The organism is Kineosporiaceae bacterium (assembly GCA_016713225.1).
Classification (GTDB): Bacteria; Actinomycetota; Actinomycetes; order Actinomycetales; family Kineosporiaceae; genus JADJPO01.
Window position 1 is genome coordinate 1 of sequence record JADJPO010000011.1, and the last position, 230,686, is coordinate 230,686.

Here is a 230,686-nt window from a genome sequence, read left to right on the forward strand (position 1 = left end):
CACCTCGGTCGCCGCGGGAGGTTGGCGCAGGTGTTGCCCGGCCGGCGTCCGGTGGATCAGTGGCCGTACTGCATGCAGTGTTCGTAGCCGGCCCGGCCCGGCAGCATCGATCCCCAGTTGGCGGCCTCGCAATGTAGGCCTTCTGGGCCAACGCGGGGCCGAACCATGCCGTGGTGGACGGGGGTGATGTCAGCGTCGGGTCGGGCGTCGTGGCGGCACGATGCCGGCGTGGCAGCACCTTTTTGCCCAAGCCGATGGCCAGGACGATGGCTGCGCGTCGTGGGGTGTTCATGAGAATCCTCCGCGGTGTCGTGGCCCGAGGCTCGAGGCCGGCACCGACAGGACGCTCCGGGGAGCGCGCGCTAACACCCCAGGCGCCGGTTGCCTCCGGCGTGGACTTGCACCACGACCCCGTCCCCGCAGCTGCTCAGGCGGCGTTCTCGACGCTGCTCAGCGCCGTCCGATCATCGACTCCACCACTACGAGGTGGCCTCGCAAGGTGGTCGACGTTGCCAGGCACCACCTGGCTGGACAATGCCGTTTCGGCACGCACCATTGGACAACGCGATGGCGTTGTCGCGCAGCAACTTAGCGTGGAACTCGTGAGCGCACCGGGTCCGATCTACGACAACGCGCTGCGGTACCTGGCCGCCAGCGAACTCGCCCCCCTCTGCGGCTGGCTCGGCATCGCCCCCCTTGGCGAGAACATCCGGGTCAGCGAAGCCCTCGCCGCCGTCACCCGCTACGCCGATCTCCTGATCAGCACCGGCCCCCGACCTGGTCCACGTCGAATTCGTCCGACGCGTCACCCCCGACCTGCCCCTTCGCATGCTCGACTCGCGAGCGCGGATCGCTGATGGCCTGGCCCGGAACCAGCCTCACCCAGATCCTCGTCGTCCTGGCCGACGGACACGTCGCCCCGAACACCCCCGACCAGCAGGCCTTCCGCCACCGCACCCACGTCACCTACCTGCGCGACGCTGACCCGAACACGCTCCTCTCCGGCCCCCGCCTGGCACCGCTGGCCCAGCCTGGCCCTGGCCACGACACCCGCAGAGAGCGCACCGACCTGCTCCGCCGAGCACTGATCGTGATCCGCGACCACGCGCCGCCCGAGCGGTGCGACGACCTGGCCAGCACCGCGCTGGTCCTGGCGGCAATCCGACTCGACCCCGATACCATCGACACAGCCCGCGAGGAGGCCGACATGCCCATCAGTCTCTCGAAGGAACCCTCGCCGGCGACATCATCGCCCAACGCGCCCCACACCCGAGGCCCCACCGAAGGCCGCACCGAAAGGCCTCGCCGTCGGCCGCACTGAAGGTGAAGATCACGACGTTGATCACCTTGTTGACGACCCGCTTCGGTGACGACCCCCCCTCCCCGACCTGGCTCGGATCTCACTCCACACCCGCGCAGGTCTGGGCACCATCCCACGCATCCTGGCCGCCGCCACTCGACGACCTCCTCGCCACGACAGAACCCAGCGAACCGATGGACGAGGCGACCGGCAGCTCCAGCACCTGGGTGAAGACCGCCGGCAGCGCCCCCACCTCGCTACACCCGGACGACAGGCGGCCCCGCGAAGGCAGCGGTGGCGGCGATCCACAGATCATTGGCGTTCGTCCGACGGCCGGCCTCGGCGAGCAGGACCCTCAACCGCGCCAACATCGCGGCCGCCTCGGCATCGATCGGCGGTACCTCTGACGTCCCCGGCGTCATGCCAGGGGCTCCAGATCGTCGGTGGTCTCCCGGCCATGGCCTCGCGGTCGAATGTGGCGCTCGTAGCACGCCGCGAGAGCGCGGCATCGGCACCCAGCGAGCAACTCCGGACCACCCTGCCGGACCGGCAACATGTCCATGGATCTGAACGCCTTGCCCTTGCGGAGCAGGACGACGATGTCCCGCGCGGCACGCTTGCCGATCCAGTGTCCGGTGGGCAGCCTCATGGCAGAGGCCAGATCCGAGGGCGCAGCGCTCGTTTCGGACAACCCTGGATGTGGGTGGGTGATGCAGGCGCCGCTTCGAGATTGCCACCTCACAGGACTCGCGCGCGGTGTTCGCAGCCTGGCAGCTGGCGGCGACCGCACCGGATGGCGATGCGCACGGCGCAGGACCTGCTGGCGCAGCTGGCCGCGCCAGGTCCCATCGCCCTTCGCTGCCGCTACCGGCACCTGGTCCAGCCCGCCAGTGCACCCGTCAAGGCCCGACGCGCTGTCCTGGGACGTCTGGGTCGAGATCATCAGGTCCGAGCGCCCCAGACCCTGCACTGGTCCGCGATCCATCAACAGCGCCCGCGATGTTCGATCGGCTGCGCGACCCCGAACGCTCCCCACGCTCAGAATGGTCACCGTCAACGCCCTGCAAGGCCTCAGCGACGCTGCTCGGCAGAGCGACCAGCACGAGGCGGCAACGCAACTCCTCACCGACGCTCTCGCGACCTAGCCGCTCACGATCGCTACCGGTTCGGGGAAGCGCGGGCACTGGTCTCCACTCCGGCTACACCACGATGACCGTGTCCTCAGCTCCACGAGGCGCTCGACTTCTTCAGGCGAACGTGCCCTCGGCTGGCTCGCGAGATCCCCGACACCCTCTTCACGGCCAACGCCGCGCTCGGCGGGCCTCGCCGAGCAACGCTGCCTCGGCCGGACGCCGCGGCTCGTGACCTGGCGGCGAGGCCTTGCGTGCCTTCGACACGCTCGGCTCCCACAAGGGCTCCGGCACGCCGCCGAGCGACTGCGAGCGCCCAACGCGCCCTCGGCAGTGCACGGAGTGCCCGGGCACTCCACCGTACTCTCGACCACTTTTCGCGCGGGTCCGGCTCTGTAGTCGGTCGAGTCAACGCCCTCGACGGTCTGGGAGAAGCGGCCCCTGGCGGCCGAAATGCCCCGACCGTGCCGCCCGGCACTTCACCGCCGCTCGGGGAGATCGCCGCGGCTACTACCTGCGCGGCCGACTCAACGCGCCGTCCAGGAGCCTGGCCCGCACGGCTCGCGCCGAAGGTCGATGGCGGGCGGCCTGGACTTTCCACCTCCGAGGCGCTCCAGGGCTTTCGGGCGATGGGGGATCTGGTGGGCAAGACGCATTCCCTCGACGGTCTGGCGTTCTGCGCCGGGCACCTGGAGGGCGACGCCGGAAGCTGCGTGTTCAGCTGGATTCGGTGCAGACCCTCGAAGGACTACACGCGGCACGCCCCGACCACGGGCGTTCAACTCGAGTACCGCAAGCGCTTCACGGGGATCTACCAGGCGGCCCGCGCTCCGGCGCTCGCCCTGGACGACGCCGCGGCGCCGCGTACCTGCTGGAGTGCCTCGCCGGACGCCCGCCTCGCCGGCCTGCTCAGAATCCCGATGCCCACGAACGGCGCGGATGCCGCCGGGCTCACCGCCTGCCCGGCCGCCATGGCCGACCGGCTGGCCAGGCGGCCGTCACCACCGACGCAGGACCGCAGGGAACGCATCGCCAGGCTCCTGGGCGCCACCGCCATCCCGGCACAGCGTGGCCAAGACGTCCCGCAACGAACTCGACGGTCTGGCCGCCTCACGTTGTTTCCTGCCCCTGGACCCCGGGAGGCGACAGCCCTGCTGGCGCAGCCGTCCAGAACAGATTGCACGTGCTCGTCCTGGCCGTCGGCGCCACCCGACCGGGCGAACTGTGTCACCAGTGGCGCGGCCACGGGCGGGCGACGTACACTCTCGGCTGCGTCGGCCTCCGCAGGACACCCTGGGGTCGATTGGGTCAGTACACCGCGGTACGTCCGGATGCCCGGGCATCGCCGATCTCGCGCCACTCACCCCTTTGCTCCCCGGAGCGGCTGAGGTCGCGCTCCCGACCGCCGACGCGGAGGCCGCCGTTCCCTGCTGTTGGTGCCCCCGGGCGGATTGTGGATACTGCCGTGGCCCGCGGTCAGCCTCGGACCCGACCGAGTGCTCGGTGAGGTCGCCCACCTGAGCCTGTGCCCCTCGCTCACCGTGCACCGGGCTCTGATCCGGCGAACCCCCCGCTGCCTCGGCTACGGACGTCTGCGGGGCAGGCCCCAGCCCCACCCAGATCTGGCACAACCCGACTCTCGCCGCCACAGATACCGGCTGGACTCGGCGCTCGGCCGCGAGCCGGGTACTGATCGCGGACGCCGCCACCGCCGACGCGCACTGCTCGCGGCGCCGTCCCGACCGGTGGGTGATCGCCGGGCATGGTCGCCCGATCGACCGGTCCGCCTATCTGGAGCTGGCACCCGGCGAGATCGTCACCACCGCGGAGTTGCTGGCCGCCAGGCCGCTGAGCGACTGGCCCTGATCTGCTGCTGGGGCGCAGCGGACCGGGCCTCGGTGACCGGGGATCCGTTGACTTTGGCCGTGATCGCCCTGGTGGCCGGAAGCCGCGAGGTTCTGGCCACGGTCGGTGAACTGGCCGATTCCCCCGAAGCGACGTTCTTCGTGCAACGGATTCTCGCCACGCGGGCACCGGAACTGCCGGGTGCGGTGACGCAGGCCACCAGGGCGTTGCTCGCCGGGCCTGGCATGCGCAAGGCGCCCGTAGCACACTGGGCGCCGATCATCACTCTCGGCGCAGGAGGAGCCTGATGACCGATCCCTTGCCTGGGGAAGGACGCTCCGCTGGCAGCGCGGTGGACCGATCTCGCCTATGACCTGCTCGTCGCAGGCGACATCACGGCCGTGATCCGGGTCGAGGGCGACGTCTCGCTGGAGCTGATCTCCGGCCCGTGTCCGCGCTGCCATGATCGCTTTGCGCACGCGGCGCCCCGCTCCGGGGTATCCGGCAACGCCGGAGTCCTCGCCCACGAGCAGGCCAGGTTGCCGTCGGATTGGGTATTCGTCGATCTGTGGTGTGAGTGCCCGAACTGCACCGGTCGCCCCGAGGGCCGTGCGGGGTGCGGGGTGGCTTCAGGGTTCCGGCGCGGATCGTGACGCCGTGAGCACCCACCGCCGATCGACCCACCCGCCCCTGGCTCGGCGACGACGCCTAGCGGCTCGTCGCCCGCGGTACCGCCGCGCCCTCCAGGACCGCCGCACGTCCTCGATGCAGGATGTGGAGGACTTCGCCGCGCTCGTGGCGAACTCGTTGACCGATGTGCGATCCACCGCCGAGAAATGGCGCACCGGGCTCGCCGCCCTGATCACCCTGGTCAGCACCGCCTGGGATCAAGGGACCAGAGAATGCACGTGACCCGTCGACGGGTTGGCGATTGACCGTCACCGGTGCGCTCGCCCTGGGTCTCGTACTCGCGGTGGCGGGCTGTGGTCCGCCTCACCGCCGCCGCCGGCGTTCCCGCCATGGTCACCCTCGATGCGGTGCTCGCGGACCACGCATCGGTGAGGGCTGGATCGCCAGGCGGGGCCCTCAGCACCTCGCCGGGGCTCGGCCCGGGGGGCATCGGCCTCAAGGATCTGCTGTTCGGCATGCTGGCATGGTGGTGGGCGCCGGTCACGCAGAACGCCCCGTGCTGAAGGTCACCACCGGCGGAGATGTCGTGTGCGGTGAGGTGCTCTCTGCCGATCATGGGAGGATCCAGCTGAAGGTCGCCGGTGAGGAGTCACCGCGCACCATCGCGCTGGACCGGGTGGAGAACCTGGCTGCGGCAATGTCCTGCTCGTGACCCAAGGCGAGGTACCGCGCACGATGCCCTCATCGCGGCCTCTGCCCGCGGCAACCAAAGTCGCGGTGTAGGGCGATCCCACCGTGGCAGGAGCGAGCGTCGTCGGCGCTCCAGATCACGGCACCGGGGGCTTCAACGTCCTCGGCGTGCACTGGTGGCTCAACTCCGATTCGCTGAGCGTGGGAAAGTGCCCGCGACACCCTGCGAAACGTCATCGCTCGGAGCTGGAAGGCGCCTACTGCGACGGTGATCCACAGCGGCTTGCCCTGCACCGTCTGCCGCTTGCCGTAGTCGCGGCCCCGAACTCGTGGCCACGACCCACAATTCGTACGCAGAACCGTTGCGCAAGTAGCGTGGCGCGCGGCCGCCCTTCCCCAAACGGCACCCGGCCGAGGTCTGCACGTCGCCTGGCCTGCGGAGCCGCGATCGTGCCCGCCGTCCTGGGAACGGGTCTCTCCCCCTCGACCTGGGTCGCTCCCGCCGGTTGTTCACCGAGGCGCAACGTCTGGCCTTGGCCACCCTCTACGACACCTGCACCGTCGACGGCTGCGACCGACCGTTCGCCTGGTCCGAGATCCATCATCTGCAGAATGCCCTTGCCCTTGGCCAAGTACCCATGCGCGTTCCACCCCGCCACCGGCTTCAACGCGGCGTCCAGCGCCCGCGAACCACGCCACGCACCCGGCAGAATCGCTGCCACCGGTGCTGCGACGTCCGCAGGTAAGGCAGCCGGATCGGTGGCGAGCGCCTGCCACGTCGCGATGTCGGCCGGGGCCAGGGTGACGAGGGCGTCGATCCAGTACGTCGACGGGCCAGGGTTGCGGGCTCGCCGAAGGTGCCGCTCGCCCATCCGATGTGCTGCGGCTTCGTCAGGCCCGGCAAGCGTTCACCACCGGCGCCGCATCGGCCTTCAGACCGCCGTCGATGCTCTTGGTCGCCGGCGCTACCGCGGTCGACGTCGACGAGGTGCCACATCCGGCGAGCAGTGAGGCCACTGCCACCCCGATCGCCGCCGTCACGACCGGACGCCGGCTCCGCGGCGCCCACGGGAACTCGGTCGTTGATCAGGTCGTGGCGCCTCATGCACGACAGTCTTCCAGCGCAGTATTCGCGATCAGGTGCAGCAGAGTCCACGCGAGAATGTCCCCTTGGGACCGCGGCCGGAGCAACGGCACCAACAGCAGGCGTCGCTTCTTTCGGCGAAGTCGACCGTAGCGTTCTTGCGAACTAGAACGGTGGCGTCGGCAGCGAGGGTGGCCGGCCAACACGCTGGCCGCCAATGTCTGTCCGACCAGGTCTTCAGCGCCCGGCGGGTCATTGCTCGACCTGCACGGGTGGGCCGCCGGAATCTGATCATCACCGCCGCTGCAGAGTGATCGATCGCCGGCGGCCACCCGCGCCCGGCCTACCTGCGCAGCTCCCGGGTCAGCTTGCTGCCTCGCGCGAAGTCGTCGGCCAACGCCTCACCGAATTCGCGCATCGCCGCCGGGATGGCCTCGGCGAACAGCTCCTCCGGTGCGGGAAGGGCCTTGACCCGGGTCCCGGCGTCGTCCGCGGCCGCCTGTAGCGTCAAGGCCGCTTCTCTGGTCGCCTTCACCAGATGCCCGAGGACGAGCTCCTCGATCGGTTCGGGAGCAGCCCGCAACCAGTCGGTCTGCGGCTCGAAGTCGCGCAGGGTCTCCCACGGCCAGAGCTTGCGCTGCCAGATGATCTCCCAGATCCGTTCGGTCACCCAGCAGGGGCCGTACTTCACGATCAGGTGCTGACGCAGGGCGGCGCCGAGTTCGGTCACCGCGGCCTGCTTCACGTACTCCTGCATGCCGACGTCCTGGAAGTGGCTCGCCGCCACGCTGAGCCACAAGCAGTTGGTCGAGATGCCCGGCGGGTTCAACCACACCGCGAGATTGATGTAGTAGCGGCTGATCTTCTGCCAGTCGATCGTGTTGGCGGCGCTGATCACATTGATGTTGACGTCCATCCAGTGGTGCCAGGTCGAGTCGGTGGCGACCCGCCCCACCCCGGCTTGGTGCCCGTCGTAGACCGAGATCATCGGGAATCGCGCCCGCGCCGCTGCGGCCCCTGGGCGAAGTTGTACGGCGGGTCCCCGAGCGTGCTGCCATAGGCGATGATCTTCGGCAGCGGCTGCGGGCCTCCCGTGGTCGACGGCGGGTAGACCGGGCGGGGGCCGGCGCCGTCGAAGTCGTAGGTGTCCGACGCGGGGATCGCTGCCGTCTCGACGCACAGACCCTCGTGGGCGTGGTCGGGCATGACATCGATCGGCCCCAGCTCCGGGTGGCACAGCACCAGGTGCGGCCGCTTGCGGAAGGCGAACGGCCAGAACGAGTACTGCGCCGGCACCCAGTGGATCGGCTGGACGACGAGATCGCCCTGATGAGAGGAGTTACCCAGGTCAGCCGGGCCGCCCGGGGCACCGGGCTCGAATGCCGCGGACGGCGGCCGCAGCGTATCGATGCGCGCCGGCGTACCGATGGGCGGGACGCCGTCGGCATTCGTCCAGCGCCGCATGGTGCCCAGGCGCGGGATCCGCCGGCACATCGACGCACCCAGGAAGTGGTGGTCGCCGGTGCCGAACAGCCCTCCCTGCCGGGTGTCCATCCAGTGAGCCAGTACCGCCAGTTCGGCGTCGCCGGCCGGAAAGGCGAAGGGCAGGTCGATCTCGGCGTCGTCGAGGTTGCCCGAGTTGCTCGGCTTGAACCCGAAGCACCACACCTGGTCGTAACGGTCGATCACCGCCGAGCCGCCCGTCTGCATGTCGAACCGGAACCCGCGATACCGCGGCTGGTACGGGCCGGGTGACGTCACCACGCTGGGCGCCTCCCCGTTGCGCAGCGCGATGTCGACGGTGAAGCGCAGGCAGCCCACGACGGCACCGCGGATCAGCTCGATCACCCGCGAGAGCCCGAAGTCGTCGACGGGGCTCGTGGAGATCTCGGTGTCGACGACGATCAGGATTCGGGTGCGCCGGAACAGCGGCCACCGCTCGATCCAGTCGGCGAACAGTCGTCGGTACTCGGGATTGAGGTGTAGCTCGGTGAGCAGGTCCTTGTCGATCGGCATGATGATTCCCCCCGGAGGTCGGCTGGATCCGGCCGGAGACCGTTGATCACCAGTCGGTTACTGGACATGAGGCGCCACGGCCAAGACCAGATACACCGGCGCTGAGGAAGGTCACGTCGTCCGAAAGCTCGGCCGCAGGCACCCTGCGGCACTCGTATGTGGTCGACTACCCCGCCAGGAGCCGAGCGCCCTCACCGGATGGCTGTGGCAACCGGCGACTCTGGCCAGGGAGTGGTCCGGCGACTCCGGGTGCACAGCCGTCATCCGCTCACCCTCGGCGAGCAACTCGGCCACGAGGATCGACGTGATGCTCAGCGGCCGGACCTGGCGTCCGGCTCCCACCAGGCTACGGGGTCGTGGATCACCCGAATCCTGAGGCGCTGGTTCATGGTGCTGTTGTATCCCAGTCATGCGTGGACGAGGCAGAGTCGACGCACATGGGCTGGCACATTTGCCGTTCAGGTGGTCCCATCATCCACTATCATGCGCAATCTCAGGTACTTGATATCTCCATGACAGCGGGACAGGGGACCGTCAATGCGTTTCGCCTCGTGACACTGCTTCGCAGAAGGAGTGGTAAACCCCGTAGGGCGAAACCGGCTGCCTGACAGAGGGCTCGCCGATCCCGACAATGAGTCTCGCGGCTGAACGGCCCTGGTTGCGAGGAGCCAGTGCTAGCATCCCGCAATGCGATGGGGGAAGCTCGCGCGTTCGGTTCCTGTTCTGGCATGCGCTCTTCTACTGGCCGGCTGCTCGAGGCAAGCAGCTGCCAACGGGGCTGACGATGTCGCGCGAGGAGGTGCGCGCGTCCTCGGAGATCTGTTCAGCGAAGCACCGGTCTCGGGCGTCTATCGACCGACGCGGTTGCCGGGCGTCCAGATACCACAGGCCCAGTTGCCTCAGGTCCAGGCGACGTCGATGACCACGGCGGAGCAGCTTCGAAATCGCCATCTTGCGCCGCTCGACCGATTGAACGCCAAGTCGGTGAGTGAGACTGCCTGTCAGGCCAACACCCTCTGGGAATTGCGTCAGGCGGAAACACTCGACGAAGCTATCGGCCAGGCTGTCCGAGAGCATGGCGGGGACGTCATGTTGAGAGCGCGCATCGAGGCCCTCACGAAAGATCTCGCCTCGCCGAGGGCGGACAATTCAGGCCAAGGCGGCGCTGCGCCGACGCTCGACATCTTCGGGTCGACCGAAGATCACGACATTTGTGTTCTGCGAGGGGATCTCCAGGGAGTATGGGGCCTGACGCAGGCCTCCTCCAACAACAGCTTTACCGGTGCTCAGCCGGTCACACCCGGACGACGACCAGCCCGGCCAGGCCCTCGACAGCCGAGAAGTCGTCGTCCTGGGTCACGACGGGCAGCCCCCGCGAGGCAGCGGTGGCGGCGATCCACAGATCATTGACGTTCGCCCGGCGGCCGGACTCGGCGAGCAGGACTCGCAGCCGCGCCCACATCACGGCTGCCTCGGCATCGATCGGCAGCACTTCGACGTCGGCGATCGCCTCGACCGTCGCCAGGCGCCGGGCGCGGGTATCGGTGTCGCGGGCGGCGAGAACCCCGGCGTGAAGTTCGGCCAGCGTGACCACACTGATGGCGCTCTCGTCGGGAACGCGCGCGGCGTCCAGCGGCCGCCCCGATTCGGCGGCGATGAACACACTCGTGTCCAAGACCCCCCGCGACGGCGCCGCCGGCGTCATGCCAGGGGCCCGAGATCGTCGGTGGTCTCCCCGGCCAGGGCCTCGAGGTCGTGCCGCAGGCCGGGGTCAGCCTGGACGATCTCGAGTCGGCGGACCAGCTCAGCGCGCGTGATCCAGCGTCGGCGGCGGGCTTGAACAGGTACCACGCGAGCCACCTGGCGACCGTTGACGGTCACCACCACGTCTTCGCCGGCAGCCACCCGCCGCAACACCTCCGCCGTGTGATTGCGCAGGTCACGCGAGGGAACCTCGGTCATGCTACGAATGTAGCACTCTCGTAGCCGGGCTTCACTCGGCTCGGGCATCCCTGGACTCAACATCTGAATCAGATAGTCTGATCGCATGAGGGAGATGTCGGCATCCGAGGTCGCTCGCAGCTTCTCGGCCGCGCTCGACGGCGCCGAGAGCGGCGAGACCATCGTCATCACGCGCGGTGGTCGCCGCGTCGCGATGCTGGTGCCGGCGCCTCGGGCCAACGGCAAGGCGGTGCTCGACGTCCTGGCCACCTGGCGCGGTCGGCTCGCCGTCGACGACGCGTTCGCGGCGGCCGTCGAGAATGCGGACCAGAGCGAGCCGGGTCTCGACGAGGACCCATGGCGCGCCTGATCCTCGATACGGGGGTGATCGTCGCCGCCGTCCGCGGCGATCGCCCGCTGAGCCTGGACGCGATCGCAGATCAGGACGACGTCGCCGTCCCCGCCGTCGCTGTGGCCGAATTCCTGACCGGCGTCGAGCTGGACGACGACCCCGCTCGCCGAGCCGCTCAGGCGGCGTTCCTCGACGAGCTGCTGGGCGCCGTCCCGATCACCGACTACACCACCGAGGTGGCGCGTCACCATGCCGCGCTGCTGGCCCACGTGCGCCGCACCGGACGACCCCGCGGCGCCCACGACCTCATCATCGCTGCCTCGGCCCGAGCCACCGGACGCATCCTGCTCACCACGGACGCGAAGGCCGACTTCGGCGAGCTTCCCGAGGTCGAGCATCGCCTGCTGACTCACTGACCCTGCGAAAGCCTCGCCGCCGTCACCCGCTACGCCGACCTCCTGATCAGCACCGGCCCCGACCTCGTGCGTCGAATTCGCCCGACGCGTCACCCCCGACCTGCCCTTACGCATGCTCGACTACCGAGCCCGGATCATGATGGCCTGGCCCGGAACCAGCCTCACCCAGATCCTCGTCGTCCTGGCCGACGGCCACGTCGCCGAACACCTCCACGACCAGCACGCGTTGCACCACCGCACCCACGTCACCTACCTGCGCGACGCTGACCCGACCACGCTCCTCTCCAGCCCCGCCCTGGCACCGCTGGCCACGTTGGCGCGGGCCACGACACCCGCAGAACGCACCGACCTGCTCCGGCGAGCACTCATCGTGATCCGCGACCACGCCCCACCAGAGCGGCGCGACGACCTGGCCAGCACCGCACTTGTCCTGGCCGCGATCCGACTCGACCCGGATACCATCGACACAGCCCGCAAGGAGGCCGACATGCCCATCAGTCTCGAAGGAACCGTCGCCGGCGACATCATCGCCCAACGCGCCCACACCGCAGGCCTCGCCGAAGGTGAGGTCACGACGTTGATCACCTTGTTGACGACCCGCTTCGGTGACGACCCCCGCGTCCCCGACCTGGCTCGGATCCTCCACACCCGCGCAGGTCTGGGCACCATCCCACGCATCCTGGCCGCCGCCACACTCGACGACCTCCTCGCCACGACAGAACCCAGTGAACCGATGGACGACGACCGGCATCCGGAGCACGGGGTAAGGCGCAGCGTCCTCGGCTCAGCCGAACGCTTTCACCGGATGGCCGTGGCAACCACCTGTTCGGACGCCGTCCCGGTCAGTCGAGCCCACGCGGAGACGGCCGCCGCGAGCGCGAGCACCGACCCGGCCAGCGCCTGCGGACCGCCCTGCCGCACGATCACGGCGTCCATCGACGAGAACGCCGTGCCCTTGCCGGCCAGCACCAGGATGTCCCGCGCAGCACGCTTGCCGGTCCAATGCCCACCGGGCAGCCTCGTGGCGGCGGCCAGACCCGCGGGCGCAGCGTCGTCCTGACCCGAGAGCCAGGCATCGAGCAGACCGAGCGCGATCCCCAGGCAACTGGCGACCGTGGCCACGGACTGGTCCGGCGACTCGGGGCGCACCTGGTCGAGCAGCTCTCCCGCGACGGCGGACTCGCCGTCCACGATCGCCTGGACGACGCGGCGCAACGTGACCACCGCGACGTCGCGGGCGGCCCCCACCGGGGTCGACAACTCCAGATTGCGTCGCTCGACGGCACGCTGCATCGCCGCCTGCAGGGCAGCCAGGTCGTCGACCTCGAGATTGTCGACGTCGAAACCTTCCTCGGCCAGCAGCGGCGCGAGCTCACGCAAGAGCTCCTGCGCCATGCCCGGGCGGTGCTCGATACGCAACGGTCCAACGGTCGGTTCGGGAGTACCTCGACGCAAATCGGCCATGCCCCATTCTCATCGACGTCGACCGCGCCGAACAGTTGCCGCGCTTCGCCGACCGCTGCAGCGATGGCGGTTCAGGGACCTCGAGATCAGCTCTGGCTGCCGTGCCCCGACCGCCACGGCTGGTGCTCGTGTGAGAGCCAGACCAGCTCGGGGTCGAGTGCACGCACCAGCCGCTGGCCCTCGGTGCGCGGCTCGTCGAGCTCGCCGAAGAAGACCGCCGTGTCACCGCCGATCACGATCGGACGCCCGTCCGTCTCGAGGACGACCACCTGCGAACCCGGCGTGTGGCCCGGCGCCGGCACGAGCCGCAGCCCCGGCAGCACCTCGAGCTCGCCGTCGACGGGCACGTACTGCACGCCCGGCGCATCGACCCACTCCCGGATCGTGTAGTCGTCCAGGCCGCGCGCGTCGTCCAGCTCTCGGCGCTGGACGTAGATGGGCCTGCCGGCGAACAGATGGTTGCCGCCGCAATGGTCGAAGTGCAGATGGGTGCTGATGACCAGGTCGATGCCCGCCAGGTCGACATCCGGCTGCTCACTCAGCGGCATCAGTCGCAGGTCCATGTCGGCCACCGCCGGGTGCAGCTGTGTCAGGCCGGTGTCGACCAGCACCCGCGCCTCGGGGTGGTCGATGAGGTGCACGTACACCGGCATCCGCTCGCCCTCGGCGAGCAGCTCGGCCACCAGGATCGGGGTGATGGTCACTCGGGGCCGTGCAGGTCGGTGCGGTCGGAACGTCGGGCGGCCATGACTGCATCCTGCCAGGACAAGACCGTCACCGCGGGACAGCGATCAACGGTAGGCCGCGAGCAGCTGGTCTGGACCGATCACCGTAAGGCCGTCGATGCTGGCCCCGCTGCGGGAGACTGCCACCCGGGTCGTGGTGTCGTGCGCACCAGGCAGTTGAGGCGATGGGCAACCGAGCCAGGTCGTGACCGTCGAAGGGACGCTCGGACTGCCACTTGATCGAGCCGACGAAGGTGAGTCGTTGAGCCACCGGCTCACGGTCGGCCCCCACCAGGTCGATCTCCGGGTCGTTGCTTCGCGTCCAATAGCCGCCGATCACCCGCGTTCCCTCCGGGAGTACCCCATCCGGTAGGCGCCGAAGAGCTTGGCGAACAACAGGTTCCACGGCACGCCCTCGCCACGCATTCCAACCGTCACGGATGCGCGCGAGCACCAGGTCGCCTCGCCCGCGGTCGATCTCGGCCAGATGCCCGAGGAACGTCAGCCAGAACCGCAGGTGAGGATCAGCCACGCTGTACCGGGTTTCCCGCGAGGGTCTGGTCGACAACGGCACGGCGGCCTCGACGATCCTCTTGTCGATCAGCAGCTGTAGCGCCCGCTGGAGAGAGGCCTGAGGCAAGCCGCCGGCGGCCCGCCCGATCAGTGAGAAGGTCCGCTCACCCGAGCCGATGGCCCCCAGGACGGCGCGAGCCTGGGCGGACGGCGGGAACTCGGCCGCCAACGCACGCTCCCCGCTGACCAACAACGCCGACGTCGGGTCGGCGACGACCTCGGCCAGGTGCTCGGCCACCCCTGCACCGGGCCGCCATTCGTCCAACACGAGCGGCAATCCACCGGAGACGAGGTATGCGTCGAACGCCTCCGATGCCGGCACCTGCAGCATCTCGGCCACATCCGCGGGGCTCAAGGGCGGGATGACCATCTCGGTGGCGCGCTGATGAAACGGGCGCCCGTAATCGTTGAGCGCCTCCATCATCGCCACGTCTGAACCGATGCCGATCACGAGCACGGGCAGCCGCGACAGCTCACGATCGAACACCTTTTGCAGCGTTCCCTCGAGCCCCTGGTCGTTGGCCACCAGGTAGGGCAGTTCGTCCAGGACGACGATGCTGGGCCGATCCGTCGGCACGGCCCGGGTCAGAAGGGTCAGGGCGGCATCCCACGACTGTGGGTTCTGTTCAACGAAGACCCCGGCGCCCGGCAGGTCCGACGCCGCAGCCGCAGCCACGAACAAGGCCAGGTCGGCCGCAGTCGTCGGCTGCGCCGAGGCCGTGAAGAAGAGGAAGGGCATGCCAGCGCGCTCGACGAACTCCTCCACCAGGCGGGACTTGCCAACCCGCCGCCGTCCCCGCATGAGGACGGCGCGACCCGGCCGCCCGGTGCGACCGCCTTCGGCAACCCGCCCCAACAGCCGATCCAACGCCGCCAACTCGGTCCGCCGACCGATGAACCCCGCCACGTTCACCTCGCAAGACACTCACCTGTGAAACACTCACCGCTGAGTGTATCGGCCCGACGTCTCGCCGGCCTGACATCACCAGCCGAAGAGGATCTCCTCCGCCGGGCACTGACTCATCGCTCAACCGGTGAGGAACTCCCCCAACAGTGCCCGAAGGCCACATTCCACAGCGTGCCGCCGTGGTCGAGTTCGCCGGGGCCGTTCGCCGGCGCGCGACGAAGGGGGGGGGGGGCCCCGGGGGGGGGGGCCCGGGGGGGGGGGGCGGGGGGGGGGGGGGGGGGGGGGGGCCCCCCCGGGGGGGGGGGGGGGGGCCCGCCCCCGCCGCCGGGGGCGCGGTCGAAGAGCGTGCCTCGCATCCGCGGGCGCAGCGGGAACGTCGTCTCGTTGATCGCGGCGAGCTCGTCGCGCGCAGCGTCGTCCAGCTCGCTCGCGGGCACCCCGGCCGCCAGGCGCACCAGCGCGGCAGGCCCGGGGGGGGGGGGGGTGGGGGGGGGGGGGCGGGCGCGCGGGCTGGGGGGGGGGGGGGGGGGGGGGGGGGGGGGGGGGGGGGGGGGGGGGGGGGGGGGGGGGGGGGGGGGGGGGGGGGGGGGGGGGGGGGGGGGGGGGGGGGGGGGGGGGGGGGGGGGGGGGGGGGGGGGGGGGGGGGGGGGGGGGGGGGGGTGGGGGGGGGGGGGGGGGGGGGGGGGGGGGGGGGGGGGGGGGGGGGGGGGGGGGGGGGGGGGGGGGTGGGGGGGGGGGTGGGGGGGGGGGTGTGCGCGCGGTGGTCGGGCCGGCGCCCAGTCGGCGCCGTGCCCAGTCGACGCCCTGGTCCCACCCGCCGCCGCTGCCGTGGAGCACCAGAACCCTTGGGCCGGAACCGAATCGCGCATACCGGACGACGCCGCGCGGCGTCCGGACGTCGGCCACAGGGCACCTCGGGCTGGGCGAGACGGCGCTCGGCGGCACGCATCTCGGTGCGGTAAGAGCGTGTGGTGGCCATGGCTGCATGGTGCCAGGGCGTGGCCCGTGGATGCGGGCGGGCGGCTCAAGCGGATCGGAAGGCGCCCGCCAGCACGCGATGCCAGTGGTCGATGCCCGCCTGGTCGAGCGCCCGTGCGCGGCGCAGGTGGTCGCGGATCTTCTTCGGCCACAGGACGTGGATGTCGTCGATCACCAGCGGGCCGCTGCCGGGCGGCCACTCCGCGTCCACGAAACAGAGCATGCCGGTGACCGGCACGCCCTCGCCGCCGTGGGCCGCCAGGACCTCCCGGACCTTCTGCACCTGCCACGGCATGCCATCGCCGTCGCGATCTCGCCGCCGACGACGAGTGGGCGCGCGGGGCCCCCCGCCCGGGGTCCGGGCGCGTCCGCCGTCCGGGGGCGGTAGTTTTTGGCACGCCGGGGGCCGGCGGGAGGCGAGATGGTCGATGTTGGCTCGCGTCCGCGGGATGCGTCGGTCGTGCAGCACCAGAACGCCGCGTGGGGTCAGCTGGTCGAGCCAGTGCGCGACCACCTGCTCACCACGCGCCCCCGCCGCCCAGGCCCTGGTGCTCTGCGGCTCGTCCGACAAGGCCAGGATCAGCCGGCCGAGGATCGGGTGTTCGGCTCGGATCCTGGCCTCGCGCTTGGCCGCGCGGCGGTCGTACTGCCGCTGGGCCGAGCCGCCCGCCGTGCCCGGCGCGATGCGCTGCCTCGGGAGGTCGGCCACCGGATCGGGCGGGTCTGGCGTCGCCGGCTCGGCGCAGGGTCGACACGTGACGGTCTTCGTCGACCGGTCGTAGTAGGCCGTGGTCGTGGCCGGAACCGTCGCTCCGCAGGCGACGCACTGCCCTGGGTATCGCAACGTCATCAGGCCCGTCGAGCCAGCCATGGCGACCTCCCCGCACGGGGCACCCACAGCCCCTCGGCTGCCCTGTCGGCAGGCGGGCGGAGTTGTTCAGATGTCTGGCGGTAGGTCTTGCGTTCGTACATCTGTACGAGTATGGTTGAGATGTGACCGCGGAGCTGACCTTCGACCCACCGACACTGTCGTCGGTGGGGCCGACAACCGCGCCCAGCTCACACGGTCCGGTTGACCTGGCGGGGTGGGTGCGCGGAGTCGGTGGGGCGATCACCGGGTTGCGGGCCTGCCTGGACGACCACGACGTCACCGTGCGGGCCGGCGATGTGCTGGCGATCGAACGTCTTTGCCGGCGTCTGGCCGCAGCACGATTGGCGGCCCTGGCGAAGCTGGACGCCGCGCGGCGCGCCGACGCGACGGACGACCCGTCCGGGACGACTGATCAGGCCGCAGCCGACACGGGCTCGTGGCTGGCGCGGTCCACCCGCACCGACGGCGCCGCAGCGGCCAGCGACACCACCCTGGCCCGACGGCTGAGCACGGACGCCGACCTGAACGGCACCCGCGATGCCCTCGATGAGGGCAGCCTGTCCACCGAGCACGCCAAGGTCATCGCGAAAGCCATGAAGGATTTGCCCGACGGTCTCAGCCCGGCCGAACGAGCCCGCATCGAACGCCACGTCGTGGAACAAGCGCGGATCCTGGACCCGGCCCGGCTGCGTCGCGCCGCGCGCCGAGCGTTGCAGGCACTGCAGCGCCCCGAGCACGAGGTCGACGACCAGCACGGCAAGGCGCTGCAGTCCGAGGAAGACAAGGCCCGCGCGAAGACCCGGTTGACCCTGCACGACAACGGCGACGGGACGACGAGCGGCCACTTCACCGTTCCGACCCTTGCCGCCTCGATCCTGCGCAAGATCATCGAGCAGATGACCGCACCGCGACGACAGCGCTCGGCCGGCTCACCAGCCCATGCCCGGGCCGACGCACCGGACGACGCAACCGGGCAGGCACCGACCTGCCGACCGGCCTCGGACTACACCGGCCGGGACGGCGTCCTCGACGGGGCAGCACTGGGCACGGACTGGGCCCACGCCCGAGGCCTGGCATTCATGGCCCTGCTGGAGCACCTGCCCACCGACCACCTGCACGGCAAGACCGCCGCGACCATCGTCACCACCCTCGACCACGACAAGCTGGTGGCCGGGCTGGGTGCAGCCGGGGTGGACACCGGCATCGAGCTCTCCGCGGGTGAAGCACGGCGGCTGGCCTGCACCGCCGGACTCGTGCCCGCCGTGCTCGGCACCGGCTCACTCCCCCTCGACCTGGGCCGCGCCAACCGGTTGTTCACCGAAACCCAGCGCCTGGCCCTGGCCACCCTCTACGACACGTGCGCCATGGACGGCTGTGACCGGCCCTTCGCGTGGAGCGAACTGCACCACCTCGACCCCTGGGCCACCGGCGGCCGCACCGACCTCGCGCATGCCGTGCCCGCCTGCTCCTTCCACCACCACAGACTCGACGACCCCCGTTACGAACACACCGTGGTCACCGATGCCCGTGGCAAGAAGACGATCTTCCTCACCCGACGGAGATGAGTCCGACGCCGGGCGGTACCTGTCATCTCACCGAACGGCGCCAGGCTGGCCGGCGGCACGGGCTCTGCCATGCGACCCCCGTGTATCCGTGCGACCCCATGTATGCGACCCCGTGTATCAGATCATCAGCTTCGGGATCTCGTCTCGCGAGTCCCGTCGTGCAACTCTGAGGTGTTCCGCGATGGAGTCCTTGGCCCGAGGAGGAACGCAGATGGTGAAACCCACGTCGCCCAGCGCCCCGGTGTCCCGGCGCGCGCTCCTGGGATCGGTCATGGGCGCAGCGGCGCTGACGACAGGCATCGCTGTCGAGCCGGCCGCTGCGTCCGCGACACAGCTCGACGGGACGTGGAAGGTCAATGCCAACGGATACATCGGCGACCTCGTGATCTCGCACGACAAGAAGCAGCCCAGCCGGTTCTCCGGCACCTTGTTCGGAGAGCCGATGGTGGGTGCCTACTCGGCGTTGCAGCGGACCGTCGTGATCACGCGCGGGGCCGTGCGCTACACCGGTTACCAGTACTTCATCGGCCAGGTGTCCAGCAACGGGCTCAGAATGACCGGCACCTTCTTCGCCACCACGGCGGCCTATGGCGCGTCGCAACATCGGATCGAGTACTCCTTCGCCGCCACCCGTGGCGCCAGCACCGCTCCGTCCATTCCACCGCCACCCACCTACCCGGCAGGTCCGCCCACTCTGGCCGGCAAGTACTTCGTGAGCGGCACCTTCAACTCCAGCCCCCAGCCGGCGTCGCTGTCCCTGTACGACGACGTCGACTTCTTGGTGGGAGGCCAACTCGAGCCTCCGAGCTTCGGCTTGCCCTACTTCGAGGCCCCCGTCAGTGGGGGCTACGCCAGAGACACCGGCGCCCTGTTCCTGTGCGAGTACGCGTTCAGCTGGCCGGGTGCGATATTCGTCGGCCACACCGGCGGCGAGAGCGGTGACCTGTTCCGCGGCACCTACTACAAGTTCGAGCACATCGAACTCGCCCAACCCGGCCTCCCGGGAATCCACGAAGACACCGACCGCCAGGTCGTCGGGCTGTGGCAGCAGATGGCCTACACCTTCACGATCAACCACAAGTAGCGAGGCACGAGCGGGGCCTTGATTCGGTGACGGCGAACCAGCCGGCCCGACCCGGGTGGTGACTCGCCCGGCGACCTCAGTCCGTGAACGATGAGGAGGCCGCGGGGTCGGTGGCCGCACCGTCCCCGCTCGGCGGCGCGGTCAAAGCCGACTTGATGCGCCGCGGGTCGCCGCTGGCCATGGCGATCGACGCCTCGGGATCCTCCGGGCGCAATGCCACCCGGGCGGCTGCATGCTGCAGCATCTCGGCCTTGTTGTGGTTGGTGAGCCACTTGGAGCCGACCAGGCCGACACCGAACGCCGCGCCGACGTCCTGCAGTGTCAGGCCGGTGTTCGTCGACAGGTCACCGAGCACGGTCAGGGCGGCATTCCCTGGTTGCATCACCCAGCTCGCAGCGGCGGCAATGGCACCGATCAACGCCGTCACGATGATGCTGGTCTCCGACGGCCCCTCGGGCATCGACACCCGCCGGCGCAACCCGGCCGAGGACAGGTACGCGCTCATGCCCCCGATGCCCCCGCCCGCTGCCACGAACCCGATGGCCTCGACAACTCTCACAACGGTCCACCCCTCGATGTCGGAACACTGCAGCCGGCCGATCACGTTGGCCGACAAGAACTTCGGCCGATCATAGGGGTACGAATCGCCGCCAGGTGCCGGCAGCGCACCACCGATCGAGTCGTCTGCGGGCGCCCCCTGCCGCCCGCCGTCGCCGCACGACCAAGGCCCCAGCAGCGCGTCTGCCGACCAACGGACACTGAGCTGTAGAGCCGCACCACCTCTGGAGGAGGTGCGGGCATTGCCTCCGTCCTTCTGCTGGTCGTGGGCGTTGCCATCGTCAGCGCGAGCCCAGCAACCCCACCTCGCCGGCCCGGCGCACCGCGGCGCGGCGGTTGGTGACGCCGAGCTTGGCGTAGATGTTCTTGGTGTGAGTCCGCACGGTGTTCAGCGAGACCACCAGGTGGCGGGCGATCTCGGGGCCGTCCAGGTCGGAGGCGAGCAGCCGCAACACATCGAGCTCGCGGGCACTCAACGGCACCAGGATCACGCCGTCACGGCTCGGGGCAGTCCGTCCGGCGGCGTCCAAGGTCACCGCGGCCGAGGTCCTGGTGGCCGAGGCTGCGGTGGCGGCCGTGACGCTCGATTCCCCGGACGCCGCCCGCTCGCCTCGGCAGGCCGCGCGGAGCTCGCGCACGAAGGTGCCCGGCCCCTGTCGCGCGATCAGTGCGTCGAGCAGGTGGGCCATCGGGACGCCGTGCCGCGCGAACACCCGCACCTGGCCCTCGAGCTGGGCCAGCTCCACCGCCTGGTGCAGCGCGGTGAGCGCGCCCGCCCCATCGCCGCGTGCCTGACACGCCAGTGCCTGCAACACCATCACCTCGAGGACGGCGCCCCCTCGACCGCCCGCGTGCGCGGCGGCCAGGAGCCGCTCGAGCAGTGCCTCGGCTCGCCGTAGCGCCGGCGCGTCGTCGTCCCGCCGAGCCTGAGCGATGAGCACCTCGGCGAGCGTCACGTGCCCGAATTCGCGCACGTACGAGAGGGTTTCGTCGTCCGACATCGCTTGTTCGGCGGCCCACGCGACGGCGGCGTCGACGTCCCCGAGGGCGAGCTGCACTCGCGCCCGCGCCGCCGGCAGCGGCCGCGCATCGGGCGAGAAGTCACCCAGGTAGACCTGCTGCGCCTCGACCAGCAGGTCACGGGCCGCCACCAGGTCGCCCTCCGCCTCGGCGAGGGCCGCAGCCACCGCCCGGCTGCGATACGGGAACTGGGGCAGGCCGCCGCGGTCGCCGAGCCCCCGCCCCGTGGCCAGATGACGGCGCGCCGCGGCGAGCTCGCCGCGCTCGACCGCGATCTGGGCCAGCCCGACGTGCATGTCCGCCACGCCTCGTGGCACCTCGTCGGCCTCCGCCGAACCGGCCGGCTGCCCGTGCTCGACGGTGCCCGGGTCGGTGGCCAACCGCAGGGCGGACCGGTAGGTGTCGGCTGCCTCGCGCCAGCGTCCCTGGGCGATCCGCAGGTCGGCCAGGGCGATGCTGCAGCCCAGCACGTCCGCCACATGGCCGGCGCGTCGCAAACCGTCGACGCACGCCGTATAGCTGGCGTGGGCGGCCTCCAGGTCACCGACCGTCCAGTGCGCCAACCCGGCCAGACCCCGTGCGGCCGAGGGGATCACGTCCTCGTCGGGTGGCGATGCCCCGACAGCGTTCCCGGCCCGCTCGATGGTGACGGCCAGGTCGCCGGTCACCAGCGCGAGCGCGGCTCGATACAGCTCTGTCGCGGCCGGTATGCGAGCCAGTTCGGCGGCGTCCAGTACCACCAGCTCGTCCGAGATGGGCTCGGCCGCAGCGGGATCCGCCAGCAGTCGTGCGCTGATGGCCGGCAGCGACCGCTCGACGTCGTCCAGCCGGGCGACCACGCCGTCGAACTCGTTCATGGACATCAACGCACCCACGAAGCCGATGGCCAACACCGGCCGACGCCGCACCACGTCGTCCGGCAGATCGCCCAGCCACGAGCGGATCGTCGCCTCGTGCCGGTCACGTTGCAGGCGCGGGATCGCCGCCTCGATCAGGTCGGCCGCGCGCTCGACGTCCCCCGCGGCCAGGGCATGCCGGACGGCGAGCACCGGCTCACCCGCTGCGTCGAACCACACGGCGGCGCGCCGGTGCAGGGCGGCCATCACCTCGTGCTCTTCGTCGAGCAGGTGGGCGCGCAGCACGTCGACGAACAGGTGGTGGTAGCGATACCACTGGCGCTGATCGTCCAGCGGGATCAGGAACAGGTTCGCCCGCTCGATGTACTGCAGCATCGCCCGGCTGCCGGTCGTCTCGAGGACGGCGTCGCACACCTCGCCGCCGAGCCGGTCCAGGATGCAGGTGCGGATCAGGAAGCTGCGCACCGCCTCGGGCAGGCCCGCCAGCACCTCGTCGACCAGGTAGTCGACGACGAACCGGTCGGTGCCGGCGAACCCGGCGATGAAGGTGTCGAGGTCGCGGCGGTCGTGCATCGAGAGTGCGGCGAGCTGCAGCGCTGCGGCCCAGCCCTCGGTGCGGGACTCGAGGACCGACACGTCCTCGGGCGTCACGCTGAGGCCGTTCACCTCGCTCAGGTAGGCGGCGGTCTCGGCGAGGGTGAAACGCAGGTCGCGGCCGCGGATCTCGACCAGCTCACCGCGCGCCCGCCACCGGGCGAGCGGCAGATCGGGGTCGGCGCGGGTGCTGAGTGCCACGTGCAGCGTCGGCGGCAGGTGGTCGAGCAGGAAGGCCAGATCGGCGGCGAGGGCGGCGCCGTCCACCAGGTGGTAGTCGTCGAGCACCAGGTCGACCTCGACCGGCTGCTCGGCGAGGTCGTTGAGGATCGTGGTGAGCAGCGTGCGGATCGGGGGCACCCGGCCCGAGCGCAGCAACGGCAGCACGCTCGCCCCCACCCCCGGGACGGCGCCGTGCAGCGCGGTGATGACGTAGGTCCAGAAGGTCGCCGGCTGCGCGTCGTCCGACTCGAGGGAGACCCAGGCCACGGCGCGCTGGGCCACGTCGTGATCACGGGCCAGCCAGGCGGCCAGGGCCGTGGTCTTGCCGAAGCCCGCCGGGGCCGAGACGAGCGTGAGCCGCGCCGCGGCGCCGTCCTCGAACCGAGCGGTCAGCCGGGGACGGGTCACCAGCGTGCTGCGCAGCCGCGGCACGAAGAGTTTGGTCGCGACCAACGGGCCGGTCATCGCCGTCCCTCCCGCCCGCACTCGCCACCGATGTCAGCCCGACGCTAGGTCACGGGGACACCGATGGCGAGGTCGGCGCGGTGGGCTGCGCCCCCAATCGTTTCTCCCGGCGGATTCACCTGACGGTTTCACCACGTGTGGTGATTCGGGCTCACCACATCGCTGCCTACGGTGCCATCACCCGAGAGCGAGGTGAGGCACCCGTGAGTGAGACATCGGCATCTGAGTCGCAGACGCCGCCGCGGTACGAGATCCGCGTGCGGGGCCACCTCGGCTCGCGCTGGGCCACCTGGTTCGACGGGATGCGCCTGACCACCACGAGCGACGGCCTCACGGTGCTCGACGGACCCATCGTCGATCAGGCCGCCCTGCACGGAGTGCTCACCAAGTTGCGCGACATCGGCTTGCCACTGGTCTCGCTGGCCCTGATCGACCCGCAGGCCCCACCTCGAGGAGAGTGACATGGCCACCACCACCACCGTGCACCGCATGCCGGTCGACTGGACCCGGAAGTAGGCCTTCGCGACGGGCCTGTTCTACCTGATCACCTTCGCTGCCTCGATCCCTCCGGTGATCTACTTCCTCGCAACGGGTCCGGCCGCCTGATCCCGTCTCCCTGCTGCTCGGAACGCGAAAGCGACCCACCGGAAGGGCGGTGGGTCGCTGCGGTGCGGTTGGTTCGGGGCTCGTGCGGTCGGTTCGGGGCTCGTGCGGTCGGTTCGGGGCTCGTGCGGTCACTTCAGGGCTCGTGCGGTCACTTCAGGGCTCGTGCGGTCACTTCAGGGCTCGTGCGGTCACTTCTGACCGAACTGCGGTCAGTTCCGGTGCCCGACAACGTCGTCATACGACCGGAAGTGACCGCACTCCCTCGCCGACCTGACCCGGAATCCCCGAGAGCTGCTCGTAGCGGTGCAACAACAGGCCGGCCCGCTCGAGTTCGGCCATGGCCACGCTGCCGTCCAGAGCGTGCACCGCGATGACGGCGAGGTTGGCCACGGCGCTCAACGCGGCGAACAGTGCCCCGAGCGTGCCGGCCCAGACGGCGACCGCGCTCTCGGTCGCCGAGAGCACCTCGAGGCTGACCCGCAGGTACATCAGCACTGTCAACGCCCCGACCAGCACGATCGAGACGGCAACCATGAACCAGGTGGACGCCCCGACACCTCGCCAGGCGATCTCGCCGAGCACGGTGCGGTAGGACTTCAACCGGATTCCGGTCATGGCGAGCCAGGTGTAGCCGACGCCGCTGCCGAGAAGCGCCAGCATGAAGGCGGCCAGCGCCCGCAGCGGGGTCTGCAGCGGCTGCAGCATCGCGACGTTGAAGATGTCGCCGCAGAAGGTGAACAGCACCACCCAGTCCAGCACGGCCACCACCCAGGGCAGTTGGCGGATCGCGGTGGGCAGGCGGCGGTGCACCGGCGCGCCGTCCAGGATGTGGCGCCGGACGCCGGCACCCAACTCGAGGTGCAGCTGCTGCAGTTCGGGCAATGTCGGGTGGCCGAAGTGCGGGTCCCGGATGCGTCCGGCCCAGTGACGGCGCGGAAGCTGGTTCAGGTGCGCGGTGAGCACGGACATCGAATCGGGGACGGCGGGGTCGGGCAGGTCGGTGGTCATGGCGAACTCCTCGGGTTCAACGGGTTTCGGTGGGGTTGGGGTCGGCGGTGTTGGCGGAGGTCTGGGCGCGGGTGTCGGCCGTGGGCAGGAAGGTGACGGTGACGCACCGGTGGGCGCTGATCAGACCCGGATCGTGCTGTTCGGCCTCGCGCGTGAAGCCGGCGGACCCGGCGCCGATGGTCTGCACGTGGTCCTCGGGGACGCCGAGGGCGACCAGACGTGCCGCGACGGCGCGGGCGCGGTCGAGGGAGAGGTGGTCGTTGCCGTCGACCGACCCGGTGCTCGCGTCAGTGTGACCGACCACGGACAGGTACTCGCGCCGTCCGCGCAGGGCCACGTCGGCCAGGATCGAGTCGGCGGACGGCGTGATGACGGCGCTGCCGAGGGCGAACAGCAGGGACGCCGGGATGCTCACCTGCTGCGGCGTGACCGTTGGGGCGGGCAGTGCGACCACGGGAACGCGGTTGGTGCTCAGGGGTGGTCCGGCCACGGTGCGGTGGGTCTGCATCAGGCAGGTCCGCGCGCGCGAGGCCTGGCAGATCGACGTCCAGAGGGCCGTGACACGTTCGCGCAGTGGCGGAGTCAGCCGAGGCTGGTGGCCGGCAGCGTCCCCCAGACCGATGCCGACGACGCGCCAGCCGGACAGGTCCGGCAACCACCGGTCGGCGGCCACGAACGCGGTGATGGTGCCCGGGTCGGCGTCCCACTGCCATTCGCGCAGGTCGATCGGGGCCTCGGTCTGGATGCCGCTGGTGACCAGGTAGACGGTGCTGGGGGCGTAGCGGGAGGCAACCTCGTGCAGCAGTCCGAGAGTGTCCAGGCCCGGGTGAACCGACTGCGCCTTCGCCAGGGCGTCAGCGATGGCTCGGATGTTGGCCTGCAGTGCGGCGCTGCGGTGCGAGCCACGTTCGAGCTGCCCGTTCGCGCGGTAGGGAGTGATGGGCATCGTGGTGATGGTGACGTTGTCGCGGCCGCCCACGATCAGGACGGCGCACGCGTCGTCGCGCGCACCCAGGGCGGTGAGCTCGGCGATGACCTCGGGCGGCAGCGTGGGGCGAGGCTCAGCGCTGGTCGCCGTCGCGGCCAGCACGACGATGCCGGAAGTCGTTGCGCTGTCAGGGTTCCCGGACGTCGCGCGCGGCGGCGTCACGGCTTGGTTGCCGCCGAAGCAGACCGGTCGGACGGCGCCGACGGTGGGCGGCGCGGTGGCGCAGCCGTTGAGAAACAGTGTCAATACAGCCAGTAGCGAAATCAGCAGGTTCGCGACCATTGGTGGCTGACGGTGTGCTCGAATGAGCGTAGGGTCAGGCATAGCAGCCTCCGCTTTGATGGTGTCTTCTGAGGGACCCGTTATGAGTTGTCGTTGAGGCGACTCGCGGAGGCTGTGGGCGGGGTCCCGGCGGCAACCGTGGACCCCGCCCTCCCCTCCGTTACGTGAAGGCAGAGCTACGTCACGACCTGACCTGACGGACGGTCGCCGATGTGGGACGAGCACTCGCCTGGATGCGACGAGTCCACCGGCTAGGCCCCCCTGGGTGGACGTCTGGGAGTGGCGTTGATCTGATGGTAAGGCTTGCATCACGCGGGTGTCACGAGCCGTTTGGGACTGACTTTGTCAATTGACATCCAGGCCCTTCGCCGTCACTGTCCTCTAGCGGGATAGCATGTCTTCGCGCCCAGAGACACCTTCCGTGCCTGTATAGTTACGGACGGTGTCCAACAGGGGTAACGATTCGGGCACATATGCACATCCCGACTGCGGGCAAGCCACTTGCGACTTCCGCGCAACCACTTCGACGAACGCTAGAGGAGCCGATGGCCATCGGCGGCGGCGCCCCCAATCCGGCCATAGTGCGGCTGGATCTTGCTGCGCGCCTGCGTGAGCTCAGGTTGGCCTCGGATCTATCGATCGAGTCGGTCGCCGCCGAATTGATGTGCAGCCAAGCAAAGATCTCTCGTATGGAGACTGGTGGACGAGGAATCCAAGCCCGCGACGTTCGCGACTTGTGTCGCTTCTATGGCGTCGACTCGGACTTGCGTGACCAGCTCATTCGCATGGCGACCGAAGCCAAGCGACGAGGATGGTGGCAAGACTATGGCTCATTGGATGAGCAGACACAAACGTATGTTGGATTAGAATCTGCCGCCTCTTCGCTTTCCATCGTCGAGACGCGTGCAATTCCAGGAATGCTTCAGACTCGAGCCTACGCACACCTCATCCTATCGGGGGTTCGCGGGCAGTCCACAAATGCAGAGATCGAAGAGATTGTTGCCACACGCGAGCGCCGAGCAGAACGAGTCGCACGCGGCGAAGTGCTGCTCCGAGCCATTCTTGACCAGGCGACGCTGGAACGGACCTTCGGACGATTCGACGTCCTCTTGGAACAGGTTGAACTGCTTATCGCACGATCCACTCTACCTAATGTGACCATTCAAATCCTACCGTTCGACGCACTTCCGTCGCCAGCCGTAGAATCGAGCTTCACGTACCTGACTTTCGCGAACCACAATGTGCCCGATGTGGTGTTCATCGAAGGTCGCAGCGAGAATGCGTTCATCGACAAGGAAAGAATCTCGCAAGACTACCGCGCAGACTTCGAGGCGGCTTCGCAAATTGCTGCCACGACGTCCGATTCCCGAGAATGGCTGATCCGAAGACGGGTAGCGCTGAGTAAAGCGGTCGAACGGAGTTAGTTCGATCCGGAGAAGAAGGCAAGAAATCCTGACCCATCCTCCCAGAAAGGCCACCAATGGCCATCCACGTTGACCCACCCACTAACGGTGATGTCTGGCTCACCTCATCGTTCTGCGGCACTTCCACCTGCGTCCAGGCAGCAACGATCAGGGGCATGGTGGCGATACGTGATTCCAAGATCCAAGACAGCCCCGTGCTGGAGTTCAGCAAGGACGAGTTCCGGGCATTCGTCAAGGGCATCAGGGCCGGGGAGTTCGACACACTCTACCGAGCCGAATGACCGTTCGGCGTATTACCACCGCATTTCCGCCACGTTGAACGCCATATATCTTGCCGTGCCGGAATAGTCCGACTTACCCTGCGGACTACAACACAGCACGAGTGGCGACCCCGTGTCATCGAGGCCATGGTGGTCCCACCTCTCTGACCAGGCGCGATCCGCTTTGGCCCGAAAGGCGAGACACCATGACCAACACCGAACTGCCGGACAACGATGCCCTCGCGTGGCTGCGCCCCAAGATGTGCGCTGCCGCCAACTGCGTCGAGGTCGCCCTGACCGACGACAGCGTCTACGTGCGCGACGGCAAGAACCCGGAAGGCCCTGCACTCCGATTCGATCATGAGGAGTGGAGGGCCTTCCGCGCGTCCATCGCGGCCGGCCAGTTCTCAGTGGACTGACGCCCCAGCGCTCCGCCCACGACACACAGCACCCCCGCCGACCCACCGGCCACGAACGCGCTCGGACTACATGATCACCAAGCTTGCCCGCGTGGCGTTGGTGACTCTGCGGGATCATTCGATAGCTTTCCGTAGTACTGCCAAGGGCTCCCCTCGCCCTGGCCCGACCTACGAAGAGGTGTCGTGACCTTGGCCCGGCTCATGCGCGGCGTTCGCCGTCGCTGGGCATTCGTCGCTGCCCTCGCGCTGCTGGGCACCGCCGGCGGAGTCGGGTACGCGATGATCGCCCCGGTCGAGTACGACGCGCTCACGCAGCTGTTCGTCACCACCTCGCGCACCGCCGACGGGCAGATCCCCCCCGACGCGATGGCCTCGGCCGAGACCCGCGTCCGCAGCTACGCACGCCTGGCCACCTCCGAGCAGGTGCTCGACGCCGTCGCCAAGGACCTGAAGCTGCCCATCGCCCGCGCCGACCTGGCCGCCCGCATCCACGCCAGCGCCGACCCCGGCACCGTGCTGATCGACGTCCACGCCCGCGACGCCGACCCCAACACGGCTCGCGACCTGGCCAACGCCGTCGCCGCCCAGCTACCGACGGTCGTCCACCGCCTGGCCAACCTCGACCCGACCGGGGTCTCCTCCGACGTGCCGGTCACCGTGAAGGTCACCACGAAGGCCACCACGCCGACCGAGGCCCTGCGACCCAGCCCACTACGCCTGGGCGGCCTCGGCCTGCTCGCGGGCCTCCTCGCCGGATTGCTGATCGCCGCCGCCCTGGCCTCCACCGACCGCCGCGTCCGCCGCCGCGCCGACATCACCGACGGCCTCGGCCTGCCGGTGCTGGCCGAGATCCCCTACCACCCGGGCCGCACCCTGGCCGGGTTCACCGGCGCGGAGGCCACCACCGGCTACGCCGAGTCGTTCCGCCGGCTGCGCTCACACCTGCCGATGGCGCCGTCCGGCATCGGTTTCGGCGCCCTGCTGGTCACCAGCGCCGGCCCCGGCGAGGGCCGCACCACCACCGCCGTCAACCTAGCCCTCGCCCTGGCCCACACCGGCGTCGACGTCGTCCTGGTGGACGCCGACCTGCACCGGCCGGGCATCGCCGCTGCCCTGTCACTGCGACCCGATCACCCCGGGCTCACCTCGCTGCTCACCGGCACCAGCGACCTCGACACCACCCTGCAGCCGTGGAGCTCCGGACTCGACCTGCGCGTGATCACCTCCGGCCCACCCGTGCCGAACCCGGGTGACCTGTTGGCCGGCACCCGCATGTCGCGCATCGTGCGCACCCTGTTGGACGACGGCCACACCGTCGTCCTGGACACCCCCGCCCTCGAGTCGGTGGCGGACGCCGCCGCCCTGAGCCGCCTCTGCGAGGGCACCATCCTGGTCGCCCGCTCGGGCAACACCGCCACCGATCGACTGCGCACCGTCGTCACCGAACTGATGACGTTGGGCGCCCCACTACTGGGGATCGCCCTGGTCGGGGTGCCTGCCGCGGGCAGCGCCACCCCGCGGACCACGAGCACGCGCCGTCCCGAGCCGAAGCGGACGACGCCACCCCACCACGGCGCCGTCCCGCGCGGGTCGTGGCTGAGCCGCCGCCGCGGTGCTGCTGCCCCCGAGGTCGAGACTCCCTACAGCGCCACCGCCCCGCTGCCGCCGGCGCCCCCCGTGATGCCCTCGGCCACCCCGTACGGCAGTGAGGCCGCACCACCCGACACGCTGGCCGGCGCAGTGTCGGCGATGACCGGACCGGGCATGAGGCCCGGTACGTCGATCACCCCGACCACCGCTCCCTCGCCCGAACCCATCTTCCAGACCATGTCCGGGCAGCTCCCGAACCCGATCGTGATGCCAGGCATGCCTCCGGCACCACCCGCGATGCCCGTCGCCCCGCCGGCCTTTGCGCCCCGACCGCCCGCCACCGCACCACCCCCGTCACCATTCGGATCGGCGTCACCGTTCGGATCGGCGGCCGACTTCGGCTCGGCGCCGCCCCCGCCGTCGTTCGACCAGATGCCCTCAGCGCCAACCCCGTTCACACCCACTGCCGAATCCACGTACCTGGACGTGCCGGAGCAGGTCGTGCACCCGGCGCCGATGCCCATGCCGGCCCCGATGCCCCTGCCGACGCACATGCCGGAGCCGGAGCCGGAGGCCGTCGTCCCACCGCTCGACGACGCGATCGACCGGTGGGCTGCGGCAACGCAGCTGTCCACGCCGACCTGGGTCGAGCCGGCGCCCGCCCCCGCCGCTCAGGCGGCGGCGCCCGCCCGGTCGGCCGAACCTGCCGACGACGAGTTCATCGACCTCGGCTCCGGATCCTCCGAGTGGGACGACTCGCCCTCCACGGGGCGCCGCGTCGCCGAGCCGCTTGCCGAGCCCGCGCAGCCCTCCGATCCCCTCCCCCTGTTCATCGACGAGGACGACGAGCCGGCCGCCTTCGCGATCGACGAACCCGTCGACGCGGATGAGCCGCCGACCTATCTCGCCCGGGCGACGGCCTCGCATGAGGCCCCACCCCCGTTCCCACCGCCCTCGGCCGGCGACCGCATCGCCATGCCACCGCCCCTGGCGATCGGTGCCCCGCTCGCCGAGCCGATCACGGTGCCCGACCCGCCCCCCGAGCCCGATCCCGTATTCGAGTCCGACCCTGCATTCGAGCCCGGTCCCGCGTTCGAGCCCGAGCGGGTCACGATGGACCTCACCCCGCCCATGGGCCTGCCCGCCGCCCACGTCAAGACCGACGAATGGGCCGCCGCCGACTACTCCCCCGACCACACCCCGGGGGATCCGTACGCCGAACCGTCGTTCGGCCCGGTGGTGTCCCCGATCCCCGAACCCCGCAGCGCCGAACCGCGCGAGCCAGAGCCGACCTTCCCGCAGTTCGCCGAACCCGTTGCGGCGCTTGTCGACCACCACGATTCCGGCAGTGATCCAGGCAGCGATCCAGGCCATGATCCAGGCCACGGGTCAGGCGACGAGCCCGGCCGGTCAGAGACACCCCACGACGTCGCGGACACCAGCCCATGGGGCCTGCCCGCGACACCCCCGGCCTCGGGCAACCCGCTGTTCACCCCCAGTGCGACGTTCCCCCCGTACGAGGACGACGCCCCCGAGCGTCACGCGACCGACCTGCACACGCGGCACCAAAACCCGCCGTCGACCCGACCGATGTCCGCGCCCGGACGGGAGACGCCTCCGGCCGAGCCGCCCGCGGCACCGATGTTCACCTATCGATACGAGCCCGAGGTGTTGCCGGGGGTTCCGCTGGCCATGGCCTCGCCGGCCCTACCGCTTCCGCCATCGCCGACCTCGGGTCGGGACGACGCGCACGAGCCGCCGGCCTGGCAGACCGCACCCCCGCCGCAGGGTCCGCCACAGGGCATCGACCAGACGCCCCCGCTGCCCCGACAGTCGTCGGAGCCCGGTGAACAGTCCGCGCCGTGGGCGTCGTCCTGGGGGCAGACCACCTACCCCGGGCCGGAGTTCGGGCCACCACCCGAGCCGGCTCAGCCCGAGCCCGGGTACAGCGTCGACCCGTCCGGGTACGGGCAGCAGTTCACCGAGGGACAGGTCGACCCGGCGCCGCGCGCCTGGAGCGAGCCGCCACGCCACGCGGCGCCGTCCATCGACGACGCCGAGCATGTGTACCCGCACCTGGACGCCGTCCGCGCCATGCAGATCACCCCGGGCAAGCGCCGGCGCTGATCTCGGTCAGATCGCCCAGGGGATGACACCCCGGGCCGAGGGCTGGGGCGGGGCACTCTGAGACTGCGCAGCCTGCACCGCGAGCAAGCCGACGGCCGCAGCCAACAGAGCGACCAGGATGGCGGAACGGCTGCGCTTCAGGACGTGGGGCACGACAACCTCCTGGTTCGAGAACTAGGTAGGCGAATGAAGATCAGATCGCCCAGGGCAGGTTGCCCTTGGCCACCGTCCGGGTCGGCGCCGGCTGGCTCTCGACCGCTTGGACAGCAACCGGCCGAGCAGCCAACAGGCACCACGACGGCCGAGCGACAGGCGTCTCAGGATCGGGGGCACGACTGCGGTTCACCGGACATGGACCAACACATCTCCGACTGCCCGACCCGTCGAGGACGATGGCCAGTTTCAACGAGCCGATTCCCGAGACCCTCAGGCCGAGCGTGCACGGATTGCATGATCACCGCGGGGTCAGATCGCGCCTCGGGCCGAGGGCTGTGTCGGGGCACCCTGCGACTGACCGGCCTGGACGGCGAGCAAACCGGCCGCCGCAGCCAAGAGGGCCACCACAACCGCCCAACGAGACCGATTCAGCACGTGCGTCATGGCAGACCTCCTGCAGAGTGGACGCCGGCTCGCGATCACCGGTTCGAGCCACCCTGACATTTGCTGTCACATCAGTCAACAGCCGTGCCCGGGCGAGGGTCTCGTCAGAGCTCGTGCGCCACGAACCACGCGTAGGTCGCGGCGATGCCCTCGCGCAGCGGCGTGCGCGCCGTCCAGCCGAGGTCGTTCAGCCGGCTCACGTCGAGCAGTTTGCGCGGCGTCCCATCGGGTTTGGAGGTGTCCTGACCGATCTCGCCGTGCCAGCCGACGACGTCGGCCACCAGCTCGGCGAGGTCGCGGATGGTCAGGTCGACCCCGGTGCCGACGTTGATCGTCTCGGGGCTGTCGTAGTTCTCGAGCAGGAACAGCAGCGCCTCGGCGAGGTCGTCGACGTGCAGGAACTCGCGGCGCGGCGTCCCGCTACCCCACAACGTGACCGAGGGCGCACCGGTCAGCTTCGCCTCGTGGAAGCGGCGGATCATCGCCGGCAGCACGTGCGAGGACGTCGGGTCGAAGTTGTCGTGCGGACCGTACAAGTTCGTCGGCATGGCCGAGATGTAGCGCACCCCGAACTGGCGGCGCAGCGTCTGTACCTGCAGGATGCCGGCGATCTTGGCGATGGCGTAGCCGTCGTTGGTCTCCTCCAGCGCGCCGGTGAGCAGAGCGTCCTCACGAATCGGCTGCGGGGCGAACTTGGGGTAGATGCAGCTGGACCCCAGGAACAGCAACCGCTCGACGCCGATGCGCTGGGAGGCCTGCATGACGTTCAGCTGGATGCGCAGGTTGTCGGCCAGGAAGTCCGCCGGCGCGGTCGAGTTCGCGAGGATGCCGCCGACCCGGGCCGCCGCCAAGACGACGACCTGCGGCTCGGCCTCCTTCAGGAAGGCGTCGACCGCCCCCTGGTCACGCAGATCGACCTCGGACGACGTCGCGCCCACCAGGTCGGTGAACCCCTGCGCCTCGAGGTGGCGCCAGACCGCCGAACCCACCATGCCGCGATGACCTGCCACGTAGACGCGAGCCGATCGATCCAGGCGCATCAGTGCGCTCCGCTGCCACGCAGGACGGCGAACATCGTCTTCCAGAGGATCTCGGCATCCATGGCCACCGACCAGTTCTCGACGTAGTACAGGTCCAGGCGCACCGACTCCTCCCACGACAGGTCCGATCGCCCACTGACCTGCCACAGCCCGGTCAGACCCGGCGTGACCAGCAACCGCCGATGCACGTGCTGCTCGTACTGGGCCACCTCACTGGGTAACGGCGGCCTCGGCCCCACCAGCGACATCTGACCGCGCAGCACGTTCACCAACTGCGGCAGCTCGTCGATCGAGAACCGGCGCATCCAGCGGCCGACCCGGGTCACCCGCGGGTCCTCGCGCATCTTGAACAGCACACCATCGGACTCGTTGTGCGCCAACAGTTCCTGGCGCCGCTGCTCGGCGTCCACACACATGCTGCGGAACTTGTAGAGCTTGAACGGCCGCCCGTCACGGCCGATGCGCTGCTGGCTGAACAGTGCAGGGCCGCGACTGGTGATGACGACCAGCAGCGCCACCACCAGCAGACCGGGTGCGAGCACCGTCAACAGCAGCAGCGTCGCCGCGATGTCGATCGCCCGCTTGACCACCTTGCCGGCCCCGGTGAACTGCGGCGAGGCGATCTGCAACAGCGGCAGCCCCGAGACCGGGCGCACGTGGATGCGGGGTCCGGCGACATCGGTGAAGGCCGGCGCCACCAGCAGGTCGACACCGGTGTCCTCGAGTGCCCAGGCCATGCGGCGCAACGATTCCGGGGTCACCCCTGGTGAATGAGCCACGGCCACGGTGTCGGCGCGGACCAGTTCGATCGCCTCGCGCACATGGGCCAGGCTGCCGCCCTGGTCACGCCCCACCGGCGAGCATCGCCCCACCACCCGCAGCCCGGCGTGCGGGCTGGCCAGCAGCCGCTGCTGCAACGCCTTGGCCGAGCCCTCCTCTCCGACCAGCAAGACCCGGTGGCAGGCGGCACCCGCGCCGCGCAGCCGGTGCAGAACCTGTCGCGCGACATAGCGCTGCACCAAGGTCAGCACCGCACACAGCGGCAGCGCGAGGGCGACCATGCCGCGCGCCACATCGATCTTGAGCAGATAAGCCACCACGGCGATCAACGTGGTGAAGCGCACCACCGCGTTGCCCACCCGGCGGAACTCCTCGCTGCCCAGCCCCAGGTAGCGCTGTTCGTAGGCCCGCGAGGCGGCCATGATGCCGACCCACGGCACCGTGGCCGCGAGCACGAACAACATGTAGGTGGTGCCCTTGAGCGGCTGGTCGACGGTGCCGAAGCGCACCAGCAGCGCCAGCAGGCCGGCCACCACCACCGCGACGGCATCCAGGCAGATGAGTGCCGCGACGTACCACCGCATCCAGGACGCCGGCCGATCGGTCGCGGCGTCCTGCACCACCTCGAACGCACGCTCTGTCTGGACCCGCGGCGTCGGGATCACCGACGGCCGCGCCGGGAGCGTGGGGTGCAGGTCAAGGTCGAGGTCGAGCGGCACGGTGTCGTGGACCTCGGCGCGGCGCAGGTCGACGTAGTCAAGCAACGGCACTCCCCCGGTGTCCAGCGATTGCTGCCAGGCCGCCTTCACGATCCCACCCCACAGGCACTCACGTCCGCCGAGGCCGTCGGCGTCTTGACCATGGTCTGCAACGGGAGCACCGGTGATCCGGTCACGCCGGCCGGCTCCTGCAGGTGCAGCACCAGGGTGCGACGGGCGCCCGGTCGTATCTCGACATCCATTCCGTACGAAGGCCTTCCCGCCGTGAGCGTCTCGGTGAGGAACCCACTGTCCTGCCCCTTACCCACGACGCCGCCGGTCGGCAGCGAGGCGGGCAGGTCGTCCAGCGGCGGCGCCAGCTCGACCGGCACCCCGTCGAGTTGCGCCGACTCGACGCGCGCCCCGCGCGTCACCAGCACCTGCAGACCGATCCGGTTCTGACCCGGCACGGTCTTGTACACCGGCCTGTCGCTGCGGACGGTCACATACTCCGGCAACCCCTTGCTCGGGGCCGAGTTGGTCAAGTTCACCGTGATGGCCACCTGGCGTCCCGCCGGGGCACAGTGCTCCACCTGATAGCTGAGCGACTGCTGGAGCCAACTGTCCAACTTGTTGCCCGCCGCATTGACCACGACGGCCTGCGCGAAGGCCCCCCGGGTGTCGTCGACCGCGCCGTCCAGCTGCGATCGGTTGAGCACGGCCTGCTCCGCCGGACGCGAGCTGTACAGCAGCACGTGACCGGTGCGAGCGGCTCGGGCCAGCGCCGGCATCAGCGTTCGCGGCTCGGCCTTGCCCGACAGCACGGCGTTCATCGCCGCGACGCCCACGCCCAGCATGAGCTTCTTGCGCTCGGCGGACAGGTCCGAGCGCTGGTACTGCTCCAGCAACACGAGCTTCTCGATCCGTTCCGGGCCAACGGTTCCCACGGTGGGGGCGGTGACCGGGCCGGTCGCCCGCAACACCTCCGCCAGTGCCGCCGGATCGAGCACGACCGCGCCGTCGACCTTCTGCCGGGTGGCGGACTGCCACATCGCCAGCCACGCCGCGCCCACCTCGGGGAAGTGCGGGCTGAGGTTGGCGTTCACCCACAAGCTGGTGGCGCCCTGAGACCCGTAACGGTCCAGGAAGCCGGCATCCAGCCCCGTGATGGTCTCGGGCAGCGCCGGCAGTTGGGTGTTGGCGCCGGTCTGTTCGACGACCACCCGGCCCCGCTCGGCCCGCACGATCGCGAATGCATCGAGCAGGCCCCCCGTGCCGCGCGTCTCGGCCGGATTCTGGAACGCCACGAAATAGCGTCTCGGGCCGTCCTTGCCCAACATGCCGGGTGCGATCTCGGAGGCCGTGCGCGCCGAGGCCGTCAGAGCCGAGAGTTTGGTCAGTTGGTCGAGCATCTCACTGCGAGCGGTGGACACCACCCCGAGCCAGCTCGACGGCAGGGCCTCGACGGCGTCCCGCTGCGAGCGCAGCGCGTCATCGGCCTTGGCCAGGGGCACCGCGGCCGAGGCGAGTCCGTTCACGTCGAGCGCACCGGCGTCCAGCAACCGGGCCGGGTGCACTTCGGTGGCCGCTGTGGCCAGTACCGGAAGGCTCTCGGCTGCAACGGAATCCACCGCCCGGGTCAACCCGCGCACGGTGACCGCCGGACGGCCCAGCCATGGCAGGTGAGCCGCCGCCGTCCAGATCGGATCGTCGGTGATGTCTCGGGCGGCAGCCGCGTGGAGTTGCAGGCGGGAGATCCGCGAGGCCACCCCGGCATCGCCGCTGAGGACGCCGGCCTGCAGGGGGCCGAGTTCACTGCGAGCTGCCATGAGCTCGGCCCGGGCCTCGCGGGCTGTCCAGGCAATCCATGCCCCGGACAGCCCGCCGGCCACGCCGATCACTGCCGCGCCCCACAGGAGCAGGCGCGCAGGCTTCTTCATTACCGGAAGGCCCCCTCGATCCGCCGGTCGGGTGTAACGGGACGGTCAGCGATGGCGCGAGGAGACGATCCCCGAGGCTGCGGGATCGTGACCCTGGTCCGGCGCCACCACGCTCTGGTAGTAGTGCGAGCCCTTGCTCGACACCTGGAACGAGAAGCTGCCGTCCTTGCCGACCTTGGCCTTGTTGATCAGCACCCAGCCGGTCGAACCATCGTGCGAGCTGTACAGGCCGACCTTGGCGTAGGAGACGCCACACCCGTTGTGCGTGACCTTGCCGGTCAGGGTCAGGGTGCGGCCGTGGCCCTTCGAGGGGGCGTTGAGCACCACCTGGTGCGAGCGGCTCGGCGGGTAGTGGCAGCCGTGTCCGCCACCGTGGTTACCACCGTGGTCCCCGCCGTTGTTGCCGTTGGTGCCACCACCGTGGTTGTCGTGCCGGTTGTCGGCCTTCTTGCCCTTCGGCTTGGCCTTCGAGTGGTGCCCGTCGCGTGACGACCCGCCGCTGTGCTCGCCACCGTGCCCATCGCCGGCGCGACCCTTCGGCTCGTGAACCGAGATCATGCGGTGGGCCAGTGTCGCCGAGGCAGCGGCGCCGGTGACCGGGGCGGCTTGTGCGCTCGACAAGCCCCACGCGGTCAGCGACAGCGTCGCCAGAACGCCGGCCCCGACAGCGGCGTTCATGCGCGTCCGTAGCTTCATGGTTGCGATCTCCCCCTCGGAGCGAAATCCCCAATTGGTTACTCAGATGACCTAGTTGGTCACTGACTGCGCACGATCCTGCCACACGCTCTGTATCCGATTAGTGATTCTCCGTAGAATCCCGCACCCCACCCCCGGAATGGCCCGAACGGATGAGGCGTCAGACGGGCTGACCTGCAAGGACACCGACGAGTGCCGCGACACACCGTTGAATCTGCTGCGTGGCACCCGGCAGATAATCAGCCGGGCAATCCACCGGATCGAGGACATCGAAGGATGAACCAGGCGGCACCGACAATCGACCCCGAACCCGCCCGAGCAGGGACGGCAGCACCGCCAATCGCTGCTGCGGCGCGAGCGCCTCGAGCTCACCGGACAATCCCGCCGGTCCCAGCCCGCCGATCAACCAGGCCAGCTCGAGCCAGGTGAAGGTCCGGCGCACCGCGAACGGCGCCTGGGCGATCACCTCATCGCGCAGCTCCCGCGTCGCCGCGAGGATGAGGTCGGCCTCACGCACCAGGGGCACGGTCAGCCCGCGCGAACGCACGGACGACGGGTCCCACCCCCAGCGCAGCGCCTCGTGGGCCGCCGGTGGCCACATCGCCTCGCCGCCCGGTGTCCAGGTGCCGGCACCCCCCACCGACACCACGCCGTCCAGCCCGTGACGTGCCAGCAGCTCACGCGTGGCCAATTCGGCCAACGCCGACCGTGCCCGGTTGGCCCGACAGACGTGCAGAATCCCCGCCACAGCCCCTGATCCTGCCATCGGCGAGGAAAGCGGTTGCACATCTCATGCCAGGTGGTGGCGAACGACCACGGGGGGCGACAGACTGACGGCATGTCGAGCGAGGCGCCCAAGACCAGCCGCACCACCACTCGGACCGTCAAGGCGGCGCCACCACCCAGCAGCACCGCCGCCGCACCGGCCCCCACCACGCCGATGCCGGTCGATGCCGCCACGCTGGCGCAGATCGCCGCCGGCGCGCACTGGAACCCCCACTCGGTGCTCGGGGCTCACCTGCACGACGGCGCCCTGACCATCCGGACCGTGCGGCCGCTGGCCACCTCGGTGGTCGTGGTGACCGCCGACGGCCGCGGCTACGCCATGACGCACGAGCAGGACGGCATCTGGGTCGTCGTCCTGCCGTCGGCCGAGGTGGTCGACTATCGGCTCGACGTCACCTATGACGACGTGCCGACCGTCCGGTTCGACGAGCCCTACCGGCACCTGCCCACCATCGGCGAGATCGACCTGCACCTGATCAACGAGGGACGTCACGAGCAGCTGTGGGACGCCCTCGGCGCCCACGTGCGCAGCTTCGACGGCCCCATGGGCACCTCGTCGGGGGTCTCGTTCGCGGTCTGGGCACCCAACGCCCAGGCGGTCCGGGCGATCGGCGACTTCAACCACTGGAACGGGCGCGGCCACACCATGCGCAGCCTCGGCGGCTCGGGCGTGTGGGAGCTGTTCGTGCCCGGCGTCGCCGCCGGGGCGCGGTACAAGTTCGAGATCCTGGGCAAGGACGGCGGCTGGCGCCAGAAGGCCGACCCGATGGCCTTCGGCACGGAGGTGCCGCCGTCCACCGCCAGCGTCGTGATCGACTCCTCGTACGCCTGGGGTGATGCGGCGTGGATGACCGAGCGGGCGAGCCGCGACGTCCACAACTCGCCGATGAGCACCTACGAGGTGCACCTCGGCTCGTGGCGCCAGGGTCTGAGCTACCGCGAACTGGCCGACCAGCTGGTCGGGTACGTCAAGGATCTCGGCTTCACCCATGTCGAGTTGATGCCGGTCGCCGAACACCCCTTCGGCGGCTCCTGGGGTTACCAGGTCACCTCCTACTACGCGCCCACCTCACGCTTCGGGTCGCCGGACGACTTCCGTCACCTGGTCGACGCGCTGCACCAGGCGGGCATCGGCGTCATCCTCGACTGGGTGCCGGCCCACTTCCCCAAGGACGAGTGGGCGCTGGCCCGCTTCGACGGCCAGCCGCTGTACGAGTACGCCGACCCGCGCAAGGGTGACCACCCCGAGTGGGGCACCCACGTGTTCGACTTCGGCCGCACCGAGGTGCGCAACTTCCTGGTGGCCAACGCCATCTACTGGCTGGAGGAGTTCCACATCGACGGCCTCCGGGTCGACGCCGTGGCCTCGATGCTCTACCTGGACTACTCGCGCAAGGACGGCGAGTGGGTGCCCAACATGTACGGCGGCCGGGAGCACCTCGAGGCGGTCTCGTTCCTGCAGGAGGCCAATGCCACCGCCTACAAGCGCTGCCCGGGCGTCGTCACCATCGCCGAGGAGTCGACCGCGTGGCCGGGTGTCACCCGGCCCACCCACGTCGGCGGTCTGGGCTTCGGGCTGAAGTGGAACATGGGCTGGATGCACGACTCGCTGAACTACATCGCCAAGGAGCCGATCCACCGGCAGTACCACCACCATCAGATGACGTTCTCGCTGATGTACGCCTTCAGTGAGAACTTCTGCCTGCCCGTCAGCCACGACGAGGTGGTGCACGGCAAGGGCTCGCTGCTGCGCAAGATGCCCGGCGACCGCTGGCAGCAGCTGGCCAACGTGCGGGCCTACCTGGCGTTCATGTGGGCGCACCCCGGCAAGCAACTGATCTTCATGGGCGTCGAGCTGGGTCAGGAGGCCGAGTGGGCCGAGTCGCGCAGTCTGGACTGGTGGCTGGAGGAGACCCCGTGGCACGCCGGCCTGCAGCAGCTGGTGCGTGACCTCAACCGGGTCTACCAGGCCACCCCGGCGCTGTGGGAGGTCGACTTCGCCCCCGAGGGCTTCGAGTGGATCGACGCCAACGACTCGGCGCACAACACCTTCTCGTTCATCCGCTGGAACAAGGCCCGCACCCAGCCGTTGGTGGCCATCACGAACTTCAGCGGGGTGCCCGACGAGAACTATCGGGTGGGCCTGCCGTACGCCGGGCGGTGGCGCGAGGTGCTCAACAGCGACGCCGGCTACTACAGCGGATCGGGCGTGGGCAACCTCGGGGTGGTGCAGGCCGAGCAGATCGAGTGGCACGGTCGGCCGGCGTCCGCGCAATTGCGGGTGCCGCCCCTGGGCGCCGTCTGGCTGGTGCGCGAGGACGAGCCGACCACCGGCGCAGTGGGCGACGCCGGCGCAGAGGGCACAGAGGGCACCGAGGGCACGGCCTAGGTCACGACCTTGCCGGTGGTGCGGTGGACCGTGCGCCGCACCACCCGCCAGGCCGGCTGCGCCAGGCGCTTGACCATCGGCAGCACGCTGCCTTCACCGACCTGGAGCAGATGCAGCACGTCCGCCCCCGAGTGCGCGGCCGTCACCTGCAGCCGGGGCAACCGGAGCGGGTCGTCGGAGCGTCGCGCCACGCGTCGTCCGACGATGCAGGCGTTGGTGTACCCGGCGGCTGCCACGGCACGCCGCACCCGCGGGGAGACGTAGCCGTTCGGGTAGCAGAACGAGACCACGGGGCGGACCAGGAGTTGCTCGAGGTCGTCCCGGCTGCCCTGCACCTGTTCCTCCAGGGATCGGGGATCCAGCAGGTCCAGCGGCATGTGACGGCGCGCGTGGCTGCCGATCTCGACCAGATCCGGCGGGAGTTCGTCCACCTGCGCGCGGGTCAGGAACCCGGGTCGGTCGAGCTCCTCCACCGGCAGGTACAGGCTGGCCGAGGCCCCCACCTCGGCCAGCACCGGCAGCGCGCCGAGAAAGTCCTCGTAACCATCGTCGAAGGTCAGGGCCACCAGCCGAGCCGTGGGGTCGCGGCGCAGGGTCTGCCACGCCGCGGTCTGCCCGAGAATGGTCCAGCCCGCATCCCGGACGGCGAGCAACTGGTCGCGTAACCGCGCGACCGGGACCGCCAGGTCGGAGCCCGGTCCGTGCGCCGGGATGGAGTGGTACATCAGGATCGGCAGTCGGGGCGCGGACGACGCCGTCACGGGTGTCTCCCGAGGCATCGGCGAATGCAATCAGACGGACGGTGCCGCTACAACCACTTTCAGTGAACGTCACCCATCTGCCCTGTCGATCCGATCGACGACAGCGGCCGATCGGCGGCGTGCCCTCCGGCGGCCCGGACCGCGCGGCGCGCGCGGTGATAGCCCAACGCCCCCCGGGCGGTGAGTTTCAGCTCGGTGGATCGCTGCCGGCTGTCCACCCCGGCACCGGCCGCCGTCGAACGCAAGGTGCCGAAGTGACGCAGGCCCGCGGGCAACCGCCGGGCCATCTCGACCAGGGCCGCCGGCTCGGTGGCGAGCTTGGCGAGGTAGGCGCCGAGCCCCACGCCCGAGTCGAGCCGCTGCTTGTCGAAGTCGCCCGGCTCACGCCGGTGGTGGTGCCAGACGAAGGCGTTGGGGCTGTAGCGGATCACGCCACCGCGGCGGACCGCGCGGATCATGAAGTCGCAGTCCTCGCCACCCCGCATCGGCGACCCCGCACCGAGCGTCTCGTCGAAGCCGCCGATCGCCCGGGCGACATCGACCCGGACGGCGAAGTTGAGCCCGCCGCCGAGCATGGCCGGGCTGAACGGAAAGATCGGCAGGTCGGCCGGAGGGTCGGCCAGGCTGAAGCTGCGCGGCTGCGAGCCCTTGCCCCAGGCCACCGTCATCTCCGAGAGCAGCTCGTCGCGCACGTCCAATCGAGCGGCGAAGGCCTGACCGGTCGAGACCGTCACCCTCGGATCGGCGAAGGCCGCAGCGTGCACCCGGATCCAGTTCTCGTCGACCTCGACGTCATCGTCGGTGTACAGCAGGACGTCGGCCCCCGTCTCGCGCAGCGCCCGGTTGCGGGCGACCGACAACCCCGGGCGGGGCTCGAGGATGTACCGGATCCTGCCGTCCCGAGCGGCCATGGCCTCGACGACGAGCCGGGTGGCGTCGTCCGACGGGGCGTTGTCGACCACCAGGATCGTCACCGGCGCCTCGACCCGGGCCAGGCTGTCGAGCATCCGGCGCAGTTGCTCCGGCCGGTTGCGGGTGCCGACGGTCACCGCCAGGCTCAGCCCGTCGGGAATCTGCGGCGCGCTGCGCAACGTGGCGTCCGGCTCCCAGGCGCCGCAGGCCGCCACGACCTCCGTGGCGAGAACCCGACCGTCACGAACCGGCACGATGACCGGCTGGCCGACCGCGAAACCCGTGCGCGGCAGGATCCGGGCCCAGGCGTAGCCGGGCTCGACGGCCAGCTCGGCCGGGCCGGCCTCGAGGTCGAGCTCACCGACCCAGATCGGCGGCTCGACCAGGCCCAATGCTGCCCGGGCGCCCTCGGCATCGGCCGCGGGCGGCCGCGCCGGGGCCGCTGACGAGGCGACCGGATTCGCCCCGCGACGCTCCCGCCGTGAGGCCACCCGGCCGGCCGCGGCCCCGATGCCGGCGGCTGCGACACCGACCGCGATGGCCCCGGCGCGCGCCAGCCCGGCCGCATCGCCCCGGACGGCGTCGACCACGCCGTCGCGGATCCCCGCCGGCAGCGTGCGGGTCAGGTAACTGCGCTCGTCGGCGAGCACGTCGTCCTCGCCGGACAGGTCGTCGAGCTCCACCTTGCCGCGGCCCTCGTGGTAGGACCGGTTGACGAAGTAGCCGATGCGGGTGCGCGCGGCGGGCACCTGATGACCCACCTCGGCCTCCGGCACGTACATCCAGTGCCCGCCCGGCACGACCGCCGACATCCGGATGCACAACTCGGTGTCCTCCGGCCGGGCGCGGTCCCCCACCTTGCCGAAGGTCGTCCGGAAGCCGCCGACCGCCTCGAAGGCATCGCGCCGGGCAATCATGTTGCCGCCCCACACGTTACGGATCGGCGAGGTGCTCACCGGCAGCCCCTTGAAGCTGGTGCCGATCACCCAGCCGAACTCCTCGGGGAACCAGCGCGGTGCACTGCCCTGCCACATCGGCACGACGCGACCACCGGCGCCCACCACGGTGGGGTCGACCATGACCTCGAGCAGGCGCTCGAGCCAGTGCGGCCAGGCGACGACATCGTCGTCCAGGAAAGCGATGAAGCGGGTGGTCACCAACTCGGCCGCGGAGTTCCGGGTGCCCGAGGCCCCCCGCTGGTGGCGGTTGGGCACGACCGGCACGTGGGGCCATTGCGCGCGGATCCGCCCCTCGAGCTCCGGGTTGTGATCGACGCCGATGATCAGCGAGCTCGCGCCCTGTGTGGTGACACCGGTGACCGCCGCCTCGAGGAACGGCCAGCGCTTCAGGTCGTGGCAGATGATCACGACCGTCACCTCGGACAGCTGCGGCCGACCGCTACCCGACGCACCCGACGCACCCGAGGGCGAGTTGCCCGGCACGGACGCCGTATCGGCTGTGAGAGAGGGGATCTGGGCCATCGTGGATTCTCCGCGGTCGGTGGTCACGAGTCGGTCTCCTGCCATACCGTCACGCTGTCGACGAGGAACTCGGCGGGCAGCGGTGTGGTGTCGTCGGGTCGGCCGGGTTGGGTGCCCCCGACCGCGAGGTTCATCATCAGGTGCAGGGGTTTGTCGACCGACCAGGTCTGACCGGCACTCAGCTCGGATCGGTCGATGTCGAGCAGGGTCGAGCCGTCGACCGCGACCCGCACCCGGCCCGGTTCCCAGGTGAGCGTGTAGGTGTGGAAACCGGTGGTGAGATCGAGAAGGTCCGAGGTGGCCGCGGTCCTCGACCAGCCCCGCGGCTCGTCCGAGAACCCGTGCACCGTGGCGTGCCGGCGCGGGTCGGGGCCGAAGACCTCGAGGACGTCGATCTCCCCCGCGGTCCGCCAGTCGGCCTGCTCGGCGAGGTCACCGAGCAGCCAGAAGGCCGGCCACAGCCCCTGGCCGTGTGGCGCGGCGATGCGCGCCTCGACGCGGCCGTACCGAAAGCTGAAGGTCTTCTCGGTGGTGAGCCGCGCCGAGGTGTACTCCCGCGGGATGCCGTCCGCGCCGGTGAAATCCTCACGCCGGGCGGTGATCCGCAGGTGGCCCTGCCCGTCGAGCGAGACGTTCTCGGCCCGGTCGGTGTAGGTCTGCAGCTCCTCGTTCCCCCAGCCGCCGCCGCCGAGTTGGGCGGTCCAGGGCGCCGGGGGTGGTGAACCGGCCGGGCCGTCGAACGTCGAATCGAGGACGACGCTCTCGTGCCGGGCCGGTCCGCACGCGGCGATGGCCATCAGGGTCGAGGCCAGCAGCCCCGTCCCGACCGCGGCCCGACGCAGCGGCAGACGTCGTCCGCCCGGCGCCGAAATCGCTGCGCGGGTGGTGTCCGTTCGGGTCACGTCGCCGGGCCCACGTACTTGGCGATCATTCCCTCGCCCCGGCGGTAGACCACGGTGAAGTTCGGGGACTTGGCCACCATGGTGCGGAACCGGTCGTACTCGCTACCGGGCAACAGCCCCCACATCTGGGCGTAGTTGCGCTCCGAGGGCGTGAACACCAGGTATCCGGGACGCCAGTTGAAGATGCCGAACAGCTCGTCGCTGGCCTCGAAGGCATACTCGGCCCGCCCGGTCTGCTTCATCCAGGAGGTCACGGCCGGGGCGAAGGCGCCGTCCTCGATGATGTGCCCCGGGTAGGCGCCGGTGGCCCGGGTCGGGTACGAGGGTGCCACGAGCATGGCGAAGGCATCGCCCTCGGTGTGGGTGTCGAACCAGGTGGCGACCGCCAGGTCGGCATCGGTCACGATGTTCGAGCGCTCGCTGAAGAAGTTGGCGGTCAACGTGATCGGCACGATGAGCAGCCCCGCGGCCACCTGGCGGACCAGGGTGGTGCGCAACCCTGTCGGCAGCGCCCTGATCGCGCCGGGCCACCCCGCGATGCTCGCCGACGGGTGGTGGCCGTGGCCGAGCAGGAACCGGGCCGCCAGGAAGGACAGCCAGGGCAGGGCGTACAGGTAGACCCGGAAGAGCGCCTCGGAGCCATAGGAATTGAGCCCCAGGATGAGCACCGGTCCACCTGCCAGGGCGATCACCGGCAGGTCGACCCACCCCTGAACCCACCGGGTGATCACCCCGGCGAGCGCGAGCAGGGCGACCGTGGCCATCATCGCCGGGCCGGACCACTTGGCCAGCTCCATACCCGGTAACGAGGCGACCAGGTTCGAGCCCGGGACGGCGATGTTCTCGGTGAGGTTGACGTTGAGCAGCTTGAGGTGCTCGCTCGCATAGGGCCAGGCGACCAGGCCGACCCAGGCAACCTCCATGACGACCGGGACGACGAGCATCCAGATCGGCCGGAACCGCACCGTCGCGGCGAGCACGGCCAGCTGCAACAGCGCGGCCGGCGGGCTGAGCTGGTGGGTCATCGTCAGCAGCGCGAACGCGGCGAGGGCGATGGCGCGGTCGATCGAGGGGCGAGAGCCGCTCGCGGGCAGGCAGGGGGACGCGCCGACGCGGTCGAGCACCCACTGGACGCCGCGGCGGGGCGTCACCCGGTGATTCCCGAGCAGGCGCAGGATCGCCCCGAAGAACACCATCATCATCACGGTGGCGAAGGCCTGGGGTGCGTAGTAGCCCTGCCCGATCCAGTTGACCAGCGTGTAGACGGCCACCGACGTCCATCGCACCCGCCGGTCGGTGGTCAAGCCGCCCAGGGCGTAGTGGAGCGCCAGGCCGATCACCAGGCCGAAGAACACCTCCGACCAGCGGGCCGCCGTCAGCGGCGAGATCCCGGTGGCCTCGGTGAACCCGGCAGCGAGCACGAAGAACCCGGGCCAGTTGTGATAGACGTCCACGCTGCGATCGAGGGAGTGATGGCGCAGCAGGTACTCGACCATGCCGATGTGCTTGTACATCCAGGTGTACCGCGGCTCGGGATAGAGCACCGACGTGGTGCCGTAGAGCACGAGGACGACCACGGTGTGCAGCGCGGCGAGCCCGTAGCGGGAGGCGCGGCCGCTCGCGGCGATCACGAGGTAGCCGACGAAGCCGAGGGTCGCCGCGACGAACCAGGTGAGCGGGGCGGCGTTCAGCAGCCCGAACCCGGACATCGCCGCCAGGTCGAAGTGGCCCAGCGAGAACAGCCAGAGCACCAGGCAGAGGCCGGAGACCGCCCACACCGCCCAGTCGGGAAAGGTGCGCCGCGCGCGCTGCCACCGGGTCGTCCCGGTGAGCTGCGGCACCCGGGGCAACGGAACGCTCTGCCGTGTCCGGGGCTCGTACACCGCCGTCACCGAAGCCTGCCCGTCCGGCGCAGACCGTCGAGGTGCTCACGGGCGAGCTCGATCGGGCCGCGCACCATGCCGCGCCGTTCGAGCCGGGTGAACTCCGGCGGCAACCCGTGGCCGTCGACGGCGGTCTTCATCGCCCGGCGCAGCATCCACGCCCCACGGGGCACGCGGCGCGCGAACGAGACCGCCCAGCGCGGGGTGAGCGCCAGCTTGGTGGCGAAGGCGCCGTAGCCGATGCCGTAGCCGAGCACCTGGTCGCGGTAGGCCGCCTCGTCCGGGCGGTGGATGTGCCAGACCATGGCCGACGGCTCGTACCGAATGCCGATCCCGGCCCAGATCAGGCGGAAGAAGTAGTCGAGGTCCTCGCCGCCCTTGGTTCGTCGACCCGCGCCGAGGCGCTCGTCGAACGGGCCGACCTGGCGGTAGGCGGACTGGGTGATCGCGAAGTTCGCGCCGGTGCCGAAGATGCCCGGGCTGAACGGGTAGAGCGGGCCACGGTGGGTGTCGTGACGCAGGAACAGCTGCGGTTCGAGCTGCCCGGACCAGTCGACCCGCCGCTCGAAGAAGTGCTGCACCGACGACTCCAGCTGGCCCGTGGGCACCGAACCGGTCAGGCAGCCGGCGTCCCCGTGACGAGCGGCGCGGGACAGCCCGACGAGCCAGTCGGGGTCGGCGACCACGTCGTCGTCGGTGAAGGCGACCAGTTCGTGTGAGGCGTGGGCCATGCCGACGTTGCGCGCGACCGACAGCCCGGGACGCGGTTCGAGCACATAGCGGATCCGGGCGTCGTCCAGCGAGTCGACGACGTCACGCGTCGCGGAGGTGCGCGGCGCGTTGTCGACCACGACGAGCTCGGTCTGCGCGCCGGCCTGGTCGAGGATGCTGGTCAGGCTGCGGCGCAGCAGCTCGGCGCGGTCACGGGTGCAGACCACGACGCTCATCGGGTCGGGTTCCGTCGGCACCGTCGGCACCGCCGGCACCGTCGGCACCGCCGGCCCCGTCGGCGCCGATCCGGTGGCCGACAGCGCGAGCAGGTCGACCTGCTCGGCAAGGGCGACCGGATCCCAGGCACCGGCCTCGGCCGCGACCTCGACGAACCCCAGCGGACGCCCGTCCCGGCGGACCATGACCCGCAGCCGTCGGTGACGGGCAGCGATCGGCGTCACCGGGAAGCGGACGAGGGTGGGGTCCTCGACGTCCAGCACCCCCACCGCGGTCGGGGGGGCGTCCGGAACGTGGCTCGGGCGCAGGGCGGAGCTGACCTCAGACATGCTTCTCCACAACGAGCTGGCGGCGCCACAACCGCACCACCAGCGGTGTCATCGTCAGGGCGGCCACGGCGTGCACGCCCACCCAGCACAGGGCGACCGCGGCCGCACCGCCGCGTTGACCCGCGAACCAGCCGAGCGCCATCATCGGCACCCCGACCAGGAGCTGGAAGAACAGGATCAGGTCGGTGCGGCCCCAGATCCGGCACAACGCCTCGTACATGGCGAGCACCGAGCGGAACAGCGAACCGATCACCAGCACCCGCAGGATGCCGATGCTGGCCGCGCCGCCGCCGACACCGAAGGGCATCAGCAGCAACGGGGCGGCGACGATACAGACCGCGGCGGCGCCACCGACGATCAGGGCGACCTGGCGGGCCGCGGTGCGGGTGAGCGAGACCAGGTGGGCCTCGTGCCGCGCGGCCCCGGCGGTCAGCGCGAACACCCCGGACAGGGCCAGGGTGTCGATCGCCATCGTCGCGCTGAACGGGACGACGAACGAGGCCGACCCGGCGACGCCGGCGGTGATCAGGACCACCATCGGCACGAACTGCGCGTAGGCCTGACCCACGACCGAGGCCAGGTAGTCCTGACCGAGCATCGAGGCCATGGCCCGGCGTCCCTTGCCGGCCAGGAACAGGCTCGGCGCATCGGCCGGGCTCGCCCGACGGACGACGCCGATGGCGATCGCGCCGAACGGGATGACGATGGCGGCCGTCCCGACGAGCCAGGAGGCGAAGATGCCCCAGCCGCCGACGGTCCCCACGAGCAGGTACGCCAACACGATCTTCACGACGCTGAAGCCGATGTTCTTGACCGGCACCCAGCGCGCACGCTGCAGCGCCACGAAGATCGAGTCCAGCGCGACCGAGATGCTCCACAGGGCGGCGCCGAGGGTGAACGCCAGCTCGACGAGCCCGTTGCGCCCGGCTGCCTCCAGCCCGGACACCTGGTCACGGAACAGGGCCAGGGCGAGCGCGGCCACGACCAGGCTGGCCACCACGGTGGCCGCCACGGCACCCGCGAGCACCCGTCCCCGCCGGCGGGTGATCGCGGGCAGCAGCCGCAGCAAGGCGAGCGGCAGGTTGAGCTGGCCCAGCGCCGACACCCCGAGCATGGCCGTGATGACGGCACCGTCCCGGCCGAACTGCTCCTGGGTGTACCGGTTACCGGCGACCACCCAGTACAGCATTCCGAGCACCGCACTGGCCCCGCTGCTGACCATGAGCCACAACGCATCTCGGCGCAGCCGATGACCGTGACCCATGCCGACCGGAGCAGGGTCGGCCACGGCGGGCTCGCCCGTGACGAGCGGTACCGGATCGGCGGTCAGCACCCATCCGGCCTCAGCCAAGGACTCGGTCCCCCGAGGCGACCTCGAGCGACGTCAGGGCAGCGGTCCGGGCGCGACGGCGGGCGATCATCCGCTCGTGGATGATCGTCTTGAGGACGCGGATACCGTCGCTGACCGCGTTGAGGTTGCTGACCCCGTGGATCCGCTCGAGCTCGACGCTGCCCACCTCGGCGATCTGGGCGCCGGCCGAGGCCACGCGCACGTTGATCAGCGTCTCGATCTCGAAGCCATCGCCCCAGATCATGTCGGTCCCACCGAGACCCTCCTGCTCGACCGGCGGCAGCTGCAGCGTCGGCAGCAGCGAAGCCCAGAAGGCGTTGTAGCCGTAGCAGAGGTCGGTGTAGCGGGTACCGAAGAGCACGTTCACCAAGCCGTTGAGGCCGAAGTTGCCCCACTTGCGCAGGTGCGTGATGTCGTGGCTCGAACCGCCCTTGGCGAAACGGGTGCCCTTGGCGAAGTCGGCCCCCGCCACCAGAGCCGCGACGTAGTCGGGGATCTCGGCCGGGTCGGCCGAGCCGTCGGCGTCGAGCATCACGACGACGTCGCCGGTGACGACCTCGAAGCCACAGGCGAGCGCATTGCCCTTGCCCTTGCGGGTCTGGTGGACGACCTTGATCCCCGGCAGGCACTGCTGTGCCACCGCGATGGTGTCGTCGTCCGAGTGGCCGTCGACGAGGATGACCTCGTGCACGTCGGCAGGAATGAGCGGCAGAACGTGAGGCAGATTCTTTGCCTCATTTCTCGCCGGGACCACGACAGAGATTCGTGGCGATTTCCCGGAGTGGTTGCGGGACGTCGAGGTTGGAGCTTCCCCGGACGATTCGACGCGGCCGAGAGCGGCACTCACCTGCAATGTTTCTCCTTGAACGGGCGCATGTTTGGCCCAACATTGGGCTGCGTGAATTGCGCCTTGAGTGACCCCGAGTCAGGCGAAATTCAAGCATGGTGCCCGCGACGCCAGACGGCATTCAGGGCAAGCGTTCCGCCGGTCGAGGACAAGGTTGTCACGGCAGGATGCAAGTGTGGTCACTTTCCGCAGATCAGACATAACGGATCGTGCACCGTTACCTAACGAGCCGTCAAAGATCGTTCCGGCAACGTTAAGTCTTCCTCAAGCCGTGCGGGCCTGTGACGCTTGCTACATCAACTACTCGACGCCGAGCTAATGGGACATCTACACAGCGTGAGCAAATCGGTCACAGACCGCCACTCCGGTCAAGCTGGTCACACTTCGGTGACCGCACCGAGGGGGCTTTCGTCCCCACCACGTTTGCGCTCGGTGATGTCGTCGTCGAGGCACGCGGCATGGCAGAGTAGACGGATGATCCGGGGTGACGCACATGAGCTCTGACCAGCACAGCGAGGGCTCCGCGCCGTGTGTCTGCGGGCACCGGGCCAGCGCCCACGAGCACTTCCGAGCGGGCACCGAGTGCTCCCTCTGCCCGGGCACCGAATGTGCCAGGTTCCGCCCGGTGAGCCGACGAGGCCTCCTGGCCCGCCTGGTCGACGGCGTGTTACGCCGCCGGCCCTGATCCAACCCCTCTGATCACACCCTCTGATCAGATCTGATCAGATCTGATCAGAACAGGGCGTTCGCCAAGGCCAACCGAGCGGCGCCCACGCGCGGGTCGTCGACCCCCACGACCTCGAACAACTCGATCAGGCGCACCCTGACCCGTTCGCGCTCCGAGCCAGCGGTGATCCGCACGGTGTCCACGAGCCGAACGAAGGCATCCTCGATGTGGCCACCGAGGACGTCCAGGTCGGCCACCAGCATCTGGGCATCGGCATCGGCCGGAGCCGATGCGGCCGCCGCGCGCGCGGTGGGCAGATCGGCGCCCTGGGTCCGCTGCAGCAACTTGACCTGAGCCAGCCCGAGCCGCGCCATCTCGTCGGCAGGGTTCTCGGCCAGGGCGGCCTCGTAGGCCGTCACCGCGCCGTCCAGATCGCCGGCGTCGATCGCGTCGTAAGCGGCCTGGTGGTGCGGCGGCAACGACTCCTCGACCTCCTCGACCTCCTCGGTCCCCTCCTCGACCGCCGGGCCGAGACGACCGCTCACCCCGTTGGCCGCAGCCACCCGCAACAGCTCGGTGATCACCTCGCGCACCTGGGACTCGGGCTGAGCCCCCTGGAACAGCGGGATCGGCTGACCCTTGATCACGGCATAGACCGAGGGAATCGACTGCACCCGAAACGCCTGCGAGAGTTGCGGATTGGCATCCACGTCGACGGTGGCCAGCAGGAAGGCGCCATCGAACTCGGCCGCCAGCTTCTCGAGTACGGGCGAGAGCTGCTTGCACGGGCCGCACCAGGTGGCCCAGAAGTCCAGGACCACCGGAACGGTCTGGGACTGCTCGACCACGTCGGCGGTGAAGCTGGTGTCGGTGACCGCGATCACCGAGGAGCCCGAGGCCGGCGAGGCGCCCGAGGCCGTGTCACCCGCCGCGGCGGTCGGGGCCGAACGAGCGGCCAGGGCGGACAGGTCGACAGCGCCACGAAGATCGAGTGCCGGGCGCGGTGCCCGGCCGGACTGAGTGCTCATCGGTCGTGCGTACCTTCCGTGGTGGATCGCGGACAGCAAGGGCCGGCTGAGTCAAGACTAACGAGTGCACGCCGCCACGGCTGACCAGGACCGGGACGAGAATCGGGGGATCGGGATCGGGATCGGGACCAGGATCAGGACCCGGTTGCACTCACGTCTCCCTTCACCGCAGCAATCAGTCGCACGGTGGCCCTGGCACCCGTGCCGCCGGCTCGGGGCACGGTGAACGCCAATACCTCCACGCCCTCACGTCGCAGCGTCCTGGTGAACTGCGATCGACCGGCGAGTGCCGCCAGCTCGGCGTCGGGGCGCACCACGCCACCACCGGCCTCGACCGTCACCGCATAGGTGTGGGCGATCTCGACGAACACCAGTGCACCACCGTCCGCGGTGCGCACGGCCCGGGTCGAGCCGGCGACCGGTCGGTGGGTCGAGGTGATCGTGGCCACCGCGCTGGAGACGATCTTCTTGCGGTCGGCGGCCAACCGCTCACCGAGCTGGGTGCGGAACACGTCGGGCGCGAAGGCCGCGACGAACTCGCTGGCCGCACCGCGATTGAGGACGTCGGCGTACCGCAACGCCACGTTCACCGGGCTCATCGCCAACCCCTGGGCATCGACCGGCAGCACCTCGGCACCCGGTTCACCGGGGGTGGTCTGCGGCAGGGTCGCACCCGGCAGCAGGGCGAGCTCGGCCCAGACCCCGTACGGCTCGCGGGCCGACGGGCTGACCATCAGGCGCACCACCGGGGTCGGGCGACCCGCGGCGGTACCGGCGGTGACGAACCACCGCGGCCAGGGTCCGGCCTCGGGCACCACCACCCGGGACGCCGCGAGCCGGGTCGGTGTGGGCGTCGCCGTCCTGCGCCCGGCGGCGACCTTCAGCTCAGCGGCCAGCAGGGAACGCGCCGGACCCACCAACCGGCCACCCACGCTGGTCGCATCGCCCTTCTGGACGGCGGCGGCCAGCGCGGCGTCCGCGATCTCGTCGATCCGCACCACCTGCGCCTCCAGCAGCGCCGGGTGGCCCCAGCCGACCGACGCGGCCCCGACCGACGCTGCCCCGACCGACGAAGCGCCGACCGACGAGGCGCCGGAGGCTGACGGCCCCGCTGACACTGCGGACGCCCGAGACCCTTGGGCAGAGGTGGACCGCTGCGCAGGTCCGGCGCCCGAGCACCCCGCCACGCCGGCGATCAGAACGCCGGTGACCAGCGCTCGCGTGATCGAGCGCGGTCGCCGTCCCGCGATCACGATGGGCTCCGGCGGAAGGGCAGCACCGGAGGCTCGTCGTCCGGCTCGTCGTCAGATTCGTCGTCGGCCTGTGCAGCGGGTTGGACGCTTGGTTGGACGCTGCGTTGGACGCCGGGTTGGACGCCGGTCTGTGCGGTGCCCGGCGCCGACGGGGTGACCGGTCTCGCGGCCGGCTCCGGTGAGACGTAGGGCGGCGCCTGGCTCACCCCGGCGGGCATACCTCGCATCGGGATCATCGTGGTCTGGTCCGGATCGCCCGGATCCTGGCGCACCGGGCGATCACCCGGGGTCGGCACCGCCTGACCGGGATGCGACGCCTGCGCGGGGGGCGCCGACCGTGCCCGTACCCGGGCCGAGGTCGACGACATGGCCGCCGGAATCGCAGAGCGTCCCAGGAGGCGCAGCACCACCAGAGCGATGAGACCGAGGCCGCCCAGCACCAGACCGCTGATCCACCACCCGCCGCCCCGGGCCGCCGCGTTGCCCGACCACGACAGGTCCACGGTCAGCGGAGCAGGCGCCGCCCCGGGGCTCGCCACCGCCGCGGCGACGATGCGCCACGTCCCGGCGGTCGAGGGCCAGGCGAGCGAGGCCTCACCGGGCGTGGCGGCGAAGCTCACCCAGACGTCCGACAGCCGGGGGTCACTCAGCGCAGCCGTGCCCGCGTGGCGCGTGGTCGCATCGTCGTCCGGCCCGGTCTGTTCGAGCCACCCCGACGAATCCAGGTAGGCGCGCGCGTCGTCGTCCCGGGCCACCCCGACGAACACCGTGGTCGCCCCCGCGTCGGCGTGCGCCTGCACCGAGACTGCCGAGCCCGGGCTGAGCCGGCCGGGCAGCACCGACACCGCCGTCCGCGCCTCGAGCCGCACCGTGCGCGTCGCCTCGTCCGAGGCCGACCAGCGCAGCCCCAGACCGACCATGGCCAAGACGACGCCCAGCAGGACGGCGGCGATCGCGAGCTGCGTCGGGCCGAGCAGCCGGAGCAGCGCGAGCGGCGCCGTCGCCACGCCGCGTACCCGCCCGGCCACCCCCGTGGGGGAGCTCGCGGCGGCAGCTCGCCGTCCACTCATCGTTGCTCGAACCCGCCCTCCAGCACGGCCTGGACCTTACCCGGCACGGCGGGGGGCATCCCTCAGCGCGCCGGGCGCCGTACCCTCGACAGTGACGGATGGCGCCGGTCACCGTGGACTGGTGGCCCGGCACGGCTGGAGTGAACAGGTGAGCGCAGCGGGGACGTTCGGCGGCGGGCAGTGGCTCGCCTGGCCGGCCGGCACCGACCCTGACCTGCTCGCGCGCGCCCACGCGCTCGCGCGCGAGGGATTCCTGTCCTCCGGTGACCTGTCCGGAACCCTGCGCTCGATGGTCGCCGAGTCCTGGGCGCGCTGCGTGCACCTGGATCCCGACGGCCCGCCACCCCCGGTCGAGCTGACCGACGACGAACTGGCCGGCTACCGCGCCACGCACCCGCTGGACGCCGTGATGCCGGCGATCCGCAAGCTGCTGGTCGAGGACGCCGCCCAGGCCGGCCTGCTGGTCGCGGTCAGCGACGTGCACGGCCGGTTGTTGTGGGTCGAGGGATCGGCCGACCTGCGCCGGCGCGCCGAGAGCATGCACTTCGTCGAGGGCGCGCTGTGGAGCGAGGCCGCAGCCGGCACCAATGCCCCCGGTACCTCGCTCGTGCTCGACCAGCCGGTGCAGATCTACGGTGCCGAGCACCTGATGTCACCGGTGACCGGATGGAGCTGCACCGCCGCTCCCCTGCACGGCCCGGACGGCGCCCTGATCGGCTCGCTCGACATCACCGGCACCCAGGAGGCGGCCGCGCCACACACCCTGCGGCTGGTCAAGGTCGCCGCCGCCGCGGTGGAGGCCGAGCTGCGGTTGCTGCAGCACGCCGTCCCCCGATTCGAGGTCGGGGCGACGCTTCGGGTGCTGGGCGTCAGCCATGCCGAGCTGCGGCTGCCCTACCGCTCACCCCAGTTGATTCGGCCACGCCACGGCGAGCTGCTCCTGGTGCTGTCCGAGAGCCCGGGCGGGCTGAGCGGTGGCCAGCTCGAGCTGGCCCTGCACGATGACGTCGCGGCACAGGTGACGGTGCGGGCCGAACTGTCACGATTGCGGGCCATGTTGGCCGGGTTGGGCGGACCGGACGTGCCGACGATCCACGCCAAGCCGTACCGGATCTCGCCCGGGTTGGTGACCGATGCCGCTCAGGTGCGAGACGCGCTGGCGCGCCGCGACGTCCGAAGCGCCCTGGCTCGCTACGCCGGGCCGATCCTGCCGCTCTCGCAAGCCCCGGCCGTGGTGCACCTGCGTGAGCAGCTGGACGCCGACGTCCGTCAGGCCGTGCTCACCTCGGGGGACGCGAACCTGGTGTGGGAGTACACGGTTCGCCCCGAGCAGGCCTACGACCTGGACGCCTGGCAGGCCTGCCGCACGCTGACCGAGCCCGGCACGCCCCGGCACGCTGCGGCGTCCGACAAGGTCCGCCGACTGGACGCCGAACTCGGCTCCTGACCCCGGACGGTCACCGTCGTGACCACCCGGGCAACGTTGCGGCAACGTGGCGATACCTAGTGTTCCGGATCACATCCACCAGAGCACGACAGCAGGCTCACGCAGCCCGATCGCGAAGCCTCCCCACGCATCCGGAACCTTTCACAACGAGGTGAGCACAATGACCGTGTACCCCACCCCGGGTCAGCCCGGCAGCCCGGCGACCTACCCCTCCCGCTACGACAACTGGATCGGCGGCAAGCGGGTCGCGCCCGTCAAGGGCCAGTACTTCGAGAACGTCTCGCCGGTCAACGGCAAGGTCTTCTGCGAGATCGCCCGTTCCACGTCCGAGGACATCGAACTCGCCCTGGATGCCGCCCACGCTGCCGCTCCGGCCTGGGGTCGCACCTCTGCCACCGAGCGTTCCAACACGCTGCTGCGGATCGCCGACCGCATGGAGCAGAACCTCGAGGCCATCGCCGTGGCCGAGACCTGGGACAACGGCAAGCCCGTCCGCGAGACCCTGGCCGCCGACATCCCGCTGGCCATCGACCACTTCCGGTACTTCGCCGGTGCCCTGCGCGCGCAGGAGGGCACCATCTCCCAGATCGACGACGACACCGTGGCGTATCACTTCCACGAGCCGCTCGGCGTGGTGGGTCAGATCATCCCGTGGAACTTCCCGATCCTGATGGCGGTGTGGAAGCTCGCCCCCGCGCTGGCCGGCGGCAACGCCGTGGTGCTCAAGCCCGCCGAGCAGACGCCCGCCTCCATCATGTTCCTGGTCGACCTGATCGGCGACCTGTTGCCGGACGGCGTTCTCAACGTGGTCAACGGCTTCGGTGTCGAGGCCGGCAAGCCGCTGGCGTCCTCGCCCAGGATCCGCAAGATCGCCTTCACCGGTGAGACCACCACCGGTCGGCTGATCATGCAGTACGCCTCCCAGAACCTCATCCCGGTCACGCTCGAGCTGGGCGGCAAGAGCCCCAACATCTTCTTCGACGACATCGCCCGTGAGCGGGACGACTTCTACGACAAGGCGCTCGAGGGCTTCACGATGTTCGCCCTCAACCAGGGTGAGGTGTGCACCTGCCCCTCGCGCGCACTGATCCAGAGCACGATCTACGACCAGTTCATCGGCGACGCGATCGAGCGGACCCGAGCGGTCACGCAGGGAAACCCGCTCGACACCACGACGATGATCGGCGCCCAGGCGAGCAACGACCAGCTCGAGAAGATCCTCGCCTACATCGAGATCGGCAAGGCCGAGGGCGCGAAGCTGCTCACCGGCGGGGAGCGCAACCACCTGGGCGGCGACCTCGAGGGCGGCTACTACGTCACCCCGACCGTGTTCCAGGGCGACAACTCGATGCGGATCTTCCAGGAGGAGATCTTCGGCCCGGTCGTCTCGGTCACCCGGTTCGACACCTTCGACGACGCGATGAAGATCGCCAACGACACCCTGTACGGCCTGGGTGCCGGTGTCTGGTCGCGGGACGCCAACACCCTGTTCCGCGCCGGTCGCACGATCGAGGCGGGCCGGGTCTGGACGAACTGCTACCACGCCTACCCGGCGCACGCTGCCTTCGGGGGGTACAAGGGCTCGGGCATCGGCCGCGAGACCCACCACATGATGCTCGAGCACTACCAGCAGACCAAGAACCTCCTGGTCAGCTACTCGCCCAACAAGCTCGGCTTCTTCTGATCGATCCGGGTCGGCAACGACCCGTACCGCGGGACTGTGCCTGCTCCCCCTCGGGAGCAGTGCACGGTCCCGCGGGGAGCAACCGAGTCAGCCCACCGACCGACAGGGTCGCCGCGCGAGCCGAGGGAACCTGATGCCAGACCAGACAAGCGAGTCCACCGAGCCTCGACGGGTCGATCTCACCGACGCTGCGGCGGCCCTGCTCCGCACGCTGTACGCCGATCACGGCCCGCTGATGTTCCACCAGTCGGGCGGGTGCTGCGACGGCAGCGCCCCGATGTGTTACCCGGTGGGCGAGTTCATCGTCGCCGAGGTCGACGTGCACCTGGGTGACCTGGTCGTCGGGGAGGGTGTGCCCGACGTGCCGGTCTACATGTCCCGCGGCCAGTTCGAGCTGTGGTCGCACACCGGCCTCACCATCGACGTGGTGCCCGGGCGGGGTGGCGGGTTCTCCCTGGAGGCCCCCACCGGCAACCGTTTCCTGATCCGTTCCCACCTCTTGGACGGCGCCCAGGGGCCGATCCGGGACGGCTCACCGACTGCTCATGACTGCGCGATCCCCACCGACAGGTAGAGGCGAGAAGCGGCTCCACCACGGAAGGTCGTGCCATGTCTCTGCTGGACGTCCTGCGCCCCACAGGGATCGGCGCGATCGGCGGCCTCGGGCTGCCCCGCCCACGTGACGGCCGCGGCCGCCACCCTCGGGACGAGGCCACCGGACTGCCCGGCCGGGCTGCCTTCAGCGCCGCCCTGGCGCACGCGGCCGAGTACCACCCCCCGGGCCAGCTCTGCCTGGGGCTGCTCGCCCTGGGCGATCTGGACGCCGCCACCGCCACCGCCGGACGCCGCTGGGTCGAGGGCCAGGTGCTGCGTGCCGCCCAGGTGCTGGGACGCCTGACCGAGTGCGACAACCATCTCGACGGCTACCGCATCGGCGCCCACACCTTCGCCCTGGTGCTCACCGGAACCACCCTCGACGAGGCGTTCACCATCGCCGACGCCGTCCAACAACGCATCGAGCGCGATGCCGACCCGCTGACGTGCGCGATCGGCCTGGCCCTGCTGGACGGCGAGCGCGCGGCCGACCCCGAGAGCCTCGAGATCGCCGCGGACGCCGCGCTCGACCAGGCGCAACTCCTCGGCCGAACCCGGCCAGGTCTCCCGCCGGGGTCGCCCTCGGGATCCAACGGCCAGGTGGTCGCCGCCGCCGATCAGACCAGCGGGTTGCGCTGGATCGCCTCGAGGCCCTCGAGCACCAGGTCGGAGGCGCTGTAGGGATCGCGGAGCCCCTCGGCCACCTCGGTGGCCAGGGCCTGCACCAGCACGCCGTCCCGCAGGTCGCCGATCTGGCGCCGTAGTTCGCTCAACGCGATCGCCTCGATCTCACCCGCCGCCCGCTGCCGCCGGCGTGAGGCCAGATGCCCGGTCGAACTGGCCCAGGCGTGATGGCGGTCGAGCGCCTCGACCAGCTCCTCGATGCCCTCACCGGCCGAGGCCACGGTCTTGACCACCGGCGGACGCCAGTCGCCGGCCTCGCGCCGCTCGCCCAAGGTGATCATGTGCCGCAGGTCGCGCACGGTGTTGTCGGCGCCGTCCCGGTCGGCCTTGTTGACCACGAACACGTCACCGATCTCGAGGATCCCGGCCTTGGCGGCCTGAATGCCGTCACCCATGCCCGGCGCCAGCAGCACCACGGTGGTGTCGGCCATGCCGGCCACCTCGACCTCGCTCTGCCCCACCCCGACGGTCTCGACCAGGACGATGTCGCAGCCGGCGGCGTCCAACACCCGAAGGGCTTGCGGCGTGGCCCAACTCAGCCCGCCCAGGTGCCCCCGGCTGGCCATCGAGCGGATGAACACCCCCGGGTCGGTGGCGTGCTCCTGCATCCGGATCCGGTCGCCCAGCAGCGCGCCGCCGGAGAACGGGGACGATGGGTCGACGGCCAACACCCCGACGCGCAAGTCCTTGCGCCGCAACGCCGACACGAGTGCCGAGGTCGAGGTCGACTTTCCCACTCCGGGCGATCCGGTGAGTCCGATGATGCGGGCGTGCCCGGTGTGCGGGGCCAATGCCGCCATCACCTCGCGCAGCAGCGGGTGAGCGTCCTCGACCAACGAGACCAGCCGTGCCACCGCCCGGGGGCTGCCCTCGCGGGCCGAGCGCACCAAGGCCTCGACGTCGACCGACCGCCTGGCCACACCGTTGCCGCTCATCGACCAATCCCCTTCGCCCGCAACACGATGGCATCGCCCTGCCCGCCACCACCGCACAACGCGGCCGCGCCGTAGATCTCACCGGAATCACCGGTCGAGTCACCACCCGAGTGAGCCCGCCGCGCCAACGCATGGGCCAGGTGCAGCGTGATCCGCGCGCCGGATGCCCCGATCGGGTGCCCGAGGGCGATCGCGCCGCCGTCCACGTTCACCCGGTCCGGGTCCAGGCCCAGCAGGTTCGCCGCGGCCACCGACACCGCGGCGAACGCCTCGTTGATCTCGACCAGCTCGAGGTCGGCCGGCGCCAGACCCACTCGGGCACATGCGGTGCGGATCGCCTTGGCCGGCTGCACCTGCAGGGTCGAGTCCGGACCCGCCACACTCGCGTAACTGACGATCTCGGCCAGCCACGGCCACCCCTCGCGCTCGGCCCGGCGCCGGCTGGTGATCACCAGGGCTGCGGCGCCGTCCGAGATCTGGGACGCCGTGCCCGCCGTGATCGTGCCGCCGTCGACGAAGGCCGGCCGCAGCCGGGCGAGCGCCTCGATCGTGGTGTCGGCCCGGATGCCCTCGTCCTGCGCGAGGAGCACCGGCTCCCCGCGACGCTGCGGCACCGGGACGGCGACCACCTCGGCCGCCATCACCCCATCGGTCCAGGCCCGGGCGGCGCGTTGGTGCGAGGCCGCCGCGGCGGCGTCCTGGGCGGCACGGCTGACGGCGGCCTCCCCGACGTTGCCGGATTCGGCCAGCGGTCCCATCCCCAGGTTGGTGAAGGAGTCCCACAGGCCGTCGCGCTCCATGTGGTCGGTCAGGGTCCAGTCACCGAAGGTCTGCCCACGCCGTGAGGCCGGCACCAGGTGTGGCGCGCGGGACATCGACTCCATGCCGCCGGCCACCACGATCTCGGCCTCACCCAGCCGGATCCACTGATCGGCCAGCGCGATGGCCGCGGTTCCCGACAGACAGACCTTGTTGACGGTGGTCGCGGGCACGGTCAGCGGGATGCCCCCCGCGGCGGCCGCCTGGCGCGCCGGGATCTGCCCGGCACCGGCGGTGAGCACCTGCCCCATGACCACGGCGTCCACCTGATCTGCGGCCACCCCGGCGCGCTCCAGGGCGGCACGGATCGCCACGCCCCCCAGCGCCGTGGCGTCCAGCGAGCTCAACCCGCCGAGGAAGCGTCCGATCGGGGTGCGCGCCCCAGCCAGGATCACCGACGGGTTGGTCGGATCCAGCGGGCGGACAACATCGCCTGGGCTCATGGGCCCATTCTCCCGCTCGAATCGGCCGGGTCACGCCCCGACTCGTGGTGGTCCTCACATCGTGAGCCCCCTCGAGCCGACGGCACCGGCCTAGCCTGGGCTGATGGCCGACCAGACCCCCCACACCTCCGCCCCGGCTGACCTGACCGGGTTGTTCACCGCGATCGACCATGTCGTGGTCGCGGTTCCCGACTTCGATGCTGCCGTCGCCTTCTACCGCGACGTGATGGGCATGCGGCTGGCCCACGAGGAGACCAACGAGGAGCAGGGTGTCCACGAGGCCATGATGGCCGTGGGCGACTCGGGCTCCCACGTGCAGATCCTGGCGCCGCTGACGCCGTCCTCGACGATCGCGAAGTACCTCGACCGCAAGGGGCCGGGGATCCAGCAGGTCGCCTACCGGGTCGACGATCTCGACGCCGTCTGCGCCACGCTGCGCGAGCGCGGCGTCCGGCTGCTCTACGACGCCCCCAAGCGCGGTACGGCCAACAGCCGGATCAACTTCCTGCACCCCAAGGACGCCGGGGGCGTGCTGGTCGAGCTCGTCGAACCGTCGTCCGCCGACGGCCACTGAGCCCGACGCACCGAACCCCGAACCCGCCTCAGAACCTGCCCGAGAGGACGAGAGATGGCCAAGGAAATCTACGAGCTCGGTGAGATGCCTCCGCTGGGCGAGGTTCCGCAGAAGATGCACGCCTGGCTGATCCGCCCCGAGCGGTTCGGCCCCCCGACCCAGGCGTTCCAGAAAGAGATCGTCGACGTGCCGCAGATCGCGGACGACGAGGTGCTGGTCTACGTGATGGCGGCCGGGGTCAACTACAACAACGTGTGGGCGGGCCTGGGCATCCCGGTGAACGTCATCGGCGCTCGCAACAAGGCCGGCGAGACCGAGGCCTTCCACATCGGCGGCAGCGACGCCTCGGGCATCGTCTACCAGGTCGGCAAGGACGTCACCAACGTCAAGGTGGGCGACGAGGTGGTCATGCACTGCGGGTCGTGGGACCGCACCTGCCCCACCGTCACCGCGGGCGGCGACCCCATGTACTCCCCCACGTTCCGGATCTGGGGGTATGAGACGAACTGGGGCAGCTTCGCCCAGTTCACCAAGGTGCAGGGGCAGCAGTGCATGCCCAAGCCCAAGCACATGACCTGGGAGGGGGCCGCGGCCTACACGCTGGTCGCGGCGACGGCCTGGCGGATGCTGCACGGCTGGGGTGCCAACGCCGTCAAGGCCGGCGACGTCGTGCTGATCTGGGGTGGGGCCGGCGGGTTGGGGTCGATGGCCATCCAGATCGCCAAGGCTGCCGGTGCCACCCCGGTCGCGATCGTCTCGGACCAGGACAAGTTCGACTACTGCATCCAGTTGGGCGCCAAGGGGTGCATCAACCGCAACGACTTCGATCACTGGGGCATGCTGCCGCACTGGAAGGACTCCGCCGGCTACGCCACCTGGCTCAAGGGCGTGCGCGGCTTCGGCAAGGCGATCTGGGACGTGCTGGGCGAGAAGCGGGCGCCGAACATCGTGTTCGAGCACCCCGGCGAGACGACCATCCCGAGTTCGATCTTCGTCTGCGACACCGGGGGCATGGTCGTGGTCTGCGCCGGCACCACCGGCTTCAACGCCACCGTCGACCTGCGCTACCTGTGGATGCGCCAGAAGCGGCTGCAGGGCTCGCACTTCGCCAACTCCGTGCAGTCCAACGAGATGAACCAGCTGGCGGTGCAGGGGTTGCTCGATCCCTGCATGTCCCGCGCCTTCTCCTACGACGAGATCCCCCTGGCGCACCAGCTGATGTACGAGAACAAGCACCCGCACGGCAACATGGCGGTGCTGGTTGGGGCGACCGAATTCGGCCTGGGCATCAGCGGCGAACCACCGGTTCAGCTCCCCCACGCGACCCTGCCCGCCGACGACGTGCACGTCACGCCGCACCCCTATCCGCTGTCCGTCCCGCTGCCGGGGATCGCCGCGGCGGAGGAGATCACGATCGTCGACGACGGCAGCACGGTGCAGGACCTGATGCACCAGGGCATCATCGGGTGCTCGCCCGACGACACCGTGGCCCACGCAGCCGAGATCATGATCGAGGCGGACATCCACGCCGTGGTGGTGATGGACGGCGGCCGGGCGGTCGGGGTGATGTCGCAGACCGACCTGGTGCTGGCCAGCCAGGATCGAACCCGGGACGACGCCAGGGCACTGCCGGTGCGTGAGGTGATGACCGAGGGGTGTCTGACCTGTGAGGCCGGCACCTTGCTCAGCGAGGCGGTCAGCCTGATGACCAGCCGGCGGATGCACCGCCTGGTGGTGACCGCCGACGGCGAGCCGGTCGGTGTGCTGTCGATGACCGATGTGGTTCGCAAGCTGCTGTCCTGAGCTACCGCTTTCGCTACGCAGAGATACCGACCGCTGACAATCTGATAGTGCCTGGTCCGATCCACTCCGCGCGGTCACGGGTCTGCATCACGCACCTTGCTCCAGGCGTGGCTTTTGACGTGCATCGCAGCGCCGAGCGGGCCACGCTCGGGGTACTCTGCCTAGCGCCGGGACCGGATCTGGGAGTTCGCGATATCGCTCTCCGTGACCGGCACATCGATGCAATCATGAGATTCCGTGACGTGTAGTAGGCCCCGCGCGGGGCCTGAGGAGGTCTCGACACAGTGGCCGGCGATCAGCACCACCAGCCGTTCCAGATCGTCATGCGGGGATACGACAAGGCCCAGGTGGACGAGCGCATCGGGGCCTTGGAGGCCCAGTTGCGCGACGCCCGCGCGCGGGTCGAAGAAGTCGATGCCCGCGCGATGAAGCTCTCCGGCGAGGTGGCCGAGGCCCATCGCCAGCTCCGGGAGGTCGAACGGCCGTCGTACAGCGGTCTCGGCGCCCGGATCGAGCAGCTCCTCCGTCTGGCGGAGGAGCAGGCCAGCGACGTCATCGCTGCGGCCACCAAGGACGCCGACGAGGCCCTCGCGCAGGCGCGGGTCGAGGCGGCTCAGGTCCGCGCAGCGGCTCAGAACGAGTCCGCCGAGATGACCGCCGGCGCACAGCGTGAGAGCGCCGAGCTGCGGCAGAGCGCGACCACGGAGGCCGAGGAGATCGTCGCCACGGCCACCCGCAAGGCCGAGGAGATGCTGGCCGTCGCCGAGCGCGAGGCTGCCAAGCTCAAGAGCGTCACCGAGCACGAGACCAGCGAGAAGCGCACCACGGTCGACCGCGAGCTGGCCCGGCTGCGCGCCACGGCCGAGCGTGAGGTCACCGAGCTTCGCGCCGCGGCCAAGCGGGACGTCGACGAGCACCGGGGCGCGGCGAAGAAGGAGGCCGACGACCTGCGGGCCGCGGCCGCCGCCATGCACGAGGAGACTCGCGCCAAGGTCGAGCAGATGACCACGGACCTCGAGGTCATGCTCGCCGCCCGGCGCGAGGAGGCCGAGCGCATCGACGCCGAGCGTCACGAGCAGGCCGTCGCCCAGGCGACCCAGCTGGTGGCCGAGGCCGAGCAGCGCGCCGCCGCCGCCGAGCAGCGGGCCGCCAAGGCGGTCGAGCAGGCCGAGCACGTGCGGCGCGACGCCGACGACCACGCCAAGCAGCTGATCGGCAACGCCCGCCGCAACGCCGACTCGGTGATCGCCGAGGCTCGGGCCCACGCCGACAAGGTGCTCTCCGAGGCCAAGGCCGAGGCCGAGCGTCACCGTCGGGCCGCCCAGCGTCAGGTCGACGAGCTCACCCGTCAGCGCGACCTCATCTCCGGTCACCTCGACCAGCTGCGGTCGCTGCTCGGCACCACGATGCCGGGTCCGGTGCCCAACCTCGACAAGCTCACCGCCGCGCGCGGCGGCGGCGAGAACCTGGCGGACGGCGTCCCCACCGCCGGCGAGATCGCGGGCGAGGCGGACAAGACCATCGTGCTGCCGGCCACCGAGGAGCCGGCCCGGCGCTGATCCTCGGATCGGGTCACTCGCCTCACGGAATCTCAGGCATCACCAGCGGGCCGGTCGTCTGACGACCGGCCCGCTGGGCTGTTCCGGGCGGGCCGACCGACGGGTCAGGTGTGGCAGGCTGAGAGCCGATCACCAACTTCACGATGAGGTGCCGTGAGTCCCTGGAAAGCACGCATCCCCCGCTCGACGAGTCTGCGCGCCGTCCGTGAGGCCGTCGTCGAACGCCGCGCGGCGGCCCAGGCCGAACGCGCCCGGCGCGCCGTCGACCCGTGGGAGGCGGATCGGCTCGCCGCCGAGCAACTCGGCCTGAACGCCCCCTCGCGCACCGCAACGGAGCCCGACCCGGACGACGCCCACGCCGCCCCGGGCGACGGTTCGCTCACCGATGCCCTGCCGCCCCTGGACGCCCTGTCCCCCGGCCCGGCGACGCGGGAGGGCGCGGCCGTCGACTCGACGCGTTTCGGCGTCCCGGGGCTTCCGGTGAGCCGAGCGCACCCGTTCTACATCGGCTTCATGGGTGCCACCGGAGTCCTGATGGCCTCGTTCCTGCTCGGGTTGCTCGGGCGGTTGACCTCGGTGATCACCCTGGTGGTGATCGCCCTGTTCCTGGCCCTGGCGCTCGACCCGCTGGTGCGCTGGCTGCAGGGGCGTGGGCTGGCCCGTGGCTCGGCGGTGGCGCTGGTCTTCCTCGGCGTGGTGCTGCTGTTCACCGGGTTCGGGTTCGCCGTCGTGCCACCGCTGGCCACCGAGGCCGCGGACCTCACCCAGGCGTTGCCCGGCTGGGTGGACGACTTCCAGAAGACCCAGTGGGTGATCGATCTCGACAAACAGTTCGGGATCATCAACACGGTCACCGAACAGCTCAAGACCCGCCTGGCCAACGGCGAGACGGTGGTGCAGTTGTTCGGCGGGGTGCTGGGCGCCGGGCAGGCCGTCATCTCGGGTGCGTTCAGCGCGTTCACCGTGCTGGTGCTCACGCTCTACTTCACCGCATCCCTGAACACCCTGACCGAGGCCACGTACGCGCTGGTGCCGGCCTCGCGCCGGGCGCGGGTCCGCCTGATCGGCGATGAGATCATCCGCCGGATCGGTGGCTACACGTCGGGGCAGGTGGCGGTGGCGGCCATCAACGCCACGTTCACCTACGTCGGGCTGCTGGTGCTGGGACTGCCGTATGCCCTGGTGCTGGCGATCACTGTGGGCATCCTGGGGTTGATCCCGATGGTCGGCGCCACCATCGGGGCCGTGGTGATCACCGTGGCCGCGCTGTTCCAGAGCTGGCAGGCGGCCGTGGTCGTGGCCGTCTACTACCTGATCTACCAGCAGGTGGAGAACTACGTGATCGCGCCCCGGATCATGTCCCGCACCGTGAACCTGCCCGGCTTCCTCGCCGTCATCGCCGCTCTGGCCGGTGGAGCACTGCTGGGCATTCTCGGCGCCCTGATCGCCATCCCGATTGCGGCCAGCATTCTGCTGATCGTGCAAGAAGTGATCATTCCGCGCCAGCAACGCTCCTGAGCCACAACCTGCTCAGGCCCACAACCTGTCAGGCCCACAACCTGCTCAGGCCACAACCTGTCAGGCCCACAACCTGCTCATGCTCCGCAGGTGTCGCTCGGTGCCGACCAAACGCCCCTTTTGTGCGTCACCGACGGAGCATGAGCAGCTCCCCACGGAGCATGAGCGGGTTGTCGGGTGGGTTGTCGGGTGGGTGGTCAGCTGGGGTTGGGGGTGGTGGTGAGGGTGGCGGGGGCGAGGGACAGGTCCTGGGCGCTGCGGGGGCCGAGGCCCGAGGTGACCAGGCGGTCGTAGGCCTGACCCAACACGGTGGCGCCCAGCGTGGTGGCCTGCGCGAGGGCCTCCGCCGGGGTCGCGAAGGCCCCGTTCGGGACCACCAACTGGAACCCGGACGTCGCGCGGCCCGACCGGACGGCGCCCAGCACCATGACCGAGCCCGGCACGGCCGTGGTCGAGGTGGCCAGCACCGAGCCCTCCCCCACACTGTCGCGCGCCACGACCTGCAGCCCCGACCAGGCGCCGGCGCAGCCGTCGAGATGGTCGCGCAGCCACGCGACCTGATCACTCGACCCCCGACCGGAGAAGACCCGGACGGCGTTCGAGAAGGTCCAGTCGGGGCCGGCGGTCTGTGACCACTGCAGGCTGCGCCCGCCCACGGCGTACTGCAGACCCAGCGGCTCGGCGCGACAGGCGCTCGTCGAGGTCGTGGGCACCTGCACGTACTGACCGCTGTCGAAGTCCGATGTCAGCGTCAGGCCCGGTAGCTCACCGGTGAGCAGCGCGGCGTCCGGCACGATCACCAGCCCGGCCTCGGTACGCGGCAGGCGGGTGGCCAGACCGGCGGCGTCCGGGCTCGCGGCCACCGACAGCGAGAGACCACCTCTCGGCTGGGTCGGCTCCTGCCCGGATGGCCCGGATGGCTCGGTCGGTGCAGGTGACCCGCTCGGCCCGCTGGGCTCACTCGGCCCGGACGAGCCCGAGGTCGGACGCGCGGACGCCGCGTTCCCGGAGGACCCAGTGGGTCCTCCGGCCACCAGCCCGGACGAGCTCGCGGCGTCCAGCATCACGACGCTGACCGGCTGCGGCGCGAGCAGGCGCACCACGGTGCCGGTGGCCAACCCGCCCACCACGGTGGCCGAGAGCACCCCCATCGCCACCCGGCGACGCCGACGGCGCGCACCGGCCCGTCGGCTGCTGCCCGCGATCAGGGACCCGACGTCGACCGGCGCATCCGTGGACTGCTGCAGCGCACGGGCGAGCCGACGGGAGACCTCGTCCAGGTCGTCAGGCTCAACCATGATCCTCAGCGCTCCCTCGCGGGCCCGACGGACCGGGGGCACCCACCGGTTCCGACAGCAGCTCTCGCAACCGGGCCAGACCCCGATGCGCATTGGTGCGCACGGTCACCTCGCGGCTGCCGAGCAGCTCGGCGATCTCCGCGTCCGGCAGACCCTCGTAGTGCCGCAACACCAGGACGGCGCGCTGCTTGGCCGGCAGCCGCCGCAGCGCGCTCATCAGGCGGTCGCGGTCGTCGATGGTGGTGAAGCCGTCCGGGGCGGCAGCCGCCTGATCGATCCGGCGGGTGAGCACCTCCGGATCATGAACGCGCTCCCGGCGCACCGCACGCCGAAAGTGCGACGTGCAGGCGTTGACCACCATGCGCCGGACGTATGCCGGCACATCGTCGGCTGTTCCCACCCGCGACCAGCGCATCAGCGCGGTGGCGAGCACGTCCTGCACGATGTCCTCGGCAGTGGCCGGGTCGCGCAACAGGCCCCGCGCCAGGCGCACCAGGCGCCCGCCCTCCGCCGCGACGAAGGCCACGAACTCCGCGTGAACCGCCTCGGTCGCCTCCGACGACGCGCCGGCCCGCCCGGCGGCCACAGCGGCGTCCGGCGGTCTCGTCATGGGCAGGCTCACCACACTCACAGGTCACAGACGCCGAGGGACACGCCCATGTTGCACGGTTCGGTCGGCGAACGGGCCGGCACCGTGCGAAACCGTGGTGCGATCAGCCGTAGATGCGGAAGCCCCGCCCGGTCTTGCGGCCCAGATACCCGGCCCGCACCATCTGCTCCAGCAGCGGGGTCGGCGCCCAGCTGCGCTCGCGGAACTCCAGGTACAGGGTGCGCTGGATCGCCAGCGAGACGTCCAACCCGACCACGTCGAGCAGTTCGAACGGTCCCATCGGGTAGCCACAGCCGTTCTTCATCGCGACATCGATCTCGTCGGCGGTGGCGTAGTGCTCCGAGAGCATGCGGATCGCGTCGTTCAGGTACGGGAAGAGCAGCGCGTTGACGATGAACCCGGCGCGGTCGCCGCAGGTCACCGGGTGCTTGCCGATCCGATCGCAGAGCCCGACCACGGTCTCGACCACATCGGGTGCGGTGGCCACGGTGTGCACCACCTCGACCAGCTTCATCACCGGCGCCGGGTTGAAGAAGTGCATCCCCACCACGTCGTGCGGGCGCGAGGTGGCGGCCGCACACTCGATGACCGGCAGCGAGGAGGTGGTCGTCGCCAGGATCGCACCCGCCTTGCAGATCCCGTCGAGCTCGGTGAACAACGCCCGCTTGACCTCGAGGTCCTCGACGATCGCCTCGACCACCAGGTCGACCTCACCCAGAGCGGTGACCGAGGTGGCGCCGGTGATCCGGCCGAGGGCGCCGTCCCGGGCGGCCTGGTCGAGCCGGCCCCGGCTCACGGCTCGATCGAGGCTCTTGGTGATCTTGGCGATCACGCCGTCCACCTTGGCCTGGCCGCGGGCCACGAAGATGACGTCGAGCCCGGCCTTGGCCAGCACCTCGACGATGCCCGAGGCCATGGTGCCCGAACCGATCACCCCGACGGAGGAGACCGGGCGCACGTTCTGGGCGCTGGCCCGCGCGGCGGGGGTGCCGGCGTCCGCCACCACGCTGGAGGACCCCGGCTTGGCGTAGGTGTAGAACCCGCGACCGCTCTTGCGGCCCAACAGGCCCGCAGTCATCATCTGCTTCAGGATCGGGGCCGGCGCGTGCAGCCGGTCGCGGTCCTGGTGGTACATCGTGTCGAGCACCTCGTAGACCGTGTCCAACCCGATCAGGTCGATCACGGCCAGCGGCCCCATCGGCAGGCCACAGCCGTAGACCATCGAGGCGTCGATGTCCTCGCGGGTGGCATAGCGCGACTCGAGCATGCTCACCGCGTGGTTCAGGTAGCCCATCAGCAGGGTGTTGGCGATGAAGCCCGCCCGGTCGCCCACCACCACCGGGGTCTTGCCCATCGCCTCGGTCAAGGCGACCGCGTCGTCCACCACGCCCTGGTCGGTGACCACGGTGCGGATGACCTCGACCAGCTTCTGCACCGGCGCGGGGTTGAAGAAGTGCAACCCGATCACGCGACGGGGGTGTTCGGTGGCCACCGAGATGTCGGTCACCGACAGGCTGGAGGTGTTCGTGGCGAGGATCGCGTCGCCCGCACAGATGGTGTCGAGCTCGGCGAAGATCTGCTTCTTCAACTCCAGCCGCTCGGGCACCGCCTCGACCACCAGACCGGCGGGGGCGACGTCCTCGAGCTTGGTGGTGTAGCTGATCCGGGCGAGGATCTGTTCGCCGTCCTCGGCGGTCATCTTGCCGCGGGTCACCGCCCGTTCGACCGAGGCCGCCACCCGGGCCCGGCCTCGCTCCACGGCCTTCTCGTCCACCTCGACGGCCACCACCTGGATCCCCTGGCGCGAGAGCACTTCGGCCAGGCCGGCCCCCATGGTTCCGAGACCGATCACGGCGGCGTTGGTGATCTCGCGCGACATGGTGTCCTCCTCGACGAGCACGGGCGTGAGCGCAGTCTCGCACCGGCATCACGCCAAAGGGCTTCCGGAAATGCGGCGCTGGACACACTCGGCGGTAGCGCACCGACCATTCACCGGTCACCACACCGACAGGTTGCCGGTAGGTTGCCGTTCGTGCGCTTGGTGATTGCCCGCTGTTCAGTCGACTATGCCGGACGGCTGACCGCCCACCTGCCGCTGGCCACGCGGTTGTTGATGGTCAAGGCCGACGGCAGCCTGTTGGTGCACTCCGACGGGGGCTCGTACAAGCCGTTGAACTGGATGAGCCCGCCCTGCCGCCTCACGGCCGGCGAACCGACGTCCGACCAACGGGACGCCGGCGTGAGCGAGATCTGGACCGTCCAGCACGACAAGACCGACGACCGGCTGATCGTGCAGCTCTACGAGGTCCTGCACGACAGCAGCCACGACCTGGGCGTCGACCCGGGCCTGGTCAAGGACGGCGTCGAGGCCCACCTGCAGGAGTTGCTCGCCGAACACGTCCACACCCTGGGTGCCGGATACACCCTGATCCGCCGCGAATATCCCACGGCGATCGGCCCGGTCGACCTGCTCACCCGTGATGCGGACGGCGCCCACGTGGCCGTCGAGATCAAGCGCCGGGGCGAGATCGACGGCGTCGAGCAGCTGACCCGCTACCTCGACCTGCTCAACCGCGACCCGCTGCTGGCCCCGGTCTCGGGTGTCTTCGCCGCCCAGGAGATCAAGCCCCAGGCGCGCGTGCTGGCCGCCGATCGCGGAATTCGCTGCCTGACCCTCGACTATGACGCGCTGCGCGGCCACGATTCGAGCGAGCACCGATTGTTCTGACAGGCCGGTGAGGCGCCGATACCTCCCTCGAGGATGATCCTCGTCGCACCGGCCGAGAGGGGAGGCGCTGATGTCGCAGCGCGTCATCGTCGTGGGAGCCGGCGTGGTCGGCCTGACCTGCGCCGTCCAGCTCGCCGAGACCACCGAGGTGATGGTCGACGTCCTCGCCCGCGATCTGCCGGGCGAGAACGCCTCGGCCCTGGGGCCGGTGCCGTGGCTGCCGCCGCCGGCCCGCCTCGGCGCCGAGTCGGCCGAGTGGGCGCGCCGCACCCGCGAGCGGCTGTGTGCCCTGGCCTCCGGGGACGACGACGCCGCCGCGTCGAGCACCGGAGCGCTCGCCGGGGTGACGATGCGCCCCGGTCGGTTGTTCTCCGGCTCGTCGACCCCGGCGGCCCAACTGGTGAACGCACCGGTGGTCGCCCCGGCGGTCTATCTGCGGTACCTGACCCAGCGGTTGTTCGCTGCCGGGGGGACCCTCACCCGGATGTCCCTGCCGGCGCTGCCCCAGCGTGGCCTGGTGGTCAACTGCTCCGGCCTGGCGGCCCGCGGTCTGGCCGGGGACGACCAGGTCGCGCCCTGGCGCTGGCAGTACCTGCGGGTGAGCGACCCGGGCCTGAACGAGTGGCTCGCCGACGAGTACCTGTACGTGGTGCCGGACGGCGGCACGGTGGCGCTGGCGGCCGACGACGAACCCGGGGACGACGACGCGCGCCCCGACGGTTCCGGCCTGCTGCGCCGAGCGGCCCGGCTCGAACCCCGGCTGTCCGGGGCGCGGGTGTTGACCCATCGCACGGCGTTGCGGGCGCACCGTTCCGGGGTGCAGTTGTCGGTGCGGCACGAGCCCGAGCGCACGGTGCTGCACTGCTACGGCCACGGCAGCGCCGGAGTGAGCCTGTCGTGGGGCTGCGCCGAGGAGGTGGCCCGACGCGTCGCCTCGCTGCTGGTCCAGACGGCGGCCCCGGAGCAACACGGACTGTGGTGAGTCGGTTCACGGCAGCGCACCCGTGGCGCCCAACCGACCCTGACCAGCAGCAACGGCGTGGGAAACACACCTTTGGGATCTGCTTTGCGGGCGCTTGACGCTTGATCGTACGGGTTCTTGATTAGGTGATGATGTGCTCGAAGACGTCACCCGAGATGGCCGAGATCACCCGGTCGCCGAGACACCCCCGCCGCTCCCCGGCTCGGTGTTCCCCGCGCCGCCCGTGCCATCGGACGCCGGCCCGCACTCGGTGAGCGATGCGCGACGCCGCAGCGAGCGGGTCGCCCGCAAGCGCGCCCTGGGCCGTACCCGCGGGCACGCGGCGGGCCTGCGAGTGGCCGCCGGCGCCCGCGAGGCCGCCAAGGTGTTCCGGCCACTGACCCTGTCCCGGCGACAGGCCCTCGCCGCAGCCGGTGCCGCAGCGGCCGTCGGCAGCCTGTCGGCCCTGGCCCTGGGCGGTCGCTCCGAGCTGGCCGGCGCCTCGAACGCGCTGGGAGCCAAGGCGTCCGGGCCCACCGCGGCCGGCGTCGGGTCCCCCACGGTACGTCTGGGCACGTCCGCCACCCCGGCCCGGCTGGTACCGGTTCCCGTGGCGCGCAACCTGTCTGCCGAACACTTGATGCGCCGGGTCACCTATGGCCCCACCCCGGCCATGCGGGCCCAGGTCTCCGCCCTGGGGCTGTCCAACTGGCTGGCCCTGCAGCTCGCCCCGGCGCGGATCGCCGATCCGCTCGGCAACAAGGTGAATGCGCTCTACCCGCGGCTCAGCTACTCGATGGCACGGGCCCACGCGATGCAGAAGCAGGGCGACGACTACTACAAGTTCCTCTACGAGGTCGGCCTGCTGCACCTCGGCCGTGCCGTCTGGAGCGAACGTCAGCTGAACGAGGTGATGGTGGACTTCTGGTCCAACCACCTCAACGTCCCCGCCCCGGCCGACAAGGGCTCCTTCGCCCGCCACCGCTACGACGCGGACGTGATCCGCAAGCACGCCTTCGGTCGTTTCGAGGACATGCTGCTCGCCAGCTCGACCCACCCCGCGATGCTGGCCTACCTCGACAACGCCCTCTCGACCAAGCAGCAGCCCAACGAGAACTACGCCCGCGAGATCATGGAGCTGCACACCCTCGGGGTGGACGGCGGCTACACCGAGCGCGACATCAAGCAGGCCGCCCTGCTGCTGACCGGGTGGGAGATCACCGATCAGGCGACCACCCGATACGTCCCGGCCCGCCACCACAGCCGGCCGGTCACCATCCTGGGTACCAGGTATGCCAACGGCACCGGCCAGGCCGGACGCCTCGCGCAGCAACGGTTCGTGCGCAACCTGGCCTCGCATCCCGCCACCGCCCGCTACATCTGTCGCAAGCTGGCGATCCACTTCGTCTCCGACGCGCCGTCCGCCGAACTGGTCAACGCGCTCACCCGCACCTACCTGCGCAACAAGACCGCGATCAGCCCCGTCCTGCGCCAGCTGTTCGGTTCGGCGGAGTTCGCCGCCGCCGAGGGCGCGAAGATGCGTCGCCCGCTCGAGCGCACCATTGCCGTGATCCGAACCCTGGGTCCGAAGTTCACCGGCAACAAGGACGCGCTGCAGCAGGTGTACTGGATGACCGGCAACTCGGGGCAGACCCCGATGGCCTGGCCCACCCCGGACGGGTATCCCGATCTGGCCCGCAAGTGGCAGAGCCCGGCGGACGCCCTGGAGCTGATCAACCAGACCACCGGCCTGGTCTACGGCTGGTCGCCGGACAAGCTCGGTCTGCCGGGCTCGGCCAAGCTGCTCGCCAAGCCCCCGGCCAATCGCAGCGCCATGATCGACGTGGCCGCCAAGCGGGTGCTGGGGCGGTTGCCCACCGCTCAGGAGCGCACTGCCGTCGCCCAGCTGCTCGCCGGCACCAAACTGCCCACCCGGTTCGCGTCCGACGGCTGGGCACGCGAGTCGACCGCTGCGCTGACGGCGATCGCGATGATGAGCTCCCCCGCCTTCCTGACCCGCTGAGAGGCGACCCGATGACCTCCACGATCCGCGAGCCCGAGACCATCGAGCCGGTGGGCGAGCCATGTGGCTGCGCCGAGCACGAGTCGACCAAGATCACCCGGCGCCGCCTGTTCGAGTTGACGGCCGTCACCGGGCTGGTCACCGCCAGCACGCTGCACGGCGCCCAGGTGGCCTTCGCGGCCACGCCCACGCCGTCCCCGACGGGCACCCCCTCACCCAGCGGGACGCCGTCCACGAGCCCGTCCCCGTCACGATCGGCGACCCCGTCGCTGACCCCGACCCGATCGGTCTCGCCGTCGAAGTCGGTCTCCCCCAGTGCCGTCGTGCCACCGGTCACCACCACCGGCACGGCCGACGTCCTGGTCGTGATCAGTCTGCGGGGCGGATTCGACAGCCTGTCCGCGGTGGTGCCGGCCGGTGACGCGAACTACCTGCGGGCCCGGCCGTCGATCGGCGTCCCGGCGGCCGCCTTGAAGAAGGTCGACACCATCTTCGGCCTGGCGCCGGGGCTGAAGGCGCTCTACCCCCTCTGGGACGCCGGCCAGGTGGCCGCGATTCACGCCTGCGGCCAGCCGGACCCGACCCGCTCGCACTTCGAGGCCACGGCGGCCATGGAGCACGGCGCCCCGAACAGCGGCACGTACTCGGGCTGGATGAACCGCTGCCTGGACGCCGCCCAGGGTGTCGGCACGCTGGCCGGCGCCCAGGTGGGCAGCACCACGATGCCGGCCTCGCTGTACGGCGAGCACAGCAAGTTCGCGGTCTCCTCGCTGAACAACATCCGGATCGGCGTCGACGAGAACACCCTGGCCTTCTCCGCCTGGCAGCGGGCCATGAGCACGCTGCACAAGGGCGCCCGGCCGGACATCGCCCGTCCCACGCTGGAGGCCATCGAGGCCGTCGGCAAGCTGCGTGCCCTGCCCAAGGACGTCGAGGCGGCCGCCGCGGGGTACCCGGGCGGCGGCCTGAGCAACGCCCTGCACGATGTCGCCCGGCTCATCAAGGCGAACGTCGGTCTGCGTTTCGCCACCGTCGACTTCGGCAACTGGGACATGCACCAGAACCTGGGCGGCCCGGACGGTGGCTGGATGTTCAACCAACTCACCGAGCTGTCGGGGGCGATGGCGGCCTTCGCCAAGGAGCTCGGGCCGTTGATGGGTGGGGTCACCGTGGTGACCCTGAGCGAGTTCGGCCGCCGGGTCGAGCAGAACGGCTCCAACGGACTCGACCACGGTCACGGTCAGGCCATGTTGGTGATGGGCGGTGGCATCAAGGGCGGCAAGGTGTACGGCGCCTGGCCCACCCTGGCCCCGGCCGCGCTCGACAACGGCGACCTGGCGGCCCGCACCGACTACCGGTCGGTGCTGTCGGAGGTGCTCACCCGCCGGTGTGCCGTGCCGACGGTCACCAACGTCTTCCCGGGCTTCAAGCCGGCGACGCTGGGTTTCGTCACGCCACGCTCCGCCTGAGGCACCCGCGGCACCACCTTGGTGATCATGTAATTCGTGCACATCTCATCACGCGGCCTCCGGGATCAATGCGCCCGGGCCGCGCGGTCCCGGTCGGCGTATCGACCTGCCAGACTCCGGGGCATGGCCTGGCACCTGGACGACATCGATCTGCCCGACTGGGAACTGGACGACGCCGAGCTGCGCGATGCCCGCTCCGTGAAGTGGACCCTGCCCGGCCCGGACGTGCTCCCCGCGTGGGTGGCCGAGATGGACGTCCGGCCGGCTCGCGTCGTCCGGGCGGCCCTGGACGACGCGCTCGAGCGGGGCATCCTCGGGTACCCGGCCGAGGACCGCCTCAACGGCCTGCCGGAAGCGACCGCGGGATTCGTCGAACGGCGGTTCGGGCTGCTGGTCGACCCGGCCCGGGTGATCAGCTGCGGTGACGTGATGGCGGGCGTGCGGCTGGCACTGGAGGTGCTGTGCGAGCGTGCCCCCGTGGTGGTCCCGACCCCGGCGTACCCACCCTTCCTGCAGATCCCGGCCGTGACCGGACGCGAGCTGATCACGGTGGCCTGCCAGGGCCGCGAGCTCGACGTCGAGGCGATCGGGGCAGCGTTGGCCGCCGGCGGGCGCACGGTGCTGTTGTCCTCACCGCACAACCCCCTGGGGCGAGCGTTCACCGAGCCCGAGCTCGCCGCGCTGCGCGACGTCGTCCTGGCCCACGGTGCCCGGGTGATCAGCGACGAGATCCACGCCCCGCTGGTGCTGGACGGCGCCCGGCACCTGCCGTACTCGGCGATCGAGGGGACGGCAGACCATGTCACGACGGTGCTCGCGGCGTCCAAGGCCTTCAACGTGCCGGGACTCAAGTGCGCCCAGATCATCGCCGGCAACGACACCGATCTGACGGCCTTGCGGGCGGCGCCGCTGGTGTCCAATCACGGCACCTCGCCCCTGGGGATCGTGGCCACTGTGGCCGCCTACACCGACGGCGACGGCTGGCTGGACGGGCTGCTCGCCGACCTGAGCGCACGCCGCGACCAGTTCGGAGCCCTTCTGGCACAGCATCTTCCGGAGGTCGACTGGACCCCGATGCAGGCCACCTACCTGGCCTGGCTGGACGCTCGCTCCACCGGCCTGGCCGACCCGAGCGCCACCGCCCTGGCCACGGCGAAGGTGATGGTGCACCCCGGACGGTTGTTCGGCACCGGCTTCGAGGGCTTCGCCCGGGTCAACCTGGCCACCTCACCGCAGCGTCTGGAGCGCATCGTGCTCGCGTTGGCGGAGGCCTGGAACCCGCCCTCCTGATAGCCCACTCCCCTCGAGTCTCGCCCATGATCACCGTTGGATCGCAGTCTGCACCGGTCCAGCGGGAGCAAACTGCGATCCAACGGTGATCATGTGGGAACGGCGGTCATCTCAACGGGGGAATCTGGCCGCCGGGGCTTTAGCCCGACCGGGGGGTGTTCCGAGATATGGCTCATGTCGACGACCCCCTCCGCGCACGGCCACACCCGCCCGACCAGAGCCGCTCGGGCCACCGCCGTCCGAACCGGCCATGGACACCTCCGGCGCGCCAGCGTCGGGCTGATCCAGAACGCCGCCCCCAGCATCACCACCACCCCGGCGACCACCGGCGGCGAGACCAGGCACAGCGTGCACGACTACGCCCGCCGGATGGCCTTTCTGACCGAGCTCGACAGCGCCACCTGGATGGCGCGGTACAACGCCGCCGATCGCCTCGGCGACCCTGAGGCCGTGGCCTCGGTCGCCGGGTACGCCGCCTGGCTACGCCGTACCACCGCCGCCTGGGCCGCGGTGCCGATGCCGACCTCCGAGCAGGCCGCCGGGGTCTGGCCGTTCGGCACCCTGGCCCTGACCGCTCTCGACAGCCTCGCTCAGTTGGAGGCCGACGTCCGCGAGATGGCGTTGTCCGGGGGCGGCCCGCGCAGCCACGCCCGCGCCACGAGTCGCCCGGCCCACGATCAGCCCGAGATCACCGAGGACATCGACGCCGCCTACGTCGCGGGGGCGGCCTATGTCGCGGTCGCCGTCGGCCAGGAGGTCGCGGTGCTCTCGGCCGACGTCGACCACCTCTCGGCCACCCAGAGCCGGACGCCGCTGCCGCGCCATTACGTGCAGCACAGCCTGCAGATCGCGACCGTGCGCAACCCGTTGCGACGCGAACTCGCCGACTGGGCCGATGCCGCCGGCCCGCGCGCCGCCGAGCGCGTCGTCCTGACGGCCCGCATGCTGCTCGAACACCTGGCCTCCGCGCTGGTCATCGGAGGCCGCCCCGGCTGGTGACCACCCGCCCGAACACCGGGCACAAACCCGCTCATGCTCCGCAGGGGTCGAACCATCTGGGTGAAATACCCCAAATGACCGTCACCAGCGGAGCATGAGCCGTTTGCTGCGGAGCATGAGCGGTTCGGTCGGTGTCGGGGGTCAGGGGGTCAGGGGGTCAGGGCGCGGGCGTCGCGGATCAGGTCGACGATCTTGCCCATGATCTCGGTGAGGCCGTAGTCCTTGGGCGTGAAGACCGCGGCGACACCCTGGGCGACCAGGGCCTTGCCGTCAGCCTCGGGAATGATGCCGCCGACGACCAGCGGGACGTCGTCCAGCCCGGCCGCGCGCATGCCGGCCAGCACCTCGGGCACCAGCTCCATGTGCGAGCCGGACAGCACCGACAGGCCGACGCAGTGCACGTCCTCGGCCACCGCCGCCGCCACGATCTGAGCCGGCGTCAACCGGATCCCCTGGTAGACGACCTCGAAACCGGCGTCCCGGGCTCTCACCGCCACCTGCTCGGCGCCGTTGGAGTGCCCGTCCAGACCCGGCTTGCCGACCAGCATGCGCAGCCGCCCGCCGAGCTCGCCCCCGGTGCGGGTCACCGATTCCCGGACGGCGACCAGGTCGGCGTCCGGGACCGCCACCCCGACGGTGCCACTGACCCCGGTCGGCGCCCGGTACTCGCCGAACACCTCGCGCAGCGCGCCGGCCCACTCCCCCGTGGTCACCCCGGCCCGGGCACACTCGAGGCTGGCCTGCATGAGATTGGCCCCAGAACTCGCCTCGGCCTTCAACCGCTCCAGCGAGGCAGCCCAGGCGGCACGACCCTCCGGTGTGGCGTCCCGCTCGGCCCGCCAACGCTGAATCGCTTGCACCGCAGCCGATTCCACGTCGGGGTCGACGGTCTGGATCGCGGTGTCCAGGTCAGCGGTGAGCGGATTGACCTCGGTGGTGGTGAACGAGTTGACCCCCACCACGGTGTCCAGCCCGGCCTCGATCCGGTGCCGCCGGGTGGCGTGCGAGGCCACCAGCGCCGACTTCATGTAGCCGTTCTCGACCGCGGCGATCGCCCCGCCCAGCTCCTCGATACGGGCCATCTCCGCCTTGGCACCGGCCATGATCTCGGCCACCTTGGCCTCGACCACGGCCGAGCCGTCGAACAGGTCCTCGTACTCGAGCAGGTCCGATTCGAGGGCCAGCACCTGCTGGATCCGCAACGACCACTGCTGGTCCCACGGCCGGGGCAGGCCCAGCGCCTCGTTCCAGGCCGGCAGCTGGACGGCGCGCGCCCGGGCCTTCTTGCTCAGCGTCACCGCGAGCATCTCGAGCACGATGCGTTGCACGTTGTTCTCGGGCTGAGCCTCGGTCAGGCCGAGCGAGTTGACCTGGACGCCGTAGCGGAACCGGCGCTGCTTGGCGTCGGTGATGCCGTAGCGATCCCGGGTGATCTCGTCCCACAGCTCGACGAAGGCGCGCATCTTGCACATCTCCTCGACGAACCGCACGCCCGCGTTGACGAAGAACGAGATCCGTTGCACCACCTCGCCGAAGCGTTCGGCCGGCACTTGCCCGCCGTCGCGCACGGCGTCCAGCACCGCGATCGCCGTGGACAGCGCGAAGGCGACCTCCTGCACCGGGGTGGCCCCGGCCTCCTGAAGGTGGTAGCTGCAGATGTTGGTCGGGTTCCAGCCCGGCATCGCCGTGACGGTGTAGGCGATGGTGTCGGTGGTCAACCGCAGGCTCGGCCCGGGCGGGAACACGTACGTCCCGCGGGAGAGGTACTCCTTGATGATGTCGTTCTGGGTGGTGCCGGCCAGCGCGGCCAGCACCTCGGCGGCCGGCCGGTCCGGGTTGGCGGCCTGCTCCTGGTCGAGGGCGACCACCTGGTAGAGCGCCAGCAGCCACATCGCGGTGGCGTTGATGGTCATCGAGGTGTTCATCTGGGCCAACGGGATGCCGTCGAACAGCGCCCGCAGGTCACCGACGTGCCCGATCGGCACGCCCACCTTGCCCACCTCACCCCGGGCGAGCTCGTGGTCGGAGTCGTAGCCGGTCTGGGTCGGCAGGTCGAAGGCCACCGACAGACCCGTCTGGCCCTTGGCCAGGTTGCGCCGGTACAGCGCATTGGACTCGGCAGGGCTGGAATGCCCGGCGTAGGTCCGCATCACCCAGGGACGTTCCCGCTTGCGTTCGGCCACCATGACCGGAGGCTAGCCCGGACGCCGTCCGACGCCCACCAGCTGCTTGGTGAGACGTCTCACCACCACACGCCTGACACCTCGACCCGACACCACCCCACCCACCCACCCACACCCGTGATCATGCAATCCGTGCACGCTCGTGAATCCGGTTCACGAGCGTGCACGGATTGCATGATCACGGGGTGGTGGGTCAGGGGGTGGCTTGCGGGGCAGCACACGGGCGACTGGCCTGCCCGTGACCCTTGGTCGACTCGATCAGCCACAGCCCGTTGTGCGGTGCCATCGTGTAGTCCAGCGACCAGTCGGTGCAGGTCTCCTTCGGCCGGGCCGCCGGACCGTGCCCGGCCTGCTGCCGGCTGGTGAAGGTCAGCCACACCACGACCTTGCCGTTGCTGCGCGTGACGTCCTCGACCACGAAGTTGTCGTCCTGGCTCGACTCGACCCCAGCCGAGAACGCCTCCAGCGGCAGCGGTTTCACGAACTGGGCCAGCGCCGTGGAGTAGTCGCCCTGGTTGATCGAGGCGAAGTAGAGCCGCAGGGTGCCGAAGGCCTGGGCCGCGTCGCTGCCGGGCGCCACACTCGGCGGCAGCGGCTTGCCGTCCGGGCCGAGCGCCTCGGGGCACTTCTTCGTCGGCACCGGGCTGGTGCGCTCGAGCCACGGCGCGATGGTCTTCTCGGCCGTGGCCGACGTCACCGCGAGCCGGCGTCCCTGTGCCGCCTGGGGCCCGGCGTCGACCAGGCCGACCACCGTGCCGTCCGGACGGACCACCGGTCCCCCGCTGCTGCCGGGGTGGGTGGCGGCGTCGAACTCGAGCAGCCCGAACCGGGCCACCCCGTCGATCACGGCCTTGCGACCGACCCCGTTGACGGTGCCGGGGGTGAACGTCAGCAGTGAGGCCTCCGGGAAGCCCAGCGCGGCGACCTGGTCGCCCACGCGGGCCGGCTCGGCGCTGAAGGTGAACTCGTGCCCCTCGATCGGGGTCACCATGCGCAGCAACGCGACGTCGGCGGCCAGGTCCAGGCCGAGCACGCTGGCCGAGCGGGACGTCGTCCCACTGATCGCCCGCACCAACCGGCCGCCGTCCACCACGTGTGCGGCGGTGACCACAAGCTGCGGACCGATGGCGAATCCGGTTCCCATGCCGTCGGTCTCGCACCCGGCGACCTCCAGGCGCACCACCCCCGAGCTGACCAGATCGAAGGCACCCTGCAGCGAGGTAGGCGCTGTCGGGCTCGATGAGGCCGAGGCCGACGCCGTGGCGCCCGACGCCGAAGGGCTACCGGACGAGGTCGGTGTGGGCAGCTCGACGGGCGTCGGATCCTGGCCCCCCAACAGGCTGCAGCCTGCCAGCGTGGTCAGGATCATGCCGCCAATGATCAGTTCCCCGACCGAGCGGGTCGTTCCCCGCCCCCCTGAGCGCGCCATGGCCGCACGATAGCCGACCTGACGTACCCGTCTGACCGGTCAGCTCGAGAAGCCGGCAGCCTGATCAGCCCAGCACCCGGTCGACATAGCACCACCGCCACGACTCGGAGAGCTCGAAGCTGCGGATCACCGGATGCCCGGTCTGGCCGTGATGGACGTCGGCATGTCGTAATGGGGAGGAGTCGCAGCAGCCGATGTGACCACAGGTCAGGCACAGTCGCAGCGCCACCCAGTCCGAGCGCTGCTCCTCGAGGCACTCCTGGCAGCCGTCCGGGGTGAGCGGCACCGGCACGTCCGTGGTCGCCAGGTGCTCGCAGGCCGCCTCGATCGGGCTCGGGGCCGTCGCCGTGGTCGACGGCTCGGCATCCTCGATGCTCAGTCCCTCGAGCATCGCCTCTTCCTGATCGAGGCGGGCGAGCACCTCGCCGAGAACCTCGGCTGCCACGGCACCCGAGCGGTGCACCCGGACGACGACCTCGCGCTCGGCGTCCAGCATCTCCAGGCGCAACCGGCGGAACGCCCGGGCGGGCGGTTCGGTCAGGGATTCGTTGGTGCGCAACCGTTCCCAGACCGACTGAGCGAACCGGTCGGTCCACTGGCGCAGGGTCTCGACCACCTCCGGCGGGGCGTCGCCGGCGCGCTGGACGAGGCGTTCCTGGCCGGCGTCCACGGCTCGCTGCAACACCATCGCCTGCTGCAGCGCGTCCTGGGCGGCGTCCGGCCCGGACACCCCGAGCCGGCGCACCACCGCGGGCAGGGTGGCACCCTGCACCAGCAGTGAGGCGGCCACGACCGCGAAGGCGGCCAGCTGCAGCACGCCGGCATGCTCACCGGTGAGGGTGAAGGCGGCGGCCAGCGTCACCACGCCCCGCATGCCGGCCCATCCGAGCACGGCCACGCCCCGCCACGAGGGGGCTGGTTCGCGACGCCGGACGGCGGGCACCAGCCGGGGTGCGTAGGCGGCCGGGAACATCCAGACGATCCGGACGACGATCACCGTGGCGACCACCACGAAGCAGATCCACGTGATCCGCGCGGCGGAGTTGCCCTCGGCCGTGGCGCCGTCCAGCAGATCACGCAACTGCAGTCCGATCAGCAGGAAGACCACCGACTCGAGCACGAACTGCACCGTGGCGAACAGCGTGCGTTCGGTGACCCGGGACGCGGCGGACTGGATCCGTGGGGAACGGTGGCCGAGTACCAGGCCGGCGACCACCACCGCGAGCACGCCGGAGCCGCCGACGGCCTCGGCAGCGATCATGGCGATGTAGGGCACGAGCATCGAACCCGTGGTGTCGAGTACCGGGTCGTGCACCCGGCGCCGGATCGGGGTGACCACCGCGGCAACCAGCCAGCCGACGGCCACCCCGAACACCACGGCCCGGCCGAAGGACAGACTCACGTCGCCGATCGTGAGCGTGGTGGCGAGCGCCGCCAGCGCCATGCGCAGGGTGACCAGCGCGGTGGCGTCGTTGAGCAGACTCTCGCCCTCGAGCAGGATCACCAGCCGGCGCGGCAGACCGACCCGGCGCGCCACGGCAGTTGCGGCGACGGCATCCGGCGGGGCCACGACCGCACCGAGCGCGAGCGCCGCCGCGAACGGCAGCCCCGGGATCACCGCCGTCGCGACGACGGCGACGGCGAAGGCGGTGACCAGTACCAGGGCCACCGAGAGCAGGATGATCGGCCGGCGGTTGCGGCGCAGGTCGACGAAGGGGGTGCGGATGGCGGTGGTGTAGAGCAGCGGGGGCAGCACACCCACGAGCACCAGGTCAGCGTCGAGTTCGTAGTGCGGCAGGGCAGGCACGAAGGAGGCCACGATGCCGACCGCGGTCAGCACCAGGGGGGCCGAGGCTCCCCACCGCGACGCGAGGCCCGCCACGGCCGCCGCCACCGCCACCAGGACGACGAGTTGCAGCGCCAACTGCGATGATCCGTGCACGCGGGGAACCTACCCCGCGGTGCGACGAGCGTCGCGGCGTCTCGGTGGTCAGGCCACGGCGAGTGGCTGGACGGCCAGCACCCGGCCCACCCGGCTTGCCTTCAGCAGGCGGATCTGGCGCGGCGAGACATCGACCAGCACCATGCGTCGGTCGGCCCGCCGGGCCTTGCCGTGCGCGCCCACCAGGACGCTCATCCCCACGGCGTCCCAGATCTCCAGATCGCCGATCCGCACCAACAGGTCGCCCTCACCCTGGTCCAGGGCGCTGTGCAACACGGCCCGGGCGATGGGCGCCGATCGGCTGTCGAGGCGTCCGCTCAGCGTCAGATGTGTGCCGTGCGCGAGCACATCGATCTGCAGGCTGTGCACGTCTGCCTCTTCCCCCACCTCGGAACCCTGCCGAGGAACCAGTCGTCGATCACGTTCCGAGCGCGCGCCCTTGCGCTTCGTCACGCGAAGTAGCTTTGCGTATCCCAGCGTAGAACAGGCCCGCGAACCTGGCCAGGAAGCGCGGCCGACAGACGCCCGGCAGACGGTCGATATCGGCCCCCCTCCGCTTGGTTTCCCCCGGCCGACCACTGACACTGGAGGTATGCCGTCGTGGGGCAGCGCTTCGTTCATGTTCGGACCTCTGGTGTCCCTGGTCTGCCTCGGCGTGCTGATTCTGCTGATGCGCTGGGCCTTCGGCGGACGGGGACGCTCGCTGGTGCAGCGTCGTCCCCGGATCGGATCCCCCGACGAGTACGGACTGCTGGTACGCATCGCCGCGCCCCGTACGTTCGTCGAGGCCGAGATGATCCGGTTGCGGCTGACGGACGGCGGCCTGCGGGCCACCTTGGCGCCCACCAACGAGGGACCGGCCGTCATGGTCTTCTCCGAGGACGCGACGGCGGCGCGGCGCCTCCTGGAGGCCGGCGCGTAACGCGCCGCACACGCTGCCGCACCATCCGCCCGACCGGCCCTCCCGCAACCACCCCGTCAGGCACGCCACCCCGTGATCATGTAATTCGTGCACAAATTCATGGTGATCATGCAATTCGTGCACACCGGCCCCGATGCCGCGCCCCTGTGACCACAGACAGGGCAGCCCATGCCGAGAGGTTGCTCGCACGGGTGAGCACGGCGCACCGGGACGTCGCGGCTTAGGGTGGCTGTCATGGTGAACCTCACCCGCATCTACACCCGGACCGGCGACGACGGCACCACCTCCCTGGGGGATATGTCGCGCACCAGCAAGAACGACCCGCGGCTGATCGCCTATGCCGACGTCGACGAGACGAACAGCGCGATCGGCGTGGCACTGGCTCACGGCGGGCTCTCGGAGGCCATCGCCGTCACGCTCACCCGGGTGCAGAACGACCTGTTCGATGTGGGGGCCGACCTGTGTACCCCGCTGTCACCGGCGCCGAAGCACCCGCCGCTGCGGATCACCGCCGAGTACGTGAACGACCTCGAGGCCGCCTGCGACCTGTTCAATGCCGACCTGAGCGCCCTGCGCTCGTTCATCTTGCCGGGTGGCTCGGTGGCGGCCGCGCACCTGCACGTGGCCCGCACCGTCTGCCGCCGAGCCGAGCGCGCCGTATGGGCAGCGTTGGACTCGTACGGCACCGACCCGGACGGCGGGGTGAACCCCCTGGCCGCCACCTACCTGAACCGACTCAGCGACCTGTTGTTCATTCTCTGTCGTCACGCCAACCTGACCGCCGGCGGCGACGTCCTCTGGACCCCCGGCGGCGGCCGCACTCCCACCCCCTGATACCGACCAACCCGCTCATGCTCCGCGAGTGACGCACCCATGCTCCCTGGAGGCCCGGAAAACCGTCATCTGCGGAGCATGAGCCGGCACCCGCGGAGCATGAGCGGGTTGGTCGGGGGTTGATCGGAGGGTGGGCGGGGGTGGTCAGGCGATGTTGGCGTGTTCGCCGGGAGGGGCGGACTCCAGCCAGGTGGCCAGGCCGTTGTAGGCCATCTCGCTCATGCCCAGTTCGAGCGTCGTGCTGTCGTAGGCACACCGCACCAGCACCCAGTCGCTGTCGAGCATGCCCTGATCAGGACCATCGGGACGACGCCGCTCGAGGATGATCAGGTTGGAACGGATCAGGGTGCGGCTGGGCCGAAAGGTGAGGGCGAACAGACGAAACCAGTCGAGGCGATCGTGTTCGTAGCGGGCAAGGCCGAACATCCACCCATCGGTCTGGGGTCGGTGACGCAACGAGCAATCGAAGGCTCCGACGCCACGACCGATGATGGTGCGACGCATCAGCAGCCCGCCGAGCACGACCACCACACCCAGGATGAGAGCGGCGATGACGGCGGCGGGAACGATCAGATCGCTCATGCCGCCACCAGCTCAGCTGCCGACCGTGTGAGCCGTGCCCAGGTCCGCTCGGTCCGAGACGATCATGACGCGGTCGTGCTCGACGGACAGAAATCCACCGTCGCAGTGCGCCACGACATCCCCGCCCTCCAGGGCCTTGATCGTGATGTCCGATGCGGCGAGCACGGCGAGCACCGGCGAGTGGCCGGGCAGCACACCGAGGTCGCCGTCCAGGGTCCTCGCGACCACCATGGACGCCTCGCCGCTCCAGACCCTGTGGTCTGCGGCAACCAGTTCCACCTCGAGTGGCACCGTTCCTCCTGCTGCTGGGCCTGAGGGAGCCGACGCCGTGGGCGCCGGCTCCCTGTGGTCAGGATAAGTCCTGTCGTGCGACGAGTCAGCCGGCGAGCGACTTGGCGATCTCCGCCGCCTTGCGCTCGACGTCGTCCAGACCGCCGCACATGAAGAAGGCCTGCTCGGGCACGTTGTCGTACTCACCGTCGGCGATCTTGGTGAACGCCTCGATGGTGTCGGCGAGCGGCACGAACGATCCCTCGAGACCGGTGAAGGTCTTGGCCACGAAGGTGTTCTGCGACAGGAAGCGCTCGATGCGGCGGGCCCGGTTGACGATCGTCCGGTCCTCCTCCGAGAGCTCCTCGACACCGAGGATGGCGATGATGTCCTGCAGCTCCTTGTTGCGCTGCAGGATCTGCTTCACCCGGATCGCGGTGCTGTAGTGCTCGGCCGTGATGTAGCGCGGGTCGAGGATGCGGCTGGTCGAGGTCAGCGGGTCCACCGCCGGGTAGATCCCCAGCGAGGCGACGGTGCGGCTGAGCTCGGTGGTCGCGTCCAGGTGGGCGAAGGTGGTCGCCGGCGCCGGGTCGGTGTAGTCGTCGGCCGGCACGTAGACCGCCTGCATCGAGGTGATCGAGTGACCGCGCGTCGAGGTGATCCGCTCTTGCAGCACACCCATCTCGTCGGCCAGGGTCGGCTGGTAGCCCACCGCGCTCGGCATCCGGCCGAGCAGGGTCGAGACCTCCGAGCCGGCCTGGGTGAACCGGAAGATGTTGTCGATGAACAGCAGCACGTCCTGCTTCTGGACGTCGCGGAAGTACTCGGCCATGGTCAGCGCCGACAGCGCCACCCGCAGACGGGTGCCCGGCGGCTCGTCCATCTGGCCGAAGACCAGGGCGGTCTTCTCTATGACGCCGGTCTCGGTCATCTCGGCGATGAGGTCGTTACCCTCACGGGTGCGCTCGCCGACCCCGGCGAACACCGACACACCACCGAAGTTCTCGGCGACGCGGTAGATCATCTCCTGGATGAGCACGGTCTTGCCCACGCCGGCGCCGCCGAACAGGCCGATCTTGCCGCCGAGCACGTACGGGGTCAGCAGGTCGATGACCTTGATGCCGGTCTCGAACATCTCGGTCTTGCTCTCGAGCTGGTCGAACGCCGGTGCCTTGGCGTGGATGCCACGGCGCTCGGTGACCTCGAGCCGCTCACCCGGCTTCAGGTTCAGGCATTCGCCGATCGTGTTGAACACGTGGCCCTTGGTGATGTCACCGACCGGAACCATGATCGGTTCCCCCGAGTCGGTGACCGAGGCGCCCCGCACCATGCCGTCGGTGGGCTGCATCGAGATGGCGCGCACCATGTTGTCACCGATGTGCTGGGCGACCTCGAGGGTCAGGGTGCGGGTCACGCCGCCGATCGCGACGTCGACCTTGAGGGCGTTGTAGATCTCCGGCATGGCGTCAGCCGGGAACTCGATGTCGACGACCGGCCCGATGACCCGGGACACCCGGCCGACACCGGCGGCGCCGCTGGCGGCGGACGACTCAACAGCAGTGGCAGTCATGTCTCTCTCACTCTCAACAACCGGGTGGTTTTCGGGTCGGGACTAGTGCGCAGCGCCGGCATCGGCCAAGGCCCCGGCACCACCGACGATCTCGCTGATCTCTTGGGTGATCTCTGCCTGCCGGGCGGTGTTCGCCAGGCGGGTGTACTTGCGGATGAGCTGTTCGGCGTTGTCGGTCGCCGACTTCATCGCCCGCTGCCGGGCAGCCAGCTCGCTGGCCGCCGAGGTGAGCAGGGCGTTGAAGACTCGCGCCTCGACGTACTTGGGCAGCAGAGCGTCGAGCACCGCCGCCGTCGAGGGCTCGAACTCGTACAGCGGCAGGACGTCGTCCTCGTCGGGAACGTCCTCACCCTCGACGACCTCGAGGGGCAGCATCCGGATGACCGTCGGCTGCTGCGTGACCATGTTGATGAAGCGGGTGTAGACGATGTGGATCTCGTCGACACCACCCTCGTCGGTCGGGTGCAGGAACTTGTCGATCAACGTCCGGGCGATCTCCTGGGCCATCTCGTAGGTCGGTGAGTCCGAGTGACCCGACCACTCCCCGGCGATGGGACGGTGCCGGAAGTTGTAGAACGCGATGCCCTTGCGGCCGGCGATGTAGGTGTCGACCTCCTTGCCCTCTGCGCGCAGGAGCTCGTGCAGGCGGTCGCCTTCCTTGATCACGTTGCCCGAGTAGGCCCCGGCCAGACCGCGGTCGGAGGTGACCAACAGCACCGCCGCCCGGTCGGCCCCCGGCTTCTCACTGGTCAGCGGGTGCTCCTCGTTGGAGTACGTCGCCACCGCCGAGACCGCTCGGGTGATCGCCTGGGTGTACGGCGCGGACGCCGCGGTGCGCTGCTGGGCCTTGACCATCCGCGACGTGGCGATCAGCTCGAACGCGCGAGTGATCTTCTTCATCGCGGTGACCGACTTGATCCGCTGTCGGTAGACGCGAAGCTGAGCGCCCATCGTCAGCCGCGCTTCTGCTTGACGATCTGCACCTGGTCGATGTCCTGCTCGTCCAGCGCCTTCTCGACCGTCTCGGCACCCGGGGCACCGAGGGCGTGACCCTCGCCGGTGGTGAAGGAGGCCTTGAACGCGGTGACCGCCGACTTCAGCGATGCCTCGGTGTCGTCGTCCACGTTCTTGGTCTCGCGGATGGTGTCGAGGATCTTGGTGTTGCGGCGCAGGTGGTCGAGCAGTTCGGACTCGAACCGGCCCACGTCCTCGGCCGGGATGTTGTCCAGCTGGCCCGAGGTGCCGGTCCAGATCGCGACCGCCTGCTCCTCCATCGCGTAGGGCGAGTACTGCGGCTGCTTGAGCAGCTCGACCAGACGCGAACCGCGGGCCAACTGCGCCCGGGAGGCGGCGTCCAGGTCGGAGGCGAACATCGCGAACGCCTCCAGCGCGCGGTACTGCGCCAGGTCGACCCGCAGCGAACCCGAGACCTTCTTCATGGCCTTGGTCTGTGCGGCACCACCCACGCGGCTGACCGAGATACCGACGTTCACCGCGGGGCGCACGTTGGCGTTGAACAGGTCGGACTCGAGGAAGATCTGACCGTCGGTGATCGAGATGACGTTCGTCGGGATGTAGGCCGAGACGTCGTTGGCCTTGGTCTCGATGATCGGCAGGCCGGTCATCGAGCCGGCGCCCATCTCGTCGTTCAGCTTGGCGCAGCGCTCGAGCAACCGGCTGTGCAGGTAGAACACGTCGCCGGGGTAGGCCTCGCGGCCCGGCGGCCGGCGCAGCAGCAGCGACACGGCGCGGTAGGCCTCGGCCTGCTTGGTCAGGTCGTCGAAGATGATCACGACGTGCTTGCCGGCGTACATCCAGTGCTGGCCGATGGCCGAGCCGGTGTACGGAGCGAGGTACTTGAAGCCCGCGGCGTCCGAGGCGGGGGCGGCGACGATGGTGGTGTACTCGAGCGCTCCGGCCTCCTCCAGCGCGCGGCGCACGCCGGCGATCGTGGAGCCCTTCTGGCCGATGGCCACGTACACGCAGCGCACCTGCTGGCTCGGGTCGCCCGAGGCCCAGTTGGCCTTCTGGTTGATGATCGTGTCGATCGCCACTGCGGTCTTGCCGGTCTGGCGGTCGCCGATGATGAGCTGGCGCTGACCGCGCCCGATCGGGGTCATCGAGTCGATGGCCTTGATGCCGGTCATCAGCGGCTCGTTGACGCTCTGGCGCTGGACGACGGTCGGCGCCTGCAGTTCGAGCGGACGACGCGTCTCGGCGGGAATGTCGCCCAGACCGTCGATCGGGGTGCCCAACGGGTCGACCACGCGGCCGAGGAAGGCATCACCGACGGGCACCGAGAGGATCTCGCCGGTGCGGCGGACCTCCTGGCCCTCTTCGATGCCGCTGAACTCACCGAGCACCACGACGCCGATCTCGCGGACGTCGAGGTTCAGCGCGATACCCAGCGTGCCGTCCTCGAACTTCAGCAGTTCGTTGGCCATGACGCTCGGCAGGCCCTCGACGTGGGCGATGCCGTCGCCGGCGTCGGCCACCCGGCCGACCTCTTCGCGCGAGGCGGCGCCGGGTTCGTAGGACTGGACGAAGGCGTCCAGGGCTCCCCGGATCTCCTCCGGACGGATGGTCAGCTCCGCCATGGTGTCGGTCCCTGCTCTCTTTGCTCTCGTCTGCCCGTGTCGGCAAGTGTTCTGATCGTCTGTCGTGATGCTGCTGGAAAGCGTTGCTGCCCAGGGAGTTGCGTCAGCCGGCCAAGCGGCGTTGGGCATCCGCCAAGCGTCCGGCGACGGTGCCGTCCAGCACCTCACCGGCGATCTGCACCCGAATGCCGCCGACGACACTCGGATCGATGTCGACATTCAGCCGGACGGCGCGGCCGTAGATCTGCTGCAGGGCTGCGCCGAGCCGGTCACGCTGGGTCTCGGTCAACGGAAGCGCCACCACCACTTCGGCGACCAACTGGCGCCGACGTGCGGCTGCGGCGTCCACGTACGCCTCGAGCGCCCGCTCGGTGCGCAGGCCCCGAGGGTGCGAGGCGGCCTGAACGGCCAACCGCACCGTCTCGGGAGCAGCCCTGCCGCCGAGCAACGCTCGCACCAGGTCACCCTTGCGGGCGCTGCCCTCGGTGCGGGCCGAGAACGCGTCACGCAGGCCTTGGTCGCCACCGACGGTGCGGCCGAAGCGGAACAGCTCGTCCTCGACCGACTCGAGCCGACCGGCGCGCTCGGCCCCGGCCAGCACGGCCGAGACCGCCAGGGCCTCGACGGTGTCGGTGAGGTCGCCACCGGCCGACCAGCGCCCACGAACCAGCCCGGAGACCAGATCGATCGCGCTGCCCGAGATCTTGCCGCCGAACAGCTGCGCGACCAGACCTGCCTTGGCCTCGCCGTCCCGGGAGGGGTCGGTCAGCGCCCGGCGCAGGCCGGCACTGGACGCCAGGGCGCCAGTGACGCCGAACAAGTCCTCCGCGAGCGCGGCAGGGTCCACGCTGCCGGCGCGGAGCAGGGCTTCGACCTGCTCCTGCCCGGCGATCTGCGACGCCTTGCTCACGCCACGCATGTCAGACCTGCCCGCGGGTGCCGGCGCCGTTGGCGGAGGCCTCCAGCTCGGCGAGGAAGCGGTCGATCACGCCGCTGGCGCGGGCGTGGTCCTCGAGCGACTCCCCGACGATCTTGGACGCCAAGGTCGTGGCCATGGCCCCGACCTCGCCCCGCAACTGGACCACCGCCTGCTGGCGCTCGGCCTGGATCTGCTGCTGGGCAGCCGCGGTGATGCGATTGGCCTCGACCTGAGCCCGCTCGCGCATCTCGGCCAGGATCGCCGCGCCCTCGGCGCGGGCATCCTCACGGATCTTCTGGCCCTCCCCGCGGGCGTCGGCGAGCTGAGCCCGGTACTCCGCCAGGGCGGCGGCGGCCTCGGCCTGGGCCTGTTCGGCCTTGGCGATGCCGCCCTCGATGGCCGCCGTGCGTTCGGCGTAGACCTTCTCCAGGCGGGGCACGACCTTCTTCGCGACGATGACGTACAGGATCGCGAAGACGACGAGCCCGAAGATCAGCTCACCGTAGTGCGGCAGGATCGGCGCCTTGGTCGCGTTCCCCTCTGCGAGGGCCGAGGCAAGGTGTTGCACGCTCACTCCTCAGGTCTGATGTGGATCGGCTGTGGAGCGCCGTACTAGTCGGCGAAGACGAACGCCAGGGCGATACCGAAGATGGCCAGCGCCTCGGCCAGGGCGAAGCCCAGGATCGCGATGGGCTGCAGGAGGTTACGGGCCTCCGGCTGACGTGCCACACCGCTGACGTACGCGGCGAAGATCAGGCCGACACCGATGCCGGGGCCGATGGCCGACAGACCGTACCCGACGATGGCGAGGGAACCTCTCATGATCTCTCTCTCTTCTCCGTTGTGGCACCAGGGGGTCCCGGTGTCTCGAGTGGGTCGGTGCGCGGCGCCATCCGGCACCGGCCCGGGGTGGGGCGGTGGATCAGTGGGACATCAGTGGTCTTGCGCCAGCGAGCCGGCGATGTACAGCGCCGACAGCAGGGTGAACACGTAGGCCTGCAGGAACTCGACGAAGCCCTCGAAGAGCGTCATCACGAAACCACCGGCATACACGGCCACGCCGGTCGCCTTCATGCCCAGGCCGGTGTCACCGAAGAGCAGGTGCTCACCGCCCAGGGCACAGAGCAACAACAGGATGTGGCCGGCGAACATGTTGCCGAACAGACGCAGGGCGAGCGTGACCGGCCGGGTGAAGAAGTAGGTGACCAGTTCCAGGAAGAAGATCAGCGGCACGATCGCCTTCGGCAACCCGGGCGGCACCATGTGGCCGAAGTAGCCACCGACGCCCATCGAGCGCATCCCGACGACGTGGTAGACGACGAAGACCACCAGGGCCAGGCCGGCCGGGAAGCCGATCCGGCTCATCGTCGGGAACTGGAGGAACGGCGTGATGCCGAACAGGTTGTTGACCAGGATCAGCAGGAACATCGTGAACAGCAGCGGCACGAACTTCAGGAAGTCGTGGCTACCGATCACGTCCTTGGCGACGCCGTTGCGCACCATGCTGTAGACGCCCTCGGTCATCCACTGACCCTTGGTGGGCACCACGCTCAGCTTGCGGGTGGCGATCAACAACCAGGCGGCGATGACGACCAGCGAGATGGCCAGCAGCACCATGGGCCGCGTGATCGCCCAGTCACTGTCACCACCGATGAGCGGCTGCCAGAAGTCGGCGGGCCCGGGGGCCTCGAAGCCACCTTCCTCACTGGCTGCGAGTAGCAGGCTCACTCGTCTCCTCACTCCAGGTCATCGACGGCATCCGAGGAAGCCGACGGCGGGGGCCGGAGCGCACCGTACCGGAACCACACCAGGTAGAGAGCGAGGGCCATGCCGCCGCCGGACCCGAGGGCGGTGAACACCGGGAAGGTGTCACGCCATCGATCCAACAACCAGCCCAGCCCCCCGTACAGGAGTGGTCCGGAGATCAGGTGCGCCAGGACGGTCCACGCGGCAGCCTCACCCGATGCTCCGGGAGACTGGGCGTCGTCGTCCATCGGGTGAAACCCTATCAGTCACGCTCCGCCGATTGGACGAGGTCCCGACGGGTCGTCGGCGCTCTGATCAGCACGTTCCGGCACCTCGCGACCGGTGGTCGCATCGACGGACGGCGCTACCGGCGAGCCGAACGCGAGAATGCGCATTCGTGACATCGCGCGGATCTGACCGGCGATGGACGCCGAGGCACCGGCGAGCAGCGTCCATCCGGTGGCGGCGTGCGCCATCCACTCGGCCGGCAAGAGCAGCAGGTAGATCACCGCCAGGACGCCGACCAAGGTCAGGTATCCCCCGAAGGCTGCGGCCATCACCGCAGGTGGCGCCCAGTTTCCAGCCATGGCCAAGATCAGCGGTCCAGCCGCGAAGGACACCGCGGCGAGTACCGCACCGACCAGCGCACCGGACGCGTGGGCCGGCGAGACGAACGCCCCGATCACGGTGGCGATCACCCCGACCCCGGCCACCGGCACCAATGCAGAGCGCAGCAGGACGGCCCACGGCCGGTCGTGCTCGACCGCTCGGCGCGCACCCTCCATCACCGTGAACCTCCACCCGAAGAGCTTGTGAAATCAATCACGAGCGGCTTGTCGCAGGCCGGGACAATCCCGTGGCACATCACCGTGCGTGACCGCTCTGTTGAGGCGCCCGCGACGGTGGCGACGGCTGAGACGGGTGGGACGGCTGCCCGATCGGCGAGTGTTCCGGCGACTGTTGTCCGGTCCACTCGGTGACCGTGGACCCGTGGTTCCCGGTGGCGACGGCAGCGCTGCCCGGCCGGCCGCGCAGCGGGCCGAGCGTGATGCCCAGCGCCACGATGATCGCTCCTGCCCCCGCGGCCAGCGCCGTCAGCACCGGCACGAAGGCCATCAGCGCCACCCCGAAGGCAGCGATCGCCGTCCAGAGGTAGATGAGCAGCACCGCGCGCGCGTGACTGTGCCCCAGGCGCAACAACCGGTGATGCAGGTGGGACTTGTCCGGATGCCACGGCTTGCGCCCGGCCCGGGTGCGCCGCACCACGGCCATGCCCAGGTCGATCAGCGGGACGGCCAGCACCGCCAGCGGGATGACCAAGGGGAAGAAGGCCGGCGCTGCCAGGCGCACCGCGCCCGGGTCCACCCCCGTGATGGTCACCGTCGAGGAGGCCAGCAACAGGCCCAGCAGCATCGAGCCGGAGTCGCCCATGAACACCCGGGCGGGGTTGAAGTTGTGCGGCAGGAAGCCGACACAACACCCCACCATCGCCGCCGTGATCAGTGAGGCCAGCGAGGCGAAGGCGTAGCTGCGACTCGCCTCGGGCACGTTGGGCAGTTGATCCTTGGCCAGCAGGTAGGTGTAGCTGAAGAACGCGGTGCCCGCGATGCCGAGGATGCCCGCAGCCAGGCCGTCCAGACCGTCGACGAAGTTCACCGCATTGATGGTCACCACGATGATCAGCACCGTCAGCACGAACAGGGTGCCGAACGAGGGGATGGTCACCCCGAAGATCGGCAGGAAGACCAGCTGGACGCCCTTCCACGCCATCAACCCGGCGGCCAGGGCCTGGCCGGCGAGCTTGGTGATGGCGTCCAGGTCCCACACGTCGTCCGCGACCCCGAGCAGCACCACCACCAGTGCGCCCAACAACACCCCCCACGGCTCGCCCCCGACGAACAGCCGACCGAGGAACTCGGTGCGTGAGGCCACCAACAGCGCCGCGGCGAACCCGAGGAACATCGCCAACCCGCCCAGCCGAGGGATCGGCACCACGTGGACGTCGCGGTCGCGCACCGGGGTGATCGCGCCGATGCGCCGGGCCATCCGTCGCACGAACGGCGTGGTCAGGTACGTCACCGCCGCGGCGATCAAGAAGACATAGATGTAGATGCGCATCGCGAACGGCCCTACCCGGCGATCAGGTCAGGGACGACGGCGCGCAGGGTCTCGACGTCCAGCGCCCCCGCGCGCAACAGCCGGGGCGTCGCCTCGGTGACATCGACGATGGTGGAGGCCTCCGGACGGCTCAGGTGGCCGGCATCCAGGTAGACCTCGACCTCGTCGGCGAACGCCTCACGCACCTCGCCACAGGTCTGCGGCGGGCCGAGGGTCGACCCGGGAGCAGCGGCCCCGGTGACCGCCATCGGGCCGGTTTCGGCGAGCAGGCACAGTGCCAGCGGGTGCAGCGGCATTCGGACGGCGACCGTGCCGCCGGTGTCGCCCAGATCCCAGTCGAGCGTGGGCTGGGCGATGCAGAGCAGGGTGAGCGGCCCGGGCCAGAACGCGGCCACCAGGTCGCGCGCGGCCGGTGAGATCGAGGTGGCCACGCCGTCCAGGGTGCGAGCGTGCCCGATCAGGACCGGCGGCGGCTGGTGGCGACCGTGACCCTTCAGCGCGCGCAGCCGGGCGACCGACTCGGCCGAGAACGCGTCGCAGCCCAGGCCGTAGGCGCTGTCGACCGGAAACACCACCAGGTTGCCCTCGTGCACCGCGACAACGGCACGTTCGACGCCCCGGCGCCGGCCGGCGCTCTCGGAACAGTCGAAACGGTAGGCCACGAGCAGGAGTCTGCCACCGGAAGGCCCCCACCCCCGCATCGAGGACGCCGGGCCGGGCCCGATTCCCGGGGGCTGCTGATCAGCGGGGACGGCGGGCGCGCAGCACGCGATCGCGACCGGTGAGATCGGGCAGGGTGACGACCTCGTGCCAGGCCCCCACCACCAGGGCACGGGTGACGGCACCCTGGACGTCGGCGTGTTCCATCAGCAGCAGGCCACCGGGGCGCAACAGCGCCCGGGCCGTCTCGACCACCGCGGCGGGCACGGCCATGCCGTCGACACCACCGCCGAACAGCGCCAGCGCCGGGTCGTGGACGGCGACCTCCGGGTCGAGCGGCACGGCGTCGTCCGGGATGTAGGGCGGGTTGGAGACCACCACATCGACCCGGCCGACCAGGTCGGCGAGGACTCCCCCGGGGCCGCCGGCGCCGGCGACATCGCCATCACGCAGCTCGACCCGTTGCCCCGCAACGGGTCCCACGCCTCCACCGCTGTACTCGGCCACGTTGCGGGCGGCCCAGACCAGCGCGGCGGGGTCGAGTTCGAGGGCCACCACGCGGGCCTGGGGGGCCTCGTCCGCCACGGCCAGGGCGATCGCCGCCGAGCCGGTGCACAGGTCGACCACCAGCGGTTCGCCGTCCTGCGCCGCGGGCTCGCGAACCTCGTCGAGCTCGGCGAGCTCGTCGAGCACGGCCTGCACCAACACCTCGGTCTCGGGGCGGGGCACGAACACCCCCGGCCCGACGGCGAGCTCCAGCCGCCGGAACGGGGCGCGACCGGTCAGGTGCTGCAACGGCACCCGAGCCACGCGCTGGTCGAGCAAGTGGGTGAGAAACGCCAGCTGGGGAGGGTTCAGCCAGTCGCCGCGCACCGTCGCCGCGACCAGCTCGCCCCGACTGCACCTCAGCACCAGGGCTGCCAGCAGCTCGGCGTCCGCCCGAGGACTGGGCACCCCGGCCGCCGCCAGCCGTTGCTCGCCGAGCCGGATCGTCGTGGCCAGATCGGCCCGCGGCACGCTCACGCCTGCGCGCCGGCCAGTTTGGCGGCCTGGTCGGCGTCCAGACAGGACTGGATCACCGGCTCGAGCTCGCCGTCCAGCACGGCATCGAGGTTGTAGGCCTTGTATCCGGTGCGGTGATCGGCGATGCGGTTCTCGGGGTAGTTGTAGGTGCGGATCCGCTCGCTGCGATCGACGGTGCGCACCTGCGAGCGCCGGGCCGCCGACGCCTCGGCCTCAGCGGCCTCGGCCGCGGCGGCGTGCAGTCGGGCGCGCAGGATGCGTAGCGCCGACTCCTTGTTCTGCAACTGGCTCTTCTCGTTCTGGCACGACACGACGATGCCGCTGGGCAGGTGGGTGATCCGCACCGCGGAGTCGGTGGTGTTGACGCTCTGCCCACCCGGCCCGGAGGAGCGGTAGACGTCGATGCGCAGATCGTCGTCCCGGAGGTCGACCTCGACCGTCTCGACCTCGGGCAACACCAGGACGCCGGCCGCGCTGGTGTGGATGCGACCCTGCGACTCGGTGACCGGCACCCGCTGCACCCGGTGGACGCCGCCCTCGAACTTCAGGCGCGCGAACACCCCCTCACCCGGGGCCGGGTTGCCGCGGTAGGACACGGCGAGCGAGACGTCCTTGTAGCCGCCCAGCTCGCTCTCGGTCGCATCGATCACCTCGGTGCGCCACCCCTGGCGCTCGGCGTAGCGCAGGTACATCCGCAGCAGGTCACCGGCGAACAGCGCCGACTCGGCACCACCCTCGCCGGCCTTGACCTCGAGGATCACGTCGCGGTCGTCGTCCGGGTCACGCGGCAACAGCAGCGTGTGCAGCCGTTCGCGGGTGGCCTCCTCGGCCGCCTCGAGCGAGGGAACCTCGGCAGCCAGGGACTCGTCGAGCTCACCCAGTTCGCGGGCGGTGGCGGCGTCGTCCGCAGCAGCCCGCCAGGCACGATGCGCCTGGGTCACCGCGGTGAGCTCGGCGTAGCGCCGTCCCAGGGTGCGGGCCAGGGCCGCGTCGGCGTGCACCGACGGGTCGGCCAGCCGGGTCTCGATCTCGGCGTGCTCGGCCAGCAACGGCCCGACGGCGAGGCTCAGCGCGTCGTCCATCTGGGTCATCGCGGCACCTCTCTCTCACGCCCGGCTGCGGCTCGACACACGAGGGCGCCGACCGCTGCCACCCCGACGATCTCGGGACGGCGCGGCCGGCGCCTCGGGGTGATCTACTTGCCGCCCTGCTTCTTGCCGTAGCGCTGCTGGAACCGGGCCACGCGGCCACCGGTGTCCAGGATCTTCTGCTTGCCGGTGTAGAAGGGGTGGCACTGGCTGCAGACATCGGCGTGGATCACGCCGTTCTTGGCCGTGCTGTGGGTGGTGAACGTCGCGCCACAGGTGCAGGTCACCGTGGTCTCGACGTACTCCGGGTGGATGCCGCTCTTCATGGTGCTGTCTCCTCGGGTGTCATCGCCGCCGGGTCGTCCGCTGCGCGCAGTGGTGTGCTGCAGGCAGCTGCCACGCGGATACGTGGCGGGTCGTGAACCGGAGCCGCCGTCCAGTGTGCCAGACGTGCAGCGTGGCCAACGACGCGGTGCGGACGCGCATTCCCCACCCCCCCAAACGCCATGATCACCGTTGGATCGCAGTCTGCACCGGTCCAGGCGGAGCAAACTGCGATCCAACGGTGATCATGGGCGGTACGGGGGTTCTCAGCTGTGGCGCCGGATCCACAACCTGCTCATGCTCCGTAGGTGCCTGCTCATGCTCCGCAGGTGACGCCAGAAGCGTCACGTGCGGAGTATGAGCGCGTCACCTGCGGAGCATGAGCGGGTTTGTGGGGGTGTACTCAGTCGTCGTCGCGGCCAGGCACCGGGGTGGTCTTCTGTACCTGCATCAGGAACTCGGCGTTGCTCTTGGTGTCCTTCACCCGACCGAGCAGCAGCTCGATCGCGGCCTGCGGCTCCAGCGCACCCATCACCCGACGCAGCTTCCAGACGATGTTGAGCTCGTCGCGCGACATCAGGATCTCTTCGCGCCGGGTACCCGAGGCGTTGACGTCGACCGCCGGGAAGATGCGCTTGTCGGCCAGGTTGCGGCTCAGGCGCAGTTCCATGTTGCCGGTGCCCTTGAACTCCTCGAAGATCACCTCGTCCATCTTCGAGCCGGTCTCGACCAGTGCGGTGGCCAGGATGGTCAGCGATCCGCCGTTCTCGATGTTGCGCGCCGCACCGAAGAACCGCTTCGGCGGGTACAGCGCGCTGGAGTCGACACCGCCGGACAGGATGCGCCCGGATGCCGGGGCCGCCAGGTTGTAGGCGCGGCCCAGACGAGTGATCGAGTCGAGTAGGACGACGACGTCGTGGCCCAGCTCGACCAGGCGCTTGGCTCGTTCGATGGCCAGCTCGGCGACCGTGGTGTGGTCCTCGGCCGGGCGGTCGAAGGTCGAGGCGATGACCTCACCCTTGACCGTGCGCTGCATGTCGGTGACCTCTTCGGGCCGCTCGTCGACCAGCACGACCATGAGGTGGCACTCGGGGTTGTTGCGGGTGATCGCGTTGGCGATCGCCTGCAGGATCAGCGTCTTACCGGCCTTCGGCGGGGAGACGATCAGACCACGCTGCCCCTTGCCGATCGGGGCCACCAGATCGATGATCCGGTTGCTCATCTGGCTGGCGTCGGTCTCGAGCCGCAACCGCTCCTGCGGGTAGAGCGGGGTCAGCTTGCCGAATTCGGGGCGTGCCCGTCCCTCGTCAGGGCCGGCGCCGTTGACGGTGTCGAGGCGTACCAGGGCATTGAACTTCTGGCGGGTGGCCTCGCCCTCGCGCTGTGCCCGCACGGCACCGGTGATGGCGTCACCCTTGCGCAGGCCGTGCTTCTTGACCTGACCGAGCGAGACGTACACGTCGTTCGGCCCGGGCAGGTAACCAGAGGTGCGCAGGAAGGCGTAGTTGTCCAGGACATCGAGGATGCCGGCGACCGGAACCAGGACGTCGTCCTCGGTGATCTCGGTGTCGTCGACCATGCCCGGCCCACCGCCCGGGCCATCGGGACGCTGGCGGCGCTTGCGGTCGCGGTACCGGCCGCGACGACGCCGGCCACGACCCTCGCCGTCCTCGTCGTCCTCCTCGTGGCGGGTGCTCGGCGCGCCCTGGCTGCCATTCTGCTGAGCGGGCTGGCCCTGCTGCCGGTTCTGGCCCTCGCGCTGGGGGTCGCGCTGCCCCTCACGCTGGGTATCGCGCTGGCCGTCACGCTGCGGACGCCGCTCGCGCCGGCGAGCGCCGCCGTCGGCGGTCTCGGCAGTGGTCTCGCTCGTGCCGCTCTGGGCGGCACCGTTCTCGGTGTTGGCCGGCTGCCGGGACGTCGCGGTCCGGGACGGCGCCGCGTCCTCGCCGGGAGCGGCCGGCGGCGCGGTCTCGACCGCCGCCGCGGGGGCGACCTCGGCGGCGGGTGCACTCGCGGCACGGCTGGTTCGGGGTGCGCGCTGGGCGCGCTCGCCCTGCAACGGCAAGGATTGCTGTTGGGCACCGCCGCCGCCCTGGCGGGCGCGGATGGCCTCGAGCAGATCGGACTTGCGCATCCGCGCCGTCCCACTGATGCCGAGTTCTGCTGCTATCGCCTGGAGCTGGGGCAGCCGCAGAGCCGACAGGCTCCCGCTGCGACCCGACGCGGCAGAGCGCGCCTCGTCCGGGCTTGCGGCGATCTCGGTGATGTCGGTCACGTGTATCCCTTCCCCTCCCCACCGTCACAACGGATGAGGGAGCGGGTCGACGTCCGGGAGAGTCCCGGACCTACGAAAGGCCGCGCAAAGACGCATGGAGCGTTGGGAAGAGCGCGGTGATTTCAGCGGCTGGGGCTCTTGGTGAGAGCCACCGAGCGGCTGCGTACACACTGTAACACCGCCCTGCTGGCCCGGCGCCACCAGCCCACGCGGTGTCGCACCGTGCCCAGGACCGCTCGGATCGGCATCGGATCGGCATCGGATCGGCATCGGATCGGCGTCAGACCAGCACGGTGCCCGTGGTGTCGACCGGCAGCGACAGCACCAACCACTCGCCCACCCCACGGCCGACGCCGTCCGGGGTCTGAGCCAGGGCGTCCCGCACCGCAGACAGCGGCGCGTCGCCCTCGCCGAGGACCAGCAGGCTCGGCCCGGCCCCGGACACCACAGCGGCCACTCCCCGAGCTCGCACGGCCGCGAGCAGAGCGGCCGTCTGCGGCATCGCCGGCGCGCGCTGCTGCTGATGCAGCCGATCCTCCGTCGCAGCGAACAGCAGGTCGAGGCGATGACCGATGGCATGAGTCAACAACGCCGAGCGACCAGCGTTGAACGCAGCGTCAGAATGTGGAATCAGTTGCGGCAGCATGGCTCTCGCGCGCGAGGTGGCCAGTTCGACGTCCGGCACGCAGACCACTGCGCGTAGTTGAGACGCAACCGGAAGTGACACGGTGCGCGGGTGACCCGACTGATCGCCCCACGAGAGGGTGCACCCCCCGAACAAGGCCGCCGAGGCATTGTCGGGGTGGCCCTCGGCGGCGGTCGCCAACGCGAAGATCGCCTCGTCGTCCAGCAGGTGCGGTTCGGCGAGCAGGCCTCGGGCCAGCACCAGACCGACCGCGATGGCGGCGGCCGAGGATCCCAGCCCGCGCCCGTGCGGTATCGCGTTGTGACACGTCAGGTGCAGACCGGGCGCCGGGGCCGGCGCGCCGCCCGCCGCGACGGCGTGGGCCAGCCCGGCCCGCAGCGACCGGACCACCAGATGATCCTCGGTGAGCGGGACGGCGTCCTTGCCCTGGCCCGAGACCTCGACCCGCACCGTCGGCTCACCCGGCACCGGCCGGTAGGCCTCGACCGAGACCTCGTCGTGCAGGTCCAGGGCCAGCGCCATGCTGTCGAACCCGGGGCCGAGGTTGGCGCTGGAGGCCGGGGTCCGGGCGCGCACGGCGACCCCGTACCGGACGGCGGCGGCGTGGGGCAGGCCGCTGGTCACCGCTGCGCGCTCACTGCTCGACCCGCATCACACTCTGCACGCCCTCGACGATGTCCAGCGAGGCGAGCGCCTCGACGGTGGCGGCCAACGCGGCGTCCGGGGCGGTGTGGGTGACCACGACCAGAGCAGCGCGGCCGGCATGTGCGTCGAGCCCGTCGGCCACACCCTCGGCCGTACGGCCCAGCTGCTGCTGGCGCACGGTCTCGATCGAGACCTGGTGATCGGCGAAGACCTGCGCCACCGCCGCGAGCACCCCCGGGCGATCGGCCACGTCGAGGCTGATGTGATAGCGCGTGGGCACCTCGCCCATCGGGCGCACCGGCAGGTCGGCGTGGGCCGACTCCCCCGGCCCACGACCCCCGGCGACCCGGTTGCGCGCCACGCTGATCACATCACCCAGGACGGCGCTGGCGGTCGGTTGCCCCCCGGCCCCGCGGCCGTAGAACATCAGCTGCCCGGCGGCCTCGGACTCGACGAACACGGCGTTGTACGCCTCACGAACCCCACCCAGCGGGTGACTGCGCGGGATCATCGCCGGGTGAACGCGCACCGAAACCCCCTCGCGCACAACACCATCGGCATCGGCGGAGGAGGTCCGCTCGCAGATCGCGAGCAGCTTGACGACGGCCCCGAGCTGGTCGGCGCCCGCCACGTCGGCAGCGGTCACGCCCGTGATGCCCTCGCGATGCACGTCGGCCGCACTCACCCGGGTGTGGAAGGCCAAGCTGGCCAGGATCGCGGCCTTGGCAGCGGCGTCGAAGCCCTCGACATCGGCGGTCGGGTCGGCCTCGGCGTAGCCGAGCGCCTGTGCCTGGGCCACCGCCTCGGCGAAGGACATGCCCGAGGTGTCCATCTTGTCGAGCACGTAGTTGGTGGTGCCGTTGACGATGCCGAGCACCTTGTTGACCCGGTCACCGGCCAGCGACTCGCGCAGCGGGCGCAACAGCGGGATCGCCCCGGCCACCGCCGCCTCGAAGTACAGATCGACGCCGTGCTCGGCCGCGGCGGCGTACAGCGTCGGGCCGTCCTCGGCCAGCAGCACCTTGTTGGCCGTGACCACCCCTGCTCCGGCGGCCATGCCGGCCAGGATCAGGCTGCGGGCCGGCTCGATGCCGCCGATCACCTCGATCACGATGTCGGCGTCCTTGACCAGGGCGTCGGCGTCCGTCGTGAACAGCTCGGCCGGCACGTCCAGGCCGCGCCGGCGGCCGATGCGGCGCACGGCGATGCCGGACAGTTCCAGCCTCGCGCCCACGCGCCGGGAGAGCTCGTCAGCGTGCCGGGTGAGCAACCGAGCCACCTCGGTGCCGACCACGCCACAGCCGAGCAGCGCCACCTTGAGTGACTGCCCGCCGTCCTGACCGTTCACACTCACCAGTCCTCACCCTCGCCCGAGCGGCACCGGGCCGCGCACTGACACCTTACGGAAGCCGGACGCCGCACCCGACCGGGCACGTGACCGGGCACTCGACGTCGGGTTGCGGGTACCGGCTGCCACGCCGGGGCGTTCACATCCGGTCCGGTGCGCTGACCCCCAGCAGCCCCAGGCCGTTGGCCAGCACCGTACGCGTCGCCTCCGACAGCCACAGGCGGGTGCGGTGCACATCGGTGACCGCTTCCTCGGCACGCGGGGTGACCCGGCAGTTCTCGTACCAGCGATGCGACAAGCCGGCCAGTTCCTCCAGGTAGCGGGCCACCCGGTGGGGTTCGCGCAGTTCGGCGGCCTGGGTGATCACTCGCGAGAACTCCCCCAGGGCGGCCAGCAGCACCGCCTCGCTCTCGTGCTCGAGCAGCGCGGGGTCGAAGGCGTCCTCGCGGCGTACCCCGGCCTCGGCGGCGTTGCGCGCCACGGCGGCCAGGCGGGCATGGGCGTAGCGGACGTAGTGCACCGGGTTGTCGTTGGTGGCCCGGGTCAGCAGGTCGAGGTCGATGTCGATGCTGGAGTCGGCGGCCGAGCGCGCCAGGGCGTAGCGCGCGGCGTCCACCCCGACCGCGTCGACCAGGTCCTCCATCGTCACGACGGTGCCGGCCCGCTTGCTCATGCGCACCGGGACGCCGTCCTTGACCAGGTTCACCATCTGGCCGATCAGGATCTCGAGGTTCTCACCCGGGGTATCCCCGAACGCGGCGCACATCGCCATCATGCGGCCGATGTAGCCGTGGTGGTCGGCGCCCAGCATGATGATGACCCGGTCGAAGCCGCGCTCGCGCTTGTCCAGGTAGTAGGCGAGATCGCCTGCGATATAGGCGGTTTCGCCGTTTCCCTTGATGACCGGACGATCCTTGTCGTCGCCCAGGTCGGTGGTGCGCAGCCAGGTGGCGCCGTCCTGCTCGAAGATCCGGCCCAGGCCGCGCAGTCGGTCGATGGCCCGCTCCACCGCGCCCGAGGTGTAGAGGTCGTTCTCGTGGAAGTAGACGTCGAAGTCGACGCCGAAGTCGTGCAGGTCGGCCTTGATCTCCTCGAACATCTGCGCCACACCGTGCGCGCGGAACACCTCCTGAGCCGCGGCGTCGTCCAGCTCGCGCGGGTCGGGGTCCCCGGCGGCGGCCACCTCGGCCAGCACAGCCTGGGCGATCTCGGTGATGTAGTCGCCGCCGTAGCCGTCCTCGGGCACCGGCAGGCCGCGGGCAGCGGCGAGCAACGACCGGGCGAACCGGTCGATCTGGGCGCCGTGGTCGTTGAAGTAGTACTCCCGGGCCACTTCGGCGCCCACGGCCTGCAGGATGCGCGCCAGGCTGTCGCCGACCGCCGCCCATCGGGTACCGCCCAGGTGCAGCGGCCCGGTCGGGTTGGCCGAGACGAACTCCAGGTTCAGCTTCTGCCCCGCGAGCGTGGCGGTGCGCCCGTACGCGCCGCCGGCCTCGACGATGGTGCGGGCCAGTTCACCGGCGGCCGCGGCGTCCAGCACGATGTTCAGGAACCCCGGGCCGGCGACGTCCACGCTCTTGATGCCGGGCACCTCGCCCAGCCGGACGGCGAGCGCCGCAGCGACCTCACGCGGCGGGCGACCGGCCTGCTTGGCCAATTGCAGCGCGATGTTCGTGGCCCAGTCACCGTGCTCGCGCTGCCGGGGACGCTCCACGCGCACCTCGTCGGGGACGACGACGGTGAGCTCGCCCGCGGCGACCGCAGCGAGCAGGCAGGAACGGAGAGCGTCGGAGAGCTGGGCGGGATTCACCCGCTCAGGGTACGCGGTCGGCCCGACCGGACGACGCGATGAATGATGCATCAGGCACCTCGTCAGATGCCCGGCGTGCGGTAGTCCATCACCCGGATCGGCTCGACGATGCCCACCGTGTCGGCGAAGTTGTGCAACCGGATGGACAGTGTCTCGGTGACCAGTTCGCCCTTGCGCACCAACGGCATCCCGGTGCGGGTCATCACATCCTGTTCGAGCTCCATGCCGTCGCGCAGCTGCCCGACCGTGATCTCACGCAGGATGCCGACCCGCCGGGCCAGGACATGGGTCGCGCGGCCGAGCGCCTGCAACAACTGCTTGGGGTAGCGACCGGAACGCTCCACCCGACCGACGGCATGCTCGGGATCGTCGACGGCGTAGTGAGCGCTCACGGTGGCCACGGACACACAGAAGATCAGTTGGGCCGAACTCGCTTCTGCCGGTGGGGCATCCTCGGGTGTCAGCGGCTGGGCGCCGATCCACTTCGCCACCCGCTCGAGCCGCGGGATCCGCTCCAGCATCGCCCGGGCAGCGCCTGGGTGACCGGCATAGATGGCGCGGTGCTCAGGGGTCAGGTCGAGGCCGCGGTAGGCCCGTTCGAGCACCTCGGTGGGCACGGCCAGGCAGCCGAGCTGACTCAACCGGGCGGCCAGGGGCAATTCCCACTCCCGGTCCAGACCGAGCGAGGAGCTGACGGCGCTGACCAGGCCCTTGATCTGCGTGGCGCGCGCGAAGGCGAGCGGGGCGGTGCCGGCCATCAGCTCGGTCAGCATGTCGACCGAGCCACGCACCGTGCGCTCGAGCAGCTGGCGCTCCGAGATCACCAGGTGATGCTGCGCGATGGCGCGATCGAGAGCATTCGTGAGGATCTGGGGTGGGCAGGGTTTGGTCAGGAACCCGAACAGGCCGGCCTCGTTGACCGCGGTGATGGTCGACTCCAGATCGGCCTGCCCACTCAGCACCAGGGCCACCGCATCGGGGTCGAGGTGACGTGCCTCGGTGAGGAATTGAGCGCCGTTCATACCGGGCATCATCATGTCCGAGACGATCACGGCGAACGGCATACCCGCCTCGCTCGCCTCCCGCATCAGCGCCAGGGCGGCCGCTCCCGAGTCGGCCACGCTGAGGTCGTAGCGGCCCGACAAGGTGCGGCGGAGGGCATCGAGCACGCGCGGCTCGTCGTCCACCATCAAGATCCGCGGGCTCATGGGCACCCTCTGTCTCGCGAGCAACTCCTCCGGATTCGTCCGAAGTGCTGCGCCACCGGTCCTCGGGGGGCACACGGCGCCCACCCGCAACGGTCATCGTCAGCTGACCGGTACGCCTTGACCGGCCGTGCCGGTGGAGCCGAGACGAATCCGTCGGGTCAAGGCTCGCGACGATCGCGCCGATGATCAGCGTGTCGATGGATCAGGCTGGTGGAGCAGGAGAGACCTCGGTGACCTCGCGCGCACGTGTGCTGTTCGTGGACGACGAACCGCACCTGCTCGCGGGCCTGCGCCGCAGCCTGCACACCCGCGGCGTCGGGTGGCAGATCAGCTTCGCCGCCTCCGGCGCCGAAGCACTCGACATCATGAGCGCCGAACCTTGCGACGTGGTGATCTCGGACATGCGCATGCCGGGCATGGACGGCGCCCAACTGCTCGGCCGGACCCGCGCGGCCCACCCCGGCACGGTGCGGTTCGTGCTGTCCGGAGAGGCAGATCGGGACGCCGTGCTGGCCTCGGCCGCTGTGGCGCACCAGTTCTTCGCCAAGCCGTGCGACGTGGAGAACATCATCGCGGTGGTCGACCGGGTGCTCACCCTGCGCTCGGAGCTGGACGGCCCGCGGGTACGCGACCTGCTCGGCGGGATCGGTCCCCTGCCGATGCTGCCCGACACGCATGCAGCGCTCACGGACGCGGTGGCCTGCACCGATTGCGCCGATCAGACGGCGCCTCGGATCCTGACGACGGACATCGCCGGGTGCGCCGAGGTACTGCGACTGACCAACTCGGCGTTCTTCGGCGTGCCGCGTCGCTTCGAGACCGTGGCGCAGGCGATCTCGCTGCTGGGGCCCGAGACCTTGCAGGCGCTGGTGACCGGTGGAGCGATGTTCCGCGAGGTCGCACCAGGTGGCGAGACGAACCTCGAGTCGCTGAACCACCGTGCCCGGCAACGGGTCGAGCTGGTGCAGCGGATCGCGCACGGTCAGCAGTGGTCGGATGCCGAGATGGCACGGACCGCGCTGGCGGCTCTGGTGATGGACATCGGGACGCTCGCCCTGGCCAGTGGCGACGATTCGCCGGTGCAGACCACTTGCCCCCCTTCCCAACTGAGTTCATACCTGTTGGCGCTGTGGGGATTCGGTGAGGACGTCGTGACCCTGGTGGCCGGTGTCTCGAGCGACGGGGAAGCCCGCAGCGACCGGGCGGCGCAGGCGCTGCGCGCTGCCGACCGTGCCCTGCGGGCCGTGTCTGCCGAGAGCGTGGGGTGAGCATGCACGGCTCCCTGTCGGACGAGGACGTCGACCGCACCATCGCCCGGCTCACCCGACGCGTCAACCAGTTGCAGAGCACCGTGGCCGCCCTTCTCGCAGAACGCAATCGCGCCGAGGTTGCCGCGCGTGAGGCGGCGAGCTCTGCTCTGGCCGGGGTCGCCCCCGACGGCCCCAGTCATGCCGCGGCGACCCTGCTGCGGTGCGTGATCGACTCCCTCGAGGGGCGCATGTGCATCCTCGCCGAGGACGGCACCGTGCTCGGCTCCAACAAGCGCTGGGACGAGGCGATCGGCGCGCTCGGGCTACCGGGATCCGGGCTGGGGACTCACTTCTTCACCCTGACGCGCAGCCTGCCGGTCAGTCCCGACGATCGGCAGCGGTTGCACGACACCGTGTTGCACGTGCTGGTCGGCGAGGAGGAGCACGCCGAGGTCAAGCTGCGTTGGGTGTGGGGGGACGACGAGGAACACGTGGTGGTGCGTGCCCATGCCGTCAACGACCACGACCATGCCCGCGCCGTGCTCTCCATCGTCGACATCACCAGCGCCATGTCGATCCAGGAGGAGCTGCGCCAGATCACCAAGCGGGCACAGCTGCTGGCCCTGGTGGCCGAGCACACCGACAACGCCGTGGTGATCCAGGACGCCGCGGGTCGCATCGAGTGGGTCAACGATGCCTTCTTGCGGCACACCGGCTTTCACACGCCGCAGGAGGTGGTGGGTCGCAGCCGGATGGATCTGTGGCTGGGACCGTTCACCGATACCGAGGAGTTCACCCGCCTGGTGGCCTCGATCGAGGCCGGCCACTCGGTCGACCAGGAACTGCCGGCGCAGAGCCTCGGGGGGCGGGACTACTGGGTGCAGCTGCAGGTGAAGCCCGTCATGGTCGACGGGCAGATCGTGCGGTTCGTCGGGGTCGAGCGCGACATCACCGAACGGCGTCACGCCGAGGAACAGTTGCGGGCCACCAGTCAGCGGGTGCACGCTCTCGCCGAGGAGGTCACCGCCGAGAAGTCGCTGCTGGACGGCGTCCTGGCCTCGATCCCGCACCTGGTCTATTGGAAGGTCAACTCACGATTCGCCCAGCGCCACGACGCCTCGGCCCTGCACTACTCCGGGGTGAACCAGGCCTTTCTCGGCCTGCGACGGCTCGCCGATCGCGACCAGGTCATCGGCCACACCGAGGCCGAACTGCCGGTGCACGACGAACTGACCGACCTGCTGCCGCCCCTGGAGGCCGAGGTCTTCCAGAGCGGCATCGCCCGGCACGACCTGCGGGTGAACCTGCACACCGGGCCGGAACAGCGCCAGGAGTTGATGCTCAGCGTGCTGCCGTATCGGGGCCAGCCCGATCAGGAGATCGCCGGGGTGATCGGGGTGGCCGCCGACATCACCCACCTGAGCGAGCTCGAACGTCAACTCGCCCAGGCCAGTCGATTGGAGTCCATCGGTCAGCTCGCGGCGGGGATCGCACACGAGATCAACACCCCGGTGCAGTACGTCTCGGACAACACCCGGTTCGTCGCGGACGGCGTGGGCCGGGTGTTGACCTCGCTGCGCGAGGTGAACGACGTGGTGGCGCGGTGGGACGTCGGCGGCGACGCGGCGTCCGACCCTGACCTGCTGGGCGCCGTCCGGACGGCAGCGACGCTGCCCGACCTGGACTTCCTGGACACCGAGATCCCCAGCGCTCTGGCGCAGTCGCAGGAAGGGCTGCAGCGGGTCGCCGAGATCGTCAAGGCGATGAAGGACTACTCCCACCCCGGAGCCGGACGTGCCGCCGCCGACCTCAACCGCGCGGTGGAGAGCACGGTCAAGGTCTGCCGCAACGAGTGGAAGTACGTCGCCGAGGTCGAGCTCGACCTGGATCCGGCGGTCACCGCGGTGCCCTGTTACGAGGGCGAGCTCAAACAGGTGCTGCTCAACATCATCATCAACGCCGCGCAGGCCATCGGCGAGCACCGGGCGACGACGGGGAGCACCGCGCTGGGTCGGATCCGGGTGAGCACAGCGCTGGACGGCGAGCGGGTGCGCATCATGATCCAGGACGATGGGCCGGGCATGGACGCGCACGTCAGGCAACGGGTGTTCGACCCGTTCTTCACCACCAAGGCCGTGGGCAAGGGCACCGGACAGGGCCTGACCATGGCGTATGCGGTGATCGTGAACAAGCACGGCGGCCGGCTCGAGGTCGACTCGGCCCCCGGACGCGGCGCCACCTTCAGCGTCACCCTGCCGCTGAACGTGGCCGAGGACTGACGCCGAGGCGGCATCCACCGAACGCCGGACGGTCGGCCAGGGACCGTCCGGCTGATCTTTCCCCCGTTGCGCGCCGCACGGCCGCTACCATGCAGAGGTGACGCAGATGCAGGAACAGGACCTCCCGCAACTGCGCACTGCCCGGCGGGCCAGCCTGATCGACCAGGTCATCGATCAGTTGCGCAGCCAGATCACCTCGGGGACCTGGGCCATCGGCGGTCGGATCCCGACCGAGTCCGAGCTCGCCCAGCTCACCGGGACCAGCCGAAACACCGTGCGCGAGGCCGTGCAGTCACTCGTGCACGCCGGTCTGCTGGAGCGCCGCCAAGGGTCGGGAACCTACGTCCTGGCCGCCAGCGAGCTGGCCGGCGCCGTGAGCCGGCAGGTCGCCGGAGCGCACCACGTGCACGTGCTCGAGGTCCGTCGCGCGCTGGAGGCCGGGGCCGCCCGGCTGGCCGCCTCGCGTCGCACCGACGAGGACATCGCCGAACAACGACGCCTCATCGAGGCGCGCAACCAGGCTTCACGCGACGGCAGCCAGGACGGCGTGGTGGCCTATGACGTGCTGGTCCACCGGGCGATCGTGCGCTCCTCGCACAACCCGGTGCTGATCGAGCTCTACGAGAACTTCCTCGGCGCCCTGGGTGAGAGCGTGCGCTCGAACCTGGCCCTGACCGGCACGATCCGGGACGAGGAACACGTCGCCCTGGTCGATGCGATCGAGGCCGGGGACGGCGAGCGCGCGGCGTCCGAGGCCGCCTGCTACCTCGACGTGATGATCGAGGGAGCCCAGCCCGAGTAGGTCCGGCGTCCGCCCTGCGCCCGCCCTGCGCCCGGTTACCCGCGCGCGAGCAGCCCGCCCAAACTGGTATCGTCACCACGTCCCGAGCCCCCGTAGCTCAGGGGATAGAGCACCGCCCTCCGGAGGCGGTGGCGCAGGTTCGAATCCTGCCGGGGGCACCGAAAGCCCGTCGAGCGCGCCAGCGCGACGACGGGCTTTGGTGCGCCCGGCAGTGATGAAGGGAGCCGGAGCGTGCGTGGCGACGCAGGAGCCACGACCGCGACGGCGGCTCCTGCCGGGGGCAACCACACCAAACGCCCCTTGATCACATCGAGAGGTCGACAAAACACCGTTTCAGGCTGCCAAACGGTGCGAAATCGACCCCTCGATTCGATCATGGTGAGTCCGGCCGCCACACTTTGCCGTCGTCGTGGGGGCTTTCACCGAAGCGCAGCGTGCCTCCGGTCGGGCACGAGCGCTCCAGACTCTCGGCGTCCATTTGATCCGGGATATCGCAAAAGTCCTGCCACGATGGAGGCGCGCAGATGGCCGAGGTCCTCCGCCGGCGCCGCGCCGAGCTGGGCATGTCCCAATCCGAGTTGGGGGCCGCCGGCATCGATGCACGCCAGATCCGCCGCTCGAAGCCGGCGAACAACAGCCCGTACTGTCGGTCGCGGTCGCGATCGCCGAGGCGCTCGAGATCTCCGTCGGCGAACTCGCCGGCCTACCCACCCACGGGGTCAACCTCACCGGGGACTGGTGGGCGGCCTGGCAGTCCGTCAAGGACGGCCACGAACTGATCGCGGTGCAACCGGTCCGGATGAAGCAGCAGGGCGAACTGATCCAGATCGAAGCCCTGCAACGCGGCCGCGAGATCGCCGACGGCGGCTACCTGTGGCGCGGCGAGCTGCGCCTGTGGGACAACGAGATCCTCACAGGCTGGTACGCCAGCATCGAACCCACCGTCCGCTCCAAAGACACCCTCTACTTCGCGATCCACCCCAAGGCCTGACCATGCTCGGCCGCTGGGTCGGCCCGTCCTACGACGGCAACCACATCACCGGCCTGGCCGGCATCGCCCAAGACGCCGACGCCGCCCACCACATCATCAGCCAACGCACCAAGAGCATCACGGCATGAGCGAGGACCAGGCCGACGAGGGCGTCGAGATCTGCGAGATCGTCATCACCGCACCGGACGCCGAATGGCTCGCTGCCTTCTGCCGCGGGCTCATCGAAGACAGCCGCACCTGTACCGCTGGGCCTCGCCCGGCAAACGCAACCCCGTGACCGTACTCAGAGCAACGCCACGTACGGCAAGGTTCGATATTGGCGCGCCGAATTCCGTCAAGAGCTTTGTCATGAGCAGGCGTCGAGGCAATTCGGAAACAGGCTCCCGAGCGAAGAGCCACCACTTCACGTGCAGCCTCGGACAGACCTGCCACCCGCTCAATCGTCAAATCCGCCATCAAAATCCACCATTCGGGATTGGCTGCGGCGGAATTTTGCACATCCTGAATTCCATACAACAGTGGGTAGAAGCGAGACAGTAACGCCGACGATTCCGTAGGCAACTTGAACTCCATCACCAATCCGTATGTTGCCGAACAGAGCGGCGACATGGCGGTAATTGAAAGGATTGATGCTCTTGAAAGAGATACTCCACATTTCCATCTATATCGGCCTTTGATCTCGGGTCAATGCGGCGCACCCATTTACTACAGCAGCGGATCTTGACCAGGCGCCCCGGTCTGCTGCCTATCCGCGCAGGTGGGGCCGGTGGTCGTTCGCCTCGACGGTGGTATTGGCTGATTTGGGCTCGGGCGCGGTGGATCAGGTGCAATGGACGCCGACGGCCTCGGCGAAGGCTTCCTGGGACAGGCCACGTTCCAAGCGGTGGCACCGCAGGTTGGCGCCCACGGTCCGCTGGAGGTCGTGTTCCACTCCTTCCACGCTCGGGATGTGCTACTTGTTGGTCTACAGACCTATAAGTAGCATCCGGCCGGGAGTACCAACTCCTGCCGCCAACGAGGAGGAGCCAGTCATGGCCGTGACCGAAGACCGCCACTGCCCCAAGTGCGGTAAGCGAGTACGCATGACCAGATGCGAAGCCTGTAAGGGCACCGGGGGCGGACAGTTCTCGCAGTGCAACTCGGGGTGCAACCGCAAAGGCTGGCTCTGCCCCACCCACGGCAAGAACTACTGAGCCGGAGCGTAGGTCATGGGATTGTTCTCGAAGAAACCACCAGCAGCCCTCAATCCGATCATCGCCAACGCCATGATTGGCTACACACGCGAAGACATCAAACACGTCGCGAGGGTGCAAGAGACGATCTTGGCGCAACTCCACGGCGGCGAGGCGCTCAAAGTCGTCATCCCCTGTGCGCAGACCAGTGCCGTCGCTGCCGTCACAACGCAAAAGCTCATTTACTGCGGTCTACTGTCGAGCGGCATCGACTGGATATTGCCGGCTCAGCAACTCACTGAGCCCGAGGTACGAACAGCAAGATATAGTGGCGGCGGTTACAATATGCGCTTTTTTGTCATAGTTGGGTTTACAGGTGGGCCATTGCGAGTCCCTGACAGTAAGCACTACTGGGATGCGGGACTGGACATCGTCAGATTTGAGCTCGAGGAAGCGCAGGTATTGGAGCAAGCGCTGATCGCTTTAGCTGAGAGCGCCTAGGTCCGATTAGGTTGCGATTTTGAAAGACCACGAATACGTTAGATCATCGTAGCAATCGGGAAGCAGGACAGTCACAAGGAGCGAGCATGAGTTGGCTCGAACGGTTGCGTCGGAATGGCTTGCCGGCCACGGCTCTCAACGAGAGTACATCGTCAGCCGTAGCATTCCCTTCTGCCCAAGAACTGGCAGCTTGGGGTCGTGGTGCTCTACTCGGCATCACCGGCTGGGAAGCCATCCGTTCCCGCTATGAGGCGAGCCACTACGCGGTTGCCCGCGCCGATCCGGCTGCCTACTGTGAGCAGCTGCGTACGATCGCTGCAACCGGCCGCGATTGGGCACAGTACGGAGCCGGCTGCTGCGCAACCAACTTGCTTGACTACCCGGAGGAGCCCACCTTCACGGCCCTCATGCTGGACGGCCTAGATGTACTACGCCGCCGCCGCATTCCCATGAACTACTTGAGTCCGGGGGAGCGTGAGTGGTGGCTGCAGCACCGTCGAACGGAAGACCCATGGCTGCCTCCACAAGTGGTACCCACCGAACAGGAGTTCCTTGCCCGTGAGCCCGAGTCTGGTGAAGCGCTCCTCGTCGCCGACATGGGACCAGCAAACTATGACAACAAGATCTACATTCGTCGCATCGATGCTGGGTTCGAGTCGCTCATACGAAGCCCGGGCGAAGACCCAGGTAGCCAGTGGCACGCCGCTCCGACGCTCTACCGGCTGTACCGAAGCCTGGGCGAATCATTGAGCAACAATCCCGCCGTGTGGGTGGACGCTAGCGTGCGGCCGTTTCTGGCAGAGGGCGTGCCGGATTTGTCGGAGTAGTTCTCATCTTTCCAAAGTGCCGCGTTACAGGTTCCCGCATCTTCCGCTGGCTATGCGTTCGTCGGTAGTTGCTGCTCGAGATAGTTGGCCACTGCCGTGTCTGGGTCAGAATCTGGTCCGAGTCGTGACAGTGGCTTTAGCCTTGATCATTCGCGGGCGAGGTCAAGGTGCCCTCGACCCGCAGGATCATCCCGGTTCTGTCATGCCGACGGTGTTCCGCCAGGCCGACACCCTCACACCAGCCTGACGTTGCCCCTTGATCACATCGAGTGGGGACAGGCGCACCATTTCCGGCCGCCAAACGGTGCCTTCGTCCCCACTCGCTCCGATCAGGACTGCCGACCGCAGTCCCGAGCCCAGATGGCAGCTGTCGCGGCGTCGATGCACGCCGGATCCGTCGCGGGTCGATCCCGATCGAAGTCCTGGCGCGCTTGTTGCGGTGAGCAACTTGACGAGCCACCCGCGGACGTTGCATGGTTAGTTACATGAGTAACGAACCGGCTAACCACCTGTTGGGCGCCACCCGGTGATCGAGGACCGCCCACTCTTCGTGCAGATCGTCCAGCAGCTCGAGGCGTCGATCATCGACGGCTCCCTGCCCGAGGAGTCCCAGGTGCCCTCGACCAACGAGCTGGCCGCGTTCCACCGCATCAACCCCGCGACCGCACTCAAGGGCGTGTCCCGATTGGTCGCCGACGGGGTTCTCTACAAGAGACGAGGAATCGGGATGTTCGTCACCACCGGTGCCCGCGACCTGCTGCTGCAGCGCCGCCGGGCGGCCTTCGCGGACGAATACGTCCGCCCCCTCGTCGAGGAGGCGCGCCGCCTCGGCCTGCGCCCCGACGAACTGCACGACCTCGTGAACCAGGCGGTGGTCGCACCGTGACCGCCACCGGCGTGACCGTGAACCACGACCCGGACGACACCGCCCGGGATTCCACCGAGGCCGTCGTCGCCCTGACCGCGGTGACCAAGCGCTATCGCACCGCCCGCGTCCTGGACGACGTCACGATCCGCCTGGACGGCCTGCGCATCCACGGCCTGCTGGGACGCAACGGCGCGGGCAAGACCACCCTGATGCGCATCCTGGCCGGGCAGACGCTCGCCACCTCCGGCACGGTGCACGTCTTCGGCGAACCGCCCTACGAGAACCGCCACGTGCTGCGCCGCACCGCGACCATCACCGAGGGCCAGCGCTACCCGGACGCCTACACCATCGCGAACGTGCTCACCGCCGCCCGACTGCACTACCCCCGCTGGGACGAAGACCTCGCCCAGAGCCTCCTCGCGGACTTCGACCTGCCGCGGCGGCGCCTGGTCAAGAAGCTCTCCCGCGGGATGCGTTCGGCCCTCGGGGTGGTGATCGGGCTGGCCTCTCGGGCCGAGCTCACCCTGCTCGACGAGCCCTACCTCGGCCTGGACGCCGTGGCGCGCCAGATCTTCTACGACCGGCTGCTCGTCGACTACGCCGAGCACCCTCGCACCATCGTGGTCTCGACCCACCTCATCGACGAGGTGGCCGACCTGCTCGAGCACGTCGTCGTCCTCGACCACGGCCGGGTGCTGCTGGACGCCGAAGCCGACGACCTGCGCTCGTCCGGGTTCGTCGTCCAGGGGCCGGCCGACCTGGTCACCGGTCTGGTCGGCACCCGCCCGACTTTGCGCACCGAACGATTGGGGGCCACGACGCGCGTCACCCTGGCGGCGCATGATCTCGACCTGGACGACGCGCGCCGGCTCGGCCTGGCCGTCAGCCCCCTCTCGCTACAGGAGCTGATCGTGGCCACCACCCCCGTGGGCCACACCGCCGACCACGACGGGACGCCCGTGTCCACCCCTCGACCCGCCTCTCGCCGCGAAGGAACCCCGCGATGACCGACGTCCGCACCACGATGCGACTGCACCTGCTCACCTGGAAACCGGCCGTCGCCTGGCCCTGGGGCATCCTCGCGGCGTCGTTCACCATCAACCTGTTGGTGCAGCGTGCCCTCAGCCCCGAGTTCCGGGAACAGAGCTGGAGCGGCGGCCTGACCTCGATCTACGCCGTGGTCGCCGTCTGGGCCACCGCCCTGATCAGCCAGGTGTTCCCGTTCGCGCTGGGCCTGGGCATCACTCGACGCGACTACGCCCTGGGCACCGCCCTGACCCTCGTGGCCCAGGCGGTGCTGTTCGCCCTGGCCCTCACCGGTCTGCAGGCCATCGAGCAGGCCAGCCACGGATTCGGCGTCGGCCTGGCCTTCTTCGGCCCGGCAGGCATCCGACAGGACGGTGTGGTGCTCCAAACCCTCGTCTATGCAACAGGTTTCGTTCTCGTGGGCGCGGTCATGTCGGCGCTGGCCGTGGTGCACCACCGGTGGCGGACGACCGGCCTCTTCACCCTGATCATGGCGCTGATCCTCGCCGGGGGCGCGCTCATCGTCCTGGCGACCTGGCGCCACGCCTGGGGCACGGTGCTGGACACCGTCACCGGACTGCCGGCCCTCGTCAGCCTCGTCGCCGCGCCGTTGGCGGTCGCCGTCCTGGCCGCCGGGGCCGGATTCGCCGGACTGCGCCGCGCGACCGTGTGAGTGCCGTCGCCCGCTCAGGCCACGGAGCCCTGGACGACGTCCAGTCCGGCCCGGTGCGGGTCCTGCTCAGCCGTCACCGGGCGGGAGAAGAGATACCCCTGCCCGAGATCGCAGCCGAGCTCGGTCAGCACATCGAGTTGCTCGCGCTCCTCGATGCCCTCGGCGACGGTCTGCAGCCGCAACGTGCGGCACAGCTCGACGATGCTGCGCACCAGCGCGACCTCCTCCACAGCCCCGGGACGCAGACCACGGATGAAGCTCCGGTCGATCTTCACCTGGTCGACCGGGAACTGCCGCAGGTACGACAACGACGAGTACCCGGTGCCGAAATCGTCGATGGCCAACCGGATCCCGAGTTCCTTCAGGCAGCCGAGGCGTTGCCGGGCCAGCTCGGGGTCGTGCATCAGCACCGACTCGGTGATCTCGAGGGTGACCGCATCGCCCGGCAGCCCCAGGCGTCGAAGCTCCTCGCCGAGCACCTCCGGCAGCTTCGGATCCATCACCTGACGACCCGTGATATTGAGCGCGAGATGCAGCCCCGGAAGCTCCTGGCGCCACCGGCCCAGCATCGGCAGGCCCTGCTCGACGACGAACCGGCCCAGAGAGTCGATCGTGTCACTCTCCTCGGCCAACGGGATGAACTCATCCGGCGGGACCGCGCCCCGCACCGGGTGGTTCCAGCGCAACAGGGCCTCGACACCCTCCACCGCGCCGGTCGCCAGGCTCACCAGCGGCTGGTAGGCGAGCCAGAGCTGGCCGGCCTCCACCGCCGTCCGTAGATCGGTGCGCAGTCCGAGCTGGTTGGCGACGTCCTCGTGCATCCGGGGTTCGAACGCCACCCACTGCCCGCGGCCGCTCCGCTTGGCGCAGTACATCGCGACGTCTGCGTCACTGAGCAGGGTGGCCCCGCTCTGCGCCGCATCGGTCAACGAGGCCACGCCCACGCTGGCCCCGATGAGCACATCGCGGCCCTCGATGGTGAAGGTGCGGGTGAGCGAGGTGATGATCCGCTCGGCGACCACCCGACCCACCTGCTGGTCCCCGCCCCGCAGCATCACCGCGAACTCATCGCCCCCCAGCCGCGCAGCGAGGTCCCAGTCGCTGGTGCAGTGCAGGATCCGGTGGGCCACCTCGGCGAGCAGGTGGTCGCCGGCCCGGTGACCGAGCGTGTCGTTGACCGCCTTGAACCGGTCGAGGTCGATGAACAGCACCGTGAGCGGGTCGCCCGAGGCGATCGCGGCGTCCCGCTCGGTGTCGAGGTACTGCAGGAACAGTGCCCGATTGGGCAACGCCGTGATGGGGTCGCGGTGTGCCTCCCGGACGGCATCGAGCATCCGGGCGTCGGTGAGTGCCAGGTTCACCTGCTGGGCGAAGGCGGTGAGCAACTCCCCCGGGTCGTGACCCGGGTTCGACGTCTGCGGCGCTCGTGCCGCCAGGCAGCCGACCGTCTCGCCGGCGACAACGACCCGCTCGACCAGCACGGTACCCCCTGGGGCCGAGGGACTCTCGATGCCGCCCTCGCCCTCGACCAGCACCCGTCGAGCCACCTCGAGCAAGACCGGGTCGGTCTCGGGCAGCGTCTCGTGCGACACCTTCAGCAGTTCATCCCTCGACACCGGCTCGGTGAGCAGCAGGGCCACCGGACCACCGCCCAACAAGGCCGAGGCACCCGAGGTCACGGCGTCCAGCACCTCGTCGAGCGGTCGGCGTGCCGAGATCCCCCGCTGGATCTGCAACAGGTTCTCGACCAATCGGTGCCGCTGCCGCTCGCCGGCCAGCCGAGCCAGGCTGTGCAGTCGCAATCCGAGAACCAGCGCCATGCCCTGCAGCATCTGGCGTTCCTCGGCGCTGTAGGGCTCTTCCGCCCGTCCCACCACCAGGACGGCGTCGGCGGTACCCGTTCGACCGTCGGGGGTATCGAGCCGGCCGACGGTCAGATGCGTCTCGCCCACCCCCGGGACCTCGATCGAATCGTCATCACCCGGAACCACGAACGCCGCAGGGATGTCCATCGAGCCGAATCCGGCGTGACCGATGACGCGGCCGGCCACCACGACGGCGCCGAGCTCGGCCTCCAGCGCCTCCAGCGCTCGCTCGAGAGCCACCTGGACGGCGCCGTCGGGCTCGGCCGGACTGCTGACCGCGACGAGGTACTCGGTCAGCTGATGGATCGACCAGTGATAAGCCATCGGCAGCAGGCGATCGGCTACGACAGCGCGAGGGTGACGACGGTCAACTGATGCATGCCGCGGGCACCCTGCACCCGGCCGATCTCGCCATAGGTGTAGAAACCGCCGAACGGCTTGCCGCCGGCCGGCTTCCCGAAGGCCTCTTGCTCGGCCCGCGCGCCGTCCGGGCCGAGTCGCGCCTTGCGAGCACCACAGTCGAACACCAGGAACCCCAACGGATCGAGACCGTCGAGGGCATCGACAGCGGCGTCGCACGATGACGCCGCCGCCTCGATCAGGGCATCGGGGTCGGTGGTCATGGCCCAGGCCAGTGCCCCTTGAGGGACGTCCGCGAGGCATTCGATGCTGCCGTGTTCGAAGTCGATGTCGTGGACCACGCGCAGATCCTCCCCGCTGCGCCGGGACAGGCCCAGCGGGTTGTTGAACAGGAGCTCGACGAAGGCCATCGGGTCCTGCTCCCGCAACTGCTTCGCCTCCTGAAGCGTTCGGCCACTGGCGATGCGCCGCAGGTAGACCTCGGCGGCCGGCTCGTCGTCCAGGAGGTAGACCTGCCCACCCGCGCTGCTGGTGACCACCATGGCATCCCCGAGCTTGGTCCAGCCGTGGGCGATGCCGAACCCCATCGGCCCGGACGATCCCAGTCCGATGCCGACAACGGCGTCGCGCAACACCTCGACCCCTGCGCCGGTCCCGATGAACTGGTACGTCGCGTGGTAGAGCATGTTGTCGGCCGTACAGCCTCCGATGATCGGCACCGAGGCACCGACGTGACCGTAGGCACCGCGCACGATCTCGTGCTGCTCTCGGGTCAGACCGTCGGAGAACAGCAGCAGCGTGCGGTGCGGCAGGTCGACCGCGTCCAGGGCGGCGGCGGCCTCGTGCCCGGCCTCGCGTCGGCGCTCGCTGGCGGCGTGGGACACCGCGGCCGTCACCTGGAACCCCGCACCGCCCAGGGCCACCGCGACCACCGCAGCGTCGGCGCCGTCGATCCCGTCGACACCCGACATCGGTGGGGCCACCTGGCCCATCGTGGTTCCGCCGGCCACCATGGTGTCGTCGGCCGTGACCGAGCAGACGCCGTCCATGACCCGGCGCACGTCGAGCTCGGCCTCACAGAAGACGAGCACCAACGAGGCGACCCGGTCGGCCTGCGCCTGACGAGCGGCCTGGGCACCTGCCGCGAACGCGTCCGGGGCTGCCGAGGACCCGACCTGGAACCAGCGATCAGGGGTCGACGAACTCGAAGGGTTCATGCCACCGAAGATCGGCCACCCAGGAGTGACCTTGATCTCGGCTCACCCGTCCAGCCCAGGCGATGCCCCCCGGCGTCGAGGTCGAGCCTGCGCGGGCCGGCACAGGACCGGGCGCTGGGGTCGGCACGGGCGCGTCGACGGTCCGAGCAGGAGCTCACCGATCAACGACACCTTCGGCCACGCGATCGGCGACCGGGTGCTGCAGCGGGCCAGGGAGATTCTGACCCGATGTCCGGCCCGGGCGGCGCGCCGTCCACCTCGAACAGGCCCGGGGCGCTGTCGATGGCGCCTGGCACTGAACGGCGCGCTCCTGGCCGCCACGCCCGAGCATCACATACCCCATGGGGTATGCTGGAGTGACCGTCGAACACCGTTGAGGAGTAGCCCCATGTGCAGCCCCGCCGTCTGCCCCCGTTGCCGTAAGATCACCTGGTCAGGGTGCGGCATGCACGTCGACCAGGTCCTGGCGCAGGTGCCCAGCGACAAGCGCTGTACCTGCCGCTGACCATCGAACCCTCACCGCGGGAGCGGATCACATCGTGAAGATCGTCGTCGTCGGTGGTGTCGCGGGCGGCATGAGCTTCGCCGCCCGCGCCCGCCGCTTGGCCGAGACCGCCCAGATCGTCGTCCTGGAACGCGACCCGTACGTCTCCTACGCCAACTGCGGGTTGCCCTACCACCTCGCCGGGGAGATCACCGACCGGAACGCGTTGCTCCTGCACACGCCCCAGTCCCTGGCCGCAGCCCTGGCCCTGGACGTGCGCACCGGACACGAGGTGACCGGCATCGACACCGCCACCCAGGTGGTCACCGTTGTCGAGCGGGCCACCGGCCGCAGCTATCAGGAGCCGTACGACGCCCTGGTGCTCTCGACCGGAGCCGCCCCCGTGGTGCCGCCCCTGCCCGGCGTGGACCACCCCACCGTGAAGGTGCTGCGCACCGTGCCGGACGTCGACGCGCTGCGCGCCATGGTCGCGGACGGCGCTACGCGCGCGGTGGTGGTCGGCGCAGGGTTCATCGGGCTGGAGGCCGCCGAGGCACTGCGCCATCGAGGGCTCGACGTCACCCTGGTCGAGCTGGCCGATCAGGTGCTGCCCCCACTGGACCCCGAGATGGCCGTGGCGGTGCAGCGCGAACTCACCCGACACGGGGTCGACGTGCGGGTGTCCACCTCACTCACCGCCATCCACGACGGCGACTGCCAGGACGGCGCGGATAGCGCGGCCGGCGCGGCGTGCGCCGAACTGTCGGACGGCACCTCACTGCCGGCCGATCTGATCCTGCTGGCCGTGGGGGTCCGGCCCGAGTCCTCGCTGGCGCGCGCCGCCGGCCTGGCACTCAACGAACGCGGCGCCGTCCGGGTCGACGAGCACCTGCTCACCAGCGCCGAGCACGTCTACGCGGTCGGGGACGCCATCGAGGTGATCGATGCGATCACCGGTCAGCCCGCCGTGGTGCCCCTCGCCGGCCCGGCGAACCGACAGGGTCGGGCGGCGGCCAACCACCTGTTGGGACGTACCGGGGTGAGAATGCCCGTGCTCGGGACGGCGATCGTGCGCGCCTTCGACGTCGTCGCCGCCACCACCGGGCGCCCCGAGAAGGCGTTGCGGGCGGCCGGCATCGCCCACCACGCGATCCACCTGCACCCCGGTCATCACGCCGGGTACTACCCCGGCGCCCACGCGATCCACCTCAAGCTGATCTTCGCCCCCGACGGCACCATCCTGGGCGCGCAGGCCACCGGCGCCGAGGGCGTGGACAAGCGGATCGACGTCATCGCCACCGCGATCCGAGGCGGGCTCACCGTGCGGGACCTGGCCGAGTTGGAGCTCGCCTACGCGCCCCCGTTCGGGTCGGCGAAGGACCCGGTCAACATGGCCGGGTTCATGGCGAGCAACATCCTGGACGGCGACCTGGCCGTGTGGCATGCGGCCGACCTCGACTCCGCCGACGAGACGTCGCAGCAGGCGGTCCTGCTCGACGTCCGCTCCCCCGGTGAGTTCGCCCGAGGGCATCTGCCCGGGGCACTCAACATCGCCCACACCGCACTGCGTGACCGACTCGACGAGGTACCGCGAGGACGCCCGCTCAAGGTGTACTGCGCGTCCGGGTTCCGGTCCTACCTGGCGCTGCGTGTGTTGCGGCAGAACGGGTTCGACGATGTCCGCTCGTTGTCCGGGGGTATGGCCACCCTGCGGGCCGAACGCCCCGGCCTGGTCCTCCAACGAACCCCTCGGTAACAACCCCCCCCGTGATCATGTAATCCGTGCACGTTTCGTGCACGGATTACATGATCACGGGGGGTTTGGGCACGGATTGCATGATCACCGAGGGTGGTGACCGGTGGCTCAGTCGTCGTCCTGACCGGCAGCACTGCCCTCGCCGTCGGCGTACTCCCAGTGCCACGGCTCGTAGGCGCCGCTGCCCCCTGGTTCGGCCCAGTCGGGGTTGACCCAGCCGTACCGACCGGCATTGGCGCGCAGCCACGTGAAGGTCGACGTGTTGGCGACGCCGGACCCGCCGCACAGGTCGACGGCCAGACCCTTGCCGTGCTCGCTGGTGCCCGGGGTCGCGGCGTAGCCCGGCCGCAGCGACTTGATCGCATACTGCTCGGACAGCGTGCGGTACCCGTCGACGATGCAGATGTCGCGAGCGAACGCCTGCCGGTAGGCGACGTTCATCTTGGCGAAGGCCACGGCGGCGTCCGCGCGGAGCTTCTCGTTGCGGTTCCACAACGTGCACAACGAGGACGCCGGCAACTTGCCGTTGGCGGCCTCCAGGCCGGCCTTGGACACCAGGCCGTCGCACCCGGGGAGCACGGCACGATCCGAGCCACCGCGTGAGGCTCGACCGACCAAGACCCGACCGGGGGCGGCCAGAGCAGAGGGAATCGAGTCCAACCGGCTGTCATCGACCACGAGCCGGGACTCTTCGACCCCGTTGACCGGACCAGGGCCGACCTTGGGGAAGGGAGCCGCCACCGCAGCCGGCGGGGCGGCAGCAAGAGCGTTGACCGCCGCCGACCCGATCCGGTTGGCCCCGGCCTGCAGCGGCGCGCTCAGCGAGCCGGAGAGCGGGGCGGCGATGGTGGCCAGACCCAGCGCACTGGCGATGCCGATCTGCGGAACGCTCAACGAACCGGACCCGCGCGGGGATCGCCGCGACCGCGAGGCCTCGCGGCGGCGCAACTCCGAGCGACGAAGGTACGGCGAGGGCTTGGTCACCCTGCGCTCGACCGGCACCTCACCGATCGGCGCAGCGGCCGCGGCGGCCTCGTCCAGCAGGACGGCCAGTTCGCCGGTGAAGTCGATCGCCTCGGTCACGGCGGCGATCTCGGCGGTCGTCAACGCCGCGGGGTCGTCCCACCACCGCTCGGGAGCCTCGAACGGGCTCGGCGGGGTGTCGACCAACACCTGCAGACCGTGCGGACGTGAATCGAGGACGCCGTCACGCAGCTGAACACCATCGCGGATGTCGATCACCCGCAGGCCGGGGGGACGGGTGTCGACCACTCCGGGCGGGAGGCTGGTGAGCTGCTGGGGGATGAACAGAGAACCTTCGACCGGCGCTGCCATGCGCTGCCGACGCCGGGAGACCGGCGGAGCGCCGAGGGTCTGCGACGGCACGAGATGGGCCTCCACGTCGGTGCACTCAGAGGATCTGAGTACTCACGGGCAATCTGGATACTGCCGTTTCCCCCGAAGAAACCGGATGCTCAACCGGGTTCCGCCCGCCATATAACTGGCTGATCACGACGGATAGCAAGTTTCGTGGCGGGTCTTGGGCGCGTCATGTCATTCCCTTAACGCGACATACACCACACGTCGAAAGTTGACTACACAGAGTAACTGACACTCGAGCACTGTCCGTAGTCACAGCGCCACGGCAATTTGGCCGGAAATCCTGCGTGAGCTGCACCATCGAGCTGTGGCCCCGATCACACACCGTGGGCGGCCCGGGCCGATTGCCAGAGCGTCCCGGAACGCTGGGTGGCGTCTCGAACCTCTCCCACGAGCTCTTCCAACACGTCCTCGAGAAAGACGACACCCACCGTGGCGCCCTCCTGATCGACCCGTGCCAGATGCGCCGAGGAACGCTGCAGAGCGGACAACACGTCGTCCATGTCGTCGCCCGACGCCACCGAGGCCAGCGGGCGCACGCGCTCACCGGGCAACCGCTCGGCGTACTGCTCGTCGTCGATGTCGAGCAGGTCCTTCAGATGCAGGTAGCCCACGAGCTCCGCCGGGCCGGAGGGTCCGCCGGCGCCCAGGACCGGGAACCGGCTGAACCCGGTTTGCGCCACCAGCCGCTCGACGTCCTGCGGGGTGTCGGTGGCGTCCAGGGTGACCATCCGCTCCCGCGGGACCATCACGTCGACGGCCCGCCGCTGAGCCAGGGTGAGCGCCCCGCCGAGCAGGTCGTGCCCGGGCTCGAGCAGTCCCTCCTTGCGCGACTCCGTGACGATGGCGTGCACCTCCTCGGCGGTGAACGCGCTGGTGAGCTCCTCCTTGGGCTCGACGTGCAGTGCCCGTAGCAGCAGGTTGGTCACCGCGCGCAGCGCCCGGATCAGCCAGGACACCGCCCGCGCCGAGATCACCAGGGCCGGGGCGAGGGTCAGCGCCGCCCGTTCGGGCGCCGCCAACGCGAGGTTCTTGGGGATCATCTCCCCCACCACCACGTGCAGATAGACCACCACCGCCAGCGCCACCGTGAACGCCACCGGGTGGACCAGCCCGTCGGGCAGGCCCACCGCATGGAACGGACCCACCAGCAGGTGGGCCACGGCCGGCTCGGCCACCGCCCCCAGACCGAGCGAACAGATGGTGATGCCGAGCTGGGCCGCCGCCAACATCAGCGAGACGTTCTCCATGGCCCACAACGCCGTCCGGGCGCCCCGCCGGCCGGCCTCGGCCAGTGGCTCCACCTGGCTGCGACGAGCCGAGATCACCGCGAACTCGGCCCCGACGAAGAACGCATTGAGCAGCAACAGCACCACCGCGAGCAACAGCGAACCGGAGGCACTCACCCGCGCTCACCCCCGGCGTCCGGCACAGCGTCGATCGCCAGCGGTACCGCCACCACGCGAACCCGGTCGACCCGGCGCCGGTCCATGCGTTCCACGCTCAGTTCGGCCCCGGGCAGTCGCACCACGTCGCCCGCCTGGGGCAGCCGGCCCAACCGGGCCATCAGGAAGCCGGCGATGGTCTCGTACGCGGGGTCCTCGGGCACCTGCAGGCCGATCGACTCGGCCACCTCGTCGGGGCGCATCAGCCCGGGCAGCAGGTAGCTGCCGTCGATGCGCCGCACGACCTGGTTACGCGCCCGGTCGTGCTCGTCGGAGACCTCACCGACGATCTCCTCGATGACGTCCTCGAGGGTGACGATGCCCGCGGTGCCGCCGTACTCGTCCTCCACCACGGCCAGCTGCATGCCCTGCTGGCGCAACGTGAGCAGCAACGGATCGAGCCGCAGCGTCTCGGGCACCCGCAGCACCTCGCTCACCAGGGCGGCCACCGACACCTCGGTGCGACGCTCCCGCGGCACGGCCACCGCGGACTTCACGTGCACCACGCCGACCAGATCGTCGATCCCCTCGCCCTCCACCGGGAATCGGGACAACCCGGTCCGCCGCGCCAGGGCGATCACATCGGCAGCGGTCTCGTCACGCTCGATCGTCACCACCCGCACGCGCGGGGTCATCACGTCGTCGGCGGTGTGGGCGCTGAAGTCGAGCGAGCGCGTGAGCAGGATGGCGGTCTGTTCATCGAGGGTGCCCGCCTCGGCGCTGCGCCGCACCAGTGCGGCCAGTTCGTCCGGCGTCCGCCCGGCCGAGAGCTCTTCGGTCGGCTCGATCCCCAACCCTCGCAGGAACCGGTTGGCGCTGCCGTTGAGCAGCGTGATCAACGGCAGGACGGCGCGGGTGAACGCACGCTGCGGGCCGGCCACCACCTTGGCGGTCGCCAGCGGCACGGAGATGCCCAGGTTCTGCGGCAGCAGTTCGCCGACCACCATCGAGAACACCGTGGCCAGGAACAGGCCCAGGCCGACCGCGACGGGCGCGGCGGCGTCCTCGGACAACCCCAGCGAGACCAGCGGGGGCTCGAGCAGCTGCGCCAGCGACGGCTCGACCAGATAACCCACGATGAGGGTGGTGATCGTGATCCCCACCTGCGCCCCGGACAACTGGGTGGACAGCGACCGCATCGCGGTCAGCACCCCGTTCGCCCGGGTGTCCCCGCCCGCCACGGCCCGCTCCACGGCGGGGCGGTCCAGACTGACCAGGGAGAACTCGGCCGCGACGAACACCGCGGTGCCGAGGGTGAGGATCACGCCCACGCCGAGGAACAACCAGGCGCTCACGGGGTCAACTCTACCGGCGACGACCGGGGGTACTCGCTCACCATCCGGCCGGCAACGGCCGTCCCTCCTCGAATCCGGCCCGCGACTGGACGCCGACCACCGCGTGCTCGTGGAACTGCTCCAGGTCGGTCGCCCCGACGTAGGTGGCGGCGCTGCGCAGGCCGGTGGTGACCTGGTCGATCAGGTCCTCCACCCCGCCCCGGCGCGGGTCGAGGTGCATCCGCGAACTCGAGATGCCCTCCTCGAACAGCGCCTTGCGGGCTCGATCGAACGGATTGTCGGCCTGGGTGCGGGCCGCGACCGCCCGCGCCGAGGCCATGCCGTAGCTCTCCTTGTACGGCCGTCCCTGCTCGTCGAGCATCAGGTCGCCGGGGCTCTCGTAGGTGCCGGCGAACCACGAGCCGACCATCACCTGGCTGGCCCCGGCCGCCAACGCCAGCGCGACGTCCCGCGGGTAGCGCACACCGCCGTCCGCCCAGACGTGACGGCCCAGCGCGCGGGCCGCCTCGGCGCACTCGAGCACCGCCGAGAACTGCGGCCGGCCGACGGCGGTCATCATGCGCGTGGTGCACATGGCGCCCGGGCCCACGCCCACCTTGACGATGTCGGCGCCGGCCGAGATCAGGTCGCGGACGCCGTCCGCGCTCACCACGTTGCCGGCGACCAGCGGCACCGACCTCCCGGCGGCGGTCATCACGGCGCGCACCTGGCTCAGGACGTCGAGCATCTTGGCCTGGTGACCGTGGGCGGTGTCGACGACCAGGACGTCGGCACCCGTGGCGAGCACGGCCTGCGCCTTGGCCGCGACGTCCCCGTTGATGCCGATGGCCACGCCCACCCGCAACCGGCCCCGGTCGTCCAGAGCGGGGCGGTACAGCGCCGACCGCAGCGCCCCCACCCGGGTGAGTACCCCGGCGAGACGACCCTGGGCATCCAGGACGGGCGCGAACTTGCGACGCGCGGCGTCCAGGGCGTCGTAGGCCACGCGCAACCCGTCGGGCCGCTCCAGATCGGCCTGGGCCAGGGTCAGCGGATCGGGCGTCATCACCTGGTGCAGCTGGGTGAAGCGGTCGACGCCCCGGCAGTCGCCCTCGGTCACCACACCGAGCGGGCGCTCATCGGCGTCCAGCACCACCAGCGCACCGTGCGCTCGCTTGGGGATCAGGTGCAACGCATCGATGACGGTGCTGTCCGGACCGAGCGTCACCGCGGTCTCGAGCACCGGGTGACGCGACTTGACCGTCGAGACCACGTCGGCCACGACGTCGAGCGGGATGTCCTGCGGCAGGATCGCCAGGGCACCGCGCCGCGCGACGGTCTCGGCCATCCGCCGGCCCGCGACCGCGGTCATGTTGGCCACCACCAGGGGGATGGTCGCGCCGGTGCCGTCCCGGGCGGACAGGTCGACGTCGAGCCGTGAGGTCACGGTGGACCGATTCGGCACGAGGAAGACGTCGGAGTACGTCAGATCGGTTACCGGACGATTGTCGTCGAGAAAGCGCACCGGCACAGTCTGGCCCACCAGCGCTGTCATCTCTCGGTGCGTTCTCGGCGCGTGAGCGCGCCGTCGAGCCCCCGCTCGTCGCGCGAGGCCCATCTTTTGTCGTCCGGCTCACAGCACCGTGCCGGAGAGCGCGACAGCAACAGCTAGTGTGAGTTCGAGCCGATGACGTCTTCTGCCGAGCACGGAAGTAGGCACCCCGTGACCCCGAACCCCTCCCCCGAGCATGCTGCTGCCTTCGGCCCGAACCAGTGGCTGGTCGATGAGCTGTATCAGCAATACCTGGCCGACCGGAACTCGGTCGACCCCACCTGGTGGGAGTTCTTCGCGGACTACACCCCGTCCGACATGCCGCAAGGTCACCGCGGTGCCGGCGAGCAGCACGGCGTCCCCGCGGCGTCGGTCGCCTCGGCGGCCGTCGCCGCTCCCGCTGCTCCTGCTGCGCCCACTCCTCCGGCCGCGGCGGCACCCGCAGCAGCGCCGGTGAGCCCACGCGCCCCGCAACAGATTCCCCGTGACCCGGCCGATACGCCGGCACCTCGACCGACCTCGGTCGAGATCGACGAGGTGAAGATCAAGGGTCCGGCGGCTCGGGTGGCCCAGAACATGGAGGCCAGCCTCGGCGTCCCGACGGCGACCAGCGTGCGCGCCGTCCCGGCGAAGCTGTTGATCGACAACCGGATCGTGATCAACAACCACCTGTCGCGCTCTCGCGGCGGCAAGGTGTCGTTCACCCACCTCATCGGGTTCGCCCTGGTCGAGGCCCTGGCCGCGATGCCGGAGATGAACTACAACTTCGCCACCGACGAGGCGGGCAAGCCGACGCTGCTCAAGCCGTCGCACGTCAACCTCGGCATCGCCATCGACCTGGCCAAGCCGGACGGTTCGCGGTCGCTGTTGGTGCCGGCCATCAAGCACTGCGAGACCATGGACTTCGCCCAGTTCTGGGCGGCCTACGAGGACGTCGTCCGGCGGGCGCGCAACAACAAGCTCACCGCCGACGACTTCGCCGGCACCACGATCAGCCTGACCAACCCGGGCACCATCGGCACGGTGCACTCGGTGCCCCGGTTGATGAAGGGCCAGGGCGCGATCATCGGCGTCGGCGCGATGGAGTACCCGGCCGAGTACCAGGGTGCCTCCGAGGACACCCTGGCTCGACTGGCGGTCAGCAAGATCATGACCCTGACCTCGACCTACGACCACCGGATCATCCAGGGCGCACAGTCGGGTGACTTCCTGCGCCAGATCCACGGCAAGCTGCTCGGCGGGGACGGGTTCTACGACCGCATCTTCCACTCGCTGCGACTGCCCTACGAGCCGATCCGCTGGGTGCAGGACATCTCGATCGAGCACGAAGACCAGATCAACAAGACCTCGCGGGTACAAGAGCTGATCCACGCCTACCGGGTGCGCGGGCACCTGATGGCCGACACCGATCCGCTCGAGTACAAGCAGCGCCGCCACCACGACCTCGACATCACCAACCACGGCCTGACCCTGTGGGACCTCGACCGCGAGTTCCCCACCGGCGGGTTCGGGGGCAAGCCGGTGATGAAGCTGCGCCACATCCTGGGCGTGCTGCGTGACTCCTACTGCCGCACCGTCGGTGTCGAGTACATGCACATCCAGGACCCCGACCAGCGGGAGTGGATCCAGGACCGGATCGAGCACCCCTACGCCAAGCCGTCCAGCGACGAGCAGTTGCGCATCCTGCGCCGGCTCAATGCGGCCGAGGCGTTCGAGACCTTCCTGCAGACCAAGTTCGTCGGTCAGAAGCGGTTCAGCCTCGAGGGTGGCGAGAGCGTCATCCCGCTGCTGGACGCCGTCCTGAGCGAGTCCGCCCGGGCCAACCTCGACGAGGTCTGCATCGGCATGCCGCACCGCGGCCGGCTCAACGTGCTGGCCAACATCGCCGGCAAGAGCTACGGCCAGATCTTCCGCGAGTTCGAGGGCACCCAGGACCCCAAGTCGGTGCAGGGTTCCGGCGACGTGAAGTACCACCTGGGCACCGAGGGCACGTTCACCAGTGAGTCCGGCGACACCACGCAGGTCTACCTGGCGGCCAACCCCTCACACCTGGAGGCGGTCAACCCCGTCCTCGAGGGCATCGTGCGTGCCAAGCAGGACCGGCTCAACCGCGGTGCGGCCTTCTTCTCGGTGCTGCCCGTGTTGATGCACGGTGATGCCGCGTTCGCCGGCCAGGGCGTGGTGACCGAGACGCTGAACCTGTCGCAGCTGCGGGGCTACCGCACCGGCGGCACGATCCACGTCGTCATCAACAACCAGGTCGGCTTCACCACCGCGCCGACCTCGTCGCGCTCGACGGTGTACTGCACGGACGCCGCGCGCATGATCCAGGCGCCGATCTTCCACGTGAACGGCGACGACCCCGAGGCCTGCGTGCGGGTGGCGCGGCTGGCCTTCGAGTTCCGCATGGCGTTCGACAAGGACGTCGTGATCGACATGGTCTGCTACCGGCGCCGTGGTCACAACGAGGGTGACGACCCCTCGATGACCCAGCCGCTGATGTACGCCCTGATCGAGGCCAAGCGCAGCGTCCGCAAGCTGTACACCGAGGCCCTGATCGGTCGTGGCGACATCACGGTCGAGGACGCCGAGCGCGCACTGCGTGACTACCAGGAGCAGCTCGAGCGCGTCTTCGCCGAGACCCGCGAGAGCGTGGCCGCCTCGGCTGCGCTGCCGCCGTCCGGATCGCCGGTCACCGCAGGCCTGGACCTGCCGGCTGCCCAGCGCCAGGACGCCCCGGTCGGCGGACGCGGTGGACCCGACCCCGAGACCGCGGTCGACTCCTCGGTGCTCAAGCGGATCGGCGACGCGCACGTCAGCCCGCCGGACGGTTTCACCATTCACCCGAAGCTCAAGCCGTTGCAGGACCGCCGTGCGGCGATGGCCAGCGAGGGTGGCATCGACTGGGGCTTCGGCGAGGTGCTCTCGCTGGGGTCGCTGCTGCTCGAGGGAACCTCGATCCGGATGGCCGGCCAGGACAGCCGACGCGGCACCTTCGTCCAGCGCCACGCGGTGTTGACCGACCGGGTGACGGCGGCCGAGTGGACCCCGCTGGCCAACCTGTCCGCCGATCAGGGCAAGCTCTGGATCTACGACTCGCTGTTGAGCGAGTACGCAGCGATGGGCTTCGAGTACGGCTACTCGGTGGAGCGTCCGGACGCCCTCGTGGTGTGGGAGGCCCAGTTCGGTGACTTCGCCGACGGGGCGCAGACGATCATCGACGAGTTCATCTCCTCCTCGGAACAGAAGTGGGCGCAGCGCTCGTCGGTCGTGTTGCTGTTGCCGCACGGCTACGAGGGCCAGGGGCCGGACCACTCCTCGGCGCGCATCGAGCGGTATCTGCAGATGTGCGCCGAGCACAACATGACCGTGGCCCAGCCGACCACCCCGGCCTCGCACTTCCACCTGCTGCGTCGGCAGGCCTACGCTCGCCCGCGCCGTCCGCTGATCGTCTTCACGCCCAAGTCGATGCTGCGCCACAAGCTCGCGGTCTCGGGCGTCGACGACTTCACCCAGGGCAAGTTCCGCCCGGTGATCCCCGAGGCGACCCGCCTCGGCGACGTCGACCGGGTGATGCTGTGCTCGGGCAAGGTCTACTGGGACCTGGTGGCCGAGCGCACCAAGCGGCAGGACGACAAGACCGCGATCGTCCGGCTGGAACAGCTCTACCCGCTGGACGCCGAGGGCGTGCTGGCCGCGCTCGAGCCGTACCCGAACGCACAGCTGGTCTGGGTACAGGACGAGCCCGCCAACCAGGGTCCGTGGCCGTTCATCGCGCTGAACCTGCCCGAGTACCTGGACGGGCGTCCGCTGCTTCGGGTGTCGCGTCCGGCGGCGGCCTCGCCGGCAGCCGGCTCGACCAAGAAGCACGCGGCCGAACAGGCGACGCTGATCGCGCAGGCCTTCGATCGCTGACGGGGATGACCGCCTGTCTCGCCCGGCGGGCAGGCGGTCACCTCGGCAGCAGTCAGCTCGGCGGGCCCTCGGTTGGGCTGACTCCAGCTCGGGACGGTGGCCTCCGTGCTTGTGCGGTCACTTCCGTGCTTGTGCGGTCACTTCCGTGCTTGTGCGGTCACTTCCGTGCTTGTGCGGTCACTTCCGTGCTTGTGCGGTCACTTCCAGCCTGTCTGCGGTCAGTTTCATGGCATGACATCGTTGTCATCGGTCGGAAGTGACCGCACTCGCAGGGACACCGCGACCGCCCGGCGCGCTCCCGTGGCGCACCCGCGCGTCTGGGACGGCGTGGCAGCCCGGCCGCGTGAGAATGACCGGGTGTACTTCACCGATCGGGGCATCGAGGAACTCGACCACCGCCGGGGCGAGGAGCAGGTCACCCTCGCCTGGCTGGCCGGGCGGCTGCGGGAGTTCGTGGACGAGCATCCCGAGTTCGAGGTACCGGTGGAGCGGCTGGCCACCTGGCTGGCCCGCCTGGACGACGAGGACTGACCGACGATGGACGGGGGTGGCCGGTCATGACGCAGGCGTCGACGCCGGAGGCGACTCCGGGTGAGGGTCTGGAGCTCAGTGCCTGGGACGAGATGACGGAGCGGGTCCGGGTGCGCGAGCTGCGGGTGTGTGTCGTGGGTGACGCACTGGTGGCCGGGATCGGCGACCCGCGATCGCTCGGTTGGGTGGGCCGGGTCGGTGCCCGGACGCCGCGCGCCGAGGCCCTGGTCTCGTTGTTCCCGCTCGGGGTGCCCGGCGAGACGAGTGCCGACCTGGTGTCCCGGTGGCGTGAGGAGAGCGCCCGGCGTTTCAACGGCCTCGATCCCGAGGACTGCCGTTTGGTGATCGGCCTGGGTCGTGAGGACGTCTACCAGCTGGTGTCGTTGCCGCGCTCTCGGCTGAACCTGGCCAACATGCTCGACGAGTGCGCGGCCCGTCCGCTGCAGGCGGTCGTGGTGGGGCCGCCACCCGGCCCGGACGAGCGGCTGAACTCGCGGATCGGTGAGCTCTCAGGGGCTTTCGCCGACGTCTGCCTGCGTCGCCGGGTGCCCTACATCGACACCTTCACCCCCCTGGTCGCGCACGAGGACTGGCTGACCGACCTTGCCGCCGGCGACGGCCGCCACCCCGGACAGGCCGGCTACGGCCTGATCGCCTGGTTGGTGCTGCACGGCGGCTGGAACCGGTTCCTGGGGCTGCCCGAGGCCTGACGGGCGGTCGTCGATCCGACTCGGGCTTCAGCTCGGGCTTCGGGTTGGGCTTCGGGTTGGGCTCAGGTGCGGGTCAGGTCACGCACCGACGGTGCAGCCACCGGCGCGACGTCCACCACGAACATCACCGCTGCGACCACCAGCAGCCAGCTGCGCACCCCGACCAGCGCCGAGATCGGCCCGGTCACGGCGAGCCCGATCGGTCGCATCACGAACGAGCCGACGGCGTCCAGCGACATCACGCGGGCGAGCTTGTCCGGCGGCACGCGGGTCTGGATCGCGGTGTCCCACTGCACGCTGAACACCTCGAGCCCGAACCCGTGTCCGAACGCCCCCACGATGATCACCGCAACGCCGACGGCGCCGTCCGCCGGCAGTGCCAACGCGAGCGGGAACGCCGCCGTGCCCGCCAGGAACAGCGTGCCGGTCAGCAACAGCCGTCGCGGCCGGTAGCGAAGACACACCAGGCCGCCCAGGATGAACCCGGCCATGAGCGCCGCCATGGCCCAGCCCCAGGTGGCCTCGCCGTGATCACGACGGACGACGAGCGGGCCGAGCACGCCCTGCACCCCGCCGTAGAGCAGGTGGTAGATCATCGCCTGCAGCAGCATCAACCACAGCCAGGTGCGGGAGAACACCTCGGCGAAACCCTCGCGCAGCTCGGTCAGCATCGACGTCGTCGTGCCCGAGGCGGGCTCGCCTCCGGTCTGCTCCCCCGAGGTGTGCCATCGGCCCACCCGGACCTGGGCATAGCAGCCGGCGGCGATCACGAAGGTGAGGGCGTCGACGGCGATCGCCCAGCCCGGGCCGAGCACCGCCACCAGGATGCCGCCGACCGCGAACCCCGCGGTCAGGGCGGTGTTCGCTGCCAGCCGGCGCCAGGTGATCGCGGTGGGCAACGCCTCGCGCGGAACCGTCTGCGAGAGGATGGCCTCGGCCGACGGCGTCCGCAGCGCGGACAACACGGCCGTGCCCGCGGCCGCGACACCCAACAGCCCGATGCTCGCCCTGCCGAGCAGCCAGGTCACGGCGACCGCACCCTGGACGACGGCGAGCAATGCCGAGGTCCAGACCATCAGTGCCCGCCGCGACCAGCGGTCCCCGAGCACCCCGGCGGCCAGGCTGGTCACCACGTCCAGCCCGGCGTACACCGCCATGACCAGGCCGAGTTGGGTAGCCGAGCCGCCGAGCCGCAACACGGCGAAGGCCAACGCCACCGGGCCGATCGCGTTGCCGAACGCGTCGACGGTGCGCCCGACGACCAGCCAGCGGAACGGGTGGGATGCCCAGGGGCTCACCGAGGACGGGTGAACACGATCTTGCCCATCACGTCGCCCTGGGCCAGCTTGGCGAAGCCCGCGTGGGCCTCCTCCAACGGCAGCACGGTGTCGATCACCGGACGCACGCCGGTCGTCCGGCAGAACTGCATCAAGCGCTCGAGTTCCTCGCGGGTGCCCATGGTCGAACCGATCACCTTCAGCTGCAGGAAGAAGATGCGGTTCAGCTCCGTGGCGGTCGGGTTCGGTCCGGAGGTCGCGCCCGAGATCACCACGGCACCACCTTGTTTCAGCGAACGCAATGAATGCGACCAGGTGGCCGCGCCGACGGTCTCCATCACGGCGTCCACCCGTTCGGGCAACCGAGCTCCGTTCTCGAACACGGCATCCGCCCCGAGCTCGACCGCCCGCTCCCGCTTGGCGCCGTCCCGGCTGGTGACCCACACCCGGTACCCGGCAGCGCGGCCGAGCACGATCAGCGCGGTCGAGACGCCCCCACCCGCCCCCTGCACCAGCACCGTCGCCCCCGGAGTCAACCCGGCCTGGGTGAACAGCATCCGGTAGGCCGTCAGCCAGGCCGTGGGCAGGCACGCGGCGTCCTCGAACGACAGCTCGGCCGGCTTGGGCAGCAGGTTGCGCCGCGGCACCACCACCTGGTCGGCGAAGGTGCCTTGAAACCGTTCGGAGAGAATCGATCTGCGAGGGTCCATGGTCTCATCGCCCCGGTAGTCGGGGTCGCCGATGATCGAGTGGACGACGACCTCGTTGCCGTCCTCGTCCAGCCCCGCCGCATCGCAGCCCAGGATCATCGGCAGGGCCTTCTCACCCAGGCCGACCCCGCGCAGGCTCCAGAGGTCATGGTGGTTCAGGCTGGTGGCCTTGATCCGCACCCGCGCCCAGCCCTCGGGTACCTCGGGGTCGGGCCGGGAGCCGACCTCCAGGCCGGACAAGGGGTCGTCGGGCGAGATCCGGGCGGCGTACGCAGCGAGCATGGGCTCACCGTAACCGTGCCACGAACTCGGTTTCACGCTCTGCAGGGCGCAGAATCGGCGCTGTGTGGTTCCTGGTGCGGGTGAGCGGTCGTTCCATGCAGCCGACCCTGAGTCCGGGCGACATCCTGCTGGTGCGCCGCGGCCGGTCCGGCGCCGCCGTGACACGCCTGGCCCTGGTCGACCTGGGCGGTGGGCGCCCGATCGCCGTCAAGCGCCTCACGAACCGCCGGGACGACGGCTGGTGGGTCGAGCGGGACAACCCGGCCGAGGGCGTCGACTCCTGGCTGGTCGGCACCCTGCACGACGAGGCCGTGCACGGCGTCGTCCTGGCCCGGCTGTGGCCCCGGCCCCGGCGGCTGTGAGCCGTCTCGGCGCGCTGCTCAGTGGGTCCGCAGCAACAGATCGCTGCACAGCAGGTCGATCAGCTCGGCGTCACGGCCCACCACCAGCGGACCGAGGCCGCGGATCGAGGGCGCACCCACCGGGACGGGCACCCGGAAGGGTCCGCGCAGCAGCTGCCAGGCCCGGCACTCGTCGCTCGACGAGATACTCAGGAGCGACGTCCCGGGCGGCACCGTGAGGTGACCGGCGGCGCTCACGTCATCACCCGGGGCACCGGCCAGCTGCGCGAGGCCGCCGACGCCCGATGTGTCCATGGTCTGGGACGAGGTGGACGAGCCTCGGGCCGACTCCGGGACCGAGGCCTTCCTGCGGGTGGGCGTCCGCCGCGGCGGGTTGCCCTTGATCTGCGAGGAGCCCGACGCAGACGGCGCCTTGGTCCTCGGATGCCCCGTGCTCCGGCGACCCGAGGTGGCCTTGGTGCTGTTCGAGGACGGAGACTGGGTTGTGTGCTCCGTCGAGGGGTCCCGAGCCGGCTCCGAGGGTGACGACGGGTCCGCAGACGTCGGGGGGCTGGTGACCGGAGCCAGCCGCTCCTGGGCGGCCTCCGGGCCCTGCGGGACGTCGGCACCCGCCGTCTCGACGACAGCGGGTGTGCCAGTCGGCGAGCCGGCACCAGATCCGGCACCAGATCTGGATCCGGATCCGGGCTGCGATCTCTCGGCTGCCGATCCGCGGCCCGGCTCCTGCGGCAGTGCGTCGGCCGCCGACGCCTTCGGTGCCGACCCGGACTGGCTGCGCGCGCTCACCCCTGCCGGGCGGAACGGGCCCTGCCCACCCGGGGACGCCGCCCCGGCGTTGACGGTGTAGACGAAGGCGGCCAGGGCGGCGCAGGCCGCGGTCGCGAGCACCGACCCGATCACCGGGCCGACCGAGACCTCCGGGGCTGCCCGACGAGCGGGCACCGGTGGCCGGGAGGTGCCCGTCATCACGGTGGCCAGATCGGCCAGGGACCACCGCGCGGCCGGGACGCGGCGACGCCGATGCCGCACCGGTGCGGCAGCGCGCACCCGACGCATCGCAGCGGCATGGAAGGCCTCCAACGCAGCGCTCTCGCCGCGCAGCTCCAGAGCGGACGCCGGGGCGCAGGCGTCGGCGAGCACGCTGACCAGTCCGTCGTAACCGGCACCGTAGGGAGCCAGCCCTTCGAGGATCCGCCGCCCGGAGGGGCCATCCACCACCCGGGTTGCCGTGGGGTGCATCAGCACCACTCCGCCTGCCGTGGCCGCACCACTCGACGGTCGGCGTTGACCGGGGAAACTGATGCTCACGAGGACACCTCGATTCCCTGACCGATCTCGAGTTCGACACGTGCCGGGCGGAGTTGGGCCTCGGCCGACGGCACACCGGGCATGACCCGCAGATTGCGCACCACGGGGGCGACGGTGTCGCTCGCCGCGGATCGTTCCATCACGGGATCGAGGCGCCGGGCGAGCGCGCGCAGCCCGCGCATGGCTGCCCGGCGGACGGCGCCGCGACGCATGCCGAGTACCGAGGCGGCCCCGGTCTCGTCCAGCCCCATCACGGATTGCAGGGCCACCGCCTCGGCCTCGTCGCGGGGCAGCTCGGCGATGATCTGCAGCGCCCGGGTGGTTCGGGGCGGGGTAGGGCCTGCGCCCTCGATCGACGGCGACTGCTCCGGTACGGCGGCGAGGTGCTGGTGCGCGATGGCGCGGCCGATCCCGGCCACCCACTCGAGGAAACCGTCCAGGGTGCCGGTGAAGTCCGCCAGCCCGTCACCGACCTGATCCCAGGTCTGCTTCGCGATCAGCTCGGCCGCGCCCTCCCCCACCAGCACGGTGAGGTAACGCAGCAGGCCCGGCTGCGCTGCCCGATACAAGGCCAGGAACGCCCGCTCGTCCCCCGACCGCGCACGGCCGAGGACGTCCGAGTCGTTCATGTCGGCGTGCACGGTCCTCCGTCGGGTCAAGAGACTGCGAAGAGTCAATGTCCGTTACGGAGTGCAGTGTTACACGTTGCGTAGGGATTTGATTACTCATTGCAGATATTTGGTGGGTTCCGTGTCGCGCCCGGGGCGCTGGTGCGCATGCCCCGGTCCGCCGGTAGGTTTCGGAGCAGCACCAGGCACGCGCCGAGCCGGGCAACCGCCGGTCGGCGCCCCCCGCGACGAAGGGAAGTGACGAGATGCTCACGCGTCTCTTGCAGGCGCTGGTCCGTACCGAGGTCAGCGCGCACTGCGATCTGCCGTGCGGCGTGTACGACCCCGCCCAGGCCAGGATCGAAGCCGAGTCGATCAAGGCCACGATCGCCAAGTACCACGCCTCGGACGACGAGGCCTTCCGGTCCCGCGCTCTGGCGGTCAAGGAGGAGCGCAGCGAGCTGGTCAAGCACCACCTGTGGGTGCTCTGGACCGACTACTTCAAGGCGCCGCACTTCGAGAAGTACCCGCAGCTGCACGGCCTGTTCAACGAGGCCACCAAGCTGGCCGGGGCCGGCGGCACGAAGGGCTCCCTCGACGAGGGCGTCGCCGATGCGCTGCTGGCGAAGATCGACGAGATCGCCGAGATCTTCTGGGAGACCAAGAAGGCCTGATCCGCCAGCCGATCCAGGTTCACCAGCCGACGTGGACGCCGGCCCATCCCAGCAGGGTGGGCCGGCTTCCCCGCGTCGGGGAGCGGTAACCGGGAGTCAGGCCACCGTCGTCGGAACCGCCTCGATCACCGGCTTCTGCTCCGGGGCACCCTGGGCACACAGCACCACCCCGACCAGCATCAGCGCCAGCCCGCCAGTGACCGCCACCGCTCCGACCAGGCCACCCTGCAGCGGTTCGCCGAACACCAATCGGCCACAGGCGAAGGCCGTGATCGGCTCGGCGGCCGCCAACCCCGGAAGGACGTGCCGCAGCGGCGCACTCTGAAACGCCCTGGCCACCACCAGGTTGCCCAGCAGCGACGCCGCGGCGAAACCGAACCCGTTCAGCACCAGCACCGGTCGGTCCAGCGGCGACAGCGACGCGGCCGCGGCGCGCAAGAACACCGCATCCAGGGCGAAGCATGCCCCGGCCGCCGCACCCATCAGCAACGCGGTCCGCCGTCCCCGCTGCCGCCGGTGCGACAGCCACAGGGCGCCCAGCCCGATCATCAGGGCCACCGCCAGCACGGCCACCGCCTTCACGACGGAGCGAAACTCCTCGGAGACACCGGGTTTGCCGATACCGACCAGCAGTGCAATACCCATTACCACCACGATCGAGCCCACCAGCTCGACCGGACGCAGCCGGCGCCGTTCGACCACCGCCTCGATCCCGATCGCGAACACCAACGTCGAGGCGATCACGGACTGCACCAGGATCACCCCGCCCTGGGTCAGCGCCCGCGCATGAAAGAACAGGGCAACAACGGCCAACAGCCCGCCCAGCAGCCAGCGAGGGGTGATCAGCAGACGCAGGAAGAGCCGGACCGGCCCGGCGTCGGCATGGGCATCGGCCGCCGCCGCATGACGTTGCAGGTTGTTACCCGCGGCGAACAACAGGGCAGCCACCAAGGCTCCGAGCACAGGCGCGCTGCGATTCACGCTGCCGAGTCTGCCGTACCGGCCTTAGCCTTCACAGCCATGACGGACTCTTCGCGGGTGATCGAGGGACACGCCGGCGCCGTGGCGGTGGCCGTGGCCCAGGCACACGGCGTCCAGGCGATGTTCACGCTGTCCGGCGCCCACGTCTTTCCGCTGTACGACGGCGCCGTGAAGGCCGAGCCGCCGCTGCCGATCTACGACGTCCGGCACGAGCAGACCGCGGTCTTCGCCGCGGAGGCGATGGGCAAGCTGACGCGTCGTCCGGGGCTGGCAGTACTCACTGCAGGCCCGGGGGTGACCAACGGGATCAGCGCCATCGCTCAGGCCCACCACAACGGATCACCGCTGGTGGTCTTCGGCGGGCGGGCACCGGCCTTCCGTTGGGGCACCGGCAGCCTGCAGGAACTCGACCACCCGGCACTGCTGGGTCCGGTGACCAAGCGCGCCGCCACGGTCGCCGGCCCCGAGACCATTGCCACCGAGATGGACGACGCGCTGCGGCTGGCCGCGAGCGCCCACCGCGGCCCGGTCTTCCTCGACATGGCCATGGACCACCTGTTCGGCTCGGTCACCGCCACCATTGCCCGCCCTGCACCGAGTGTCCCCGAGCCGATCGACGGCGAGACCCTGGACGCCGCGGCAGCGGCGATCGCCGCGGCACACCGCCCGGTGATGGTGCTCGGTTCGGATGTCTGGGCCGACGGCGCCGAACTCGCTGCCGCAGGGCTGGTCCGCGACCTCGGGCTCCCCGCGATCACCAACGGCATGGGGCGCGGCGTGATCGGGCCGGACGACGCCCTGCTGGTCACGCGGGCGCGCTCGATCGCCTTCGGCGAGGCCGACCTGGTGATCGTGGTGGGCACGCCACTGGACTTCAGGTTGGGCTATGGCAGCTTCGGCAGTGGCACCACCCTGGTGGTGCACATCGTCGACAGCGCCGCCGGTCTGGCCACCCACGTGCACCCCGTGGCCGGGGTCGCGGGTGACCTGGCCACGGCGCTCGACGGTCTGCGTGAGCGGCTGTCGGTGACGGGTCTGCAGCGCGATGTCGCCGAGTGGGCGGCACGGCTGCGAGCCGGGCACCTGGCGGCCGTGGCGACGGACGAACCGCTGCTCACCGCGGCGTCCGACCCGATCCACCCGGCCCGCATCTATGGCGAGCTGCGTTCGGTGCTCGAGCCGGACGCCGTGGTGATCGGCGACGGCGGCGACTTCGTCTCGTTCGCGGGCCGTTTCGTCGAACTGCCCACCGCCGGCTGCTGGCTCGACCCCGGACCCTTCGGGTGCCTGGGCACGGCGATGGGTTACGCGCTCGGCGCACGACTGGCACGCCCCTCGGCCCAGATCGTGGTGCTGATGGGTGATGGAGCCACCGGGTTCTCGCTGATGGACGTCGACACCCTGGTACGCCACCGGATGCCGGTGCTCATGGTGGTCGGCAACAACGGGGTCTGGGGGCTCGAGAAGCAGCCGATGCAGATGCTCTACGGCTACGACGTGGCCGCCGATCTGGCCCCCGGCACCCGCTACGACGAGGTGGTCAGGGCGCTGGGCGGTGACGGCGAGTGCGTGACCGACCCGGCCCAGCTCGGCCAGGCCCTGCGTCGAGGGCTCGCCTCGCCGGTGCCGTACCTCGTCAACGTGATCACCGATCCGGCAGCCGCCTACCCCCGCAAGACCTTCGGCATCTGACCCCGCTCACCCCTCCGTGATCATGCAATCCGTGCACAAACCGCCCGTGATCATGCAATCGATGCACGAAACGTGCACGGATTGCATGATCACGGAGGGGTGAGTGGGGGGCATGAGGGGTTTCGGACGTGCCGAGCATCACGGCTCAATGCGTTGGTTCATGGGATCGTTGGGTTGTAGGATGAATTCATGGAACTCGTCGTGATCGCAACCCTGTTCGCCTTCTCCGCCCTGGCGCCCTTCCTGGGCACCGACACCCGCCGCCCCGAGACCGAGCGCGTCAAGGGCTCCCTGCTGCTGCGCTGACCGACCGCTCGCCGGCGCGTCGATGGCGCATCGACCGGACCGGCCGGTGCGCACGCCCGGTGCATGTGGCGTCAGCTCGCCCTGACCGGGCCGAATGCCCGGCGATAGGCCATCGGAGCCGTCGCCCGCGCCCGCCGGAAGTGGTGCCGCAGCATCGCCGCCGAGCCGAACCCGGCCCGCTCGGCGATCTGCTCGACCGTCAGGTCCCCCGCTTCGAGCAGTTGCTCGGCCAGAGCCACCCGCTGGGACAACACCCAGGTGTGGGGCGTGGTACCGGTCTCGTCGCGAAAGCGCCGAGCGAAGGTCCGTTGACTCATCGCGGCCCGCTCGGCCAGCACGGCCACGGACAGGTCTTGATCCAGGTGCCGGGCAGCCCAATCGAGAACCGGGGCCAGCCCGATGCCCGTCGCCGCTCGGACCGGCGTCTCCACGAACTGGGCCTGCCCGCCGTCCCGCTGCGGCGGCACCACCATGCGCCGCGCGATGGCATTGGCCACGCCCACGCCGTGGCAGGTCCGCAGCAGATGCAGGCACAGATCGATGCCCGCCGCCGTCCCGGCGCTGGTGAAGATCGGCCCGTCCTGAACGAACAACACGTCCGGCACCAGGTGCACCGAGGGGAACTGCGCAGCCAACTCGTCTGCGTGGCGCCAGTGTGTCGTGGCCCGGCGTCCGTCGAGCAGACCGGCCCACCCCAGCACGAAGGCACCCGAGCACAAGCTGGCGATCAACGCCCCACGATCCGCCGCCGCGCGTAGCCGATCCACCAGCTCCACGGGCGGTCGATAGTCGACCCCCATGGCGGGCACCACGATGAGATCTGCCGCGGCCAGGGCATCGAGCCGGTGGGGCACGGCGAGATCGAACCCGACGGGTGAGGCCACCGGGCCGGGCCGCGGCGAGCAGATCCGGAAGTCGAAGACCGGCAGCCCGTCCTCCGACCGATCGATGCCGAACACCTCACAGGCGACCGCGAACTCGAAGGGCGAGACGCCGTCGTCCACGACCACGGCCACCCGCTCGAGGCGGGGAAGAGTCGAGCGCTGGGGCATGCCCACAGTCTGCGCCGCAATTGGCAGAAAGTCTACGCATGATGGCTTTCATGCCACTCGTGGCAGAAGAACGATCAGCGCAGACTTTCTGCCATGACACTCCTCCTGCTGTTCCTCATCCTGTTCGTCGCACTCCCGCTGCTCGCACTGCGGTACGGCGCCGAGTCACGCGATCTGCGCGACCACCCCTGGGAGCGGGAGAACCCCCGCCCCTGCCTGTGACCCCACCCACCCCACCCCACCCCGACAACCTCTCACCCCCACAACCTCACCGTGATCATGCAATCCGTGCACGAAACGTGCACGGATTGCATGATCACGGTGAGGTTGTGGGGGGTGGTTGGGGGTCAGCTGGGGAATCTCTCCCGGACGACGACGGCCCGGCGGACCTCGCCGGTCGCCAGCAAGCGGCCGGCATCGTCGGTGGCCGAGACGATGAGATCGATCCGGCGCCCGTCGCTGTCGGCCACCACGGCGTGCACGTGCACCCGCTCACCCACCGGCGTCGCCACCAGATGGTCCAGCGCGACCCGCGTGCCGACGCTGGTCCGCAGCTCTGGGTCCTCGATCAGCGATGCGACGGCCACACAGGTGGCCGCCTCACACCACGCGAGCAACCGCGGGGTCGCCAGCACCGCGACATCCCCGCTGCCCAACGCGGCGGCGGTGTCCTGGTCGGTGACCAGGAAGGTCAGGTTCGCCTCGGGCATCGCCCCAGACTAGGCCCGAGATCGGGCCGGGGTGTGCCGCCGGCTCAGGCCACCAACCCCTGACGGCGCAACTCGACCTGTAGATCGTGCGGGCTGCTCGAGGCCGAGATGGCGTCGTTCAGCGTGATCACGCCATCGCGCAGCAGCGCGATCAGATGCTGATCGAAGGTCTGCATGCCATAGAACGCCCCGTCGGCGACGAGGGCCTCGATGCTCTGGGTCTTGTCCGGGTCGATGATCGCCTCGGTGATCCGGCCGGTGTTCACACAGATCTCGGCCGCCACGCACCGCCCCTTGCCGTCCGCCCGCGGCACCAGCCGCTGGCAGATCACCCCGCGCAGGACGCCGGCCAGGGTCAGGCGCAGTTGGCGCTGGTCGTGCGGTGGGAAGAAGTCGATGATCCGCGTCACGGTCTCGCGGGCGTCGGTCGTGTGCAGGGTGGACATCACGAAGTGACCGGTCTCGGCGGCGGCCAGGGCGGCCTTGACCGTCTCCTGGTCACGCATCTCGCCGACCAGGATCACGTCAGGGTCCTGACGCATCGCGGCCCGCATCGCCCGGCTGAAATCGAAGGTGTCGACCGAGATCTCGCGCTGATTGATCATCGCGAGCTTGTCCTCGTGCAGCACCTCGATCGGGTCCTCGATGGTGACGACGTGCACCTCACGGTTCCGGTTGATCAGGTCGACCATGCTCGACAACGTCGTGGTCTTGCCCGAGCCGGTAGGGCCGGTGACCAGCACCAGACCCCGCGGCTCAAGGGCGAGCGCGCTGACCGCCTCGGGCATACCCAGCTGCTCGAGCGGGACGGCGCCGACCGCCACCCGCCGGAAGACCAGCCCGACCGACCCCCGCGACCGGAAGGCATTCACCCGGAAGCGACCGATCTTCGCGATGGCGTAGGCGAAGTCGGCCTCGTTGGTCTGCTCGAACTGTTCCCGCTGGTCTGGCCGGATGATCTCATCCAGCATCGCCTGAGTGTCCTCGGGCGCGAGTACCGGGGCATCGAGGCGCCGCAGTCGCCCGTCGATGCGAACCCGCGGCGGTGACCCGACCTTGCAGTGCAGGTCGGATCCCAGGAGTTCGGACAAGGCCCTCAGGTACGGTCCTACCCGGTGCGGCTCGGGCTGGGGGACGATCTCGCTCACGTCCCAGACCATCGGTCGGGGCGAGGTGCTGCTTGAGCCGAGGCCCAGACCTGCTGTGCGAGGATGACGCGAGCAGATCACGGGCACCCCGCCCGCGATCACCCCCACCGAGGAGAGCTGCGATGAGCCGTCGTGCCCGCCGCCGTCGCGCCCGTAAGGGCAGCGCTGCCAACCACGGACGTCGTCCCAACAGCTGACGTCCGCGCCTCACAGCTGGAGGGCCGGCCCACGACCTGCGGGGATCAGCCCTCCAGCTGGAGTCGCACCTCGGTGATCTGCACCATGATCCGTGACCGCAACGAATCCGGGGCGGTCTCACAGACACAGCTGCGGCGCACCAGCGCCTTGAGCATCAGATCGAGGTCGTACTGGGTCAGGCAGGGACTGCACTCGTCCAGGTGCTGGCGGATCTTGGCCACGTCGTGGTCGGTCATCTCGCCGTCGAGGAACTCATAGACCCGCTCCAGCACCTCGCGGCAGTCGGTCTCGTGCGGGTTGCCACAGCTCACGACGCACCGCCGGCGGTCGTCCCGGTGGTGCCGTTGCCAGCGGCCACCAGGCCGCGTTCGCGCGCGTAGTCGGTCAACAGCTCTCGCAGTTGACGCCGCCCCCGGTGCAACCGGGACATGACCGTACCGATCGGCGTACCCATGATCTCCGCGATCTCCTTGTACGCGAACCCCTCGACATCAGCGAGATAGACAGCGATCCGGAACTCCTCCGGGATCCGCTGCAGCGCGTCCTTGACGTCACTGTCGGGCAACCGGTCGAGCGCCTCGGCCTCGGCCGATCGCAACCCGGACGACGTGTGCGACTCGGCGCGGGCGAGCTGCCAGTCCTCGACCTCCTCGGCGGCGGACTGCTTCGGCTCGCGCTGCTTCTTGCGGTAGGTGTTGATGTAGGCGTTGGTCAGGATGCGATACAGCCAGGCCTTCAGGTTGGTGCCGGGCTCGTACTGGTGGAAGGAGCCGAACGCCTTGGCGTAGCTCTCCTGCACCAGATCCTCGGCGTCCGCGGGGTTTCGGGTCATCCGCAGGGCAGCCGAGTAGAGCTGGTCGATGTACTGCAGCGCGTCACGCTCGAAGCGCGCCACACGCTCTTCGGCCGACTCGCCCCGTGGGGCGCGTCGGGTCTCGGCCTGACCGGGATCCTCACTCATCGCGGCCGAGCCTAGCCGCCCGATGCCCGGGGTGGTCATCGAGAGCCCCGAGCCGCCCTGGGCAATGTCGTGCGACGGGCCGGAACTGACTTCCGGACACCTCGCGCCGGCCACGCTCACCAGCACCCGGGACCCCCTCCACTCGCACGGCCGTACCTGCTGGTGCTCGCAACGACGACTCGTCCGCAGGCATTCCTCACCCCGACTCACCGTCGGAGATCCTCTCGGAGATGATCTCCGGTGGCGAGAAGGGCATATGGTCGCTTCTCGGCACTTGGTGCCGTTTGCACCCTGCCGATACCCGGCCCAACTCTCGAGGGGAATCCCGTCATGCCGTCCTCCCGTCGCCGCGGCCTGTCCGCCGCCGGTGGAGTCCTGCTGTCCGCCGCGCTGTCCGCCGCGTTGTCCGCCGGTCTGCTCGCCGCCCCGGCCACCGCTGCCACCCGCGTCGCCCCGGCCGCCCCGGCGACCCCGGCCGCCCCGGCGACCCCGGCCGCACTGGTGACCGCACCCGCCGCGGCCAGGCAACCCTTCCCGGGCAAGAGCGCGACCCAGATCAAGAAGATCTCCGCCGGGGTTGCCGCCAAGGCCCGCACGGTGCACGCCGCCGGCTACGACATCGACCCGGGCCTGGGCCGGATCTCCTTCGACATGGTGATCGCCCCCAACGGCGCCAAGGGGTGGATCCGCCTGGTCAAGAAGAAGGCCACGGCCCAGCTGATCCGGGTCGGTAACACGATCTACCTGCAGCCCGACGCCCGATTCGGTGGTCCGGACTTCGCGCCGGGCGGCGCCCTGTACGGCACGTGGATCAGGGTCCCCCGCACTCAGGCGCAGTACAAGCAGATCGTGCCGATCACGGTGATCTCGAGCTGGGCCAAGCTGATCGGCTCGCTCACGGTGAGCCGCCGCACCGATGGCGGCACGATGGGTGGCACCCCCACGGTGCGGCTCTACCAGCCCGGCGCCAAGGGCGGCAGCATCTACGTCGCCACCGCGGGACCGGCCTTCCCCCGCCTGGTCGCGACCTCCGACAAGACCGTGCGCTACGCCCTGTACGACTGGAACAAGGCCGTCGCCCCGATCACCGCCCCGCCGGCCGACCAGCTCGCCGGCTGAGCGCATCGAGCCAGCTCACGGCAGCGTTCGCCACGCCGTCCGGGTCGGCCTTGAGACCGTGGTCGCCGTCCACGGAGTGCACCTGCACCCCGGGGACGGCGACCGCGACCTCGTCGGGGGTGCCGAAGGCGTCGCGGCGGCCCTGAATCACGAGCGTGGCCACCCCGGCCGACGCCAGTTCGCCGGCACGGCTGCGGTCGGGGCGGCCCGGCGGGTGCAGCGGGAAGGCCAGCGCCAGCACACCGTCCGCCCCCAGCTCGGCGGCCGTCCGGCACGCCACCCTCGCCCCGGCACTGCGCCCGCCGAGCACCAGCAGCTCACCCGGCGGCGCGGCGTCCAGCGCGGTCGAGGCCAGACCCAACGCCCGGACGACGACCAGCCAGGCCACGTCCAACCGGGGCGGCGGCGCCGCGACCTTGCGTCCGGCGACCCGCCAGGGCTGCTCCACCAGGACGACGCGCCACCCCGCCGCGCAGGTGGCCGCGGTCACGGCCACCAGGTCGGGCGCCCCGATGCCACCACCGGCGCCGTGCCCCAGGACCACCGTGCCGCGCACTGCCGCGGCCGTGGCGACCTGCGCGGGGTGCACCGTGATCCGGGCCGGGCCGAGCGGGGTCTCGATCTCGCGCACCAGCGGGTCAGAAGAGGGCATCGCCGCCGCCGATCAGTTCTCCGGTCACCGGGTCGATCACGCCGTGCAGGCTCTCCAGCGGGGCCGGCTCGATCAGCTCCGGCCCGTTGTTGGCCGCGGCATTGACCCGGGTGGTGACCGCTGTGGCGGTGAACCGACCGGCCGGCGGTGGCGCGAGCAGGGCGCGGACGGCGTCCGCGTCCTGCACCTGCGGGTCGAGCCAGGCATCCCACCGCTCGGTCGGTAGCACCAGGGGCATCCGGTCGTGGATCGACCGTAACGGCGGCTCAGCGTCCGTGGTGATCACCGCGAAGGTGGTCAGCCAGGCCCCCGGGTCGTCGGCGTGAACCCCGGGGTCTCGCCAGAACTCGTAGATGCCCGCGAAGGCGATCGGGCCGCCCCACACCGGGTGCAGGTAGAACGGTTGCTTGCGGGGCTTGCCGCGACGGTCGCGCTCGGTGGGGCTGGCCTGCCACTCGTACCAACCGTCGGCCGGCACCAGACAGCGCCGGGTCAGTGCCGCCCTCTTGTGGGTCCGGTCCAGCAACGTCTCGGACCGAGCGTTGATCATGCGGCTGCCCACGGAGCGGTCCTTGGCCCACGACGGCACCAGACCCCAGGTCAGCAGGCGCAGCCAGCGCACCGGATCCGGCTCGACGGGCTCAGCCGGCTCGACGGGCTCAGGCAGCTCGATCGGTTCGGCCGGCTCAGCGGGCTCGACCGGCTCGACCGGCTCGGCAGTGGACTCGGCCGACAACAGCTCACCCCGCGGCCGGCGCTCCAGCACCACCACGGCCGCCTTGGTCGGCGCGACGTTGAAGTCGGGCTCGGCCGCGGTGGGGTCCTCCCCCGGGCCGGGACCGGTCAGGAACTCGATCTCGAAGTCCTCCACCAGGTCTTCGGGACGACGGGAGGAGGCGTAGCGTCCGCACACCCGAACCAGACTGCCAGATCGCGCAGATCGCGCAGGGCAGCCCACTCGCGATAGGCATGGGGGGTGTCCCGCCCGCGCCGACGTCCCCGCCGTGTCGCCCGTCTCGTCCTCGCCGCCGGCTTCGTCGGCTCCGGACTGGACATCTTCCTGCACCCGATGAATCCGGCGCACCGCCTGCGCGGGCTCACCACGCGTCTCGCCGTCCCCGGGGGTCGCCGGCCCGACCCCGAGCTGGTGGTGCGGGCCACGGGGGTGATCCAGGCCGGCGCCGGAGGGCTGCTGGCCCTCGGCCGGGCACCCCGGCTCACGGCCCTGGTACTCGGCGTGACGGCGACGACGAACGCCTACCTGCGTCGTCCGGCGCCCGCGCAGCCTCCGGTCGGCCATCGGGCCGACTAACCTCGTGCCCATGAGCATGCCGACCTGGGCCGCCCCCACCGCCACCGGGCCGGTTCATGCCACCGTGAGCCTGCCGGGGTCGAAATCGCTCACCAACCGCTACCTGGTGTTGACCGCGCTCGCCGAGGGTCCCTCACGGCTACGGGCACCACTGCGCTCGCGCGACACCCTGCTCATGGCCCAGGCGTTGACCGCTCTCGGCCCCAGCATCGGCGACCTGCCCGCCACCGGATTCGCCGGAGCCGTTGTCACGGTGGACGACTGGCAGGTGGAGCCCGCCCCCTTGCACGGCCCCGCTCGGATCGACTGCGGCCTGGCCGGCACCGTGATGCGGTTCTTGCCGCCGGTGGCCGCCCTCGCCAAGGGTGTCGTCGAACTGGACGGCGACCCGCGCGCCCGCGAGCGGCCGATGGCGGCCGTGATCCGCGCCCTGCGCGACCTGGGGGTCGAGGTCGAGGCCGCCGCCGGTGACCACCTCCCGCTGCGGGTGTTCGGCGATGGCGCGGTGCGCGGCGGCACGATCGAGATCGACGCCTCGGCGTCCAGTCAGTTCGTCTCGGCCCTGTTGCTCGCCGCGCCGCGGTTCGCCCAGGGGCTGACGCTGCGCCATGTCGGGCCACCGATCCCCAGCCAGCCCCACGTCAGCATGACCGTCGAGGTGCTGCGCGACGCCGGAGTGGTGGTCGACGACAGCGCCGCTGACCACCAGCACGCCACCTGGCGGGTGGAACCCGGGCCGATCGGCGCGCTCGACGTCCAGGTCGAACCCGACCTGTCCAACGCGGCACCCTTCATCGCCGCGGCGCTGGTCACCGGCGGCCAGGTGCACATCCCCCACTGGCCGCAGTCGACCACCCAGGCCGGCGACGCGATGCGCGACCTGCTGGACGCCATGGGCGCCGACGTCAGCCTCCACCCCGGTGGGCTGACCGTGCGTGGTACCGGTGAGCTCTATGGCATCGACGTCGACCTGCACGATGCCAGCGAGATCGCCACGATCGTGGCAGCCCTGGCCGCACTGGCCGAGACCCCCTCGCACCTGCGGGGTCTGGCCCATGTACGCGGTCACGAGACCGATCGGCTGGCGGCCCTGCGCACCGAGATCACCAAACTGGGCGGCAACGTCACCGAGACCACCGACGGACTGGTGATCGTGCCCGCCCCGCTGCACGGCGGGGTGTTCACCACCTATGCCGACCACCGCATGGCGACCGCGGGCGCGGTGCTCGGGCTGCGCGTGCCCGGGATCCTGGTCGAGGACGTCGAGACCACGGGCAAGACCCTGCCCGGCTTCACCACGCTGTGGTCCGGCATGCTCGCCGCCGACAGCGCCGACAGCGCCGACAGCGCCGGCTGACCGGATGGCTGTGGCGCGGCGCCGACGGGACCTGGACGAGAGCGACGTCCGGGTTCGCCCCAACCGCCGCGGAACCAGGCCACGCAGCAAGGAACGGCCCGGGCACTCCGACGCCACCCCGGCCTGGGTGGTGACCGTCGACCGCGGCAGGTACACCTGTCTGTTGCTGGACCCGGATGCAGGTCCGGATGCAGGTCCGGATACCGAGGCGCTGCTGGCGGCCACCCCCCGGCCGGTGACGGCCATGAAGGCCCGCGAACTCGGGCGCTCGGCCATCGTGGTCGGCGACCGGGTGGCCCTGGTCGGCGATGTCAGTGGCGAGACCGGCTCACTGGCGCGCATCGTGCGGGTGGAGCCTCGCGAATCGGCCCTGCGGCGCAGTGCGGACGACACCGACCCGGTGGAGCGGGTGGTCGTGGCCAACGCCGACCAACTGGCCGTGGTCACGGCGTTGGCCGATCCGGAGCCCCGGCCCCGCATGGTCGACCGGTGCCTGGTCGCCGCCTACGACGCCGGTCTGAGCCCGTTGCTGATCCTGACCAAGGCCGATCTGGCTCCCGCCGAGGACTTCCTGGCCGCCTACGCGCCACTCGACGTCCCGTACGTGATCACCTCCCGCACCCGCGGTTCGGCCGAGATCACCGGGCTGAACGACGTCCGGCAGGCCGTACGCCAGAAGGTCACCGTGTTCATCGGGCACTCCGGGGTGGGCAAGTCCACGTTGGTGAACGCCTTGGTACCCGGCGCCGACCGGGCGGTGGGCCGGGTCAACGACGTCACGGGGCGCGGCCGGCACACCTCGACGTCCGCCTTGGCCCTGGCGCTGCCCCAGGGGGGCTGGGTGATCGACACCCCCGGGGTGCGCTCGTTCGGACTGGCCCACGTCGACCACGACCGGATCGTGCGGGCCTTCCCCGACCTGGCGGTGGGGACCCGGGAGTGTCCGCGGGGATGCAGCCACGACGAGCCGGAGTGCGGCCTGGACGCCTTCGTCGCCCACGGCGGTGCCGGACCTGCGGGCGAGGGCCGGCTGGAATCGCTGCGCCGGTTGTTGCGCTCACGATCCGGCGGCGACGAGGTGCCCACCGGCTCGATCTGAGCCGCTTGTCGATTCGGGATGTATGCCGCGAAGGTACAGGGACGAACGACCCACGTTCACCCCGTGTGACCCGCATACGGTCCAATCAACTCGATGCTCGCGCTCCTTGGCGCTCGTTCCCTGCTCGACCTGCGCGGGGGGTCCTTGCTCCGGGCGGTTGGTGCGCGCGCATGGCACGCTGCACGTCATCCACCGTTCCCGGCTGGAAGGACTGCCGATTCATGTTCCAGGTGCGCATCCACGGCCGAGGCGGCCAAGGCGTGGTCACCGCTGCGGAGATGTTGAGTCTGGCCGCATTCGACGAAGGGCGCTTCGCCCAAGCGTTTCCGAGCTTCGGCTCCGAACGCACCGGCGCCCCTGTGGTCAGCTTCGCCCGCATCGATGACCGTGAGATCAGACTGCGCGAACCGGTGATGCAGCCGGATGCACTGATCATCCAGGACCCCACCCTGCTCCACCAGGTCGACGTCTTCAGCGGCTTGGCGCCGGACGGTTACGTCCTGATCAACTCCAAGCGGGAGTTCGCCGACCTGGGCCTGACCGACCTGTGGTCCCATCACGATCACACCCGGTTGCTGACCGTGCCGGCCGGCGAGTTCGCCCGGCAGACCGTGGGCCGGCCGATGCCGAATGCGGCTCTGCTCGGTGGGTTCGCGGCCCTGTCGGAGCTGATCTCGTTCCAATCCGTGGCCGACGCGATCCGGCACACCTTCCCCGGTGAGATGGGCGAACGCAATGTCGAGGCGGCGCACCTGGCCTACGACCACGTCACGAACGAAGTGAGGGAGCTGGCGCATGTTCCGGCAGGTTGAGGGGTCCCGGGCTGTCGCCGAGGCGGTGGCCGCGTGCCGTCCCGACGTCATCTGCGCCTATCCGATCTCACCGCAGACCCACATCGTCGAGGCCCTCTCGCAGTTGGTGAAGAGCGGGCAACTGACACCGTGCGAGTACGTCAACGTCGAGAGCGAGTTCGCCGCCATGTCGGTGGCGATCGGCTCGTCGGCCTCCGGCGCACGCACCTACACCGCCACCGCGAGCCAGGGCCTGCTGTTCATGGTCGAGGCGGTCTACAACGCCTCAGGGCTCGGGCTGCCGATCGTCATGACGGTGGCCAACCGGGCGATCGGTGCGCCCATCAACATCTGGAACGACCACAGTGACGCGATGTCGCAGCGTGACTCGGGCTGGATCCAGCTGTACGCCCGCACCAACCAGGAGGCCGCGGACCTGCACGTGCAGGGATTCCGGCTGGCCGAGGAGCTCTCGATCCCGGTCATGGTCTGCATGGACGGGTTCATCCTGACGCACGCGGTGGAGCGGGTCGACATCCCCGAACAGGCCGATGTCGACGCCTTCCTGCCGCCGTTCGAACCGCGCCAGGTGCTCGATCCGGCCGACCCGGTCTCGATCGGTGCCATGGTCGGCCCCGAGGCCTTCACCGAGGTGCGCTACCTGGCCCACGCCAAGCAGATGCAGGCCCTGGAACTCATCCCGCGGATCGCGGCAGAGTTCGCCGGGGTGTTCGGTCGCGACAGCGGTGGCCTGGTTCATCCCTACCGGTGCGAGGATGCCGAGACCATCGTGGTGGCCCTCGGCTCGGTGCTCGGCACCATCGAGGACGTCGTCGACGCCGAACGCGAGCGAGGTGTCTCGGTGGGCGCGCTCGGCATCGGCTCGTTCCGCCCCTTCCCGCTGGACGCCGTCCGTGAGGCACTGGCCGGTGCCCGCCGCGTCGTGGTGGTCGAAAAGGCTCTCTCGGTAGGGATCGGCGGGCCGGTCTCGTCGAACGTCCGCACCGCACTGGCCGGGCTGGACATCCCGACGACGACGGTCATCGCCGGCCTCGGCGGCCGCCCGATCACCCGATCGTCGCTGCACGAGATGCTGGCCCAGTCCCGCGCCGACGAGCTCGAACCCCTGACCTTCCTGGACATGAACTGGGATGTCGTCAACCGCGAGCTCGGCCGGCAGCAGGAACGCCGCCGCTCCGGACCCGAGGCGGAGAACATCCTGCGGGACATCGGAACCGTCGCGGCCGGACCGGTCTGAGATGCACGAAGGGCGAGGAGAGACGACATGACCGTGCCGCAGATCCAACAGCAGGTGAAGTTCTACCAGGTCGGCAGTTTTGCGATCGGCAACCGGCTGGTCGAGGCCGAACAGCGTTCGGTGCAGTCGACCTCGGAGCGGGCCAACGCGCTCACCTCCGGCCACCGCGCCTGCCAGGGATGTGGTGAGGCCCTGGGCGCCCGGTATGCCATGGACGCCGCGATGCACGCCACGGACGGGCAGATGGTGGCGGTCAACGCCACCGGATGTCTCGAGGTGTTCTCGACCCCGTACCCCGAGACCTCCTGGCAGATCCCCTGGCTGCACTCGCTGTTCGGCAATGCCCCCGCCGTGGCCACCGGGGTTTCCGCGGCGCTGAAGGTCCGCGCCGCCAAGGACCTGGCCCGGGGCATCGGCGACGGCAAACCCAGTGTGCGCGTGGTGGCCCAGGGCGGCGACGGCGGAACCGTCGACATCGGATTCGGGTGCCTGTCGGGCATGTTCGAGCGCAACGACGACGTGCTCTACATCTGCTACGACAACGAGGCCTACATGAACACCGGGGTGCAGCGCAGCGGCGCCACCCCACCGGCGGCCCGCACCATGACCACTCAGGCCGTCGGCAGCGACCCCGGCGCCCCGTTCGGGCAGGGCAAGAACGTGCCCCGGATCGCCATGGCCCACGAGATCCCGTACGTGGCCACGGCGACTGTCGCTGATCTGCGCGATCTGGAGTACAAGGTGCACAAGGCGATGGGCATGCACGGCGCCCGCTACATCCATGTCCTGGTGCCCTGCCCGCTGGGTTGGGGCAGCGCTGCGGGCCTCACCGTGCAGGTGGCGCGCGCCGCCACCCAGAGCGGGTTGTTCCCCGTGTTCGAGGCCGAGGGCGGCGAGGTCACCGGGTCGGCGAAGATCCGCCGGAGGATCCCGGTGGAGGACTACCTGCGCATGCAGAAGCGTTACGCGCACCTCTTCTCGCCCGCCGTCCGCGAGGACGTGATCGATCGGCTCCAGGCCCAGGCCGACAAGAACATCGCCCGCTACGGGCTGTTGGATTCCGACGAGGGTGAGGCCTGATCATGGAGAAGCCGTTCGCGATCACCCTGGACACCGGTTCCAGCCTGGCCAACCGCACCGGCTCGTGGCGCACCGAACGCCCGGTCTACGTCGACCGGATGCCACCCTGCAACGACGCCTGCCCGGCCGGGGAGAACATTCAGAAGTGGTTGTACGCCGCCGAGTCCGGTGACGTCGCCGACAACCCGGACGACGCCAAGGGCGGCAACGGCTACGAGGCCGCGTGGCGTCAGATCATGCAGGACAACCCGCTGCCCGGCGTGATGGGCCGGGTCTGCTATCACCCGTGTGAGACCTCCTGCAATCGGGCCGGGGTGGACGAGGCGGTCGGCATCAACGGCGTCGAGCGCTTCCTGGGCGACCTGGCGATCGAGCGCGGCTGGACCATCGAGCCGCCGACCACCACCACCGGCAAGCGGGTGCTCGTGGTCGGTGCCGGGCCGTCCGGTCTGAGCGCCGCGTACCACCTGCGCCGCATGGGCCACGAGGTCGAGATCCGCGAGGCCGGTCCGTTGGCCGGCGGCATGATGCGCTTCGGCATCCCGAAGTACCGCCTGCCCCGCGAGGTCCTCGAGGCCGAGGTCGCCCGCATCACGGGCATGGGCGTCGTCCTGACCCTGAATCACAAGGTCGAGGACCTGCAGGCCGAGTTGTCCGGCGGCGACGGGTCGCCCGGGTTCGATGCGGCCTTCCTCGCGGTGGGTGCCCACATCGGCAAGCGGGCCTACATCCCGGCCGGCGAGAGCACCCACATCCTGGACGCGGTCAGCCTGCTGCGCTCGATGGAGGGCGAGGACAAGCCCTACCTGGGACGCCGCGTGGTGATCTATGGCGGTGGCAACACCGCGATGGACGCCGCGCGGACGGCCAAGCGACTCGGCGCCACCGACGCGATCGTGGTCTACCGCCGCACCCGTGACCGGATGCCGGCCCACGACATCGAGGTCGAGGAGGCCCTCGAAGAGGGCGTCATGATGCGCTGGCTCTCGACCGTGAAGCGGGCCGAGGAGGGCAAGCTCGTCGTCGAGAAGATGGAACTCGACGAATCCGGCTTCCCCCAGCCCACCGGCGAGACCGAGGAGCTCGAGGCCGACACGCTGGTGCTGGCCCTGGGCCAGGACGTCGACCTGGGGCTGCTGCAGAACGTGCCCGGTCTGGACGTGACCGACGGGGTGGTGCAGGTGGGCACCAACCTGATGACCGGTGCCCCCGGCATCTTCGCCGGCGGCGACATGGTGCCCAGCGAGCGCACGGTGACCGTCGCGGTGGGCCACGGCAAGAAGGCCGCCCGGCACATGGACGCCTACCTGCGCGGCACGACGTACGACCCGGGGCCACGCAAGCCGCTGGCCACGCTGGACCGGCTCAACAACTGGTACTACGCCGACGCACCCAAGACCGTGCGGCCCACGCTGGACGCGGTTCGCCGGCGCGCGACGTTCGACGAGGTGGTCGGTGGCCTGGACGCCGGGAGTGCGCTGTTCGAGGCTCGACGCTGCATGTCGTGCGGTAACTGCTTCGGCTGCGACAACTGCTACGGGGTCTGCCCGGACAACGCCGTGATCAAGGTGGCCGCCAACGCCACCTACGAGATCGATCTGGACTACTGCAAGGGCTGCAGCCTGTGCATGCACGAGTGCCCCTGCGGGGCGATCGAGATGCAGGCCGAGCAGACCTGACCTCGGTGATCAGGCAATCGGTGCACATCCGATGTATCGGATGTGCACCGATTGCCTGATCACCACCAGTAGGGCGCACTGCGTGACACCTCGGTGGCGCATTGCGTGACCCATCAGGTTCTAGAACCATGGTGCGATGGCCGGTACTACCGCGGCAGCGGGACAACTGAGGTGTCGAAAGAACGCACATCTCGCCAGGAGCTCCCGATGAAGCGCACCGCCCTGTTGACCGTCGCCGCCGCCATCGCCGCCGTCCCCGCCATCCTGGGGGTCGCCGGCAACGACACCTTCAGCCAGCGGGTGCCGGCGATGATCCCGGCCGGGGCCTCCGTGGTGCCCACCGCCTCACCCAGCGACGACGCCGCGTCGCGTTCGACCTCCTCCCCCACCAGCCACTCGGCCACCGATGACCACAGCGGCGGATCCACGGGCGGCGGGCACGGCTCGGACGACGGCACCAGCAGCAGCCGGTCGACGACCACGTCGACCCGCAGTGCCACGACCGACGACCACGGCAGCGGTACCGAGACCGGCGACGACTCCGGCGGTCACGGCGGCAACTCCGGCTCCGGCAAGTCCGGCTCCGGCAAGTCCGGCTCCGGCAAGTCCGGGTCGGACAACTCCGGGTCGGACAAGTCCGGGTCGGGCAACTCGGGGTCGGACAACTCGGGGTCGGACAACTCCGGTAAGGGCAAGGGATGAGCACCCCCACCGACGAGGACTCCCCGGTCGAGGCCCTGCCCTGGCGGACCCTGACCACAGGGGACTCCGCCCGTGCCGAGAGCGAGCCGGTCGAGGTGCGGCGTGTCGTCCTGCAGGTGATCGGTGCCGCGCTGGCCGTGCTGGTCTTGGTCGGCGCCGTCGGTGTGGTCGTGGTGCGGAGCATGGCCGAGCGCGAGGCGCTCAACGACGCCTCTCACCTCACCGATCAGCTGGCCCGTGCGGTGGTGATGCCCGCCCTGGAGGACGCCCTGATCGACGGTGACGCCGCCGCCCGGCAGCGGCTCGATGTCGTGGTTCGCGAGCGGGTGTTGTCCAACGACTTCGTCCGGGTGAAGATCTGGTCCCCCGACGGCGTGGTGTTGTACTCCGACGAGACCGCCCTGATCGGTGAGACGTTCCCGCTCGGCGAGGAACAACGCGCCGTCCTCGCCGTACCGGCCACGGTGGCCGAGGTGAGCGACCTGGCCCCCCAGGAGAATCGCCTCGAACGCGACCAGGGCCGTCTGGTCGAGGTGTACCGGCCCGTGTGGACGCCCACCGGCAAGCCGTTGTTGTTCGAGACCTACACCGACTACGGCACCGTGACCGACCGCACCGTCAACCTGTGGCGCGGCTTCGGCGGCACGATGATCTCGACCCTGCTGCTCTTCGTCGTCCTGATGACTCCCCTGCTCTGGGCCCTGCTCGACCGGCTGCGCCGGGCACGCGTGTCCCGCGAGCTGCTGCTGCAGCACGCCATCGACGCCTCGCAGGACGAGCGGCGTCGCATCGCGGCCGACCTGCACGACGGGGTCGTGCAGGAACTGGTCGCCGCATCGCTGTTGGTCTCGGGTGCCACCGAACGTGCCTCGGCTCGCGGCGACGGCGAACAGGCCGCTCACCTGCGCTCCGCAGCGAGTGCCGTGCGGGCGAGCGTCGCCTCGCTGCGCACCTTGTTGGTGGACATCTACCCGCCCAACCTCACCAGCGCCGGTCTGGCGGTCGCGCTGGAGGACCTCGGCGCCGGCCTCCGCGGCCGGGGTATCGAGGTGATCGTCGACGTCGACCCCGACGCACCGACCCACCTGGACGAACAGCGGCAACGCCTGGTGTACCGCACCACCCAGGAGTGTCTGCGGAACATCCTCAAGCACTCCGGCGCGGGCCGAGCCGAGGTCTCGCTGCACGCCGAGGGCGCCCTGGTGGTGCTCGAGGTGGCCGATGACGGCGCCGGGGTCAGCCAGGCCGCCCTCGACGGGACGGCGACCCAGGGCCACTTCGGCCTGCGTCTGCTCGCCGATCTGGCGAGCGAACACGGCGCCACGCTGCGTGTGTCCACTGCCCCGGCCCGGGGCACCCGATGGCGGTTGGAGATCACCCCGTGAGCGAGAGCACCCAGCCCGCCGTCCGCGTCGTCCTGGTGGACGACCACGCCCTGGTGCGGGCCGGCCTGGCCGCGCTGCTGGACGGCAGCGGGCAGGTGAGCGTGGTCGGACAGGCCGCCGACGGTGCCCGAGCGGTCGAGCTGGTCACCGAGATGAGCCCCGATGTGGTGCTGATGGACCTGTCGATGCCGGTGATGGACGGCATCGCCGCCACCCGGGCCGTGCTCGAGGCCAGGCCCGGGACGGCAGTGGTCATCCTGACCTCATTCGCCGAGCAACCCCGGGTGCGCGGCGCCATCGACGCCGGAGCGGTCGGCTTCCTGCTCAAGGACTCCGAGCCGGGTGAGCTGGTCGCCGGTGTGCTGGCCGCGGCGCGCGGCGAGGCCCCGCTGGACCCCCGGGTGACCAAGGCGCTGCTGCCGGGAGCCGGGCAGCCGGCCGGTGAACGGCTCAGTCCCCGAGAGCGCGAGGTGCTCGCCCTGGTGGGTGAGGGCATGGCGAACAAGCAGATCGCCCGAGCACTGGGCATCGCCGAGCGCACGGTCAAGGTGCACCTGAACAGCGTGTTCCGCCAGTTGGGCGTCGGCGATCGGACGTCGGCGGCGCTGTGGGCTCGGGAGCACCTCGGGTCCTGGTGACCCGGGCCGGACGACGCGGCGAGCCGGCTACTTGGCGACCGCCTCGCCACCCTCGCCGATGGCCTTGGTGTTGGCGATGATGTCCTTCCACACCATCGTGGCGCCGCTGTGCCCGACATAGGCGGTCAGCGCGATGGTGCCGACGGCACCCACGAGGGCCAGGCCGGCCACGACCTTGGCCAGGGTCGGTCGAGTGCGGGTGTACCAGATCACCAGGGCACCCAGGAACAGCGCGATCGCCAGCGGCACCAGCTTCTCGCCCCACTCGGCGTGGTCGTGCAGCTCGGCGGGCCGGCTCAGCTGCTCCACCCGGCGCTCGAGGCTCTCACCCGACTGCACGGCCGTGATCGCAGCCACCACCACCGCGCCGTTCAGCACCGCGAGGTAGGGAGCCAAGCGTCGCCAGCCGGGAATCGCTGCCACGGCCACCGTGAGAACGGCCGCGAGGGGCAGCAGGATGACCACGGCGTGGACCACCAGAGGATGTAGGGGCAACCCCAACACGGTGTCGAACACGAGAACCCTCGTTCCTGTCGGCAAGCCGGCGTACCGGCCCTGGCGGATCGCCTGATCCGGGGATGACAATACGTCGCCTGATACGTCAGTCAACCGCAGGCCCGCCGCGTTCACCGGAGAAATGGCCGGACAGGGCGGTAGCGTCGAGCCGGCATCGACCCGGGGTTGACCCCGGATCTACCAGCACACTCGGACCGGCAGTGCCGCGGCCCGACACCGAGCACACCCGAGGAGCGACGTGGCCGGCTATGACGATGATCTGCGGCTCGCACTGGTGATCGCCGACATGGTCGACGCCCACACCACGTCCCGGTTCCAGTCCGTCGATCTGCACGTCGAGACCAAGCCCGACCTGACGCCGGTGAGCGATGCCGACCGCACCGCCGAAGAGATCATCCGCGGCCAGCTGAAGCGCAGCCGCCCCCGGGACGCGGTGGTCGGCGAGGAGTTCGCCCCGACGGGCCACGGCGTCCGGCGCTGGGTGGTCGACCCGATCGACGGCACCAAGAACTTCGTGCGCGGCGTCCCGGTCTGGGCCACCCCTGATCGCCCTCATGGTGGAGGACGAGGTGGTGCTGGGCGTGGTGTCCGCGCCCGCGCTGAACCGACGATGGTGGGCGGCCCAGGGCACCGGCGCCTGGACCGGACGCAGCCTGTCCTCGGCGCGGCGGCTGACGGTCTCGGGTGTCGGCAAGGTCGGGGACGCCTCGCTGTCGTACTCCTCGTACGAGTCCTGGGAGGACCTGGACCGAGGCGATCAGTTCCGCAGCCTGACCCGCGCCGTCTGGCGCAGCAGGGCCTACGGCGACTTCTGGTCCTACATGTTGGTCGCCGAGGGGGCGGTCGACATCGCCACCGAGCCGGAGCTCATGCTCTACGACATGGCGGCGTTGGTGCCCGTGGTCACCGAGGCAGGTGGACGATTCACGTCACTCGACGGCGCGGACGGCTGCTCGGGCGGGAACGCCTTGGCCACCAACGGGTTGCTGCACGACGAGGTGCTCGCGGTGCTCGCCCCGCGCGGGTCCGACCCGGCATAGCGAGCCCGGGCGCGCCACCAGACCAGCACCCGGGGAGCGAGCAGCAGCGCATAGAGATCGAACCAGCCGTACCCCCCAGCGGCGCCGGAGGGTGGATTGCCCTGACCGATCAGCCCCAGAACGGGGTCGACCTCGGCCCAGGTCCAGGTACCCAGCGCCGTCCCGGTCAGTTCCAGGAAGCCGACCACGACGAAGGCGCCGACATAGAGCAGCCGGCTGCGGCCCCACCGCAGGAACGCCAGCAGGCAGAGGAACCAGAACCAGCCCAGGACGTCGTGCCGGCCCCCCAGCCCACCCATCAGGCCGATCACCGCCCAGGCACCACCGACCAGAACGGTCAGGGCGACCGCGAGGCGCGCGTGGGCGCGGACCACGGGCGAGCGCCCGATCCACAGGGCCGCGAGATAGACCAGCCCGTGACCCGGCGGCACGAACGGGGGAACGGTGCCGATCCGGTAGACGTAGGCCTCCAGCAGGGGCGAGAAGGTGTACTCCACCGCGGTGGCGAACAGCACGACCAGCCCCGTCTGCACGCGAACCAGGGCGGACTCCCGACGCAGGACACCGACCAGCACCAACCAGGTCCCGACCCCCAGCACCGCCTGCCGGGCAGGCTCGAACCAGGACGGCGGCCCATCCCCGAGGCCGGGCACGATGGCCGGATCGACGGCGTCGACCAGCAACACCGCGGCGATCCACGCCATGACCGCGCCCGCGGCACCCGCCGTGGCCACAGGGCTCGACGTGGTGCCCGGGCGCGCTCGCCGGTTCAGGACGCCGCGGAGTGCTCGATGCGGTCGAGCCGGTTACGCGAGTCCTCCGGCAGCGTCATCTCGACACATGCCGGACAGGCAGCAGCCGGTCGCGCCGAGAAGCGCCGCTCCCAGAACACCGTCCAGCCGCCGATGAACTCCCCGCACAGGGTGCGCCGGGTCCCCGGCTGCCACGCATGTTCGGTTCCATAGGGCACCCACTGGCTCGGACCGGTCCCGGAGCGGTCACGCACCTTGTGGGTCGAGACAACGAAAAGCTCGCTGCGATCCGGTCCAGCCGGCCGCTTCGCAAGAGTCAGGGGCGTCATCGTTGCCGTCCTCCACTCCCGTGCCGTTTCGGAGCCTCCCCGTCGAGACTCACATCACGTGTGGCACTGAGTGCCATACTTACGGCACTCAATGCAGATACGCAAGGGTCTACAGCCCGCCCAGTATCCCGAGTCGGCGTGCCTGTCGGACGAGCGGCACCCTGCCCGTCGGTGAACGGTCACAGAGAGCGGGATATGCGTTGCATCACATCGCCGAGCGGATCGCCGGCCCGGAACACGGCGACCACCACGTTCTCCGGCTCGCCCGCTCCCGAAGCCTCCGACGAGGGCTGCAACCGGGCCACGACCCAGTCGAACGCCTGCTCCAGATCGGCGAACGGGTCGGCGCCCCCGCCACTGGTCAGCCAGCCGCGCAGCACGTGATTGTGGGCCGCCACGATCGCCGCGGCTGCGACCTCCGCGGCCAGCGCCGCCTGTGCCCCCTCCCCCAGCCGCACCTGCAGGTACGTGCTGAACAGGCGGGTGTAGCGCGAGACCCAGGCGATCTCACGATCGCGCAACGCGGGCACGGTCCGGGTCAGCTGGTACCGCTGGATCGAGACGGCGGCGTCCTCGACGTAACTGCGCAGGACCATCCGCGCCCCGCTGCACACCGCACGCAACGGCGGGACGTCACCCAGGGCGTCCAGGTGCGCCTGCACCATCTGGGCCACTCGCTCGTGATCGGGGAAGACGACGTCGTCCTTGGCCCGGAAGTGGCGGAAGAAGGTCCGCCGCGCCACGCCCGCCCGTTCGGCGATGGCCTCGACGGTGGTGTTCTCGTAGCCCTGGGCGGTGAACAGCTCCCGACCGGCAGCGGCGATCCGTTCGCGCACCTGGGACGACGCCGTCTCGGGCTCGCTCCGCGCGGGAGGGCTGGCCATGGCAGGACGGTAACGTGGTCATCCCCCCACCGGCACCTGCCAGCGGGTGAAACACACCACCTGCCGCAGCACCTGCCGCCCCCGCCACCGGGAGCCCCGGGGACTAGAAGCCCTCGGCCCGACGCTCCTCGGCCAGGAACAGATCGAAATCCTCGGCGTACCGCTCGGCCAACCGGTCGAGCGCCCGCACCCGGGCACGCCGGGATCGGACCTCGGGATCACCCTTGCCGCGCAGATCTCGGATCGGGGTTCCCAGAAGAACTCCCACACTTCCGGCTGCGGTCGACGCTGCGCGGGTCGTGGTCACCGCGGACGCCCGGGCGCTGGTGCGCGGCGTCCCCGTGGTGACCGGTGCGAGGCAGCCCTGACAGCTGGGCTCGGCACCTGCGAAGTCGTCGACCGGCTTGACCTTGCGGCACCTGTCACACCGCCGCCATTTCTCTGCCACTGCCAAAGAACTCCGTCCTCGTCGCACCTCGGTCGAACAGGGCCACCCTATGCCCACCCAACGTCATCACCGACACACAACGCGCGCCGTCCCGACGTATCGGTGACGTCGACATCGATTTCCGCAATTCACCCTCCCTGAGCGGGGTTCTGACATAGCGTTGAGGTGGTGTTGATGGTCCGTTTCATCACAACTACCTCACGTGATGGACCATCACCTCAACGCCACAAAACTGATGTGCGCCAGGGGTTTACGCCTCAGGGCGCACCGTCACCCCTTGGGGGGATCGTGAACCGCCGACTCGGGAAGCGCGGGCGTTTCGCTGCGCTCGGCACACTCGTCATCACGCTGGCCTCGACCCTGCTGCCGAGCACGGCCGCGCAGGCTGCCACAGTACGGAATCTGGCACCCAACCCCTCCGTCGAGACCCGCTCGGGAACCCGACCGTCGTCCTGGGTGCAGGTCACCTCGGGCTCGAACCGCCGCGTCTTCACCTACCGTTCGGGCGGCGCCCACGCCGGCCGGCGGTACGTCCGCACCACGGTGACGCAGCGGACATCCGGCGTCGCCGGATGGGCCTTCGCGCCGGTCGCCGTCCGGTCCGGCGCCAGTTACAGCTACCGCGACTACTACCGTGGCTCGGCCAGCGTGCTGCGCGCCCGGATGACCACCACGAAGGGATCGGTGCTCTACCGCACCTTCCCGGCCTCCGCCGCCTCCCGGGGCTGGCGGGCCGGCGGTGTCACCTTCACCCTGCCCCGCGGCGTCACCCGCCTGAGCATGGAGCGGGTGCTCACCACGACGGGCACCCTCGACCTGGACGACGTCCGGCTGACCTTGCGCAGTCTGCCCGCCACCCCGAAACCACCGGCACCGGCGCCTGCGCCGGCCCCCGAGCCGACGACCCCCGCACCGGCACCGACCACCCCGGCCCCGGTCCCGGCCACCAACGGGATGGTCTCGATCACCTTCGACGACGGGCTGACCTCGCAGTACGACAACGCTGCCCCGGTGCTGGCCTCCCACGGATTGCCGGCCACGTTCTACCTGATCTCGAGCAATGTGGGTGCCGGTGGCTACATGTCGGTCTCCCAGGCCGCCGCCCTGCAGGGTCGAGGTCACGAACTGGGTTCGCACAGCGCCACGCACGCCAACCTGCCCTCGCTGTCGCCCAGCGCCCTGACCGCCGAACTGGCGGGCAGCAAGACAGCGCTGGAGGCCAACTTCGGCACCATCCGCTCGCTCGCCTATCCCTTCGGCGCCTACAACACCGCCGTGGCGGCCGAGGCCGGCAAGTACTACACGACCGCGCGCACCACCGATGGCGGGTTCAACACCCGGGGCGCGATCAACCGCACCGCGCTGACCATGCACTACGTCCTGCAGGGAACGGACGCCGCCACGGTGGCGGGGTGGGTGGAGCAGGCCAAGAACTCCGGCAGCTGGGTGATCCTGGTCTACCACGGGGTGGCCGAGGGCGGGGACCAGTACTCGGTCACGCCGGCCGCCTTCGCTGCGCAGATGGCGGCAGTGAAGGCCTCGGGGATCCGGGCCGCAACCGTCAGCGCGGCCTACGACGCCATGTCCTGAACCAGATCTGAAGCAGATCTGAACCAGATCTGACGCAGTCCTGCGCCAGTCCTGAACACGTCGAGGTCTCGAGTTCTCGGCGGAATCCGCCGATACCTCGGCCATGACGACTGCCCTGGTGGTGGACGACGATCCCGACCTGCGCCAGCTCATGCTCACGGTGCTCGATCGAGCCGGCTATGACGTGTGGGCCGAGTCGGACGGCGGGGCAGCCCTGGCATCGGCCCTGAAGCTGCGCCCGGACGTCGTCCTGCTGGACTGGCTCATGCCGGTGCGATCGGGCATCGAGGTGTGCCAGGCGCTGCGCGCCGAGGCCACGTTGGCGCACACCGCCGTGATCATGGTGACGGCCCGGGACACCGAGAGCGACCTCGAGTGGGGTTACGCCTGCGGCGCCGACGACTACGTGGTCAAGCCGTTCCTGACCAGCGACCTGGTCCACCGGGTGGAACGGGCCATCGCCCACCGCGCGGCCATCATCGGGACGGGTCAGCCGACCGGCTGAGCGTCCAGGTAGCCCGAGATCTCGGAGCAGGCCCGGTCCAGTGCCGGGTCGAGCCGTTCGCGCTCGACCAGGGCCTGATCGTGCAGACCCTGCTCGGCCAGCTGCTCGATCTGCTGACACACCCGCGCGAGATCGTCCGCACCGAGGTTGGCCGCCGCGCCCTTGAGGCTGTGGGCCAGACGGTGCCCGAGCGCGTCGTCCCGCGCAGCCAAGGCCGCGTCCAGCCCGGTCACCAGATCCGGGACACGATCGAGGAACGACCGGGCGATCCGTTGCACCAGCTCGACCTCGGCCGGTGAGGCATCGCCCGTGAGCTCGTCCAAGCGCCTCGACACCGAGGATCGCCGCTGGGTCGGAATCGACACTCGGCTCGGCGTGCGCACAGCGTCGGGCTGGACATCGGGCTGGGCATCGGGCCGGACGTCGGGCTGGGCGTCGGGCTGGACGTCGTCCGGCTCGTGAACCCGGCCCACCCACCGTTCCAGGGTGACCTCGAGATCGTGCGTCCGGATCGGCTTGGACAGGTAGTCGTCCATACCGACCTGCAGGCACCGGTCGCGATCCTCCTTCATCGCCCCGGCGGTCATCGCGATGATCGGGATGTGGGCGACGTCCGGTCGGCGGCGCAGTTCGCCCGTGGTGGCGTATCCGTCCAGCCGCGGCATGTGACAGTCCATCAGGATCGCCTGGTAGGGCCGACCGGCGACCATCTCCAGCGCCTGGACACCGTCCGAGGCGACGTCCACGGTGTAACCCAGTCGTTGCAGGATCCCGACGGCCACCGTCTGGTTGATGTCGTTGTCCTCCACCAGCAGCAGCAGTCCCCCCGACTGCGGACGTTCGGTCTCGACCGCCGCCGGCGCCCCGGGGGTCGGCTGCGACCGATCGGCCGCCTGGAGCGCAGCCCGCAGAACCGGCGCCGGAACAGGTTTGATCAGCACTGCCTGGACGCCGGCGGTGCGGGCCTCGCTCTCGTCGATGCCCTCCCCCGAGGTCAGCAGAACCACCCGGACGGCAGGGATTCCCGGGTGAGCGGCGATCTCGTCGGCCACTCTCAGACCCGTCGTGCCCGTCAGGTTCATCTCGATCACCACGGTCTCGATCGGCGTGCCGAGCGAGGCCGACTGCCGCAACAGGTCGAGGGCATGCTCCGGGTCACCGGTGGCCTCGGCCGCGATCGACCAGCCGAGCACCTGGCCGACCAGCGCCGTCCGGCGGGCCTCGTCGTCGTCCACGATCAAGACCCGGGCCGCCTCGCCGTCACCTTCCGCCGAGGCCGCGACCTGGGTCAGCGGCACCGCGGCACGGAAGGTGGTACCCGCTCCCGGGGCGCTCTGGACCGAGATCCAGCCGCCCATGGCCTCCACCAGCTGGCGGCTGATCGCCAGGCCCAGGCCGGTGCCGCCGTAGGTGCGCGTGGTCGAGGCGTCGGCCTGGGTGAACGGTTGGAACAGCTTCGCCACGGTGGTGGCGTCCATCCCCAGCCCGGTGTCACTGACCTCGAGCTGAACCGCGATGCGGGATCGGGTCTCGGTCTCGACACCGGCACGGGTATCGGTGTCGGCGTCCTCGGTGAGCGCGTCCAGCCCCGCCTCGGCCGGGTCGAGCCGGTCCAGTCTGATCGTCACCGAGCCCTCGGCGGTGAACTTGATCGCATTGCCGACCAGGTTGAACAACACCTGGCGCAACCGGTTCGGGTCGCCGCACAACCGCGCGGGCAGGCCGGGATCGACGTCGATGATCAGCTGTAGCCCCTTGGCATGGGCTGCCTGGCCGGTGAGGCCGACGACCTCCTCGATCACCGTCGAGACCTCGAAGTCCATGGCGTCCAGCACGAACCGGCCCGCCTCGATCTTGGAGAAGTCGAGGATGTCGTTGATCACGCTGAGCAGCGCGGTTCCGGCCGAACGGATGCCCTCGACATAGCGCTGCTGCTCCGGGTCCATCACGGTGGCGCCGAGCAGCTCGGACAGCCCGATCACCCCGTTCATCGGGGTCCTGATCTCGTGGCTCATCGTCGCCAGGAACTGCGATTTCAACCGAGAGGCCTCGAGGGCCTGGTCCCGGGCATGAGCCAGGGCCTGTTCGGTGAGCTTGGTGGGGGTGATGTCGTGGGCGACCGCGTAGACCACGGAGCGGTCGTCGTCCACAGCACAGTTCCAGTGCAGCCACACATCGATCCCCGCCGAGGTCAGGCAGCGGTTCTGAAAGCTCCGGGGTTCGGTGCCGGTCAGCGTCCGCTTGATCTCCAGCAGGGTCCGATCTGCGTCCTCGGGGTGCACCAGGTCGAGGACACTGCGCCCGAGCAGTTCGGACGCCGGATAGCCCAGCCGCTCCGACCACGCCGGATTGAGCTGCACGAAACGGCCGTCGACCCCGATCAGGCAGAGCAGCTCCGGTGAGAGCCGGAACAACTGGTCGAGGTGATCGATCGCCGCCTGCCGCTCACTGACGTCCCGCACGAAGCAGTGCAGGGCCGCCGGCTGGGGTTCGTCAGGGGCGATCAGGGTGATCTCCTGCTTGAACGTCCTACCGTTGCGGCGCACCGCCCGCACCAGGGCGTGGGCCTTGCCCTCGCAGCGAGCCTGCAGGATGAGCTCGTCCAGCACGTGCCGGTCATCGGGGTGCACCGTGGCGTACCAGTCGGTGCCGATCAGGTCGTCGGCCTCGCAGCCGAGCAGGGCGCCGTAGGCGGCGTTCACGGTGGTGAAGGTGCCGTCCTGGCCGATGAAGGCGATGCCCTCGATCGCGTTCTCCAGCGCCCAGGACCGGTTGCGCACGCCGGCCTCGGCCCGCTCCCAGCTGGCGATGATCTCGGCGATGATCAGACACACCACGATGCTGAACAGGCAGAACACCTGCACCGACGAGCGTTGCAGGTACTCGGAGGGTTCGCGGGTGAACGGTCCGTGACCCGTCGCCGTCGCCCACACCAGGGCGGTGTTCAGGCACCACAGGTGGAGGGCCGTCCATCGCGGCCCCAGCCGGACCACGGCCCAGAACAACGGCGGCAACAGCAGTACCGGCTGCTCGATCAGGCGGTCGCCGTGCCCCAGCAATCCGAGGGAGACCGCGGCGAGCACGATCTGGGCCGCGACGACCGCCCCGCCCTCCCGCAGTTCTCGGACCGACGGCAGCGCACGGCGGCGATGCCACAGGTACACCACTTCGACGGCCGGCACCACGCTCACGGTGCCGAACGCCTCGGCGGCCACCCACGACCACCACACCTCGGCCGCGGCGACACCAATCGTCGAGGTCAGCACCACAGCGGCGGTCGCGATGCAGCCCCCCACCGCCGCCGAGACCACGGCGATCGGGATCAGCCCGCGCATCACCCACCGGGGCGAGCCGGAGGTCAGATCGCGGGCCACGAGTCGGCGCAACAGGACGGCGCCGAGCAGAGCCTGCAACCCGTCGGCGGCGGCCAATGCCAGCGCCGTACTGAGCGGCAGGCCGAAGGCTCGGTTGACCATGACGTCGGTGGCGCCCTGGAGCGCCAGATAGGCCGGCCAACGCCGCGCGTCGGTGCGCCGCAAGACCCCCATGGCCAAGCCGGACGCCGGGCCGTAGGCCACCGTCCCGCTGGGGAACGCCATCGCCCGGCCCAGCAGGGCCAACAGCGCATAAGCCACCGCGAAGGCGGTCAGCCGGGCAACAGTGCGCAGCCAGGGCGGAAGGGCAGCCGACAGCTTCACGCACAGGGCATCGGCCCTCGGCGCAGGCTGCTTGACATCAGGCGATGCCAGATGGGCCGGCAGTTCCCTGAGGGAGGGGACCACCGGCCTCACCCTTGATGGCCGGTCAGCGGTAGGCGCACCCGCGCGGTCGTACCCTCACCCGGTCGGGAGCAGAGCTCGAGCTCACCGTCGTGGCGGGCCGCAACCGATTGCACCACCGACAGCCCGATCCCAGCCCCCTGAACCTGTTGGGTCCGCGCCGAACTCGTGCGGTAGAACCGGTCGGCCAACCGCGGCAGATCCTCGGGATGGATTCCCATTCCATCGTCGATCACCTCCAGGAAGGCATCCGGCCCGCGAACGGCGAGGCGGAACCTCACCGTGCCCGAGGCAGTCGAGAACTTCACAGCGTTCGAGGCGAGGTTGAGCAGGGCGTGACGCAACTGGGCACGGTCGCCCTGAACCCAGACCGCCGACGCAGTGGTGTCGATGTCGAGCGTCACGTGCAGCCCGGCGGCCAACGCCTGCGCGGACGTCGCACCCGAGACCTGGGTGAGCAGCTCGACCAAGTCCACTTGTCCCCATCCCGTCTCCGGTGGGCAGGGCGAATCCAGTTGGGCCAGTAGGAGCAGGTCGGCCAGCAGCCGGGACAGCCGGCGACTGTTGCGCGCGATGACGTCGATCATCTGCCGCGCAGTCGGATCGAGGTCACCGAACTCGCCGTCGTTGAGCAGCTCGCAGTACCCCAGGATGCTGCTCAACGGGGTCCGCAGCTCGTGGCTGACCGTGGTGATCAGGTCGTTCTTCAGCTGATCCAGCTCGATCATGGCCGAGCTGATCGCCCTCAGGCGGCGCTGGCTGACGTCCAGCAGCACCTCGCCATGGCCGAGCAGGTCCCCACCCGGACTCGCCGTGATCGGGAATGCCAGGGCCAGGTAGGTCGCGCCGTCCAGGCTGACCTCGCGCTCGCGGCTGCCGGGCGCACCGGCGGCTGCGACGTGAATCCCCCGGTCGACCAGCTCGCGGTACCGCGGGTTGGCCACGAGCTCGTTCCCGTCGACGCCGAAGGCCCCGAGCGCGGCCGGAGCCTGGTCGACGAGCGCGGCCAGAGCCAGTGCTCGCAGGCGATCATGCGCGGCCTCGGCCTCGCCCGGAGGCACCTGTGCGGCGCCAGCGGCGAGGGCGGGCACACCCCCAAGTTCGGTCACACCCGACCAGTCGTCACCGACCAACCCGGTGTGATCATCCTGAGGCCGGTTGCCTCAGGATTCACCCGCGCGGGCGCCTCAGTGGGCGCGGGAGAAGCCCACTCGGGGCATCGACGCCCAGGCCGAACGCCGCCGGCGCATCGCATCGGTCAGGCCCTGCACTCGCCACCACGACATCATCACCCGCAACGCCGTGGTCTCCCACAACGCCGCCAGGATCAGCGCAACGAGGTCACGCCACCGGTCGTAGTGCCGCTCGGACACCTCGTCGATCAGCACCGCGGACAGCGAGACGAGCATGCCGAAACCGATGGCCATGGCAAAGACGGTCAGGGCGTACAGCGGGTTGAGCAGCCCCAGCCACCAGGCCGCCAGCACGGCCGGCAGGCCGAGCACCTCGACCACCGGGCCGAGCATCTCGAACAGCACGTGGTACGGCAGCACGAGCAGCCCGAAGCGGCCGAATCGTGGCCGCAGCATCGCCGAGCGCTGGTGCCAGAGCACCTGACCCAACCCGTGAGCCCATCGCCGGCGTTGCCGACGCAGGTCGCGACGATGTTGCGGCGCCTCGCTCCAGCAGACCGCCTGTGGCACGATCACGACCTTGTAGTCCTTGCGCTTCTGCCGACGCAACATGTGATGCAGCGAGGCGACCAGGTCGGCGTCCTGTCCGAGGCTCTCGGGGTGCAACCCGCCCAGTGCCACCACGTCCTCACGGCGGAAGGCCCCGAAGGCGCCGGAGATGATCAGCACGCTGTTGAGCCAGCTCCAGCCGATCCGGCCGAGCATGAACGCCCTCAGGTACTCCACGATCTGGGCACGCACGATCAGTCGCCGCGGCAGGGTGACCGACTCGATCGTGCCCCGGCGCAACACCATGCCGTTGGAGGGGCGCACCACCCCGCCGGCAGCCACCACGTCGTCGGGTTGTTCCACCAGGGGGCGCGCGATGTGCAGCAGGGCATCCGGCTCGAGGACCGAGTCGGCGTCCAGGGTGCAGATCAACGGGTACCGGGCGGCGTTGAGCGCTGTGTTGAGTGCGTCGGCGCAGCGTCCGGCGTTCTCCTTGCGGATCACGAGCAGATTGCCGCCCCCCTTCGGGGAAGTGCATCTCCCGGATCCGGCCGATGGTCGGCACGTCCTGCGGGATCACCCGCGTGGTGGGCACCAGGGTGAAGGCGTCACGCAGCAGATCGAAGGTGTCGTCGGTCGACCCGTCGTCCACCACGATCACCTCGAACTCGGGGTAACGCTGGTCGACGACGGAGCGCAGACACTCCGCGATCATGGGCGACTCGTTGAACGCCGGAACCAGCACCGACAGGCCGGGGGTGTCGGGGTGGGCGAACAGATCCTCCTTGCGGCTGCTCAGGTTGCGGCGCAGCTCGCGACGCAGGTTGACGGCGGCGCCGCCGACCAGCGTGAGCTGCGAGATCGCGACCACCAGCGCGTAGGTCATCACCAGCACGTTGAAGACGATGACCGTCGTGGTCAGCACGCCCTTCATCCGGACACCTCCATGGTCGAGGCGGCACCTGAGGCAGCTGCCGGTACGTCGCCGGCATCGACCTCGCCGCGGCCGATGAGGACCTCGGCAGCCTCCGGCACATGAGCCCAACCCCGTAGCGCGGTCACGCCCTTCGGCCCCAGCAGCGCCAGTGACCCGGCCGCGGCGCGGGCCAACACGTGGGTCTCGCCCACCAGGAGCCCGGTCAGGACGTCCGCACTGCGCGGGTCGCCCAGCCGGCCGAGGGCGGTCGCCGCAGCCTGTCGCACCGCAACCGGTTGGGCCGATGAGAGCAACTCGCGCATCGCACCTGCGGGAGTGGGCAGACCGATTCGCCCGAGGGCCTCGACCGCGGCGGCCCGCACTGCGGGGTCGCCGTCGTCCAGCGAGTGCTGCAGCGGAGCGACCGCCGAGGGCTCGCCGAGCCAGCCGAGCACCTTGGCCGCAGCGCATCGTCCGCGCGGTCCGTGGGTCCGCAGCGCGGAGGTCAATCGCCCCACGGCCGCCGGCCCCATGCGCAGCAGGGCGAGGGTGATGTAGTGCTCCGACTCGCGCCGGTTCGGGGCGTCCAGCAGCGCGAGCAGGGCGGGGACGGCGTCCGTCGAGGCGGTGCGGCCGAGAGCACGCACCGCGGCGCGGCGCACCTCGTCGTCCGAGTCGTCCAGCCGAGCGACCAACTCGGGGACGGCATCCGCCAACCCGAGGCTGCCCAGGAGTTCGACGGCCCGCAGCCGCCGGGAGGTCAGGATCGAACGGCAGTTCCGGCGGGCGGCGTCCACAGTGCCCCGTCGGCGCAGCAGGTCGACGAGCACGGCGCGATCGCCGCCGCGCAGCTTGCCGGCCATGGCGGAGGCCATGGAGTCCAGATAGCGACCGACCAGGTGGCTCACTGCAGGCGGCTCCTCGCCCTCCTCGCCGGCCGAGACCTCCGCATCCAGGGCGGCCAGGATCAGTGGGCGGGCGACGGCCTCGGCCTCGAGCCGGGATCGCTCCCGCCGGCGCCGCCATCCCCGCACCCCGGCGGTGGCGAGCACCATCAGGACGACGAGCACGGTCAAGATCTCGGTGAGGAGCAGGACCAGGCCGCCGTTGGCGTCGACCATGCGTCAGCGCACCGCCCGTGCCAGCGACGCGTCGATGCGGGCAGCCACCTCGCGCGGGCTGAACGGCTTGAGGATGTAGTCGTCCGCACCGGCCGCGAGGCCACGCTGGACGTCGGCCTCCTGGGCCTTGGCGGTGAGCATCAGCACCGGGATGTGGGAGTAGCGGTCATCGGCACGCATGGCCAGGCACACCTCGAGCCCGCCCATGCGCGGCATCATCCAGTCGAGCAACACCAGGTCGACCTGCTGCTGTTCGAGCGCTGCCAGCGCCGCCTCTCCATCGTGTTCGACCGATACTTCGTGGCCGCCGCTGGACAGTTTGAACTCGAGCAGAGCACAGATGTCGGGGTCGTCGTCCACGACGAGGATCGAGGCCATGGTGAGGGCTCCTTCACTGGGTGCGTTCCGTGACCGGTGCCCCACACGGCCGACCTCCCCCGGACGGCGCAGTGTGCGGCCAGATGGTTGATCGGTCGCCCAACGGCTCACATTGAGGCCCCAGTCGTGATCGGCCGGTCGGGTGAGGTGCTCGCCCGCCCGAGGGAGCCCGCCCGCGCGAGCGTGCCCGGCGCGTGCGGTCGCTTCCGAGCCCGTGCGGTCAGTTCGGAAGCTGTGTGGTCACTTCCGAGCCCGTGCGGTCAGTTCCGGTGCTGTGCGGTCGCTTCCGAGCCCGTGCGGTCAGTTCGGACCGAGCTGCGGTAACTTTCACCACTCGACAACGCTGTCATCGGACCAGAAGTGACCGCGCTCAGTGCTGGCCCGATGCGGCCCGATGCCGACATGCCGACTCCGGACCCCTCGGGCACGCGACAGTGGCACGGCACAGCGAAGGGCGGTGGCGCCCAGATCGCCACCGCCCTCGCGGTCAGGTTCTGATCGGCCGCGCTCAGCGCCCGAACAGCCGGGACAGCAGACCGCCGGTGCGGCGCTGGTCGGGCGGGCAGGAGCACCGATCCCGCTTCGCCACGCCGCGCAGCACCTGCTCGACGTGCTGACCGCATCCGGTGTAGGTGGCCTTGCCGCAGGTCCGGCAGGTGGCGGGGCTGCACATGCTGATGACTCCTCGAGTGAAGGGGTACCGGGGTGAAGGTGGATGGATGGGAAGGTCAGCCCCCGAAGGGATAACCCAGACCCTGCATGTCGTTCAGGCCACCGCCGTCGGCCACGGTGAGCCCGGCGTCACGCATCGTCGCGGCGGCCTGGGCCGAACGGTTACCGCTGCGGCAGTAGACCAGGTAGGTGCCGCTCGTGGGCAGCGCGGCGATCTCGGCGGCGAATCCAGCGGACTCGACGTCGATGTTGCGTGCTCCGACGACGTGCCCCTGAGCGAACTCGGCCGGCGTCCGCACGTCGATGATCGCGGCGTAGGCGACGCTGGACGCCGCCGGGGCCGGTTGCGCGGTCCCGCCCGAGGATCCGCAGCCGGCAAGGGAGGTCATTCCGGCCAGCGCCAGGGCAGCCGTCAGGACGGCAGCGGTTCGACGACTCATGGTCCGACTCTAACAGATACCCCTAGGGGTATCTGTCCGCCTCCCAGGGAGGACAAACCCGAGAGCGCGTCCTAAGCTGCCCGGCACGTTTGTCGCGCACCTGATCGATTCGGCCCGAATCCGCGATCGAACGCGCACCCGGACGCAAGGAGCTCATCACATGTCGACCCGCCTCAACCCCTACCTCAGCTTCGGCGACACCGCTCGGCAGGCCCTGGAGTTCTATCGCGACGTCCTCGGGGGTGAGTTGCACGTCACCACCTTCGAGGAGTTCGGCATGACCGACGGGGGCGTCGGAAATCTGATCATGCACGCCCAACTGGAGACCGAGGCCGGCTACACCATCATGGGTGCCGACACCCCACCCGGCATGGAGCGCAGCGCCGGGTCGTCGATCACGGTCGCTCTCACCGGCGACGACGCCGAACAGTTGCGAGGCTATTGGGCCGGACTGTCCGAGGGCGCCAACGTGATCACCCCGCTGGAGAAGCAGATGTGGGGCGACGAGTACGGCATGTTCATCGACAAGTTCGGCGTCCCGTGGATGTTCAACATCGCCGTTCCCGCCGATCCCGAGGCCACCCCCACCGACACCCCCACCCCCTGACACCCCTGATACCCCCCTGACAAACCCGCTCATGCTCCGCGGGTGAACGCTCATGCTCCGCAGCTGACGCACCATGGCCGTCAGAACGGGAGCATGACGCGTCACCCGCGGAGCATGAGCGGGTTTGGGCGGGGTGGTGGGTCAGCCCTTGACCGCGCCGGCGGTGATGCCACCGGCGATGAAGCGCTGCAGGTACTGGAACAGGATGACGACCGGTAGCGCGGTCAACAGTGCGCCGGCGGCGAACACGCCGAGGTTGTTCGATCGGTCCTGGTCGATCAGGCCGTAGAGCCCCACCGCGACGGTCTTGACCCGCTCTCCTCGCAGGAAGATCGAGGCCAACAGGAACTCGTTGATGGCTCCCACGAAGGCCAGCAGTCCGGTCACGGCGATCACCGGCCGCACCAGCGGCAGGATGATCCGGAAGAACACCGTGGCATGACCCGCGCCGTCCACGGTGGCCGCCTCGTCCAGGTCCTTGGGAATCGAGTCGAAGAAGCCCTTGATCAGCCAGACCTGACCGAGCGCACCGCCGAACAGCACCAGCGTGTAGCCGAGCAGCGTGTTCAGGCCCATCCGCGGGATCACCTCGCCGATGGTGGTGAACATCGAGAAGATCGCGATCGCGGCCAGGAACTGCGGGAACATCTGGATCAGCAGCAGCGTGAGCAGGCCGCCGCGCCGTCCGGTGAACCGGAAGCGCGAGAAGGCGTAGGCAGCCAGAGCGCTGCAGAACACCTGGACGACGGTGACCACGAAAGCCACCAGCAGACTGTTACCCAGCCAGCGCAGGTAGGGCCGGCCCGGGTCGGTCAGCAGCTTGTGGAAGTTCTCCAGGCTGAAGGACTTGGGGATCAACCCGGTCGCCACCACCGAGCCCAGTGGGTTGAATGCCGCGGAGATGATGTAGACCACGGGGAAGATCGCGAAGGCCACCGCGATCAGGCCCACGACGTGACGCCAGCCGACCTCGCGCCACCAGCGCAGGCCCTTCAGCTTCACCTCGGGCGCCAGCTCGGTACTGGGACGCGCCGCCCGGCTGACGGACCCGCGCGTCACGCTCTCGGTGCGATCGCTCATGTCAGTTCACATCCTCGAGGGTGCGGGTGGCCCGGAACTGGATCGCGGCGATCACGCCGGTCAACACGAACAACAACACCGAGATCGCCGAGGCGAACCCGAGCTGGGCACCGCCCGCGCCGAAGGCCAGCCGGATGGTGTAGCTGATCAGGATGTCGGTGCCGCCTGCAGTGGGGTTGTCCGGGGCGAAGGGTGCCCCCTCGGTGAGCAGCTGGACGGCGTTGAAGTTGTTGAAGTTGAAGGCGAACGAGCTCACCAGCAACGGTGCCACGGTCACCAGCAACAGGGGAAACGTGATCTTGCGGAACTGGGTGAACCCGCTGGCCCCGTCGATCGCCGCCGCCTCCTTCAGATCCGCCGGGATCGCCTGCAGTGCCCCTGTACACACCAGGAACATGTAGGGGAACCCCATCCAGAGGTTGGTCACGATCACCGCGGTGCGCGCCCACCCGACGGAGGTGAACCAGCCGATGTCGAGCCCGGTCAGGCTGTTGATCAGGCCGAAGTCCTTGTTGAAGAAGCCCGACCAGACGAGCAACGAGATGAAGCCGGGGATGGCGTAGGGCAGCAGGAGCACCGACCGGTAGATCCGTTGGCCCTTGAGTCGGTCGTCGTTGAGCACCGTGGCGAGTACCAGACCGAGCAGGAAGCAGGTGCCGACGGACAACGTCGCGAAGGCAACGGTCCAGATGAAGATCCGGATGAAGTCCGCTCGGATGCGCGAATCCGTCAGTGCCCGTTGGTAGTTGTCCGCCCCCACGGTGGCCAGCCAGGACTGATCGGAGACCCGCTTGCCGTCGGCGGAGGTGAAGTACTCGCGATCGCCGGACGTGACCGGCGTGTACGTCACCCCGGTCTGGGTGTCGGTGATCGTGTCGGTCGCTTCGTCGTACTTCAGCGTGGTGATGCCCTCGAACGCCTGGCGGATTCCCAGCGGTCGGATCGCGCCCTTCTCGGTCGGGACCGCGATCTCCTTGATCTTCGCGTTGGCGGCGTTGACCTGTTGCGGGGTGAGGATGGTGTAACCCGGCGCCGAGGTCACGGCATTGTCGGTCACCGTGACGTCGCCTGCGGCCACGGTGTCCAGCCCCTCGGACGTACCCCGCGAGATGCTGTTGTCCTTCTGGTTCACCAGGAACAGCGTGAACGGCCCGTCGGTGACCGACGCCTGAGTGGCCACGGTCATGGTGTACCGCGGCGCGTCGGGCGTCTGGGTGACCGAGGAGGCGATGATCTGGGTGATCGTCTCCGGCTTGGACTGCCGGGTCCCGTCACCGAAGTTCGTGGTCGAGGCCTTGGCCGTCATCACCACCGGATAGACCACGAACAGGAACAGCAGCAGGGTGCCGGGCAGGATGTACTTGGCCGGCAACCGGCCCTTCCCGAGGTAGGCGAACAGGGCCAGCGCAGCGATGATCCAGACGATGGCCAGGAAGGCCCAGCGTTCCTGGCCGAGCAGCGTGGGTGTGATGGTGCCGGCGAGGCCGAGCACGAGGCCCAGACCGATCACCTTGGCCAGCACGGCGGTCGTGGTACCGGCCGGACGGTTCGCGGGGCGGTGCTGGTCGGGTTCGGCCGGAGTCGGCCGGGTCGGAGTTGTCGTTGCCACCATGCGCTCCCGGTTCGTCGAGGCATCGAGGGGTGGAGCCACTGCGGGGCCGGCAATCCGTGTCTACCGGCCCCGCAGCGACGAACTGAGGCTCGCTAGCCGATCTTGGCCGCGATCGCCTTGCCGGTGGCGGTCATCGTGGTCGTCGGATCAGCGCCGCCGATGATGGCCGAATAGGCCTTGCCCAGCGGCTCCCAGACCTCCTGCATGGCCGGGATGGCCGGCATCGGGTCACCGCCCTTGGCGGCCTCGACGAACACCTTCACGTCGGGGCTGTCGGCACCGACCTTGGCCGCCACCGAGTTCATCGCCGGCGGGATCTTGGCGCCGTCGTACATCGACTGCATGGCGGCCTCGGTGTTCATGGCGTTGGCCACGAACTCCTGCGCGAAGGCCTGGTTCTTGCCCTTGGAGGCGACGTAGAAGCCCTGGACGCCGGAGAACGGCTTGGCCGGCTTCTGACCGGCGAACCCGGGAACCGGCGAGATGGCGTACTTCATGCCGGACTTCTTGATGTCCGGCAGCGCCCACGGACCGGAGACCAGGTAGGCGGCCTTTCCACTGGCGAACAGCGCGATCGAGTTGTCACCGCTGATCGAACGGCGCAACACCTTGCTGCCCTTCTCACCGAGCTCGTAGATCTTCTTGGCGGCCGCGATGGAGCCCGGCTTGCCGACGCCGAGGTCCTTCGGGTCGTAGTCGCCCGCCGAGGTGCTGCCGAACAGATAGCCGCCCATGGAGGTCATGACCGGCTCCATGTGGTAGGCGTCGCCGTTGTCGCCCTGCTGCAGGTTGAGTGCGGACTCGACCTTGCCGGCCTTGACCGCTGCCTGCCCGACCGTGATGGCCTCGTCGAGCGTCTTGGGCTCGTTCGGGGCAACGGCCGTGTTGCGGTAGAGGGCAATCGCCTCGAAGCCGTACGGCAACGCGTAGAGCTTGCTCTGATAGGTCGTCGCCTTGACCGCGATCGGCGCGTAGCCGGACAGCTTGTCGGCACCGATCTGCAGCGGCGCGATGGCCCCGTTCTGCACCAGGTTGCCGATCCAGTCGTGGGCACCGGTGAACACATCGGGACCGTTGCCGGCGGCATTGGCGGTGACGAAGTTGGCCTGCAGGTCGGCGGAGATGACCTGGACGTCGACCGTGATGCCGTTGTCGGCCGCGAACTTCGCGGCGATGGGCTTGACGCCGGGAGCCTTCAGCTCGTCGGTCCAGATCACCAGGTCCGCATTGCTGCGAACCGGGGCGGCACTACCCGAGGGACTGGCCGCCGGCGCGGACGCCGACGCGCTGGCATCCGGGGCCGAGCTCGACGCACTGGGGGTGGTCGAGCCACCGCCACACGCCGTGGTGAGCAGAGTGGCGCCGGCCAGAACGGCCAGCACCCGGGGGGACATACGCATGGTGCTCCCTAGTCTCGGAGGTACGAGCCACGAGGACTACACAGCGTGACGACGGGTTTCCCGTGGCCAATCTGGACGCTAGCAAGGGCTGCAAGTTGCGGGAAGTACTTGCGTGATACTTGCTTGCAACGATCGGGTAACGCGATGGACTCACGGGACCGGGACGGCGCATACCATGCCTGCATGCGGGTGCGTCTGAGTGACATCGCGGCGCGTGCCAAGGTCAGTGAGGCGACAGTCAGCCGGGTGCTCAACGACAAGCCCGGGGTCTCGGCGGACAATCGGCGGGCGATCCTGGCGACGATGGAGCGCCTCGGGTACGAACGCCCGACCCGGATGCGCGCCAAGCGCGCCGGCCTGATCGGGCTGATCGTGCCCGAGTTGGACAACCCGGTGTTCCCCAGCTTCGCGCAACGGATCGAGAGCGCCCTGGCTCACCACGGCTACACCCCGGTGCTGTGCTCACAGTCGCAGGGCGTGGTGCACGAGGACGAGTACGTGCGCATGCTGATCGACCGGCACGTCGCCGGCATCATCTTCGTCTCGGGCATCCACGCCAACAGCGATACCGACCCCCAGCGCTACGTCGCGCTGCGCGAGCAGGGCCTGCCGATCGTGTTGGTCAACGGCTACGTCCCCGGCGTCGACGCTCCCTTCCTGTCCAACGATGACGCGGCGACGATCGACCTCTCCGTGCAGCATCTGAGCGAATTGGGCCACCGCCGCATCGGCCTGGCGATGGGACCCGAGCGGTACGTCCCGGTGCTGCGCAAGGTCGCCGCATTCGACCTTGCACTGCGCCGCCACGTCGACCCCACGCTCGGCCCGGCCGAGGTCCGTGATCTGGTGGAGCACTCCGTGTTCTCCGTCGACGGCGGGGCCGAGGCCACCGGCGCGCTGATCGAGCGAGGCGTCACGGCCGTGATCTGCGGCAGCGATGTGATGGCCCTGGGCGCCTTCCGTGAAGCGCGGGCGCGAGGCCTCGACCTGCCGGGTGAGCTGTCGGTGGTCGGCAGCGACGGCATCCCGTACGCCGAGTACTTCGCCCCGGCCCTGACCACGGTTCGCTCCCCCATCGAGGACATGGCGGACGCCGCAGCGCAGGCCCTGCTGGCCGAGATCGCCGGACACCCCGCCCCGCGCGCGGAGTACATGTTCCGCCCACAACTCCTGGTGCGCTCCTCCACGGCCGCACCGGACGGCGTCCGACACCACAGCGCTGTCAGCCATCGGACCGCAAGGTGAGATCCCCTTACGAACGCAAGTTTCACGCAAGTTGCTGGAGGATTCACCATCCTTGCCGCTACGTTTCGTAACCAACCGCCGTGCGATCGGCACGGCCACGACGTCGGGGCAGGACTCCCATGGACGACCTCGATCGGTTTCAACCGCGCAGCCCGGTGACGCTGACCCACCCGGACTGGTGCCGGGATGCGGTCATCTATCAGCTGAACACCCGCCAGTTCACCCCCGAGGGCACCTTCCGGGCCGCCCAGGACCACCTCGAACGCCTCGCCGACCTCGGCGTGGGCATCATCTGGCTGATGCCGGTGCACGAGATCGGCCGACAGCACCGCAAGGGCACGCTCGGCAGCCCGTATGCGGTGCGCGACCACTACAGCGTCAATCCCGAGTTCGGTGACCTGGACGACCTGCGGTCGTTCGTCCGCGCCGCCCACGACCTCGGACTACGGGTGATCCTGGACTGGGTCGCCAACCACACCGCCTGGGACAACGTCCTGGTCACCGAGCACCCCGAGTGGTTCGATCGCGACCCGTTGGGTGAGCTGCGTTCGACACCCTGGTGGGACTGGGACGACGTCATCGACCTCGACTACTCCCGGCCCGAACTGCGCCGCTACATGACACAGGCCCTGGCGTACTGGGTGCGCGAGGTGGACGTCGACGGGTTCCGCTGCGATGTCGCCGGCTACGTACCCACCGACTTCTGGGAGCACGCCCGCACCGAACTGGAGCGCATCAAGCCGGTGTTCCTGTTGGCGGAGTGGGAGTCCCGCGAGCTGCACCATGCCGCCTTCGACGCCACCTACGCCTGGACCTGGAACGTGACCATGCACCACATCGCCTCCGGCCGAGCCGATGTCAAGGCGCTGCACATCTACTACTCGTGGAACGAGAAGGCCTTCCCGCGGCGGTCGATGCGCCTGATGTTCGTCAGCAACCACGACAAGAATGCCTGGGAGGGAACCGAGTACGAGCAATTCGGCGACGCGGTGGACGCCGCGATCGTGCTCTCGGTGATCGGCGAGGGGCTGCCGATGATCTACAGCGGCCAAGAGGCCGGAAACCCCCGCCGGCTGCCGTTCTTCGAACGCGACCCCATCGACTGGCAGCCTCATCGCATGGCCGAGGTGTATCGGCAACTCATCACATTGCGTCGGCGGTGCCCGGCGCTGTGGAACAGCGACTGGGGCGCGCGTATGCACTGGGTGCCCAGCACCGAGGGAACCCGGGTCCTGAGCTTCGTACGCGACAACGGCACCCAGAAGGTCTTCGCCTGCCTGAACCTGTCCCCGCATCCCGTCGAGGTGAGCTTCTCGGGACTGCTGCATCTCGGCCATTACGAGGACGCCCTGCCGGGACTGTCGGCACCCGGCCCCGAGGTCCTGGCGGCCGACACCTCGGTCAGCCTGCCCCCCTGGGGTTATCGGGTCCTGCGCTCCGGGCCTTTGGTCGACCTCGACAGGACGTTGAGAACCGGTTCGCCCGGTATGTCGGCATAGCGTGAGCAGCACAATCCAGGAAGGGAGCGCTCGTCATGAGCGCCATCACGCATCGTCGCCTCGACCGTCAGCTACCTCGTGACAGCTCCCCCGCAACCGGGCACCACCCGCCGTTCGCCGTCGGCCTGATCCTGGCGGTCGTCGTCGCCGTCGGCACTGCCGTGACGTTCTTCGATCAGAGCGTGCTGTTCGGCCCCGCCGTGATGAAGGGCTCGGTGAGAGGGACCGCGCTGGTGATGCTCGCGGTCGCCGTTCCCGTGCTGCTGGGCGCGATGTGGTTCACCCACCGCGGATCCGAACGAGCCGTGATCTGGTGGCTGGCCGCCACCGCCTACCTGCTCTACAACAGCGTCCTCATCGTCTTCGCGACGCCCTTCAATGCGCTGTACCTGGTCTACGAGGGAATGCTCGGCCTGTCGATCGCGGGCGTCGTCCTGCTGCTGCGCGGGCTCGATGTCGCCGCAGTGGCCCGGCACCTCAATACGGCTGCGGCCCGGCCGATCGCGGCCTTCCTCGGGTTCATCGCCCTGGCCAACCTGCTGGCCTGGATGCGGCTGATCGTGCCCGCGTTGGGCGAGTCCTCCCCGGAGTTCCTCGCCGGTACCGGGCTGATCACCAACCCGATCCACGATCAGGATCTGGCGTTCTGGATCCCTGCCGCCCTGATCATCGCCGTCTGGGCCTGGCAGCGCCGGCCGGTCGGTCTCGTGCTGGCCACCGCCTACCTGGGCTACTGGCTCCTCGAGAGCATCGGCGTGGCCAGCGATCAGTGGTTCGGCAGCACGGCCGATCCCTCCTCCACCGTTGCGGGGATGGGGGGCGCCTATCTGTTCGCCGGGCTCGCCGTGGTCACGATCGTGCCGCTCGTGGTGGCGTTCCGTCGTCCCCGCCGGTGATCGCACCCGCCCAGGCCGCGTCGTCGGCACCGCGACGGCGACCCACCCAGGCGAAGGTGTCGAACCTGCCGTCCAGTCGTAACGCCGGACGGGACTGCACCACGGTGCCGTGGTCGGTGACCGTGCTCACCAGGTACGGCGCGAGATCGTCGAGCGCCAGAGGCGCGATCCGGTCCTGCTCCGGCTCACCCGGCGACCGCGCGAGGAGCCAGGCAGCAGTACGGGCCAGGTGCGCCGACACCCGCCAGGTGCCGCCCGCCACGGCGCGCCGACGAATCGCCGTCAACACCCCGGCGGCGATCAGATAGCCGGTGGCGTGATCGAGCACCTGCGCGGGGAGCGCCCCCGGGCGCACGCCGTCCGGTGACTCGATCACCGCGATCCCGGTCGCCGCCTGCACGATGCTGTCGAATCCCCGTCGAGCGCCCCACGGCCCACTCGGCGTCCATGCCGACAGTGTCGCGACGATCAGCGGCGGGTACCGCCGGGCCAGGGTGGCCTCGTCCAGGCCGAAGGCGGCCAACGCCCCCGGCCGGTACCCGGTCACCAGGACGTCGGCCTCGCCCAGCAGGTCCTCGAATCGCCGCCGAGCGGCCGGGTCTCGCAGATCCAGCTCGGTGGTGCGCTTGCCGCTGTCTGTCTCGAGGTGGGTGCCGTCGTCCTCGGGCAGGTGCGGCGGGTCGACGCGCAGCACGTCGCAACCCACCAGGGCCAGGGTGCGGGTCGCCACCGGTCCGGCCAACACCCGGGTCAGGTCCAGCACCCGTGGCCGATCCCGGACCGGCACCGGGCGATGGCTGGTCACCGCCCTCACCGAGAGCAGGTCGTGCCCCCGGACGGCACGCGCCTGATCACCCGCAGCCCACTCGGCCGGGGCCCGCACCCGGACGGCGATCCCGCCCGCCGCGGTGATCTCGTCCTCGAGCTGTTGCGCCGGCCGGTCGGCGATCGCGGCCGCGAGTGCCCGCACGTCGGCCTCGGGCGACAGGCCGAGCCTCGCGAGCAACCGCGCCCGGTGATGGGCGTAGTTGGCGTGTGTGCGCACCCACCCATCGGCGGCCTCGAAGAAGCCCGAGTGCGGCGCAAAGGCCTGGCCCGGCATCCCGTCGATCGTCTGCCGTCGATCATTGCTCACGGCGATGGCGACCTGCCGGGGATCGACCTGCACCCGATCCCCTCCCCGCACGGCCCGGGCCGCCAGACCGGCGGCTGCCACCGCTCCCGCCGCGAGCGAGCCGACGTCGAGCCGCGATGGCAGGGCGGTGCCGGGAACGAGGTCGAGATGACGGACGACGTCCGCGGCCTCCAGCTGCAGGGCGGGCAGCACCTCGACCAGGAGCGGGTTCACCAACCCATTCCACCAGCCCATTCCACCAGGCGGCAGACCAAGCCCCACCGGCCCCACCGGCCCTTGCCGGCCCTGCCGGCCCTACCGATCGAGGAAGTCGCTCACCAGGGTCACGAACTGCGGCGCACGTTCGATCATGGTCCAGTGGCCGCAGCCGCCGAAGACGTGCAGTTCGACGTCCGGGATCAGGTTCATCATCGGGATCGAGGAGGTGGCCAGCGGGATCACCCGATCGTCGCGGCCGTGGATCAGCAGCGTCGGCTGCCGCAGGCTCTTCAGCTCGTCCTGGCTCAGGGCCAGGTCGTCCAGCCACCGTTGCCGCGGCGCGGGGAACATCGCCTCCCACGAGGCGCGGATGGTCGGGACGGCACTCGCCTCGTAGCGCATCGTGATCAGGTCACCGGTGATCAATCGCTCGTCGTCGGTGAACAGGTGGACGATGCGCTCCATGTTCTCGAACGACGGCGTGTACCCCCACACGTCGTCCAGCCCCTCGGACAGCGGCATCTGGATGCCCACACTGCCCATCGCCACGACGCGGCGCACCCGGTCGGGTACGGCCGCCGCCAGCGAGAGCGCGATCGCGCCGCCCATCGAGTTGCCGACGACGTCCACCCGGTCCAGGCCCACCGCGTCCATCACGGCGATGGCGTGCTCGGTCCAGGCAGCCCGCCCGAACTGACGGTCCTGGCCGGTGGCCGTGCCACCGAAGCCGAGCTGATCTGGGGCGACGACTCGTCGGGTCCGGGCGAACTCGGGTGCCACCACGCGCCAGTTGGCCGTGGCCGTGACCCCGGCCCCGAACCGTGCAGCAGCAGCAACGGCAGCGCAGCATCTGCGGCGTGCGCGGCGGCGTGCGCCGACGCCTCGGGCTCACCGGTGTCGATCACCGCGGTGGCGACGCCGGCGATGTCGAGGGTCCGCGGGACGAGACGGGCGGGATCGATCGTGGGCGGCATACCCGGCAGCCTAGGGGCGCTCCCGCGAGAGACGATGGTGCGTTCCGCAGGGCAGATCGCGATAGGCGTGATGCCTGAACGACGCATGAATCGCCGCTGAACCCGGACCTTTGGTCCTTCAGGGCCAGAGTGCGACGCACGACACAATGAGGCATGTCGCTGCTTGCCGAGTCACCGGGTGCGATGCAGCCCGAAGAGGTTCCGCCGACGCGCAGCCTGCCCCGTCCACAGGTCGTGGACTACCCCCACATCGCCCGTTGTGTCACGTGCCAGGAGTATCTGAACGACGCTCCCTCCCACCTCGCGCCGTGGACCGTCGTCGGTGCGGCGCTCACGTATCACGACAGTGGCCACCGCCGCGATCCGCTGACCCGCGACGATCACCAGTTCAGCTGGATCTGATCGCTGCTCGACAGTTCAGCACCGCCGCTCGACGCCTCGACACACCCGCGCTCGGCTCCGCAACGCCGTGACAACGCAGCGACAACGTTGTACGCGATCAGGACCACAGCCAGGACTCGGCACGCCCCCCTCCCGATGCAGGCCTCGGTGGTGAACACTTCCGCCTAGCGTCACCCTGCTCGAGGAGGAGCCATGCCGCTGATCGATGCCCGGGTTCGGCTGCCGCAGGATCGCCGACCGGATGCCACCTACACCATGACCGGCCGCGCAGCGGAGTCCTACGACCGGGTGCTGAACCTGACCGACAAGATCAACTCCGGCAGCCTGACGGCCCTGCTCGAAGCCCTGGACGCCGCGGGCGTGCGGCAAGCGGTGATGCACGCCGAGAGCGAGGGCGGCGAGAGCGCAGATGCCCTCAACGCCGCGCTCGTCGAGGTGATCGACGAGTACCCGGACCGGTTCGTCGGGGTCGGCACCGTCGACCTGCACGAGCTGCGTCCGCGTCGGGCCTGCGCCCAGGTGGACGCCGCGGCGAGAGTCGGGTTGCGCGGCATCTGCCTCGAGCCCGCGTTCTTCTCCCTCGACATCGACGATCGACTGCTCTACCCGGTCTACGCCCGCGCCGAGGAGCTCGGCCTCGTGGTGGCGGTACACACCGGCATCAACTACGCCCGCACCCACCCGATCCGGCACGAGCGGCCCGAGATGCTCGACCAGGTCGCGGTCGACTTCCCCGAGCTGCGCCTGATCGCCGCACATGCCGGGTGGCCCTGGGCAACCGAGTTCGCCGCCGTCGCCCGGCGCCACCCGACGGTCTTCCTGGAGTTCGGCGGTCTGGCCCCCAAGTACGTCGCGCGGGCCGGCACCGGGTGGGAGGTGGTGTTCGCGATGATGCCCAACCTGCTGCGCGCCCAGGTGCTGTTCGCCACCGACTGGCCGGTGATCGACCCCGTCCGGGCGTTGGCCGAGTGGCGCGCGGCAGGGCTGGACGCCGCGACCCTCGACTCCCTGCTCGGCGGCAACGCCGCCGCGCTGTTCGGTCTCGATCGCCCCACCCTCGGACTCGACCTCGACAGCTGGTTCGGCCACGCGTGATCGCTGCCGAACTGGCCCGGCGGGCCGCCGATCCGGCGTTCGCCGAGCGGGACTTCCTGCGCACCCGGCAGGAGGCCCTCACCTACCGCGACGCCGAGCGACGTGCGGCATCCTCGCCGCCGGGCTGCATCGGCTCGGGGTCCGCAACGGTGAGCCGGTGGTTGCCCTGATGGGCAACAGTGTCGAGCTGGTGCTGCTGTGGTTGGCGGTGGCTCGCCTCGGGGCGGTGCACGTCCCGGTGAACACCGCGCTGATCGGCGACGGGCTGGCGCACGCGTTCCGCCTCACGCGGGCGCGGATCGCGGTGGTGGACGACGACCTCGCGGCGCCGTTGGACGCCGTCCGGGATCGGTTGCCCGACCTGCAGCGCGTGGTGCGGGTGCCGTCGTCCGAGTTCGACGAACTCGCCTCCTCGACGCCCGGTTCGCCGGTTCCGGCCGTTGTCGAGGTCGACCCGCTAGAGCCGGCGATCATGTTGTTCACCTCGGGACCACCGGGGTGTCCAAGGCCTGCGTGCTCAGCCACACCTACGTCCTGCGCCAGGGCGCCTTGCACGCGCAGGCCCTCGGCCTGACCGCCGATGACGTGCTCTACACCCCCTTCCCGCTGTTCCACATCGATGCCGCCACGTTGACCGTGGTGGCGGCGCTGAGCGTCGGGGGCACCGCCGCGATCGCGCCGCGGTACAGCACGTCCGGGTTCTGGGACGACGTCCGCCGGTTCGACGCCTCGGTGATGAGCTTCATGGGGGCGACACTGGCCATGCTGTGGCAGGCCCCTGCCGATCCTCGTGATCGCGACCACCGGGTGCGGCTGGCCTGGGGCGTCCCGATGCCCGGGTGGAAGGCCGACTTCGAGGCCCGTTTCGGCATCCCGCTGTACGAGGTGTACGGGCTGACCGATGCGGGCGTACCGGTCTACGACCCGCTGGATGCCCCGCACCGCACCGGGTTTGCCGGACGCGTGCTGGATGCCTTCGAGGTGGCGATCGCCGACGTCGAGGGCCGGCTGCTACCACCCGGCGAGGTCGGCGAGATCCTGGTGCGCGGGCGCGAGCCCGGTCTGGTGATGAACGGCTACTTCGCGATGCCCGAGGCGACCGAGCGCGCGATCCGCCGAGGCTGGGTCCACACCGGCGATCTCGGCATGCTGTCGGACGACGGCTGGCTGGCCTTCCTGGGGCGATCCGGTGAGGTGATCCGGCGGCGTGGCGAGAACATCTCGGCGCTGGACGTCGAGGCTGCGGTGCAGACCCACCCCCGAGGTGGCGGAGGCCGCGGCCATCGGAGTGCCCAGTGAGTTGAGCGAGGAAGAGGTGATGGTGTTCGTCGTCCGGCGCCCGGGAACCGACCTCGACGGCGCGACGCTCACCGCCTGGCTGACCGAACGCCTTGCAGCACACATGATCCCGCGGTTCGTCGAGTTCCTCGATGCCCTCCCCCGCACCCCCACCGAGAAGATCGCGAAGGTGCGGCTGCGCGAACGAGGCCGGGGCGAGGGCACCTGGGAACGCATCGGTTGAGGACCGGTTACGACCGGTTGAGGACGGGTTGACGATCCGGCTCAGCCGGTGATGGTCGCCGGGTCGGCGTTCGAGCCACAGACCACGACCACCACCCGCTCGCCGGGCGCGGGCCGGTAGGCACCGGTGCGTATCGCCGCCAACGCGGCGGCACCACCGGGTTCGACGATCAGCCGTAGCGACTCCCACAGCTCGCGCTGCGCCGCGCGGATCGCGCCGTCCGGCACCGTCACCGCCTCGTCGACGAAGTGCCGGACGACGCCCCAGGGCACCTCACCGATCCGCCGGGCGCCCAGGAGTCCGCCGCCAGGCCGCTCACCTCGACCTCCACCCGCTCCCCGGCACGCAGGGCGGCGCCGAGGCAGTCGGTCGAGGCCGGCTCGACGGCGACGATACGCACCCGGTCGCGGAGCCAGGCCGCCTGTCCCGCGATGAATCCACCACCACCGACGGCCACCACCAGGGTGTCGTAACCGCCCACCTGGTCGTCGAGTTCGCGGGCCATCGTGCCCTGACCGGCCACGGTGTCGACATGGTCGAAGGCGTGCACCAGCAGGGCACCACTGTCGCGTTGTCGGGCATCGGCGGCGGCCTGGGCCTCGTTGTAGTAGCCCTCGACGGTGTGCACCGTGGCGCCGAAGTCCCTGATGCGCTGTCGTTTCAGCTCGGGCGAGGTCGAGGGCACGAACACCTCCACCGCGACGTCCAGCGCCCGCCCGACACAGGCGAGCGCCGCGCCGTGGTTGCCGCCGCTGGCGGTGACCCTCCGGCGTCGGGCAGGGCGCCGTTCGCGCGGGCCAGCAGCACCCGATTGGCGGCACCGCGCGGTTTGAACGATCCGGCGTGCTGCAGCAGCTCCAGCTTGAGGATCAGGCCGCCGTCCTCGATCACCGGCGTGCGGCGGACCAGCGAGGCGATGCGAGCGGCAGCCGCCTCGACGTCGTCCGGGTGACGGGGCAGTCGGCGATCGGCGCGTCGGTCATCGGGCCATGATGCCCGGCTGCGGAGCGCCGGGAGGTGAGGCGAACTGCGCCCGCCAGAAGCCGGCGATGTACTCGACCTCCTCGGCGGGCAGCTCGTGCACCTCACCGTGCGCGCAGCGCGAGGTACACCTCGCAGGCTCCTTCGACCACGGCTGCGGTGTGGAAGGCGTGGGGCAGGTCGGCGCCGTAGGCGAGCAGGCCGTGGTAGCGCAGGAAGGTCGCCCCTCGCTCGCGTAACGCGGGCCGGACCGCCTCGACCAGAGCCTGCGTCCCCGGCCGGGCATAGGGCGAGGTGAGCACGTCGCCACCGGTGGCCTCGCACAGTCCGGTCAGGATCGGCGGCAGCCGCCAGCCCAGGTTGGCCATGGTCATCACCGCCTTGCCGTGGGTGTGCACCACGGCACCGATCTCGGGACGCGCGTAGAGCCCGGCGTGCAGCGGCCACTCGGAGGTCGGGGCGCGGCGTCCATCCACCACCCCGCCCGGCTCACCTGACTCGCCTGACTCGCCTGTCTCGCCGGGGGCTGCGGCCAGCGCGACGATCGGGACGTCGTCCGGGGTGATCAGGTCGTACTCCATCGCGGTGGGCGTGACCGCGACCAGGTGCGGGCTGCCCGAGACCCGGCAACTGAGGTTGCCGGACGTGGAGTACACCAGCCGCTCGGCCTGCAGCTTTCGCGCAAAGGTGATCACCAGCTCGCGCGCCACCGACCACGTCTCGTTCACCGGTTCAGTAGATCATCCCCATCGCATGGTGAACCTGCCTCGACGTGGTCTCGGCGACCGTGCGAGCAGCGGCGTTGCCGGCCCGCAGCACCTGCAGCAGGTACGCCGGGTCGGCGGCCAGCGCCGTCCGACGCTGCCTCAGGTCGCGCAGTCCCTCGGTGACGGCCTCGGTGACCACCGCCTTCAACGCCGCTGCCCCCTGACCGGCCAGGTCGGCGGCGATCTGTTGCGGCGGGGTGCCGGTGAACGCGGCGGCGATGTCGATCAGGTTGGCGACGGCGGGACGGCGCTCCGGCTCGTAGGTGATCCGGCGCTCGGAATCCGTTCGGGCCGAACGAATCAGGGCCGCCGTGTCGTCGGCGCTCGCCCGCAACTCGATGGCGTTGCCCCGGCTCTTGGACATCTTCTGCCCGTCCACCCCGAGGATGAGCGGCTGCGCCGTCAGCAGGGCAACCGGCTCACGGAAGACGATGGCGCCGCCGGCGAAGCGCTGGTTGAACCGCCGGGCGATCACCCGCGCCTGTTCCACGTGAGGCAACTGGTCACGCCCCACCGGGACGACGTCCGCGTGGCAGAACAGGATGTCGGCGGCCTGGTGCACCGGATAGGTCAACAGCAGACCAGAGACCGGCCGACCGCTGACCGTGGCCTCCTCCTTGACGGTGGGATTGCGCTCGAGCTCGGCCTGCGTGACCAGGGCCAGGAACGGCAGCAGCAGCTGGTTCAACTCCGGCACGGCCGAGTGCGTGAAGATGGTCGACCGGGCCGGGTCGATGCCCGCGGCGAGGTAGTCCGTCAGCAGCGAGAGCACGTGCTCGCGGACGGCCCCGACGCCCTCGCGGTCGGTGATGACCTGGTAGTCGGCGATCACGACGAAGGACTCGACGCCCGCGTTCTGCAGGGCGACCCGGTTGCGCAGACTGGCCAGGTAGTGGCCGATGCAGGTGGCCGGTCGGACGGTCGCCGGTCAGCATTCGATGCCGGCCGGAGGCCTGGTCGAGGGATGCCTGCAGCGCCTGGCTGCGCTGCATCGAGGCGGTGAAGGTGTCGGTACTCAAGGTGGGCCTCTCGGGTTCGGCCCCCTGAGCCGGCCACGCGTCGTCCGGTGGGTCGGACCACTCGGACCACGACGAACGCCGCCCAGGGGGCGGCGTCGATGTCGTGGGTGCGTGAGGAATCGCGGCCGCCTACTCGGACGGCCACCGCCATTGGGCTCGGCGATCGATCACCTGACCAGGGTACGCTGCACCGCCCGGGATGCCCCGCGCGATGACGGGGTGGCGACGTTCGACACCCACAGCGCCTGACCAGGTATGGACTGAGCCGTGCCCGACCGACCTGAGATCGTCTGCATCTGCGGCTCGACCCGATTCGTGGACGAGATGAGCGCGGCGAACCGTGAGCTGACCTTCGCCGGTGTCATCGTCCTCGCGCCAGGCGTCTTCTCGCGCGCCGAGGATCACCGAGCAGAAGAGTTGATCACCACCGAGCAGAAGACCGCGCTGAACGCCCTTCACCTGCGCAAGATCGACCTGGCTGACCGGGTCCTGGTGGTCAACCCAGGCGGGTACATCGGCGAATCCACGAGCAGGGAGATCGCCTACGCCCACGCCACGGGCAAGCCGATCTCGTTCACCGATCCCGTGTCGCACGTCATCGCCAACGGTTGACGGTGGCTGCGTCGTCCCAGGTCAGATGGCGTGAGCGCAGCGGGCTGCCCAGCAGCCCGGTGTCGTCCACGATCCTGCGCACGGCCTCGGGCGCGGTGGTGTTCGCGTCGAGGACGATCTCGCCGAGCCCCGGAATCGTGTCGTGGGGGAGATACCAGCGCCGCACCTGGGCCACGCTGACCTCGGCGGCGATCGGCTTGTGTGTATGCCGCTCGAGCGTCTCCGCCAGGGGCACATCGAGATAGTAGGTGACGGCCTGTCCGCCCGCGGCGCGGTGATCGGTCACGAGGGTCGTGAGCATGGCGCCGTAGACCGACGCCTCGAGGATCCCCTCGACGAGGGTGTGAAAGCCGTGGTCCAGTGCGTGGCGGGCCACCAGGTCGATCAGGGCGATGTTGGCGCCACCAGCGACCGGCGGCTCGCGCAACACCTCTCGCCGCAACAGGTCCTGACCGACGATGGCCACGCCGCGACCGTAGACGTTCCGGAGCCCGGCGGCGATGGTCGACTTGCCCGAGGCGGAGTTGCCACGAATCGTGATCAGCACCGGTCGGATCATGACGACACTGACACGCCGGCGCGGTCATGTCCGCCCAGACGGCTGCTCAGTACTCGCCCTTGATCACGAAGAAGCTGCCGCGGATGGTGCCGGCCAGCTTCGACTTCTGCCTCGCGAACTTGAACTTCGATTCGAGTTCCTCGGGTATCGGCATCCCGTCCGACAGCTTGAACCCCACGGCGCGCTTGGACCCCGCCTCGAGGCCGTACATCACGTTGATCGCGAGCCCGGACTCGTAGAAGACATGGGCGAACCGGGTGCCGGCGGCCTCGAAGGAGGTCGCCTCGAGAGCAGGGGATCCGATCACGAGGTCGCGTTCGGTCCGCAGGATGGTGCTGACCCACTCGACGGTCTCTGCCGCCTCACCCGCCGGTTCGACGGTGAAGACGTGGTCGTACTTGTTCTTGAAGTACCTGGCCTCGTTGGCCCTCAGCCCGGCCAGAGCCTCCACGACCGGCGACGACTCCAGCCCGACCGTGGACACCGTCTGGAAGTCGACGACGTACGACACCCTGCACCTCCGATGGCTCAGCCCTGCCCTGACCTCATGAGTCCAGCGATCACCCGTGATGGTAGTCGGGGGTTGACCTCGCTCGGCCCTGGATCAGAGCTGAGCCAGTACGGCGGTCAGCGGCGCCGGAACCCCGTCGAGCGGGACGACGCCGGCCAGCCCCGCACCGTAGTCCCGCTTGCGCCCTGCCCGGGTGCCGATGAAGCGGTGGAGGTGCTGTTCGACCGACCGATGCCGTTGGGCGGGTTGACGTTGCAGGATCCGGAACGCCGCGAGTTCACCTCGATCGGCGACGAAGGCCATGACGGCCTCGATCCCGAGGGCTCGTATCAGTTCGTCCTCCAGGTCACGGCGGCAGACGTGGAAGCCACCGGCACGGGTCGAGTCGTCGGGCCGGGCCGGCAGCCCGGCGTGCTCGAAGGCGGCGGCGAAGTACCCGACCTCCCCCTCGTCGCACACGCCGAACACCCGCAGTCCCAACCCGCCCGGACCGAACCGCCGAACATGGTGACCGACGTTGGTCGCGCCGCCCATGGCCACCACCGCGACGGAGCGCGCCGCCAGGTCGAGACCCGAGCGCCGGGCCAGGATCGCCACCGCCTCGCGGTCGCTGTCGCCCTCGACCAGGACGACGGTTGTGATACCGGCCGGCAACGGCTGGACGAGCATGACCGGAGTACACCACGACTCGTTCTCACCAGCCTGCGCCACCGTGACCCGCTGCCGGCTGGACTCGCATCGCTCGCCCCGGCGAGAGTGGCGTCATGACCGCCGCCGACCGCGCTCAGCCCGACAGCCTCGCGTCCGATCCGACCTGGTTCGTTCGCGGCGAGCGACCCCGCCGGACCTGCCCGCCGCCCCCCGGCGAGGTGGTCGCGTTCCATCGGACGTTGCCCGGCTACTCCCCCACCCCACTGGTGGAGCTGCCCGCCCTGGCCACCGAGCTCGGCGTGGGGCGCGTGTTCGTCAAGGACGAGTCGCAACGGTTCGCCCTGTCGGCGTTCAAGATTCTCGGCGCCTCGTGGGCGATCACCCAGGCCCTCACCTCACGGACACCCCACACCCGACCCGGCGAGGGTGGGGCCTGGTCACTCGACGAGTTGCGCTCGATCGCGGCCGCGCAGCCCGCCGTCCTGGTGACCGCGACCGACGGCAACCACGGTCGCGCCGTGGCCCACATGGCCCGCTTGATCGGTGTGCCCGCGCACATCGTCGTCCCGGACGTCGTGCCGCAGGAAGCGCTGGACCGCATCGCCGCCGAGGGCGCCCAGGTGAGCGTCATCGCCGGCTCCTATGACGAGGCCGTCGACGAGGCGGCCCGGATCGCTGCGGCCGAACCCGGCGGCCTGCTGATCCAGGACACGGCCTGGCCCGGCTACGAGACGGTGCCGCAATGGATCGTCGACGGGTACGCCACGCTGGTCGGCGAGCTCGATGAGCAACTCCGCGACGTCGGCGTCGAGGCCCCCGACCTGGTCGCCGTCCCGGTCGGGGTCGGGTCGCTGGCTCAGGCGGTGATCGCGCACTACCGCCGACCAGGTCTCCCCCGTCATACGGCCGTGCTGTCGGTCGAGCCCGACTCCGCGGCGTGCACCGTCGCCAGTCTGCAGGCCGGTCGGCCGGTCACCGTGCCGACCGGCGCCACCGTGATGGCGGGGCTGAACTGCGGCACGCTGTCGAGCCTGGCCTGGCCGGTGATCGCCGCCGGTCTCGACGCCGCAGTCGCCGTCCCGGACGCCGACACGGTGCGTGCCGTCGACGACCTGGGCGCCCTCGGCATCTCGTCCGGGCCGAGCGGGGCATCCAGCCTGGCCGGGGTGCGCGCCGCTCTGGCCGGGGACCAACGGGACCGCCGTGCCGCGCTGGGCCTGCCGGAGCGCGCCGTCGTGGTGCTGCTGAGCACGGAGGGCACCCACCGATGAGCACCGCCGATGACCCGTTCACCATCGACGCCGACCGACTCTGGTCGAACCTGATGGAGCTGAAGGAGATCGGCGGCTACGACGACGAGGCCACCGGGCTGCGTGGCGTCCGGCGCTTGGCCCTGACCGAGCAGGACGCCGCGGCGCGCCACCGGGTGATCGGCTGGATGCGCGAGGCCGGGTTGAGCGTGCGGATCGACCGGATCGGCAACGTCTACGCCACCCGACCGGGCAGCGAACCCGGACTGGCGAGCGTGCTGCTCGGCTCGCATCTCGACAGCGTCGCCACCGCCGGAGCCTTCGACGGCGTCCTGGGTGTTCTCGGGGCACTCGAAGCGGTGCTCAGCCTCGCCGAGCACCACATCACGACCCGGCGTCCGATCGAGATCGGCATCTTCACCGAGGAGGAGGGCGTCCGGTTCGGTACCGACATGCTCGGCTCGGCGGTGGCGGCCGGTCGAATCCCGCTGGAGGTCGCCCTGAAGCTCACCGATGCCGACGGCATCGCCGTGCGAGATGCCTTGCACCGCATCGGGTTCGATGGATCCGAGCCTGAGCTGAGGCCCGTGCCGCACGCCTACCTCGAGTGCCACATCGAACAGGGTCCGGTGCTGGCCACGGCCGGTCTGCCGATCGGCATCGTCACCGGGGTCCAGGCGATCTCATGGCAGCGGCTGAGTCTGCGCGGGGCCGCCGCACACGCCGGGACCACGCCGATCGCGCTGCGCCGGGACGCCGGCCTGGCCGCCGCCGCGGTGATGCTCGAGCTGCGCCGGATCTGCGATTCCGGGGCCTTCGGCGCACTGCGGGCGACCGTCGGACGGCTCGAGCTCACCCCGGGTCAGACCAATGTGATCCCTTCTGGCGCCACGCTGACGGTCGACCTGCGCAACCCGGACGACGCGGCGCTGCTGGCCGCCGAACAGCACCTGGAGTTCTTCGTCGAGAGTCTCGCCTCGACGTACGGCGTGACCGGTGTCCTCGAGCGCATGGCCCGCACCGGCGCCGTCCCGTTCGATCCCGCGGTGCAGGACCTGCTCGCCGCCACCGCCGATGACCTGGGGCTGCCCCACCAGCGCCTGATCTCGGGCGCCGGACACGATGCGCAGGAGATGGCGGCGCTGTGCCCGGCGGCGATGGTGTTCGTGGCCGGTGAGTACGGCGGGATCAGTCACAACCCGCGCGAGTTCTCCACCCCCGAGAACTGCGCCCGCGGCGTCCGCCTGCTGGCCAACGCCGCTCGGCGGCTCGCCGATCAACCCTGAGGCGGGCCTGACGGCAGCGGGACGTCCCGGCCGGTGCCCCACCGGCGGCGAACCCAGCCCGCGATGCCCTGCTGCACCAAGAACACCACCCAGTACCCGCACAGAGCCGCCCCCAGCACCAGCAGGTAGAACCCGACACCATCGGGGTTGCTCAGGAACAGCATCAGCCCGACGACCGGCAGCACGGCCGGTGCGGCCCAGCGCACCGGGCGGGGCGCGGCGCGGGTGAGCCGATCGAGCGCCAGCCCGAGCACGAAGGTGGCCAACGCCAGACCCGCCGACACCGCGAGCGCCGACACCAGGCCGACCACCGCAGCACCGGGCTCCAACTCGTCGTCGACCAGGGCCACCAGAGAGAAGACCACGAGGCTGATCACCGTGATGGCCGCGGCCACGGCGAACACGAGGGCACTCGGCACCACGTGATCGCGAACCATCCGTTTCGACACGACCCGACCTCCCCGGACGACGACCCGCGACACGAGCGGGCGACGTCTGATTCTGGCCCAACCCCCATGCGCGGGGAACCAGTGACCGGAACGGCGTGGAACGACAGGGAACAGCAGGGGTCGGCGCGGAACCGCTCGGCACCGGGAGGAACCGCCCGGCACACGGCGTCACACGGCGTCACAGGGCGGCACGCCTCAGAGGACAAGCGATCGCGTGTGGCCACGGCAGGAGGTGGGCGGCATGACCCGAGGAACAGATCAGGACCTGTGGACGCCCGAGCAGGATTGGTCCGTCGAGGACGGCTGGGACGACGGCGACAGCTGGGGCGAGGCCGACAGCTGGACCGAGGCCGACGGTTGGGGCGAGGCCGACGACGTGGACGAGGCCGACGGCTGGACGGGGTTCGACCACCCGCTGCGCGAGGTCATGCACGAGGACTTCGCCGACGCCGACGACGAGGCCTTCGAGGACGCCGTCGAGGCGATCCTGGGTGACCTCAGCGCGGCCGAGGGATTCAGCTTCGCCAAGGCCCTGCGTCAGCTCGAGCGCGGAGCGGGCCAGGCACTCGCCAACCCGGTCGTCGGTGACCTCGCCCGCAAGACCCTGCCCACCGCGGGAGGCGCACTCGGCACCGTCATCGGCGGCCCCCTGGGCACGGCCATCGGCAGCCGGGTGGGCACCGTGGCCGCGGGAGCGCTCGCCCGGCCCGGCACCCCGACTCCCACCCGACCCGGCTCAGCCGGCTCAGCCGGCTCAGCAGCCTCACCTGCCGCAGACCCCTTCACCGGCAACCGGTTCCGCCGCCGCCGCGCAGGGCTTGGTGCTCACCCAGCAACCCGATGTCCTCAAGGCGCTGATGGCCCTGGCCATGGGCCGCTACGGCGCCCAGCAGGTGGGGGGCGTCCCCGTGGCCTCGATGATGAACATGCTGAGCCAGGTCTTCGGGCAAGCCGCCGCCGATGCCGACGAGCTGGCCTACCTGGACGCCGATCCCCAGAACGCACAGGACGCCGAGAGCGAGCAGGACGCCGAGGGCAGCTACCTGGAGGGGGCCTGGGACGTCGACCTCGGCGAGGGCCGCACCCTCTACACCACCTTCATGGACGTCGAGAACGAGGAGTTGTCGTCATGACCACCTCCGAACTGGCCACCGTCGAGACGCTGCTGATGCGGGTACTGCCCGATCCGATGGGCTTCGCCGAACGGGTTCTCGGCGAACTGCTCGAGCGCTTGGCCACCGCTCCCCCGGATTCCGGGCCAACGGTCGTCCCGGGATTCACCATGCCGGGGGCCACCCCGCCGGACGCCGCTGCGCCGGAGCGGAGCGAGCGCCCCCCTCAGGCGCTGCTGGACCGCAACCTGGTACTGGCTGCGGCGCTGGGGGCGTGTGACTGCTGGGGCGAGGACGATGCCTGCCCCACCTGTGGCGGTGACGGGTCGGCGGGCTGGGTACCGCCCGACCCCGAGCTGTTCGACGAGTACGTCGCCCCCGCGGTACGCCGATCAACCCTCACCGATGGACCAGTCGAAGGAGAAGAACTGCCATGAGCAACGGATTCCTGGACGACCTCGACGCCTACGACGATGCCTATGACGACGCCGAACTCTTCGACGACGCCGAGGCCTTCGACGACGGCGAGTCCCGCAAGTCCCAGGCCCGCCGGCGTGCGCAGCAGGCACGGTTGGCGGCACGGCGGGGGGCGCAACTGCGCGCCGCGGCCCGGCGGCCGTCGACACTGCCCGCCCCGACCAGCCCTCGAGCAGTGGTCAGTGCGGTCAAACAGATCGACCTGCAGACCAAGGTGCAGCAGGACGACCTGCGCGCCGTCGTGGCCGCCGGCAACCGCAAGCTCGACCGGGCCAACCTGGCCACGGTCGCGACCCTGCTCATCGGTGAGGCCTTCCGCACCTTCGGCACACCGGACAACACCTTCGTACGCGCCGGCATCCAGGCCTCGCCCCTGCTGCTGCTCAGCCCGGGTCAGCGCCGTCCCGGCGTCGAAGGTGTCGTGCGGCACCCGGCCTTCATCGGCGGCGTGGGCGCCCTCGGGTTGGCCTTCCTCGGCGATCAGCGGGGCCGTGGATCGGCCGTGCGCACCGTCAGCATCGTCGGCCCGGGGCAACTCGTGGTCGGCAGCAAGGTGCTCTTCGTGGCCGACGTGACCGATGCCTCCGGGCGCCCCTCGTCGGCGACGGTCACCTGGACGTCGAGCGATCCGTCCGTGGCCACCGTCGACACCACCGGCGTGGTCGAGGCCAAGGCCGCCGGCTTCGCCGTCATCACTGCCTCGGCCGACGGGGTCGTGCACCGCACCGGGCTGCAGGTCGCCGCCTCGACCGGCACCGGCACCAAGTAGAAGGGCGTGGCGGGCCATGGATCCGGCGCTGCGGCAGCTGCTGCGGGAGGAGCCACCGGACCGGGTGATCGAGGCGATCATCCGGTTCCGCCACCCTCGCGTGAGCATCCCCGGCGTCCGGATCGTGGCCCGCTTCGCCCGGATCGCCACCTGTCGGCTGCGGGCCCGGGCCGTGCCGCGGGTGTGGTCTCACCCGGACGTGGTCAGCCTCAAGGCGGCTCGCTCCATCGGTCCCGAGACGACGCCCCCCTCACCGCCGAGGCCACCCTCGGATCAGCCGGCGAACGAGCCGCCGGAGCCGCCGCGGCGACCCCCCGGGGTGGTACCCACGGGCGCGGGAGTCGTTGTCGGCGTGGTGGATTGGGGGCTCGATGTCGATCACCCGAACTTCCGTCACCCCGACGGGACGACCCGGCTGCTCGCGCTGTGGGATCAACGCCGCCACTCGGCGGGCCGCCGAGGTCGACGTCCCCCGGCACCCTACGGCTACGGCGTCGTCCACAGCCGGCGCGACATCGATGCGGCCCTGCGCACCGCGGAACCGTTCCGCGCCTTGGGCTATCACGCATCGGACGCCGACCGCGGCGGAGGAACCCACGGCTGCCATGTGCTGGACATCGCCGCGGGCAACGGCACCGTCGGGCCGAGCGGCGCGGCCCCGCTCGCCGATCTGGTCTTCGTGCACCTGGCTGATCGCGGTACCGGTGGTCTGGCCACCCTGGGCGACTCGGTCCGGCTGCTCGAGGCAGTCGACTTCATCTCCCGCACAGCGGGTTCGCGCCCGTGGGTGATCAACCTGAGCATGGGCCGCCACGGCGGACCGCACGACGGGTCCACGCTGACCGAGTTGGCGCTGGACGAACTGCTCTCGGCAGCGCCGGGCCGATTCATCGCCCAGAGCGCGGGCAACTATCACCGGGCGCGTGCACATGCCGGCGGACGGATCGGCCGCGGTGAGCACCGCACCCTGCACGTGCTCGTCGACCCGGCCGACCGCACGCCGAACGAGCTGGAGATCTGGTACCCCGGCCCGGACGAGCTGGCCGTGAGCGTCATCCCGCCGGGACAGCCGGCGGCAGAGCCGGTTCCGCTGGGCGCCGACCGGGCCATCACCGTCGCGGACACACCCGGCACCACGAAACGCCGCATCGTCGGTCACCTCTATCACCGCGCCCACGACCCCAACAACGGCGACCATCACATCGATGTCTTCCTGGCCTCCGGCGCCCCCGCGGGCACCTGGCGGGTGGTGCTCGACGGTCGACGGGTCACGGTGGGCCGCTTCGATGCCTGGCTGGAACGCGATGAGGCCTGCCCTCGGTGCCAGGCCCGCTTCGCGCCGGACGACGCGACCACCGACCACACGCTGGGCACCCTGGCCAACGGCCGGCTGCCGCTGGTCGTGGCGTCCTACGACGGTCGCGATCCGCGGCGACCGCCCGCGCCGTCCAGCAGCGCCGGACCCACCCGCGATGCCCGCTGCAAGCCGGACGTCGCCGCCCCCGGGGTCGCCGTCCTGGCCGCGCGGTCGGCGCCGCGCGGGTCCCTGCGCAGTCCCGGTCTGCTGGTGCACAAGTCGGGCACCAGCATGGCCGCCCCCCACGTGACCGGTGCCGTCGCGCTGTGCCTCGAGGCCTCCGGCGGCACGCTCGATGCCCGGCAGATCCGCCGGCTCGTGATGACCACCGCCGTGGCCGGGTCCCCCAGTCGATCGCCCACCCGACCCGAACCCCACCCACCCGATGAACAGCGCCTCGGTGCCGGCTACCTGAACATCCCGGCCCTGCTGGCGGCCGTCGCCGCCCTGCCGTCCCCCTCTCGCTCCGGTACACCCCCCGCGGAGGTCCTCGCCATGTATCCCGAACCCCTTGGCCCCGAACAGCCCGTCGCCGAGGAGCTGCTCGGCCTCGCGCTGCATCCCGCGCAGGTCTACCGCGAGCTGCTCTATCGGCCCGGGAGCGAGGTGGCCACCCGCATCCGCGGCCGGTTCGCCGTCCTGGCCCTGCCCGGGCAACGACTGCCCGGCGAGATCCTGCCCGGTGATCTGCTGGTTCGGACGGCGCTGGGCCGGCTGACCACGCCGGGCGAGTGCGCGGTCATCGCCGCTCCCGGTCTGCAACGCCGGGTCGGCAGTCGGCCGGGCGCGCCGTCGGGCTGGTATGCCGTGTCGGCCCCCGACCCGGATCGGGCGAGCCTGCGGGTGCTCGACCCCACCGGACTGGTTCCCCCGGGCCAGCTGCTGTTGCGGCGCCGCCCGGAGGGCATCGAGGACCCCGGCGAGGCTCTGGGTGAGGATCTCGGTGAGGAGCTCGGTGAGGACGACGGCCCCGAGGCGCCGGCCTGGACCGGCACCCCGGAGCAGGAGGAGTTCCGGGCCAGGGTGCTCGCCGCCCACATTGCCCGCACCCGGGCCGCCAAGGGCGCGGCGCAGCGGGATCTGCGCCCCGACGAGCTCGCCGACGTCCCGGGCACCTGCCGTACCCGGCGCGGCACCACGACCTGCGTGCGGACGGCGGCCGTCACCGCCGAGGCGGCCGGACGGTTGCTCGCCGCGGCCAACGCCGACCTGGCCACCGCCCAGCAGGCCGGGCATGCCGACGCCCTGCGCACCGTGCGGCTCACCGCCACCAGCGGCTACCGCGGCAGCGACCATCAACGCCGGCTCTGGCTGGGCTACTTCGCCACCAAGTACTACAACCGCACCCGGGCCGCCCGGGCTCGTCTGGCCGACGGGCCGCACTCGGACGCCGCCGTCCAGTACCTGTTGCGCCGCAAGGGTGATGGCGGGTACGGCATCGGTGGGCGCATCGCCGCCCCCGGGTACAGCAACCACCAGAGCGGCATCGCGATCGACCTCTGGCAGGAACGTGTCCGGGGCCAGGCGATCGGCAACGACTCCGACGACGCCGCGCGCCGCCGGTGGCGCGACAGCTGGTTCCACGGCTGGTTGCGCGAGCACGCTGCCACGTACGGGTTTCAGCCGCTGTCGACCGAGGAGTGGCACTGGGAGTTCCGGCCGCCGACTCCCCGCACCGCTGCCCGCACCGCTGCCCGTTCTGCTGCCCGCACCGCGAATCCCGTCACCGCGACAGCCGAGACCGGTGAGTACCTCGGCGGCCGACTGTCGACCTATCGGTCGACGGCACTCGGCCAACCGGTCGCGGTCTTCGTGCCGAAGGCCGCCCTCGGGCGCGCCGAGGTCGACGTCCTGGTGTTCGCGCACGGCCTGCTCGGCGGCTGCCCCCGATTGCGGGCGCTGCCGTCGGGGTTCGTCACCGAGGCGCCGTTCCGCCTGGGTCGGGTGGTCGATGCCTCCGCCCGTCCGCTGGTGCTCGTGGTCCCCTTGCTCGACTGGTCCGCTCCCGGCGGGGAGGCCGCGTTCGGACCCGGGCATGCCCGCTGGCATCGGCTCGGCCACCCGGCGGTGCTCGACGCCGTCGTGACCGAGGCCCTCGCCGAGGCCGGCCGGACGCAGCAACGCGGCGCGCCGACGCTGCGCGAACTGGCCCTCGCGGCGCATTCGCGGGCCTATGACGTGCTGGAGCCCTTGGCCGCCCACCGAGCCGACCCGGCCATGCGGCAGGGTGCCCTGGCCCGGCTGCGCCGCATCTGGGCGTTCGACACCACCTACGCCGGCAACGTGCCCGCCTGGACCGACTGGCTGGCCGCCGATCCCGAGCTGAGGCTGCACGTGTTCTACCGGGCCGACTACCGCCCGGGCCGCAACACCGGAACCATCGGCGACCGGTTCGCGGCGCGTCAGGGCGGACGGCTGACCGTCACCCGGGCCGCCGAGGGCCACTGTGCGGTGCCGGCCACCCGGCTGGCCGAGGTCCTCGGCGTCACCGGGGCGGCATCGGCAGCGGCATCGGCAACGGCCGGCTCGGGCGCGAGCGAGGCCGAGGACTCCGACGCCCTCGATCCGGATCTCAGCGCCGTGGCCGGACTGGACGATGCGTTCGACGACAGCGACGGCGACAGCGAGTCGGATCCAGTCGAGGGCGACCACCTGACCTGGGGAGGGCAGTGGTGATGGCCGAACTCGTCAGCCGTCCCCCGTCCGCGCCCGCGCGCCCGATGCCCCGGCGGGTCGCGCCGTCCGCCGCCTGTCTGAAACGTGCCCGCACCCTGAAGGTCGCGGTGGTCGGCGGCGGGATGGGCGGGCTGGCCGCCGCCCGCCAACTCGCCTCCTGGGGCGCCTCGGTCACGGTGTACGAGGCCCGAACCCAGGTGGGCGGCCGGGTGTTGAGCGATTCACGGTTCGCCAAGGGTCGCGTGATCGAGTTCGGTGCCGAGCTCGTCGGGTCGATCCACACCCGGTGGTGTGCGCTGGCCGTCGAGTACGGGATCTCGCTGATCAGCCGCATGGACGGCGACCTCTACGAGGCAGCGCAGCTCGATGAGCGCGTCATCCTCGATCGGCTGCTCACCCCGGACGAGGCGGACGCCGTGCAGAAACGGTTGGACGCCGTGCTGAAGCGGATCGCCGAGTTCGCGCGTGACACCATCCCCGCGGGGTTCGAGAGTCACCCCTGGGACCTGCCGCGGTTGCGTGCCCTGGATCTGAAGTCCGTGGCCGAGGTGCTCGAGAAGGACTTCGGGATCGCGCGCACCGACCGGTTGTGGCTCGCCCTCGAACTGTTCCTGGTCAACAACAACGTGGCCCGGCTGGAACAGATGAGCTATCTGGCCCTGCTCTGCCTGGTACGGGGCGGGCAGACCAGCACCCGACCCGACGGTCGGCGGGCGACGATCGCCGAGGACTCGCTGCTGGGGTACTGGGAGGAGCTCGAGATCTACCGGTGCGCCGACGGCTGCCAGCGGCTGGCGCTGGCCATGGCGGCAGAGGTCCACGCGCGCAAGGGGTGTCGCGTCGTCCGAAAGCTGGGCGTGCGGCGGATCGATCTGCCCCGCAGCGGCGGCGGGGTGATGGTGACCGCGTACCCCGTGCCGAGCAACGGGTTCGACAGGTGGTTGCGCGAGAAGATCCCGGGCAACCCGCTGATGGACACCCGGCGTTACGACTACGTGGTCCTCGCCGTGCCGCCGACCGTGTGGGGCGACATCGAGATCGTCCCGTTCCACCCCAAGGATGTGATCGGTCAGCTCGGGTGGGGACCGGCCGTGAAGTTCTTCAGTCGGCTCTCGCGCCGGTTCTGGGTCGAACAGGGCTGGGCGCCGCTGGGTGGGTCGCTCGACATCGGGCAGGTGTGGGAGGGCACCGACAACCAGGCCCAGACGGGCAAGCAGCCCATCGTGCTCAATGTGTTCACCGGCGCCCGCACGCCCACCAAGTCCCAGTACACCGACGGCCTGGCTCGGCTCTACCCGGCCGTCACCGGCCGGCCGCGCTCGGGGTACCGGGCGAACCTGCTGGCCGCCGAGGTGGTCGACTGGTCACGGCAGCCGTTCATCCGCACCGGGTACTCCTCGCCGCGGGTCGGCCAGGTGTTCACCATCGGCAAGGAGCTCAACGAGCCGTTCGGCGGCCGGCTGTTCTTCGCCGGCGAGCACACCCAGCTCGACCACTTCGGCTACATGGAGGGCGCGATCCGCTCCGGCGAGCGCGCCGCTCGGCAACTGCTGGAACAGGCTTGCCGTTCCCTGGAGCCGAACGCCCAACCCCGTGTGGCCTCACGGATCGCCTGAGACGCGGCATGGCCACCTTCGAGGCGCAGGTCCGGCGGGCGATCATCGCCGACCAGCCCGACCTGCTCGACCATGCCGAGCACTGCTCGGCGGACGCCGAGTCGCTGGCCGCGATCGGCCGCGGCCTGGGCCACCAGCTCCGGGTTCACCCGGTCGGCCGGCCCAGCCACGTCGCGCTCTACACCGTGAGCCAGCTGCGGGACGAGACCCCGGCGACGGTCGTGCGCATGGGCTCGGGCGGACGGCACCGGCTGGTGTCGCCGCCCCCCGAGGACACCACCATCGACGTGGTCGTCGACTCCGTCGTGCCTCGGCGTGGGCTCGACGATGCGGACGCCGCCCGGTTGGGTGAGTTCGTCGAACGGCTGGACGACGACGGCTGCCATCGGGGCCTGATCGCGATCGCCCCGCACGGTGGCGACATCGAGCCGCACACCGACACCCAGGCCGAGCGGTTGGCCGAAGCCCTGGCGCACTTCGGTGTGAGTGCATGGCGCTGCAAGGGATTCGGCCTTCTCGACCGAGGCGCGGGCGAGCGCTTCCACATCACCTCGACCGACCTGCACGAGGCGAGCTTCCCCGGACTGCAGGCGGTGATCGACCGCGGATTCCGGTATGCGGTGGCGTTCCACGGGTTTCGGGGCGCCGGCGTCCTGGTCGGTGGCGGGGCACCCTTCCGGCTCAAGGCCGAGATCGCCTCGGCCCTCGAGCAGGCGCTGGCCGGGGCGGGGCTACCGGTGCGGATCGCCGGGCCGGACGACGTCCTCGGCGGTGACAGCCCACGCAACATCGTCAACCGGCTCACGCTGTCCGGCCGCGGTGGGATTCACCTGGAGCAGAGCCTGATCGCCCGCAGCGAGCACGCCACGACCATCGCGGACGCCGTGGCCCAGGTGTTCGCCGGCCGGTTGGAACGGCTTCGGCGTCCGTCCTGGTTGCTGCGGACGACGCGAGGAGTCTGCCGGCTCACCCGTCGGCGGCCTCACCCGTTCTCGGGTCGATAGCAGCAGCGCGAACCGGTCTCGATGCAGGCACGCAGCTCGGCGGCCAGGTCGGCATCGGCGGCGGCGATGCGTTCCAGGGCGCGCCGGATGGCCTTGCCCACCGCGATGCGGGCGCGTTCGCCCTCGTCGGCGAAGTGCCGCGGCCGCCCACCCAGCCCGGTGACCGCGCCGACCTCACGGGCGATCCAACGGGCCTCGGCCTGCAGCCGCTCCGCCTCGTCGCCGTGGCCCGCGGTCTGTGCCCGCTCCACCTGTTCGGCAATCTGGCGCAGCCGAGCCCGATAGCGGCGCAACGTCTCGTCGTCCGCGAGTCGCTGGGTCGTGCCGGGCGGCACGCTGCCGCCGTGGTGGGTCTCGGCAAGATCGACGGCCGGGATGTCGACGCCGGGGTTGGCCACGAGTCGGGCCAAGTGGTGCAGCCCGACCATGTCCTCGACCACGGCGGCCCGTCCCCGCAGCTCGACCCGCCATCGCCGGCCGCTCTGGATGCACACGGCGCCCACGGGTGTGACCTGTCGGTGCCGCTCCACCACAGCCGGCAGGCGCATGCCCAGCTCGGCGGCCTCGGCGGCCGCCTCGGCCCGCAGCCGGGTGGCCTCCCGGGCATCACCGGGGCGCCCGCGGCGGGCGAGCGCCTGAGCCAGCCGATGCCGGGCGAGGGTGGCCGCGGGCCAGTGCCCCAGCGCCGCGTTGTGTGCCACTGCGGCCCCGAGGTGCTCGACGGCGCGCTCGATCTCACCCAGCGCCAGGCACGCGACGCCCAGCGGCTGTCGGGCCGAGCCGAGGCAGGACACCGCGAGGCTGGCCATCACGGGCAGGTGGCCGAACGGGGCCAACAGGTCGTGAGCGCGGCGCAGGGTCGCCGCGTCGTCCAGCAGTGCCGCCGCCTCGATCACCGCGGCCATCGCCGCCAGCCACGAACTCGAGTGCGGCAGCTCACCCAGATCTGCTCCCACGATGCGGGCCAGGGCGCCCCGCGCCTGCCGGGTCTGGCCCGCCGCGGCGCAGACGACGGCCTGGGCTGCGATGAAGGAGTGGTCGACCACGCTCAGGCTGGGTGAGTTGACCACGGACGAGACGGTGTCGACCAGTTCACCGACCCGTCCCTGGAACCACCGCACGGTGAGCAACTGGGCGGCGTACCAGCCCATCCAGTCGGTGTCACCGGCCGCCGCCCCGGCGCGGGCGCAGTTCTCGGCGAGGGCCTCGGCCTCGATCAGCCGGCCGGAGCGCACAGTGATCATGACCCACATCGAGTCGGCCACGAACGACGCGGCAGCGTGGCCGGCCACCGCGGGGTGCTCCCGTAGGTCGGCGAAGGCACGCTCCGCCTGCCGGTCACCGGCCAGGAAGAGGTCGACGGTGCGCCACACCAGGGCCATCACGGTGTCACCGGAGCGTCCGGTGGTGGTGGCCACGCGCAGCAGCTCGTCGGCCAACGCCTGACGGCGGACGCCGTCGGCCGGCCCGAGGAGGCAGTGATGCATCAGGCTCAGCGCCTCGGCCAGCGCGATCGGGTCGTGGTGGCCGCGGGCCTGATCGAGCAGGGCCGGCACCCGATCGCACCGGCCGGCCCGGTAGTCCGCCTCGGCGGCCAGCCGGACCCGCAGTCGCAGGGCGAGCGTGGCGTCCAGGTGGGGGTCGGCCAGGGCTGACCGCTGACAGGCCTCGACCGTGGCAGCCTCCGCCGGCGCACGGCGCTCGTGCACCCAGATGCCGCCCATGCCCAGCGCGGCGCGGGCCAGGGCAGCGCCGTCCCCGGATTGCTCGGCCGCGGTATGGGCTCGGGCGAACGCGCTGCGCGAGGCCACCAGATCGCCCGCGACGTGCAGCGCCTGCTCACCCGCTCGCAGTGCCTCCTCGGCCGATGGGTCGGCAGGCTGCTCGGGCGCCGTGGCCGTCCTGGTCGCAGTACGCGGCATACCGTTGCTGAGGGCGCTCACACCGCGCCTGATACACCCGCCCCCACATCGGCGGCCTCACCCACCACCACCCTTCGCCGTGATCATGCAATCCGTGCACGTTTCGTGCACGGATTGCATGATCACGGAGGGTCAGACCTTGATCGTGTCGCGGCCCTTCAGCTGCAACATCTCTCGGGCCTCGTCCGGGGTGGCGATCTCGTGACCGAGTTCGGTGAGCACCTGCGCCACCTTGACGACCTGTTCGGCGTTGGTCTTGGCGAGCTCGCCCCGGCCGAGGTAGAGGTTGTCCTCCAGGCCGACCCGCACGCTGCCGCCCATCAACGCCGAGGCCATCGCGAACGTCATCTGGTGCTTGCCGGCGCCGAAGGCCGAGAGGTAGTAGTCCTCGCCGAACAGCTTGTCGGCGATGGAGACCATGTGCGCGAGGTTGTCGACGTCCGGCCCGATCGCCCCGAGGATGCCGAAGATCGCCTGGATGAAGAACGGCGGCTCGGCCAGACCCTTGTCGACGACGTGGGCCAGGTTGTAGAGGTGCCCGACGTCATAGCACTCGAACTCGAACCGGATGCCGCGCTCCTGGCCGAGGGTGCGCAACGTGGTCTCGATCTGGCTGAACGAGTTGGCGAAGATGAAGCCGACACTGCCCTCGACGTACTCCCGCTCCCACTCGTGCTTCCAGGTGCCGACCCGGTCGGCTGCGGCCGAGAAGTTGAAGTTGATCGACCCCATGTTGAGCGAGGCCAACTCGGGCTCGAAGACCGTGGCCGCCCGCAGCCGGTCCTCGGTCGACATGGTCAGCGAACCGCCAGTGGTGATGTTGATGACGGCGTCGGTCTCGTGTGCCAGGACCGAGACGAAGGGCCGATACACCTCGGGGTCGGGGCTGGGCCGACCATCCTGGGGGTCGCGCGCGTGCAGGTGCAGGATCGCGGCGCCGGCCTCGACCGCCGCCTTGCCGTGCTCGATCATCTCCTCGGCGGTGACCGGCAACGCGGGCGACATGGACGGCGTGTGGATCCCGCCGGTGAGGGCGCAGGAGATGATCGCCTTCGAGGTCCGCTTCATGGTGTCTCCATTTCGCACAGGGCGCCCATCGGGTGGGCGGCAGTTCCGGCCTCAACCTCGCAGCCTGCCGTCCCTGGGGCGAGGGACCAACCGACGACAGGCCGGCCCGATGGGCAGGATCTTCGTCACGTCGTGGCCCGTCGGGGCGGTCCCTGCGCGACGTACGACCCCTGGTTGGAGGCGTGGGGCGTGTCTAGGCTGGTGGTGTGACGGCCACCGAGAGCCTCGAGATGCAGCTGGAGGACGTCTCCGGAACCTCCTGGTGGGCAAGCCTTCTCACCACCCTCACCGGGCAGTCGGGCGTCGCCCAGATGCGCTTCGTCGGACGGGTCGCCGATGAGCGCCGCTACCGCAGCGCCACGTTCCCCGTGCCTCGATCGTTCGGCACTGTGGCGCCGCAGGAGAAGTGGGCGCCGGGCCTGACCGCGGCGCTGGCGGAGGTGCGTCACGAGATCGAGGATGACGGGTGGGTCCCGACCGTCGTCGGGAATCACCCGTGGGAGTTGCGCTACCGGCGCTGACCCCTGCCTCGCATGACGGGAGCTCGATATGGACACGCGTACCTTGGGCCGTGACCTCGAGGTTTCAGCCCTCGGATTCGGTTGCATGGGCCTGAGCCAGAGCTATGGCACCCCACCCGATCGAGACACCGGGATCGCGGTGATCCGGGCCGCGGTCGACTGCGGCGTCACGTTCTTCGACACCGCGGAGGTGTACGGGCCGTTCGCCAACGAAGAACTCGTCGGCACGGCCCTGGCCCCGGTGCGCGACCAGGTGGTGATCGCCACCAAGTTCGGCTTCGCCTTCGATGCCGACGGCCGGCAGATCGGCGTGTCGAGCCAGCCCGAACACATCCGGCAGGCGGTCGACGGATCGCTGCGGCGGCTCGGCGTCCAGGTCATCGATCTGCTCTATCAGCACCGGGTCGACCCGACGGTGCCGATCGAGGACGTCGCCGGAACGGTCCGAGAACTGATCGATGCCGGCAAGGTCCGGCACTTCGGCCTGTCCGAGGCCTCGGTGGCGACGATCCGCCGGGCACACGCCGTCCAGCCGGTCACAGCCCTGCAGAGCGAGTACTCGCTGTGGTGGCGCGAACCCGAGGCACAGATCCTGCCCACGCTGGCCGAACTCGGGATCGGCATGGTGCCCTTCAGCCCGCTGGGCAAGGGATTCCTGACCGGAGCCATCGACGCCGGGACGACATTCCTCGGCACGGACATCCGGGCGGTCATCCCGCGGTTCGCTGCCGACGCGCGCCGGGCCAACCAGGTCCTCATCGACCTGCTCACCCGGATCGCAGCGCGCAAGAACGCCACCCCCGCGCAACTCGCGCTCGCCTGGCTGCTCGGTCGCGAGCCGTGGATCGTGCCGATCCCCGGCACCACGCGGATCGAGCGCCTGACCGAGAACACGGCCGCCACCGAGGTCCACCTCACCGAGGAGGACCTGCGCGAGATCGAGGACGCCGCCGCCCTCATCACCATCCAAGGAGCCCGCTACCCCGAGCATCTCGACCGCATGATCGACCGCTGATCACACCCGAGACCACATCACTACCCTCCGGCGTACAACGTCGGCTGATCGACCAACGTCACCTCGACACGCTCGCCCTGGGCGTACGACCGCACTGCCGCTTCCGCGACGGCCGTGGCGGCGTAGCCGTCCCATGCGCTCGGCCCGGTGACCTGACCGGCGGCGAGGCCGTCGACCCAGCTCTGCAGCTCGCAGGTGTACGCGGGAGCGAACCGGGTCTGCCAGTCCGCGGGAACGCCTTCGCTGCGGCGTCCGGCGGTCAGGACCACGGTCGTTCGCGGGTTGTCCAGACTGACGGTGCCGAGGGATCCCACGATCTCGCATCGCACGTCATAGCCGTACTGGCAGTTGACGAACGACTCGACGGTGACGATCTCACCACCGGCCATCTGGATCACCGCCACCTGAGGGTCGCGCATCCCCTCCGCGGCGAGCGGGCTCGTCTTCACCGCCAGCACCGTGACGGCGGCGATCTCGGCGCCGAACAGCCAGCGGAAGATGTCGAACTCGTGCACCAGGGAGTCGGTGAGGGACATCTCGCCGCGGAAGAAGTCCGGCACGGTGGCGTTGCGATGGATCGCGTGCGCGAGCAACGGCACCCCGATCGCGCCGTCCGTCATGGCCTGCTTCACGTCGAGGTAGCCGGGGTCGTAGCGGCGCATGAAGCCGAGCTGGACGAAGCGCCGTCCGGCGGCCTGCTCTGCCACCAGCACCCGCTGCGCGTCGGCGGTCGTCGTTGCCAGCGGCTTCTCGCAGAGCACCGGCTTGCCGGCGGCGATGCAGGCGATGGCCTGGTCCGGGTGCAGGTGTCCCGGGGAGGCGATCAGGACGGCGTCCACATCGTCGGCGGCCACCAGGGCCTGCCACGACGGGGACGACGCTGCCCCAGCCGACGCGGCGACCTGCTGTGCCCGTTCGGTCGCCACGTCGAACACGGCGGTCACGGTGGCGCCCACGACCTGGGTCGTCAGCCGGGCCACGTGGTCGGCACCGATCATCCCGGTGCCGATGACACCGACTCTGAGGGTCATCTGAGACTGCCTCTCCGTATCTCCCGGCATCCTCGGGGAACCTCCGCGTGCTGCCCGTTCGCGACGTGCTGAGGCATCGATCAGTTGATGATCTCGCCGCGCTCATCTGCGAGGATCGCCGCCAGCCGCTCGCGCCATGCCTTGAGCTCGGCAGCGGTGAGCCGCTTCCAGTCGGTCACCTCGTCGAGGATCCGGATCGGGTCTCGGCTGCGATAGGAGCGGGTGGGGTTACCGGGGAACTTCTTGTCGGTCACGTTGGGGTCGTCCTCGAACGCTCCGATGGGCTCGACTACGTAGACATGAGGAGCACCGTCACCTGCGGCGAGTTCCGCTGCCAGCCCGGCACCGTCGGGCAGCGCGGTGAAGTAGACGTGGTTCATCACCACCTCGGGCCGGTAGTTCGACCGGAAGCCGGCCGTGAGCAACTCGCCGACCCGCAGCGCGACGCGGGTGCCGTGGAAGAACGGGCCCGGGTCCAGCAGCTCACTCACGACGACAGCCTAGGACCCGGTTCCCTCGGCGCGTGGCGCAGGACCGCTCGAGCACGAGCTCGCTCCGGCCCGACGCTCCACCGGCGCCGTCGGCATAGGCGCTCAGGAACAAGGCGTCCAGGCTGGGCGGAGTGACCGTGAGCGCATGGATCCGGGCCTCGTGCAGCCGGCCGACGACGAAGTCCAGATGGTCGCCGTCCACCGTGAGGCGGGAGTCGACCATCCCGTCGATCGGCTCGCTGGCGAGGTCGCCCACGCCGACGTCGTCCGCCAGGCCCGTCGGTGTCTCGTGGGTGACCGCATGGACGGTGGTGCGAGTACGCCGGCGCAGATCCGTCAGGCTGCCGGTGGTCACGCGGCGCCCACGGCGAATCATGGTCACCCGGTCGGCCAACGCCTCGACCTCGGCGAGGATGTGGCTGGAGAGGAGGACCGCGCAGCCGTCACGGCGGCGCTCACGTACGCACTCCTGGAAGGTGCGCTCCATCAGGGGGTCCAGGCCCGACGTGGGTTCGTCGAGGATCAGAAGGTCGGCGTCGGCCGCCAGGGCGGCGATCAGGGCGATCTTCTGCCGGTTGCCCTTGGAGTAGTCGCGCACCCGCTTGGTCGGGTCGAGGTGGAACCTCTCGATCAGATCGTCCTGGATGCGCGGCCGGGAACCACCGTTCGCGGTCGCCAGGACATCCAGGCATTGTCCTCCCGTCAGCGCCGGCCACAACGCGACATCACGGCACGAGCCGGGGTCACCGCCGAACAGCCGCACCCGGCCTTGGCTCGCGCGGATCATCCCCAGCACGATGCGGATCGTGGTCGACTTGCCGGCGCCGTTGGGACCCAGGAAACCGTGGACCTCCCCGGGCTGGACCTCGAGGTCCAGCCCGTCCAGGGCACGGACCGAGGCGAATTCCTTGACCAGGTTCTCGGCCAGGATCACTGGCGCAGCGCCATTCATCGGGCTACTCCGTCTCTCGAGGTTCCGGGCGCACGCCAGCCTCCTGGTGTGCTGATGGTTCGGCGGACGGCGGACGGCGGACGGCGGAACGCGCCGTCCGTGTAGATGGTGGTCACCTCTGCCGCCCACCGCGTGATGCCTTCCGGCGCCAGTGGGTCGACGCCCAGTACGGTCGCCAGCTGGTTGCGCAACAGCACGAGAGCCAGGTCGTTGACCAAGAAGAAGGCTGCTCGCACCTCGGGGTCGCCGGTCGGCGTGATGGCGCCCGTCGCGGTCATCGCGTCCAGCAGCGAGCGGGTTGCGGAGTACCACCGGCCGAACAGGGCCGCCCCCCGCTGGATCGTTGCTCAGGAAGAGCCGCCGAAGATACGCCGGGAGCGGCGAACCTGCGGGGAATCCACGGGCGAAGGCCTCGGCCAGCGCGGCCGTCCCCCGCCCGGCCAGCACCTCCGCCAGGTCCTGCCCCTCCAGGCCCTCCAGGACGGCGTCGAAGGCAGCGACGGCATGCCGGTCGACCCAGGACCGCAGCCCGTCCTTGCTGCCGAAGTGATGCAGGACGAGCCCGGGCGAGACACCCGCTTCCGCGGCGATCTCGCGAACGGTCACCGTGTCGAAACCGCGCTCGGCGAACAACCTCAGCGCCGCATTCCGAATCAGCGCCCGGGCGGTGACATCCTCCGCATCACGACTTCCTGAACTCATGTTCAGGATCCTCAACACCCGTTCAGTAGCTGCATCTCGAGATGTGCGACGTCGTCACTCCAGCCCGTTGCTAGGCACCCGCGGAGCCGCTGCGCCACCAGGCAAGGGTTCCGAGGACGCCGCCGACGGCGGTGACCACAACGAGAACGACACTCGGTGTGCTCAGGGAGGTGTCGGGGACAAGTCCAGCGGCGACCGCCGGGACCGACCAGGGCACGGCCTGTGCCCAGCCCAGAGCGGCCGCGACCTGAGCGGTGACCAGGGCGGCCAGGGCGCTGGCCAGGGGCGCCAGATACCCCCGACCGGCGGAGGCGACGAGCGCGACGGGCGCGCTGGCCAGGAGCATCAGGATGGCTGCGGTGGCCACCGCGGTGAGCCCGTGCCCCAGAACGGCGGACGCGCTGCCGGGTAGCTGCAGCGCGATCCCCACGAGGAGGACCTCTACCGTCAGCCAGGTGTTGAGAAGCACCGCCCATCCGGCGGCGACGGTGAACTTGGCCAGCACGATCATGGTGCGGGAGACGGGCATCGCGAGCAGGTAGCGGATGGTGCCGTCAGCGGCCTCGCGTCCGAAGAGCCATGTGAGGACGAAGGCGAAGAGCATCAGGTCGGCGATGGCGACGATCTGAGCCAGGAACGACAGCAGGCCCGGCCAGTCTGCGGACAGGCCGGACAGGTTGGCCTTCTGGTTGAGCAGTCCCAGATCGTGCGCCTGATCGGGGTGGCCCAGGATGAACATGAACAGGGCTGCGACACCGCCTGCGGCGGTGGCCACCATGATGGTCATCCCCGGCACCTTCGAGCGCCGCAGCTTGAGAACCTCGACGGCCAGGGCGTCACGGTACCCGGTGCTCATGCCGCACCGGCCTGGTCGTCGTGGGATGTGGTCAGCCGCAGGAACAGCTGCTCCAGGTCCTCCCGTTCGATCGTGATGGACGTCGGAGGCGCGCCCGCCCTGACCAGGCAGGTGGCGACCTGGTCCGGGGCCTCGATCGCAGGCCGCGACGTGCTGATCATCGTCGCTGCCTCGACTCGCCCCTGCGCCCCCCAGGCGTTGAGTGCTGCCAGTGCTCGACATGCGACTTCGCGGGAGCGGAAGGTCGAGACGAGACTCGCTCGGCCGGCGGTGGCGAGCTGGTCTCCGCTGAGTTCGGTGATCAGCCGACCGTTGTGGATGATGCCGATTCGGTCGGCGAGCCTGGCGACCTCGGTGATGAGATGAGTGGACATGAAGACGGTCACCCCGTCGTCGGCCAGTGCCCGCAGCAACGACCGGATCTCGACGACGCCGGCGGGGTCGAGTGCGTTCACGGGCTCGTCGAGGATCAGCAGCTCCGGCCGGTGGAGCAAAGCCAGGGCCAAGCCCAGCCGCTGCCGGTTACCCAGGGACAGGGCTCGTGCCCGCACCTCGAGGTAGGCCGTCAGCTGCAGGCGTTCGGTGACCTCGTCCACGGAGGACGCCGACAGGCCGCGGTATCGCCGTGCGACCACGACATGGTCCCGAACGGTCAGATCCGGGTACAGGCCCGGACCTTCCACCAGGTATCCGACGCGCGCCCACACTCGGGCCGCCGTCCGACCACCTCGAATCGGCGTGCCCCAGAGCGTGACCTCGCCCGCCGCCGGCGTGATCAGACCCAGCAGGGCACGGATCAGCGTGGTCTTCCCCGCGCCGTTGCGGCCGAGGAAGCCGTAGATCTCGCCACGATCGACGGAGAGATCCACGCCGTCGACGGCAGTGGTCGCGCCGAAGCGATGCGTCAGCCGTCGGGCAACGATCACCGATGCGGTCGACGATTGCCGCTGCCGGACGCCTGGTGCAGACCCGCCTTCAGAGTCTGTTTGAGCCACGTGGCCACCTCCTCGACAGCGTCGGGGCCGATCTCTTCTCGGTGCAGCCCGACGAACACCAGGGACCGCAAGAGGCCCAACAGCACCCGTTCAGGTACCTCGATGTCATGGCCGGACTCGTGCAGCACCTCCGCCACGCGGTGGACCATCCGAACGTCGCGGTCCAGCAACCTCGCCTGTTGCTCCGCAGGACAGGCTTGCAAGATCCGCAGCCCTTCGGGCGTCATCAGGACGGCGAGCAGCGGGTGGCGATCCAGCGCATGAACCGCTGAGTCGATGAGGAAGTCCACTGCGCCCGCGGGGTTCGCGCGAACCGACGCCTCCAGCTCGGCGTGCATGGCCGTCTCGTGGTCCTCCAGCAGAGCCAGGAACAGCGACTCCTTGCTGTCGTAGAAGCGGTAGAACGCCCCTTTGGAGATCCCGGCACCACGCGCCAGCTCATCCACCGTCGCGCCCCGGAGCCCTCGCTGTGCGAAGGCCTGTTGGCCCACCTCCTCGAGGCGCGCCCGAATGCGATCACTCTCGTCAGAGCTGAAGGGTCGAGGCACCCCTCGATGCTATGACTGTATGACTGGAATCGCAATAACGGTCACAGATTGCGCGGGGGATGCCGTTGCCTCGCGTCACTCCTGCTCCTCCGTAAGGTCGCCGCCGGCGGCAAGGAGCGACTCCCCGAACGCGGTCAACCTGGCGGCCGTCGCGGGGTCGATCGGGGCACCGCGCCGAGACAACACCTGGCTCGGCACGAGGCGAACGCGAAGGAGACGACTGAGGTTCCACTCCGGGCCGCCTGGCGACGGCAGGGTTTGCGGACAAGCTGCGGACGAAGCCGAAGGACTGGATCCTCGAGATCTGGCTCCAGTCCTCTGACCAGCTACTTCGTGCTAGCGGGGACAGGAGCCGTCGGTCGCTGCGCTCCCTCCTCCCAAATCCTGGCTCACCAACCAGCAAAAGAGTTAGGCCCGGATCCCAAGTGCAGGATCCGGGCCTAACTTCTTTGTAGCGGGGACAGGATTTGAACCTGTGACCTCTGGGTTATGAGCCCATCAGAAGCAGCCAATCAGCCGTGTTCACAACGACGTCGCAGGCGACTAAACTGCAGCTCAGAGGCGCTTTTTCGGTCCGCTGACGTTCGCCCGGATCCGAGGCGTCACGGCAAGGTTTGCGGACAATCTGCGGACAAACGATCATCGTTGGGAACGGACCATGGCCTGGCTGAAGTCGCGGACCAAGCAGGACGGCACCGTCCAGTACACGGGCATGTACCGCGACCTGCAGGGCCACGAACGCTCAGCAGGCACCCACACGTCCAAGCGCGAGGCGCTCCGCAAGGCAGCCGCCGCAGAGAGTCAGGCACAGGCGGGAAAGGTCGGCGATCCCAAACGCGGCCGGCAGACCTTGCGCCACTACGTGGAACACGAGTGGCTCCCCAACCACGTCATGGAGGACTCCACCCGGGAGTCCTACACCTACGTGATCGAGCGACACATCCTCGGGCCGTTGGGTCGGATGCGCCTGGTCGACATCATGCCCTGGCACATCCGTGACTGGATCACCGAACTCGCCGGCCAGGGGGTCCGCGCCCCAACCATCCGCTCGGCGAAGGTCTGCCTGGACGCCGTCCTGTCAACGGCCTTCCACGACCAGATCACGGCCCTTCACGCCGGACGAGGCGTGAAGACCCCCAGCGTGGCACGCAAACCCGTAAGGATCATCACCTCCGAGCACTACCAGCGAATCCACGACGCCCTCGACAACCCGGCCATGCAACTGCTCGTCGAGACCGCCATCGAAACTGGCCTGCGCTGGGGTGAACTCACCGAGCTACGCCCCCACGACATCGACCTGACCAGTGGGGTGATCACCGTCGCGCGAGCCGTGGTCCAGCTCAAGGCGGCCACCAACACCGGACCCCGGTTCCGGGTGAAGGACTACCCCAAAGACGCCGAGTGGCGGCACGTCTCCATCGCACCCCACCTGGTCGACAAGTTGCGCACCCACATCGCAACCCATGACCTGGGACCCGACGCATTGCTCTTCTCCCTCCCCCACCGCGACGGCCCAGCGAGGCGGCGGCGTCCCGCCGTCCTGCCTGACCCGACCACCCTGGGAATGACACAACCCAACGAGCACAACCGCAGCTACCGGCACGGCACACTCACCGCCTACCAGGCAGGACGCTGCCGCTGCGAGCACTGCAGAGACGCCATGGCCGCATACCGAGCGACCCGTCGCGCCGCCGGCAGGGACACCCCCCGAGTGACCCGGACAACGTCCACGGACGCTGATCGCCATCTGTCCAACGACTGGTTCCGCCACCACGTCTGGAACCCCGCCCTCACCAAGGCCGACCTCGGTTACCGGGTCACCCCCCACGGCCTGCGCCACGCCCACGCCTCCTGGCTACTCGCCGGCGGCGCCGACCTCCAGGTCGTCAAGGACCGCCTCGGACACGGTTCCATCACCACCACCGAGCGCTACCTGCACACCCTGCCCAACGCCGGTGAGGTCGCCCTATCCGCCCTGAACAACATCCGCACCCCTACGCCCGGCCCGACGCGCCCTGAGGCAAGTGCCACCGAGACAGACGACCGGGTTTCGCTCGCTGGACTCGACCCCGACACCGTCCGGGCGGTCCTGGGCAAGCTACTCGCGCAAGTCGAGGACAGAGCGACAGCCGACAGGTGATCCAGTCTTCTCGACCACCCGAACTGCGCCCCGATAACCTCCGGATCATCCGTTCGGTGTGGTGAGGGAGGTTGATCCGGTGCCCGTGCAGGAGTCCTCGAACCACGCCGCCGTCGGTGTGCAGATGGTGAGGCTGCACGACCGAAGCGATCTTGTCGATCAGTGGGCGTCCGCTGCACTTCAGCGCAGAGTGCTGGATTGTCTCGACGAGGCGGGTCACCGGACTGTGGTGCCTGCAGAGCAGGTCCATGCTGCCTGTCTGCGTGCCGCGGAGTTCGCGCCGTTCGGGATTCGGCTGGCCAATGCTCTGATCAATGGCGACCTCGACCTGCGGGCCATGGCGGTTCCCGTTCCGTTGCACTTCTTGGGTTGTGGCTTCGATTCCGCACCGCAATTCGACGGCGAAGACGTGCACGAGTTGGCGTTTGTGGCGGGAGGCGCACGACGCGACGTTCCCGATGGGGTGCTGCGCACCTCGTTTCTGCCGGGCCTATTGGGCAACGGGGTCCGGATCCGTCGGGATCTGGTGTTGTCCGGTACCCGGATCAGCGGCGCCCACACCACCACGTCGTCGACCCGGCGGACCTCGGCTGTCTGGTTGACCGAGGCCGCGATCGGGGGCCGGCTCTTGGCGGTGGGAACCGTGATCGACACCCAGGCCGATCGCGCGATCCAGGCAGACCGGACCAGCGTGGCAGGGGACATTCGACTGATCCAAGGGTTCTCGGCCAACGCCGAGGTCCGGCTGATCGCCGTCCGTCTCGGTGGCAGCCTCGACCTGACGGGGGGCAGCATCAACGCTCGGAGCGGCCGGGCCTTGGACGTCGCCGAGGCCACGATCGGAGGCTCCTTCTTCCTACTGGACGATCCCGAGCACGGAATCCAACCGGTGCTACGCGGCCGAATCGAGATGGGACGCGCAGTCATCGGCGGCCGATTCATGATCCGCAACGCGCAGGTCCATGCACCGCCTACGGGTGCTGGATGGGAGTTGTACAACTCCGCGGAAAGCACCGAACGTGCAGCTCTGATCGCTGCCGGGTTGACCGTTCGCGGCGAGCTGCTGTTCGAGCAGGGCACGAGCATCGACGGTGGGCTTGTCCTGACGGGCGCTCAGCTCGAGGCGGGCGCCTCGCTGGACAACGTGTCCATCCGCAATCCGGGAAACCATGCAATCGACCTGTCTCAGGCGCGCCTCGGCGCATGGATGTCAATGCAGAACGCCACAGTCGAAGGCACGGTGAACCTGGCCAACACACGGGTCAGGGGACCCCTTGCTCTGAACGGAACCCGCCTCGACCACCCCCGGGACCACCGGTGTCTAATCGGCATCGGCGCCCAGATCGAGGGCGACCTGAGGTTGCCGCGCCTAAGCGCGCATGGTGGCAGCCTGAACCTCCGTGCTGCTCGCATCGGCGGCACCGTCGATGCCCAGGCCGCTGACCTGCGTAACCCGGACGATAAGACGTTGGGTCTGCAACACGCGATCGTGGCCGGCAATGTTCGCATGTGCCAGGGCTTTCGCTCCGATGGGCTGGTGCTACTGAACCGGGCCGACATCCAAGGTCGGCTCAGGTGCGATGCGGGTACGTTCACCTGGGACCCTCCGGCCGAACGGCGCGAGGAAGCAGAACTCAACCCACTCGGCTCCGCGTTCGAGGCGATCTCGGCCACGGTCCGCGCTGGGATTGGCTTGGGCTGGAAGATCGAGAGCGGCGGGGTCGACTTCACCGATGCCACCACCAGCTTCCTCGCAGACCGCGCTGAACAGGATTGGCCCACGCCGTCCCACCTCACCGGTTTCACTTACCAGCGTTGGGCTCCAGCGATCATGACCGACCACGGGCGTGGCGATTGGGACCCCGAGGTCCGTGCCCAGTGGCTGGCGCGGGTCGGCGGAACCGACTCCCGACCGTGGGAGCAGGCCGCAAAGGTATTGCGGGACAACGGCGACCCGGACGGCGCCGAACGGCTGCTGATCGCCTCGCACCGCCACCAACGCCGCCATCTTCGAGGCCACCCATGGCGACGGCTTCTCGATGTGGCCAACCAGTACGCCACCGGCTACGGCTACCGGCCTCAACGCACCCTCTACCTGATGGCCGCACTGATCGTCGCGGTCAGCCTCACCCTGCACCCCACTGGCTGGCAGCACCTGATGCGAGCCGCCGACCCCGCCGGGACTGTTTTCACTCCGACCGGTGCCGCCACCGCCACCGTCCATGGCCGCTGTGGACAGGGCAGCGTCCGGTGCTTCAACCCCGTCCTGTACGCCGTCGACACTGTCGTCCCGATCATCAACCTCGACCAACGCGCCACCTGGCACCCCAACGCGGAAACCCCCGAAGGGACCTACCTGGAATGGTGGCTCTCCCTATGCACCATCTTGGGCTGGGCGGCCTCGACCATCTTCGCCCTCTCACTCGCCCGCCTCGCCCGGACAACTCCATGAACCCCATCCCGGTGGCCAAGCCCTTAAGGACCGCATGAAGAGCGGCCTGGACCTGCGCACCGACAAGGCGGCCGACGACGATTCCGCTCCTACTGACCTCGTGAACGACTCTGCCTCGGCCCTGGGTTGGCGACCATTCACGAGCTCATGCTTGAGGCCACGCTCGTCGGGTCAAGGGGCGTGAAACCGCCAGCGAACTCGAGGGCAACCCAGCCTCGTCTGCCACGAGTCGCCTGTCACCGATTTCATCGGCAGGGTCAACGGACCTCTGCCTCGCCACCAACGGGGACTATCCCATGGCTACAGATTGCCCGTTCCGAAAGCGACCTCCCGCCCATCGTCCTTGGCACCTACGATCATGCCCATGAAGTCTGTGGGGACGGTTTCGGCCAGCCCTTGGCGCGGTAATTGGGTTGCCGTCGTCCTGGTGACCGTCTCGGCTACCTTCATCGCGACCCGCACCGGCAGTAGTGGGATACCGCCCGGGGCCGCAGGCAACGAGTCGGGGAGGACCGGACCCACAGCACCAGGTCCCCTTACGGCTCGGGCTGACGTGCGGCCGGGCGCTGAGATGCGGCTCGAACTCGCTGGTGGGGCTAGCTAGCCCGGCACGGGACGGGAACGGCAGGGCAGCGGCGGGCACGCAAGTCCAGACCATGAGTGGGGCTGCGGCGTCGCGGACGGCCGGGACGCGGAGGCGGGCGGGCAGGTTGCGGGAGTGGTGGGGGGTCCACGGGGCGGGTCGGTTCACGGGGCAGCTCCTTGCCGAAGGTGTGTGTAGTGGTCGCCGCTGCGGGCCCGCCCCGGGGGAAGTCGGGGCGGGCCCGCCGGTGGTTCAGGCGGCGACCGGGTCGCCGGGCGTGGGCTGGTGGGCGTCGGGACGCTCGGTGGCGCCGGTGTCGTAGCCGCCGGTGGTGGGGACCTCGTCGGCCCACGGGTCGCCGCCCTGCGCCGGGGGGTTGGAGCGGTGGCTGGTGGCGCCGTGCCAGCGCATCGAGACCGCGACGGAGCGGGCAGTGGCCTGCAGTGCGGGGTAGCGACCGGAGGTGTCGATGTACAGGTCGTCGGACAGTTCGGCGACGATCGTGTCGCCCTTGGACAGAGCGGCGACCCGCTCGGCCAGGTCGCGCCAGCAGACCAGGTCGACACTGACGGTGCGGCCCTCGACCCACTCGCCCTTGGCGTTGCGGTAGCGGGAGTTACGCAGGATCCGCACGACGCAGACGGGGTGACCGGACTTGGTGGTGGACAGGCGGGGCTGGGACGCGATGTTGCCCTCGATGGTGAAGTTGAACAGCACGGGGTGCCTCCAGGGGACGGTGGTGCTCGGGTGCGACCCGGTCCCGGAGCGGGCTGACGGCTGAAGGGCGGGCTGGTGGCCCTGCCCGGCTGCCCGGTCGGGGTGGTGTCGCGGTGACACGGCCGTCCGGGGCCGACCCGAGTGCCGCCCGGCAAGGGGCGAAGAACCGAAAGGATCATGGCGGAGCTTGCGGAGACATGATGTTTTCGGTGTCCCCTTGCGGGTGGTGCGTGGGGTCGGCCAGGACTGTTCGGCCGCCCACCGCCACGCCACCAACGGCGTTGCCGTCGCTCAGGGGCACCGCCCCTTCGGCTCGCCCCCCCCGTTACGGAACGGCTGATGTACCCATGCCGGCGGCGTTGAGGCGGCCGCGGTGTGCGACTGCGCCGACGTGCGGCCGGGGTCGGGACCGCCGATCATGACCGGCAGTCGAGGCATGGCGCGACCCCGTACTCAGGGCAAGGCCCCGGCGCGGCAGTGACTCGGGGCGACAGTGACCGCCCAGGTCCGGTGCTCCTGCGCGGTGACACCGTTGAGCCGCGGCAGGCGCGTGGACGGCTGCCCGGTCGGCGGTGGCTGACAGGCGGCCCCGCGCTGACAGTTGGCGGCGCCGTCGCGTGCCGGTGATCGTCCGCGGCGCTGCGAGTCCCGGGTCGCCTTGCCTGGTGCGACGGTCGAGGGGCCACTCACCCCGGCAGGCTGCTCGCCCGAGGCGCGCGGGATCGAGGTCGCCTGCGAGCCCCGAGCACCCGGCGCGAAGGGGAAGGATGCCCGGGGCGCGGCCCTGACGGCGCTGGGTACGGTCAGGCGGGTTGGTGGGCACGGCGGCGTGGCCCCGAGGACAGCGGCCAGGTGGGAACGCCCGGCGTGAGGGGAGTCGCTCGGCGGTGTGCCGGCCGGGGACGTGGCGGTGCCGGGACCGGGGAAGCGGACGTGGCGGTGCCGGGACCGGGGAAGCGGACGTGGGCGACGCCGGTGGCGCCGCCCCGGCGAAGGGCCGTGGGCAGCGCCACCGTCGGCGTGTCACCAGTCGTGGACGGTCAACGGGACCTGCGCATCCGGTAGCCCTCCGTCGGAATCGAGCAGGACCCACCCGGCCCCGGCGTCGGCAGCGTGCAGGAGCAGTGCCCTCAGGTGGGGCCACCGGGCCCATGCCAGAACCTGCGCCGGGTCGTCGGGCTCCCCGGCCCCGACGGTGTGGACCCACGCGCCGTGCTCGAAGGGGGCGACCATGGTGGGTGCCTCGCCGAGGGACTCGAACTCCGATCTCGGCAGGAGGGCGCTGCTGACGTCCGGGTAGGCCGCCTGCGGGAACCCGGCGAGGAACCGGCCCGCTGGGGACAGGCCGGGCTGGAGGTCCGGTTCGCCGGGGCGGAACAGAGCGGTCAGGACACGGGCGGCCTCGCCGGGGGTCAGGCTGTTCAGTTCGACGTCGACGCTGCCCGCGGAGACTACGCGCACGCGGCCTGAGTGGTGGCCGCCGCCGTGCCAGCGGGCGTCGTCGGCGTCAGCCGGCCACGGCTGACCCAGGACCCCTGCCGGGATGATCTCGCGCAGTTGGGTGCAGGTGGCGGCCTTGGCCTGCTCGTCGTCACGCTGCCGGGCCAGGAGCACGAGGGCCTTCGCGTGCCGGTCGAGGAGGTCGGGGACCAGGCGCCGGTTCAGGTTCGAGACGATCCACCTCGTGCCCCGGTCGGCGGCGACGCTGATCTCCGGGGCGTCCCACTGGTAGATGCTGAGGCCGTCCGGGCAGGTACCCCGCAGGCACAACCGGTTCCCGACCAGCTTGACCGTGATCACGGCACCATCGGTGTGGACCAGCCGCGGGGCCCGACCCGGCGGGGTGTCACTCGGTCACGAGCGCGCGCCGCGAGGACCGGGATCGCGCCGGGCTGGTTGGCTGGGCGGCATGCGCCTGACCTCGCTGACCGCCACGGACACCCTGTCCTTCGACACGGTGGCCCTCGACGTGAGCGACGGGTTGTCCGTGATCGTGGGGCCCAACGGCAGCGGAAAGACGAACCTGGGCCGCCTGGTCCGACTCGCCGTGACCGCGGTGAAGGCCGTCGCCACCGGCAGCTTCGCCGAACTCGACCGCGAGTGGTCCCTGGCCGGACGGTACGGCAGCACCACCTTCGAGGTACGGCTGGGGGCGGCGTTCGAAGACGAGAACGAGCAGTCGTTGATCGAGGACTGGGCTCGAGCCGCCGTGGTCACGGGTCTGCGGGGCAGCAGCCCCCAGCAGGGGCCACGCTATGAGGATCTCCTCGCGGAAGACCTGGGCGCGGGAACGTTCCTCGGCGCCGGCCAGCTCGTCGTCCGCCACGACCCAGGCCCCGGCCACCCGTGGGCCGTCTTCTGGCAGACCGCGGAGCCGTTGGCCCACCTGGATCTGTGGCAGTCGCACGCCGTCGTACCCGGCACGGTGACCGCCGAACGGGTGGGGACCGCGCGGTCGGACCTGCGGGCGGAGCTCTGCCGCTCCCCCGACGAGGGGCAACCCCTTCCCGATTTGAGCGAGCAGTCGCCGCAAACGGTCGTCACACAGTACGAGAAGGTGTTGGGCGCCTTCACGTTCACCGATCTGGTGGCCACGTCGGCGCCGGTGGAACTCATCGCCCGCCGAGCAGGCAGCAACCCCGAGGCCGCCTCCTTGCGGCGGCTGATCGAACGGTTCCCCGAACTGCGGGAATCACCCCGCGACCACGTCAGCTTCGCCCAGGTGCTGGACCATCTGCTGTCCGGGTCCCTGACCGTCACCGAGAACCGGCGGTCCCCGGTCCGGGCGATGGTGGACGTGCCGGAACTGGCGAGCACGGCCGGGATCGAGGACGGCTCCGGGACCGCGGTCGAGCTGCTACGGCTGAAGAACGGCGACGCGAGGGAGCGTGCCCGCTTCCACAGGGCGCAGGACGTCTTCACGCAGATCACCGGCCGGCGCCTCGACGTCCGCCAGCAGGCCGTCGACGTCGGCGCCGACACCCACCGGCTGCTCGTGGTGCCCGTCGTAGTCGATGTTCACCCCGAGCACGGGCACGACGTGGATATTCCCCTGCGTCTGTCGGGTGCGGGCGTCGAGGAGGCCGCCTTCCTGGCGGTGCTGCTGACCGATGACCGACACACCCTGCTGCTGGACGAGCCGGCGACGAACCTCGGCCCGGTCGCGCAACGACGGCTGCTGGACGTTCTGCGGCAGTCCCGCGCCGGTCGACAGACGATCCTGATCACCCACAGCGCCCACCTGGTGCCGATGCGGGACGCCGCCGACCTGGCTGCCGTCACCCGACTGGACCACCGCGACGGCCGGACCCTCGCGCACCGGCCGAGGCTGGACCAGCGCGAGTTCGAGGATCTGAAGGAACTGCTGCGCCAGCCGCGGATGCGTGACCTGCTGTTCGCCGCGGGAGTCGTCCTGGTCGAAGGCCCGACCGAGGTGGACGCGTTCGAGGTGTGGCTCGCCCAAGCCGACGCCCGGGGCTTGGCGACCCCGCAGTCCGCGCACGTGGTCTTCGTCAGCGTCGACGGGGACGAGAGGTTCGCCAAGTTCGCCCGTGTTCTGGAGGAGCTCGCCGTCCCGTACGCGATCGTGTCGGACGGGCCCGCCCTGCACGCCACGGGCGCTCTATCGAAGCTCCCCGCCCCCGCCCCCTCACCGCAGGACCCGGCGTCCGAACCGTTCCAAGACGCCGTGGCACGCTGGTCCGCCCACCGGGTACGGACCCTGGCCGTCGACTTCGGGATCGGCCCGGACAAGGGCAAGGGCGAGATCGAGGCGTTCTTCGCTCGGGTCGACGCCCCCGTCTGGGACGAACTCACCGCGGCCGCCGGACGTAAGGACAAGCCCATGCTGGGCTACCGGTTCGCTAGCCGCGTTGAAGTCCCGGCCTCCGTCATCGACCTGTGGCGGGACCTCCTGACTGACCTCGGCCTCACCTGAGCCACACGCCGCCGAACGGACAGACAGTGCCAAGGGTCCACCCGCGACCCGCGGAGACGGTGCCAGTGGCGGGCCGGAGGGTCTCACCCGGCCGTCATCGGCGGCGAACCACCGGGCGTTGATCGCGGATCGGCGGTGACGCGGGAGAAGACCAGTGCGTCGCTGCGCCGGGTGGGGAAGACGAGGAACGAGCGGAGCCGGCCTTCTGGAAGGTAACCGCACTTGGTCAGCAGTCGGAGAGAGGAGACGTTGCCGGGCTCGACCCAAGCCTCGACGCGGTGGAGACCGGCCGCACTCAGAGCCCAGTCGGTCAGCAGCGCGACCGCGTGGGAGGCGTACCCGGCTCCGCGGGCAGAAGGGGTGAGCCAGTAGCCGAGGCCCGCAACACCGGGCTGCGGACGCAGCAAGAGGGCGACACAGCCACGCGCCAGGTCGTCGGAGACACTGGTGATGGCCAGGGACCAGCCCTGCCCCTCGCGGGATCGGGTCCATTGCCGTTCGATGAAAGCCCGCCCCACCTGGGGGGTGTAGTCGGACGGGACCGTGGTCGCTTCCGTGATGGCCGTGTCCTCGCCGGCCTCGCGCACACAGGGGAGGTCGTCAAGGCGCCACGGGCGCAACCGGACAAAGTGATCGGCCAGCGGCGGAGCCGGCGCAGTCAGGTTCACGGATCAGCTCTTCCGAGGTGCGAGGACATTCCGGGCGGCGACACGACGAGGACGGGTGAGCACCACTCCCCCAGCCACCATAGTGCGCTTCCGGATCACCAACGCGGCCACGGCTCCGCAAGGCACAGCGGGATCACGACGCACTGTCCGCCATCAGGTCACCCGCCGACGGGCACCAGGACGGAATCGCCGAGAACGTCCAGGCACAGGCGCGAGAGCGCTACCGGCTCGGCCCGGGACCGATCAGTGGCGACGAACTGACCACCCGGCGCTACCTGCTCACCGATCTGCTCGACGACTTCCGCGGCTGCCAGGACCCCGCCGAGATGGCGTTCATCGCCGGAGGACTGCTGCTTGCGGCCGGCGAGCTGGCCCTGTTCAGCAGCGGTGGGTGGGTCTCGCGCGGGAAGTGGCTCCCGCGCAGGCTCGCCGACCTCGACGCGGGCACCCTCGCGTCGCTGTTGAGGGGGCACAAGGCCGTCATCCTCGAACCTCGGGATAAGGCCGAGCTCGAGCAGGCCGTGCTGGCTGTCCTCCATCGAGCAGGAGGGACGCTGACCGAGGGCTACCGGGTCGCAGGCGAGGACCCCGGCTGACGCCCCCCAACCACGCACGGTCTTCCGTGCAGCTGGCCCCGGGGAGACGTGGGGCTGTGATCGGGAGACGCCCTCGATCGCCGCGGCCTCAGGCAGTGACGTCACCCGCGGGCAGTCAGGGCGGCACCCTGGCGATCAGTCCGCCACCAGCGGCGCAACAACCCGGGGAGCTGTTGACCGCCGAGAGACGGCGCGGCACCGGGCACGGCAGACTGTCACCCGTGGACACCCTGCAAGATCCGACGCTGGGTCTGCTCATCGAGGTTGCCTCCAACTGGACGGCGAGCACGCTCAAGACCGTGATGATGCGCGCGGACGTGTTCCGCTTCGGGTCCACGGACGACAAGGCGAACAAGCAGGAGATCCTCCGCGCACGGCTGCTGGGCGCCCAGCGCGCCGCGCGGGGCGGCGACGCCAGCGCCCATCGCGCCCTGCTGGACTTCGTCCTTCAGTTCCTCACCGGCAGCAGGACCGACCCCGAAGATCCGCCACCATGGTTCGGTGAACTTCGTGAGGCCTTGCTGGGCGACGGCTATGAACTGGCCTGGAAGCACGCCGTTGATGACGTGGTCGATGCCCGGAACGTCTTCTCCCGGCCCCACGAGACGCGGGTCGAGTACGAACTGCGCCCGACAGACGCCGGCCCCGTTCCCCTCGGCCCCGAGATCACCGCTCTCGAGAAGGAGCTTGAGGACCGCGGCTATCGAGTAGCGCTCAATCACTACCACCAAGCGGTGGACAGCTTCAGCCAGCATCGGTACGAGGCGTCCAACAGCCAGCTGCGGGCCATGTTCGAGGACCTTCTCGTGCAACTGGCCGAGGCCCACACGGACTTCTCGAAGCCCTCCGACCAGGGCGGAGGTGGTCAGGCTCTCGGAAAGCTCATCGGCACGCCGAGCCTCGGCCCCAGAGCTGGAGGGAATCTCCTCCAAGGCCTATGGCAGATGTCCCACTCGGACGGCTCTCACCCCGGACAGTCGAATGCCGACGAAACGCGATTCCGGCTGCAGGTGGTCACCGCAGCCGCCCGCCTTCTCCTCCACCGCTTCCCTTCCGTTGCGTGAAGAACGGCCGGACGGCGGTCCAGGCGAGGCGCGCCCGCAGACATGGCCCTCGTGGTCCTGGGCGGCGGTCAGCCGGGGTTGACCGCGCACCAGGCGGCGCAGGCGAGTTGCCAGTCGAGGTGAAGGGCGGGGCGGCGGGGCGTGAACAGGAAGGGGGCGTGGGTGTCGATGGCGATGGCGTGGGCGGTGCGGACGTCGAGTCGGTCGTCGGTCAGGACGTCGTAGGCGGTGACCCGGATCAGGTGACCGGCGATCTGGACCTCGTGGGATTGGGCGCGTGGGTAGGGGCGGTGGTCCCACCTGTTCTCGCGGTAGACCAAGCCGTCGACTGGGACGTCGAAGAGGCGACCGAGCCAGCGACCGAGGTCGCGGGTAAAGGTGACAGCGCCGAACTCCCCGACGGAGGGCACTGCCGGGACCGACAGGACCTGGGCGTCGTCTTCCAGGACGGGGATCCCTCGGGCGAGGACGACGAGGCGGCCCCGGACGGTGACGTGGACCAGGTGAGCGAGCGGCTCGTCGCCGCAGTCGGCCACCCCGGCCGGGTCGGCAGCGACGGGCTCACCGCGCTGGTCCGTCTGGCCGACGAGGATCCCGCAGGCTTCCGGCTGCTGTCCCGCCAGGAGCCGGAGTTCCAGGCGTTCGCGGACCACGTCTCCGCGACGTCGTTCGCCGTCAGCGAGGAGCGGCTGCGCGAGCGGTTCGCCGACCCGGAGCACCGTGCCTGGGCTGCCCGGCTCCTGCCCGCCCTCACCGTCGAGGCGATCACGGCGTGGCTCGACGCCGGCCGGCCGGGATCGGTGGAGTCGGCGGCGGCCACCGTGCAGCAGATGGTCCGCGGCGTGATGGCGGCCATCGCCGGGCGGCGCGACGGCGGGGGAGGTCAGGCCCGGGCGAGGTGATGGCCGGATCCCGGCGGCCCGGCCCGGCCCGCATCCGGCCGCTCCGGATCTCCGCCGCTCCGGATCTCCCGCCACACCCGCGCCACCTCCACGAGCCAGACCCGCTCGGCGGCGAAGCCCTCCGGCCCCGCCGGCTCGTCGGACGGCGCGCCGTCCCCCGGCGCCTGCCCCCGCGAGCGCGCCACGAGGGCCCCGTGCAGCACGACCGCCTCCACGAGCGGGCCGGGCAGGAAGCGTCCCGGGCCGTCCTGCGGCAGGTTCCGGCGCACCGCCGCGACCAGACCCGGGTCGACGTAGGGGCGAAGGGCCAGCTGCGCGTCGCGGATCTCGATCATCCGCCGGTAAAGGCGGTGCTCGGCGTCGTCGGGCCGCCAGCTCCGGGCCGGGGCGAGGACCGGGCCGTGCGCCGGGCCGCGGCCCGGCGCACGCAGGTCCGACCAGAGCGGACCGAGCGCGCGGTACTCCCGCACGTACGACCACCAGGTCCACCCGGCGAACAGGCGCGGCCCCCAGGCAGGCAGCACGACACCGAGGATCAGCGCCGACTCCATGGCCGTGGCCACGGCCTCCGCCAGTCGCTGACCGTCGACCACGCGCGGCCAGGGCAGCCCGGCCTCCACCGCCATGGCGACCGCGCAGTACACCAGCCCGAGCGCGGCGGACACCTCGACGAGCCGCAACCCGCGACGCAGCCACGGCCCCGGCACACCGACGAGCCGGCGCGACAGCCGCAGCAGGTTCAGCTGCGCCGCTGCGAGCGCCACGAGGGTGCAGCCCAGGTCGGCCAGGAGGCGCCCGTCGGTCTCCCGGGACAGCCCGGTGTGGGTCGCCCGCTCCGGCGCCACGGGCCCTGCCAGGAAGAGCGCCGCCACCACGATCGCGACGAGGACGTAGCCGGCCACCACCCGGCGGATCCGGGCGTCCCGGTCGGTCCACGACAGCACGAGCACCTGGATGCAGGCCGCCAGCAGGACCTCCGACAGCCGCAGCGCGAGTCTGCACACGTTCGGGTAGCCGCACGTCCGGTCGATCCACTCGTGGACGTGGGGGCTCGTGACCACGCGCGCCACGAACAGGGCGAGGAACGCGACGAGGAACGCCGCCCGGCCGCAACCCCGGTGTCGCCACCAGCTCCGGCCGGCCCGGACGGCCCCGAGGGCCACCAGGAGGGTGAAGCCGATCCTGACCAGGTCTGCCGACCTCACGGCAGCAGCGTGTGCCGGATCCGGGCGGTCGCGCCCGCCCCCTCGTGGCACAGACCCGGACGCCGGCTGGCCTCCGCGCGCAGGTTCAGCAGCGATGCGACGAGCTCGGCCTCCTGCTCCTCACGATCGGCGTAGTCGTGACGGCGCAGCGAGGACCGCACCGTGGCGGGTCGAGATCGGGAAGCGAGGGATCCAGCACGGCGAGGTCGGCCGGCGGCACGCCGGACGGGCCCGACCGGTGCCCGCACAGCAGGTGCCCGACCTCGTGCAGGATGATGTGCTCCTGGTGCCAGCGCGACGTCCCGGACTCGTAGGCGATGTAGTCCGCCCGGTCGGTGACCAGCCAGACGCCGCTGGGCGCGCGCCCAAGGTCATTCGAGCGTCCGGGCCCGCCTGCGAGCTGTTCCCCGAGGCGGAGAACAGCCGTGAACTTGCCTGGGGTGCCCTGCAAGTGCGTTTCGAGGCATCCACGACCAGAGGGAAGGACTTCAAGCTCGTCGCCTGGTACCTGCGCAAGGGCGCGACGCCCGTCCGCATGGTCTTGCCTCATAACGTCTCGCTCGGCGCTACTCGCGGCGACCAGGTACTCGCTGCCGACCCCCGTGCCCAGTACGTTCCCGACACGACGCTCGCGAGTTCCGTCGTCGACGAGCACAACGTCAGCTCTTGGCTCATTGACGGGTCGTTCGACCTCCCGTACCCCGTGACGAACCCGATCACCTCTGCGGGAATCAACCCGGCGTATTGCGAGTGACCCCGACGAGAGATAGACGGAGCTAGACGCTACCTGACCGGCCGAATTGGACTCAGTAACACGAGTCAGGACAACGGCCTTCACCCTCAGGCTCGCTTACACGGACGATCTCGCCCATGACCACCCAGCCTTCAGCAAGCCGCGCTGTCCACCCCTGTCGGTTGCCAGCTTGATGGGATCGCGACCATGGCAGAACTCAACTCACGCTGGTCCAACCACCGCGGCAGGCGACAACCCCAACACACCACGCAAGGAGGCTATGTATCCCCGTCGGCGGGAACTACTACAGGAGTCGCTAGGAGCGCGAGTATGTCGCTGGTGGGTACCAGGACGCGACGGCCCAACCGAATCAGGCGGACTGGGAAGGCGCCGTCACGAGCAAGTTCGTAGGCCAGCGTCCGTCCGATACCGATGATCTCGGCCGCCGTCTCTAGATCGGTGGTCATGCCGAGTGCTCGGACCTGTTCCGGTGTCCAGACTCCACGACGTTGTCGACGGCGTAGTTCGCCGCTGTCGATCGGCTTAGGCCTGGGCATGGCGGCCGGTCCTGGTGCGCAGGATGAGGATGATCCGGTGGAGTAGGGCTGCGGTTGGGGCGGCGTCCGGTGTCTGATCGTCGGCGACCTGGAGGTCGTGGAGGCAGACGATGTCCTGCAGCAAATTCAGTTCGGCAGCCCTGGCGGCGGTGAGCAGGACGCCGGTCCAGGTGATGCCGAAGGCATGCGCCGGTGTGGGTTCCAGGATGACGGCCACGACGCCTCCAGGTGCGGTGAGCGCTGCCACAGCGGCGAAGACTTCGGGTGCCGAGCTCAGCCAGGACTGTTCCAGTCCCGGACGGGGCCAGCGCAGCGCGACCAGATCCCCAGGCTCGGTGGGCTGGTCGAGTGCGGTAAGGTCCACGGCTCGGTAGCCCAGGTCCGCTTGGGTGGTGGCGGCGCGCAGGGTGGGGTCGTCGTCCAGGTCGATCACGGTCTGCCCCTCGGTGGTGGCCATGCGGAGCAGATTCTGGGCGGCGCGCTCTCCCAGGTTCAGGGCATCGGCCGCGTCACGCCCGGCGCTGGGGTGGCCGGGCTGGTTGGTCGGGTCGAGGTGGGCGGGGTCGTTGTTCGGCATGGGGTTCGGGGTCTGCTGCCGGTCGTCCGTGTTCACACCACCCCACGGCCCGTCCGCCCTGTGATGGCCAGGTCGTCGACCGAGTTGTCGACCCAACCGGCACCAACCAGGTCCATCGACCCGGCTTGGCGCGTTCAGCGATCGGTCGAGGTTGGCCAACCGGTTGGGCTGGCGTGAGGCGATGTGGGACACCCCTGCATCTCGCCGATGCCCCTGCGTCAGGAGCCCAATGTGTCCCCGAGCCGATCACTTCGCGTCTCACCACCCATAGGCTGCGCTTCACCGTGGCCGGCCGGCCCGTTGGACGCTGCTCAAAGAGCCTTCGATCTGCTCACGTGCCCTCCAGCGCCGGTGGCGTTCGACTGCCGCGGTGTTGAGGCGCTGCCGCAGCAGATGGTGCCGCTGGACGAGCTACGCCGCCTGCTGATCCACGACGCCACACCCAGAGCCACGCGGGATGTGGTGTGGCGTGAGGTCGTGACCCGTGCCCGCC

Annotated in this window: 205 protein-coding genes, 1 tRNA gene and 7 pseudogenes (1 of these 213 cut by a window edge); 92 read left to right on the forward strand and 121 right to left on the reverse strand. The window is 70.3% G+C overall.

The features are described from left to right. Positions 1–602 precede the first annotated feature (602 nt). Positions 603–857 carry a hypothetical protein gene (locus IPK24_22725; GenBank protein MBK8078280.1) on the forward strand — a complete coding sequence of 85 codons (255 nt, stop codon included), beginning with the start codon at positions 603–605 and terminating at the stop codon, positions 855–857. Continuing rightward, complete coding sequence (locus tag IPK24_22730; GenBank protein MBK8078281.1) at positions 857–1,321, forward strand: hypothetical protein; 465 nt, start codon at positions 857–859, stop codon at positions 1,319–1,321. Before IPK24_22725 ends, IPK24_22730 begins: the two co-directional genes overlap by 1 nt. Positions 1,322–1,557: 236 nt before the next feature. On the opposite strand, the gene IPK24_22735 is transcribed toward IPK24_22730, so the two are convergent. Further along, positions 1,558–1,722: a hypothetical protein gene (locus IPK24_22735; protein MBK8078282.1), complete on the reverse strand. Its 165-nt coding sequence runs from the start codon at positions 1,720–1,722 to the stop codon at positions 1,558–1,560. Between the two features lie 1,519 nt (positions 1,723–3,241). Then, complete coding sequence (locus IPK24_22740) at positions 3,242–3,460, reverse strand: hypothetical protein (protein MBK8078283.1); 219 nt, start codon at positions 3,458–3,460, stop codon at positions 3,242–3,244. An 868-nt stretch (positions 3,461–4,328) separates the two neighbouring features. Between IPK24_22740 and IPK24_22745 the strand changes: the two genes are divergently transcribed. The 4 genes from IPK24_22745 to IPK24_22760 all read left to right on the forward strand — a co-directional run bounded on the left by IPK24_22745 (position 4,329) and on the right by IPK24_22760 (position 5,617). Further along, complete coding sequence (locus IPK24_22745) at positions 4,329–4,583, forward strand: hypothetical protein (protein ID MBK8078284.1); 255 nt, start codon at positions 4,329–4,331, stop codon at positions 4,581–4,583. 349 nt (positions 4,584–4,932) lie between these two features. Then, entirely contained in the window at positions 4,933–5,187 is a 255-nt protein-coding gene (locus IPK24_22750; GenBank protein MBK8078285.1) for a hypothetical protein, read from the forward strand. A 32-nt stretch (positions 5,188–5,219) separates the two neighbouring features. Beyond that, positions 5,220–5,468, forward strand: a complete 249-nt coding sequence (locus IPK24_22755; protein MBK8078286.1) for a hypothetical protein — start codon at positions 5,220–5,222, stop codon at positions 5,466–5,468. Further along, positions 5,462–5,617: a hypothetical protein gene (locus IPK24_22760; GenBank protein ID MBK8078287.1), complete on the forward strand. Its 156-nt coding sequence runs from the start codon at positions 5,462–5,464 to the stop codon at positions 5,615–5,617. Before IPK24_22755 ends, IPK24_22760 begins: the two co-directional genes overlap by 7 nt. Positions 5,618–6,486: 869 nt before the next feature. Here IPK24_22760 and IPK24_22765 read toward each other — a convergent pair. From IPK24_22765 to IPK24_22785, 5 genes are all read right to left on the reverse strand, one after another. After that, the gene (locus IPK24_22765) at positions 6,487–6,636 is read right to left on the reverse strand and encodes a hypothetical protein (GenBank protein MBK8078288.1); all 150 of its coding nucleotides are present in this window, start codon (positions 6,634–6,636) and stop codon (positions 6,487–6,489) included. Between the two features lie 386 nt (positions 6,637–7,022). Beyond that, positions 7,023–7,667: a hypothetical protein gene (locus IPK24_22770; protein ID MBK8078289.1), complete on the reverse strand. Its 645-nt coding sequence runs from the start codon at positions 7,665–7,667 to the stop codon at positions 7,023–7,025. Then, positions 7,664–8,695 carry a hypothetical protein gene (locus tag IPK24_22775; protein MBK8078290.1) on the reverse strand — a complete coding sequence of 344 codons (1,032 nt, stop codon included), beginning with the start codon at positions 8,693–8,695 and terminating at the stop codon, positions 7,664–7,666. The genes IPK24_22770 and IPK24_22775 overlap by 4 nt, the downstream gene beginning before the upstream one ends. Before the next feature lie 1,294 nt (positions 8,696–9,989). Then, positions 9,990–10,400, reverse strand: a complete 411-nt coding sequence (locus IPK24_22780) for a type II toxin-antitoxin system VapC family toxin (protein ID MBK8078291.1) — start codon at positions 10,398–10,400, stop codon at positions 9,990–9,992. Continuing rightward, a complete protein-coding gene (locus tag IPK24_22785) occupies positions 10,397–10,657 on the reverse strand; it encodes a type II toxin-antitoxin system Phd/YefM family antitoxin (protein MBK8078292.1) in 261 nt (86 codons plus the stop codon). The genes IPK24_22780 and IPK24_22785 overlap by 4 nt, the downstream gene beginning before the upstream one ends. An 85-nt stretch (positions 10,658–10,742) precedes the next feature. On the opposite strand from IPK24_22785, the gene IPK24_22790 reads away from it, so the two are divergent. Both IPK24_22790 and IPK24_22795 read left to right on the forward strand, forming a co-directional pair. Beyond that, positions 10,743–11,006, forward strand: coding sequence for a type II toxin-antitoxin system Phd/YefM family antitoxin (locus IPK24_22790; GenBank protein ID MBK8078293.1), 264 nt, complete (start codon positions 10,743–10,745; stop codon positions 11,004–11,006). Further along, positions 10,994–11,404 carry a PIN domain-containing protein gene (locus IPK24_22795; protein ID MBK8078294.1) on the forward strand — a complete coding sequence of 137 codons (411 nt, stop codon included), beginning with the start codon at positions 10,994–10,996 and terminating at the stop codon, positions 11,402–11,404. The genes IPK24_22790 and IPK24_22795 overlap by 13 nt, the downstream gene beginning before the upstream one ends. A gap of 106 nt (positions 11,405–11,510) precedes the next feature. Here IPK24_22795 and IPK24_22800 read toward each other — a convergent pair whose 3' ends face one another. The 5 genes and pseudogenes from IPK24_22800 to IPK24_22820 form a co-directional block, all read right to left on the reverse strand. Further along, the gene (locus tag IPK24_22800; protein ID MBK8078295.1) at positions 11,511–12,155 is read right to left on the reverse strand and encodes a hypothetical protein; all 645 of its coding nucleotides are present in this window, start codon (positions 12,153–12,155) and stop codon (positions 11,511–11,513) included. A 47-nt stretch (positions 12,156–12,202) separates the two neighbouring features. Further along, positions 12,203–12,799, reverse strand: coding sequence for a hypothetical protein (locus IPK24_22805; protein MBK8078296.1), 597 nt, complete (start codon positions 12,797–12,799; stop codon positions 12,203–12,205). Positions 12,800–12,954: 155 nt separating this feature from the next. After that, positions 12,955–13,521 (reverse strand): MBL fold metallo-hydrolase, encoded by a 567-nt coding sequence (locus IPK24_22810; protein MBK8078297.1) that lies wholly within the window; start codon positions 13,519–13,521, stop codon positions 12,955–12,957. A gap of 138 nt (positions 13,522–13,659) precedes the next feature. After that, positions 13,660–15,073, reverse strand: a pseudogene (locus tag IPK24_22815) (ATP-binding protein). Between the two features lie 1,024 nt (positions 15,074–16,097). After that, positions 16,098–16,922 (reverse strand): NERD domain-containing protein, encoded by an 825-nt coding sequence (locus IPK24_22820; protein MBK8078298.1) that lies wholly within the window; start codon positions 16,920–16,922, stop codon positions 16,098–16,100. A gap of 122 nt (positions 16,923–17,044) precedes the next feature. Here IPK24_22820 and IPK24_22825 point away from each other — a divergent pair, with 122 nt between their 5' ends. Both IPK24_22825 and IPK24_22830 read left to right on the forward strand, forming a co-directional pair. Further along, a complete protein-coding gene (locus IPK24_22825) occupies positions 17,045–18,487 on the forward strand; it encodes a DUF222 domain-containing protein (GenBank protein MBK8078299.1) in 1,443 nt (480 codons plus the stop codon). Positions 18,488–18,698: 211 nt separating this feature from the next. After that, the gene (locus IPK24_22830) at positions 18,699–19,571 is read left to right on the forward strand and encodes a hypothetical protein (protein MBK8078300.1); all 873 of its coding nucleotides are present in this window, start codon (positions 18,699–18,701) and stop codon (positions 19,569–19,571) included. 76 nt (positions 19,572–19,647) lie between these two features. Here the strand turns inward: IPK24_22830 and IPK24_22835 are convergent, their stop codons facing one another. Continuing rightward, a complete protein-coding gene (locus IPK24_22835; protein ID MBK8078301.1) occupies positions 19,648–20,130 on the reverse strand; it encodes a hypothetical protein in 483 nt (160 codons plus the stop codon). 280 nt (positions 20,131–20,410) lie between these two features. Continuing rightward, on the reverse strand, positions 20,411–23,287 hold the full coding sequence (locus IPK24_22840; protein ID MBK8078302.1) for a helix-turn-helix transcriptional regulator: 2,877 nt from the start codon (positions 23,285–23,287) through the stop codon (positions 20,411–20,413). A gap of 203 nt (positions 23,288–23,490) precedes the next feature. Between IPK24_22840 and IPK24_22845 the strand changes: the two genes are divergently transcribed. Beyond that, positions 23,491–23,748, forward strand: coding sequence for a hypothetical protein (locus IPK24_22845; protein ID MBK8078303.1), 258 nt, complete (start codon positions 23,491–23,493; stop codon positions 23,746–23,748). A gap of 379 nt (positions 23,749–24,127) precedes the next feature. On the opposite strand, the gene IPK24_22850 is transcribed toward IPK24_22845, so the two are convergent. Beyond that, positions 24,128–24,901, reverse strand: coding sequence for a hypothetical protein (locus IPK24_22850; protein MBK8078304.1), 774 nt, complete (start codon positions 24,899–24,901; stop codon positions 24,128–24,130). Positions 24,902–24,917: 16 nt separating this feature from the next. After that, a complete protein-coding gene (locus IPK24_22855; protein MBK8078305.1) occupies positions 24,918–26,135 on the reverse strand; it encodes an OmpA family protein in 1,218 nt (405 codons plus the stop codon). A 581-nt stretch (positions 26,136–26,716) separates the two neighbouring features. Here IPK24_22855 and IPK24_22860 point away from each other — a divergent pair. From IPK24_22860 to IPK24_22875, 4 genes are all read left to right on the forward strand, one after another. Next, positions 26,717–27,595: a helix-turn-helix domain-containing protein gene (locus IPK24_22860; GenBank protein ID MBK8078306.1), complete on the forward strand. Its 879-nt coding sequence runs from the start codon at positions 26,717–26,719 to the stop codon at positions 27,593–27,595. Positions 27,596–27,651: 56 nt separating this feature from the next. Continuing rightward, positions 27,652–27,876, forward strand: coding sequence for a DUF397 domain-containing protein (locus IPK24_22865; protein MBK8078307.1), 225 nt, complete (start codon positions 27,652–27,654; stop codon positions 27,874–27,876). A 185-nt stretch (positions 27,877–28,061) separates the two neighbouring features. Further along, the gene (locus IPK24_22870; protein MBK8078308.1) at positions 28,062–28,274 is read left to right on the forward strand and encodes a DUF397 domain-containing protein; all 213 of its coding nucleotides are present in this window, start codon (positions 28,062–28,064) and stop codon (positions 28,272–28,274) included. 183 nt (positions 28,275–28,457) lie between these two features. After that, positions 28,458–31,991: a polysaccharide biosynthesis tyrosine autokinase gene (locus IPK24_22875; GenBank protein MBK8078309.1), complete on the forward strand. Its 3,534-nt coding sequence runs from the start codon at positions 28,458–28,460 to the stop codon at positions 31,989–31,991. A 6-nt stretch (positions 31,992–31,997) separates the two neighbouring features. Here IPK24_22875 and IPK24_22880 read toward each other — a convergent pair whose 3' ends face one another. The 6 genes from IPK24_22880 to IPK24_22905 form a co-directional block, all read right to left on the reverse strand. Beyond that, entirely contained in the window at positions 31,998–32,144 is a 147-nt protein-coding gene (locus IPK24_22880) for a hypothetical protein (protein MBK8078310.1), read from the reverse strand. Between the two features lie 551 nt (positions 32,145–32,695). Then, positions 32,696–33,631, reverse strand: a complete 936-nt coding sequence (locus tag IPK24_22885; protein ID MBK8078311.1) for a GDP-L-fucose synthase — start codon at positions 33,629–33,631, stop codon at positions 32,696–32,698. Continuing rightward, positions 33,631–35,220 carry a sugar transferase gene (locus IPK24_22890; protein ID MBK8078312.1) on the reverse strand — a complete coding sequence of 530 codons (1,590 nt, stop codon included), beginning with the start codon at positions 35,218–35,220 and terminating at the stop codon, positions 33,631–33,633. Before IPK24_22890 ends, IPK24_22885 begins: the two co-directional genes overlap by 1 nt. After that, positions 35,217–37,049 carry a DUF4012 domain-containing protein gene (locus IPK24_22895; GenBank protein ID MBK8078313.1) on the reverse strand — a complete coding sequence of 611 codons (1,833 nt, stop codon included), beginning with the start codon at positions 37,047–37,049 and terminating at the stop codon, positions 35,217–35,219. Before IPK24_22895 ends, IPK24_22890 begins: the two co-directional genes overlap by 4 nt. 45 nt (positions 37,050–37,094) lie before the next feature. Next, the gene (locus IPK24_22900) at positions 37,095–37,745 is read right to left on the reverse strand and encodes a hypothetical protein (protein MBK8078314.1); all 651 of its coding nucleotides are present in this window, start codon (positions 37,743–37,745) and stop codon (positions 37,095–37,097) included. 160 nt (positions 37,746–37,905) lie between these two features. Then, positions 37,906–38,493 carry a hypothetical protein gene (locus IPK24_22905; protein ID MBK8078315.1) on the reverse strand — a complete coding sequence of 196 codons (588 nt, stop codon included), beginning with the start codon at positions 38,491–38,493 and terminating at the stop codon, positions 37,906–37,908. Positions 38,494–38,583: 90 nt separating this feature from the next. Between IPK24_22905 and glgB the strand changes: the two genes are divergently transcribed. Continuing rightward, positions 38,584–40,920, forward strand: a complete 2,337-nt coding sequence (gene glgB, locus IPK24_22910; protein MBK8078316.1) for a 1,4-alpha-glucan branching protein GlgB — start codon at positions 38,584–38,586, stop codon at positions 40,918–40,920. Here glgB and IPK24_22915 read toward each other — a convergent pair. The 10 genes from IPK24_22915 to IPK24_22960 form a co-directional block, all read right to left on the reverse strand. Further along, positions 40,917–41,681, reverse strand: coding sequence for a polysaccharide deacetylase family protein (locus IPK24_22915; GenBank protein MBK8078317.1), 765 nt, complete (start codon positions 41,679–41,681; stop codon positions 40,917–40,919). The two genes, glgB and IPK24_22915, sit on opposite strands and share 4 nt — an antisense overlap. A 59-nt stretch (positions 41,682–41,740) precedes the next feature. Further along, positions 41,741–44,101, reverse strand: coding sequence for a glycosyltransferase (locus tag IPK24_22920; protein MBK8078318.1), 2,361 nt, complete (start codon positions 44,099–44,101; stop codon positions 41,741–41,743). Further along, positions 44,098–44,976, reverse strand: coding sequence for a glycoside hydrolase family 16 protein (locus IPK24_22925; GenBank protein MBK8078319.1), 879 nt, complete (start codon positions 44,974–44,976; stop codon positions 44,098–44,100). The genes IPK24_22920 and IPK24_22925 overlap by 4 nt, the downstream gene beginning before the upstream one ends. After that, a complete protein-coding gene (locus tag IPK24_22930) occupies positions 44,973–46,868 on the reverse strand; it encodes a hypothetical protein (GenBank protein ID MBK8078320.1) in 1,896 nt (631 codons plus the stop codon). The genes IPK24_22925 and IPK24_22930 overlap by 4 nt, the downstream gene beginning before the upstream one ends. Further along, positions 46,865–48,136 (reverse strand): glycosyltransferase, encoded by a 1,272-nt coding sequence (locus IPK24_22935; protein ID MBK8078321.1) that lies wholly within the window; start codon positions 48,134–48,136, stop codon positions 46,865–46,867. The genes IPK24_22930 and IPK24_22935 overlap by 4 nt, the downstream gene beginning before the upstream one ends. Then, a complete protein-coding gene (locus tag IPK24_22940; protein MBK8078322.1) occupies positions 48,129–49,487 on the reverse strand; it encodes a hypothetical protein in 1,359 nt (452 codons plus the stop codon). The genes IPK24_22935 and IPK24_22940 overlap by 8 nt, the downstream gene beginning before the upstream one ends. Then, positions 49,480–50,241: a glycosyltransferase family 2 protein gene (locus IPK24_22945; GenBank protein MBK8078323.1), complete on the reverse strand. Its 762-nt coding sequence runs from the start codon at positions 50,239–50,241 to the stop codon at positions 49,480–49,482. The genes IPK24_22940 and IPK24_22945 overlap by 8 nt, the downstream gene beginning before the upstream one ends. A gap of 825 nt (positions 50,242–51,066) precedes the next feature. Continuing rightward, positions 51,067–52,029 carry a tetratricopeptide repeat protein gene (locus tag IPK24_22950; protein ID MBK8078324.1) on the reverse strand — a complete coding sequence of 321 codons (963 nt, stop codon included), beginning with the start codon at positions 52,027–52,029 and terminating at the stop codon, positions 51,067–51,069. A gap of 134 nt (positions 52,030–52,163) precedes the next feature. Continuing rightward, positions 52,164–53,282 carry a hypothetical protein gene (locus tag IPK24_22955; protein ID MBK8078325.1) on the reverse strand — a complete coding sequence of 373 codons (1,119 nt, stop codon included), beginning with the start codon at positions 53,280–53,282 and terminating at the stop codon, positions 52,164–52,166. Beyond that, positions 53,279–54,352 carry a hypothetical protein gene (locus IPK24_22960; GenBank protein MBK8078326.1) on the reverse strand — a complete coding sequence of 358 codons (1,074 nt, stop codon included), beginning with the start codon at positions 54,350–54,352 and terminating at the stop codon, positions 53,279–53,281. The genes IPK24_22955 and IPK24_22960 overlap by 4 nt, the downstream gene beginning before the upstream one ends. Before the next feature lie 121 nt (positions 54,353–54,473). Between IPK24_22960 and IPK24_22965 the strand changes: the two genes are divergently transcribed. The 4 genes from IPK24_22965 to IPK24_22980 all read left to right on the forward strand — a co-directional run bounded on the left by IPK24_22965 (position 54,474) and on the right by IPK24_22980 (position 58,758). Next, the gene (locus tag IPK24_22965) at positions 54,474–55,799 is read left to right on the forward strand and encodes a transcriptional regulator (protein MBK8078327.1); all 1,326 of its coding nucleotides are present in this window, start codon (positions 54,474–54,476) and stop codon (positions 55,797–55,799) included. 160 nt (positions 55,800–55,959) lie between these two features. Further along, entirely contained in the window at positions 55,960–57,483 is a 1,524-nt protein-coding gene (locus tag IPK24_22970) for an aldehyde dehydrogenase family protein (protein MBK8078328.1), read from the forward strand. Between the two features lie 133 nt (positions 57,484–57,616). Next, a complete protein-coding gene (locus IPK24_22975) occupies positions 57,617–58,057 on the forward strand; it encodes a DUF779 domain-containing protein (protein ID MBK8078329.1) in 441 nt (146 codons plus the stop codon). Between the two features lie 35 nt (positions 58,058–58,092). Beyond that, the gene (locus IPK24_22980) at positions 58,093–58,758 is read left to right on the forward strand and encodes a GGDEF domain-containing protein (protein MBK8078330.1); all 666 of its coding nucleotides are present in this window, start codon (positions 58,093–58,095) and stop codon (positions 58,756–58,758) included. Here IPK24_22980 and meaB read toward each other — a convergent pair. Continuing rightward, positions 58,695–59,696, reverse strand: a complete 1,002-nt coding sequence (gene meaB / locus IPK24_22985; GenBank protein MBK8078331.1) for a methylmalonyl Co-A mutase-associated GTPase MeaB — start codon at positions 59,694–59,696, stop codon at positions 58,695–58,697. The genes IPK24_22980 and meaB overlap by 64 nt on opposite strands. Beyond that, the gene (locus IPK24_22990) at positions 59,693–60,958 is read right to left on the reverse strand and encodes an acetyl-CoA C-acyltransferase (GenBank protein MBK8078332.1); all 1,266 of its coding nucleotides are present in this window, start codon (positions 60,956–60,958) and stop codon (positions 59,693–59,695) included. Before IPK24_22990 ends, meaB begins: the two co-directional genes overlap by 4 nt. 103 nt (positions 60,959–61,061) lie before the next feature. Between IPK24_22990 and mce the strand changes: the two genes are divergently transcribed. The 4 genes from mce to IPK24_23010 all read left to right on the forward strand — a co-directional run bounded on the left by mce (position 61,062) and on the right by IPK24_23010 (position 66,412). Continuing rightward, positions 61,062–61,532: a methylmalonyl-CoA epimerase gene (gene mce / locus IPK24_22995; protein MBK8078333.1), complete on the forward strand. Its 471-nt coding sequence runs from the start codon at positions 61,062–61,064 to the stop codon at positions 61,530–61,532. A gap of 54 nt (positions 61,533–61,586) precedes the next feature. Beyond that, entirely contained in the window at positions 61,587–63,335 is a 1,749-nt protein-coding gene (gene ccrA, locus IPK24_23000; GenBank protein MBK8078334.1) for a crotonyl-CoA carboxylase/reductase, read from the forward strand. A gap of 284 nt (positions 63,336–63,619) precedes the next feature. Further along, on the forward strand, positions 63,620–64,894 hold the full coding sequence (locus IPK24_23005; GenBank protein ID MBK8078335.1) for a cellulose-binding protein: 1,275 nt from the start codon (positions 63,620–63,622) through the stop codon (positions 64,892–64,894). Positions 64,895–65,407: 513 nt separating this feature from the next. After that, entirely contained in the window at positions 65,408–66,412 is a 1,005-nt protein-coding gene (locus tag IPK24_23010; protein MBK8078336.1) for an AI-2E family transporter, read from the forward strand. A 197-nt stretch (positions 66,413–66,609) separates the two neighbouring features. On the opposite strand, the gene IPK24_23015 is transcribed toward IPK24_23010, so the two are convergent. From IPK24_23015 to IPK24_23025, 3 genes are all read right to left on the reverse strand, one after another. Then, on the reverse strand, positions 66,610–67,710 hold the full coding sequence (locus IPK24_23015; protein MBK8078337.1) for a hypothetical protein: 1,101 nt from the start codon (positions 67,708–67,710) through the stop codon (positions 66,610–66,612). Beyond that, positions 67,703–68,320, reverse strand: coding sequence for a SigE family RNA polymerase sigma factor (locus IPK24_23020; GenBank protein MBK8078338.1), 618 nt, complete (start codon positions 68,318–68,320; stop codon positions 67,703–67,705). Before IPK24_23020 ends, IPK24_23015 begins: the two co-directional genes overlap by 8 nt. 103 nt (positions 68,321–68,423) lie before the next feature. Then, the gene (locus tag IPK24_23025; GenBank protein ID MBK8078339.1) at positions 68,424–70,199 is read right to left on the reverse strand and encodes an NAD-binding protein; all 1,776 of its coding nucleotides are present in this window, start codon (positions 70,197–70,199) and stop codon (positions 68,424–68,426) included. A gap of 153 nt (positions 70,200–70,352) precedes the next feature. On the opposite strand from IPK24_23025, the gene nucS reads away from it, so the two are divergent. The 6 genes from nucS to IPK24_23055 all read left to right on the forward strand — a co-directional run bounded on the left by nucS (position 70,353) and on the right by IPK24_23055 (position 77,790). After that, positions 70,353–71,048 carry an endonuclease NucS gene (gene nucS, locus IPK24_23030; protein ID MBK8078340.1) on the forward strand — a complete coding sequence of 232 codons (696 nt, stop codon included), beginning with the start codon at positions 70,353–70,355 and terminating at the stop codon, positions 71,046–71,048. Between the two features lie 70 nt (positions 71,049–71,118). After that, positions 71,119–72,030, forward strand: a complete 912-nt coding sequence (locus IPK24_23035) for an FAD-dependent oxidoreductase (GenBank protein MBK8078341.1) — start codon at positions 71,119–71,121, stop codon at positions 72,028–72,030. A 133-nt stretch (positions 72,031–72,163) separates the two neighbouring features. Then, entirely contained in the window at positions 72,164–74,032 is a 1,869-nt protein-coding gene (locus IPK24_23040) for a DUF1800 domain-containing protein (GenBank protein MBK8078342.1), read from the forward strand. Positions 74,033–74,043: 11 nt separating this feature from the next. Next, complete coding sequence (locus IPK24_23045; protein ID MBK8078343.1) at positions 74,044–75,501, forward strand: DUF1501 domain-containing protein; 1,458 nt, start codon at positions 74,044–74,046, stop codon at positions 75,499–75,501. A 123-nt stretch (positions 75,502–75,624) separates the two neighbouring features. Beyond that, positions 75,625–76,791, forward strand: a complete 1,167-nt coding sequence (locus IPK24_23050; GenBank protein ID MBK8078344.1) for an aminotransferase class I/II-fold pyridoxal phosphate-dependent enzyme — start codon at positions 75,625–75,627, stop codon at positions 76,789–76,791. Positions 76,792–76,965: 174 nt separating this feature from the next. Further along, complete coding sequence (locus IPK24_23055; GenBank protein MBK8078345.1) at positions 76,966–77,790, forward strand: hypothetical protein; 825 nt, start codon at positions 76,966–76,968, stop codon at positions 77,788–77,790. Between the two features lie 149 nt (positions 77,791–77,939). Here IPK24_23055 and IPK24_23060 read toward each other — a convergent pair whose 3' ends face one another. The 4 genes from IPK24_23060 to IPK24_23075 all read right to left on the reverse strand — a co-directional run bounded on the left by IPK24_23060 (position 77,940) and on the right by IPK24_23075 (position 83,965). Continuing rightward, positions 77,940–79,976, reverse strand: a complete 2,037-nt coding sequence (locus tag IPK24_23060) for a protein meaA (GenBank protein ID MBK8078346.1) — start codon at positions 79,974–79,976, stop codon at positions 77,940–77,942. Positions 79,977–80,166: 190 nt separating this feature from the next. Further along, positions 80,167–81,342: a trypsin-like peptidase domain-containing protein gene (locus IPK24_23065; GenBank protein ID MBK8078347.1), complete on the reverse strand. Its 1,176-nt coding sequence runs from the start codon at positions 81,340–81,342 to the stop codon at positions 80,167–80,169. A 124-nt stretch (positions 81,343–81,466) separates the two neighbouring features. Further along, positions 81,467–83,320, reverse strand: coding sequence for a cation:proton antiporter (locus IPK24_23070; GenBank protein ID MBK8078348.1), 1,854 nt, complete (start codon positions 83,318–83,320; stop codon positions 81,467–81,469). Positions 83,321–83,392: 72 nt separating this feature from the next. Then, positions 83,393–83,965, reverse strand: coding sequence for an STAS domain-containing protein (locus IPK24_23075; GenBank protein MBK8078349.1), 573 nt, complete (start codon positions 83,963–83,965; stop codon positions 83,393–83,395). Between IPK24_23075 and IPK24_23080 the strand changes: the two genes are divergently transcribed. Together IPK24_23080 and IPK24_23085 are read left to right on the forward strand one after the other, a co-directional pair. Beyond that, positions 83,937–84,266 (forward strand): hypothetical protein, encoded by a 330-nt coding sequence (locus IPK24_23080; protein ID MBK8078350.1) that lies wholly within the window; start codon positions 83,937–83,939, stop codon positions 84,264–84,266. The genes IPK24_23075 and IPK24_23080 overlap by 29 nt on opposite strands. A 234-nt stretch (positions 84,267–84,500) precedes the next feature. Then, a complete protein-coding gene (locus tag IPK24_23085) occupies positions 84,501–85,100 on the forward strand; it encodes a cob(I)yrinic acid a,c-diamide adenosyltransferase (protein MBK8078351.1) in 600 nt (199 codons plus the stop codon). A 144-nt stretch (positions 85,101–85,244) separates the two neighbouring features. On the opposite strand, the gene IPK24_23090 is transcribed toward IPK24_23085, so the two are convergent. From IPK24_23090 to IPK24_23190, 21 genes are all read right to left on the reverse strand, one after another. Next, positions 85,245–85,682 (reverse strand): DUF2550 domain-containing protein, encoded by a 438-nt coding sequence (locus IPK24_23090; GenBank protein ID MBK8078352.1) that lies wholly within the window; start codon positions 85,680–85,682, stop codon positions 85,245–85,247. A gap of 12 nt (positions 85,683–85,694) precedes the next feature. Beyond that, entirely contained in the window at positions 85,695–85,973 is a 279-nt protein-coding gene (locus IPK24_23095; protein MBK8078353.1) for a F0F1 ATP synthase subunit epsilon, read from the reverse strand. Between the two features lie 85 nt (positions 85,974–86,058). Continuing rightward, positions 86,059–87,522: a F0F1 ATP synthase subunit beta gene (gene atpD, locus IPK24_23100; GenBank protein ID MBK8078354.1), complete on the reverse strand. Its 1,464-nt coding sequence runs from the start codon at positions 87,520–87,522 to the stop codon at positions 86,059–86,061. Between the two features lie 42 nt (positions 87,523–87,564). Then, the gene (locus IPK24_23105; GenBank protein ID MBK8078355.1) at positions 87,565–88,473 is read right to left on the reverse strand and encodes a F0F1 ATP synthase subunit gamma; all 909 of its coding nucleotides are present in this window, start codon (positions 88,471–88,473) and stop codon (positions 87,565–87,567) included. A gap of 2 nt (positions 88,474–88,475) precedes the next feature. Beyond that, positions 88,476–90,119 (reverse strand): F0F1 ATP synthase subunit alpha, encoded by a 1,644-nt coding sequence (locus tag IPK24_23110; protein ID MBK8078356.1) that lies wholly within the window; start codon positions 90,117–90,119, stop codon positions 88,476–88,478. Between the two features lie 103 nt (positions 90,120–90,222). Continuing rightward, positions 90,223–91,038: a F0F1 ATP synthase subunit delta gene (locus tag IPK24_23115; GenBank protein ID MBK8078357.1), complete on the reverse strand. Its 816-nt coding sequence runs from the start codon at positions 91,036–91,038 to the stop codon at positions 90,223–90,225. A 1-nt stretch (position 91,039) separates the two neighbouring features. Next, entirely contained in the window at positions 91,040–91,612 is a 573-nt protein-coding gene (locus IPK24_23120) for a F0F1 ATP synthase subunit B (protein MBK8078358.1), read from the reverse strand. A 38-nt stretch (positions 91,613–91,650) separates the two neighbouring features. Beyond that, positions 91,651–91,860, reverse strand: coding sequence for an ATP synthase F0 subunit C (locus IPK24_23125; GenBank protein ID MBK8078359.1), 210 nt, complete (start codon positions 91,858–91,860; stop codon positions 91,651–91,653). Between the two features lie 111 nt (positions 91,861–91,971). Next, positions 91,972–92,766, reverse strand: a complete 795-nt coding sequence (atpB, locus tag IPK24_23130; GenBank protein MBK8078360.1) for a F0F1 ATP synthase subunit A — start codon at positions 92,764–92,766, stop codon at positions 91,972–91,974. Positions 92,767–92,774: 8 nt separating this feature from the next. Next, positions 92,775–93,032 (reverse strand): AtpZ/AtpI family protein, encoded by a 258-nt coding sequence (locus IPK24_23135; GenBank protein MBK8078361.1) that lies wholly within the window; start codon positions 93,030–93,032, stop codon positions 92,775–92,777. A gap of 18 nt (positions 93,033–93,050) precedes the next feature. After that, the gene (locus IPK24_23140) at positions 93,051–93,569 is read right to left on the reverse strand and encodes a hypothetical protein (GenBank protein MBK8078362.1); all 519 of its coding nucleotides are present in this window, start codon (positions 93,567–93,569) and stop codon (positions 93,051–93,053) included. 79 nt (positions 93,570–93,648) lie between these two features. Further along, positions 93,649–94,902 (reverse strand): undecaprenyl/decaprenyl-phosphate alpha-N-acetylglucosaminyl 1-phosphate transferase, encoded by a 1,254-nt coding sequence (locus tag IPK24_23145; GenBank protein MBK8078363.1) that lies wholly within the window; start codon positions 94,900–94,902, stop codon positions 93,649–93,651. Between the two features lie 11 nt (positions 94,903–94,913). Continuing rightward, complete coding sequence (locus IPK24_23150; protein ID MBK8078364.1) at positions 94,914–95,564, reverse strand: threonylcarbamoyl-AMP synthase; 651 nt, start codon at positions 95,562–95,564, stop codon at positions 94,914–94,916. A gap of 79 nt (positions 95,565–95,643) precedes the next feature. Continuing rightward, the gene (gene prmC, locus IPK24_23155) at positions 95,644–96,579 is read right to left on the reverse strand and encodes a peptide chain release factor N(5)-glutamine methyltransferase (GenBank protein ID MBK8078365.1); all 936 of its coding nucleotides are present in this window, start codon (positions 96,577–96,579) and stop codon (positions 95,644–95,646) included. 2 nt (positions 96,580–96,581) lie between these two features. Beyond that, on the reverse strand, positions 96,582–97,655 hold the full coding sequence (prfA, locus tag IPK24_23160; GenBank protein ID MBK8078366.1) for a peptide chain release factor 1: 1,074 nt from the start codon (positions 97,653–97,655) through the stop codon (positions 96,582–96,584). 125 nt (positions 97,656–97,780) lie between these two features. Next, positions 97,781–97,999 (reverse strand): 50S ribosomal protein L31, encoded by a 219-nt coding sequence (gene rpmE, locus IPK24_23165; protein MBK8078367.1) that lies wholly within the window; start codon positions 97,997–97,999, stop codon positions 97,781–97,783. 401 nt (positions 98,000–98,400) lie between these two features. After that, a complete protein-coding gene (gene rho, locus IPK24_23170) occupies positions 98,401–100,191 on the reverse strand; it encodes a transcription termination factor Rho (GenBank protein MBK8078368.1) in 1,791 nt (596 codons plus the stop codon). Between the two features lie 361 nt (positions 100,192–100,552). Next, complete coding sequence (locus IPK24_23175; GenBank protein ID MBK8078369.1) at positions 100,553–101,530, reverse strand: homoserine kinase; 978 nt, start codon at positions 101,528–101,530, stop codon at positions 100,553–100,555. A gap of 22 nt (positions 101,531–101,552) precedes the next feature. Then, positions 101,553–102,911, reverse strand: coding sequence for a homoserine dehydrogenase (locus IPK24_23180; GenBank protein ID MBK8078370.1), 1,359 nt, complete (start codon positions 102,909–102,911; stop codon positions 101,553–101,555). A 139-nt stretch (positions 102,912–103,050) separates the two neighbouring features. Next, complete coding sequence (locus IPK24_23185; protein ID MBK8078371.1) at positions 103,051–104,721, reverse strand: arginine--tRNA ligase; 1,671 nt, start codon at positions 104,719–104,721, stop codon at positions 103,051–103,053. Positions 104,722–104,783: 62 nt separating this feature from the next. Then, on the reverse strand, positions 104,784–105,929 hold the full coding sequence (locus IPK24_23190) for a response regulator (protein ID MBK8078372.1): 1,146 nt from the start codon (positions 105,927–105,929) through the stop codon (positions 104,784–104,786). Between the two features lie 182 nt (positions 105,930–106,111). Between IPK24_23190 and IPK24_23195 the strand changes: the two genes are divergently transcribed. From IPK24_23195 to IPK24_23220, 6 genes and pseudogenes are all read left to right on the forward strand, one after another. Continuing rightward, positions 106,112–107,197 (forward strand): response regulator, encoded by a 1,086-nt coding sequence (locus IPK24_23195; GenBank protein MBK8078373.1) that lies wholly within the window; start codon positions 106,112–106,114, stop codon positions 107,195–107,197. 2 nt (positions 107,198–107,199) lie between these two features. Continuing rightward, positions 107,200–109,458, forward strand: coding sequence for a PAS domain S-box protein (locus IPK24_23200; GenBank protein ID MBK8078374.1), 2,259 nt, complete (start codon positions 107,200–107,202; stop codon positions 109,456–109,458). A 130-nt stretch (positions 109,459–109,588) separates the two neighbouring features. Continuing rightward, positions 109,589–110,260 carry a FadR family transcriptional regulator gene (locus tag IPK24_23205; GenBank protein ID MBK8078375.1) on the forward strand — a complete coding sequence of 224 codons (672 nt, stop codon included), beginning with the start codon at positions 109,589–109,591 and terminating at the stop codon, positions 110,258–110,260. Between the two features lie 86 nt (positions 110,261–110,346). Next, positions 110,347–110,418 (forward strand) — tRNA-Arg (locus IPK24_23210). Between the two features lie 366 nt (positions 110,419–110,784). Then, positions 110,785–111,379 (forward strand): annotated as a pseudogene (locus IPK24_23215) (helix-turn-helix transcriptional regulator). Then, positions 111,376–111,528, forward strand: a complete 153-nt coding sequence (locus IPK24_23220) for a hypothetical protein (GenBank protein ID MBK8078376.1) — start codon at positions 111,376–111,378, stop codon at positions 111,526–111,528. The pseudogene IPK24_23215 and the gene IPK24_23220 overlap by 4 nt, the downstream one beginning before the upstream one ends. A gap of 546 nt (positions 111,529–112,074) precedes the next feature. On the opposite strand, the pseudogene IPK24_23225 reads toward IPK24_23220, so the two are convergent. Further along, positions 112,075–112,182: pseudogene (locus IPK24_23225) on the reverse strand (helix-turn-helix transcriptional regulator). A 277-nt stretch (positions 112,183–112,459) separates the two neighbouring features. Between IPK24_23225 and IPK24_23230 the strand changes: the two are divergent. From IPK24_23230 to IPK24_23250, 5 genes are all read left to right on the forward strand, one after another. Next, positions 112,460–112,924 (forward strand): hypothetical protein, encoded by a 465-nt coding sequence (locus tag IPK24_23230; protein ID MBK8078377.1) that lies wholly within the window; start codon positions 112,460–112,462, stop codon positions 112,922–112,924. A gap of 86 nt (positions 112,925–113,010) precedes the next feature. Further along, positions 113,011–113,751 carry a hypothetical protein gene (locus IPK24_23235; GenBank protein ID MBK8078378.1) on the forward strand — a complete coding sequence of 247 codons (741 nt, stop codon included), beginning with the start codon at positions 113,011–113,013 and terminating at the stop codon, positions 113,749–113,751. A gap of 526 nt (positions 113,752–114,277) precedes the next feature. Further along, a complete protein-coding gene (locus IPK24_23240) occupies positions 114,278–114,637 on the forward strand; it encodes a GntR family transcriptional regulator (GenBank protein ID MBK8078379.1) in 360 nt (119 codons plus the stop codon). Positions 114,638–114,654: 17 nt separating this feature from the next. Then, entirely contained in the window at positions 114,655–115,626 is a 972-nt protein-coding gene (locus IPK24_23245; protein ID MBK8078380.1) for an ABC transporter ATP-binding protein, read from the forward strand. Then, a complete protein-coding gene (locus IPK24_23250; protein ID MBK8078381.1) occupies positions 115,623–116,318 on the forward strand; it encodes a hypothetical protein in 696 nt (231 codons plus the stop codon). The genes IPK24_23245 and IPK24_23250 overlap by 4 nt, the downstream gene beginning before the upstream one ends. Before the next feature lie 14 nt (positions 116,319–116,332). Here the strand turns inward: IPK24_23250 and IPK24_23255 are convergent, their stop codons facing one another. After that, the gene (locus tag IPK24_23255; GenBank protein ID MBK8078382.1) at positions 116,333–118,507 is read right to left on the reverse strand and encodes an EAL domain-containing protein; all 2,175 of its coding nucleotides are present in this window, start codon (positions 118,505–118,507) and stop codon (positions 116,333–116,335) included. Between the two features lie 17 nt (positions 118,508–118,524). Then, positions 118,525–119,760, reverse strand: a complete 1,236-nt coding sequence (locus tag IPK24_23260; GenBank protein MBK8078383.1) for an FIST C-terminal domain-containing protein — start codon at positions 119,758–119,760, stop codon at positions 118,525–118,527. A 539-nt stretch (positions 119,761–120,299) separates the two neighbouring features. On the opposite strand from IPK24_23260, the gene IPK24_23265 reads away from it, so the two are divergent. Beyond that, on the forward strand, positions 120,300–122,000 hold the full coding sequence (locus tag IPK24_23265; protein MBK8078384.1) for an FAD-dependent oxidoreductase: 1,701 nt from the start codon (positions 120,300–120,302) through the stop codon (positions 121,998–122,000). 108 nt (positions 122,001–122,108) lie between these two features. On the opposite strand, the gene IPK24_23270 is transcribed toward IPK24_23265, so the two are convergent. The 4 genes from IPK24_23270 to IPK24_23285 all read right to left on the reverse strand — a co-directional run bounded on the left by IPK24_23270 (position 122,109) and on the right by IPK24_23285 (position 127,624). Further along, complete coding sequence (locus IPK24_23270; GenBank protein MBK8078385.1) at positions 122,109–123,401, reverse strand: D-alanyl-D-alanine carboxypeptidase family protein; 1,293 nt, start codon at positions 123,399–123,401, stop codon at positions 122,109–122,111. Positions 123,402–123,697: 296 nt separating this feature from the next. Then, positions 123,698–124,786: an HlyC/CorC family transporter gene (locus IPK24_23275; GenBank protein MBK8078386.1), complete on the reverse strand. Its 1,089-nt coding sequence runs from the start codon at positions 124,784–124,786 to the stop codon at positions 123,698–123,700. Then, positions 124,783–126,120: an HlyC/CorC family transporter gene (locus tag IPK24_23280; GenBank protein MBK8078387.1), complete on the reverse strand. Its 1,338-nt coding sequence runs from the start codon at positions 126,118–126,120 to the stop codon at positions 124,783–124,785. Before IPK24_23280 ends, IPK24_23275 begins: the two co-directional genes overlap by 4 nt. 37 nt (positions 126,121–126,157) lie before the next feature. After that, positions 126,158–127,624 (reverse strand): GuaB1 family IMP dehydrogenase-related protein, encoded by a 1,467-nt coding sequence (locus IPK24_23285; protein ID MBK8078388.1) that lies wholly within the window; start codon positions 127,622–127,624, stop codon positions 126,158–126,160. A gap of 162 nt (positions 127,625–127,786) precedes the next feature. Between IPK24_23285 and IPK24_23290 the strand changes: the two genes are divergently transcribed. The 3 genes from IPK24_23290 (at position 127,787) to IPK24_23300 (ending at position 132,807) form a co-directional block, all read left to right on the forward strand. Beyond that, positions 127,787–131,566: a multifunctional oxoglutarate decarboxylase/oxoglutarate dehydrogenase thiamine pyrophosphate-binding subunit/dihydrolipoyllysine-residue succinyltransferase subunit gene (locus IPK24_23290; protein MBK8078389.1), complete on the forward strand. Its 3,780-nt coding sequence runs from the start codon at positions 127,787–127,789 to the stop codon at positions 131,564–131,566. A 357-nt stretch (positions 131,567–131,923) separates the two neighbouring features. After that, positions 131,924–132,097: a hypothetical protein gene (locus IPK24_23295; GenBank protein MBK8078390.1), complete on the forward strand. Its 174-nt coding sequence runs from the start codon at positions 131,924–131,926 to the stop codon at positions 132,095–132,097. A 92-nt stretch (positions 132,098–132,189) separates the two neighbouring features. Continuing rightward, complete coding sequence (locus IPK24_23300; protein ID MBK8078391.1) at positions 132,190–132,807, forward strand: lysophospholipase; 618 nt, start codon at positions 132,190–132,192, stop codon at positions 132,805–132,807. 62 nt (positions 132,808–132,869) lie between these two features. Here IPK24_23300 and IPK24_23305 read toward each other — a convergent pair whose 3' ends face one another. Together IPK24_23305 and IPK24_23310 are read right to left on the reverse strand one after the other, a co-directional pair. Continuing rightward, a complete protein-coding gene (locus tag IPK24_23305; protein MBK8078392.1) occupies positions 132,870–134,105 on the reverse strand; it encodes an MFS transporter in 1,236 nt (411 codons plus the stop codon). Beyond that, the gene (locus IPK24_23310) at positions 134,102–135,076 is read right to left on the reverse strand and encodes a zinc-binding dehydrogenase (GenBank protein ID MBK8078393.1); all 975 of its coding nucleotides are present in this window, start codon (positions 135,074–135,076) and stop codon (positions 134,102–134,104) included. Before IPK24_23310 ends, IPK24_23305 begins: the two co-directional genes overlap by 4 nt. Before the next feature lie 95 nt (positions 135,077–135,171). On the opposite strand from IPK24_23310, the gene IPK24_23315 reads away from it, so the two are divergent. After that, positions 135,172–135,438 (forward strand): peptidase S24, encoded by a 267-nt coding sequence (locus IPK24_23315; GenBank protein MBK8078394.1) that lies wholly within the window; start codon positions 135,172–135,174, stop codon positions 135,436–135,438. Positions 135,439–135,456: 18 nt separating this feature from the next. On the opposite strand, the gene IPK24_23320 is transcribed toward IPK24_23315, so the two are convergent. Together IPK24_23320 and IPK24_23325 are read right to left on the reverse strand one after the other, a co-directional pair. Then, positions 135,457–136,746, reverse strand: coding sequence for a hypothetical protein (locus tag IPK24_23320; GenBank protein ID MBK8078395.1), 1,290 nt, complete (start codon positions 136,744–136,746; stop codon positions 135,457–135,459). After that, on the reverse strand, positions 136,743–137,387 hold the full coding sequence (locus IPK24_23325; GenBank protein ID MBK8078396.1) for an RNA polymerase sigma factor: 645 nt from the start codon (positions 137,385–137,387) through the stop codon (positions 136,743–136,745). The genes IPK24_23320 and IPK24_23325 overlap by 4 nt, the downstream gene beginning before the upstream one ends. 233 nt (positions 137,388–137,620) lie before the next feature. Between IPK24_23325 and sodN the strand changes: the two genes are divergently transcribed. Then, entirely contained in the window at positions 137,621–138,028 is a 408-nt protein-coding gene (sodN, locus tag IPK24_23330) for a superoxide dismutase, Ni (GenBank protein MBK8078397.1), read from the forward strand. Positions 138,029–138,124: 96 nt separating this feature from the next. On the opposite strand, the gene IPK24_23335 is transcribed toward sodN, so the two are convergent. Beyond that, on the reverse strand, positions 138,125–139,009 hold the full coding sequence (locus IPK24_23335) for a DMT family transporter (protein ID MBK8078398.1): 885 nt from the start codon (positions 139,007–139,009) through the stop codon (positions 138,125–138,127). Between the two features lie 39 nt (positions 139,010–139,048). On the opposite strand from IPK24_23335, the gene IPK24_23340 reads away from it, so the two are divergent. Further along, positions 139,049–140,701: an acetolactate synthase gene (locus tag IPK24_23340; protein MBK8078399.1), complete on the forward strand. Its 1,653-nt coding sequence runs from the start codon at positions 139,049–139,051 to the stop codon at positions 140,699–140,701. A 377-nt stretch (positions 140,702–141,078) separates the two neighbouring features. Here the strand turns inward: IPK24_23340 and IPK24_23345 are convergent, their stop codons facing one another. The 5 genes from IPK24_23345 to IPK24_23365 form a co-directional block, all read right to left on the reverse strand. Next, positions 141,079–142,059, reverse strand: a complete 981-nt coding sequence (locus tag IPK24_23345) for a helix-turn-helix domain-containing protein (protein ID MBK8078400.1) — start codon at positions 142,057–142,059, stop codon at positions 141,079–141,081. A gap of 347 nt (positions 142,060–142,406) precedes the next feature. Further along, positions 142,407–142,769 carry a thioesterase gene (locus IPK24_23350; protein MBK8078401.1) on the reverse strand — a complete coding sequence of 121 codons (363 nt, stop codon included), beginning with the start codon at positions 142,767–142,769 and terminating at the stop codon, positions 142,407–142,409. A 44-nt stretch (positions 142,770–142,813) separates the two neighbouring features. Continuing rightward, a complete protein-coding gene (locus IPK24_23355; GenBank protein MBK8078402.1) occupies positions 142,814–143,929 on the reverse strand; it encodes a PilT/PilU family type 4a pilus ATPase in 1,116 nt (371 codons plus the stop codon). 230 nt (positions 143,930–144,159) lie between these two features. After that, on the reverse strand, positions 144,160–144,426 hold the full coding sequence (rsrA, locus tag IPK24_23360) for a mycothiol system anti-sigma-R factor (protein ID MBK8078403.1): 267 nt from the start codon (positions 144,424–144,426) through the stop codon (positions 144,160–144,162). Then, positions 144,423–145,076, reverse strand: coding sequence for a sigma-70 family RNA polymerase sigma factor (locus IPK24_23365; protein ID MBK8078404.1), 654 nt, complete (start codon positions 145,074–145,076; stop codon positions 144,423–144,425). Before IPK24_23365 ends, rsrA begins: the two co-directional genes overlap by 4 nt. A gap of 330 nt (positions 145,077–145,406) precedes the next feature. Between IPK24_23365 and IPK24_23370 the strand changes: the two genes are divergently transcribed. Beyond that, a complete protein-coding gene (locus IPK24_23370; GenBank protein ID MBK8078405.1) occupies positions 145,407–146,195 on the forward strand; it encodes a hypothetical protein in 789 nt (262 codons plus the stop codon). On the opposite strand, the gene IPK24_23375 is transcribed toward IPK24_23370, so the two are convergent. After that, a complete protein-coding gene (locus tag IPK24_23375) occupies positions 146,161–146,847 on the reverse strand; it encodes a hypothetical protein (GenBank protein ID MBK8078406.1) in 687 nt (228 codons plus the stop codon). The genes IPK24_23370 and IPK24_23375 overlap by 35 nt on opposite strands. Next, positions 146,834–147,760 carry an SOS response-associated peptidase gene (locus tag IPK24_23380; protein MBK8078407.1) on the reverse strand — a complete coding sequence of 309 codons (927 nt, stop codon included), beginning with the start codon at positions 147,758–147,760 and terminating at the stop codon, positions 146,834–146,836. Before IPK24_23380 ends, IPK24_23375 begins: the two co-directional genes overlap by 14 nt. Before the next feature lie 63 nt (positions 147,761–147,823). Here IPK24_23380 and IPK24_23385 point away from each other — a divergent pair, with 63 nt between their 5' ends. From IPK24_23385 to IPK24_23430, 10 genes are all read left to right on the forward strand, one after another. Next, positions 147,824–148,159 carry a DoxX family membrane protein gene (locus tag IPK24_23385; GenBank protein MBK8078408.1) on the forward strand — a complete coding sequence of 112 codons (336 nt, stop codon included), beginning with the start codon at positions 147,824–147,826 and terminating at the stop codon, positions 148,157–148,159. Between the two features lie 16 nt (positions 148,160–148,175). Then, positions 148,176–149,516, forward strand: coding sequence for a 3-phosphoshikimate 1-carboxyvinyltransferase (aroA, locus tag IPK24_23390; protein ID MBK8078409.1), 1,341 nt, complete (start codon positions 148,176–148,178; stop codon positions 149,514–149,516). A 4-nt stretch (positions 149,517–149,520) separates the two neighbouring features. Then, positions 149,521–150,615, forward strand: a complete 1,095-nt coding sequence (gene rsgA / locus IPK24_23395; GenBank protein MBK8078410.1) for a ribosome small subunit-dependent GTPase A — start codon at positions 149,521–149,523, stop codon at positions 150,613–150,615. Between the two features lie 221 nt (positions 150,616–150,836). Then, complete coding sequence (locus IPK24_23400) at positions 150,837–151,427, forward strand: 2-oxoacid:acceptor oxidoreductase family protein (protein ID MBK8078411.1); 591 nt, start codon at positions 150,837–150,839, stop codon at positions 151,425–151,427. Then, entirely contained in the window at positions 151,411–152,664 is a 1,254-nt protein-coding gene (gene porA / locus IPK24_23405; GenBank protein ID MBK8078412.1) for a pyruvate ferredoxin oxidoreductase, read from the forward strand. The genes IPK24_23400 and porA overlap by 17 nt, the downstream gene beginning before the upstream one ends. A 27-nt stretch (positions 152,665–152,691) precedes the next feature. After that, positions 152,692–153,744: a pyruvate ferredoxin oxidoreductase gene (locus IPK24_23410; protein ID MBK8078413.1), complete on the forward strand. Its 1,053-nt coding sequence runs from the start codon at positions 152,692–152,694 to the stop codon at positions 153,742–153,744. A gap of 2 nt (positions 153,745–153,746) precedes the next feature. Continuing rightward, on the forward strand, positions 153,747–155,423 hold the full coding sequence (locus tag IPK24_23415) for an NAD(P)-binding protein (GenBank protein MBK8078414.1): 1,677 nt from the start codon (positions 153,747–153,749) through the stop codon (positions 155,421–155,423). Positions 155,424–155,630: 207 nt separating this feature from the next. Continuing rightward, positions 155,631–156,125 (forward strand): hypothetical protein, encoded by a 495-nt coding sequence (locus tag IPK24_23420; GenBank protein ID MBK8078415.1) that lies wholly within the window; start codon positions 155,631–155,633, stop codon positions 156,123–156,125. Further along, the gene (locus IPK24_23425) at positions 156,122–157,510 is read left to right on the forward strand and encodes an integral membrane sensor signal transduction histidine kinase (protein ID MBK8078416.1); all 1,389 of its coding nucleotides are present in this window, start codon (positions 156,122–156,124) and stop codon (positions 157,508–157,510) included. Before IPK24_23420 ends, IPK24_23425 begins: the two co-directional genes overlap by 4 nt. Next, positions 157,486–158,148, forward strand: a complete 663-nt coding sequence (locus IPK24_23430) for a response regulator transcription factor (protein MBK8078417.1) — start codon at positions 157,486–157,488, stop codon at positions 158,146–158,148. Before IPK24_23425 ends, IPK24_23430 begins: the two co-directional genes overlap by 25 nt. A gap of 27 nt (positions 158,149–158,175) precedes the next feature. On the opposite strand, the gene IPK24_23435 is transcribed toward IPK24_23430, so the two are convergent. After that, entirely contained in the window at positions 158,176–158,664 is a 489-nt protein-coding gene (locus tag IPK24_23435) for a hypothetical protein (GenBank protein MBK8078418.1), read from the reverse strand. A gap of 286 nt (positions 158,665–158,950) precedes the next feature. Here IPK24_23435 and hisN point away from each other — a divergent pair. Then, positions 158,951–159,704 (forward strand): annotated as a pseudogene (gene hisN, locus IPK24_23440) (histidinol-phosphatase). A gap of 769 nt (positions 159,705–160,473) precedes the next feature. Here hisN and IPK24_23445 read toward each other — a convergent pair. The 3 genes from IPK24_23445 to IPK24_23455 all read right to left on the reverse strand — a co-directional run bounded on the left by IPK24_23445 (position 160,474) and on the right by IPK24_23455 (position 161,937). After that, entirely contained in the window at positions 160,474–160,710 is a 237-nt protein-coding gene (locus tag IPK24_23445) for a hypothetical protein (GenBank protein MBK8078419.1), read from the reverse strand. A gap of 254 nt (positions 160,711–160,964) precedes the next feature. Then, positions 160,965–161,669: a TetR family transcriptional regulator gene (locus IPK24_23450; GenBank protein MBK8078420.1), complete on the reverse strand. Its 705-nt coding sequence runs from the start codon at positions 161,667–161,669 to the stop codon at positions 160,965–160,967. A gap of 103 nt (positions 161,670–161,772) precedes the next feature. Then, positions 161,773–161,937 (reverse strand): hypothetical protein, encoded by a 165-nt coding sequence (locus tag IPK24_23455; protein MBK8078421.1) that lies wholly within the window; start codon positions 161,935–161,937, stop codon positions 161,773–161,775. A gap of 468 nt (positions 161,938–162,405) precedes the next feature. Between IPK24_23455 and IPK24_23460 the strand changes: the two genes are divergently transcribed. Both IPK24_23460 and IPK24_23465 read left to right on the forward strand, forming a co-directional pair. After that, positions 162,406–163,707: a polysaccharide deacetylase family protein gene (locus IPK24_23460; protein MBK8078422.1), complete on the forward strand. Its 1,302-nt coding sequence runs from the start codon at positions 162,406–162,408 to the stop codon at positions 163,705–163,707. Positions 163,708–163,810: 103 nt separating this feature from the next. Further along, entirely contained in the window at positions 163,811–164,212 is a 402-nt protein-coding gene (locus tag IPK24_23465; protein MBK8078423.1) for a response regulator, read from the forward strand. On the opposite strand, the gene IPK24_23470 is transcribed toward IPK24_23465, so the two are convergent. The 7 genes from IPK24_23470 to IPK24_23500 form a co-directional block, all read right to left on the reverse strand. Further along, a complete protein-coding gene (locus tag IPK24_23470) occupies positions 164,197–167,994 on the reverse strand; it encodes a response regulator (GenBank protein ID MBK8078424.1) in 3,798 nt (1,265 codons plus the stop codon). The genes IPK24_23465 and IPK24_23470 overlap by 16 nt on opposite strands. A 5-nt stretch (positions 167,995–167,999) precedes the next feature. Next, positions 168,000–169,100: a hypothetical protein gene (locus tag IPK24_23475; protein MBK8078425.1), complete on the reverse strand. Its 1,101-nt coding sequence runs from the start codon at positions 169,098–169,100 to the stop codon at positions 168,000–168,002. Positions 169,101–169,178: 78 nt separating this feature from the next. Then, positions 169,179–170,105 carry a glycosyltransferase gene (locus tag IPK24_23480; protein ID MBK8078426.1) on the reverse strand — a complete coding sequence of 309 codons (927 nt, stop codon included), beginning with the start codon at positions 170,103–170,105 and terminating at the stop codon, positions 169,179–169,181. A 498-nt stretch (positions 170,106–170,603) separates the two neighbouring features. Next, the gene (locus tag IPK24_23485) at positions 170,604–171,710 is read right to left on the reverse strand and encodes a HEAT repeat domain-containing protein (protein ID MBK8078427.1); all 1,107 of its coding nucleotides are present in this window, start codon (positions 171,708–171,710) and stop codon (positions 170,604–170,606) included. A 3-nt stretch (positions 171,711–171,713) separates the two neighbouring features. After that, a complete protein-coding gene (locus tag IPK24_23490; protein ID MBK8078428.1) occupies positions 171,714–172,088 on the reverse strand; it encodes a response regulator in 375 nt (124 codons plus the stop codon). 508 nt (positions 172,089–172,596) lie between these two features. Continuing rightward, a complete protein-coding gene (locus IPK24_23495; protein MBK8078429.1) occupies positions 172,597–172,761 on the reverse strand; it encodes a hypothetical protein in 165 nt (54 codons plus the stop codon). Positions 172,762–172,816: 55 nt separating this feature from the next. Further along, positions 172,817–173,200 carry a rhodanese-like domain-containing protein gene (locus IPK24_23500; GenBank protein MBK8078430.1) on the reverse strand — a complete coding sequence of 128 codons (384 nt, stop codon included), beginning with the start codon at positions 173,198–173,200 and terminating at the stop codon, positions 172,817–172,819. A 160-nt stretch (positions 173,201–173,360) separates the two neighbouring features. On the opposite strand from IPK24_23500, the gene IPK24_23505 reads away from it, so the two are divergent. Further along, positions 173,361–173,807 carry a VOC family protein gene (locus tag IPK24_23505; protein ID MBK8078431.1) on the forward strand — a complete coding sequence of 149 codons (447 nt, stop codon included), beginning with the start codon at positions 173,361–173,363 and terminating at the stop codon, positions 173,805–173,807. A gap of 141 nt (positions 173,808–173,948) precedes the next feature. On the opposite strand, the gene IPK24_23510 is transcribed toward IPK24_23505, so the two are convergent. The 3 genes from IPK24_23510 to IPK24_23520 form a co-directional block, all read right to left on the reverse strand. Continuing rightward, positions 173,949–174,887 carry a sugar ABC transporter permease gene (locus IPK24_23510; protein MBK8078432.1) on the reverse strand — a complete coding sequence of 313 codons (939 nt, stop codon included), beginning with the start codon at positions 174,885–174,887 and terminating at the stop codon, positions 173,949–173,951. A gap of 1 nt (position 174,888) precedes the next feature. After that, positions 174,889–176,499 carry an ABC transporter permease subunit gene (locus IPK24_23515; protein MBK8078433.1) on the reverse strand — a complete coding sequence of 537 codons (1,611 nt, stop codon included), beginning with the start codon at positions 176,497–176,499 and terminating at the stop codon, positions 174,889–174,891. A gap of 92 nt (positions 176,500–176,591) precedes the next feature. Beyond that, positions 176,592–177,899, reverse strand: coding sequence for a maltose ABC transporter substrate-binding protein (locus tag IPK24_23520; GenBank protein MBK8078434.1), 1,308 nt, complete (start codon positions 177,897–177,899; stop codon positions 176,592–176,594). Positions 177,900–178,082: 183 nt separating this feature from the next. On the opposite strand from IPK24_23520, the gene IPK24_23525 reads away from it, so the two are divergent. From IPK24_23525 to IPK24_23535, 3 genes are all read left to right on the forward strand, one after another. Further along, positions 178,083–179,144 (forward strand): LacI family DNA-binding transcriptional regulator, encoded by a 1,062-nt coding sequence (locus IPK24_23525; protein MBK8078435.1) that lies wholly within the window; start codon positions 178,083–178,085, stop codon positions 179,142–179,144. 119 nt (positions 179,145–179,263) lie between these two features. After that, positions 179,264–180,643 carry an alpha-amylase gene (locus tag IPK24_23530; GenBank protein ID MBK8078436.1) on the forward strand — a complete coding sequence of 460 codons (1,380 nt, stop codon included), beginning with the start codon at positions 179,264–179,266 and terminating at the stop codon, positions 180,641–180,643. A 35-nt stretch (positions 180,644–180,678) separates the two neighbouring features. Then, positions 180,679–181,539 carry a hypothetical protein gene (locus IPK24_23535; protein MBK8078437.1) on the forward strand — a complete coding sequence of 287 codons (861 nt, stop codon included), beginning with the start codon at positions 180,679–180,681 and terminating at the stop codon, positions 181,537–181,539. On the opposite strand, the gene IPK24_23540 is transcribed toward IPK24_23535, so the two are convergent. After that, the gene (locus tag IPK24_23540; GenBank protein MBK8078438.1) at positions 181,493–182,908 is read right to left on the reverse strand and encodes a CoA transferase; all 1,416 of its coding nucleotides are present in this window, start codon (positions 182,906–182,908) and stop codon (positions 181,493–181,495) included. The genes IPK24_23535 and IPK24_23540 overlap by 47 nt on opposite strands. A gap of 60 nt (positions 182,909–182,968) precedes the next feature. Then, positions 182,969–183,655, reverse strand: coding sequence for an alpha/beta fold hydrolase (locus tag IPK24_23545; GenBank protein MBK8078439.1), 687 nt, complete (start codon positions 183,653–183,655; stop codon positions 182,969–182,971). 344 nt (positions 183,656–183,999) lie between these two features. Between IPK24_23545 and IPK24_23550 the strand changes: the two genes are divergently transcribed. From IPK24_23550 to IPK24_23570, 5 genes are all read left to right on the forward strand, one after another. Continuing rightward, positions 184,000–184,248 (forward strand): hypothetical protein, encoded by a 249-nt coding sequence (locus IPK24_23550; protein ID MBK8078440.1) that lies wholly within the window; start codon positions 184,000–184,002, stop codon positions 184,246–184,248. Positions 184,249–184,440: 192 nt separating this feature from the next. Continuing rightward, on the forward strand, positions 184,441–185,343 hold the full coding sequence (locus IPK24_23555; GenBank protein ID MBK8078441.1) for an amidohydrolase: 903 nt from the start codon (positions 184,441–184,443) through the stop codon (positions 185,341–185,343). Further along, positions 185,294–185,917: an acyl--CoA ligase gene (locus tag IPK24_23560; GenBank protein MBK8078442.1), complete on the forward strand. Its 624-nt coding sequence runs from the start codon at positions 185,294–185,296 to the stop codon at positions 185,915–185,917. The genes IPK24_23555 and IPK24_23560 overlap by 50 nt, the downstream gene beginning before the upstream one ends. Then, positions 185,842–186,642: an AMP-binding protein gene (locus IPK24_23565; protein ID MBK8078443.1), complete on the forward strand. Its 801-nt coding sequence runs from the start codon at positions 185,842–185,844 to the stop codon at positions 186,640–186,642. Before IPK24_23560 ends, IPK24_23565 begins: the two co-directional genes overlap by 76 nt. Next, on the forward strand, positions 186,608–186,865 hold the full coding sequence (locus IPK24_23570; GenBank protein ID MBK8078444.1) for a hypothetical protein: 258 nt from the start codon (positions 186,608–186,610) through the stop codon (positions 186,863–186,865). The genes IPK24_23565 and IPK24_23570 overlap by 35 nt, the downstream gene beginning before the upstream one ends. A gap of 41 nt (positions 186,866–186,906) precedes the next feature. Here IPK24_23570 and IPK24_23575 read toward each other — a convergent pair. From IPK24_23575 to trpS, 3 genes and pseudogenes are all read right to left on the reverse strand, one after another. Next, positions 186,907–187,825, reverse strand: a pseudogene (locus tag IPK24_23575) (threonine/serine dehydratase). Positions 187,826–187,950: 125 nt separating this feature from the next. Beyond that, the gene (locus IPK24_23580) at positions 187,951–188,574 is read right to left on the reverse strand and encodes a class II aldolase/adducin family protein (GenBank protein ID MBK8078445.1); all 624 of its coding nucleotides are present in this window, start codon (positions 188,572–188,574) and stop codon (positions 187,951–187,953) included. Positions 188,575–188,578: 4 nt separating this feature from the next. Further along, positions 188,579–189,605: pseudogene (gene trpS / locus IPK24_23585) on the reverse strand (tryptophan--tRNA ligase). A 294-nt stretch (positions 189,606–189,899) separates the two neighbouring features. Between trpS and IPK24_23590 the strand changes: the two are divergent. Further along, the gene (locus tag IPK24_23590; protein MBK8078446.1) at positions 189,900–190,244 is read left to right on the forward strand and encodes a hypothetical protein; all 345 of its coding nucleotides are present in this window, start codon (positions 189,900–189,902) and stop codon (positions 190,242–190,244) included. Here the strand turns inward: IPK24_23590 and IPK24_23595 are convergent. From IPK24_23595 to IPK24_23605, 3 genes are all read right to left on the reverse strand, one after another. Beyond that, the gene (locus tag IPK24_23595; protein ID MBK8078447.1) at positions 190,228–190,803 is read right to left on the reverse strand and encodes a kinase; all 576 of its coding nucleotides are present in this window, start codon (positions 190,801–190,803) and stop codon (positions 190,228–190,230) included. The two genes, IPK24_23590 and IPK24_23595, sit on opposite strands and share 17 nt — an antisense overlap. 46 nt (positions 190,804–190,849) lie before the next feature. Further along, the gene (locus tag IPK24_23600) at positions 190,850–191,314 is read right to left on the reverse strand and encodes a phage tail protein (protein ID MBK8078448.1); all 465 of its coding nucleotides are present in this window, start codon (positions 191,312–191,314) and stop codon (positions 190,850–190,852) included. 93 nt (positions 191,315–191,407) lie between these two features. Next, on the reverse strand, positions 191,408–191,983 hold the full coding sequence (locus IPK24_23605; protein MBK8078449.1) for an ATP-dependent endonuclease: 576 nt from the start codon (positions 191,981–191,983) through the stop codon (positions 191,408–191,410). Between the two features lie 95 nt (positions 191,984–192,078). Between IPK24_23605 and IPK24_23610 the strand changes: the two genes are divergently transcribed. Further along, positions 192,079–193,236 carry a diaminopropionate ammonia-lyase gene (locus tag IPK24_23610; protein ID MBK8078450.1) on the forward strand — a complete coding sequence of 386 codons (1,158 nt, stop codon included), beginning with the start codon at positions 192,079–192,081 and terminating at the stop codon, positions 193,234–193,236. Then, entirely contained in the window at positions 193,233–194,501 is a 1,269-nt protein-coding gene (locus IPK24_23615; protein ID MBK8078451.1) for a M20 family metallo-hydrolase, read from the forward strand. Before IPK24_23610 ends, IPK24_23615 begins: the two co-directional genes overlap by 4 nt. Here the strand turns inward: IPK24_23615 and IPK24_23620 are convergent. Further along, complete coding sequence (locus IPK24_23620; protein MBK8078452.1) at positions 194,492–194,950, reverse strand: hypothetical protein; 459 nt, start codon at positions 194,948–194,950, stop codon at positions 194,492–194,494. The two genes, IPK24_23615 and IPK24_23620, sit on opposite strands and share 10 nt — an antisense overlap. An 821-nt stretch (positions 194,951–195,771) precedes the next feature. Between IPK24_23620 and IPK24_23625 the strand changes: the two genes are divergently transcribed. The 6 genes from IPK24_23625 to IPK24_23650 are packed head-to-tail and all read left to right on the forward strand — an operon-like array spanning position 195,772 to position 203,961. Then, complete coding sequence (locus IPK24_23625) at positions 195,772–196,083, forward strand: hypothetical protein (protein ID MBK8078453.1); 312 nt, start codon at positions 195,772–195,774, stop codon at positions 196,081–196,083. Further along, positions 196,080–196,499, forward strand: coding sequence for a hypothetical protein (locus IPK24_23630; GenBank protein ID MBK8078454.1), 420 nt, complete (start codon positions 196,080–196,082; stop codon positions 196,497–196,499). The genes IPK24_23625 and IPK24_23630 overlap by 4 nt, the downstream gene beginning before the upstream one ends. Beyond that, the gene (locus IPK24_23635; GenBank protein ID MBK8078455.1) at positions 196,496–197,308 is read left to right on the forward strand and encodes an Ig-like domain-containing protein; all 813 of its coding nucleotides are present in this window, start codon (positions 196,496–196,498) and stop codon (positions 197,306–197,308) included. Before IPK24_23630 ends, IPK24_23635 begins: the two co-directional genes overlap by 4 nt. Positions 197,309–197,324: 16 nt before the next feature. After that, a complete protein-coding gene (locus tag IPK24_23640; protein MBK8078456.1) occupies positions 197,325–201,341 on the forward strand; it encodes a S8 family serine peptidase in 4,017 nt (1,338 codons plus the stop codon). Then, positions 201,341–202,957, forward strand: coding sequence for an FAD-dependent oxidoreductase (locus IPK24_23645; protein MBK8078457.1), 1,617 nt, complete (start codon positions 201,341–201,343; stop codon positions 202,955–202,957). The genes IPK24_23640 and IPK24_23645 overlap by 1 nt, the downstream gene beginning before the upstream one ends. 8 nt (positions 202,958–202,965) lie before the next feature. Continuing rightward, the gene (locus IPK24_23650) at positions 202,966–203,961 is read left to right on the forward strand and encodes a poly-gamma-glutamate hydrolase family protein (protein MBK8078458.1); all 996 of its coding nucleotides are present in this window, start codon (positions 202,966–202,968) and stop codon (positions 203,959–203,961) included. Here IPK24_23650 and IPK24_23655 read toward each other — a convergent pair. Both IPK24_23655 and IPK24_23660 read right to left on the reverse strand, forming a co-directional pair. After that, positions 203,940–205,904, reverse strand: a complete 1,965-nt coding sequence (locus tag IPK24_23655) for a hypothetical protein (protein MBK8078459.1) — start codon at positions 205,902–205,904, stop codon at positions 203,940–203,942. The genes IPK24_23650 and IPK24_23655 overlap by 22 nt on opposite strands. Positions 205,905–206,015: 111 nt before the next feature. Further along, positions 206,016–206,951 (reverse strand): 3-keto-5-aminohexanoate cleavage protein, encoded by a 936-nt coding sequence (locus tag IPK24_23660; GenBank protein MBK8078460.1) that lies wholly within the window; start codon positions 206,949–206,951, stop codon positions 206,016–206,018. A gap of 230 nt (positions 206,952–207,181) precedes the next feature. Between IPK24_23660 and IPK24_23665 the strand changes: the two genes are divergently transcribed. Beyond that, positions 207,182–207,472: a hypothetical protein gene (locus tag IPK24_23665; protein ID MBK8078461.1), complete on the forward strand. Its 291-nt coding sequence runs from the start codon at positions 207,182–207,184 to the stop codon at positions 207,470–207,472. Positions 207,473–207,500: 28 nt separating this feature from the next. Further along, on the forward strand, positions 207,501–208,487 hold the full coding sequence (locus IPK24_23670) for an aldo/keto reductase (GenBank protein ID MBK8078462.1): 987 nt from the start codon (positions 207,501–207,503) through the stop codon (positions 208,485–208,487). A gap of 20 nt (positions 208,488–208,507) precedes the next feature. On the opposite strand, the gene IPK24_23675 is transcribed toward IPK24_23670, so the two are convergent. The 7 genes and pseudogenes from IPK24_23675 to IPK24_23705 form a co-directional block, all read right to left on the reverse strand. After that, the gene (locus IPK24_23675; GenBank protein ID MBK8078463.1) at positions 208,508–209,518 is read right to left on the reverse strand and encodes a Gfo/Idh/MocA family oxidoreductase; all 1,011 of its coding nucleotides are present in this window, start codon (positions 209,516–209,518) and stop codon (positions 208,508–208,510) included. A gap of 80 nt (positions 209,519–209,598) precedes the next feature. Further along, on the reverse strand, positions 209,599–210,009 hold the full coding sequence (arr, locus tag IPK24_23680) for an NAD(+)--rifampin ADP-ribosyltransferase (GenBank protein ID MBK8078464.1): 411 nt from the start codon (positions 210,007–210,009) through the stop codon (positions 209,599–209,601). Further along, a complete protein-coding gene (locus tag IPK24_23685; protein MBK8078465.1) occupies positions 210,002–210,961 on the reverse strand; it encodes an ABC transporter ATP-binding protein in 960 nt (319 codons plus the stop codon). The genes arr and IPK24_23685 overlap by 8 nt, the downstream gene beginning before the upstream one ends. After that, a pseudogene (locus tag IPK24_23690) lies at positions 210,958–211,663 on the reverse strand (TetR/AcrR family transcriptional regulator). Before IPK24_23690 ends, IPK24_23685 begins: the two are co-directional and overlap by 4 nt. A 70-nt stretch (positions 211,664–211,733) precedes the next feature. Beyond that, positions 211,734–212,519, reverse strand: a complete 786-nt coding sequence (locus IPK24_23695; GenBank protein ID MBK8078466.1) for an ABC transporter permease — start codon at positions 212,517–212,519, stop codon at positions 211,734–211,736. Beyond that, positions 212,516–213,445 carry an ABC transporter ATP-binding protein gene (locus tag IPK24_23700; protein ID MBK8078467.1) on the reverse strand — a complete coding sequence of 310 codons (930 nt, stop codon included), beginning with the start codon at positions 213,443–213,445 and terminating at the stop codon, positions 212,516–212,518. The genes IPK24_23695 and IPK24_23700 overlap by 4 nt, the downstream gene beginning before the upstream one ends. After that, positions 213,442–214,062: a TetR/AcrR family transcriptional regulator gene (locus IPK24_23705; GenBank protein ID MBK8078468.1), complete on the reverse strand. Its 621-nt coding sequence runs from the start codon at positions 214,060–214,062 to the stop codon at positions 213,442–213,444. The genes IPK24_23700 and IPK24_23705 overlap by 4 nt, the downstream gene beginning before the upstream one ends. Before the next feature lie 658 nt (positions 214,063–214,720). Here IPK24_23705 and IPK24_23710 point away from each other — a divergent pair. Beyond that, positions 214,721–216,202: a tyrosine-type recombinase/integrase family protein gene (locus IPK24_23710; protein MBK8078469.1), complete on the forward strand. Its 1,482-nt coding sequence runs from the start codon at positions 214,721–214,723 to the stop codon at positions 216,200–216,202. 817 nt (positions 216,203–217,019) lie between these two features. After that, on the forward strand, positions 217,020–218,654 hold the full coding sequence (locus IPK24_23715; protein MBK8078470.1) for a hypothetical protein: 1,635 nt from the start codon (positions 217,020–217,022) through the stop codon (positions 218,652–218,654). Positions 218,655–219,489: 835 nt separating this feature from the next. On the opposite strand, the gene IPK24_23720 is transcribed toward IPK24_23715, so the two are convergent. Both IPK24_23720 and IPK24_23725 read right to left on the reverse strand, forming a co-directional pair. Further along, positions 219,490–219,954, reverse strand: coding sequence for a single-stranded DNA-binding protein (locus IPK24_23720; protein MBK8078471.1), 465 nt, complete (start codon positions 219,952–219,954; stop codon positions 219,490–219,492). A gap of 1,023 nt (positions 219,955–220,977) precedes the next feature. Continuing rightward, entirely contained in the window at positions 220,978–221,754 is a 777-nt protein-coding gene (locus tag IPK24_23725) for a hypothetical protein (GenBank protein ID MBK8078472.1), read from the reverse strand. Between the two features lie 109 nt (positions 221,755–221,863). On the opposite strand from IPK24_23725, the gene IPK24_23730 reads away from it, so the two are divergent. Then, entirely contained in the window at positions 221,864–223,891 is a 2,028-nt protein-coding gene (locus tag IPK24_23730; protein ID MBK8078473.1) for an AAA family ATPase, read from the forward strand. An 83-nt stretch (positions 223,892–223,974) separates the two neighbouring features. Here IPK24_23730 and IPK24_23735 read toward each other — a convergent pair whose 3' ends face one another. Beyond that, positions 223,975–224,559: a GNAT family N-acetyltransferase gene (locus tag IPK24_23735; GenBank protein MBK8078474.1), complete on the reverse strand. Its 585-nt coding sequence runs from the start codon at positions 224,557–224,559 to the stop codon at positions 223,975–223,977. A 326-nt stretch (positions 224,560–224,885) separates the two neighbouring features. Here IPK24_23735 and IPK24_23740 point away from each other — a divergent pair, with 326 nt between their 5' ends. Together IPK24_23740 and IPK24_23745 are read left to right on the forward strand one after the other, a co-directional pair. After that, the gene (locus IPK24_23740) at positions 224,886–225,155 is read left to right on the forward strand and encodes a hypothetical protein (GenBank protein ID MBK8078475.1); all 270 of its coding nucleotides are present in this window, start codon (positions 224,886–224,888) and stop codon (positions 225,153–225,155) included. Between the two features lie 221 nt (positions 225,156–225,376). Beyond that, positions 225,377–226,219 (forward strand): hypothetical protein, encoded by an 843-nt coding sequence (locus IPK24_23745; protein ID MBK8078476.1) that lies wholly within the window; start codon positions 225,377–225,379, stop codon positions 226,217–226,219. Positions 226,220–226,287: 68 nt separating this feature from the next. Here the strand turns inward: IPK24_23745 and IPK24_23750 are convergent, their stop codons facing one another. Further along, on the reverse strand, positions 226,288–226,755 hold the full coding sequence (locus tag IPK24_23750) for a hypothetical protein (protein ID MBK8078477.1): 468 nt from the start codon (positions 226,753–226,755) through the stop codon (positions 226,288–226,290). Here IPK24_23750 and IPK24_23755 point away from each other — a divergent pair. Continuing rightward, complete coding sequence (locus IPK24_23755) at positions 226,723–227,121, forward strand: hypothetical protein (protein ID MBK8078478.1); 399 nt, start codon at positions 226,723–226,725, stop codon at positions 227,119–227,121. The two genes, IPK24_23750 and IPK24_23755, sit on opposite strands and share 33 nt — an antisense overlap. On the opposite strand, the gene IPK24_23760 is transcribed toward IPK24_23755, so the two are convergent. Next, positions 227,103–228,326 (reverse strand): hypothetical protein, encoded by a 1,224-nt coding sequence (locus tag IPK24_23760; GenBank protein ID MBK8078479.1) that lies wholly within the window; start codon positions 228,324–228,326, stop codon positions 227,103–227,105. The two genes, IPK24_23755 and IPK24_23760, sit on opposite strands and share 19 nt — an antisense overlap. Further along, positions 228,323–228,487, reverse strand: a complete 165-nt coding sequence (locus tag IPK24_23765; GenBank protein MBK8078480.1) for a hypothetical protein — start codon at positions 228,485–228,487, stop codon at positions 228,323–228,325. Before IPK24_23765 ends, IPK24_23760 begins: the two co-directional genes overlap by 4 nt. A 77-nt stretch (positions 228,488–228,564) precedes the next feature. Between IPK24_23765 and IPK24_23770 the strand changes: the two genes are divergently transcribed. Further along, positions 228,565–229,080 (forward strand): hypothetical protein, encoded by a 516-nt coding sequence (locus IPK24_23770; protein ID MBK8078481.1) that lies wholly within the window; start codon positions 228,565–228,567, stop codon positions 229,078–229,080. A gap of 257 nt (positions 229,081–229,337) precedes the next feature. Here the strand turns inward: IPK24_23770 and IPK24_23775 are convergent, their stop codons facing one another. Beyond that, positions 229,338–229,616 (reverse strand): helix-turn-helix domain-containing protein, encoded by a 279-nt coding sequence (locus tag IPK24_23775; protein ID MBK8078482.1) that lies wholly within the window; start codon positions 229,614–229,616, stop codon positions 229,338–229,340. Further along, a complete protein-coding gene (locus IPK24_23780) occupies positions 229,603–230,229 on the reverse strand; it encodes a hypothetical protein (protein MBK8078483.1) in 627 nt (208 codons plus the stop codon). Before IPK24_23780 ends, IPK24_23775 begins: the two co-directional genes overlap by 14 nt. A gap of 315 nt (positions 230,230–230,544) precedes the next feature. On the opposite strand from IPK24_23780, the gene IPK24_23785 reads away from it, so the two are divergent. Beyond that, positions 230,545–230,686, forward strand: partial view of a hypothetical protein gene (locus IPK24_23785; protein MBK8078484.1) — the 5' end (the start) only. 524 nt of this gene lie beyond the right edge of the window; only the first 142 of its 666 coding nucleotides appear in the window; its start codon is at positions 230,545–230,547; its stop codon lies off the right edge, out of view.

Excerpts from the sequence above, each read along its gene's own strand:
- IPK24_22730 (MBK8078281.1), top strand. The coding sequence starts at position 857 with ATGGCCTGGCCCGGAACCAGCCTCACCCAGATCCTCGTCGTCCTGGCC.
- IPK24_22735 (MBK8078282.1), bottom strand. The coding sequence starts at position 1,722 with ATGACGCCGGGGACGTCAGAGGTACCGCCGATCGATGCCGAGGCGGCC.
- IPK24_22740 (MBK8078283.1), bottom strand. The coding sequence starts at position 3,460 with ATGCGTTCCCTGCGGTCCTGCGTCGGTGGTGACGGCCGCCTGGCCAGC.
- IPK24_22770 (MBK8078289.1), bottom strand. The coding sequence starts at position 7,667 with ATGATCTCGGTCTACGACGGGCACCAAGCCGGGGTGGGGCGGGTCGCC.
- IPK24_22775 (MBK8078290.1), bottom strand. The coding sequence starts at position 8,695 with ATGCCGATCGACAAGGACCTGCTCACCGAGCTACACCTCAATCCCGAG.
- IPK24_22780 (MBK8078291.1), bottom strand. The coding sequence starts at position 10,400 with ATGACGCCGGCGGCGCCGTCGCGGGGGGTCTTGGACACGAGTGTGTTC.
- IPK24_22785 (MBK8078292.1), bottom strand. The coding sequence starts at position 10,657 with ATGACCGAGGTTCCCTCGCGTGACCTGCGCAATCACACGGCGGAGGTG.
- IPK24_22790 (MBK8078293.1), top strand. The coding sequence starts at position 10,743 with ATGAGGGAGATGTCGGCATCCGAGGTCGCTCGCAGCTTCTCGGCCGCG.
- IPK24_22795 (MBK8078294.1), top strand. The coding sequence starts at position 10,994 with ATGGCGCGCCTGATCCTCGATACGGGGGTGATCGTCGCCGCCGTCCGC.
- IPK24_22800 (MBK8078295.1), bottom strand. The coding sequence starts at position 12,155 with ATGCCGGTCGTCGTCCATCGGTTCACTGGGTTCTGTCGTGGCGAGGAG.
- IPK24_22805 (MBK8078296.1), bottom strand. The coding sequence starts at position 12,799 with ATGGCGCAGGAGCTCTTGCGTGAGCTCGCGCCGCTGCTGGCCGAGGAA.
- IPK24_22810 (MBK8078297.1), bottom strand. The coding sequence starts at position 13,521 with ATGCCGGTGTACGTGCACCTCATCGACCACCCCGAGGCGCGGGTGCTG.
- IPK24_22820 (MBK8078298.1), bottom strand. The coding sequence starts at position 16,922 with ATGGCTGGCTCGACGGGCCTGATGACGTTGCGATACCCAGGGCAGTGC.
- IPK24_22830 (MBK8078300.1), top strand. The coding sequence starts at position 18,699 with ATGGTGAAACCCACGTCGCCCAGCGCCCCGGTGTCCCGGCGCGCGCTC.
- IPK24_22840 (MBK8078302.1), bottom strand. The coding sequence starts at position 23,287 with ATGACCGGCCCGTTGGTCGCGACCAAACTCTTCGTGCCGCGGCTGCGC.
- IPK24_22850 (MBK8078304.1), bottom strand. The coding sequence starts at position 24,901 with ATGACCACCGACCTGCCCGACCCCGCCGTCCCCGATTCGATGTCCGTG.
- IPK24_22860 (MBK8078306.1), top strand. The coding sequence starts at position 26,717 with ATGGCCATCGGCGGCGGCGCCCCCAATCCGGCCATAGTGCGGCTGGAT.
- IPK24_22865 (MBK8078307.1), top strand. The coding sequence starts at position 27,652 with ATGGCCATCCACGTTGACCCACCCACTAACGGTGATGTCTGGCTCACC.
- IPK24_22870 (MBK8078308.1), top strand. The coding sequence starts at position 28,062 with ATGACCAACACCGAACTGCCGGACAACGATGCCCTCGCGTGGCTGCGC.
- IPK24_22885 (MBK8078311.1), bottom strand. The coding sequence starts at position 33,631 with ATGCGCCTGGATCGATCGGCTCGCGTCTACGTGGCAGGTCATCGCGGC.
- IPK24_22895 (MBK8078313.1), bottom strand. The coding sequence starts at position 37,049 with ATGAAGAAGCCTGCGCGCCTGCTCCTGTGGGGCGCGGCAGTGATCGGC.
- IPK24_22900 (MBK8078314.1), bottom strand. The coding sequence starts at position 37,745 with ATGAAGCTACGGACGCGCATGAACGCCGCTGTCGGGGCCGGCGTTCTG.
- glgB (MBK8078316.1), top strand. The coding sequence starts at position 38,584 with ATGTCGAGCGAGGCGCCCAAGACCAGCCGCACCACCACTCGGACCGTC.
- IPK24_22935 (MBK8078321.1), bottom strand. The coding sequence starts at position 48,136 with ATGTCTGAGGTCAGCTCCGCCCTGCGCCCGAGCCACGTTCCGGACGCC.
- IPK24_22950 (MBK8078324.1), bottom strand. The coding sequence starts at position 52,029 with ATGAGCACTCAGTCCGGCCGGGCACCGCGCCCGGCACTCGATCTTCGT.
- IPK24_22960 (MBK8078326.1), bottom strand. The coding sequence starts at position 54,352 with ATGAGTGGACGGCGAGCTGCCGCCGCGAGCTCCCCCACGGGGGTGGCC.
- IPK24_22970 (MBK8078328.1), top strand. The coding sequence starts at position 55,960 with ATGACCGTGTACCCCACCCCGGGTCAGCCCGGCAGCCCGGCGACCTAC.
- IPK24_22975 (MBK8078329.1), top strand. The coding sequence starts at position 57,617 with ATGCCAGACCAGACAAGCGAGTCCACCGAGCCTCGACGGGTCGATCTC.
- IPK24_22980 (MBK8078330.1), top strand. The coding sequence starts at position 58,093 with ATGTCTCTGCTGGACGTCCTGCGCCCCACAGGGATCGGCGCGATCGGC.
- meaB (MBK8078331.1), bottom strand. The coding sequence starts at position 59,696 with ATGAGCGGCAACGGTGTGGCCAGGCGGTCGGTCGACGTCGAGGCCTTG.
- IPK24_22990 (MBK8078332.1), bottom strand. The coding sequence starts at position 60,958 with ATGAGCCCAGGCGATGTTGTCCGCCCGCTGGATCCGACCAACCCGTCG.
- mce (MBK8078333.1), top strand. The coding sequence starts at position 61,062 with ATGGCCGACCAGACCCCCCACACCTCCGCCCCGGCTGACCTGACCGGG.
- ccrA (MBK8078334.1), top strand. The coding sequence starts at position 61,587 with ATGGCCAAGGAAATCTACGAGCTCGGTGAGATGCCTCCGCTGGGCGAG.
- IPK24_23010 (MBK8078336.1), top strand. The coding sequence starts at position 65,408 with ATGGGTGCCACCGGAGTCCTGATGGCCTCGTTCCTGCTCGGGTTGCTC.
- IPK24_23015 (MBK8078337.1), bottom strand. The coding sequence starts at position 67,710 with ATGGTTGAGCCTGACGACCTGGACGAGGTCTCCCGTCGGCTCGCCCGT.
- IPK24_23020 (MBK8078338.1), bottom strand. The coding sequence starts at position 68,320 with ATGACGAGACCGCCGGACGCCGCTGTGGCCGCCGGGCGGGCCGGCGCG.
- IPK24_23025 (MBK8078339.1), bottom strand. The coding sequence starts at position 70,199 with ATGTCGCGCGAGATCACCAACGCCGCCGTGATCGGTCTCGGAACCATG.
- IPK24_23035 (MBK8078341.1), top strand. The coding sequence starts at position 71,119 with ATGTCGCAGCGCGTCATCGTCGTGGGAGCCGGCGTGGTCGGCCTGACC.
- IPK24_23045 (MBK8078343.1), top strand. The coding sequence starts at position 74,044 with ATGACCTCCACGATCCGCGAGCCCGAGACCATCGAGCCGGTGGGCGAG.
- IPK24_23050 (MBK8078344.1), top strand. The coding sequence starts at position 75,625 with ATGGCCTGGCACCTGGACGACATCGATCTGCCCGACTGGGAACTGGAC.
- IPK24_23055 (MBK8078345.1), top strand. The coding sequence starts at position 76,966 with ATGTCGACGACCCCCTCCGCGCACGGCCACACCCGCCCGACCAGAGCC.
- IPK24_23060 (MBK8078346.1), bottom strand. The coding sequence starts at position 79,976 with ATGGTGGCCGAACGCAAGCGGGAACGTCCCTGGGTGATGCGGACCTAC.
- IPK24_23065 (MBK8078347.1), bottom strand. The coding sequence starts at position 81,342 with ATGATCCTGACCACGCTGGCAGGCTGCAGCCTGTTGGGGGGCCAGGAT.
- IPK24_23080 (MBK8078350.1), top strand. The coding sequence starts at position 83,937 with ATGCCGTCGTGGGGCAGCGCTTCGTTCATGTTCGGACCTCTGGTGTCC.
- IPK24_23075 (MBK8078349.1), bottom strand. The coding sequence starts at position 83,965 with ATGAACGAAGCGCTGCCCCACGACGGCATACCTCCAGTGTCAGTGGTC.
- IPK24_23085 (MBK8078351.1), top strand. The coding sequence starts at position 84,501 with ATGGTGAACCTCACCCGCATCTACACCCGGACCGGCGACGACGGCACC.
- IPK24_23090 (MBK8078352.1), bottom strand. The coding sequence starts at position 85,682 with ATGAGCGATCTGATCGTTCCCGCCGCCGTCATCGCCGCTCTCATCCTG.
- atpD (MBK8078354.1), bottom strand. The coding sequence starts at position 87,522 with ATGACTGCCACTGCTGTTGAGTCGTCCGCCGCCAGCGGCGCCGCCGGT.
- IPK24_23105 (MBK8078355.1), bottom strand. The coding sequence starts at position 88,473 with ATGGGCGCTCAGCTTCGCGTCTACCGACAGCGGATCAAGTCGGTCACC.
- IPK24_23110 (MBK8078356.1), bottom strand. The coding sequence starts at position 90,119 with ATGGCGGAGCTGACCATCCGTCCGGAGGAGATCCGGGGAGCCCTGGAC.
- IPK24_23115 (MBK8078357.1), bottom strand. The coding sequence starts at position 91,038 with ATGCGTGGCGTGAGCAAGGCGTCGCAGATCGCCGGGCAGGAGCAGGTC.
- IPK24_23125 (MBK8078359.1), bottom strand. The coding sequence starts at position 91,860 with ATGAGAGGTTCCCTCGCCATCGTCGGGTACGGTCTGTCGGCCATCGGC.
- IPK24_23135 (MBK8078361.1), bottom strand. The coding sequence starts at position 93,032 with ATGGACGACGACGCCCAGTCTCCCGGAGCATCGGGTGAGGCTGCCGCG.
- IPK24_23140 (MBK8078362.1), bottom strand. The coding sequence starts at position 93,569 with ATGGAGGGTGCGCGCCGAGCGGTCGAGCACGACCGGCCGTGGGCCGTC.
- IPK24_23145 (MBK8078363.1), bottom strand. The coding sequence starts at position 94,902 with ATGCGCATCTACATCTATGTCTTCTTGATCGCCGCGGCGGTGACGTAC.
- rpmE (MBK8078367.1), bottom strand. The coding sequence starts at position 97,999 with ATGAAGAGCGGCATCCACCCGGAGTACGTCGAGACCACGGTGACCTGC.
- IPK24_23190 (MBK8078372.1), bottom strand. The coding sequence starts at position 105,929 with ATGAGCCCGCGGATCTTGATGGTGGACGACGAGCCGCGCGTGCTCGAT.
- IPK24_23195 (MBK8078373.1), top strand. The coding sequence starts at position 106,112 with ATGATCAGCGTGTCGATGGATCAGGCTGGTGGAGCAGGAGAGACCTCG.
- IPK24_23200 (MBK8078374.1), top strand. The coding sequence starts at position 107,200 with ATGCACGGCTCCCTGTCGGACGAGGACGTCGACCGCACCATCGCCCGG.
- IPK24_23220 (MBK8078376.1), top strand. The coding sequence starts at position 111,376 with ATGAGCGAGGACCAGGCCGACGAGGGCGTCGAGATCTGCGAGATCGTC.
- IPK24_23230 (MBK8078377.1), top strand. The coding sequence starts at position 112,460 with ATGGGATTGTTCTCGAAGAAACCACCAGCAGCCCTCAATCCGATCATC.
- IPK24_23235 (MBK8078378.1), top strand. The coding sequence starts at position 113,011 with ATGAGTTGGCTCGAACGGTTGCGTCGGAATGGCTTGCCGGCCACGGCT.
- IPK24_23250 (MBK8078381.1), top strand. The coding sequence starts at position 115,623 with ATGACCGACGTCCGCACCACGATGCGACTGCACCTGCTCACCTGGAAA.
- IPK24_23255 (MBK8078382.1), bottom strand. The coding sequence starts at position 118,507 with ATGGCTTATCACTGGTCGATCCATCAGCTGACCGAGTACCTCGTCGCG.
- IPK24_23260 (MBK8078383.1), bottom strand. The coding sequence starts at position 119,760 with ATGAACCCTTCGAGTTCGTCGACCCCTGATCGCTGGTTCCAGGTCGGG.
- IPK24_23290 (MBK8078389.1), top strand. The coding sequence starts at position 127,787 with ATGACGTCTTCTGCCGAGCACGGAAGTAGGCACCCCGTGACCCCGAAC.
- IPK24_23300 (MBK8078391.1), top strand. The coding sequence starts at position 132,190 with ATGACGGAGCGGGTCCGGGTGCGCGAGCTGCGGGTGTGTGTCGTGGGT.
- IPK24_23310 (MBK8078393.1), bottom strand. The coding sequence starts at position 135,076 with ATGCTCGCTGCGTACGCCGCCCGGATCTCGCCCGACGACCCCTTGTCC.
- IPK24_23315 (MBK8078394.1), top strand. The coding sequence starts at position 135,172 with ATGCAGCCGACCCTGAGTCCGGGCGACATCCTGCTGGTGCGCCGCGGC.
- sodN (MBK8078397.1), top strand. The coding sequence starts at position 137,621 with ATGCTCACGCGTCTCTTGCAGGCGCTGGTCCGTACCGAGGTCAGCGCG.
- IPK24_23340 (MBK8078399.1), top strand. The coding sequence starts at position 139,049 with ATGACGGACTCTTCGCGGGTGATCGAGGGACACGCCGGCGCCGTGGCG.
- IPK24_23345 (MBK8078400.1), bottom strand. The coding sequence starts at position 142,059 with ATGCCCCAGCGCTCGACTCTTCCCCGCCTCGAGCGGGTGGCCGTGGTC.
- IPK24_23350 (MBK8078401.1), bottom strand. The coding sequence starts at position 142,769 with ATGCCCGAGGCGAACCTGACCTTCCTGGTCACCGACCAGGACACCGCC.
- IPK24_23355 (MBK8078402.1), bottom strand. The coding sequence starts at position 143,929 with ATGGTCTGGGACGTGAGCGAGATCGTCCCCCAGCCCGAGCCGCACCGG.
- IPK24_23365 (MBK8078404.1), bottom strand. The coding sequence starts at position 145,076 with ATGAGTGAGGATCCCGGTCAGGCCGAGACCCGACGCGCCCCACGGGGC.
- IPK24_23370 (MBK8078405.1), top strand. The coding sequence starts at position 145,407 with ATGCCGTCCTCCCGTCGCCGCGGCCTGTCCGCCGCCGGTGGAGTCCTG.
- IPK24_23375 (MBK8078406.1), bottom strand. The coding sequence starts at position 146,847 with ATGCCCTCTTCTGACCCGCTGGTGCGCGAGATCGAGACCCCGCTCGGC.
- aroA (MBK8078409.1), top strand. The coding sequence starts at position 148,176 with ATGCCGACCTGGGCCGCCCCCACCGCCACCGGGCCGGTTCATGCCACC.
- rsgA (MBK8078410.1), top strand. The coding sequence starts at position 149,521 with ATGGCTGTGGCGCGGCGCCGACGGGACCTGGACGAGAGCGACGTCCGG.
- IPK24_23400 (MBK8078411.1), top strand. The coding sequence starts at position 150,837 with ATGTTCCAGGTGCGCATCCACGGCCGAGGCGGCCAAGGCGTGGTCACC.
- porA (MBK8078412.1), top strand. The coding sequence starts at position 151,411 with ATGTTCCGGCAGGTTGAGGGGTCCCGGGCTGTCGCCGAGGCGGTGGCC.
- IPK24_23410 (MBK8078413.1), top strand. The coding sequence starts at position 152,692 with ATGACCGTGCCGCAGATCCAACAGCAGGTGAAGTTCTACCAGGTCGGC.
- IPK24_23415 (MBK8078414.1), top strand. The coding sequence starts at position 153,747 with ATGGAGAAGCCGTTCGCGATCACCCTGGACACCGGTTCCAGCCTGGCC.
- IPK24_23420 (MBK8078415.1), top strand. The coding sequence starts at position 155,631 with ATGAAGCGCACCGCCCTGTTGACCGTCGCCGCCGCCATCGCCGCCGTC.
- IPK24_23425 (MBK8078416.1), top strand. The coding sequence starts at position 156,122 with ATGAGCACCCCCACCGACGAGGACTCCCCGGTCGAGGCCCTGCCCTGG.
- IPK24_23430 (MBK8078417.1), top strand. The coding sequence starts at position 157,486 with ATGGCGGTTGGAGATCACCCCGTGAGCGAGAGCACCCAGCCCGCCGTC.
- IPK24_23450 (MBK8078420.1), bottom strand. The coding sequence starts at position 161,669 with ATGGCCAGCCCTCCCGCGCGGAGCGAGCCCGAGACGGCGTCGTCCCAG.
- IPK24_23465 (MBK8078423.1), top strand. The coding sequence starts at position 163,811 with ATGACGACTGCCCTGGTGGTGGACGACGATCCCGACCTGCGCCAGCTC.
- IPK24_23485 (MBK8078427.1), bottom strand. The coding sequence starts at position 171,710 with ATGGTCGACGCCAACGGCGGCCTGGTCCTGCTCCTCACCGAGATCTTG.
- IPK24_23490 (MBK8078428.1), bottom strand. The coding sequence starts at position 172,088 with ATGGCCTCGATCCTCGTCGTGGACGACGACCCCGACATCTGTGCTCTG.
- IPK24_23495 (MBK8078429.1), bottom strand. The coding sequence starts at position 172,761 with ATGTGCAGCCCCGCCACCTGCCGGACCTGCGGCAAGGCCACCTACACC.
- IPK24_23500 (MBK8078430.1), bottom strand. The coding sequence starts at position 173,200 with ATGAGTCGTCGAACCGCTGCCGTCCTGACGGCTGCCCTGGCGCTGGCC.
- IPK24_23505 (MBK8078431.1), top strand. The coding sequence starts at position 173,361 with ATGTCGACCCGCCTCAACCCCTACCTCAGCTTCGGCGACACCGCTCGG.
- IPK24_23510 (MBK8078432.1), bottom strand. The coding sequence starts at position 174,887 with ATGAGCGATCGCACCGAGAGCGTGACGCGCGGGTCCGTCAGCCGGGCG.
- IPK24_23515 (MBK8078433.1), bottom strand. The coding sequence starts at position 176,499 with ATGGTGGCAACGACAACTCCGACCCGGCCGACTCCGGCCGAACCCGAC.
- IPK24_23520 (MBK8078434.1), bottom strand. The coding sequence starts at position 177,899 with ATGCGTATGTCCCCCCGGGTGCTGGCCGTTCTGGCCGGCGCCACTCTG.
- IPK24_23525 (MBK8078435.1), top strand. The coding sequence starts at position 178,083 with ATGCGGGTGCGTCTGAGTGACATCGCGGCGCGTGCCAAGGTCAGTGAG.
- IPK24_23530 (MBK8078436.1), top strand. The coding sequence starts at position 179,264 with ATGGACGACCTCGATCGGTTTCAACCGCGCAGCCCGGTGACGCTGACC.
- IPK24_23535 (MBK8078437.1), top strand. The coding sequence starts at position 180,679 with ATGAGCGCCATCACGCATCGTCGCCTCGACCGTCAGCTACCTCGTGAC.
- IPK24_23540 (MBK8078438.1), bottom strand. The coding sequence starts at position 182,908 with ATGGGCTGGTGGAATGGGTTGGTGAACCCGCTCCTGGTCGAGGTGCTG.
- IPK24_23550 (MBK8078440.1), top strand. The coding sequence starts at position 184,000 with ATGTCGCTGCTTGCCGAGTCACCGGGTGCGATGCAGCCCGAAGAGGTT.
- IPK24_23555 (MBK8078441.1), top strand. The coding sequence starts at position 184,441 with ATGCCGCTGATCGATGCCCGGGTTCGGCTGCCGCAGGATCGCCGACCG.
- IPK24_23595 (MBK8078447.1), bottom strand. The coding sequence starts at position 190,803 with ATGATCCGACCGGTGCTGATCACGATTCGTGGCAACTCCGCCTCGGGC.
- IPK24_23605 (MBK8078449.1), bottom strand. The coding sequence starts at position 191,983 with ATGCTCGTCCAGCCGTTGCCGGCCGGTATCACAACCGTCGTCCTGGTC.
- IPK24_23610 (MBK8078450.1), top strand. The coding sequence starts at position 192,079 with ATGACCGCCGCCGACCGCGCTCAGCCCGACAGCCTCGCGTCCGATCCG.
- IPK24_23615 (MBK8078451.1), top strand. The coding sequence starts at position 193,233 with ATGAGCACCGCCGATGACCCGTTCACCATCGACGCCGACCGACTCTGG.
- IPK24_23630 (MBK8078454.1), top strand. The coding sequence starts at position 196,080 with ATGACCACCTCCGAACTGGCCACCGTCGAGACGCTGCTGATGCGGGTA.
- IPK24_23635 (MBK8078455.1), top strand. The coding sequence starts at position 196,496 with ATGAGCAACGGATTCCTGGACGACCTCGACGCCTACGACGATGCCTAT.
- IPK24_23640 (MBK8078456.1), top strand. The coding sequence starts at position 197,325 with ATGGATCCGGCGCTGCGGCAGCTGCTGCGGGAGGAGCCACCGGACCGG.
- IPK24_23645 (MBK8078457.1), top strand. The coding sequence starts at position 201,341 with ATGGCCGAACTCGTCAGCCGTCCCCCGTCCGCGCCCGCGCGCCCGATG.
- IPK24_23650 (MBK8078458.1), top strand. The coding sequence starts at position 202,966 with ATGGCCACCTTCGAGGCGCAGGTCCGGCGGGCGATCATCGCCGACCAG.
- IPK24_23660 (MBK8078460.1), bottom strand. The coding sequence starts at position 206,951 with ATGAAGCGGACCTCGAAGGCGATCATCTCCTGCGCCCTCACCGGCGGG.
- IPK24_23665 (MBK8078461.1), top strand. The coding sequence starts at position 207,182 with ATGCAGCTGGAGGACGTCTCCGGAACCTCCTGGTGGGCAAGCCTTCTC.
- IPK24_23670 (MBK8078462.1), top strand. The coding sequence starts at position 207,501 with ATGGACACGCGTACCTTGGGCCGTGACCTCGAGGTTTCAGCCCTCGGA.
- IPK24_23675 (MBK8078463.1), bottom strand. The coding sequence starts at position 209,518 with ATGACCCTCAGAGTCGGTGTCATCGGCACCGGGATGATCGGTGCCGAC.
- IPK24_23685 (MBK8078465.1), bottom strand. The coding sequence starts at position 210,961 with ATGAATGGCGCTGCGCCAGTGATCCTGGCCGAGAACCTGGTCAAGGAA.
- IPK24_23695 (MBK8078466.1), bottom strand. The coding sequence starts at position 212,519 with ATGAGCACCGGGTACCGTGACGCCCTGGCCGTCGAGGTTCTCAAGCTG.
- IPK24_23710 (MBK8078469.1), top strand. The coding sequence starts at position 214,721 with ATGGCCTGGCTGAAGTCGCGGACCAAGCAGGACGGCACCGTCCAGTAC.
- IPK24_23730 (MBK8078473.1), top strand. The coding sequence starts at position 221,864 with ATGCGCCTGACCTCGCTGACCGCCACGGACACCCTGTCCTTCGACACG.
- IPK24_23740 (MBK8078475.1), top strand. The coding sequence starts at position 224,886 with ATGGCGTTCATCGCCGGAGGACTGCTGCTTGCGGCCGGCGAGCTGGCC.
- IPK24_23775 (MBK8078482.1), bottom strand. The coding sequence starts at position 229,616 with ATGCCCAGGCCTAAGCCGATCGACAGCGGCGAACTACGCCGTCGACAA.